This window comes from Stenotrophomonas sp. YJH_SMC_54 (genome assembly GCF_059368435.1).
In genome coordinates this window covers 1-221806 of sequence record NZ_JCAFRS010000001.1, presented here as the reverse complement: position 1 = coordinate 221806, position 221806 = coordinate 1, and the positions used below count along the sequence as shown (strand labels likewise).

General features: G+C 66.6%; 222 protein-coding genes, 14 tRNA genes, 1 other RNA gene and 1 pseudogene (1 of these 238 cut by a window edge). 100 read left to right on the top strand and 138 right to left on the bottom strand.

Annotated elements, in window-relative coordinates:
* From AC5P5S_RS01190 to murU, 3 genes are all read left to right on the top strand, one after another.
* Positions 1–103, top strand: the end of a protein-coding gene (locus tag AC5P5S_RS01190) for a GlsB/YeaQ/YmgE family stress response membrane protein (RefSeq protein WP_005408411.1). 167 nt of this gene lie to the left of the window's left edge; only the last 103 of its 270 coding nucleotides appear in the window; its start codon lies beyond the left edge, outside the window; it ends in the stop codon at positions 101–103.
* Between the two features lie 64 nt (positions 104–167).
* Positions 168–1193: an aminoglycoside phosphotransferase family protein gene (locus AC5P5S_RS01185; protein ID WP_062606639.1), complete on the top strand. Its 1026-nt coding sequence runs from the start codon at positions 168–170 to the stop codon at positions 1191–1193.
* Complete coding sequence (murU, locus tag AC5P5S_RS01180; protein ID WP_005408409.1) at positions 1190–1900, top strand: N-acetylmuramate alpha-1-phosphate uridylyltransferase MurU; 711 nt, start codon at positions 1190–1192, stop codon at positions 1898–1900. The genes AC5P5S_RS01185 and murU overlap by 4 nt, the downstream gene beginning before the upstream one ends.
* A gap of 490 nt (positions 1901–2390) precedes the next feature.
* On the opposite strand, the gene hda is transcribed toward murU, so the two are convergent.
* From hda to AC5P5S_RS01165, 3 genes are read right to left on the bottom strand one after another with little or no spacing between them, the layout of a single operon-like run.
* Positions 2391–3098, bottom strand: a complete 708-nt coding sequence (gene hda / locus AC5P5S_RS01175; protein ID WP_062606637.1) for a DnaA regulatory inactivator Hda — start codon at positions 3096–3098, stop codon at positions 2391–2393.
* On the bottom strand, positions 3098–4267 hold the full coding sequence (locus AC5P5S_RS01170) for an AI-2E family transporter (protein ID WP_005408407.1): 1170 nt from the start codon (positions 4265–4267) through the stop codon (positions 3098–3100). Before AC5P5S_RS01170 ends, hda begins: the two co-directional genes overlap by 1 nt.
* Positions 4264–5403, bottom strand: a complete 1140-nt coding sequence (locus AC5P5S_RS01165; RefSeq protein ID WP_049403272.1) for a DUF2066 domain-containing protein — start codon at positions 5401–5403, stop codon at positions 4264–4266. Before AC5P5S_RS01165 ends, AC5P5S_RS01170 begins: the two co-directional genes overlap by 4 nt.
* A 99-nt stretch (positions 5404–5502) precedes the next feature.
* Here AC5P5S_RS01165 and purM point away from each other — a divergent pair, with 99 nt between their 5' ends.
* The 7 genes from purM (at position 5503) to AC5P5S_RS01130 (ending at position 10427) form a co-directional block, all read left to right on the top strand.
* The gene (purM, locus tag AC5P5S_RS01160; protein ID WP_033835549.1) at positions 5503–6561 is read left to right on the top strand and encodes a phosphoribosylformylglycinamidine cyclo-ligase; all 1059 of its coding nucleotides are present in this window, start codon (positions 5503–5505) and stop codon (positions 6559–6561) included.
* Positions 6562–6584: 23 nt separating this feature from the next.
* Entirely contained in the window at positions 6585–7073 is a 489-nt protein-coding gene (locus tag AC5P5S_RS01155) for a hypothetical protein (protein WP_005408404.1), read from the top strand.
* Positions 7070–7492: a hypothetical protein gene (locus AC5P5S_RS01150; RefSeq protein ID WP_005412507.1), complete on the top strand. Its 423-nt coding sequence runs from the start codon at positions 7070–7072 to the stop codon at positions 7490–7492. Before AC5P5S_RS01155 ends, AC5P5S_RS01150 begins: the two co-directional genes overlap by 4 nt.
* A gap of 41 nt (positions 7493–7533) precedes the next feature.
* Complete coding sequence (locus AC5P5S_RS01145; protein WP_049397533.1) at positions 7534–8196, top strand: DUF2238 domain-containing protein; 663 nt, start codon at positions 7534–7536, stop codon at positions 8194–8196.
* On the top strand, positions 8193–8852 hold the full coding sequence (gene purN / locus AC5P5S_RS01140) for a phosphoribosylglycinamide formyltransferase (RefSeq protein WP_062606635.1): 660 nt from the start codon (positions 8193–8195) through the stop codon (positions 8850–8852). Before AC5P5S_RS01145 ends, purN begins: the two co-directional genes overlap by 4 nt.
* Positions 8853–8919: 67 nt before the next feature.
* Complete coding sequence (locus AC5P5S_RS01135) at positions 8920–9741, top strand: DUF3108 domain-containing protein (RefSeq protein WP_005412504.1); 822 nt, start codon at positions 8920–8922, stop codon at positions 9739–9741.
* Between the two features lie 2 nt (positions 9742–9743).
* Positions 9744–10427: a DUF3108 domain-containing protein gene (locus AC5P5S_RS01130; protein WP_062606633.1), complete on the top strand. Its 684-nt coding sequence runs from the start codon at positions 9744–9746 to the stop codon at positions 10425–10427.
* An 88-nt stretch (positions 10428–10515) separates the two neighbouring features.
* Here the strand turns inward: AC5P5S_RS01130 and AC5P5S_RS01125 are convergent, their stop codons facing one another.
* The 3 genes from AC5P5S_RS01125 to AC5P5S_RS01115 are packed head-to-tail and all read right to left on the bottom strand — an operon-like array spanning position 10516 to position 12353.
* Entirely contained in the window at positions 10516–10833 is a 318-nt protein-coding gene (locus AC5P5S_RS01125; RefSeq protein ID WP_005408398.1) for a hypothetical protein, read from the bottom strand.
* On the bottom strand, positions 10830–12101 hold the full coding sequence (gene murA / locus AC5P5S_RS01120; protein WP_005412503.1) for a UDP-N-acetylglucosamine 1-carboxyvinyltransferase: 1272 nt from the start codon (positions 12099–12101) through the stop codon (positions 10830–10832). Before murA ends, AC5P5S_RS01125 begins: the two co-directional genes overlap by 4 nt.
* Positions 12102–12122: 21 nt before the next feature.
* Positions 12123–12353 carry a BolA family protein gene (locus AC5P5S_RS01115; protein WP_005408396.1) on the bottom strand — a complete coding sequence of 77 codons (231 nt, stop codon included), beginning with the start codon at positions 12351–12353 and terminating at the stop codon, positions 12123–12125.
* 54 nt (positions 12354–12407) lie between these two features.
* Here AC5P5S_RS01115 and AC5P5S_RS01110 point away from each other — a divergent pair, with 54 nt between their 5' ends.
* The 16 genes from AC5P5S_RS01110 (at position 12408) to AC5P5S_RS01035 (ending at position 25820) form a co-directional block, all read left to right on the top strand.
* Positions 12408–13409: a KpsF/GutQ family sugar-phosphate isomerase gene (locus tag AC5P5S_RS01110; protein WP_012479347.1), complete on the top strand. Its 1002-nt coding sequence runs from the start codon at positions 12408–12410 to the stop codon at positions 13407–13409.
* Between the two features lie 66 nt (positions 13410–13475).
* Entirely contained in the window at positions 13476–14024 is a 549-nt protein-coding gene (locus AC5P5S_RS01105; protein WP_005408394.1) for a KdsC family phosphatase, read from the top strand.
* Positions 14021–14596 (top strand): LPS export ABC transporter periplasmic protein LptC, encoded by a 576-nt coding sequence (gene lptC, locus AC5P5S_RS01100; protein WP_062606630.1) that lies wholly within the window; start codon positions 14021–14023, stop codon positions 14594–14596. The genes AC5P5S_RS01105 and lptC overlap by 4 nt, the downstream gene beginning before the upstream one ends.
* Before the next feature lie 103 nt (positions 14597–14699).
* Positions 14700–15251 carry a lipopolysaccharide transport periplasmic protein LptA gene (gene lptA, locus AC5P5S_RS01095; RefSeq protein WP_005408392.1) on the top strand — a complete coding sequence of 184 codons (552 nt, stop codon included), beginning with the start codon at positions 14700–14702 and terminating at the stop codon, positions 15249–15251.
* Positions 15251–15970 (top strand): LPS export ABC transporter ATP-binding protein, encoded by a 720-nt coding sequence (gene lptB / locus AC5P5S_RS01090; RefSeq protein ID WP_005408391.1) that lies wholly within the window; start codon positions 15251–15253, stop codon positions 15968–15970. Before lptA ends, lptB begins: the two co-directional genes overlap by 1 nt.
* A gap of 39 nt (positions 15971–16009) precedes the next feature.
* Positions 16010–17431, top strand: coding sequence for an RNA polymerase factor sigma-54 (locus AC5P5S_RS01085; RefSeq protein ID WP_012479344.1), 1422 nt, complete (start codon positions 16010–16012; stop codon positions 17429–17431).
* Positions 17432–17489: 58 nt separating this feature from the next.
* Complete coding sequence (gene hpf / locus AC5P5S_RS01080; RefSeq protein WP_004147311.1) at positions 17490–17807, top strand: ribosome hibernation-promoting factor, HPF/YfiA family; 318 nt, start codon at positions 17490–17492, stop codon at positions 17805–17807.
* Positions 17808–17828: 21 nt separating this feature from the next.
* Positions 17829–18281, top strand: a complete 453-nt coding sequence (locus AC5P5S_RS01075) for a PTS sugar transporter subunit IIA (RefSeq protein WP_005408389.1) — start codon at positions 17829–17831, stop codon at positions 18279–18281.
* Complete coding sequence (gene hprK / locus AC5P5S_RS01070) at positions 18278–19228, top strand: HPr(Ser) kinase/phosphatase (protein WP_005408388.1); 951 nt, start codon at positions 18278–18280, stop codon at positions 19226–19228. Before AC5P5S_RS01075 ends, hprK begins: the two co-directional genes overlap by 4 nt.
* Positions 19229–19255: 27 nt before the next feature.
* The gene (gene rapZ, locus AC5P5S_RS01065; RefSeq protein ID WP_005412498.1) at positions 19256–20140 is read left to right on the top strand and encodes an RNase adapter RapZ; all 885 of its coding nucleotides are present in this window, start codon (positions 19256–19258) and stop codon (positions 20138–20140) included.
* A gap of 500 nt (positions 20141–20640) precedes the next feature.
* Positions 20641–21033: a PTS sugar transporter subunit IIA gene (locus AC5P5S_RS01060; protein ID WP_005408386.1), complete on the top strand. Its 393-nt coding sequence runs from the start codon at positions 20641–20643 to the stop codon at positions 21031–21033.
* Positions 21026–21295 carry an HPr family phosphocarrier protein gene (locus AC5P5S_RS01055; protein ID WP_005408385.1) on the top strand — a complete coding sequence of 90 codons (270 nt, stop codon included), beginning with the start codon at positions 21026–21028 and terminating at the stop codon, positions 21293–21295. Before AC5P5S_RS01060 ends, AC5P5S_RS01055 begins: the two co-directional genes overlap by 8 nt.
* Before the next feature lie 2 nt (positions 21296–21297).
* Positions 21298–23067 carry a phosphoenolpyruvate--protein phosphotransferase gene (ptsP, locus tag AC5P5S_RS01050; RefSeq protein ID WP_059033400.1) on the top strand — a complete coding sequence of 590 codons (1770 nt, stop codon included), beginning with the start codon at positions 21298–21300 and terminating at the stop codon, positions 23065–23067.
* Between the two features lie 194 nt (positions 23068–23261).
* The gene (gene mgtE / locus AC5P5S_RS01045; RefSeq protein WP_005408383.1) at positions 23262–24623 is read left to right on the top strand and encodes a magnesium transporter; all 1362 of its coding nucleotides are present in this window, start codon (positions 23262–23264) and stop codon (positions 24621–24623) included.
* Positions 24624–24685: 62 nt separating this feature from the next.
* Positions 24686–24952: a hypothetical protein gene (locus AC5P5S_RS01040; protein WP_005412494.1), complete on the top strand. Its 267-nt coding sequence runs from the start codon at positions 24686–24688 to the stop codon at positions 24950–24952.
* A 70-nt stretch (positions 24953–25022) separates the two neighbouring features.
* On the top strand, positions 25023–25820 hold the full coding sequence (locus AC5P5S_RS01035) for a carboxylesterase family protein (protein ID WP_062606628.1): 798 nt from the start codon (positions 25023–25025) through the stop codon (positions 25818–25820).
* Positions 25821–25973: 153 nt separating this feature from the next.
* On the opposite strand, the gene AC5P5S_RS01030 is transcribed toward AC5P5S_RS01035, so the two are convergent.
* The 4 genes from AC5P5S_RS01030 to AC5P5S_RS01015 all read right to left on the bottom strand — a co-directional run bounded on the left by AC5P5S_RS01030 (position 25974) and on the right by AC5P5S_RS01015 (position 28782).
* Entirely contained in the window at positions 25974–26465 is a 492-nt protein-coding gene (locus AC5P5S_RS01030) for an REP-associated tyrosine transposase (protein ID WP_062606626.1), read from the bottom strand.
* Between the two features lie 297 nt (positions 26466–26762).
* Positions 26763–27713 (bottom strand): aspartate carbamoyltransferase catalytic subunit, encoded by a 951-nt coding sequence (locus AC5P5S_RS01025; protein ID WP_043398325.1) that lies wholly within the window; start codon positions 27711–27713, stop codon positions 26763–26765.
* Positions 27714–27728: 15 nt separating this feature from the next.
* Positions 27729–28223 (bottom strand): Holliday junction resolvase RuvX, encoded by a 495-nt coding sequence (ruvX, locus tag AC5P5S_RS01020; RefSeq protein ID WP_005408378.1) that lies wholly within the window; start codon positions 28221–28223, stop codon positions 27729–27731.
* Complete coding sequence (locus AC5P5S_RS01015; RefSeq protein WP_062606624.1) at positions 28216–28782, bottom strand: YqgE/AlgH family protein; 567 nt, start codon at positions 28780–28782, stop codon at positions 28216–28218. The genes ruvX and AC5P5S_RS01015 overlap by 8 nt, the downstream gene beginning before the upstream one ends.
* A 91-nt stretch (positions 28783–28873) precedes the next feature.
* Here AC5P5S_RS01015 and AC5P5S_RS01010 point away from each other — a divergent pair, with 91 nt between their 5' ends.
* Positions 28874–30661, top strand: coding sequence for a DUF4153 domain-containing protein (locus AC5P5S_RS01010; RefSeq protein WP_060380163.1), 1788 nt, complete (start codon positions 28874–28876; stop codon positions 30659–30661).
* Positions 30658–31203, top strand: a complete 546-nt coding sequence (locus AC5P5S_RS01005; RefSeq protein WP_012479338.1) for a DNA-3-methyladenine glycosylase I — start codon at positions 30658–30660, stop codon at positions 31201–31203. The genes AC5P5S_RS01010 and AC5P5S_RS01005 overlap by 4 nt, the downstream gene beginning before the upstream one ends.
* 83 nt (positions 31204–31286) lie before the next feature.
* Here the strand turns inward: AC5P5S_RS01005 and AC5P5S_RS01000 are convergent, their stop codons facing one another.
* The 3 genes from AC5P5S_RS01000 to AC5P5S_RS00990 form a co-directional block, all read right to left on the bottom strand.
* Positions 31287–31994, bottom strand: coding sequence for a YitT family protein (locus AC5P5S_RS01000; RefSeq protein ID WP_024956077.1), 708 nt, complete (start codon positions 31992–31994; stop codon positions 31287–31289).
* A 92-nt stretch (positions 31995–32086) separates the two neighbouring features.
* On the bottom strand, positions 32087–32536 hold the full coding sequence (locus tag AC5P5S_RS00995) for a GNAT family N-acetyltransferase (RefSeq protein WP_005408373.1): 450 nt from the start codon (positions 32534–32536) through the stop codon (positions 32087–32089).
* Positions 32537–32632: 96 nt separating this feature from the next.
* The gene (locus AC5P5S_RS00990; RefSeq protein WP_005408372.1) at positions 32633–32845 is read right to left on the bottom strand and encodes a DUF4287 domain-containing protein; all 213 of its coding nucleotides are present in this window, start codon (positions 32843–32845) and stop codon (positions 32633–32635) included.
* A gap of 328 nt (positions 32846–33173) precedes the next feature.
* Here AC5P5S_RS00990 and AC5P5S_RS00985 point away from each other — a divergent pair, with 328 nt between their 5' ends.
* A complete protein-coding gene (locus AC5P5S_RS00985; protein ID WP_062606848.1) occupies positions 33174–34073 on the top strand; it encodes a LysR family transcriptional regulator in 900 nt (299 codons plus the stop codon).
* A 47-nt stretch (positions 34074–34120) separates the two neighbouring features.
* Here AC5P5S_RS00985 and AC5P5S_RS00980 read toward each other — a convergent pair whose 3' ends face one another.
* The 3 genes from AC5P5S_RS00980 to AC5P5S_RS00970 all read right to left on the bottom strand — a co-directional run bounded on the left by AC5P5S_RS00980 (position 34121) and on the right by AC5P5S_RS00970 (position 37592).
* On the bottom strand, positions 34121–35104 hold the full coding sequence (locus AC5P5S_RS00980) for an aldo/keto reductase (protein WP_062606621.1): 984 nt from the start codon (positions 35102–35104) through the stop codon (positions 34121–34123).
* Positions 35105–35311: 207 nt separating this feature from the next.
* Positions 35312–36454 (bottom strand): PilT/PilU family type 4a pilus ATPase, encoded by a 1143-nt coding sequence (locus AC5P5S_RS00975; RefSeq protein ID WP_005408369.1) that lies wholly within the window; start codon positions 36452–36454, stop codon positions 35312–35314.
* Positions 36455–36554: 100 nt separating this feature from the next.
* Positions 36555–37592: a type IV pilus twitching motility protein PilT gene (locus AC5P5S_RS00970; protein ID WP_004147099.1), complete on the bottom strand. Its 1038-nt coding sequence runs from the start codon at positions 37590–37592 to the stop codon at positions 36555–36557.
* An 87-nt stretch (positions 37593–37679) separates the two neighbouring features.
* On the opposite strand from AC5P5S_RS00970, the gene AC5P5S_RS00965 reads away from it, so the two are divergent.
* Together AC5P5S_RS00965 and proC are read left to right on the top strand one after the other, a co-directional pair.
* Positions 37680–38357, top strand: a complete 678-nt coding sequence (locus AC5P5S_RS00965; protein WP_062606619.1) for a YggS family pyridoxal phosphate-dependent enzyme — start codon at positions 37680–37682, stop codon at positions 38355–38357.
* An 18-nt stretch (positions 38358–38375) separates the two neighbouring features.
* Positions 38376–39197, top strand: coding sequence for a pyrroline-5-carboxylate reductase (gene proC / locus AC5P5S_RS00960; protein ID WP_005408367.1), 822 nt, complete (start codon positions 38376–38378; stop codon positions 39195–39197).
* Positions 39198–39256: 59 nt separating this feature from the next.
* Here proC and AC5P5S_RS00955 read toward each other — a convergent pair whose 3' ends face one another.
* On the bottom strand, positions 39257–40132 hold the full coding sequence (locus tag AC5P5S_RS00955) for a LysR family transcriptional regulator (RefSeq protein ID WP_062606617.1): 876 nt from the start codon (positions 40130–40132) through the stop codon (positions 39257–39259).
* Positions 40133–40203: 71 nt separating this feature from the next.
* Here AC5P5S_RS00955 and AC5P5S_RS00950 point away from each other — a divergent pair.
* Positions 40204–40833, top strand: a pseudogene (locus tag AC5P5S_RS00950) (short chain dehydrogenase); the annotation flags it as partial.
* A gap of 72 nt (positions 40834–40905) precedes the next feature.
* Here AC5P5S_RS00950 and soxR read toward each other — a convergent pair.
* On the bottom strand, positions 40906–41340 hold the full coding sequence (gene soxR / locus AC5P5S_RS00945) for a redox-sensitive transcriptional activator SoxR (protein WP_005412484.1): 435 nt from the start codon (positions 41338–41340) through the stop codon (positions 40906–40908).
* 29 nt (positions 41341–41369) lie between these two features.
* Here soxR and AC5P5S_RS00940 point away from each other — a divergent pair, with 29 nt between their 5' ends.
* Positions 41370–42791, top strand: coding sequence for an MFS transporter (locus AC5P5S_RS00940; protein ID WP_062606613.1), 1422 nt, complete (start codon positions 41370–41372; stop codon positions 42789–42791).
* 88 nt (positions 42792–42879) lie between these two features.
* On the opposite strand, the gene AC5P5S_RS00935 is transcribed toward AC5P5S_RS00940, so the two are convergent.
* On the bottom strand, positions 42880–44901 hold the full coding sequence (locus AC5P5S_RS00935; protein WP_043033643.1) for an esterase/lipase family protein: 2022 nt from the start codon (positions 44899–44901) through the stop codon (positions 42880–42882).
* Positions 44901–45875, bottom strand: a complete 975-nt coding sequence (locus tag AC5P5S_RS00930) for an Lnb N-terminal periplasmic domain-containing protein (protein ID WP_005408361.1) — start codon at positions 45873–45875, stop codon at positions 44901–44903. The genes AC5P5S_RS00935 and AC5P5S_RS00930 overlap by 1 nt, the downstream gene beginning before the upstream one ends.
* 171 nt (positions 45876–46046) lie before the next feature.
* Between AC5P5S_RS00930 and AC5P5S_RS00925 the strand changes: the two genes are divergently transcribed.
* The gene (locus tag AC5P5S_RS00925) at positions 46047–46451 is read left to right on the top strand and encodes a GFA family protein (protein WP_005408360.1); all 405 of its coding nucleotides are present in this window, start codon (positions 46047–46049) and stop codon (positions 46449–46451) included.
* Between the two features lie 279 nt (positions 46452–46730).
* Here the strand turns inward: AC5P5S_RS00925 and AC5P5S_RS00920 are convergent, their stop codons facing one another.
* Positions 46731–48248 (bottom strand): MFS transporter, encoded by a 1518-nt coding sequence (locus tag AC5P5S_RS00920; RefSeq protein WP_049397184.1) that lies wholly within the window; start codon positions 48246–48248, stop codon positions 46731–46733.
* A gap of 107 nt (positions 48249–48355) precedes the next feature.
* On the opposite strand from AC5P5S_RS00920, the gene AC5P5S_RS00915 reads away from it, so the two are divergent.
* Positions 48356–49291, top strand: a complete 936-nt coding sequence (locus AC5P5S_RS00915) for a LysR family transcriptional regulator (protein WP_049397181.1) — start codon at positions 48356–48358, stop codon at positions 49289–49291.
* Between the two features lie 40 nt (positions 49292–49331).
* On the opposite strand, the gene AC5P5S_RS00910 is transcribed toward AC5P5S_RS00915, so the two are convergent.
* Complete coding sequence (locus tag AC5P5S_RS00910) at positions 49332–50195, bottom strand: DMT family transporter (RefSeq protein ID WP_012479324.1); 864 nt, start codon at positions 50193–50195, stop codon at positions 49332–49334.
* A 133-nt stretch (positions 50196–50328) separates the two neighbouring features.
* On the opposite strand from AC5P5S_RS00910, the gene AC5P5S_RS00905 reads away from it, so the two are divergent.
* On the top strand, positions 50329–51708 hold the full coding sequence (locus tag AC5P5S_RS00905; protein ID WP_062606611.1) for an aminotransferase-like domain-containing protein: 1380 nt from the start codon (positions 50329–50331) through the stop codon (positions 51706–51708).
* On the opposite strand, the gene AC5P5S_RS00900 is transcribed toward AC5P5S_RS00905, so the two are convergent.
* The gene (locus tag AC5P5S_RS00900) at positions 51647–52591 is read right to left on the bottom strand and encodes a LysR substrate-binding domain-containing protein (RefSeq protein WP_062606609.1); all 945 of its coding nucleotides are present in this window, start codon (positions 52589–52591) and stop codon (positions 51647–51649) included. The genes AC5P5S_RS00905 and AC5P5S_RS00900 overlap by 62 nt on opposite strands.
* A gap of 115 nt (positions 52592–52706) precedes the next feature.
* On the opposite strand from AC5P5S_RS00900, the gene AC5P5S_RS00895 reads away from it, so the two are divergent.
* Both AC5P5S_RS00895 and AC5P5S_RS00890 read left to right on the top strand, forming a co-directional pair.
* Positions 52707–53405, top strand: a complete 699-nt coding sequence (locus AC5P5S_RS00895) for a glutathione S-transferase family protein (protein ID WP_060380287.1) — start codon at positions 52707–52709, stop codon at positions 53403–53405.
* 87 nt (positions 53406–53492) lie between these two features.
* Positions 53493–54167 carry a class I SAM-dependent methyltransferase gene (locus AC5P5S_RS00890; RefSeq protein WP_012479320.1) on the top strand — a complete coding sequence of 225 codons (675 nt, stop codon included), beginning with the start codon at positions 53493–53495 and terminating at the stop codon, positions 54165–54167.
* A 3-nt stretch (positions 54168–54170) separates the two neighbouring features.
* Here AC5P5S_RS00890 and smqnr read toward each other — a convergent pair whose 3' ends face one another.
* The gene (smqnr, locus tag AC5P5S_RS00885; protein ID WP_044569588.1) at positions 54171–54818 is read right to left on the bottom strand and encodes a SmQnr family pentapeptide repeat protein; all 648 of its coding nucleotides are present in this window, start codon (positions 54816–54818) and stop codon (positions 54171–54173) included.
* Positions 54819–54975: 157 nt separating this feature from the next.
* Here smqnr and AC5P5S_RS00880 point away from each other — a divergent pair, with 157 nt between their 5' ends.
* Together AC5P5S_RS00880 and AC5P5S_RS00875 are read left to right on the top strand one after the other, a co-directional pair.
* On the top strand, positions 54976–55752 hold the full coding sequence (locus AC5P5S_RS00880; RefSeq protein WP_012479318.1) for a DeoR/GlpR family DNA-binding transcription regulator: 777 nt from the start codon (positions 54976–54978) through the stop codon (positions 55750–55752).
* 11 nt (positions 55753–55763) lie between these two features.
* Positions 55764–56897 carry an MFS transporter gene (locus tag AC5P5S_RS00875; protein ID WP_049459421.1) on the top strand — a complete coding sequence of 378 codons (1134 nt, stop codon included), beginning with the start codon at positions 55764–55766 and terminating at the stop codon, positions 56895–56897.
* A gap of 66 nt (positions 56898–56963) precedes the next feature.
* Here the strand turns inward: AC5P5S_RS00875 and AC5P5S_RS00870 are convergent, their stop codons facing one another.
* The 6 genes from AC5P5S_RS00870 to AC5P5S_RS00845 form a co-directional block, all read right to left on the bottom strand.
* Positions 56964–58130, bottom strand: coding sequence for an RICIN domain-containing protein (locus tag AC5P5S_RS00870; RefSeq protein WP_240791808.1), 1167 nt, complete (start codon positions 58128–58130; stop codon positions 56964–56966).
* A gap of 281 nt (positions 58131–58411) precedes the next feature.
* The gene (locus AC5P5S_RS00865) at positions 58412–59917 is read right to left on the bottom strand and encodes a PepSY domain-containing protein (protein ID WP_087803463.1); all 1506 of its coding nucleotides are present in this window, start codon (positions 59915–59917) and stop codon (positions 58412–58414) included.
* Positions 59918–59928: 11 nt separating this feature from the next.
* Positions 59929–62067, bottom strand: coding sequence for a TonB-dependent receptor (locus AC5P5S_RS00860; protein ID WP_062606606.1), 2139 nt, complete (start codon positions 62065–62067; stop codon positions 59929–59931).
* Positions 62068–62196: 129 nt separating this feature from the next.
* On the bottom strand, positions 62197–62583 hold the full coding sequence (locus AC5P5S_RS00855; protein WP_005412471.1) for a DUF2946 family protein: 387 nt from the start codon (positions 62581–62583) through the stop codon (positions 62197–62199).
* Positions 62584–62794: 211 nt separating this feature from the next.
* Entirely contained in the window at positions 62795–63049 is a 255-nt protein-coding gene (locus AC5P5S_RS00850) for a hypothetical protein (protein WP_012479313.1), read from the bottom strand.
* Positions 63050–63060: 11 nt separating this feature from the next.
* A complete protein-coding gene (locus AC5P5S_RS00845; RefSeq protein WP_005408344.1) occupies positions 63061–63285 on the bottom strand; it encodes a hypothetical protein in 225 nt (74 codons plus the stop codon).
* A gap of 486 nt (positions 63286–63771) precedes the next feature.
* Between AC5P5S_RS00845 and AC5P5S_RS00840 the strand changes: the two genes are divergently transcribed.
* From AC5P5S_RS00840 to AC5P5S_RS00730, 23 genes are all read left to right on the top strand, one after another.
* Complete coding sequence (locus AC5P5S_RS00840) at positions 63772–66108, top strand: VapE domain-containing protein (protein WP_062606604.1); 2337 nt, start codon at positions 63772–63774, stop codon at positions 66106–66108.
* Positions 66109–66384 (top strand): DUF7696 family protein, encoded by a 276-nt coding sequence (locus AC5P5S_RS00835; protein ID WP_062606602.1) that lies wholly within the window; start codon positions 66109–66111, stop codon positions 66382–66384.
* A 74-nt stretch (positions 66385–66458) separates the two neighbouring features.
* A complete protein-coding gene (locus tag AC5P5S_RS00830) occupies positions 66459–66686 on the top strand; it encodes a hypothetical protein (RefSeq protein ID WP_005408341.1) in 228 nt (75 codons plus the stop codon).
* A 41-nt stretch (positions 66687–66727) separates the two neighbouring features.
* Entirely contained in the window at positions 66728–67366 is a 639-nt protein-coding gene (locus AC5P5S_RS00825) for a deoxynucleotide monophosphate kinase family protein (protein WP_062606600.1), read from the top strand.
* Between the two features lie 152 nt (positions 67367–67518).
* A complete protein-coding gene (locus AC5P5S_RS00820) occupies positions 67519–67902 on the top strand; it encodes a hypothetical protein (RefSeq protein WP_033835195.1) in 384 nt (127 codons plus the stop codon).
* 355 nt (positions 67903–68257) lie between these two features.
* Entirely contained in the window at positions 68258–68686 is a 429-nt protein-coding gene (locus AC5P5S_RS00815; RefSeq protein ID WP_223846372.1) for a helix-turn-helix domain-containing protein, read from the top strand.
* The gene (locus AC5P5S_RS00810; RefSeq protein ID WP_043033662.1) at positions 68683–69033 is read left to right on the top strand and encodes a hypothetical protein; all 351 of its coding nucleotides are present in this window, start codon (positions 68683–68685) and stop codon (positions 69031–69033) included. The genes AC5P5S_RS00815 and AC5P5S_RS00810 overlap by 4 nt, the downstream gene beginning before the upstream one ends.
* Positions 69030–69515: a glycoside hydrolase family 24 protein gene (locus AC5P5S_RS00805; RefSeq protein ID WP_049459412.1), complete on the top strand. Its 486-nt coding sequence runs from the start codon at positions 69030–69032 to the stop codon at positions 69513–69515. Before AC5P5S_RS00810 ends, AC5P5S_RS00805 begins: the two co-directional genes overlap by 4 nt.
* Positions 69512–69889: a hypothetical protein gene (locus AC5P5S_RS00800; protein ID WP_059033345.1), complete on the top strand. Its 378-nt coding sequence runs from the start codon at positions 69512–69514 to the stop codon at positions 69887–69889. The genes AC5P5S_RS00805 and AC5P5S_RS00800 overlap by 4 nt, the downstream gene beginning before the upstream one ends.
* Before the next feature lie 353 nt (positions 69890–70242).
* Positions 70243–70797 carry a hypothetical protein gene (locus tag AC5P5S_RS00795; protein ID WP_062606599.1) on the top strand — a complete coding sequence of 185 codons (555 nt, stop codon included), beginning with the start codon at positions 70243–70245 and terminating at the stop codon, positions 70795–70797.
* Positions 70794–71384, top strand: a complete 591-nt coding sequence (locus AC5P5S_RS00790; protein ID WP_012479303.1) for a phage baseplate assembly protein V — start codon at positions 70794–70796, stop codon at positions 71382–71384. Before AC5P5S_RS00795 ends, AC5P5S_RS00790 begins: the two co-directional genes overlap by 4 nt.
* Before the next feature lie 52 nt (positions 71385–71436).
* On the top strand, positions 71437–71775 hold the full coding sequence (locus tag AC5P5S_RS00785) for a GPW/gp25 family protein (RefSeq protein WP_005408332.1): 339 nt from the start codon (positions 71437–71439) through the stop codon (positions 71773–71775).
* Between the two features lie 2 nt (positions 71776–71777).
* Positions 71778–72674, top strand: coding sequence for a baseplate assembly protein (locus AC5P5S_RS00780; RefSeq protein WP_005412462.1), 897 nt, complete (start codon positions 71778–71780; stop codon positions 72672–72674).
* A gap of 223 nt (positions 72675–72897) precedes the next feature.
* Positions 72898–73446 (top strand): phage tail protein I, encoded by a 549-nt coding sequence (locus tag AC5P5S_RS00775; protein WP_223846484.1) that lies wholly within the window; start codon positions 72898–72900, stop codon positions 73444–73446.
* 7 nt (positions 73447–73453) lie between these two features.
* The gene (locus AC5P5S_RS00770) at positions 73454–75421 is read left to right on the top strand and encodes a tail fiber domain-containing protein (RefSeq protein WP_062606597.1); all 1968 of its coding nucleotides are present in this window, start codon (positions 73454–73456) and stop codon (positions 75419–75421) included.
* 1 nt (position 75422) lies between these two features.
* Complete coding sequence (locus tag AC5P5S_RS00765) at positions 75423–76082, top strand: hypothetical protein (protein WP_062606595.1); 660 nt, start codon at positions 75423–75425, stop codon at positions 76080–76082.
* Between the two features lie 106 nt (positions 76083–76188).
* Entirely contained in the window at positions 76189–77391 is a 1203-nt protein-coding gene (locus AC5P5S_RS00760) for a phage tail sheath C-terminal domain-containing protein (protein WP_062606593.1), read from the top strand.
* A 2-nt stretch (positions 77392–77393) separates the two neighbouring features.
* Entirely contained in the window at positions 77394–77897 is a 504-nt protein-coding gene (locus tag AC5P5S_RS00755) for a phage major tail tube protein (RefSeq protein WP_010483789.1), read from the top strand.
* Positions 77898–77977: 80 nt separating this feature from the next.
* Positions 77978–78268, top strand: a complete 291-nt coding sequence (locus tag AC5P5S_RS00750) for a phage tail assembly protein (RefSeq protein ID WP_019336908.1) — start codon at positions 77978–77980, stop codon at positions 78266–78268.
* 120 nt (positions 78269–78388) lie between these two features.
* The gene (locus tag AC5P5S_RS00745) at positions 78389–80860 is read left to right on the top strand and encodes a phage tail tape measure protein (protein ID WP_062606592.1); all 2472 of its coding nucleotides are present in this window, start codon (positions 78389–78391) and stop codon (positions 80858–80860) included.
* 2 nt (positions 80861–80862) lie between these two features.
* Positions 80863–81330: a phage tail protein gene (locus tag AC5P5S_RS00740; protein ID WP_049410185.1), complete on the top strand. Its 468-nt coding sequence runs from the start codon at positions 80863–80865 to the stop codon at positions 81328–81330.
* Complete coding sequence (locus AC5P5S_RS00735) at positions 81314–81529, top strand: tail protein X (protein WP_010483798.1); 216 nt, start codon at positions 81314–81316, stop codon at positions 81527–81529. The genes AC5P5S_RS00740 and AC5P5S_RS00735 overlap by 17 nt, the downstream gene beginning before the upstream one ends.
* Complete coding sequence (locus tag AC5P5S_RS00730; protein WP_053442587.1) at positions 81520–82593, top strand: phage late control D family protein; 1074 nt, start codon at positions 81520–81522, stop codon at positions 82591–82593. The genes AC5P5S_RS00735 and AC5P5S_RS00730 overlap by 10 nt, the downstream gene beginning before the upstream one ends.
* Before the next feature lie 31 nt (positions 82594–82624).
* Here AC5P5S_RS00730 and AC5P5S_RS00725 read toward each other — a convergent pair whose 3' ends face one another.
* The gene (locus AC5P5S_RS00725; protein WP_005408320.1) at positions 82625–83005 is read right to left on the bottom strand and encodes a tautomerase family protein; all 381 of its coding nucleotides are present in this window, start codon (positions 83003–83005) and stop codon (positions 82625–82627) included.
* 564 nt (positions 83006–83569) lie between these two features.
* On the opposite strand from AC5P5S_RS00725, the gene AC5P5S_RS00720 reads away from it, so the two are divergent.
* Entirely contained in the window at positions 83570–83977 is a 408-nt protein-coding gene (locus AC5P5S_RS00720; protein ID WP_062606590.1) for a hypothetical protein, read from the top strand.
* Between the two features lie 52 nt (positions 83978–84029).
* Positions 84030–84593 (top strand): hypothetical protein, encoded by a 564-nt coding sequence (locus AC5P5S_RS00715; protein ID WP_043398239.1) that lies wholly within the window; start codon positions 84030–84032, stop codon positions 84591–84593.
* A gap of 85 nt (positions 84594–84678) precedes the next feature.
* Here AC5P5S_RS00715 and AC5P5S_RS00710 read toward each other — a convergent pair.
* The 14 genes from AC5P5S_RS00710 to AC5P5S_RS00645 form a co-directional block, all read right to left on the bottom strand.
* Positions 84679–84753: transfer RNA gene (locus AC5P5S_RS00710), tRNA-Val, on the bottom strand.
* A 133-nt stretch (positions 84754–84886) separates the two neighbouring features.
* On the bottom strand, positions 84887–85240 hold the full coding sequence (locus AC5P5S_RS00705) for a PilZ domain-containing protein (RefSeq protein WP_005412452.1): 354 nt from the start codon (positions 85238–85240) through the stop codon (positions 84887–84889).
* Positions 85237–86193: a DNA polymerase III subunit delta' gene (locus AC5P5S_RS00700; protein ID WP_062606588.1), complete on the bottom strand. Its 957-nt coding sequence runs from the start codon at positions 86191–86193 to the stop codon at positions 85237–85239. Before AC5P5S_RS00700 ends, AC5P5S_RS00705 begins: the two co-directional genes overlap by 4 nt.
* Positions 86190–86855, bottom strand: coding sequence for a dTMP kinase (tmk, locus tag AC5P5S_RS00695; RefSeq protein WP_019336901.1), 666 nt, complete (start codon positions 86853–86855; stop codon positions 86190–86192). Before tmk ends, AC5P5S_RS00700 begins: the two co-directional genes overlap by 4 nt.
* Entirely contained in the window at positions 86852–87913 is a 1062-nt protein-coding gene (mltG, locus tag AC5P5S_RS00690) for an endolytic transglycosylase MltG (protein ID WP_062606586.1), read from the bottom strand. The genes tmk and mltG overlap by 4 nt, the downstream gene beginning before the upstream one ends.
* Positions 87914–88110: 197 nt before the next feature.
* Positions 88111–89475 (bottom strand): aminodeoxychorismate synthase component I, encoded by a 1365-nt coding sequence (locus AC5P5S_RS00685; protein WP_012479291.1) that lies wholly within the window; start codon positions 89473–89475, stop codon positions 88111–88113.
* A 214-nt stretch (positions 89476–89689) separates the two neighbouring features.
* Positions 89690–90952 carry a beta-ketoacyl-ACP synthase II gene (gene fabF, locus AC5P5S_RS00680; protein WP_012479290.1) on the bottom strand — a complete coding sequence of 421 codons (1263 nt, stop codon included), beginning with the start codon at positions 90950–90952 and terminating at the stop codon, positions 89690–89692.
* A 143-nt stretch (positions 90953–91095) separates the two neighbouring features.
* A complete protein-coding gene (gene acpP / locus AC5P5S_RS00675) occupies positions 91096–91335 on the bottom strand; it encodes an acyl carrier protein (RefSeq protein WP_005408313.1) in 240 nt (79 codons plus the stop codon).
* Between the two features lie 152 nt (positions 91336–91487).
* The gene (gene fabG / locus AC5P5S_RS00670) at positions 91488–92231 is read right to left on the bottom strand and encodes a 3-oxoacyl-ACP reductase FabG (RefSeq protein WP_012479289.1); all 744 of its coding nucleotides are present in this window, start codon (positions 92229–92231) and stop codon (positions 91488–91490) included.
* Positions 92232–92313: 82 nt separating this feature from the next.
* The gene (fabD, locus tag AC5P5S_RS00665) at positions 92314–93258 is read right to left on the bottom strand and encodes an ACP S-malonyltransferase (protein ID WP_062606584.1); all 945 of its coding nucleotides are present in this window, start codon (positions 93256–93258) and stop codon (positions 92314–92316) included.
* A gap of 256 nt (positions 93259–93514) precedes the next feature.
* Entirely contained in the window at positions 93515–94297 is a 783-nt protein-coding gene (locus tag AC5P5S_RS00660; RefSeq protein WP_005408310.1) for a BUD32 family EKC/KEOPS complex subunit, read from the bottom strand.
* Positions 94298–94375: 78 nt separating this feature from the next.
* The gene (locus tag AC5P5S_RS00655; protein ID WP_005408309.1) at positions 94376–95353 is read right to left on the bottom strand and encodes a beta-ketoacyl-ACP synthase III; all 978 of its coding nucleotides are present in this window, start codon (positions 95351–95353) and stop codon (positions 94376–94378) included.
* Positions 95354–95444: 91 nt separating this feature from the next.
* Positions 95445–95639 carry a 50S ribosomal protein L32 gene (gene rpmF / locus AC5P5S_RS00650; RefSeq protein WP_005408308.1) on the bottom strand — a complete coding sequence of 65 codons (195 nt, stop codon included), beginning with the start codon at positions 95637–95639 and terminating at the stop codon, positions 95445–95447.
* A gap of 107 nt (positions 95640–95746) precedes the next feature.
* Complete coding sequence (locus AC5P5S_RS00645) at positions 95747–96256, bottom strand: YceD family protein (protein ID WP_049397145.1); 510 nt, start codon at positions 96254–96256, stop codon at positions 95747–95749.
* Between the two features lie 113 nt (positions 96257–96369).
* On the opposite strand from AC5P5S_RS00645, the gene AC5P5S_RS00640 reads away from it, so the two are divergent.
* Entirely contained in the window at positions 96370–96939 is a 570-nt protein-coding gene (locus AC5P5S_RS00640; RefSeq protein WP_062606581.1) for a Maf family protein, read from the top strand.
* A 247-nt stretch (positions 96940–97186) separates the two neighbouring features.
* On the opposite strand, the gene AC5P5S_RS00635 is transcribed toward AC5P5S_RS00640, so the two are convergent.
* Positions 97187–99028 carry a glycosyltransferase family 39 protein gene (locus tag AC5P5S_RS00635; protein WP_495276282.1) on the bottom strand — a complete coding sequence of 614 codons (1842 nt, stop codon included), beginning with the start codon at positions 99026–99028 and terminating at the stop codon, positions 97187–97189.
* A 42-nt stretch (positions 99029–99070) separates the two neighbouring features.
* On the opposite strand from AC5P5S_RS00635, the gene AC5P5S_RS00630 reads away from it, so the two are divergent.
* From AC5P5S_RS00630 to AC5P5S_RS00615, 4 genes are read left to right on the top strand one after another with little or no spacing between them, the layout of a single operon-like run.
* The gene (locus AC5P5S_RS00630; RefSeq protein ID WP_005408304.1) at positions 99071–100024 is read left to right on the top strand and encodes an AAA family ATPase; all 954 of its coding nucleotides are present in this window, start codon (positions 99071–99073) and stop codon (positions 100022–100024) included.
* 2 nt (positions 100025–100026) lie between these two features.
* Positions 100027–100971 (top strand): DUF58 domain-containing protein, encoded by a 945-nt coding sequence (locus AC5P5S_RS00625; RefSeq protein WP_043033683.1) that lies wholly within the window; start codon positions 100027–100029, stop codon positions 100969–100971.
* Complete coding sequence (locus tag AC5P5S_RS00620; RefSeq protein WP_062607624.1) at positions 100964–102913, top strand: transglutaminase TgpA family protein; 1950 nt, start codon at positions 100964–100966, stop codon at positions 102911–102913. Before AC5P5S_RS00625 ends, AC5P5S_RS00620 begins: the two co-directional genes overlap by 8 nt.
* On the top strand, positions 102910–103437 hold the full coding sequence (locus AC5P5S_RS00615; RefSeq protein WP_005408301.1) for a Slp family lipoprotein: 528 nt from the start codon (positions 102910–102912) through the stop codon (positions 103435–103437). The genes AC5P5S_RS00620 and AC5P5S_RS00615 overlap by 4 nt, the downstream gene beginning before the upstream one ends.
* Before the next feature lie 77 nt (positions 103438–103514).
* Here the strand turns inward: AC5P5S_RS00615 and AC5P5S_RS00610 are convergent, their stop codons facing one another.
* The 4 genes from AC5P5S_RS00610 to dnaX all read right to left on the bottom strand — a co-directional run bounded on the left by AC5P5S_RS00610 (position 103515) and on the right by dnaX (position 107014).
* Positions 103515–103874, bottom strand: coding sequence for a histidine triad nucleotide-binding protein (locus AC5P5S_RS00610; protein WP_005408300.1), 360 nt, complete (start codon positions 103872–103874; stop codon positions 103515–103517).
* Between the two features lie 67 nt (positions 103875–103941).
* Positions 103942–104541 (bottom strand): recombination mediator RecR, encoded by a 600-nt coding sequence (recR, locus tag AC5P5S_RS00605; RefSeq protein ID WP_062607626.1) that lies wholly within the window; start codon positions 104539–104541, stop codon positions 103942–103944.
* A gap of 112 nt (positions 104542–104653) precedes the next feature.
* Positions 104654–104974, bottom strand: a complete 321-nt coding sequence (locus AC5P5S_RS00600) for a YbaB/EbfC family nucleoid-associated protein (RefSeq protein ID WP_005408298.1) — start codon at positions 104972–104974, stop codon at positions 104654–104656.
* Positions 104975–104980: 6 nt separating this feature from the next.
* A complete protein-coding gene (gene dnaX / locus AC5P5S_RS00595; RefSeq protein ID WP_062607775.1) occupies positions 104981–107014 on the bottom strand; it encodes a DNA polymerase III subunit gamma/tau in 2034 nt (677 codons plus the stop codon).
* Between the two features lie 163 nt (positions 107015–107177).
* On the opposite strand from dnaX, the gene AC5P5S_RS00590 reads away from it, so the two are divergent.
* Positions 107178–107270: transfer RNA gene (locus AC5P5S_RS00590), tRNA-Ser, on the top strand.
* 334 nt (positions 107271–107604) lie between these two features.
* Here AC5P5S_RS00590 and AC5P5S_RS00585 read toward each other — a convergent pair.
* A complete protein-coding gene (locus AC5P5S_RS00585; RefSeq protein WP_223846475.1) occupies positions 107605–108015 on the bottom strand; it encodes a DUF3592 domain-containing protein in 411 nt (136 codons plus the stop codon).
* Positions 108016–108354: 339 nt separating this feature from the next.
* Between AC5P5S_RS00585 and AC5P5S_RS00580 the strand changes: the two genes are divergently transcribed.
* Positions 108355–108798 carry a GNAT family N-acetyltransferase gene (locus AC5P5S_RS00580; RefSeq protein WP_012479278.1) on the top strand — a complete coding sequence of 148 codons (444 nt, stop codon included), beginning with the start codon at positions 108355–108357 and terminating at the stop codon, positions 108796–108798.
* Between the two features lie 56 nt (positions 108799–108854).
* On the opposite strand, the gene AC5P5S_RS00575 is transcribed toward AC5P5S_RS00580, so the two are convergent.
* Together AC5P5S_RS00575 and AC5P5S_RS00570 are read right to left on the bottom strand one after the other, a co-directional pair.
* Entirely contained in the window at positions 108855–119759 is a 10905-nt protein-coding gene (locus AC5P5S_RS00575; protein WP_115875194.1) for an autotransporter-associated beta strand repeat-containing protein, read from the bottom strand.
* 358 nt (positions 119760–120117) lie between these two features.
* Positions 120118–120435: a DMT family transporter gene (locus AC5P5S_RS00570; RefSeq protein ID WP_005408286.1), complete on the bottom strand. Its 318-nt coding sequence runs from the start codon at positions 120433–120435 to the stop codon at positions 120118–120120.
* Positions 120436–120735: 300 nt separating this feature from the next.
* Between AC5P5S_RS00570 and ffs the strand changes: the two genes are divergently transcribed.
* Positions 120736–120832: signal recognition particle sRNA small type (gene ffs / locus AC5P5S_RS00565), an RNA gene on the top strand.
* 78 nt (positions 120833–120910) lie between these two features.
* Here ffs and AC5P5S_RS00560 read toward each other — a convergent pair.
* Genes AC5P5S_RS00560 through AC5P5S_RS00550 form a run of 3 tightly spaced genes read right to left on the bottom strand, consistent with a single transcriptional unit; the run spans position 120911 to position 122813 of the window.
* Positions 120911–121300, bottom strand: a complete 390-nt coding sequence (locus AC5P5S_RS00560) for a nuclear transport factor 2 family protein (protein WP_062607631.1) — start codon at positions 121298–121300, stop codon at positions 120911–120913.
* On the bottom strand, positions 121297–122064 hold the full coding sequence (locus AC5P5S_RS00555; protein WP_005408284.1) for an MBL fold metallo-hydrolase: 768 nt from the start codon (positions 122062–122064) through the stop codon (positions 121297–121299). The genes AC5P5S_RS00560 and AC5P5S_RS00555 overlap by 4 nt, the downstream gene beginning before the upstream one ends.
* Positions 122064–122813 carry a 3-deoxy-D-manno-octulosonic acid kinase gene (locus tag AC5P5S_RS00550; protein ID WP_012479275.1) on the bottom strand — a complete coding sequence of 250 codons (750 nt, stop codon included), beginning with the start codon at positions 122811–122813 and terminating at the stop codon, positions 122064–122066. The genes AC5P5S_RS00555 and AC5P5S_RS00550 overlap by 1 nt, the downstream gene beginning before the upstream one ends.
* A gap of 20 nt (positions 122814–122833) precedes the next feature.
* Here AC5P5S_RS00550 and AC5P5S_RS00545 point away from each other — a divergent pair, with 20 nt between their 5' ends.
* The gene (locus AC5P5S_RS00545; protein ID WP_012479274.1) at positions 122834–123880 is read left to right on the top strand and encodes a glycosyltransferase family 9 protein; all 1047 of its coding nucleotides are present in this window, start codon (positions 122834–122836) and stop codon (positions 123878–123880) included.
* 78 nt (positions 123881–123958) lie between these two features.
* Here the strand turns inward: AC5P5S_RS00545 and AC5P5S_RS00540 are convergent, their stop codons facing one another.
* A complete protein-coding gene (locus AC5P5S_RS00540; RefSeq protein WP_005408281.1) occupies positions 123959–124363 on the bottom strand; it encodes a DUF6165 family protein in 405 nt (134 codons plus the stop codon).
* 291 nt (positions 124364–124654) lie between these two features.
* Between AC5P5S_RS00540 and AC5P5S_RS00535 the strand changes: the two genes are divergently transcribed.
* A complete protein-coding gene (locus AC5P5S_RS00535; protein WP_062607633.1) occupies positions 124655–127666 on the top strand; it encodes an autotransporter outer membrane beta-barrel domain-containing protein in 3012 nt (1003 codons plus the stop codon).
* A 408-nt stretch (positions 127667–128074) separates the two neighbouring features.
* Here AC5P5S_RS00535 and AC5P5S_RS00530 read toward each other — a convergent pair.
* A tRNA-Ser gene (locus tag AC5P5S_RS00530) sits at positions 128075–128165 on the bottom strand.
* A gap of 164 nt (positions 128166–128329) precedes the next feature.
* Between AC5P5S_RS00530 and AC5P5S_RS00525 the strand changes: the two genes are divergently transcribed.
* The gene (locus tag AC5P5S_RS00525) at positions 128330–129034 is read left to right on the top strand and encodes a PP2C family protein-serine/threonine phosphatase (protein ID WP_005408277.1); all 705 of its coding nucleotides are present in this window, start codon (positions 128330–128332) and stop codon (positions 129032–129034) included.
* Between the two features lie 111 nt (positions 129035–129145).
* On the opposite strand, the gene dnaQ is transcribed toward AC5P5S_RS00525, so the two are convergent.
* From dnaQ to AC5P5S_RS00510, 3 genes are read right to left on the bottom strand one after another with little or no spacing between them, the layout of a single operon-like run.
* Positions 129146–129877, bottom strand: a complete 732-nt coding sequence (gene dnaQ / locus AC5P5S_RS00520; protein WP_005408276.1) for a DNA polymerase III subunit epsilon — start codon at positions 129875–129877, stop codon at positions 129146–129148.
* A gap of 4 nt (positions 129878–129881) precedes the next feature.
* On the bottom strand, positions 129882–130334 hold the full coding sequence (rnhA, locus tag AC5P5S_RS00515) for a ribonuclease HI (protein WP_005408275.1): 453 nt from the start codon (positions 130332–130334) through the stop codon (positions 129882–129884).
* Positions 130335–130347: 13 nt separating this feature from the next.
* The gene (locus AC5P5S_RS00510) at positions 130348–130998 is read right to left on the bottom strand and encodes a class I SAM-dependent methyltransferase (protein WP_062607689.1); all 651 of its coding nucleotides are present in this window, start codon (positions 130996–130998) and stop codon (positions 130348–130350) included.
* Positions 130999–131009: 11 nt separating this feature from the next.
* On the opposite strand from AC5P5S_RS00510, the gene gloB reads away from it, so the two are divergent.
* Both gloB and AC5P5S_RS00500 read left to right on the top strand, forming a co-directional pair.
* Entirely contained in the window at positions 131010–131774 is a 765-nt protein-coding gene (gene gloB, locus AC5P5S_RS00505; RefSeq protein WP_062607691.1) for a hydroxyacylglutathione hydrolase, read from the top strand.
* Positions 131771–132970 (top strand): lytic transglycosylase domain-containing protein, encoded by a 1200-nt coding sequence (locus AC5P5S_RS00500; protein WP_043033713.1) that lies wholly within the window; start codon positions 131771–131773, stop codon positions 132968–132970. Before gloB ends, AC5P5S_RS00500 begins: the two co-directional genes overlap by 4 nt.
* 214 nt (positions 132971–133184) lie before the next feature.
* Here AC5P5S_RS00500 and AC5P5S_RS00495 read toward each other — a convergent pair whose 3' ends face one another.
* From AC5P5S_RS00495 to AC5P5S_RS00405, 19 genes are all read right to left on the bottom strand, one after another.
* A complete protein-coding gene (locus AC5P5S_RS00495) occupies positions 133185–135140 on the bottom strand; it encodes a peptidyl-prolyl cis-trans isomerase (protein WP_005408271.1) in 1956 nt (651 codons plus the stop codon).
* A 146-nt stretch (positions 135141–135286) separates the two neighbouring features.
* A tRNA-Asp gene (locus AC5P5S_RS00490) sits at positions 135287–135363 on the bottom strand.
* Positions 135364–135469: 106 nt separating this feature from the next.
* Positions 135470–135546, bottom strand: a tRNA-Asp gene (locus AC5P5S_RS00485).
* An 85-nt stretch (positions 135547–135631) separates the two neighbouring features.
* Positions 135632–135708, bottom strand: a tRNA-Asp gene (locus AC5P5S_RS00480).
* A gap of 84 nt (positions 135709–135792) precedes the next feature.
* A tRNA-Asp gene (locus AC5P5S_RS00475) sits at positions 135793–135869 on the bottom strand.
* Positions 135870–135895: 26 nt separating this feature from the next.
* Positions 135896–135970: transfer RNA gene (locus AC5P5S_RS00470), tRNA-Val, on the bottom strand.
* A gap of 11 nt (positions 135971–135981) precedes the next feature.
* Complete coding sequence (locus tag AC5P5S_RS00465; protein ID WP_005408270.1) at positions 135982–136254, bottom strand: HU family DNA-binding protein; 273 nt, start codon at positions 136252–136254, stop codon at positions 135982–135984.
* Between the two features lie 217 nt (positions 136255–136471).
* On the bottom strand, positions 136472–138922 hold the full coding sequence (gene lon, locus AC5P5S_RS00460; protein WP_062607692.1) for an endopeptidase La: 2451 nt from the start codon (positions 138920–138922) through the stop codon (positions 136472–136474).
* A 143-nt stretch (positions 138923–139065) separates the two neighbouring features.
* Positions 139066–140355, bottom strand: a complete 1290-nt coding sequence (gene clpX, locus AC5P5S_RS00455; RefSeq protein WP_004154600.1) for an ATP-dependent Clp protease ATP-binding subunit ClpX — start codon at positions 140353–140355, stop codon at positions 139066–139068.
* Positions 140356–140481: 126 nt separating this feature from the next.
* A complete protein-coding gene (gene clpP / locus AC5P5S_RS00450) occupies positions 140482–141108 on the bottom strand; it encodes an ATP-dependent Clp endopeptidase proteolytic subunit ClpP (RefSeq protein ID WP_004146318.1) in 627 nt (208 codons plus the stop codon).
* A gap of 76 nt (positions 141109–141184) precedes the next feature.
* Positions 141185–142480 carry a trigger factor gene (gene tig / locus AC5P5S_RS00445; RefSeq protein WP_005408268.1) on the bottom strand — a complete coding sequence of 432 codons (1296 nt, stop codon included), beginning with the start codon at positions 142478–142480 and terminating at the stop codon, positions 141185–141187.
* A 190-nt stretch (positions 142481–142670) separates the two neighbouring features.
* Positions 142671–142755, bottom strand: a tRNA-Leu gene (locus AC5P5S_RS00440).
* 139 nt (positions 142756–142894) lie between these two features.
* Positions 142895–143194 (bottom strand): hypothetical protein, encoded by a 300-nt coding sequence (locus AC5P5S_RS00435; RefSeq protein WP_062607694.1) that lies wholly within the window; start codon positions 143192–143194, stop codon positions 142895–142897.
* 246 nt (positions 143195–143440) lie between these two features.
* A tRNA-Lys gene (locus AC5P5S_RS00430) sits at positions 143441–143516 on the bottom strand.
* Positions 143517–143713: 197 nt separating this feature from the next.
* Positions 143714–143789, bottom strand: a tRNA-Lys gene (locus tag AC5P5S_RS00425).
* A gap of 79 nt (positions 143790–143868) precedes the next feature.
* Positions 143869–143945 (bottom strand) — tRNA-His (locus AC5P5S_RS00420).
* Positions 143946–144137: 192 nt separating this feature from the next.
* Positions 144138–144875, bottom strand: coding sequence for a BPL-N domain-containing protein (locus tag AC5P5S_RS00415; protein WP_005408266.1), 738 nt, complete (start codon positions 144873–144875; stop codon positions 144138–144140).
* A 143-nt stretch (positions 144876–145018) separates the two neighbouring features.
* Positions 145019–145095, bottom strand: a tRNA-Arg gene (locus AC5P5S_RS00410).
* A gap of 39 nt (positions 145096–145134) precedes the next feature.
* A tRNA-Pro gene (locus tag AC5P5S_RS00405) sits at positions 145135–145211 on the bottom strand.
* Between the two features lie 180 nt (positions 145212–145391).
* Here AC5P5S_RS00405 and AC5P5S_RS00400 point away from each other — a divergent pair.
* On the top strand, positions 145392–146150 hold the full coding sequence (locus AC5P5S_RS00400; protein ID WP_062607696.1) for a Bax inhibitor-1/YccA family protein: 759 nt from the start codon (positions 145392–145394) through the stop codon (positions 146148–146150).
* A 60-nt stretch (positions 146151–146210) separates the two neighbouring features.
* On the opposite strand, the gene AC5P5S_RS00395 is transcribed toward AC5P5S_RS00400, so the two are convergent.
* From AC5P5S_RS00395 to grxC, 6 genes are all read right to left on the bottom strand, one after another.
* The gene (locus AC5P5S_RS00395) at positions 146211–146960 is read right to left on the bottom strand and encodes a sulfite exporter TauE/SafE family protein (RefSeq protein WP_062607697.1); all 750 of its coding nucleotides are present in this window, start codon (positions 146958–146960) and stop codon (positions 146211–146213) included.
* 25 nt (positions 146961–146985) lie between these two features.
* Positions 146986–147894 carry a LysR family transcriptional regulator gene (locus AC5P5S_RS00390; RefSeq protein WP_062607699.1) on the bottom strand — a complete coding sequence of 303 codons (909 nt, stop codon included), beginning with the start codon at positions 147892–147894 and terminating at the stop codon, positions 146986–146988.
* Between the two features lie 53 nt (positions 147895–147947).
* On the bottom strand, positions 147948–148691 hold the full coding sequence (locus tag AC5P5S_RS00385; RefSeq protein ID WP_005412374.1) for a cysteine hydrolase family protein: 744 nt from the start codon (positions 148689–148691) through the stop codon (positions 147948–147950).
* Positions 148692–148936: 245 nt separating this feature from the next.
* Positions 148937–149941, bottom strand: coding sequence for an isocitrate dehydrogenase (locus tag AC5P5S_RS00380; protein ID WP_005408261.1), 1005 nt, complete (start codon positions 149939–149941; stop codon positions 148937–148939).
* A 321-nt stretch (positions 149942–150262) separates the two neighbouring features.
* Positions 150263–150655 (bottom strand): carboxymuconolactone decarboxylase family protein, encoded by a 393-nt coding sequence (locus AC5P5S_RS00375; protein WP_005412372.1) that lies wholly within the window; start codon positions 150653–150655, stop codon positions 150263–150265.
* The gene (gene grxC, locus AC5P5S_RS00370) at positions 150652–150942 is read right to left on the bottom strand and encodes a glutaredoxin 3 (protein WP_005412371.1); all 291 of its coding nucleotides are present in this window, start codon (positions 150940–150942) and stop codon (positions 150652–150654) included. The genes AC5P5S_RS00375 and grxC overlap by 4 nt, the downstream gene beginning before the upstream one ends.
* Positions 150943–151084: 142 nt before the next feature.
* On the opposite strand from grxC, the gene AC5P5S_RS00365 reads away from it, so the two are divergent.
* The 5 genes from AC5P5S_RS00365 (at position 151085) to ppx (ending at position 158877) form a co-directional block, all read left to right on the top strand.
* Positions 151085–152731 (top strand): M48 family metalloprotease, encoded by a 1647-nt coding sequence (locus tag AC5P5S_RS00365; RefSeq protein ID WP_062607701.1) that lies wholly within the window; start codon positions 151085–151087, stop codon positions 152729–152731.
* A 116-nt stretch (positions 152732–152847) separates the two neighbouring features.
* Positions 152848–153537, top strand: a complete 690-nt coding sequence (gene phoB / locus AC5P5S_RS00360; RefSeq protein WP_005408258.1) for a phosphate regulon transcriptional regulator PhoB — start codon at positions 152848–152850, stop codon at positions 153535–153537.
* 106 nt (positions 153538–153643) lie between these two features.
* Positions 153644–154975, top strand: a complete 1332-nt coding sequence (gene phoR / locus AC5P5S_RS00355; RefSeq protein WP_005412369.1) for a phosphate regulon sensor histidine kinase PhoR — start codon at positions 153644–153646, stop codon at positions 154973–154975.
* A 4-nt stretch (positions 154976–154979) separates the two neighbouring features.
* Positions 154980–157067, top strand: coding sequence for a polyphosphate kinase 1 (gene ppk1, locus AC5P5S_RS00350; protein ID WP_005408256.1), 2088 nt, complete (start codon positions 154980–154982; stop codon positions 157065–157067).
* A gap of 283 nt (positions 157068–157350) precedes the next feature.
* A complete protein-coding gene (gene ppx / locus AC5P5S_RS00345; RefSeq protein ID WP_062607703.1) occupies positions 157351–158877 on the top strand; it encodes an exopolyphosphatase in 1527 nt (508 codons plus the stop codon).
* Positions 158878–158954: 77 nt separating this feature from the next.
* Here ppx and AC5P5S_RS00340 read toward each other — a convergent pair whose 3' ends face one another.
* Positions 158955–159128, bottom strand: coding sequence for a hypothetical protein (locus AC5P5S_RS00340; RefSeq protein ID WP_005408254.1), 174 nt, complete (start codon positions 159126–159128; stop codon positions 158955–158957).
* A 143-nt stretch (positions 159129–159271) separates the two neighbouring features.
* Between AC5P5S_RS00340 and AC5P5S_RS00335 the strand changes: the two genes are divergently transcribed.
* The 4 genes from AC5P5S_RS00335 (at position 159272) to lpxH (ending at position 164845) form a co-directional block, all read left to right on the top strand.
* Positions 159272–162196 (top strand): TonB-dependent receptor plug domain-containing protein, encoded by a 2925-nt coding sequence (locus tag AC5P5S_RS00335; RefSeq protein ID WP_087803471.1) that lies wholly within the window; start codon positions 159272–159274, stop codon positions 162194–162196.
* A gap of 142 nt (positions 162197–162338) precedes the next feature.
* Positions 162339–163484: a glycosyltransferase family 4 protein gene (locus tag AC5P5S_RS00330; RefSeq protein ID WP_062607707.1), complete on the top strand. Its 1146-nt coding sequence runs from the start codon at positions 162339–162341 to the stop codon at positions 163482–163484.
* The gene (locus tag AC5P5S_RS00325) at positions 163465–164004 is read left to right on the top strand and encodes a phosphatase PAP2 family protein (RefSeq protein WP_062607709.1); all 540 of its coding nucleotides are present in this window, start codon (positions 163465–163467) and stop codon (positions 164002–164004) included. The genes AC5P5S_RS00330 and AC5P5S_RS00325 overlap by 20 nt, the downstream gene beginning before the upstream one ends.
* A 94-nt stretch (positions 164005–164098) precedes the next feature.
* Positions 164099–164845 carry a UDP-2,3-diacylglucosamine diphosphatase gene (gene lpxH / locus AC5P5S_RS00320; RefSeq protein ID WP_012479257.1) on the top strand — a complete coding sequence of 249 codons (747 nt, stop codon included), beginning with the start codon at positions 164099–164101 and terminating at the stop codon, positions 164843–164845.
* 87 nt (positions 164846–164932) lie between these two features.
* Here lpxH and AC5P5S_RS00315 read toward each other — a convergent pair whose 3' ends face one another.
* Complete coding sequence (locus AC5P5S_RS00315) at positions 164933–166186, bottom strand: zinc-dependent metalloprotease (RefSeq protein WP_043033738.1); 1254 nt, start codon at positions 166184–166186, stop codon at positions 164933–164935.
* Between the two features lie 225 nt (positions 166187–166411).
* Here AC5P5S_RS00315 and AC5P5S_RS00310 point away from each other — a divergent pair, with 225 nt between their 5' ends.
* The gene (locus AC5P5S_RS00310; protein WP_060380638.1) at positions 166412–167869 is read left to right on the top strand and encodes a T6SS phospholipase effector Tle1-like catalytic domain-containing protein; all 1458 of its coding nucleotides are present in this window, start codon (positions 166412–166414) and stop codon (positions 167867–167869) included.
* Between the two features lie 68 nt (positions 167870–167937).
* Here AC5P5S_RS00310 and AC5P5S_RS00305 read toward each other — a convergent pair whose 3' ends face one another.
* The 7 genes from AC5P5S_RS00305 to AC5P5S_RS00275 form a co-directional block, all read right to left on the bottom strand.
* A complete protein-coding gene (locus AC5P5S_RS00305) occupies positions 167938–168762 on the bottom strand; it encodes a ferritin-like domain-containing protein (protein ID WP_062607711.1) in 825 nt (274 codons plus the stop codon).
* A gap of 9 nt (positions 168763–168771) precedes the next feature.
* The gene (gene purF, locus AC5P5S_RS00300; RefSeq protein ID WP_005408246.1) at positions 168772–170238 is read right to left on the bottom strand and encodes an amidophosphoribosyltransferase; all 1467 of its coding nucleotides are present in this window, start codon (positions 170236–170238) and stop codon (positions 168772–168774) included.
* A gap of 30 nt (positions 170239–170268) precedes the next feature.
* On the bottom strand, positions 170269–171048 hold the full coding sequence (locus tag AC5P5S_RS00295) for a CvpA family protein (protein WP_012479253.1): 780 nt from the start codon (positions 171046–171048) through the stop codon (positions 170269–170271).
* 46 nt (positions 171049–171094) lie between these two features.
* Entirely contained in the window at positions 171095–172138 is a 1044-nt protein-coding gene (locus AC5P5S_RS00290; RefSeq protein WP_005408244.1) for an SPOR domain-containing protein, read from the bottom strand.
* Positions 172139–172219: 81 nt separating this feature from the next.
* Positions 172220–173491, bottom strand: a complete 1272-nt coding sequence (gene folC / locus AC5P5S_RS00285; RefSeq protein WP_059033280.1) for a bifunctional tetrahydrofolate synthase/dihydrofolate synthase — start codon at positions 173489–173491, stop codon at positions 172220–172222.
* 40 nt (positions 173492–173531) lie between these two features.
* Positions 173532–174176 (bottom strand): histidine phosphatase family protein, encoded by a 645-nt coding sequence (locus tag AC5P5S_RS00280; RefSeq protein WP_012479251.1) that lies wholly within the window; start codon positions 174174–174176, stop codon positions 173532–173534.
* A 191-nt stretch (positions 174177–174367) separates the two neighbouring features.
* The gene (locus AC5P5S_RS00275) at positions 174368–176530 is read right to left on the bottom strand and encodes a S46 family peptidase (RefSeq protein WP_005412359.1); all 2163 of its coding nucleotides are present in this window, start codon (positions 176528–176530) and stop codon (positions 174368–174370) included.
* A 478-nt stretch (positions 176531–177008) separates the two neighbouring features.
* On the opposite strand from AC5P5S_RS00275, the gene tdh reads away from it, so the two are divergent.
* On the top strand, positions 177009–178031 hold the full coding sequence (gene tdh / locus AC5P5S_RS00270; RefSeq protein ID WP_010483949.1) for an L-threonine 3-dehydrogenase: 1023 nt from the start codon (positions 177009–177011) through the stop codon (positions 178029–178031).
* Between the two features lie 132 nt (positions 178032–178163).
* Here tdh and AC5P5S_RS00265 read toward each other — a convergent pair whose 3' ends face one another.
* Positions 178164–178859 (bottom strand): TorF family putative porin, encoded by a 696-nt coding sequence (locus AC5P5S_RS00265; protein ID WP_495276281.1) that lies wholly within the window; start codon positions 178857–178859, stop codon positions 178164–178166.
* 198 nt (positions 178860–179057) lie between these two features.
* On the opposite strand from AC5P5S_RS00265, the gene kbl reads away from it, so the two are divergent.
* Entirely contained in the window at positions 179058–180266 is a 1209-nt protein-coding gene (kbl, locus tag AC5P5S_RS00260; RefSeq protein ID WP_005408238.1) for a glycine C-acetyltransferase, read from the top strand.
* Between the two features lie 84 nt (positions 180267–180350).
* Here kbl and AC5P5S_RS00255 read toward each other — a convergent pair whose 3' ends face one another.
* The 4 genes from AC5P5S_RS00255 to AC5P5S_RS00240 form a co-directional block, all read right to left on the bottom strand.
* Positions 180351–180686 carry a hypothetical protein gene (locus AC5P5S_RS00255; RefSeq protein ID WP_005412356.1) on the bottom strand — a complete coding sequence of 112 codons (336 nt, stop codon included), beginning with the start codon at positions 180684–180686 and terminating at the stop codon, positions 180351–180353.
* Between the two features lie 85 nt (positions 180687–180771).
* A complete protein-coding gene (locus AC5P5S_RS00250) occupies positions 180772–181581 on the bottom strand; it encodes a pseudouridine synthase (RefSeq protein WP_033835451.1) in 810 nt (269 codons plus the stop codon).
* A gap of 20 nt (positions 181582–181601) precedes the next feature.
* Positions 181602–182108, bottom strand: coding sequence for a hypothetical protein (locus AC5P5S_RS00245; protein ID WP_231336767.1), 507 nt, complete (start codon positions 182106–182108; stop codon positions 181602–181604).
* A 222-nt stretch (positions 182109–182330) separates the two neighbouring features.
* A complete protein-coding gene (locus AC5P5S_RS00240) occupies positions 182331–183431 on the bottom strand; it encodes an OmpA family protein (RefSeq protein ID WP_005408234.1) in 1101 nt (366 codons plus the stop codon).
* A gap of 357 nt (positions 183432–183788) precedes the next feature.
* Here AC5P5S_RS00240 and AC5P5S_RS00235 point away from each other — a divergent pair, with 357 nt between their 5' ends.
* The 5 genes from AC5P5S_RS00235 (at position 183789) to AC5P5S_RS00215 (ending at position 189235) form a co-directional block, all read left to right on the top strand.
* Positions 183789–184808 (top strand): zinc-binding alcohol dehydrogenase family protein, encoded by a 1020-nt coding sequence (locus AC5P5S_RS00235; protein ID WP_049459798.1) that lies wholly within the window; start codon positions 183789–183791, stop codon positions 184806–184808.
* Between the two features lie 209 nt (positions 184809–185017).
* Positions 185018–185647: a membrane protein YczE gene (yczE, locus tag AC5P5S_RS00230; RefSeq protein WP_005408232.1), complete on the top strand. Its 630-nt coding sequence runs from the start codon at positions 185018–185020 to the stop codon at positions 185645–185647.
* A 104-nt stretch (positions 185648–185751) separates the two neighbouring features.
* On the top strand, positions 185752–187782 hold the full coding sequence (locus AC5P5S_RS00225; RefSeq protein ID WP_062607718.1) for an NADPH-dependent 2,4-dienoyl-CoA reductase: 2031 nt from the start codon (positions 185752–185754) through the stop codon (positions 187780–187782).
* A 298-nt stretch (positions 187783–188080) separates the two neighbouring features.
* Complete coding sequence (locus AC5P5S_RS00220) at positions 188081–188539, top strand: cell wall hydrolase (RefSeq protein ID WP_004154513.1); 459 nt, start codon at positions 188081–188083, stop codon at positions 188537–188539.
* Between the two features lie 84 nt (positions 188540–188623).
* Positions 188624–189235, top strand: coding sequence for a glutathione S-transferase N-terminal domain-containing protein (locus AC5P5S_RS00215; RefSeq protein WP_005408230.1), 612 nt, complete (start codon positions 188624–188626; stop codon positions 189233–189235).
* Positions 189236–189302: 67 nt separating this feature from the next.
* Here AC5P5S_RS00215 and AC5P5S_RS00210 read toward each other — a convergent pair whose 3' ends face one another.
* From AC5P5S_RS00210 to AC5P5S_RS00180, 7 genes are all read right to left on the bottom strand, one after another.
* On the bottom strand, positions 189303–190358 hold the full coding sequence (locus tag AC5P5S_RS00210) for a suppressor of fused domain protein (RefSeq protein WP_062607720.1): 1056 nt from the start codon (positions 190356–190358) through the stop codon (positions 189303–189305).
* Positions 190359–190392: 34 nt separating this feature from the next.
* Positions 190393–190908 (bottom strand): hypothetical protein, encoded by a 516-nt coding sequence (locus AC5P5S_RS00205; protein WP_062607722.1) that lies wholly within the window; start codon positions 190906–190908, stop codon positions 190393–190395.
* Between the two features lie 215 nt (positions 190909–191123).
* A complete protein-coding gene (prpE, locus tag AC5P5S_RS00200; RefSeq protein ID WP_012479243.1) occupies positions 191124–193004 on the bottom strand; it encodes a propionate--CoA ligase in 1881 nt (626 codons plus the stop codon).
* A gap of 265 nt (positions 193005–193269) precedes the next feature.
* Positions 193270–193410: a hypothetical protein gene (locus AC5P5S_RS00195; RefSeq protein WP_154329255.1), complete on the bottom strand. Its 141-nt coding sequence runs from the start codon at positions 193408–193410 to the stop codon at positions 193270–193272.
* A gap of 290 nt (positions 193411–193700) precedes the next feature.
* Positions 193701–194315, bottom strand: coding sequence for an RluA family pseudouridine synthase (locus tag AC5P5S_RS00190; RefSeq protein WP_062607724.1), 615 nt, complete (start codon positions 194313–194315; stop codon positions 193701–193703).
* Positions 194316–194437: 122 nt separating this feature from the next.
* Entirely contained in the window at positions 194438–195424 is a 987-nt protein-coding gene (locus AC5P5S_RS00185; protein ID WP_062607726.1) for a malate dehydrogenase, read from the bottom strand.
* 118 nt (positions 195425–195542) lie between these two features.
* The gene (locus AC5P5S_RS00180; RefSeq protein WP_005408225.1) at positions 195543–196034 is read right to left on the bottom strand and encodes a peptidylprolyl isomerase; all 492 of its coding nucleotides are present in this window, start codon (positions 196032–196034) and stop codon (positions 195543–195545) included.
* 273 nt (positions 196035–196307) lie between these two features.
* Here AC5P5S_RS00180 and typA point away from each other — a divergent pair, with 273 nt between their 5' ends.
* The 3 genes from typA to AC5P5S_RS00165 are packed head-to-tail and all read left to right on the top strand — an operon-like array spanning position 196308 to position 200298.
* Positions 196308–198155, top strand: a complete 1848-nt coding sequence (gene typA, locus AC5P5S_RS00175; RefSeq protein WP_005412346.1) for a translational GTPase TypA — start codon at positions 196308–196310, stop codon at positions 198153–198155.
* A gap of 11 nt (positions 198156–198166) precedes the next feature.
* Positions 198167–198634, top strand: coding sequence for a DUF2127 domain-containing protein (locus AC5P5S_RS00170; protein WP_005408223.1), 468 nt, complete (start codon positions 198167–198169; stop codon positions 198632–198634).
* A 41-nt stretch (positions 198635–198675) separates the two neighbouring features.
* Entirely contained in the window at positions 198676–200298 is a 1623-nt protein-coding gene (locus AC5P5S_RS00165) for an amidase (RefSeq protein ID WP_043033752.1), read from the top strand.
* A 91-nt stretch (positions 200299–200389) separates the two neighbouring features.
* Here the strand turns inward: AC5P5S_RS00165 and AC5P5S_RS00160 are convergent, their stop codons facing one another.
* Both AC5P5S_RS00160 and AC5P5S_RS00155 read right to left on the bottom strand, forming a co-directional pair.
* Positions 200390–201574, bottom strand: coding sequence for a mechanosensitive ion channel family protein (locus tag AC5P5S_RS00160; RefSeq protein WP_062607728.1), 1185 nt, complete (start codon positions 201572–201574; stop codon positions 200390–200392).
* Between the two features lie 838 nt (positions 201575–202412).
* A complete protein-coding gene (locus AC5P5S_RS00155) occupies positions 202413–203804 on the bottom strand; it encodes a class II 3-deoxy-7-phosphoheptulonate synthase (protein ID WP_005408220.1) in 1392 nt (463 codons plus the stop codon).
* 221 nt (positions 203805–204025) lie between these two features.
* Between AC5P5S_RS00155 and AC5P5S_RS00150 the strand changes: the two genes are divergently transcribed.
* Positions 204026–206152 (top strand): TonB-dependent receptor, encoded by a 2127-nt coding sequence (locus tag AC5P5S_RS00150; RefSeq protein WP_049461500.1) that lies wholly within the window; start codon positions 204026–204028, stop codon positions 206150–206152.
* Positions 206153–206273: 121 nt separating this feature from the next.
* Here the strand turns inward: AC5P5S_RS00150 and AC5P5S_RS00145 are convergent, their stop codons facing one another.
* The 29 genes from AC5P5S_RS00145 to AC5P5S_RS00005 form a co-directional block, all read right to left on the bottom strand.
* Entirely contained in the window at positions 206274–206780 is a 507-nt protein-coding gene (locus AC5P5S_RS00145; protein WP_005412342.1) for a disulfide bond formation protein B, read from the bottom strand.
* A 241-nt stretch (positions 206781–207021) separates the two neighbouring features.
* Positions 207022–207405, bottom strand: coding sequence for a 50S ribosomal protein L17 (gene rplQ, locus AC5P5S_RS00140; protein ID WP_005408217.1), 384 nt, complete (start codon positions 207403–207405; stop codon positions 207022–207024).
* 191 nt (positions 207406–207596) lie between these two features.
* Entirely contained in the window at positions 207597–208595 is a 999-nt protein-coding gene (locus AC5P5S_RS00135) for a DNA-directed RNA polymerase subunit alpha (RefSeq protein ID WP_005408216.1), read from the bottom strand.
* Positions 208596–208650: 55 nt separating this feature from the next.
* Complete coding sequence (rpsD, locus tag AC5P5S_RS00130; protein ID WP_004145446.1) at positions 208651–209280, bottom strand: 30S ribosomal protein S4; 630 nt, start codon at positions 209278–209280, stop codon at positions 208651–208653.
* 15 nt (positions 209281–209295) lie between these two features.
* Entirely contained in the window at positions 209296–209685 is a 390-nt protein-coding gene (gene rpsK / locus AC5P5S_RS00125) for a 30S ribosomal protein S11 (protein ID WP_004145443.1), read from the bottom strand.
* A gap of 11 nt (positions 209686–209696) precedes the next feature.
* Positions 209697–210053, bottom strand: coding sequence for a 30S ribosomal protein S13 (gene rpsM / locus AC5P5S_RS00120; protein WP_004154500.1), 357 nt, complete (start codon positions 210051–210053; stop codon positions 209697–209699).
* A 347-nt stretch (positions 210054–210400) separates the two neighbouring features.
* Positions 210401–211768 (bottom strand): preprotein translocase subunit SecY, encoded by a 1368-nt coding sequence (gene secY, locus AC5P5S_RS00115; RefSeq protein ID WP_005408215.1) that lies wholly within the window; start codon positions 211766–211768, stop codon positions 210401–210403.
* Between the two features lie 7 nt (positions 211769–211775).
* Positions 211776–212219 carry a 50S ribosomal protein L15 gene (gene rplO, locus AC5P5S_RS00110; RefSeq protein WP_004154498.1) on the bottom strand — a complete coding sequence of 148 codons (444 nt, stop codon included), beginning with the start codon at positions 212217–212219 and terminating at the stop codon, positions 211776–211778.
* Between the two features lie 6 nt (positions 212220–212225).
* Positions 212226–212417: a 50S ribosomal protein L30 gene (rpmD, locus tag AC5P5S_RS00105; protein ID WP_005408214.1), complete on the bottom strand. Its 192-nt coding sequence runs from the start codon at positions 212415–212417 to the stop codon at positions 212226–212228.
* Positions 212410–212952, bottom strand: a complete 543-nt coding sequence (gene rpsE / locus AC5P5S_RS00100) for a 30S ribosomal protein S5 (RefSeq protein ID WP_005408213.1) — start codon at positions 212950–212952, stop codon at positions 212410–212412. The genes rpmD and rpsE overlap by 8 nt, the downstream gene beginning before the upstream one ends.
* Positions 212953–213113: 161 nt before the next feature.
* Entirely contained in the window at positions 213114–213473 is a 360-nt protein-coding gene (rplR, locus tag AC5P5S_RS00095) for a 50S ribosomal protein L18 (RefSeq protein WP_024957318.1), read from the bottom strand.
* A gap of 80 nt (positions 213474–213553) precedes the next feature.
* Positions 213554–214078 carry a 50S ribosomal protein L6 gene (rplF, locus tag AC5P5S_RS00090; protein WP_005408211.1) on the bottom strand — a complete coding sequence of 175 codons (525 nt, stop codon included), beginning with the start codon at positions 214076–214078 and terminating at the stop codon, positions 213554–213556.
* 18 nt (positions 214079–214096) lie between these two features.
* Positions 214097–214495 (bottom strand): 30S ribosomal protein S8, encoded by a 399-nt coding sequence (gene rpsH / locus AC5P5S_RS00085; protein WP_005408210.1) that lies wholly within the window; start codon positions 214493–214495, stop codon positions 214097–214099.
* A 258-nt stretch (positions 214496–214753) separates the two neighbouring features.
* Entirely contained in the window at positions 214754–215059 is a 306-nt protein-coding gene (gene rpsN, locus AC5P5S_RS00080) for a 30S ribosomal protein S14 (protein ID WP_005408209.1), read from the bottom strand.
* Positions 215060–215077: 18 nt separating this feature from the next.
* Positions 215078–215620, bottom strand: a complete 543-nt coding sequence (rplE, locus tag AC5P5S_RS00075) for a 50S ribosomal protein L5 (RefSeq protein ID WP_004154491.1) — start codon at positions 215618–215620, stop codon at positions 215078–215080.
* An 11-nt stretch (positions 215621–215631) separates the two neighbouring features.
* Positions 215632–215949 carry a 50S ribosomal protein L24 gene (rplX, locus tag AC5P5S_RS00070; protein WP_004154490.1) on the bottom strand — a complete coding sequence of 106 codons (318 nt, stop codon included), beginning with the start codon at positions 215947–215949 and terminating at the stop codon, positions 215632–215634.
* A 16-nt stretch (positions 215950–215965) separates the two neighbouring features.
* Positions 215966–216334, bottom strand: a complete 369-nt coding sequence (rplN, locus tag AC5P5S_RS00065) for a 50S ribosomal protein L14 (protein WP_004145357.1) — start codon at positions 216332–216334, stop codon at positions 215966–215968.
* An 11-nt stretch (positions 216335–216345) separates the two neighbouring features.
* Complete coding sequence (gene rpsQ / locus AC5P5S_RS00060) at positions 216346–216615, bottom strand: 30S ribosomal protein S17 (protein WP_004154489.1); 270 nt, start codon at positions 216613–216615, stop codon at positions 216346–216348.
* Positions 216616–216626: 11 nt separating this feature from the next.
* Positions 216627–216812, bottom strand: a complete 186-nt coding sequence (gene rpmC, locus AC5P5S_RS00055; protein WP_004154487.1) for a 50S ribosomal protein L29 — start codon at positions 216810–216812, stop codon at positions 216627–216629.
* Positions 216812–217225 carry a 50S ribosomal protein L16 gene (gene rplP, locus AC5P5S_RS00050; RefSeq protein ID WP_004154486.1) on the bottom strand — a complete coding sequence of 138 codons (414 nt, stop codon included), beginning with the start codon at positions 217223–217225 and terminating at the stop codon, positions 216812–216814. Before rplP ends, rpmC begins: the two co-directional genes overlap by 1 nt.
* A 5-nt stretch (positions 217226–217230) precedes the next feature.
* Complete coding sequence (rpsC, locus tag AC5P5S_RS00045) at positions 217231–217965, bottom strand: 30S ribosomal protein S3 (RefSeq protein ID WP_004145350.1); 735 nt, start codon at positions 217963–217965, stop codon at positions 217231–217233.
* 18 nt (positions 217966–217983) lie between these two features.
* On the bottom strand, positions 217984–218319 hold the full coding sequence (gene rplV / locus AC5P5S_RS00040; protein ID WP_004145348.1) for a 50S ribosomal protein L22: 336 nt from the start codon (positions 218317–218319) through the stop codon (positions 217984–217986).
* A gap of 12 nt (positions 218320–218331) precedes the next feature.
* Entirely contained in the window at positions 218332–218601 is a 270-nt protein-coding gene (rpsS, locus tag AC5P5S_RS00035; RefSeq protein ID WP_004154485.1) for a 30S ribosomal protein S19, read from the bottom strand.
* A 6-nt stretch (positions 218602–218607) separates the two neighbouring features.
* Positions 218608–219435 (bottom strand): 50S ribosomal protein L2, encoded by an 828-nt coding sequence (gene rplB, locus AC5P5S_RS00030; protein ID WP_004145339.1) that lies wholly within the window; start codon positions 219433–219435, stop codon positions 218608–218610.
* 10 nt (positions 219436–219445) lie between these two features.
* A complete protein-coding gene (gene rplW, locus AC5P5S_RS00025) occupies positions 219446–219745 on the bottom strand; it encodes a 50S ribosomal protein L23 (protein ID WP_004145338.1) in 300 nt (99 codons plus the stop codon).
* Positions 219742–220347 carry a 50S ribosomal protein L4 gene (rplD, locus tag AC5P5S_RS00020; protein ID WP_004145337.1) on the bottom strand — a complete coding sequence of 202 codons (606 nt, stop codon included), beginning with the start codon at positions 220345–220347 and terminating at the stop codon, positions 219742–219744. The genes rplW and rplD overlap by 4 nt, the downstream gene beginning before the upstream one ends.
* Before the next feature lie 12 nt (positions 220348–220359).
* Positions 220360–221010 carry a 50S ribosomal protein L3 gene (gene rplC / locus AC5P5S_RS00015; RefSeq protein ID WP_004145336.1) on the bottom strand — a complete coding sequence of 217 codons (651 nt, stop codon included), beginning with the start codon at positions 221008–221010 and terminating at the stop codon, positions 220360–220362.
* Positions 221011–221021: 11 nt separating this feature from the next.
* A complete protein-coding gene (rpsJ, locus tag AC5P5S_RS00010) occupies positions 221022–221333 on the bottom strand; it encodes a 30S ribosomal protein S10 (protein WP_005408208.1) in 312 nt (103 codons plus the stop codon).
* A gap of 332 nt (positions 221334–221665) precedes the next feature.
* Positions 221666–221806: EF-Tu C-terminal domain-related protein (locus tag AC5P5S_RS00005; protein WP_487247787.1), on the bottom strand; the 141-nt coding region annotated here is incomplete at its 5' end.

Below are 221806 nucleotides of genomic sequence, written 5' to 3'. Positions count from 1 at the left end.
CATGGGCTGGTACGCCCCCGGTGAGCCGGCCGGTTTCCTCGGTGCGGTAGTGGGTGCGGTGGCCGTGCTGGCCGTGCTGCGCCTGTTCAGCGGCCGTCGCTGACCCCGTCCCTCCTTCCCTTCCTGTTCCCGACGTTGGCGCGCCCGGCGCGCCCGGATATGCCTGCATGACCGAACCCGCCTCCGATCCCCAGCGCAGCGCGCAGCGCCTGCAGTGGGCCCGTACCCAGCTCGATGATGCCAGCGCGGTGGTCGAACGCGCCTCGGTCGATGCCGGCATGCGCAGCTACTGGCGTACCACCAGCACCGGTGGCAGCCACATCGTGATGGATGCACCGCCGGGACTGGAAGATCCGCGGCCGTGGCTGCGCATGCGCGGCCTGCTGCACGACAACGGCCTGCGCGTGCCCGCGCTGCTGGCGCAGGATCTGGATGCCGGCTTCCTGCTGCTGGAAGATCTCGGCGGCCCGACCCTGGCCAGGATCCTCGACGAGCGCAATGCCGATGAATGGTTCGGTCGTTCGATCGAACAGCTGCTGCGCCTGCAGGCGATCCCGGTGCCGGCCGACTTCGGCCAGTTCGGCGAGGCGCTGCTGCAGCGCGATGCCGGCCTGTTCGATGAATGGTTCCTGCAGCGCCACCTGAACCTGGAGCTGGACTGCGGCGAGATCGAAGGGCTGCAGCTGGTACACCGCCGCTTGATGGACAACGCGCTGGGCCAGGCCCAGCTGATGACCCACCGCGATTACATGCCGCGCAATCTGATGCCGGTCGAAAATGGTCCCGCAGTGCTGGATTTCCAGGACCTGGTGCGCGGCCCGATCGCCTACGACGCGATGAGCCTGTTCAAGGACGCGTTCCTTAGCTGGCCGCTGGAGCGTGTGGACGAGTGGCTGGCGCAGTATCACGAGCGCGCCCGCGACGCCGGTCTGCCGGTGCCCGACCGCGCCACCTTCCTGCGCGATGCCGACTGGATGGGCATCCAGCGCCACGTGAAGATCCTGGGCCTGTTCTGCCGGCTGCGTTACCGCGACAACAAGGGCCATTACCTCGACGACGCACCGCGCTTCATCACCTATCTGGATGAAGTACTGCCGCGCTATCGGGAACTGGCACCGCTGCAGCAGCTGCTGGACGAGCGCATCAAGCCGGCGCTGGCCGAGCTGGGTGCACCGATGCGCGTGGCCCGATGAAGGCGCTGGTCTTTGCCGCCGGCCTCGGCGAGCGCATGCGCCCGCTGACCCTGCACACGCCCAAGCCGCTGCTGGAAGTGGCTGGCAAGCCGTTGATCGTCTGGCACCTGGAACGCCTGGCCGCACTCGGCGTGCGCGAGGTGGTGGTCAACACCGCATGGCTGGCCGAACAGTTCCCGGCGACGCTGGGCGATGGCAGCCAATGGGGCCTGCACCTGCATTTCCTGTACGAAGGAGCGACCCCGCTGGAGACCGGCGGTGGCATCCTCAACGCCCTGCCGGTGCTGGGCGATGCCCCGTTCCTGGTGGTGAACGGCGACATCTGGACCGATTTCGATTTCGCCACGCTGCCGCGCGAGCCGCGGGGCCAGGCGCACCTGGTGCTGGTCGACAATCCGGTTCAGCACGCGGACGGTGACTACCGCCTCGATACGCAGGGGGTGCTGCACCACGATCGCGAAGGACCGTGCCTGACCTATGCCGGCATCGGCGTGTACCGTCCTTCGATCGTGGCCGACTGGCGCACGGTGATCGGCGAGGCGCCGGGCAGCGAGCGGCTGCCGCCGAAGTTCTCGGTGGTGCCGCTGCAGAAGCATTTCATGGCGCAGGGGTTGATGACGGGACAGCACCATCGGGGGCGCTGGACCGATGTCGGCACCGTGGATCGGCTTCGTGCGCTGGATGCTGAGTTGGCGGCGAACGGCTGAGCCCCTCGTGGCTGGTCGCTCAAATCAACAGCTGTGCTTGGCCGGGCGGTGTGGGTTCGCGGGGGACGCCGTGGACCCGTCCCTGGGGGCTTGGCCGCGGCATCCATGCCGCGGACACCCCCGCGAACCCACCCCGCCCGGCCTCTGACAGTTTCCGTGGGCGTCCAGCCACGGAAAAGAAAAAAGAAAAGCAAAAGCGGGTCGCTTCGCTGCGCTTGCTCTGGTGACGACCAAGGTCGACACCCAACAACAGCAGTCAGCAGTCAGCAGTGCAGTACGCAGTCCCGGCAGATCGCGGCCAACTGTCGAAGGCGGGGTGGATCCGGTTGCGGGGGCGTGAGCCGCATGGATGCGGCGACCGAGCTTACATGGACGTACTTGCAGCGTCCCCCGCAACCGGATCCACCCCGCCATCCCCACGGATAGCCAGCTTTTGACGTTGACGTTGCTTCTGCGGGTGCAGGGCGCAGCCCTGCAAACAAACCCACCCTCAGTAGCGGGGCCGGCCTTCTTCCAGCACCTGGCGCAGGAACGGCACGGTGATCCGCCGCTTCGCCGCCAGCGACTCGCGGTCCAGCCAGTCCAGCAGCGTGATCAACCCACCCAGCTCGCGCCCGGTGTGCGACAGCAGCCACTCGATGGATGCCTCGTCGATCGCCAGCCCACGCCGCAGCGCGCGCTCGCGCAGCACCGCTGCCCGCCCCTCCTCATCCAGCGGCTGCAGCAGCACGCGCACGCACTGGCCCAGCCGTGAACGCAGATCCGGCAGCACCAGGCCCAGCACTTCCGGCGCCTTCTGCGCCGTGTACAGCACGGTCACGCCTGCAGCGCGCGCGCGGTTGTGGAAATCGAACAGCGCGATCTCGTCGTCGCGGTTGCCGGCAACCTCGTCCAGGCCGTCCAGCGCCACCAGCTCGCGCGCTTCCAGCCCATCCAGCGCCGCACGCACGCGGCCGGCCGCACTGGCCAGCGGCACATAGGTCGGCAGGCGCCCTGCCTGCTCGGCGCTGGAACACATCGCCAGCGCCTGGTGGGTCTTGCCCGTGCCCGCCGCACCTTCCAGGTAGACCCAATCGTGGCTGGCACCCACCGCGATCGCGCGCAGCTGCGCCAGCGCGCCATCCGGCGCGCCGATGAAGGTCTCCAGGCGCTGGTCCCGCGGGTAATGCAGGGCCAGCGGCAGTTGCGGCACACCCATCACTTCAGGTCGGGGCCTTTTTCGTTCGGAACGATGATATGGGGCGCATCGACCACGCCGTCAAGCACGATTGCCGGCTTCTCGCCCACGTACAGCTCGCTCTGGCGGTAACGCTGGTGCGCGTAGCGCAGCAGCACGTTGGTCACCGCCGCCACCGGCAGCGCCAGCAGCATGCCGAGGAAGCCGAACAGCTGGCCGCCGGCCATCACCGCGAAGATCACCGCCACCGGGTGCAGGCCGATCTTGTCGCCGACGATGCGTGGGGTCAGTACGTAGCTCTCCAGCAGCTGGCCCACGGTGAACACCACGCCGACCAGGATCAGCAGCTTCAGGTCGAAGCCCTGTGCCTGCACCAGCGCGGCGATCACCGCCATCAGCACGCCGGTGGTCGCGCCCAGGTACGGGATGAAACTGATCAGACCGGCAATCAGGCCGATCAGCAGGCCCAGCTTGAGGCCGACCAGCGACAGGCCGCCGGCATAGATCACGCCCAGTGCCAGCATCACCAGGAACTGGCCGCGGATGAACGCACCCAGCACCTCGTTGGACTCACGCGCCAACGCGCTGATGGTGCCAATGTGGTTGCGCGGAATCACCGACGCCACGCGCTCAACCAGCTTGTCCCAATCACGCAGGAAGTAGAACGCCAGGATCGGCAGCAACAGGATGTTGACCACCCAGGTCACCATCGCGAAGCCGGAGCGCGAGACGTAGCCCATGAACGTGGTGGCGAAGCCGCCGGCCTGCTGCCAGTGGCTGCGCACCCATTCGATCAGGCGGTCCGGGTCCAGCCACTGCATCACTTCCAGGCCGGTCTTCTGCTCGAACCAGGGAATCCCCTTCTCCATCAGCCACGCCTGTGCCTGCGGGGCAACCGCGATCAGGGTGGTGATCTGGCGCTCGATCATCGGTACCAGCACCAGCAGCAGCGCCACGATCACCAGCACCATCGCCGCAAACACCAGCACTACGCCGGTCATGCGCGAGCGGCCGGTGGCCTCGATGCGGTCCACCAGCGGGTCACCCAGCCAGGCCAGCGCCAGCGCCAGCACGAACGGGGTCAGGATCGGCGCCAGCAGCCACACCACCCAGCCGATCAGGCCGGCGAACAGGATGTATTTCAGGCGGCGCAGGAACTGCGCGATTTCCGCTTCCGGGGTCAGAGTCATCGCAGGCGGTACTCGTTGCTGACCGGGGCGGCCACCGGGGTACCGGTGGTGTCGTCGATCGGAGCGGGCAGGGCCGGCAGCGGAGCGCTCGGCACCAGCACGCCGTTGTCGCCCAGCATGCGGTTGAAGCCGGCCAGGCCGGTGGTCATCTCCAGGTTCAGCTCCAGCTGGCCAGCCGAGGCATGCAGGGGGGTGACATTGCGCACCACCGGCACCTCGCGCAGGCCGGCGGCCAGACGCAGGTAGTCGTCGGCGCTGTTGATGCCGGTGACCACCACACGGTAGGTCCCGGCCTGACCGACGGCGGCGCCGGCCTTGGCATAGCGTTTGACCAGCGCATCGGCGGCGCCGTCGGCACCGGCCGCCATCGCGCGCATGGCGTTGGCGTCCTTGCTGGTCCACTTGTTCAGTTCACGGCCGTTGTCGACGAACACCCAGTCCGCCTGCCAGCCGCCATTGGCGCGGTACAACTTGCCGATCAGCTGCATCGGCGGCGAGTAGCGCGAGGAGGCACGGGCCACGGCGGCACTGTCCTGGCGCCAGATCGCACCCGCCAGCGCCTGTTCGGCGGCGCCACCACTGGGCAGACCCAGCTTGTAGCCCCGCTCGATGGCGCGGTTCAGCAACGGCCGGGCGGCGTTGGCCTGCTGCACGCTGACCAGGCGCGGGCCACTGCCATCGTCGACAGCCAGCCACAGCACCGGCTTCGGTCGCGGCTGCGGCCACAGCGGCAGGCCCAGCGCCGACACCAGCGAGTCGACATCATCCTCGCGGAAGCGGGCCACCAGCAGGGTACGGAAGCTGGGGGCGCCACTGGCGCCCACGCTCTGGTCCTGCTTGTAGTCGTAGCTGGCCACGTAGTCCTTGGCGTTGCGCAGCGCCTGCACCACGCCGGGGCGGGACATCACGCTGCGGTCGCCGGACAGCTTGCCCAGTACCACGCTCAGGGCGCGGGCCAGGGCGCCGTTGCGATCGGCCTCGGCTTGGCTGTTGACGGGCACTTCGGCCTCGTACGCGCCACTGGCGGTGGCGACATCACCCTCGGTGCGAAGGCCGCTCTGGGCCATCGTGGCCACCGGCAGGCTCAGCGCAAGGAGCAGGGTCAGAATCAGGCTGCGGCGCATCAGGACATCCATTGGCTCGACGTATCCGGGGGAATTGTTGCCCGAATACGGCCTTTGCGCCAATGCGGCCTGTTAAAATCGCCCGTTCAACCCCTGCCAGCGCCGACGCCCGTGACCAACACCCCGTCTTCCGCCCCCTCCCCCCTCACCTATCGTGACGCGGGGGTCGACATCGACGCCGGCAATGCGCTGGTCGAGCGGATCAAGCCCCTGGTCAAGCGCAGCTTCCGCCCGGAAGTGATGGGCGGCCTGGGTGGCTTCGGTGCCCTGTTCGACCTGTCCAACAAGTACCGCGAGCCGGTGCTGGTGTCGGGTACCGACGGCGTGGGCACCAAGCTGAAGCTGGCCCACCAGCTGAACCGCCACGATACGATCGGCATCGACCTGGTCGCCATGTGCGTGAACGACGTGCTGGTGCAGGGCGCCGAACCGCTGTTCTTCCTGGACTACTTCGCCACCGGCAAGCTGGACATCGACACCGCCGCAGCGGTCGTGGGCGGCATCGCCAACGGCTGCACCGAGGCCGGCTGTGCGCTGATCGGCGGCGAAACCGCTGAAATGCCCGACATGTACGCCCCCGGCGAATACGACCTGGCCGGCTTCACGGTCGCCGCGGTGGAGAAGAGCGAGCTGAAGGACGGCGCCAGCGTGGCCGCCGGCGACGTGCTGATCGGCATCGCCTCCTCCGGCCCGCACTCCAACGGCTACTCGCTGGTGCGCCGCATCTACGACCGCGCCGGTCGCCCGGCCGATCTGGAGCTGGAAGGCGGCGTGAAGCTGGTCGATGCGCTGATGGCACCGACCCGCCTCTATGTGAAGCCGATCCTGTCGCTGCTGAAGTCGCACGGCGAGGCCATCCATGGCATGGCCCACATCACCGGCGGCGGCCTGACCGAGAACATCATCCGCGTAGTGCCCGACGGCCTCGGCCTGGACATCCAGGCGTCGTCATGGGCCCTGCCGCCGGTGTTCCGGTGGCTGCAGAAGGAAGGCGCGGTGGCCGACAGCGAGATGTGGCGCACCTTCAACTGCGGCATCGGCTTCGTGCTGATCGTCGCAGCGGACCAGGTGGCTGCCGTTTCCGATGCAGTCAAGGCGCAGGGCCTGGAGCACTGGACCATCGGCCAGGTGGTCACCGCCGAAGGCGCCGAACGCGTCCACATCGGCTGACGCCGGCAACCCAGGAGCCCCGCATGGACGCAACGCCCCCTTTGTCGCCCGCCCCCGTGCCGCCGCCGCTGGCGACGGTACCGCCGTTCAGCGCGCAGGATGCCGACCACCTGCGCATGCTGGCCATCGCACACTACGTGGTCGGTGGCCTGATCGTGCTGTTCTCGCTGATCTTCATCCTGCACATCGTGATCGGCATCGCCGCGTTGACCGGCAGCCTGCCGATGAAGTCCGGCGGCGAGCCCTCCTCGCTGGAGGAACAGCGCCTGATGGGCTGGGTGTTCACCGTTCTCGGCTGCGTCGTCGTGTTCGGTGGCATCACGCTGGGCGCGTTCGTGGCCTATGCCGGCCGCTGCCTGTCCCGCCGCCGTCGCCATCTGCTGTGCCTGATCGCGGCTGGCCTGGCTTGCCTGTTCACGCCGGTCGGCACGGTGCTGGGGGTGTTCAGCCTGATCACCCTGCTGCGCCCGCAGGTCAAGGCCGCCTTCGACCTTCCCGCCGCGACCGCATGACCGCCTCCGGCAATCCACCGCCGCTGCCGCATCAGACCCTGGCGCAGCTGCAGCTGACCAGCCATCTGCAGACACTGAGAGTGCTGTTCTACGCCCTGGCCGGTTTCCACTGGGTCGCCGCGGTGGCGTTCCTCGGCCTCAGCGGCTGGGTGGCCCAGTCGCGCGGGTTGGAGGATGCCTGGATGCTGACCACGGTCTATGCGTCCATCGCCGTGCTGGCCGCCGTGCTGGGGTTCGTGCAGCTGCACACCGCGCGCCAGCTGTCACATCGCACCGGGCTGGCCTGGTGCCAGCGCGCGGCGTGGCTGGGCGTGCTGGCTGGACCACTGGGCATGGCGTTGGCCGCCTATGCCTGGGTGTTCCTGTCCAAGCCGGAAATGGCTGCGCTGTTCGACCGCGGTGATCACCTCAGTGCCTGAACCTGCCGGCAGACGCCCCGTCCTCATCTGATCGATTTCCCATGTCCGCGCCTGCCCTCCCGACGTCTGATTCGCCCACCACCCGCCGCTTCCCGGTCCCGAAGAAGTGGGCTTTCGCCGCCGTACTGGCGGTCTTCGCGATCAGCTGGATCCACCCGCTGTGGCCCATCGAGCAGGCCCTGCACAGCACGCTGACCGTGGTCGGTCTGGCCGCCCTGCTGTGGGTTGACCGCCGCGGCGGCTGGCTGGGCAACGGCGCCTTCATCGCCATCTGCGGCTTCATCGCCCTGCACTGCGTGGCGGCGCGCTGGCTGTATTCCAACGTGCCCTACGACGCCTGGGCGCAGATGCTGACCGGCTGGTCGCCGAATGCGGCCTTCGGCTGGCAGCGCAACCATTTCGACCGCCTCATCCACTTCCTGTTCGGCGTCTGCTTCACCCCCGCACTGCTGCAGCTGGCCCGTCATGCGTGGCCGGCGCTGCGCCTGGGCCAGGCCTTCACCCTGGCGGTGATGACGGTGATGTGTGCCAGCCTGGTCTACGAATGGTTCGAATGGGCCATCGCGCTGGCGCTGTCGCCGGATGCCGCCGAAGCCTACAACGGCCAGCAGGGTGACATGTGGGATGCGCATGCCGACATGCTGATGGCGACCGTCGGCAGCCTGCTGACCTGGCCTCTGATCCGCCGGAGTTCCCTGCAATGACCGCCCCAACCCGCATCGCCGTGCTCGCCTCGGGCCGCGGCAGCAACCTGCAGGCCATCCTCGACGCGATCGGCAGCGGCCGCCTGTCGGCCGAGGTGGTCGGCGTGTTCTCCGACCGCCCCGCCGCAGAGGCCCTGCTGCGTGTCGATGCCGGCCTGCGCTGGGCGCATGCACCGAAGGAATTCAGCGACCGCGCCAGCTACGAGCAGGCGCTCGGCAATGCGCTTGCCGCGGTACAGCCGGACTGGATCGTCTGTGCCGGCTACATGCGCATCCTTGGTCCGGCCTTCGTGCAGCGTTTCGATGGCCGCCTGGTCAACATCCACCCGTCGCTGCTGCCGCTGCACAAGGGCCTGGACACCCACGCGCGGGCGCTGCAGGCCGGTGACGCCGAGCATGGCGCCAGCGTGCACCTGGTGGTCCCCGAACTGGATGCCGGCGCGGTGCTGGCGCAGGCCCGCGTGCCGGTGCGGCCCGGCGATGACGCGCAGGCGCTGGCCGCACGCGTGCTTGCGGTGGAGCATCCGCTGCTGATCGCCACACTGCAGCTGCTGTGCGAGGGCCGCCTGGCTGAACGGGAGGGTCAGCCCTGGCTGGACGGTCACCCCCTGTTTAGCCCCTTGGCCCTAGATTCCGCCGGAAACCTGAACCGGTAACGCTCTTGCACACGCCCCGCTGACTGCGGGGCTGGCATCCTGCCCCCTCCCGCGGTTCCTGTCCTCCATGAAGACCACGACGCTGCTGTCCACTTCACTGCTGTTGTCGCTTGCCGTGCTTCCCGCTGTGGGCTGGGGCCAGGCGCAGCCGCCTGCGGCTTCCCCGCCGCCCACACCCGCTGCGCTGCCACCGAACGAGCCCAGTGTGCCGCTGTTGCCGGCACTGGCCTGGGAGCCGCCGCCGCTGCAGCCGTTCACCGCCACCTACCAGGCCTTCTACAAGGGCAAGGAAGCGGGTGATGCCAGCATGCAGGTCACCCACACCGGCGGCAGCCAGTGGCGCGTGGATATGCAGGTGGTCGGCCGCCGCGGCTTTGCCAGCGTGCTCGGCCTGAACATCGAGCAGAGCACGGTGTTCGAGGAGCGCAGTGGCGTCTACGCACCGCTCAGCCAGAGCACGGTGCGCAAGGGCCTGTTCCTGGGCAAGAAGGCCGTGGGCACTTACAACTGGCAGGCCGGCACCGCGCAATGGACCGGCGACGTCAAGAAGGAGCGCGCGCAGCCGATTCCGCTGCGGGCCGGCGACCAGAGCGCGCTGCTGATCAACCTGGCGATCATGCGCGATGCGCGTCCGGGCGCCACCATGCATTACCGCTACGTGGACATGGGCAAGGTCCGCGAACACGACTACCAGGCCGCGCCGCAGACCGAGAACGTCGAGGTCGGCGACCTGTCCTACAACGCGCTGCGGGTCTACCGGACCAACGGTGGCAGAAACGAAACCATTCTCTGGATCGCCAACGGTGTTCCCACCCCGGTGCGCATCCTGCAACGCGAAGACGGCGAAGACCGCGTCGACCTGCGCCTGATCGAATACCAAGGAGTCTGAGCATGAATACCCTGACCCGCCCCCTCACCTGGATCGCAGCCGCTGCCCTGACCGTGGCCAGCCTGCCGGCCATGGCGCTGGAACCGTTCAAGGCGGATTACCTGGCCAGCTACATGGGCATGCAGGCAAACGGCACCATGACCCTGGCCAGCGAAGGCAGCAACAAATGGCGCTACAGCCTGCAGGTGAAGAACCAGCTGGCCGACCTCAGCCAGAGCACGGTGTTCGAGGAAGTGCGTGGCCAGCTGCGCCCGCTCAGCAGCCAGGACCGTTCGGCACTGCTGGTGAAGAAGCGCAACGTGCAGGCCAACTACAACTGGACCAGCAACCAGGCCACCTGGACCGGCGACATCAAGCCGGACCGTGCGGGCCCCATCGCGCTGAAAGCAGGCGACATGGACGCGCTGCTGATCAACCTGGCGATCGCCCGTGACCTGGCCGCCGGCAAGCCGCTGACCTATCGCATGGTGGACGAAGGCCGGATCAAGAACATGACCTACCGCGTGATCGGCAAGGAATCGATCACCGTGGCCGGCAAGAGTTACGAGGCCACCAAGGTCTCGCGCGACGATGGCAACAAGGAGCTGATCGCCTGGATCGTGCCGGACTTCCCGGTGCCGGCGCGCATGCTGCAGCGTGAGAGCGGCCGCGATGCGCTGGACCTGACCATCAAGGCGATGAACTGAGTGCCGGGGTCGGAGCCCTTTCCGATGGAAAGGGACCCGACCCCGGGCCCCGCGAAAAGAAAACGCCCGCTTTCGCGGGCGTTTTTTCTTACTTCTTTTCCTCGGCCGCCGCCGGCTTGAACTCGGTGCGGCAGTCCACGCGGATCTGCTCGCCGGTGCTGCGCCAGACAAAGGTGCGGCAATGACGGTTGCCGTCCTGGCTGTCGTTCACCGCGACCGCATAGAACGACTCGATGATCTCGTCACGCGTGACCGTGCCGTCGCCGTTCCAGTCCATGTCCTTCTGCTCGATGCCCTGGGTGATCGCGATGTTGGCGTACCAGGCATAGCCCAGCCACGCCAGCACGATCAGCACCAGGGCCAGCAGCGCCTTGCGACGCGGGCTGAACTTGCCGCGCAGGATCATGGCACGCGCCGGATGGTGGCGCCGAGCGAAGACAGCTTCTCTTCGATGTTCTCGTAGCCACGATCAAGGTGGTAGATGCGGTCGATGGTGGTATCGCCGCTGGCCATCAGGCCGGCCAGGATCAGCGAGGCTGACGCACGCAGGTCGGTCGCCATCACCGGTGCGCCGCTCAGGTGCTCGCTGCCACGCACGATGGCGGTGTGGCCTTCAACCTGGATGTCCGCGCCCAGGCGCAGCAGTTCGTTGACGTGCATGAAACGGTTCTCGAAGATCGTTTCGTTGATCACGCCCACGCCATCGGCCACGCAGTTGAGCGCCATGAACTGCGCCTGCATGTCGGTCGGGAATGCCGGGTACGGCGCGGTGGTCAGGTTGACCGCCTTCGGACGCCTGCCCTGCATGTCCAGGGTGATGCTGTCGTCGGTGGTCTCGATCTTCGCACCGGCCTCGACCAGCTTGGACAGCACCGCGTCCATGGTGTTCGGGCGCGCACGGTTGACCGTGACCTTGCCACCGGTCATCGCTGCGGCCACCAGGAAGGTGCCGGTCTCGATGCGGTCGGGCAGCACTTCGTGGCGGCCACCGGACAGGCGCTCGACGCCCTCGATCACCAGGCGGGCGGTGCCCAGGCCTTCGATCTTCGCGCCCAGCGCGATCAGGCAGTGCGCCAGGTCGGTCACTTCCGGTTCCATCGCGCAGTTGTCGAGGACGGTGGTCCCTTCAGCCAGCACCGCGCCCATCAGCACGTTCTCGGTGCCGGTGACGCTGACCATGTCGAAGGTGAAGTGCCCCCCCTTCAGGCGCTTGGCGCTGGCCTTGATGAAGCCGTTCTCGACCACGATCTCGGCGCCCAGCGCCTGCAGGCCCTTGATGTGCTGGTCGACCGGTCGCGAGCCGATCGCGCAGCCGCCCGGCAGCGACACTTCGGCGGCGCCGAAGCGGGCCAGCAGCGGGCCCAGCACCAGGATCGAGGCGCGCATGGTCTTGACCAGCTCATACGGTGCGACGTGCTGGTTGACCGGACGCGGGTCGACCACGATCGCGCTGCCGCGCGACAGCGTGCCCTGGTCGATGGTGACCTTGGCGCCCAGCTCGCCGAGCAGCTTCACCGTGGTGACCACGTCGTGCAGGTGCGGCACGTTGGTGATCTCCACCGGCGCATCGGCCAGCAGGGTCGCGCAGAGAATGGGGAGGACGGCGTTCTTGGCGCCGGAGATGCTCACTTCACCGTGCAGCGCAGCGCCGCCGGTCACAACGATCTTGGCCATGTATTCGGGATCTTCTGCGGTTCAGCCGGCTTCGGCCGGGGTCACGGTTTTCAGCGCCAGCGCGTGGATCGCGCCGCCCATCAGGTCACCCAGGGTGGCATACACCATGCGGTGGCGGGCCAGCGGCATCTTGCCGGCGAAGGCCTCGCAGACCACGGTCGCTTCGAAATGCACGCCATCGTCGCCCTGCACGTCGGCGCGGGCGCCAGGCAGGCCGGTTTCGATCAGATTGCGGATGGTGTCGGCGTCCAACGGGCTTTCCTAATAAAATGTGGGTCCATTCTACTTCCGCTGCGTGGCGTCCGCATGGCCGAATCCCTGTTGCCCCCCCGTTCCGTCGACCCTGCCGGCCTGGTTGCCAGTGGCCGCCGCGTGTTCGAGATCGAGCGGCAGGCCCTGGATGCCGTGGCCGACCGCCTCGGCGAGGCCTTCCAGCAGGCCTGCCAGGCGATCCTGGCCAGCCGCGGTCGGGTGGTTGCCACCGGCATGGGCAAGTCCGGGCATATCGCGCGCAAGATCGCCGCCACCCTGGCCTCTACCGGTACGCCGGCGTTCTACGTGCACCCCGGTGAAGCCGGCCACGGCGACCTGGGCATGATCACCGAGGACGACGTCGTGCTGGCCCTGTCCTACTCGGGCGAATCGGACGAGGTGCTGATGCTGCTGCCGGTGCTCAAGCGCCAGGGCAACCTGCTGATCTCCATGACCGGCCGCCCGCAGTCCAGCCTGGCCGCCGCCGCCGACATCCATCTGGATGTGAGCGTGCCGGCCGAGGCCTGCCCGCTGGCGCTGGCACCCACTTCCAGCACCACCGCCTCGCTGGCGATGGGCGATGCACTGGCCGTGGCCCTGCTCGATGCACGTGGCTTCACCGCCGATGACTTCGCCCGCTCGCACCCGGCCGGCAGCCTCGGCCGTCGCCTGCTGCTGCACATCACCGACGTCATGCACACCGGCGACGACCTGCCCAGCGTGGGCGCCGACGCCAGCCTCAGCGAGGCGCTGGTGGAAATGAGCCGCAAGCGGCTGGGCATGACCGCCGTGGTTGACGCCGACGGCGTGCTGATCGGGCTGTTCACCGACGGCGACCTGCGCCGTGCGCTGGACAGCGCGCTGGATGTGCGCACGGCGAAGATCGCCGACGTGATGACCCGCAACCCGCGCACCATCGGCGCCGACCAGCTGGCGGTCGAGGCCGCCCGCCTGATGGAGACCCACAAGATCACCGGCCTGATCGTGGTTGATGGCCAGGGCCGCGCGGTTGGCGCGCTGAACATTCATGACCTGTTGCGGGCCCGGGTGGTTTAACCGACAGTCCGTAGACCCCATTCAGTCTGTAACGCCGCACCCGCCCATAACGAGCCTGCCGCCCTGATGCCCTGGTCCCCCCTGCCCGCCTTCCCCGCCCACCTGCATGCCGCTGCGGCCCAGATCCGCCTGGCCTGCTTCGACGTGGACGGCACCCTCACCGACGGTCGGCTGTACTACGACAAGGACGGCAACGAGAGCAAAGCGTACTTCGTGCAGGATGGCCTGGGCCTGAAACTGCTGCAGCAGCACGGTATCCACCCCGTGCTGATCACCGCGCGCAACAGCCAGTCCGCGCTCAAGCGCGGCGCCGACCTCGGCATCGACACCCAGATCGCCGTGGGCGACAAGCTGGCCAGCGTGCAGGCGCTGTGTGCGCAGCACGGGATCGGCCTGGAACAGGTGGCGTTCATGGGCGATGACCTGCCCGATCTGGCGCCGCTGGGTGCGGTCGGCCTTGCGGTGGCCCCGGCCAATGCCCATCCGTGGATCGCCGAACGCGTGCATTGGCAGACCCGCGCCGAGGGTGGCCGTGGCGCCGCGCGCGAGCTGTGCGACATCCTGCTGGCCGCCCAGGGCCGCGCGGATGCGGTGCTGGCGAGGTTTGGCGCATGAACCTGCCCACCTTGAATTGGCGCACCGCGCTCGGCATCAGCCTGCTGCTGGCCGCGCTGCTGAGCAGCTGGGCGGCGCTGCGCAACCGCGACAAGGGTCCAGCCACGGGGGGCCAGGAAATCGGCGTGGATTACATCCTGCATGACTTCCAGATCGTTGCCCTGGATGAGCACGGCAAGGAATCGACCACCCTGCGCGCACCGCGGCTGGAGCGCCAGCGCGGCGACCAGACCATCAACATCGCCACCCCGCTGTTTGAGATGCCGGACAAGGATGGCAAGCACTGGACGCTGCGTGCCGAGACCGGCTGGCTCAGCGCCAAGGGCGACGAGATGAAGCTGCGCGGCAAGGTTGCCGGCGACAGCCCGGCGGGCCCGGGTGTGGTGCCGACCACCTTCCGCACCGACCACCTGGACGTGTTCCCGAAGGAGAACCGCGCCCGTACCGACGCCCTGGTGACAATGACCCGCCCGGGCATGGAACAGTCCGGCGTCGGCTTCGAAGTGGATTCGAAGAACAACACGTATCATTTCCTCAGCCAGTCCAAGGGCCGTTACACGCCCAAACGCTGATTCCGCCGCCAGCCCGCGACGTCTCCGGACAGGCGCAGGGCCGGCAGCCCCACCCTCCGCCCCCGGCCCGCCCGGCAGGCCCCCACCGGTAGAACGGACCCCGATGAAGATTCCCTTTGCCGCCGTACTCGCGCTCGGTCTTCTTGTCCCCAGCGCCGCCTTCGCCAAGTCCACCGACCGCAACGAAGACATGCACATCGATTCCGGCGCCCAGTCCGGCATGCTCACCGGCGACGGCAAGACCGTGCTGTCGCAGGGCGTGATCATCACCCAGGGCACGCTGGACCTGCGTTCGTCCGAGGCCGAGATCTACCTCAAGGACGGCGAGGCCGTGCGCGTGGTGTTCACCGGCAAGCAGGCCAAGATGAAGCAGCAGCTTGATGACGGCACCTGGATGGATGCGCTGGCTGATCGCATCGACTACGACATCAAGACCGAGATCATCACCCTGACCGGCAACTACAAGGTCACCAGCGCGCGCGGCACCAATGCCGGCCAGCGCATGGTCTACAACACCCGCACCGGCGAGATGAACTCCGGTGGTGACGGCAGCCGCGTGCGTACCGTCATCCCGCCGAAGAACAAGACCCCGGCCGCGCCTGCGGCACAGCCCAAGGCCACCACGCCGGCACAGCCGGCCGGGAGCAGGAAGTAATGCTCGTCGCCAAGGGCCTGCGCAAAAAGTACAAGCAGCGCGAAGTGGTCAAGGACTTCGGGCTGACCCTCGATGCGGGTGAAGTGGTCGGCCTGCTCGGCCCCAACGGTGCCGGCAAGACCACCTGTTTCTACATGATCGTCGGTCTGGTGGCCGCCGATGCCGGCAGCATCGTGCTCGACGGCAAGGACATCACCGGCGACCCGATGTACACCCGCGCCAAGCAGGGGGTGGGCTACCTGCCGCAGGAACCGTCGGTGTTCCGCAAGCTTACCGTGGCCGACAACATCCGCCTGGTGCTGGAACTGCGCGAGGACCTGGACTCGGCCGGTCGCGAGCGCGAATTGAACGGCCTGCTCGACGAACTGCAGCTGGGCCATGTCGCCGACCAGCTCGGCGCCAGCCTGTCCGGTGGCGAACGCCGCCGCTGCGAGATCGCCCGCGCACTGGCCGCACAGCCGCGCCTGATCCTGCTCGACGAACCGTTCGCCGGTGTCGACCCGATTTCGGTCGGCGAGATCCAGCGCATCGTCACCCACCTCAAGCAGCGTGGCATCGGCGTGCTGATCACCGACCACAACGTGCGCGAGACCTTGGGTATCTGCGACCGCGCGTATATCCTCGCCGAGGGCAGCGTGCTGGCCCAGGGTTCGCCGGAGGCGATCCTGGACAACGCCGATGTACGTCGCGTCTACCTCGGGGATTCCTTCAAGCTGTGAAGCAGTCGCCGGGTCCCTTTCCTTCCTTTCGGCACAGGCATGAAGACTCGGCTGCAGACATCGTTGGGACAGCAACTGGTGCTCACGCCCCAGTTGCAGCAGGCGATCAAGCTGCTGCAGATGTCGGCCACCGAACTGGAGCTGGAGATCGCGCAGGCAGTGGAAAGCAACCCACTGCTGGACTGGGCCGACAGCAACGACAGCAGCGCCGCCAATGAAGGCAGCGATGGCAACGACAACGAAGCGCCTGCAGAGCGCAGCGATGAGGGCGACGACTGGGCGCCGACCGAACTGGACTGGACGACGACCGGCAGCGGTGGCAGCTTCGATGATGACGACGACAACGGCAGCGCTGCCGAGCGCGTAGCCGAAACCGAAACACTGGCCGACCATCTGCTGTGGCAGCTGCATCTGTCGCATCTGTCCTCGCGTGATCGCAGCATCGGTGCCGCGCTGATCGATGCACTGGACGACGATGGTTACCTGCGCGAGCCGCTGGCCACCATCGCTGAAACCCTGTTGCCGGCGATCCACGCCGACGAGGACGAGATCCTCGCCGTGCTGCATCGCATCCAGCGCTTCGATCCGGTGGGTGTGGCTGCACGCACGCTGGGCGAATGCCTGCTGCTGCAGCTGGATGTGCTGGCCGGCGACACGCCCGGCCTGCTCCTGGCGCGACAGATTGCCGCAGGACCCTTGGAACGTTTGCCGCGCAGCGGCGTCGCCGGGCTCGCCCATGAGTTGAAGCTGCCGCTGGACGAGGTCGAGACTGCCGTGGCGCTGCTGCGCTCGCTGGACCCGCGCCCGGGCACGCAGATCGCGCCGCTGTCGCAGGACACCTATGTGGTGCCGGACGTGGTGGTGTGGCGGCAGAACGGCGTGTGGCGGGCTGCACTGGCCGCGCATGCCGGGCCGAAGGTGGTGATCCACCGCGGCTACGAACAGCTGATCCGACGTTGTGGCGACGCCGATGCCGGCTACCTGCGTGCCCAGCTGCAGGAAGCGCGCTGGCTGCTGAAAGGGCTGCAGCAGCGTGGTGACACCCTGCTGCGCGTCGTGCGCAGCCTGATCCTGCAGCAGGCCGGCTTCCTCGAATTCGGCGAGCAGGCGCTGCGTCCACTGACCCTGCGCGAGATCGCCGCCGAGCTCGGCCTGCACGAATCCACGGTCTCGCGCGCGATCGCCCGCAAGCACGTGCGTACCCCGCGAGGCACCCTGCCGCTGCGCGCCTTCTTCGCCTCGGGCATCGATACCGAGAGCGGTGGCGAGGCGTCCAGCACCGCCATCCAGGCGATGATCCGGCGCCTGATCGACGACGAGAACCCGCGCAAGCCGCTTTCTGACGCCAAGCTGGCTGACCTGCTCAAATCGTCGGGAATTCCAGTAGCGCGACGCACCGTGGCGAAGTATCGTGAAGCCATGAACATTTCCGCCTCGCACGAAAGGGTCAGAATCGCTTGACGCGCCGCCGCGCCCGGCGGAGAGGTTCATTGGCACATCCGAACACAGGAGAAACCCGATGCGCATCGAAACGTTTGGCAAAGATGTCGAAGTCACCCCGGCCCTGCAGTCCTATGTTGAGGAGAAGCTGGCCCGGATCGGAAAGCACTTCGACCAGCACTGCGAAGCGCGGGTGACCCTCAAGCTGCAGAAGACCGAACACCACGTCGACGCCAGCCTCAACATTCCCGGCCAGACCCTGCACGCCGAGGCCAATGCCCAGACCATGTATGCCGCGATCGACCTGCTTGCGGACAAGCTTGACCGTCTGGTGATCAAGCACAAGGAGAAAAAACAGCAGCACGCACCGCTGCCGGTGGGCGACAATGGTGGCTGATCGCCACCGTTCCCCGCAGACATGCCCCTGACTGACCTCCTGGCGGCCGTGCAGACCCAGCTCTGCACGGCCACCGACCGTGACAGCGTCCTGCAGGCCGCCGCCGGGTTGCTGGCCTGCCGCCAGGCCAACGCCGAACAGATCTATCTGAACCTGTGCCAGCGCGAAGCGCTGGGCAGCACCGCCATCGGCCACGGCATCGCCATTCCCCACGGCCGCGCGCCAACCCTGGACCGCCCCCGCGGCGCCCTGCTGCGGTTGGCCACCCCGGTCGATTTCGGTGGCGAGGAGCCGGTGGACCTGGTGTTCGCGATGGCCGTCCCCGCCCACTACACCCACCAGCACCTGATGCTGCTGTCCGAGCTGGCCGAGCTGTTCTCGGCGCCGGACATCCGCCAGGCCCTACGCGAGGCGGGCGATGCCCGGGCGCTGCGCGAGGCGCTGGACATGACCCCACCTGCGAGTGCCGCATGAATACCAGCATCACCGCCCGTGAACTGTTCGAACAGCAGCGCGAGCGGCTGGGACTGCGCTGGGCTGCCGGCAAGTCCGGCGAGAAGCGCGAGCTGGAGGCCGGCAACACGGTCTCGCGGCGCCCCTCGCTGGCCGGCTACCTCAATGCCATCTATCCCAACAAGGTGCAGATCCTGGGCACCGAGGAACTGTCCTGGCTGGATGCGCTGGAACCGCGCCAGCGTTGGGAGACCATCGAAAAGATCATGCAGTCGCACCCGCTGGCGCTGGTGCTGACCCGCAACCAGGCCTGCCCGGAAGACCTGCGCGCTGCCGCGGACGAATCCGGCACGCCATTGTGGCTGTCGCCCAAGCGCGGCCACGAACTGCTCAACCACCTGTCCTACCACCTGGCGCGGACGCTGGCGCCGCGGGTGATCCTGCATGGCGTGTTCATGGAGATCTATTCCATCGGCGTGCTGATCACCGGCGAAGCGGGATCCGGCAAGAGCGAACTGGCGCTGGAACTGCTCAGCCGTGGCCATCGCCTGGTGGCCGACGATGCCCCCGAATTCACCCAGATCGCGCCCGATGTACTCGATGGCACCTGCCCGGAGCTGCTGCAGGACCTGCTGGAAGTGCGCGGCCTGGGCGTGTTGAACGTGCGCGAGATGTTCGGCGACACGGCTGTAAAGAAGAACAAGTACCTTCGGCTTATCGTCCACCTGACCAAGCCGATGACCGAACCCACCCCGCATGGCTACGAGCGCCTGACCGGCGATTCGGGCACCCGCCATGTGCTGGACCTGGACGTACCGCTGATCACCCTGCCGGTGATGCCCGGCCGCAACCTGGCCGTGCTGACCGAGGCGGCCACCCGCCTGCACATCCTGCGCACCAAGGGCATCGACCCGGCAGCCATGTTCATCGCCCGTCACAGCAACCTGCTGGAACGGCGAACACCCTGATTTCCCTGCCCTTCGAAGAGCCTGTCCATGAGCACCGTCACCCCCTCCGCCCCGACCCTGATCATCGTCAGCGGCCTGTCCGGCTCGGGTAAATCCGTCGCCCTGAAGACCTTCGAGGACCAGGATTACTACTGCTCGGACAACCTGCCGATCAATCTGCTGCCCGACTTCGTGCGCAGCCTGCTGGCCAACCACGACGGCAGCGCACCACGGCGTCTGGCCGTAGGCATCGACGTTCGCGGCCAGGCCGACCTGAGCCAGCTGGGCGACTGGCGGCAGCTGGCGGCCGACGCCGGCGTGGACGTGAAGGTGCTGTTCTTCGAAGCCAGCGACGAGACGCTGCTCAAGCGCTACGCCGACACCCGCCGCCGCCATCCGCTGAGCCAGCTGGGCCTGTCGCTGCCTGAAGCCATCGCCCGCGAACGCGAGTTGACCGCACCGCTGCGCCGCGAGGCCGATGCGGTGATCGACACCAGCAGCCTCAACGTGCATCAGCTGCGGCGGCGGATCATCACCGAGTTCACGATGGACCATGCCACCGGCCTGTCGCTGCTGTTTGAATCGTTCGCCTACAAGCGCGGCGTGCCGGCCGAGGCGGACTTCGTGTTCGATGCGCGGGTGCTGCCCAATCCGCACTGGGACCCGGACCTGCGCGCGCTCAGCGGTCGCGAACCGGGTGTACGCGACTACCTGGAAGCGCAGCCGGACGTGCAGCGCTACCTGGCCCAGCTGATGGACTTCCTCGATACCTGGCTGCCGAAGCTGAGTGATGGCACCCGCAGCTATGTGACCGTGGCGTTCGGCTGCACCGGCGGCAAGCACCGGTCGGTGTTCCTGGCCGAGCGTTTGGCCCGGCATGCCCGCGAGATGGGCTGGGAAGACGTGGCGACGTACCACCGCGAACAGGATTGAGGGGGGTCGGCCGGGCTGCGCCCGGCACCCGCCGGTAGTGCCGGCCGCTGGCCGGCAACAGCAACAGCAACAGCAGAAGCGGCATTCCGTGGGATGGCGGGGCGGTGTGGGTCTGCAGGACACGCCGTGAACCCCGCTCCGCGGTCCGGCCCAGCCGCTGGCGGCTGGGCGTTCGGGCGCTTGCGAAGCAGTGCTTCGCAAGCAAAGCGCCCTCCCCCCTGGGGGCTCGATGGCGCCATCCATGGCGCCAACGGTCCTGCAGACCCACACCGCCCCACCTCTGACAGATTTCTGCTGCTGTTGGTGGGTGTGTCGACCCTGGTCGACACGTTGGATCCACGTCATGCGTGGATGAATCGCTGTCAGGCATCGAAAAACGGATGGGGTCGGATCTCTTTCTCAACGGAAAAGGCCTCCCCTGGGAGCAACGCTGAATACGGGACACAGTGCCCCTCTCCTGCTGCTATCGCCAATTCACCTTGACCTGTTAACGTGCAGTAATGACCTGTGGCATTCTCCTCGTAACACATCCTGGGGTCGGGACCGCCCTGCTTGACGTGGCGACCCGGCTCCTGCGGCAGTTGCCGCTGAAAACCGAAGCTTTCGAAGTACCGTTCGACGCAGACCTGGACGCCCTGCTCCCGCTCGCCTCGGCCGCCCTGCGGCGGGTTGACGGGGGTGATGGTGTGCTGATCCTGACCGACCTGTACGGCGCCAGCCCTGCCAACCTTGCCGGGCAGCTGGCCCGGCTGGGGACCCCGGTTCGCCGGGTGTCGGCGCTGAGCCTGCCGATGTTGCTGCGGGTGATGAATTATCCGGAACAGGGACTGGATCAACTGCCCGCCACAGCCGCGGCGGGTACCCGTAATGGAGCGATAGTCGACGATGCTTGAACGAGAACTCACCGTGAGCAACCGCCTGGGCCTGCATGCCCGGGCCACCGCCAAGCTGGTGCAGACCCTGGCGCCGTTCCGCTGCAACGTGACCATGGCCGCCAAAGGCCGTGAGATCAACGCCAAGAGCATCATGGGCGTGATGCTGCTGGCCGCCGGCCAGGGCACCCCGGTCACCGTGCGGATCAACGGCGAGGACGAAGCCGCCGCGATGGAGGCGGTGGTCGGCCTGTTCGAACGCCGTTTCGACGAGGACAGCTGAGCGTGCCACGCGCACGCGCCGGCCAACCCCCTTCCGGCCAGCGGCCGGTACTGCTGCTGGCCGGGCATGGTGCCGCCCGCGGCACGGCAATGGGCCGCGCCCGCGTGCGCCTGCCGCATGCACTGGAAGTGGCCGAGCAGCGCGTTGCCGCCCACCAGGTCGAGGCCGAGCTGGCGTGCCTGCATCGCGCGGTGGACGCCGCGCGCTCGGAGATGCACGAGCTGCGCCAGCGCCTGCATGGAGCGCTGAACCAGGAAGTGGGTGAGTTCCTCGACCTGCATGCGCTGCTGCTGGACGATCCCGAGCTGCTGTATGGGCTGGACGAACTGATCCGCAGCGGACCGTACAGCGCCGGCTATGCGTTGCGCCTGCAGCGCGACCGCCTGGCCAAGGTCTTCGACGGCATGGACGATGCTTACCTGAAGAGCCGCATGGACGACCTCGACCATGTGATCGGCCGCATCCATGCCTTCCTGCAGCCCGAACGCCCGCCAGCGGTGAAAGGCCTGGCCGGCGAGATCCTGGTCTGCGACAACATCGCGCCCTCCGAACTGGCACAGCTGCAGGCGCAAGGCGTGGTCGGCATCGTCACCGCCGCCGGCAGCGCGCTCTCGCACAGCGCGATCCTTGCGCGCAGCCTGCACCTGCCCTTGATCGTCAACGTGCCGCAGCTGCTCAGCCGCATCGCCGATGGCGACGTGCTGATCATCGACGGCGCCGACGGCAGCATCACCGCCAATCCACAGGCCGACAATCTGCGCGACTACCGCGCACGACTGAAGGAACACGCGCGCGAACAGCGCGAGCTCGGCCGCCTGCGCAGCAAGCCCAGCCGCACCCGCGACCAGGTCGACATCGCCCTGCTGGCCAATGCCGAGTCGCTGGAGGACGTGACCCAGGCGCATGCGTTGGGCGCCCACGGCCTGGGCCTGTACCGCACCGAATTCCTGTTCCTGCAGCGCAACGAGCTGCCGGATGAAGAAGAACAGTTCCAGACCTACCGCGATGCGGCACTGGGCATGAGCGGGCGACCGGTGACCATCCGCACCCTCGATCTGGGCGCGGACAAGGCCGACCGCACCGGCCTGACCCTGAGCAACGAAGAAAACCCGGCGCTCGGCCTTCGCGGCGTACGCCTGTCGCTGGCACGGCCGAAGGTAGCCGACACCCAGCTGCGCGCGATCCTGCGCGCCTCGGCCTACGGCAAGCTGCGGGTGCTGGTGCCGATGGTCAGCACCCGGGAGGAACTGCTGGCAGTGCGCCGCCGCATGCTCAAGCTGACCGAACAGCTGCGCGGCGAAGGCCACATGGTGTCCGACCACGTGCCACTGGGCGCGATGATCGAAGTCCCTGCTGCGGCGCTGGCGCTGGAAAGCTTCATCGACCTGGTCGATTTCCTGTCGATCGGCACCAACGACCTGGTGCAGTACCTGCTGGCGGCCGACCGCAACAATGAAGCACTGGGCGAGCTGTATTCGCCGTTGCACCCGGCGGTGCTGCGGCTGCTGCAGATGGTGATCGAGACCGGCGCGCGCCACCGCATCCCGGTGGCGGTCTGTGGCGAGATGGCCGGCGATGCGCGGATGACCCCGCTGTTGCTGGCACTGGGCCTGACCGAGTTCAGCCTGCACCCGGGCACGCTGCTGGAAGTACGCCGCGCGGTCCGCGAGGCCGACCTGGCCATGCTGCGCGCGCGCGCACCGAAGCTGCTGGCCGCGCGCGACCGCCGCGCGATCGAACGCTGGCTGGCACTGGTGGCGGATACGCCCTGAGCGCCAAGGGTAGTGCCGGCCGCTGGCCGGCAGCCTCCCCATCGAAGACCAAGAGGTTGCCGGCCAGCGCCCGTCACTCCCGCCATCCGGCGGCTATGCGTTGAAACATCGCCTTGCGATAATGACGCGCTGAACACCCCTGTTGCCGCATCCTTGCCGGGATCGCGGCTTTTCTTATCCCCGCGGGAGCTGCGATGGCTGAAGCTGTACGCCACGACAAGACTGCGCGCCAACTGCGGATGCTGTCCGATGCACTGGACAGCGGCCGGCTGGGCCCGGTGCGTCGCCTGGTCAACACCCTGGCCCCGGCCGAGATCGGCAACCTGCTCGAATCGTTGCCGCCGGGCAAGCGCGAGGTGGTGTGGGGACTGGTTGATCCGGAAGACGACGGCGAGGTGCTGGTCCACGTCGGCGACGACGTGCGCGAAAGCCTGCTCGCGGACATGGACCCGGACGAGATCATCGCCGCGGTCGAAGACCTGGACATCGACGATCTGGCCGACCTGGTCGAAGACCTGCCGGACACGGTCATCGACGAAGTCCTCAAGTCGATGGACCGCGAGAACCGCGAGCGCCTGGAACAGGTTCTGTCCTATCCCGAGGACAGCGCCGGTCGCCTGATGAATCCGGACGTGGTGACCGTGCGCGCCGACGTCAATGTCGACGTCGTGCTGCGCTACCTGCGCCTGCGCGGTGAACTGCCCGACCACACCGACCACCTGTTCGTGGTCAGCCGCCGCCATCAGTACCTAGGCCGCGTGTCGCTGGCGGCACTGGTGACCCACGAGGACACCACCCCGATCAATCGCCTGATCGACGACGAGCAGCCAGCCATCGACGTCGGCGAGAGCGACCAGGAAGTCGCCCGCCAGTTCTCCGACCATGACTGGATCTCCGCGCCAGTGGTGGATGACAACAACATCCTGATTGGTCGCATCACCATCGATGACGTGGTCGACATCATCCGCGGCCAGGCCGAGCACCAGGCGCTGGGCGCCGCCGGTCTGGACGAGGACGAAGATCTGTTCAGCCCGGTCTGGCGCGCGATGCGCCGCCGCCTGATGTGGCTGTCGGTGAACCTGTGCACGGCCTTCCTGGCCTCCAGCGTGGTCGGCCACTTCGAAGGCACCATCGACAAACTGGTGGCGCTGGCGGTGCTGATGCCGATCGTCGCCGGCCTCGGCGGCAACGCCGGCACCCAGGTGCTGGCACTGATGGTGCGCGGCCTGGCGCTGGGCCAGGTCGGCGCCTCCAACGCCCGCACCCTGCTGTGGAAGGAAGTTCGGGTCGCGCTGTTGAACGGCGTGATGCTGGGTTCGGTGCTGGGCCTGATCGTGCTCGCCTGGTTCCACTCGCCCGGGTTGTCGGCAGTGATCGCCATCGCGTTGACCTGCAACCTGTTGTTTGCTGCGTTGGCCGGCGTGCTGGTGCCGTTGACGCTGAAGCGCTTCGGCTTCGACCCGGCGCTGGCCAGCGGCATCTTCCTCACCGCCGTGACCGATTCGATGGGCTTCTTCACCTTCCTCGGCCTGGCCACCCTGGTGCTGCTGCACTGACCATCTCGACGGTCGGATCCCCGCTGCGCGGCGCTCTGACCCGATCCCAACTGGATCCCCCCATGGCAACGACAATCGAAAACTACTTCCAGCCCGGCTGGCGCGACCAGCAGCACACCTGCCCGGCCTGTGAATGGAAGGGCAGCTCGCGCGCCATGGAAATGGAACTGGACGAGGACGCCACCGAGTACGACTGCCCGGTCTGCGAGAACCCACTGCTGGTGGTCCTGCACCCGGACATTGCGCAGGTGCAGGCCGCCGCCGCCGAAGGCAATGCCGAGGCACAGGAGCAGTTGGAGATCATCGCCAGCTTCCCGCGCCCGCAGTGACGCGGCGCACGATGCCGGGCCGACGTCGGCGGACTACGATGCAGGCGATCTCGCCGCTTCGGAAAATCCCATGGTCCGTTTGCTGTCGCGCTGGCTGCCACTGCTGGCCCTTCTGATGATGAGCGGTTGCACTTCGCTGCCGGACAGCGCGCGTGGCCGCTTCGAAGCACGTGCGGTGAAGGTGGACGGGCAAACGGCTTACTACCAGGTGTTCATTCCGGCCGGCGTGCAGGCCGCCGCTCCCACCCACCTTCCGGTCGTCCTGTTCCTGCACGGCTCGGGCGAGCGCGGCGCCGATGGCGTCAAGCAGACCCACGCCGGGCTGGGGCCTTACCTGCGCGCGCATCCCGATTTCCCCGCCCTGGTGGTGTTCCCACAGGTGCCGGGCCACGAGGAATGGAGCGGCCGCAACAACCGTGCGGCAGTGGCCGCGCTGGACGCGACGATCGCCGAATTCGGCGCCGACCCGGCGCGGCAATACCTGACCGGCATGTCGATGGGCGGCTATGGCAGCTGGAACATCGCATTGGATGACCCACGCCGCTTTGCCGCGATCGTCCCCGTATGCGGCGCGGTGCTCGCCCCGCGTGCGGTACGCCCGACCCTGTTCGTCGAGCAGGTCGCGCACGAAGCGGACCCGTACGCGGTGATTGCCCAGCGCCTGCAGCACACGCCGATCTGGATCTTCCACGGCGCACTGGATGACGTGGTGCCGCCGGACGACGACCGCAGACTGCATGCCGCATTCCGGCGCGCCGCCGCACGCGACGTGCGCTACACCGAATACCCGGAAGGCAACCACAATGCCTGGGACGCCACCTACGCCGACCCGGCAATGTGGGAATGGCTGTTCGCGCAGAAGCGCTGAACCACAGCTTCTGCTGGGAAACACCTGTTGGTGGATGCCTACCGTTGGTCGGCTTGGGTATGGGTGGGTGCCGACCGTTGGTCGGCTTGGGTATGGGTGGGTGCCGACCGTTGGTCGGCTTGGGTATGGGTGGGTGCCGACCGTTGGTCGGCACTACCTCTCCGCTTCGGGGTAATCCATTGCCTGGTACCTCTCATCGATCTCCCATCGGCACCAGGCATACGGATACTCTCCCACGCAGCTCGCCAAGTTCGCCCTGACCGGGTTGGCGACGATGTACATCGCATGGCGAAACAGTGATTCTTCAGAACGAATGGCGTGATCGTGATAGCTCGATTGCCAGAATGGTCCTGTCCTACCCGGCATGCGGTTGATCCGCAATGCACTGCTCGATTTGAAGCGTTGCATGATGTAGTCCAGCGAGAACGCACGGATCTCCACAAGCCAATGGATGTGGTCCGGCATGACCACATAGGCAAGTGAGTGCGTCAGGCCCTCAGCATCAATGCGACGGAACACATCCATCACCTCATGTGCCGCAGTGGCATCATCGAAGTAGCGTCGACGCTCCTGGATGACGGTGGTCAGGATGTAGGATTGTCCGATCCGGGAATGGCGGCCAAGGCGTAGGCGTGCGCGGCTCATGGGCCCAAGCGTGCGCCTGCCGCTACTCCGGTTCTATCGGGCAATCACGTCAGTACAGGTAGGCCCGGAACCATTCAATGGCTAGGCCCGCACTTCACCGCACTGACGGTTCAGTGCCGACCAACGGTCGGCACCCACCGGATCGGATAAGGACAGATCAACCGTGCCGACCAACGGTCGGCACCCACCGGATCGGATAAGGACAGATCAACCGTGCCCACCAACGGTCGGCACCCACCGGATCGGATGAGGACAGATCAACCGTGCCGACCAACGGTCGGCACCCACCAGGGCAGGTCAGCCCAGCAGGGTTTCCAGCACGGCCATGCGCACGGCGACGCCGTTGGCGACCTGGCGCAGCACCCACGACTGCGGGCCGTCGGCCACCTCGTCGGTCACTTCCACGCCGCGGTTGATCGGGCCCGGGTGCAGCACCGCGGCATCCTTGCCCGCGCGCGCCAGGCGTTCGTTGGTCAGGCCGTACTGCGCGTGGTACTGCTCCAGCGACGGCACCAGGCCTTCTTCCATGCGCTCGCGCTGCAGGCGCAGCATCATCAGCGCGTCGACGCCTTCCAGCATCGCGTCGAAATCATCGCCGACCACGCAGCCCTTCAGGGTCTCGTCGTCCGGCAGCAGCGACTGCGGGCCACACACGCGGATCTCGCCCACGCCCAGCGTGCGCAGCGCATGCAGGTCCGTGCGGGCCACGCGCGAGTGCTTCACGTCGCCGACGATCACGACTTTCAGCTTCGAGAAATCCGGGCCCTTGGCCTGGCGCAGGGTCAGCATGTCCAGCAGGCCCTGGGTCGGGTGCGAACTGCGGCCGTCACCGGCATTGATCAGCGCGGTGCCCTCGCCTGCCGCATCGGCCAGTGCGGCCACGGCGCCGTCATCGGGGTGGCGCACCACGAAGCCGCGCACGCCCATCGCTTCCAGGTTGCGAAGCGTGTCGCAGGCGGTCTCACCCTTGCGGGTAGAGGAGGTCGAGGCGTCGAAATTCAGCACGTCCGCCCCCAGCCGCTGCGCGGCCAGCTGGAACGAACTGCGGGTGCGCGTGGACGGTTCGAAGAACAGCGTGCACACCGCCGAACCGGCCAGCACGTGGCGCTTGTTGCCGACGCGGCCGACTGCGGCATCGCGGATCTGCCCTGCGCGGTCGAGCAGCTGCAGCAGCGTTTCGCGCGGCAGGCCCTCCAGGGTCAGCAGGTGGCGCAGGCGTCCGGAGGCATCGATTTGCTGGGCGGTCATGGCGGTGTCGGGCAGTCAGGGAATGGGGGTGGCGTCGTCCGGCGACGACAGCCAGCGATCGATGATCACCGCTGCGGCGACGGCATCGAGGGCAGCCGCATCACGGCGGCGCTTGCGCCCTTCGGCGCGCTCGACGGCGAAGCGGCGTGCGGCCTCGACCGAGCTGGAACGCTCGTCGATCATCACCACCGGCAGCTTGAAGCGCTCCCGCAGCTGGCGGGCGAAGCCCTGCGCGCGCTTGCGGTTGGGCTGGTCCTGGCCGTCCAGGGTCAGCGGGTCGCCGACCACCAGGCCGTCGGGCTTCCATTCCTTGAGCAGGCGTTCGATCGCGGTCCAGTCCGGGCCGTTGCCGTGCACATCGACCACGGCCACCGCGCGCGCATGCGCGGCGAAGGCACTGCCGATGGCCACGCCGATCCGTCGCGAGCCGACATCGAAACCCAGAACGGTGCCATCACGGCGGATCGCCGGGGCAGCAGAATCCGGCGCGGGCGTGATGGGCTCAGACATGGCCGCTGTAGTCGGTCAGCCGGAACAGGTCCACGCCGATGCGCGAGGCCGCACCCTGCCAGCGCTGCTCCAGCGGCATCTGGAACACCAGCTCGGCATCGGCCGGCACGGTCAGCCAGCTGTTCTCGGACAGCTCGCTTTCCAGCTGCCCTGCGCCCCAACCGGCACAGCCGAGGGTGACCACGGCATTGGCCGGGCCTTCGCCGCGCGCCATCGCTTCGAGGATGTCGCGCGAGGTGGTCAGGTACAGGCCGTCGCCCACGGTCAGGCTGGAATCCCACGCCCGCGCGTCGTCATGGATGACGAAGCCGCGCTCGGGATGCACCGGGCCGCCGTTGAGCACCATGCGCGCCTGCAGGTCGCCATCACCGGTGGTGATGTCCATCTGTGCAAGCACTTCACCCAGCGTGTACTCGGAAGGCTGGTTGACCAGCACGCCCATCGCCCCGTTCTCGTCGTGCTGGCAGATCAGCGCGACGCTGCGGGCGAAGGTCGCGTCGAGCAGCGACGGCAGCGCGACGAGCAGGTGATCGGCAAGGGAGGTCGGCGTTACAGGCATGGCCCTATTCTACCTGCTGGGGGCGGGATGGTCGCGCGATGGCGTCGAACAGCGATGGGCTAGGATGGTGCTTTGCCATGGAAGGTCATCGATGCAGTCTTCAACGCCCCTGACCCTGCCGGCACGCAGCGCCATCGTCCTGCTTGCCCTGCTGCAGGGCCTGATGCTGTATGCCGCGCAGGAACTGTCCGACGCGTGGCCGTTCCGCGATATCGGCTGGCGCTACTGCTGGTACGCCTGGGTGCTGGCCATTCCCAGCGCGGTGGCGCTGAGCCTGGTGGAGCTGGGCCAGCGCCGCCTGTGGCTGCAGGCCGTGCTCGGCTCGACGGTGGTGCTGGCGCTGGCCGCCTGGATCGGCTGGAACCTCAATGGCGAGACCGCACTGGAATCGGGCGCGTTGCAGCTTCCGTTGACCCTGGGCATGGCCGTTGCGGTGTTCGTGGTCCTGCCCTGGTGGCAGTTCCAGCTGCAGCACGGGCACTGGCGTGCCAGTTACCCCGAGCTGTTCGAGCGCGCCTGGCAGAATGGTTTGACCCTGGCCCTGGCGGCACTGTTCACCGGGCTGACCTGGCTGCTGTTGTGGCTGTGGTCGGCGCTGTTCCAGCTGCTCGACGTGACCGTCTTCCGCGACCTGTTCCGGCAGGACGCGTTCATCGCACTGGCCACCGGCAGCCTGGCCGGGTTCGGCGTACTGATCGGGCGCACCCAGCACCGCGCCATCCAGATCACCCGCCAGGTGCTGTTCGCGATCTGCCGTGGGCTGTTGCCGCTGCTCTCGTTCATCGCCGTATTGTTCGTGCTGAGCCTGCCGCTTACCGGGCTGGAACCGTTGTGGAAGACCCGCTCGGCCGCCGGCCTGCTGCTGGTGCTGTCGCTGCTGCTGGTGACGTTCACCAATGCGGTCTACCAGCAGGGGGAAGACAGCGCCCCCTACCCGCTGCTGCTGCGCCGGCTGGTTGAAGCCAGCCTGCTGGCGCTGCCGGTCTACGCCGCACTGGCGCTGTACGCACTGGGGCTGCGCGTGGTGCAGTACGGCTGGACCGTGGACCGGTTCTGGGCGGTACTTGTCGCAGTGGCCGTGGCCGGCTATGCCGTGGGCTACGCGCTGGCGGTGCTGCGCCGGCAGCGCCGCTGGTTGCAGATGCTGGAGCCGGTCAACCGCTGGATGTGCTGGGCGGTGCTGGCACTGGCATTGCTGGGCAACTCGCCGCTGCTGGACCCGGTGCGGCTGACCCTGTCCAGCCAGCTGGCGCGCCTGCGTGCGGACCCGCCCGCGATCACCAGCAGTGACGTCAACGTGCTGCGCTTCGATCTTGGCCACCGCGGCGTGCGGGCGCTGCGCGAGCTGCAGCGTGATCCAGCCATCACCGCCGATGCCAACGCGCCACAGGTGATCGCTGCCGCGCTGGCACGTACCTCGCGCTGGGATGACGGCCACCGCCTCGACAAGGGGCCGCAGGACGTCGTCGCCCTGCAGCGCGCGTTGAAGCTGGCCAAGGGATCCAGCTCGCCACCGGACGATTGGTGGCAGGCACTGGCCACGCGCGCGATCGATGGCGAATCCTGCGCCCAGAGCGAGCGCGACTGCCTGATCGTCCATCGCGACCTGGACGGCGATGGCACTGGCGAAGTGCTGCTGTGCGAGCTGTACACCCACCGTGGGCCGGACTGCGTGCTGTACGCACGTGGCAGGGATGCCCACTGGCGCCGGGCCGGTTCGCTGTTCGGCACCGTCAGCGGCCAGGCCGAGGCGATCAACCAGGCCCTGCGTGACGGCAAACTCACGCTCGTGCCACCGCGCTGGCCGATGCTGTCCATCGGCGGGCACCCTGCGCTGGCCATCGATCCCGAATCCGAATCCAACGAGCCTTCCCCATGAGCGGCTACTGCCTCATCGCCCCGGGCCATCCGGTGCACGACTACTACCACGCCAACGAATACGGCTTTCCGCAGCGTGACGAGCGCGAGCTGTTCGAACGGCTGGTGCTGGAGATCAACCAGGCCGGCCTGAGCTGGGAAACGATCCTGAAGAAGCGCGAGGGCTTCCGCACGGCCTATGACGGCTTCGATGTGGACCGCGTGGCGGCGTACGCCGAGCAGGACATCGAGCGCCTGCTGTCGGACGCGGGCGTCATCCGCAACCGGCTGAAGGTGCTGGCGGCGATCCACAACGCACAGGTGATCCAGCAGCTGCGGGCCAGCCACGGCAGCTTCGCGTCGTGGCTGGATGCGCACCACCCGCGCAGCAAGGCCGACTGGGTGAAGTTGTTCAAGAAGACCTTCCGCTTCACCGGCGGCGAGATCACCGGCGAGTTCCTGATGAGCCTGGGCTACCTGCCCGGTGCGCATGCCGAGGACTGCCCGGTGCATGCGCGGCTGCTGACGCTGTCGCCGCCGTGGCTGAAGGCCGCCGCCCGCTGATGGATATCCGCCGGGCATGGCCCGGCCTTGCCACGCGTGGGTTCCGGTAGTGCCGGCCGCTGGCCGGCAACCCCGTTGAACGGTCACACGCCCATGTAGCGGCCGGGGCGGTGGTTGAACATCAGCACCAGGCTGAGCACCACCGCGCCGATGGCCGAGTACAGCACCTTCGACGGCGACAACACGAAGAACGCGGCCACCATCAGGCAGGCGTCGTAGGACATCTGCACCTTGCCCGCGCTCCAGCCACGGGTGCGCTGCAGGTACACCGCCAGGATGCCGATGCCGCCGAGACTGGCACGGTGGCGGATGAAGAACAGGATGCCCAGGCCGGACAACGCACCGCCGACGATCGCCGAATACAGCGGGTTGATGTGCGAGAAGTCGATCCAGCGCGGCAGCAGGTCGGTCAACACGCCACAGGCGGTGACCGCAGCGAAGGTCTTCAGGGTGAATTCCCAACCCATGCGCCGCAGCGCCACCCAGTAGAACGGCAGGTTGACCAGCACGAACACCAGGCCGAAGTTCCAGCCCATCGAGTAGTGCAGCAGGAACGCCATGCCCGCCATGCCGCCGATCATCAGCCCGCCCTTGGCGAAGATGGCCAGGCCCAGCGAGGCCACCATCGTGGCCAGCACCATGCCCTGCACGTCCTCGGCGATCGAGTGGCGCAGCGCTTTTTCGTCGGCGGTGGTGCCGGCGCTGTCGGGCGGCGGGGTCAGCGGACCGGCGGTGACCAGGTGGCCGTCAGCGTCGTCGCACGGCGCGGGGCCATGGGAGGGAAGGGACATGCGGGTGGGGAACAGCAGGTGGGGAGCGGTATTAGACACGATCTGCATGACAGTTGCAGATGAAATCGTTCAGCCACCCTCGCCCATTCAGGTTATTCCGGGACTGCGATGGGCAGCACGGCCAGCATGTCCTCGCCATCGTCGTCCATCCCGGTCTCGACGAATCCGAAGCTGCCATAGAAGGCGCCGGCCACCGGATTGCGCGGGTTGTAGCAGATCTCGATCTCGGCCAGCCCGGGCGTGGCCCGGATCTGCGCCAGCGCCAGTTCCAGCGCACGTCGACCGATGCCACGGCCCTGCCAGCGTTGATCGACCATGAAGCGCCAGATCGACATCCGCTGCGGCGTCTCCGGCACCCACATGAAGAACCCGACCCACTCGCCATCGGCACGGATGGCGCGGGTCTGGTAGCCGGGATGGAATGCCGCCTGCACCAGCGACCAGGTATTGCTGGCCACGAAACCCTGCTGCGCCTCGCTGACCTCGAGATCGCACACCGCCTCGTAGTTGTCGGGAGTGATCGCTTCCAGCGTGACCTGCATGCGAGCGTCCTGCCTGGGGATGGACGCCCAGTCTGCCCGCCCCCTGCATCCCTTGGGACGATGCTGCCGACAACCGTTCAGCGCGGGGTTGCCTGCTCAACCCTTGCCGGCCAGGTGATGCGCCACCAGTGCGTTGGCATGGCCATGGCCCAGCCCATGCTCACTTTTCAGGAAGCTGACCAGTTCCATGTGTTTCAGGCCCTTCTTCCCCGCCAGCAGCCCGAACCAGTGCGTCACCGGCTGCCCGTAGGTCTTCTCGATGGAGGGGAAGTACGAGGCCGGGCCTTTCGGCTTGGTGTCAGTGCTCATGTGCAGCTCCCGTTGAAGTCATTCATTCGACGAACCACAGACGCAGAAATCGACATACCCACACGTCCGACCCAGTGCCGACCAACGGTCGGCACCCACCAAAGCAGAATGCCGTTCCAACAGCTCACGGGAAACTGTCGAAGGTGGGGTGGGTCCGGTTGAGGGGGCGTGAGCCGCATGGATGCGGCGACCGAGCCTACATGGAGGTATTTACGGCGTCCCCCTCAACCGGACCCACCCCGCCATCCCACGGAATGCACGCATCTGACGTTGACGTTGCCTTGGCTTGAAGCAGGTGCCGGGCGCAGCCCGGCCGTATCATCCCAGCATGCCCCGCGAAAACCTCAACGACCTGCAGGCCTTCGTCCACGTTGCCCGCGAGGGCAGCTTCACCAAGGCCGCCGCCCAGCTGGGCGTGTCCCAGTCCGCGCTCAGCCATGCCATGCGCGGCCTGGAACAGCGCCTGGGCGTGCGCCTGCTGACCCGCACCACCCGCAGCGTGTCCACCACCGAAGCCGGTGCTCGCCTGCTCGACACCCTGCGCCCGCGCCTGGCCGAGATCGAGGACGGACTGGCCGCGCTGGCCGAATACCGTGAACGCCCGGCCGGCACCATCCGCATCAATGCCACCGGCCATGCCGCCGAGTACATCGCGTGGCCACGGCTGGCGCCGCTGCTGCAGCAGTATCCGGATTTGAAGGTGGAACTGGCCGCCGACTATGGGCTGGCCGACATCGTGGCCGAGCGCTACGACATCGGCATCCGCCTCGGCGAACGCCTGGCCCGCGACATGGTCGCCGTGCCGATCAGCCCGCCGCTGCGCATGCGCGTGGTCGGTGCACCCGGCTACTTCCGCCAGCACGTGGTCCCACGCCATCCGGACGAGCTGGCAGACCACAACTGCGTGACCCTGCGCCTGCCCACGCATGGCGGGCTGATGCCGTGGGATTTCGGCCAGGACGGCAACGAACTGAGCGTGCGCGTGAGCGGCCAGTGGACCTTCAACACCATGGGCATGACCCACGCCGCTGCGCTGGCCGGCAGCGGACTGGCCTGGCTGCCGGAAGACCAGGTGCAGCCGATGCTGAACGATGGCCGCCTGCAGTCGGTACTGGACGACTGGTGCCCGCACTTCGATGGCTACTACGCGTACTACCCGTCGCGCCGCCACGTCACCGTGGCGATGCGCACGGTGCTGGACGCGCTGCGCGGGCCGATGGCTGGATGAGGTGTGCGGACCAACGGTCCGCACCCACCTCGGTCCGCACCCGGTGATCAGCCCTTGGCCTGGGCCGCACGCTGGGCGTTGTAGCGCTCACCGACGATCGACACTTCATCCAGCGCCTGCGCGATGCGCTGCAGTTCCTCCGGCGCCAGCTGCAGGTCAGCCGCGCCCAGGTTCTCTTCCAGGCGGTGGATCTTGGTGGTGCCCGGAATCGGCACGATCCACGGCGCCTGCGCCAGCAGCCAGGCCAGCGCCACCTGCGCCGGGGTCGCGCCACGTGCGGCAGCAATCGTGCTGATGCGATCCACCAGTGCCTGGTTGGCGCGGCGCGCCTCCACTTCGAAACGCGGCACGGTATTGCGGAAATCGTTGGCGTCGAAGGTGGTGTCGGCGTTGATCGCGCCGGTCAGGAAGCCACGGCCGAGCGGACTGAACGGCACGAAGCCGATGCCCAGTTCCTGCAGGGCCGGCAGCAGTTCGCGCTCCGGTTCACGCCACCACAGCGAATACTCGCTCTGCACGGCAGCCACCGGCTGCACCGCGTGCGCACGGCGCACGGTGGTGGCGCTGGCCTCGGACAGGCCGAAGTGGGCGACCTTGCCCTCGGCGATCAGGTCGCGCACGGTGCCGGCCACATCCTCGATGGGCACGTTCGGATCGACACGGTGCTGGTAGAACAGGTCGATATGGTCGGTGCGCAAACGCTTGAGGCTGGCTTCGGCCACCGCGCGGATGTTCTCGGGGCGGCTGTCCAGGCCGGTATCGGTCCGCGCATCCCTGAAGCCGAACTTGGTGGCGATCACCAGCTTGTCGCGGTAAGGCGCCAGGGCCTCGCCGAGCAGGTCTTCATTGGTGTACGGGCCGTACACTTCGGCGGTGTCGAAGAAGGTCACGCCGCGTTCAACGGCCGCGTGCAGCAGGGCGATGCCCTGGCTGCGCTCGACCGGCTGGCCATAGGCATGGGTCAGGCCCATGCAACCCAGGCCCAGGGCGGAAACCTTCAGGCCGCTGCGGCCGAGTTCACGTGTCTGCATCGTGGTGCTCCAGAGGGGGAACGCTGACGATACGCCTGCAGGGGCCGCCGATTGAATGGGCAGCATTGCAGTTGGTCATGACTGGAATTCATCAATCGCCAACGCGCCCGGTAGAGTCGACTGTTAGTCGACTGCTCTTTCACCGGCCGGGAAAATCCCGCGCTGCGCGCGAGCGTCGACTGACAGTCGACTCTACAGAGTCGCAGGTCACCGGATCTCGGAGATCTCCACGCCATCCAGGCCCTGTGACAGCGTGCGTGCGTCGCCGCCCTGGCTGAGCTTGATGCGCAGGCGCACTTCGTTCTGCGAATCGGCGTAACGCAGCGCGTCCTCGTAGCTGATCTCGCCGGCCTGGTACAGCTCGAACAGGCTCTGGTCGAAGGTCTTCATGCCCAGCTGGACCGAGTCCTTCATCACTTCCTTCAGCTTGTGGATCTCGCCGTCGCGGATGTAGTCCTGCACCAGCGGCGTGCCCAGCAGGATCTCCATCGCCACCTTGCGCGAGCGGCCATCGGGCGACGGCACCAGCTGCTGCGCGACCACGCCCTTGAGATTCAGCGACAGGTCCATCAGCAGCTGGTTGCGGCGGTCTTCCGGGAAGAAATTGACGATGCGGTCCATCGCCTGGTTGGCGTTGTTGGCATGCAGGGTGCACAGCACCAGGTGGCCGGTTTCGGCGAACGCGATGGCGTGGTCCATGCCTTCGCGGGTACGCACCTCGCCAATCATGATCACGTCCGGCGCCTGGCGCAGGGTGTTCTTCAGCGCGGCTTCCCAGCTGTCGGTATCGATGCCGACTTCGCGCTGGGTGATGATGCAGCCCTCGTGCTTGTGCACGAATTCAATCGGATCTTCGATGGTGATGATGTGGCCGGTCGAGTTCTGGTTGCGGTAACCGATCATCGCCGCCAGCGAGGTCGATTTACCGGTACCGGTGGCACCGACGAACAGGATGATGCCGCGCTTGGTCATCGCCAGCGTCTTGATGATCGGCGGCAGGCTCAGTTCTTCCACCGTCGGAATGCGCGTCTCGATGCGACGCAGCACCATGCCGACCTGGTTGCGCTGGTAGAAGCAGCTGACGCGGAAGCGGCCGACACCGGACAGGCCGATGGCGAAGTTGCATTCGTGGGTCTTCTCGAATTCCTCGCGCTGCGCCGGGGTCATCACGTTGAGGACCAGGTCGCGGCTCTGCTGCGGCGTGAGCGGGGTCTGCGTGATCGGCGAGATCTTGCCGTTGACCTTCATCGCCGGCGGCATGCCCGCAGTGATGAACAGGTCCGAGGCGCGCTGGTGCGCCATCAGCTTGAGGAACGAAGTGAAATCGATGGTGGTCGCGGTGGTGTTCACGGCAGGCTCCCGGAAAGCGGTTTACCAGGTAACGGTCGGTGGAGGAAACAACACGGGAACAGCAGCGCACTGGCGCACGCTGCCCCGTTACTGCCCCGCCTTACTCGAACAGGCGCTTGTCCTTGGCGTACTCACGGGCCTGGTTTCGGGTGATCAGGCTGCGCTTGACCAGGTCCTGCAGGTGCTGGTCCAGGGTCATCATGCCGTACTGCTGGCCAGTCTGGATGGCCGAGTACATCTGCGCCACCTTGTCCTCGCGGATCAGGTTGCGGATGGCCGGGGTGCCGACCATGATTTCCCACGCTGCGGTACGACCGCCGCCAACCTTCTTCAGCAGCGCCTGCGAAATGACCGCGCGCAACGACTCGGACAGCATCGAGCGCACCATCGGCTTTTCGCCGGCCGGGAACACGTCGATGATGCGGTCGATGGTCTTGGCCGCCGAACTGGTATGCAGGGTGCCGAACACCAGGTGGCCGGTTTCCGCTGCGGTCAGTGCCAGGCGGATGGTTTCCAGGTCACGAAGTTCGCCCACCAGAATGATGTCCGGGTCCTCACGCAGCGCCGAGCGCAGTGCTTCATTGAAGCCATGCGTGTCGCGGTGCACTTCGCGCTGGTTGATCAGGCACTTCTGCGAGGTATGCACGAATTCGATCGGATCCTCGACGGTGAGGATGTGGCCGTACTCGTTCTTGTTGATGTAGTCGATCATCGCCGCCAGCGTGGTCGACTTGCCCGAACCGGTCGGGCCGGTTACCAGGATCAGGCCCTGCGGCTGCTGGATCACTTCGCGGAACAGCGGCGGGCAGGCCAGGTCCTCGAGGGTGAGCACCTCGGACGGAATGGTACGGAACACCGCACCGGCACCGCGGTTCTGGTTGAACGCGTTCACTCGGAAGCGCGCCAGCGATGGAATCTCGAAGGAGAAGTCCACTTCGAGGAATTCCTCGTAATCGCGGCGCTGCTTGTCGGACATGATGTCGTACACCAGCGCATGGACCTGCTTGTGGTCCAGGGCTGGGATGTTGATCCGGCGAACGTCGCCGTCGACGCGGATCATCGGCGGCAGGCCTGCGGACAGGTGCAGGTCGGACGCTTTGTTCTTTACGGAAAACGCCAGCAGTTCGGCGATATCCATGAGCGGCTACTCCCCAATAACGGCTTCGACTGGAAGGATCTTTCCCCGGGCGGCAGTATAGCCTCCTGATTCAACGGAACGCGTTACGTGGCCACTCCCCTGCCCCAGATCCTGAGCAACCTGCATGCCGCCGCCGAGGCCGCTGGCAGGCCCGACCCACGCCTGCTGGCGGTGTCCAAGACCCAGCCGGCCGAGGCCGTGGCCGCGCTGGCCGCGCAGGGCCAGCACGCCTTCGGCGAGAACTACGTGCAGGAGGCACTGGCCAAGATGCAGGCGCTGCAGCACCTGGCGCTGGAATGGCACCTGATCGGCCACCTGCAGTCGAACAAGGCCGAGGCCGTGGCCAGCCATTTCGACTGGGTGCAGAGCGTGGACCGCCCCAAGCTGGTGACCGCGCTGGCACGCCATCGCCCGGCCTCGCGAGGCCCGCTGAACGTGCTGATCCAGGTCAACATCGACGACGAATCCAGCAAGCACGGCTGTGCGCCGGAAGAAGTGGATGCACTGGCCGCAGCGATTGCCGCCGAACCCACCCTGCGCCTGCGCGGACTGATGGCGATTCCCGCGCCATGGCCCGAAGCCGAGCGCCGTCGGGATGCATTCGTGCGCATGCGCACACTTTTCCAGTTGCTGGCTGCCCAGCACGCGCAGATCGACACGCTGTCGATGGGCATGAGCAGCGACTACGCCGAAGCCATCGCCGAGGGCGCCACCCTGGTGCGCATCGGCACCGCCCTGTTCGGCGCGCGCCCGCGCCCGGCCTGATATTTCAAGGAGATTTCCATGGCAGCTGATTCCATCACCTTCATCGGCGGCGGCAACATGGCGCGCAGCCTGATCGCCGGCCTGATCCGCCAGGGCGTGCCGGCCGCGCACATCCACGTCGCCGAACCGGTGGCCGAACTGCGCCAGGCGCTGGCCGCCGACTTCGGCGTGCAGGTGCATGACAACGCGAGCGATGCCGCCGCGCAGGGTGGCACCTGGCTGCTGGCGGTGAAGCCGCAGGTGCTGCGCGAGGTCTGCCAGTCTCTGCAGGCGCTGGCACAGGCGAGCCGACCGCTGGTGGTGTCGATTGCCGCCGGCATCACCAGTGCGCAGCTGCAGCGTTGGCTGGGGGGCGACCTGGCAGTGGTGCGCGCGATGCCGAACACCCCTGCCCTGCTCGGCGCAGGTGTGACCGGCCTGTTCGCCACACCGTCGGTGGACACGCAGCAGCACGCGCGGGCCGAGCAGGTGCTGGCCAGTGCCGGGCGCACGGTGTGGATCGACAGCGAGGGGCTGATGGATTCAGTGACTGCCGTTTCCGGCAGCGGCCCGGCCTATGTGTTCCTGCTGGCCGAAGCGATGGAAGCGGCGGGTATTGCCCAGGGCCTGCCGGCCGACGCCGCGCGCACGCTGGTGGTGCAGACCCTGCTGGGTGCCTCGCGCATGCTGGATGAGGCTGGTGAAAGCCCGGCGGAACTGCGCCGCCGCGTGACCTCGCCCAACGGCACCACCCAGGCCGCGATCGAGAGCTTCCAGGCCGGAGGCTTCGAGGCCCTGGTGGATACGGCACTGCGCGCCGCGCAGGTGCGTGGGCAGGAACTGTCTGCGGCGAATGATTGATCCCGATGTGTGCCGACCAATGGTCGGCACCTACCATCATCCACGCATGGCGTGGATGCTCATTGCGCCAACGTGGTCATGACGAAATCGACGAAGCACTGCAACCGCGGGCGCGGCCTGCGGTCGGGCAGGTAGATCAGGTGCATCGGCCGCGGTTCGGGCAGGTAGTCGCGCAGCAGCGGCTTCAACCGCCCGGCTGCAATCTCCCCGGCCAGCAGTGCGGTCGGCTGCAGCACCAGCCCTGCTCCGGCCACCGCGGCTTCGCGCAGTGCAACACCATCATTGCAGGTCAGGCGCGCTTCCCAGTCCACCTGTTCACCGTTGGCCAGCTGCCAGCCGTGGCCACCGCGCCAGGCCAGATGGCTCAGGCAGTCATGCCCTTCCAGATCGGCGGGCGTACGCGGCGTGCCGCGCCGGCGCAGGTAGGACGGCGCCGCGCACAGGCTCATCGCATACGGTGGCAGCGGCCGCGCCACCACCTCCTGCGACGGCAGCGGCCCGACCCGGATCGCCACGTCGAAGCCGTCCTCGATCAGATCCACACGGCGGTTGCTCAGATCCAGTTCAACGTTCAACTGCGGCTGCGCTCGCAGCAGGCCGGCCAGTTGTGGCGCCAGCACGCAGCTGCCCCAGGTGGTGGGTGCGCTGACCCGCAGCAGCCCGCGCGGTTGCACCTGCAGGCCGGCCACGTCGGCCTCGGCCTGCTGCACCTGCTCCAGCACCTGCCGGCACCCGGCCAGGTAGGCGCTGCCGGCTTCGGTCAGGCGCTGACGGCGGGTGTTCCGTTGCAGCACCGCGGTGCCCAGGTGCGCCTCCAGCTGCTGGATGTACTTGCCGACCATCACCGCCGAGACCTGCAACTGTTCAGCGGCCCCTGCAAAGCTGCCGCACTCGGCTACCGCGACGAAAGCCTGCATGCAGCGAAGGGTATCCATTGCTAATCCGGAGTTAGGAATCTGCAAAGCATACGCCGCTTACCTAACCCCGCTGTGACGGCGCAGACTGCGTTCACTCCCTCACGCAAGGAACGGCCATGAAGATCCTCCTCGTTGGTGCCAGCGGCACCCTCGGCCAGGCAGTCGCCCGCCAGCTCGGCCAACAGCATCAGATTCTCGCCGCCGGCCGCAGCAGCGGCGAACTGCGGGTGGACCTGACCGACGACGCCAGCGTCGCCGAACTGTTCTCGCGTACCGGTCCGGTTGATGCGGTGATTTCCACCGCCGGCAAGCTGCACTTCGGTCCGCTGCAGGACATGACGCCGGCGCAGTTCAACCTCGGCCTGCAGGACAAGCTGCTGGGCCAGGTGCGGCTGGCACTGGCGGCGCAGCACCATCTCAACGCCGGCGGCTCGATCACCCTGACCAGCGGCATCGTCAGTGCACAGCCGATCCGCGATGGCGTCAACGCCACCTCGGTGAATGCCGCGCTGGAAGGCTTCGTGCGTGCCGCCGCGTTGGAACTGCTGCCGCGTGGCCTGCGCATCAACGTGGTCAGCCCGAACGTGCTGATCGAATCGATGGCGGCCTACGGACCCTACTTCCCGGGCTTTGAAGCGGTGAGCGCGCAGCGCGCGGCGCTGGCCTTCCAGCGTGCAGTGGAAGGCATCCAGAGCGGCGAGACGATCACGGTCTGGTAAGAAAGAAGGGACGGAGGGGATCAAGTCGTCAATGCACAAACGACATAATCCCCTCCGTCCCCTTTTCGCGGTTCACTCCCAGCGCATCGGGCCGTCGCCGCGTTCGCCAAGCACATCCCCCGGGTTGGCCAGGCGGCAGCGCTGCAGCGACAGGCAGCCGCAGCCGATACAGCCGGTGAGCTCATCGCGCAGCAGTTGCAGCATGTGGATGCGTTCTTCCAGCTCGGTGCGCCAGCGCGCGGACAGCCTGGCCCAGTCGGCCTTGGTCGGGGCGCGCCCCTCGGGCAGGCTTTCGAAGGCACGGCCGACCGCTTCCAGCGGCATGCCCACGCGCTGCGCAACGCGGATCACGGCCAGCCGGCGCAGCACGTCGCGGCTGTAGCGGCGCTGGTTGCCCGAGGTGCGCAGGCTGCTGATCAGCCCCTTGCGCTCGTAGAAATGCAGCGCGGAAACCGCCACGCCACTGCGCTGGGCGACTTCGCCCACGCTCAGTTCCTGGGACACCATTGCTTGACCTCAACTGCTGTTGAGGTGTCATGCTGCTATCTTCGCCGCCGGTTGACAAGCGCGGCCCGCATCTGACCCGTATGACCCCGACCCTCTCTCCCGCCGCCGCCCATCTGCCGGCTGACACCTCGATCCTGTCCGCACGCTATCGCGCTACCACCCTCGGCATGGTCGCGCTGGTCGCGCTGCACGCCTTCGAGGCATTGGCCGTTGCGGCCGCGATGCCCACCGTGGCCGAGGCGCTGGATGGCCTGCGCCTGTACGCACTGGCCTTCGGCGGTACCCTGGCCACCAGCGTGATCGGCATGACCCTGGCCGGGCGCTGGGCCGATCACCATGGTCCGGCACGGCCGCTCTGGTACGGATTGGCCTGCTTCGTGCTGGGCCTGTTGCTGGCCGGCTTCGCGATGCGCATGGGCATGCTGGTGGCGGGACGCCTGCTGCAGGGCCTGGGTGCGGGTGCGATCTCGGTCTCGCTGTACGTGATGGTCGGCCGCAGCTACCCGGAGCACCTGCGGCCGAAGGTGTTCGCCGCCTTCTCGGCCGGCTGGGTGGTGCCTTCGATGGTCGGCCCGGCGTTGAGCGGCCTGATCGTGCAGCACCTGGGCTGGCGCTGGGTGTTCCTGGCGGTGCCATTGCTGGCGGTTCCGGCAGGCCTGCTGCTGCGCCCCGCGCTGGCACGCATGCAGCCCAGTCCCCCCAGCACCGCCGACGATGGACGCGGCAAGGTGGTGCGCTGGGCCAGCGGCGCCTCGCTGGCCGCGTTGCTGCTGTACTTCGGCGGTCAGCAACCGGGCCTGCCTGCCCTGCTCTGCATCGGTGTGGCGGTGCTGGCGCTGCTGTTCTGCGTACATCGACTGCTTCCGCCCGGAACACTGATCCTGCGCCGTGGCCTGCCCAGCGTAATCGCGCTGCGTGGCATCGCGGCAGCCGCCTTCTTCGCCTGCGAGGCCTACCTGCCACTGCTGCTGCAGCGCGAACGTGGCCTTTCGCCTAGCTGGGCCGGTGCCGTACTCAGTCTCGGTGCGCTGGGCTGGTTCGCCGGCTCGTGGCTGCAGGGCCACCAGCAGCGTGGCTGGTCACGCCAGCAGCTGCTGCGCGCCGGCACGATGATGATGACGGCCGGCATCGCCGCCACGCTGGCCGTGCTGTTCAACGGCATGCCACTGCCGGTGTCGCTGCTCGGCTGGGCCGTGACCGGCTTCGGCATGGGCATGATCTACGCCAGCCTGTCGGTGTTGACGCTGTCGTTGTCGGCGCCGCGGGAGCAAGGTGCCAACACCTCGGCACTGCAGCTGAGCGAGGCCCTGTCGGTGACCACCGCGCTGGCGGTCTCCGGCGCATTGTTCGCGTTGTTCGTGGAAAGCACCCCGCACACCGGCTACCTGCTGTGCCTGGCCATCACCTTCGGCCTTGCGCTGTTGGCCACGGTGATCGCGCGACGGGTGTAGCGCCGCCGCGCATCGCGGTAGTGCCGGCCGCTGGCCGGCAACCTCACGAACGCCGGAATGTCCAGATGATGACGGCCAGGGACCGGCATTACCGCGTACCGGCCCCCACATCATCGATGTCCCGATGCAGGATGCGCCGCACTTCCAGCACCGCCTGCGGGGTCTCCTGCACGCTGTGGCCGGAAATGATCACCTTCTCCGACAACGCACCCGGCAGGTGCGCACTCCAGTACGGCACCAGTCCGTCATCGGATTTGTCCACCGGCAGTTCCGGTTTGCGCTGGGCGATGATCGAGTGGTACTTCAGGCCCGCTTCGATCGGCAGCTGTGCAGCGGCCTTCACGAACGGATCGCTGGCCTTGAGGTTGTCGATGCTGTTCGGGATCTTCGGCTTGGCCGTGCCATCGACCTGCTGTTCGGCCTGCGCCAGTGCCAGGAACACATCCTCGAACTTGCCGAGGATGGTCAGCGGCAGGCGCACCAGGCGACCGATCAGGCGCCCGACCTTGTTGCCGGCAATGTCGGTGCCCTGGTGTGGCGCGGCGATGAAGATCGCGCGCTCCACGTTCGGCTGCGCCTTGAAATGCAGCAGCGGCCCCAGCTTGTTCTGCACCCGCTTCAGGCGCTCGCCCTTCAGGTCGTAGTTGGCCAGCAGGTCATTCCACAGTACGTCGCCCGAGTCACTGACCAGCAGGCGCGCCAGCACGCCGCCCATGCTGTGGCCGATGTAGACCATGTCCTTCGATGCATGCGTGCTGCCGTTGGGATCGAAGTGCTTCAGCGTGTCGTTGAATGCATTGGCGATCTCGTAGCGGTTCAACGCGATCGGCGCATTGGTCGGGTAGTAGACCTGCCACACCTGGAACTGCTGGCGCAGCTCGGGGTCGCCCATGATCTCGTTGGCCAGGTTCACCCAGGCTTCCGGGCTGCTGGCCAGGCCGTGCAGCATGAAGATGATGCGACGATTCGGGTCCCACGGCTGCATCAGGTAGATGTGCGGTTCGCCGATGCCCTCGCTCATGCCGAACAGGGTGCGCAGCGATTGCCGGGCGAAACCGCTCTGCGCCAGCCACAGGCCATAGGCGGCGGTGAAGTTGCCGGCCAGCGGCACCTGCTCGCCATGCAGGGTGATGCGCTCGGTGGCTTCGGGCGAATAAGCGTCCAGCTCGACCCGGCGCGTGCGCATCACATCGTCCAGGTTGCTGCCCTCGAAACGCAGCAGTGCGGTGACGTTGATCGAGGACATCTCGCTGAACTCGGGCACCGAGTCGTCATGGCGATGACGGCGGCCACGGCGTGCGTCGTCCTCATCCTCCTGCGGCGCCTCGGCCTTGGGGCCCTCGGGTGCGATCACCGGTGCAACCAGCTTCGGCGGGTCCATCACCATCACCAGCTCAGCACCGAAGCCATCACGGCGATAGGTACTGCGCAGGCCGACGAAGCTGACCGTGCCGGCCGGCACCAGCTGCGCGGGAATGCTCTTCAGGTTCAGCTGCTGGTAATTGGAGGCCAGCGACCAGCTGCCGACCGTGAGCGGCTTCGTGTAATCCTCGCCGGCCAGCGCAGCGGCGCGTGCGCGCACGAACAGCACCACTGCCGCCTTCTCGGCGGCGTAGTTGTAGTAGTCGCGCACCTGCGTCTGCCGATCCTCGAAGGCACGGTCGGACGGCGAGCGGCCGCTGTAGAACAGGTACGCATAGGCGTAACGCGCGGCTTCCAACCAGGCATCCAATGCCGCATCGCTCATCGGCGGATCGCCGGCAGCCGTCTTCTTCGGCGTCATCGCCAGCGCGGCCTTCACCCACAGTTCGGACAGCGCCGACAACCGCTGCTCGACATTGAGGTCGTCGGTCATCAGCAGCGTGCTGCGGCAGACCAGGAAGTCCTTTTCGCACTGCGACTCGTCCAGGCCTGCCGCGCTGAGCGTCTCGCGCGCGGCCGGGCTGAGCTTGCCCGTGTTGAGCACGTCGGCACGCTTGTTGACCAGCGAATCGCTGGACTTGACCTGCTTGACGGTAACCATCGCGCAACCGCTGCTACCCAGCAGGAGGAAGGCAGCGAACAACACCGGCAGCAGGCGCTGCCAGCGGCGTGGGAGGAATCGGGTCATTACTGCGGGTCCTGCTCGGTGCCGGGCACGCCCTGGCGGATTACGGTGGAGAAATGGTCGCCGCTGCCCAGGTCCAGCGCGCGCTGGGTGATGCGGCCCTTGTCATGCAGCTCGGCGTACGGCACACCTGGAGCGAGCGCGCCGACCTCCTGCGCGTACTCGGCCAGGTAACCGGACAGCAGCAGGCGGTAATCCAGCGGCAGGCGCGGTGCGATGTGCCGGGCCAGGTCGAAGACGATGGTGGTGCAGTTGCTGGTCAGCGTGTTGTAGAAGCCGGGCTTGGCGTCCAGTTCGCGGGCCTGCGCGATGTACGCTGCGAACAGCTCCTTCAGCTGCGCACGGTCCATGCCATGCAGGCGGTAGAGATAGACGTCCTCGCCGCGCGCGTTGGTGCGGGTGCGGATGATGTCGGTCTCCTCCGAAGCTACCAGGGTCATCTCGAACTTGCGGAAGAAGCCACCCAGCGCCGAGAACGATTCACCGCGCTCCTTGCGGATCTCCAGCGAGAACACCACGTGGCGACCGTCCTCGAAACCAAACGAGATCAGGGTGTGGGCGATGGCCGGGCCCATCCAGTACGACAGCACCAGATCGGCCGAGCGCAACTGGTCCAGGTCGTACTCGCGGCGCACCCAGCGGGCGTCGTAGTCGGTTTCGCTGCGCCAGGTGAAATCACGCACGTTGTCCAGCACGACGTGGCGGCCATCGAAAGACACCACGTGCAGGCGCTGGGCCACGTCATCGGCCCACACGCGGTCCTGGCGCGGGGTCAGCAGCAGCCACCACAGGCCGGCCAGCGCCAGCGATGCACCGAACGCCAGGCCCAGGCGGCGCGAGGCACGGCCCCGCGCGACCCGCCACGACACCCACAGCGCTACCAGCAGCCACAGCCCGGCGACGCCGGTAGCCAGCCAGCCCGGCCCCGGCAACTGATAGGCCAGCAGCCCGGTCACCCACAGCGCCAGCAGCGCCATGGCACTTCCTGTCATCCATCGTCCTGCGGCTTTCACTGGCATCCTGTCGCGGTCCTGAAGCCGCATAGTTAGCCACAAGCGGGTTCACCGTGGCATCTACGGCCCGTTCAGGCACATCGGCGCACCGTCTGCGGCGGCCCCCGCGGCCAGACGGATCACACAGGAGCAATGATGGGCATCACTTCCGTGGCCGGCGTTCCGGTCCAACCCCAGCACCGCGCAACCTGCCACTGCGGCACCGTCGAGCTGCTGCTGGACCTGCCGGACGGCATCGTCGATCCCCGCCGCTGCGACTGCTCGATGTGCCGGCGCCGGGGTGCCATCGCCGCCAGCGTCCCCCGCCAGGGCCTGCAGGTGCTGCGCGGGCAGAACCATCTGCGGATGTACCAGTTCAACACCCATGTGGCCGAGCACTACTTCTGTGGCGTGTGCGGCATCTACACCCATCACCGGCGCCGCTCCAACCCCGACCAGTACGGCTACAACGTGGCCTGCCTGGAAGGCATCGACCCGTTCGCGTTGGGGGTGATCCCGGTCAGCGATGGGGTCAACCACCCATCAGACCGCACCGGCTAGTGGCGCGTGCGCCGCGGCGGGGTGGCCACCTTCTGCCAGGGCGCCATGCCGCTGCGCCCCGCCCGCGCCGGGCGTTTCAGCCAGGGCCGGCGCGGCGGTGCCGGTGGCGCATCCGCGGCCGGGGGAGGAAGCGGTCGACGGCCAGGCCAGAGATGATCGAGCAGCCACATGGCAGGTCTCCGTGGGGGACGGGGACGACCAAGCCTAGGCCCGGGTGGGCATAGGCAGCGTGAGAAGGACACGACAACGGGATGACGGCGAAGGCGGGCGATGAGCCAGCTACGCAGTACGCCCGACCAACGCGTCTTTACGTTTCCGCAGCAACAGGTGCAACAACGCAGCACATGCGGCGGTCAGCAGCGCCAGTACACGCAGCAGTGTTGCCAGCGCCTCACTACTGGCGTGCTGCAGCCGCATGCGACTCATCGCCGGTAGCAGTGCCTGCGCCTGTTCCCGCGCCCCCGTGGCCAGATAGGCACCGGCACGCGCCAGCGATGCCGGCGACGCGCCCTGCAGCTGATGGCCGATCAGCAGCGCAAGCAAGGCAGTGACTGCGGCCAATGCGATGCCCTCACCGGCTACACGCACGGTCCCGAAGATGCCGGCGGCCATGCCCGCACGCTGTACCGGCACCACGCTGACCGACAGCCCATCCATCAAGCCCCACGGCAAGGCCGTCCCTGCACCGACCAGCATCAGCCACGGCACCCACTGCGAAGGCGACGGCTGCGATGCATGGCGCGACAACAGGTACAGGCCAGAGGCACAGACCAGCAGTCCCAGCGTGCACAGCCGCGCACTTCCCACGCGCTCCGCCCAGCGCGCAGCCAGCATCGGCAGCACCAGCATCGGCGCGGACAGGGCCAGCATCTGCAGCCCCACCAGGGTCGCGCTCTGTCCGTGCACTCCCAGCAGCTGCAGAGGCAATACCACCAGCAGCACCACGTAGCCGAAGCAGGTTGCGACCGGCAGCAGCTGGACACCGAGGAACGCCGGTTGCGAGAACAACGAGAGGTCCAGCAGGGGTGAGCGGTGCAGTCGTTCGATGCAGATGAACGCTGCGCCCAGCAGCAGCGTCGCCAACAGCGCCAGTTGCACGCGCACGGTATGCAGGCCGAACTCGCCCAGCCACAGCAGGGCCAGGGTAAACGCTGCCAGCATCAGGCTGAAGCCCAGCATGCCGCCGACATCCAGCCGCCCGCGTTCACCGTGGCTTTCGGGCAACACGCGCGCGCCCAGTACGAAGGCGGCCAATGTCAGCACGCCGCCGACGGCGAACACACTGCGCCATCCCAATGCCTGCAGCAGCAGACCCGCAAGCAGCGGCCCCAGCGCCAACCCCGCACCAAATGTGGCGCCCAGCAGAGCGAAGACACGGCCACGCATCGGCCCCTGCCAGGCATGCGCGAGCGCAGCCGTGCCCGATGCCAACGCCGCTGCGGCGGCAACGCCCTGCAACCCACGCGCCAGATCCAGCGAGGGTAGCGTGGGAGCAAGGCAGACGGCGATCGTGGCAATGGTGAAGCCTGCTGTGCCCAGCAGGAACAACCGCCGCCGGCCATAGCGGTCGGCCAGGCCACCGGCAGCGAGCAGCAGGCTGCCGAAGGTGAGCATGAAGGCGTTGGTCACCCAGGCCAGCACGCTCGGCGACGACGCCACGGAACGGGCCAGCGCGGGCACCGCGACCGCACCGGCCGAGAAGGACAACGGCAACGCCAGTGCGGCCAGGCAGACGGCAAGCAGGGTCCAGCGCTGCTGCGTCTGGACAGGTACAGGGAGCATCGAAACCGGGGCCATGCGGGCCTCCATCCATCAGGGGCATTGATGATGGACGGGCCGCTATCCCTGAAAAACAGGCCCGATGGACGTTGATTGCGTCCCACTGTTCCGTAATCATGCCCCGCATGGACTCCATTTCTGCCCTGCTCGCCTTCGTCCGCACCGCGGAGGCCGGCAGCATCGTTGGTGCTGCGCGTGCACTTGGCCTGTCCGCGTCGGCGGTCGGCAAGCGCATCGCCCGCCTTGAACAGGAGCTCGGCACCCGGCTGTTCCAACGCACCACTCGCCGCGTGCATCTCACCGACGAAGGCGAACTGCTGCTGCAGCGCTGCCGGCGTGCACTGGACGAGCTTTCCGAAGCACAGGCGGACCTGGCGCAGCGACAGCACGCCCCCAGCGGGCTGCTGCGCATCGGCCTGCCCACCATCGGGTACCGCTTCCTGCTGCCGGTGCTGCCCGGCTTCCAGCAACGCTATCCGCAGGTGCAGCTGGAACTGGACTTCAACGACCGCATCGTCGATGTGGTCAGCGAAGGCCTGGACGCGGTGATACGCAGTGGTGAACTGGCCGATTCCAGCCTGACCGCACGGCGACTGGGCGGCTTTCGTTTCATCCTCTGTGCGGCGCCGGGCTATCTGCAGGTGCATGGAACGCCCGGCGATGTGGGCGAGCTGCGCCTGCATACCGCGCTGCGCTTTCGTTACCCCACCACGGGAAAGCTGCATCCCTGGCAGCTGCCGGGCATCGAAGGCGATGCCGGAGCGCGCCTTCCCACGGCGATGACCTGCAACAACATGGAGGCCGTGCTGGCCGCTGCGATCGGTTGCATGGGCCTGGCCTGGATGCCTGACTTCCTCGCTGCTGACGCGCTGGCCGATGGCCGCCTGCAACGGGTACTGCCTGCGCTGCCCACGCACCAGGGGCAGTTCTCGCTGCTATGGCCCGGTGGGCGCCATCCCAGTGCACGCCTGCGGGTATTCATCGACTATGCCGTTGCGCATCTGTTCCAGGGCGCCCCGGAAAAGGGGACGGAGGGGATTAAGTCGTTTCAGGCACAGTAGGACCGATTACGACTTAATCCCCTCCGTCCCCTTTTTTCGTTCAGCGACTGAAGCGGCGCGCGCCGGCCACGCAGATCACCGCGACCACGGTCACCAGCACCATGCTGAGGCTGACCGATTCGTGCAGCAGCAGCGCGGCCAGGGCCAGGCCGAAGAACGGTTGCAGCAATTGCAACTGGCCGACGGCGGCGATGCCGCCCTGCGCCAGCCCGCGGTACCAGAACAGGAAGCCGATCAGCATGCTGAACACTGCCACATAGCCCAGCGCCCACCACGCCGAGGCACCAACCGCAGTGAACGAGGCCGGGCGCATCAGCACCGTCAGCGGCAGCATCACCGGCAAGGCCAGCAGCAACGCCCAACTGATCACCTGCCAACCGCCGAGATGACGGGCCAGCCGACCACCTTCGGCATAGCCCAGCCCGCACACCACGATCGCCGCCAGCATCAGCAGGTCGGCCTGCAACGATGCCTCGATGCCGTTGCGCACCGCATAGCCGACCACGCAGGCACTGCCCAGCAACGAAAACAGCCAGAACGCCGGTCGCGGCCGTTCACCACCGAGCAGCACGCCGAACACCGCAGTGCTCAACGGCAACAGGCCAAGAAACACGATGGTGTGCGCCGACGATGCGTGACGCAGCGCGAGTGCGGTCAACAGCGGAAAGCCGACCACCACCCCGAGGCTGACCACTATCAGCCCGGGCAGGTCATTGCGCCGCGGCCGCGGCTGGCGCAGCAGAAGGAGCAGGCCAAGGCCGAGCACGGCGGCAATGGTGGCGCGCGCGGCAGTGACGAATCCGGCATCCAGCTGCAGCACCGCCAGGCGGGTGGCCGGCAGGGAGCCGGCGAAGATCACCACACCGATGAAGCCATTGATCCAACCGCTCGCCGACCGTTCCACGCCTGTACTCCTGAAGGTGCCGGACGATGCCCGGCTGGACCTGCATGGAAGCATCCGGCGCGGGAAGACCCCAGCTACAATCCAGTACAGTCGCAAGTAACTGTACTGCCCACACTTCCACTACGGTTCCACCATGCCGCGCCCGCTTACCCGCATCGAATCGGTCATCCAGACCGTCCGCACCCGCATCAGTGCACGGGTGGATGGCCCCGGCTCCCGCCTGCCTTCGGTTCGTGCGCAGGCTGCGACGATGGGGGTTTCGGTCTCCACCGTGGTCGAAGCCTACGAGCGCCTGGCGGCCGAAGGCCTGATCAGTGCGCGCGCAGGCTCGGGCTTCTACGTCAGTGGCCCGGCCGCACCGCTGGCGCTGGCCGAACTGGAGCCACGGCTGGATCGCGCGGTGGATCCGCTGTGGGTATCACGGCAATCGCTGGAAACGCCCGCGGGCGACCTCAAGCCAGGGTGCGGCTGGATGCCCAGTGACTGGCTGTATCACGATGGCGTGCGCCGCGGCCTGCGCCGGCTGGCGCGTGCCGATGCCATGCAACTGGTGGACTACGCCGCCCCGCTCGGGCTGCCCGCGTTGCGCCAGCTGCTGCAAAGGCGCAGCGCCACGCTTGGCATCGATGCACCGGTGGAGCAGATCCTGCTGACCGAATCCGGTACGCACGCGGTCGATCTGCTCTGCCGTTTCCTGCTCAAGCCCGGCGACTGCGTGCTGGTCGATGACCCGAGCTACTTCAATTACCACGCGCTGCTGAAGGCGCACCAGGTGCAGGCCATCGGCGTGCCGTACACGCACAGCGGCCCGGACCTGGAGGCGTTCGCGCAGGCCCTGCAGGCACATTCGCCGCGGCTGTACATCACCAATTCCGGATTGCACAACCCGACCGGCGCGGTGCTTTCCGCGAGCACCGCACACCGCCTGCTGGGCCTGGCCGAACGCAGCGAACTGATCATCATCGAGGATGACATCTTCGCCGACTTCGAACTGCAGCCGGCACCGCGGCTGGCAGCGCTCGATGGACTGTCACGGGTGATCCACGTCGGCAGTTTCTCCAAGACGCTGTCGGCAGCCTCGCGCTGCGGCTACATCGCTGCGCGCCACGATTGGATAGAGGCATTGACCGACCTGAAGCTGGCGACCAGTTTCGGCGGTGGCCATCTGGCCGCGCAGTTGATGCACATCGCGCTGACCGACAGCGGTTACCGCCGCCACATGCAGTCGATACGTTCGCGCCTGGCCGATGCACGCCGGCACACACTGCGGAAGCTGCAGATGCTGGGCATCACGCCGTGGCTGCAGCCGGAAGCCGGCCTGTTCCTGTGGTGCCAGCTGCCCGATGGCCGCGACGCCGCCACACTGGCGCGGCAATGCCTGCGCGAAGGCATCGTGCTGGCGCCGGGCAACGCGTTCAGTCAGTCGCAGCGCGCGGCCGACTATGTACGTTTCAACGTTTCGCAGTGCCAGGACCCGAGGATCTGGCAGGTGCTGGCGCGCGCGCTGCGTTGAGCTGGTAATGCGCGACCAGCGCATCCACCACCACGCGCACGCCCGGCAACTGGCCGCGACGATGCGGCAGCAACACGCTGGTGGTGACTTCGCCGGCATGCCACGCCGGCAGCACCTGCTGCAGGCGGCCGGCGGCGATGGCCGCAGCACACAGGCTGTGTGGCAGTACGGTGATGCCAAGACCCGCTTCTGCCGCCGCGATCAGCAGCTGCGATTCATTGCCGACCAGCGCCACCTGCGGCTCCACCTGCACGGTGCGGGCGTCGGCGCCGTGCAGCGTCCAGCGCGTTGCATGGCGCGCGGTCAGCAGGCCGGCATGCGCGCGTAGCTGTTCGGGCGTGTCCACTGCCGGCGCGGCTGCCAGATAACCAGGGGACGCCACCAGCACGATGCGTTCGCTACCGAGCATGCGCTGCACCAACCCGGAATCCGGCAGCGGACCGAAGTGGCTGCGCAGGGCGATGTCGATGCCTTCCTGCGCCAGGTCGATGAAACGATCACTCACTTCAACTTCGATGCGCAGCCGTGGATAGCGGCGGGCCAGTACAGGCAGGCACGCGGCGAGCTCGCCCTGCACCACCGGAATCGAAGCACTGATTCGCACGGTGCCGCTGGGTTCGGCCTGGCGGTCGCGGACAATGGCCTCGGCGGCCTCGACCTCGGACAACGCTGCGCGTGCGCGCTCGAAGAACTCCTGACCGACCTCGGTCAATGCGAAGCGGCGCGAACTGCGCTGCAGCAGCCGCACCTGGAGCTGTTCTTCCAGCAGCGCCACGCGCTTGCTCAGGGTCGAGCGCGGCAGGCCCAGATGGCGCCCGCCTGCAGCGAACCCGCCCTGCTCCACCGCGGTCACGAACAGGGCTAGATCGTTGAGGTTGAGCATGCGCAACGTCCACAGATGTGGACTTCAGGATGCCATTCAAGCGGCTTCCTGGGCAATGTCCACGCAGGCACGCTTTCCTCACCCGCCGCATCGCGGCTTGAACCGGAAACCTGCCATGACCCCGATCCTCTTCTACGGCGTGCCCTCGGGCTGCTCGTTCGGCTCCATCGTCGCCCTGGAATGGCTGCGCCAGCCGTATCACCTGTGCCGCATCGACATGCCCGGCCAGGTGCAGGGCGAAGACTACCGCCGCCTCAATCCGCTGGGTGAAACCCCGACCCTGCGCACCGCGCAGGGCGAGCTGCTCAGCGAGAGCCTGGCCATCCTCAACCATCTGGCCGCGAAGGGCATCGCGCAGGGGCTGGGCTTCGCACAGGGCACGCCCGGCTTCGATCGCCTCAACCACCGGCTGGCCTATCTCAACACCAGCTTCTTCGGTGCCTACGCGCCGCTCTGGCATGCGCTGGAACACGCCGGGGGCGATGACGGCGAGGCGCTGCGTGCCTATGGCACCACCAAGGTGCGCCACGCCCACCAGGCGCTGGAGCAGATGATCGGCACAGGCCCGTGGCTGCTGGGCGAACAGCGCAGCTTCGCCGATGCGTACTTCGCCGGCATCGCGCGCTGGAACGACTATCACCAGGTGGTCGATCGTCGCGAGTTCCCCAGGGTGCAGCAGCTGTTCGAGCGCCTGCAGGACGACGCCGGCGTGCAGTTCGCCCACGCCATCGAAGCGCAGCAGCCGGCAACCAGCAGCGGTGGCTTCCTCGGCGAGGTGCGGCTGGAAGACGTGCTTGAGGCAGCAGCGGCCTGAGCCCTGTCCTGCCCGTGTGGCAGCGGCGAGCAATGCCTCTTGCGCGCCGCGCTACAGTGGTATGTCCCCCGCCGCAGGAATCCGCGCATGTCCACGTTCTCCGTTCCGCAGGCGGTGGCCCGCTATGCCGAAGCGCCGCTGCGCCAGGTGCCCGGTTTCCTCGCGTTGCAGCAGATGAGCCGCCTGCTGCTGGCCGAACGCGTTCCCGCGCAGGGCCGTGTGCTGGTGCTGGGCGCCGGTGGCGGGCTGGAGCTGAAGGCTTTTGCCGAGGCGCAGCCGGGCTGGCAGCTGCTGGGCGTGGATCCGGCCGCGCCGATGCTGGCCCTGGCCGAGCAGACACTGGGTCCGCTGATGCCGCGCGTGCAACTGCTGGAAGGCTACATCGACGATGCGCCCGATCTGCGCTTCGATGGGGCCAGCTGCCTGCTGACCCTGCACTTCCTCGATGCCGGGCAGCGCCTGCACACGTTGCGCGAGCTGCACCGGCGCCTGCAGCCCGGCGCGCCGCTGGTTGTGGCCCACCATAGCGTGCCGCAGGAACCGGCCGGCAAGCTGCGCTGGTTGCAGCGCTACGCAGCGTTCGCCGAAGCCTCGGGCGTTGCCCACGCCGATGCACAGCGCGCGATCGAGGCCATCGCCGAGCGGCTGCCGCTGCTGGCCCCCGAACAGGAAGTGGCGCTGCTGCAGGAGGCCGGCTTCGACGGCGTGGAGCTGTTCTACGCAGGCTTCAGCTTCAAGGGCTGGGTGGCGTACGCCGGGTGATGCCTACGGCACCACGGTGATGCCGATGCGCTGCATCAACAGCGCCACCTGCTGCACGTCCAGCGTGGCACCACGCAGGTTGGTGCTGCGCAGGTCCAGCTCACCCAGCTCCGAGTTGGTCAGGTCGCAGTCGGTGAAGTTGGCGCTGTTCCAGTCGATGCCCTCGAACTGGCCGCCGGACAGGTCCGAGCCGGCGAAGCTGGCGCCACTCACATTCGCGCCATCCCATCGGTTTTCCCACAGCTCGCACTTTTCCAGCGTTACCCGCGAGAAATTGGCATAGCGCAGGTTCGACTTCTTGATGAACGCGCTGCAGAACCAGCTGCGCGTGGTGATCTGGTTCATGAAGCTGGCGTTGCTGAAATCCGCGCCCTGCGCACGGCACTCGCTGATCTCCAGGCCCAGCGCCTTGATGAAATTGAAATGGCACATGCTGATATCGCAGCTGCGGAAACTGGCTTCCTTCAGCGTGGCGCCATTGAAGCGGCAGCCGGCGCGGCTGTCGGCATCGTAGAAACTGCAGTTGATGAACTCGGTGCCGGTCAGGTCCGCACCGGAGAAATCGCACTCGTGGAACTGCTGGTCGACCACTTTCTGGCCGGTGTACTGGTCCGCGCCGATGCGCAGCTTGCGGTGAACGGTGGGAGACATCAGGGATTCCATGCCAAGTGCCCCGCCATGATGCCGGGCCGCGAGGCCGATCCATAGACCCCGGGGCGGGCGGGTTCACCGGCAGTCCAGCCGCCCTGTGCCCTCCCGACCAATGCATGTTGTTGCATGATTATGCACGAACGTGCAGACTTGCGGCATGAGCGCCGACCCCAGCCCCCTACCCGCCCAGCGCACCCGGCAGATCCTCGAGGAGCTGCGCCAGCAGGGCCGCGTGGTCGCCGCCGAACTGGCGCGCCGTTATGCCGTCTCCGAAGATTCGATCCGCCGCGACCTGCGCGAGCTCGCCGCCCAGGGCCTGTGCCAGCGCGTCTACGGCGGCGCCGTGCTGCCGCCGCCCAAGGAACGGCCGCTGCGCGAGCGCCTGACCCGCGACCGCGGCGACAAGGCCGAGCTGGCCGCCCGCGTCTGCGCGCTGCTGCAACCCGGCCAGGTGGTACTGCTCGATGCCGGTTCGACCAATCTGGCGATCGCCCAGCAGCTGCCGGCCGCTCTCGGGCTGACGGTGATCACCAATGCCCCGCAGATCGCCACCGCCGCCAGCATGCTCGAAGGCACTTCAGTGCAGCTGATCGGCGGGCGCCTGGCCAGCGGTGGCGGTGCGGTCGGTGCCGAGGCGTTGGCCCAGGTGCAGCGCCTGCGTGCCGACGTGTACCTGCCCGGCCCCTGCGCGGTGGACGGCGACACCGGTGTGTGGGCAATGGATTCGGAAGAGGCCACGCTGAAGCGTGCGATGGTGGCCTGCAGCAGCCGCGTCATCGTCGCCGCCACCACTGAAAAGCTCGGTGCCCGCGGCAACTGGCAGATCGCCAGCCTGGACGAGATCGACGACCTGGTGCTGACCACCACCGCACCGCCCGCCTTGGCGGCTCGCTTCCACGCCGCCGGTATCGCGGTGCACCCCACGCCTCCCTGACCGTACTGCTCATGTCCCTTGCCAACCGCGCGCGTGCCGAACAGCACGCGACCCGCGCTGCGTTCTTCATTCCCGGCTTCGCCACCGCGTTGTGGGCCACCCTGGTGCCATTCGCCAAAGCGCGCACCGGGATCAATGACGCCACGCTGGGGCTGGTGCTGCTCTGCCTCGGTGCCGGCTCGCTGCTGGCGATGCCCTTGTCCGGCGTGCTGGCCGCACGCCTCGGTTGCCGCCGGGTGATGGTGGCCAGCAGCCTGCTGATCTGCCTGACCGTGCCCGGCCTGGCCCTGGCGGGTTCGGCCTGGACGCTGGGCGTGGTGCTGTTCGTGTTCGGTGCGGCCGTGGGCGCGATGGACTGCACGATGAACGTGCAGGCCGTCATCGTCGAGCGCGAAGCACGGCGGGTGATGATGTCTGGCTTCCATGCTTTCTTCAGCATTGGCGGCTTCCTCGGCGCGGCCACCATGACCGTGCTGCTGTCCGCACAGTTGCCGCCCTTGGCATCGGTGCTGATCGGTGTCGGCACCATGCTGCTGGTGACGCTGTTGTCGGCGACCTACTGGCACAGCGAACGCATGCCGCACGACACACCGATGCTGGCCCTGCCGCATGGCATCGTGCTGTTCATCGGCGTGCTGGCGTTCGTCGCCTTCCTCGGCGAAGGTGCGATGCTCGACTGGAGCGCGGTGTTCCTCAGCGATGTACGTCGCGTCGATGCCAGCCTCGCCGGCGTCGGCTATGTGACCTTCACCCTGACCATGACGGTCGCGCGCCTGTTCGGCGATGCACTGGTGGCACGCGTGGGCCGCCAGCGCGCGATCGTGTTCGGCGCGCTGCTCGCCGCTGCCGGCGTGCTGGTGCTGACCCTGGTCACGCCGTGGCAGGCATCATTGGCGGGCTATGTGCTGGTCGGCCTCGGTTGCGCCAACATCGCGCCCGCGCTGTTCTCGCTGGCCGGCCACCAGACCCGCATGCCCGGCGCGCTGGCCATCACCGCCGTTTCCACGCTGGGCTTTGCCGGCATCCTTGCCGGACCGGCGTTGATCGGCTTTGCCGCCAATCATTTCGGTCTGATTGCTGCGTTCATCGGTGTGGCCACGGCCTTGTTGCTGGTGGCCGTGTCCACACGTTGGCTGCGGGTGTGACGCCTGTACGGAACCGCGCGCCCGAAGGCACGCGGTTCCAGAGCATGACATCAGCCCTGGCTCTCCTCAGTAGGAGGAGAACTGCCAGCGCTGGTTGTCGCCACCATGGCACATCCACATGTGCACCTTGGAGCCATTGGTGTTGCCCAGGCCAGGATCATCCAGGCACATGTTGGTCTGCGGATTGCGGATCTCGCCGACCAGGCGCCACGACTGGTGCGCACCGCCGTTGCAGGACCACATGCGGATCGCATTGCCGTCATGGCTTGCGCCGTCGGCTGCCTCCAGGCACTTCCCGCCCAGCCCGCGGATCGATCCATCCGAACCCAGTTCGAAGCGCTGCTGCGGTACACCCGTACAGTCCCACAGCTGTACGCGGGTGCCATCTGCCGTGTTGGCGCCTTCCACATCCAGGCACTTGCCGCCGACACCGACGATCGAGCCGTTGGCCGGATTGAACTCCCACTTCTGGTTGGCAGTCTGTGCGTTGCTGTAAAGCTGGATCTTGGTGCCGTTGGCGCTGGAGGCGCCGATGGCGTCGAGCACCTTATCGCCCACGCCGACGATGGAGGTATTGGTGAACTTCCATGACTGGTTCCAATCACCGTGCGCGTCATACAGCTGGATCCGGCTTCCATTACTGGTGCCGTAACCTACGATATCGAGTACGCGGTTGCTGGGCACACCGGTGATGGTCGACGTGTTGGGCTTCACCGTCCACAACTGCTGCGGCGTGCCCGGCGTGCAGTCCCACACTTGGATGGCGGTACCCGGACCGGTGTTGGCGCCTTCGGCGTCGAGGCACTTGTTGCCTGCGCCGCGGATCTCACCAAAGGTTGGAATGTTGCGCAGGTTGATCGGCGCCGACACCGAACCTTGCGAGAACTGGCCATCGCCGCTGAAGGTGGCGGTGATCGATGCGGTGGTGAAGCCGGCGGGCACGGTGTAGTTCACCGCAACCTTGGCGGGGCTGCCATAGGCATAGCGATGCGTACAGAACTGGACATCGCGTGTTGCCGCATAGCAAGCCTGGTCAAGCTGGGAAACGAGACCTGCCATTGGTGTATTGGTCGTGCTGACCTGCACTTTACCCACCGCTTGGCCATTCACCTTGAATTCGACGAAGCCACCGATCTGCTCATTGCCCGGGATGTGATACAGCCCCAGCGCCTGGCCATCGACCTGCGCAGAAAGCTGGATCACCTGCCCCGGCGCCGGAAGGGCATTGGACACGGAAGCCGTGGTGGTGGTCGGGAGGTTGTAGAGACGCGGGAACGATTTGGCCTGCGCGCCCGCAGATGCCGCTGCAATTCCAATTGCGAGAACACCCATCGAAACGTAGTTCATCCTTGCTCCATTTACGTTGTGTGGAAATCCTATCCAGGGACCACCATTGAAACGCTGCAAGTACGGTGCCCCCTGCACTCCCTGGCCATCGACATCGACTGCGGGCCGCGGCCTTCATGGCCAGGAACTCCGGATAGTCTCACAGACGGCGCGCTCGCGGCAGGATGCTACCGCCGCCTGCGCCGCAGTTTCATCCGCAACCGGCGGTAGCCGATCACCGTGGCCGTTGCACACAACGCAGCGCCAGCCAGGCTCAGCAGCAGCAACACCGCCAGCCGGGCGGTGACCTGACGCAGCATCGCCGGCAGGTCCCAGCTGTGCAGGAAGTGGAACAGCCAGCGACCCACGCGCTCGCGACGCCCCATCGTCAGCAACGGGTCGCCAGTGGCCAGATCGAGGTAGACCCGCGTCGCCTCGGCATCGTCAAAATCAGCGACCGCCACCGGGAAGCGGCGTACCGCTGCGCCGTTCATGGCTTCCGGTGCACGCGGGTAGAAGTACGCATCCGCTGCATGCTGGACCCAGTACCCCTGCACGGGCGCATCGGACAACGCCCGCACCTTCTGCTGCAGCCATGCGGCCGGCAGCAACCGCGCAACCTGCAGATGACCATCACTGCCGGACACAATGCGGGTCTCGCCCTGCCCGTCCAGCAACACCGCGAACAGCTCACCACCGATGCGTCGCCACTGGATCTCCACCGGCTTGAAGCGCGCGTCGTCGACGGCCGCCAGCAGCGCCGCCGGTTCACCCAGCGCGCCATCCACCGCTACCGCGCCGCCACGATAGCGTCCGCTGTCGATCGCCTCGCGCGTGCTGCTGAAGACGCCCAATGGATTCATCGACATCAGGCCGCTGAAGATCCAGGTGAACACGAATGCCGCTGCCACCAACCCGATCAGGTGGTGCCAGCGCATCCAGGGCTCGACATACGGCGTCTTCGCGCCAGTGCGGTAGTGCCCACAGAAGCGCCAGCGCCACACACCCACCACGATGCCGCTGATCGCCGCCACCGTGCACAGCGCGGACAGCACGATCACCACCCACGTCCACACCGGGTCCACCGACTGCATGCGCAGGAAGTACAACCAGTGCAGCCAGGCGCCCGCATAGTTCCAGCGCTGCTGCACATGCGGTGCGTCCAGCACCACTTCGCCGGTGTGCGAAGACACATACAGGTCACCAGGCTGCGCGCCCCCCACCTCCACGCGGTACAGCGGCCGGTGCGCGTCCAGTGCGCGCGAATGCGTCCAGCGGTCTTCATCCACGCGCGTCGCACCCACGAAGGCCTGGCCGCCCGCGAACTGCGCAGCAGATGCTTCGGCACGCTGTGCCGACACCGGCAGCAGCGCCTGGCCGGTCACGGCAGACCAGGCGCCCACGTTGCTGCCATTGCGCACCACATACGCAGGCTCGCCACGCAGCGTCGTCAGCGCCACAACCTCCGGCTCGGCCTGCACCACGGCAGGCAGTACCGACAGCCCCTGCAGATCGCGAGCATCCCCCAGCACCGGCAACGCCGCCAGCCGTTCGCCGGACGTCAACTTCGGGTAGCCGACGAACAGCATCACCATGCCGCTGACAAACCACAGCAACATCAGCAGGCATCCGCCGATGCCCAGCCAGCGGTGCACCAGATAGATCCAGCGCTTGGCGGTGGATCGCAACGTCATCGCCAGCCTCCTCAGAAGCGATGATCGACGGTGAATTCGACGCGCCGGTCCGCACCCAGCAGCCACTGCGTGCTGGTGTAGTACGCGGTGGCGTAGTACGCCTTGTCGAACACGTTGAACAGCCGCGCCGACAGCCGCGTGCGCGGTGCCGCCTGCCAGGTCAGTGCCAGGTCGGTGGTGCTGTAGCCGGGCAGCTCCAAGGTGTTGGCGTTGTCGGCGTAGCGCTTGCCGACGTAACGCACGCCACCCGCCGCACTCCAGTCCGGTGCAAACTGCCAGCTCAGCCACACATTGGCCAGGCGCTCGGCCACGTTCGGTGGCACGTTGCCATCACGCGACACCAGCACCGCCGGCGAACCGGTGGTTTCCAGGAAGTCCTCGAACTCGGCCTTCAGCACCGTGGCATTGGCATCGAGCGACCAGCGCGGCGCGAAGTTCCAGTTCAAGGACGCCTCAATGCCACGCGAGGTCTGTGCGCCCACCTGCACGCGGCGATCCGGCATCAGCGGATCGCGGCTGAGCAGCCCGGTCTTGCGGATGCGGTACGCCGCCAGCGTCCACTCGCCGCCATCGAAGGCCTGCTTCAGACCCACCTCGATCTGCCGGCCCTTGGCCAGGTCGAAGGCCCCGTTGGCCGGGCTGATCATCAACAGGCCACTGACCGGGTCCGCCGCCTGCGAGTACTGCGCATACAGGCTCAGCGTCGGCCGCAACGCGAACACCGTGCCTGCACGCCAGCCGGTGCTGCGGTAGGTCTTCGAGAACGCGTTCTGGCCGCTGATCAGATCGGTACGATCAATGCGCGCGCGGTCGTGGCGCAGCCCACCCAGCACCGACCAGCGCTCGCTCAGCGCCAAGCGGTCTTCCACGAACAGCGCGTACTGCTCGGCACGATTACGGTAGCGCGGCAGGTTCGGCGCGTCGCTGGTGAACTGGCCCGGCACCGGATCGAACGGATCGACCGGGCCCGAGCTGCCGGCATAGGTGTTGTTGGTGTGCTTGAAGTGCGCGCGGTTCGCGTCCAGGCCCACCGCGAAGTTGTTCTGCAGGCCACCCGCCGTTCCCTGCACACGCAGCGTCGAGGTCAGTCCGGTCTGGTCCTGATTGTGGGTGATCTCGGTATTGCCAGATCGATCGATCAAGCCGGTAGCGCGGTTGTAGACGTAGGCTTCGGCATTGCGCCAATCGCGCTGGCTGTCGATCTGGTAGAGGCGCGTGCGCCATTCGACGCTTGCGTTCGGCGTCCACAGCGCATCGAGCTGGGTCCAGCGGTCGCGGTAGCGGATGTCGCTGTCTTCCACGTTGTAGTTGCGGTGGCGCAGCGCCTCCAGCTGGCGGCCATCCACCAGTGGCGTGCCGAAGTAGCGCATCGGTTGCTGATAGCCTTCCGCATGGGTGAGCGACAGCTGCAGATCCGCACGCGGTTGCCACAGCAGTGCGCCGGAGAAGGTGGCATCACTACTGTGCCCGCGATCAACCCAGCCACCGCTGTAGTTGCCCCTTACATCCAGCCGGTAGGCCAGCTCGGGCGTCAGCGCGCCGCCACTGCCGAAGCCCAGACGTGCGGTGTCCTCGCTGCCCACGGTCACGCTGATCTCGTTCTCGATGGCACCGCGCGTCGGCTTCTTCGGCACGATGTTGATGACCCCGCCAATGGCACCATCGCCATGGATGACCGAGGCCGGACCGCGCAGCACTTCGATGCGCTCGATGGACCAGGTATCGAACGGAAAGGTGATGCCCACGCCGCCATACTGGCGCAGCCCGTCATACAGGCGCATCACGGAAGCGCCATCGGTGAAGCCACGGCTGGACAGCGCACTCAGGCCGTTGCCCGGGTGCGGCATCGCACTGATCGCACCGGCGCGGCTGATCGCATCATTGAGGTTGGTGTCGCCGCGCTGTTCCAGCTGCTCGCGCGAAATCACCGTCAGGCTGGCCGGTGTCTGCAGCACGCTCAGGCCCAACGCAGAGCCTGCGCTGGAGGTGGAAGACAGCTCGCCGCTGCGGGTATCGACCACGCGCACGGTATCCAGCGTGGTCGGTGGTGCCGCATCGGCGGCAAGTACAGAGGCGGTGTGCAGGAGCAACGCGCACATGGCAGGCAGCGCCGCCCTGCGCAGGCGCGCGGAGTTGGGGTTGGTTTTCATCTGTTCACGGCATGCAGGGCCACCCCGCAGTGGCAGGGCAGCTCAGGGAGTTCGGGGAACGCGCACGCAGTCGCGCCAGGCCATGCCTGGCAGCTTGGGAAAATCAATCCAAAGGCGTGCGCGCAGGGCTCAGACAGCCATGAAGACCGGCGGCCCACGCGCTCCCAATGTGCCGCTGACCCGCTGCGGCAACGCCTGCACTGCACCACGCAGCGCACGGCATATCGATACCATCGGTGCCAACAGCAGCAATGCCGCCACCAGCAGGGTGATCAGCCGCGCGGCGATCAGGCAGTAGTCGCAGTCCACGCCCATCTCATGCGCGGCGTGTGGATCGGCGGGCGGCTTCTTTGCGACCTCGCCCTGCTGCATCGCCATCGCGTGGTGGTCGTGATGGCCCTCCATCGCATGCTGCGCATGCTGGGAATGGTCCATCGCCGCTACCGGCACAGCCGCTGCAACGTGACCATGCGCCAGCCAGCGGCTCACCAGCGGGGCAAGCAGCACCAGCAGCATGGCTAGCCATGCCAGGGCCTGGAACCGGCGGTGGAGGACAGAACGACGCACCCGGCCATTCTACGGGCCTGCGGTCAACCTTGGACCACGTTCAGGGTTGCCCGGCGGCCAGTGCGACGTTATGACGCAGCCTCCAGCGCAGGGGATCGTCCACTGCCCGAGGGGGACGGAAGGCAGCCTGGCCGGCCCCTTCCGCCCCCGCACCGGATGACTAGAACCGCGCCGGTTGCTGCACCGCGCGCTCCAGGAACATGAAACCCGCCTGCAGGCTGTTGCGGGCGTTCTCCAACCAGCGCTCCGGATCGGCTACCGCAAATCGCTCCTGTGCATCCACATCACCCGAGTCGGCCAGATCAGCCAGCTGCAGATGGATGTGGTTCTCCACCAAGCTCACCAGCACGGCGAGCTCGGCCGATAAACCGGCGATGCGTTCGGTGAAGCCAGCGTCGTTGCTGTTCAGAGACATGTCCCCTGTTCCTATGCGTTGCGGTGTTGATGGATGGCTTCGAAACGCTCGGCACAGGCAGGCCCGCAGAACAGTCTTGCCGGATCGTTGTCGAAGTCCTCGCTGCAGTCCGGGTTGTGGCATTCCCCCATGGGAGTGAGAGGGGCAACGTTGCTGGCCCGCGTTGCGTGCTGGGCCAGGGCGCGTTGCAGGTGGCGCGCTTCCATTTCCTGCGCTTCGTCGATGGTGTCCGTCATGCGGGTTGTATTTTATCGAGGGGCGGTCGCACCGATTGAGAACGTCGCAACGACCGTCAACGACGCGGACTCCGCGGCGGATCGGCGTTCGTGGTTGCAGTGGATTTCAGGCATGCAGGCTCCTTGTGCACGGGCGCCCGAAGGCGCGATGGAGAGAAACGAAGGGCCGTCGCTGACGGCGATAGCATCATCCGAAAACCGGTTCTCGCCAACTGCGACGCATCGGCACGATCACAGTGATCTGCGAACGCCATCGCAGATCCAACGCGTACTGGGTGGCGCCGTCATGGCCAGGGATGCAAGGTGCTGGAAGGTGTTGCAAATGAAGCGCCGTTCCGACACCATGACCGTATCACCACTCCCATCACATCCTGACCACACTGCGTCGGTCGGCCGCTGCGTGACCTGCGCACGCCGGACACTGCACAGCACGTTGGCCGCCATCGGCCGCCGTGGACCGATCCACGTTCCCAGGGGCCTTGTCGAATGCACACACCGCATCCCACGCAGGACATCGTTCCCGCGTTCCTGCAGGCCATGCACGCGCACGGCATCGTGCCGGACGCGCGCGGCCGCGACGCGCTCAACGCCGATGGCACGCTGGTGCGCTTCCATGTGGAAGGCGACCGTCGTGGCACGCGCAATGGTTGGGCGGTGTTGTTTGGAGACCACGTGCCGGCCGGCGAGTTCGGCAGCTGGCGGACCGGCACCCGCCATGCCTGGTGCGCGAAATCGCCGACCGCGTTGAGCGCCGCCGAGCAGCGTGCCATCAGGCAACGCCAGGAGGCGGCCCGCAGCGAGCGCGAACGGCATCAGCGCGAACGCGAGGACGCCGCCGCCAAGGCGGCCAACGTGCTGTGGAACCGTGCCATTCCTGCCGATGCCCACCACCCGTATCTCGTACGCAAGGGCATCCACGCACATGGCCTGCGTGTGGCGCCATGGCCGGTGCGCAACAGCGATGGCCTTGTCTTCCGCCACATCGACAGCGCCCTGCTGGTACCGGTGATGAACAGCGCGGGCCGTATCGTCTCGTTGCAGGCGATCTTTCCCCGCGTGGATCCAGCACTTGGCCGCGACAAGGACTTCCTTTCCGGTGGCCGCAAGCAGGGCTGCTTCCATGTCATCGGCAAGCCGGTTACCGGCCAGCCGATCGCCATTGCAGAGGGCTATGCCACCGCCGGATCCATCCACCAGGCCACGGGCTGGTGCGTGGTGGTGGCCTGGGATGCAGGCAACCTTGGCGCTGTCGCCCGAGCCTGGCGCGGCGCCATGCCGGACGCGTCATTCGTGCTGTGTGCCGACAACGATCAGTGGACGCGGCAGCCGCTGGACAACCCTGGCGTCACCCTGGCCACGCAGGCTGCCGCGGACATCGATGCCCGCGTGGTCTGGCCCGAGTTCGCCGCGCTGCATGGCGACGATGACCGCCCTACCGACTTCAACGACCTGCATCTGCGCGAGGGGCTGGACACCGTGCGTGCCCAGTTGTTGCCCCCCATGCCGCCGGCAGGGGGCGACGACGTGGCGCTGGACGATGCGCCGTCATCGGCCAGCGCGCGCTACCAGGTGCCGGGCAACCTGTCCGCATTCGATGCCTTCACCCCGTTTCCCGATACCAACGCGCGCGGGCGGCCGTTGCCAACCGCCCGCAACCTGGCCGAGCTGTGCCGTCGTACCGGTGTGACCGTGCGCTACAACGTCATCCGCAAGGATCTGGAGATTCTGGTCCCTGGGCTGCAGACGACCGTGGACAACGCCAAGGAGGTCGCGGCGGGCGAAGTGATGGATTGCATGCACCGCGCTGGCATGGCCACCGCCAGCTTCGAGACCAACCTGTGCCAGGTGGCCGAGGCCAATCCCTACAACCCGGTCGCCAGCTGGATCACCTCACGGCCGTGGGATGGCCAGTCCCGCCTGCAGGCGTTCTTCGATACCGTGCAGGAAGCCAAGCCCACGCACATGGCCGACGGCCGCGTGCTGAAGGAAGTCCTGATGCGGCGCTGGCTGATCTCCGGCGTGGCTGCGGCGTTTGAGCCCGATGGCGTGGTCGCGCGCGGCGTGCTGACGTTCGTTTCGAAACAGAACCTGGGCAAGACACGCTGGGCGCGGCAGCTGGCGCCGGTAGAGCTGCATCTGATCGCCGACGGGGTGGTGCTGGATCCGGCCAACAAGGACAGCGTCAAGCAGGTCATCTCCAGATGGATCGTCGAGCTGGGCGAAGTCGATGCCACCTTCCGCCGTACCGATATCGCGGCGCTGAAATCATTCATCTCGCGCAGCCATGACGAGATCCGTCGCCCCTACGCGCGCACCGAATCCCGCTATGCGCGGCGCACCATCCTGTTTGCCAGTGTCAACGACGAACGCTTCCTCCGCGATGCCACCGGCAACACCCGCTGGTGGACCGTGCACGCCGTGGCGCTGGGCGAACCGGCGCGGATCGACATGCAGCAGGTCTGGGCTGAGGCCCATGCGTTGTACTGCAGTGGCGAGACCTGGCACTTGAGTGCCGAGGAACTGGATGCGCTGAATGCCACCAACAGCGAACACGAGCCCATCTCGCCGATCGCCGAACTGATCGATCGTCATTTCGACTGGTCGCTCCCTGCCGAGCACTGGAGCGCGCACTACCGCGCCACCGAGATCGTCATCGCGGTGGGCATCGACAGGCCCAACCGTCGCGAGGTGAACGAGGCCGCCGCCTACGTGGTGAAGCGGCATGGCGTGCGCACCCGCGTGGTGGGCAAGGAACGCGCCAAGGTCTGGCTGATGCCACAGCGCAGACGCAGTCTGGCCGAGCACGCGGCAGGGCCGTTCTAGATGCCGCGCCTCCATGATGGTCGCGACGTTGACAGCAGCAGCGGCGACTGGCGCCTGCACTGCGAAGCACGTCGCCTGCTGCAACTGGACGGCTACCGGCGCATGGGTACCGACGGGCGCTGGACGGCGGTCAGTCCGCGCCGGCACCGCCAACAGTATCTCGAGGGTGTCCTGGCCGCACGCGGCCCGGTTGAGCGTGAGCGTCTGGCAGCAGCGGCATTGCGGCTGTGGATCGCCAGCCCGCCCGCCCAACCGCACCATGATGCAAGTAGATGAAAGGTGTTGACTAGAGGCGTCTACAGGGGCAAGATGCCGGTATCGGCCCGCCACCTTCCAGGAGCGCTTCCGCCATGCCCCGTCCCCGACTGCATGCCTTCGAAGGTGAGCAGCTGACCGTGCAGCAGATCCACCAGCGGGTACCGGTGCTGTCCGAGCGGACCATCCGCGACCACCTTGCTGCCGGCCGGCGTACCCGCACCGCCATGTTGTGCTTTGACCCGATCGCCGCAGCGGCCCGGGGAGGGCGCATCACCCAGCGCATCCTCCGCGCCCGCAGCGTCGTCGGTCGCGATTCCTGATCCTCCGGCACCTGCCGCATTTCTCCAGGAGTAGATTCCGCATGATTCCCGCCTCCCTCGACAGCGGTCATCGCCTGATTGCCGACACACTGGCCGCGTTCCGTGCCGGCCCTGCACTGGGCAGCATCGCCCTGCGGCCGGCGCCACGCTCTCGTGTGCCGCTCTACATCGGCATCGCCGGCAGCAAGCGCTCGGGCAAGGACACACTCGCCAATGGACTGGCGTCGGCGTTGTCACTGCCATGCGACAGCTTCGCGGCCCCACTGCGGCACTTGGTCGCCTCCCTCCTCGGGCTCTCCCTGCACGAACTGGACAGCCGCAAGGAGGACGCCATCGACTGGCTGACCGAACTCACCCCGCGCCACCTGATGCAGACCGCCGGTACCGAGTGGGGGCGTGACCGCGTCCATCCCGAGCTGTGGGTACGCTCGCTGTTCGCACGCCTGCCCGAGGGCGGGCTGGTACCCGACGTCCGCTTCGCCAATGAGGCCCGCGCGATCCGGCGTCGTGGTGGTGTCGTGATCCGCGTCAATCGCCCAGGCCATCGCAGCAGCGACCCTCATGCCAGCGAGCAGCCGCTGCCGCATGAGCTGGTCGACATCGAAGTCGACAACGACAGCACCCCGGCCGATCTGGTCCGCAGATCGCTGGACCAGCTGCGTTCGCGCGGTGTGCTCTGATCCGGAATGCCGGCCCGCCATCCGGTCCATCCCCCGAACCCAGCGCAGGCCCCGACCAATCATCGGCGAAAATGATGTAAGGTCATCCCCCATCACCGACGACACCTGTCGTCACCCTGCATCCCCAACCCATTTCGCAAAGAGGAAACGCCATGGAGGTCGAACAGTTCACGTCGACGCGCCTGAAGGCCATCGAGTTGTTCAAGTCCCAGCCCAAGGGCAGCAAGGACATCGTGAGCCTGGATGCGATCTTCATCTCGCTGTGCACGCTGGCCACTGCCCGGGCAGGCGCAGGCAGCGCCCAGCAGACGCGTACCGTGGCCCGCCCGGGCAGCCAGCAGCCGCCCGCGCCTTGGTTCGTCGAAACCCTTGCGGCCCTGAAGGGCAAGGGCGAGTCGATCACCGTGGCGCGCTTCCTGATGTTCGCCAACCGCTTCCCGGTCAAGCGCATGGACCAGGTCAACGCGGCACGCTGGCTGCGCGACGCCGGGTACATCCCCCGCAAGACCGGCGGCAACCTGGTGTTCGATCTTTGATCCAGCGCCCCCTGCAGTCCTGAAGCCCCGGCATCGTCCGGGGCTTTTTCGTTTCCGGCCAGTACACGGCGCATGAGGCTGTGTGGCAGGTGGCCGTCCTCACCCTGTACCTGCCCCATCCCCTTGATCTGCCTCTGTTCCTGCCAGGTGAGGACAACGAGTACGGATGTACAGGAAAACACCAGCGGCCAGAGCAAGCGGATTCGGCTCACTGCAAGCAGGCGTGTCGTGCTCCTCCCCCCTCCTCACGCACGACTGAACGTCTTCAGCGCACCGATATAAAAGTAGATGAAAGGTGTTGACTGGTCATGCGGGATGGCAACAGTGGAGATCAATGCCACTGAAGACATCCTCCATGAACGCCCTGCCCGACAGCATCCAGACCCTGGCCGAGGTCATCGGCGAATCCGCAGCCCTCACGCTGGTGCGTGCCTGGCCGCCGACCACCTCCAGCACCACCGGCCGTCACCGCGTCATCGTCTACGTCCCCTCCACCCTGCCCGACCAGCACCGGCTGATCGACATCCTTGGCCACGACGTCGCCCAGCGGCTGGTCGCGCACTTCGGCGGCGAACTGTTGTTCCTGGCATCCTGCTTCGCTGCCGGCGCGCACGAACGCCGTGAACAGATTGCCCGCGCGGTCGCCAGCGGCATGCCACGCGACCATGTTGCGCGTGAGTTCGGCGTCTCACAGACCACCATCAAGCGCGCCCTGCGCGGTGCGCGCACCGCGTTGCCACCGGCTGTCCACCCGGCCCTGCTCAAGGGATACGCACGCGCATGAACGAGAGCGACCTGCTGGCCGGCGTGCCGGATTGGGCCAAGTACCTTGGCGGGACCTCGGGCGTGCTGATCGCGGTGTCGCTGTGGCTGCGCCAGTGGTTGTCGTCGGCCAAGGTCGACCGCACCGCCGATGAAGCCACCAGCAACACCCTGCGCACCCTTCAGGAACAGCTCGCGGCCGAACGTACACGCGCCGATGGGCTGATGCACGAGCGCGAGGCAATGGCCCAGGAGATCGGGCAGCTGCGCGGTGAAGTCAGCGCCCTGCGTGCACAGATCGCCCAGCAGAGCGTACAGATAGACGCCCTGCTGGCCCTGGTGCGCAAGCAGCCGGGGGCCGCCGCATGACCGCCGCTGCAGCCAGCGCCCTCGGTGGCACCAACGTTGCTGCGTTCCTGGACATGCTGGCGGTGTCCGAAGGCACCGATATACCCAGCCAGCGTTCGCGTGACCGCGGCTACGACGTCATCGTCGGTGGCCAGCTGTTCACCGACTACCGCGACCATCCCCGCGTGCTGGTGTCGCTGCCGCGCTACGGCATCAAATCCAGCGCCGCCGGCCGCTACCAGTTCCTGCGCAGCACCTGGGATGACCTGCGCGCGCGACTGGGCCTGCCTGACTTCGGCCCAGTTTCGCAGGACCGCGCGGCCGTGGCGCTGCTCAAGCAATGCGGTGCCTACGAGTTGATCCGGCTGGGCCGCTTCGATGCCGCCGTCACTGCGGCCCGGCGCATCTGGGCATCGCTGCCGGGCGCCGGCTACGGCCAGAAGGAGCACGCACTGGAAACACTGCGCGCGGCGTACCGTGCCGCCGGCGGAGCCCTGCAGTGACGCCCGCGGGACTGAGGTTGGGCATCGGGTTGCTGGTCCTTGCCGGTAGCCACGCGAGCTGCGCCTGGCTGGGATGGACCCTGCGCGACCGCACTGCGGACCTTGCCGTTGCCACCACCCGGGCAGCGCAGCAGGAGGCCCGCACCGATGCAGTCCAGCGCGCGCACCAGCAGGCCCTCGCCAACAGCGCCGCAGGCGCGCAGGCCGAATCACAGCGCCTGGCCCACCAGGCCCGGCACACCGAACAGTTCAACACCCTGCAACGGGACATCGAGACCCATGCCAAGACTCCTGGTCGTGATCGCGGCGACGCTGACGCTGAGTTCGTGCGCATCTGGCGCGAGGCCAACGCCGGCCACGCCCTGCCGCGCTGACCTCAGCATCGCACCTGCCCAGCTGCTTCCCCCACCCCGCCTGCCGGACCTGCACGCAGCCAGCGATGACGCGCTGCTGCGCAATCACGTTGCGGTCGCACAGCAGTACCACGCGCTGGCCGACCAGCTGAGTGCGCTGCTGTGCAGCCTCGGCAGCCAGCGCGGCGTCACCATCAATGGCGCCGCGCCGGCAGCACCCGCCGACTGCGGCAGCAGTGCCACTCCCACGCACTGAGCCTTCCGGACAAGGCCACGCCTGCAATGCCGCCTCACTGCGGTGATGGCAACACTGGCTGCAGACCGTGCGCGCCTTGCAGCGCTACGCCCCTCCTTCCTTCCCTGCATGAGCTGACATGGCGAACGATTCCTTCCCTCCCACGCTCGATCCGCTGATTGCCGCGATCGAAGCCGCTATCCGCGCACGCTTTCCGGGGTTTGCAAGCGTCGAGTTCCATCGCGAGGCCAACGCTGAGGGGATGCCCCTGCCGGCCTGCCTGCTGGCGATGACCCGCTGTGACCGCAGCAGGGACAACAATGATGGCAGTGGCCTGCTGCAGGCCACGCTACGCTTCGAAGCGCGCATTGCGCTGCCGGCGACCGATGCAACCACAGCGCTGCAGCTGCGCAACGCGGCCCTCGCCCTGGCGACTTGGCTGCACCAGCTCGGCCGCTTCCCCGGCGTTGCCAGCGGTGCGATCGATGTGATTGCAGCATTGCCAGAAGACCCCGCGGCGGCACAGCCGGGCCTGCGCACCTGGATCGTCGAGTGGTCATTGCCGGTCGCGCTGGGCGACAACGCCTGGGACGATGCTGGCGGCGTGGTGCCGCAGGCGTGCTACAGCTTCGCGCCGGAGATCGGCCGCGTCCATGAGTCCCGCTACCAGCCATTGCCGGAGCGCGCACCATGAGCGCCGAACACGCGCGGTTGATCGGCAACCTGCTGATGATCGGTGTGGTACGCGAGCTGGACGAGGCAAACGGACGCGTTCGCGTCGATGCCGACGGCATGCTTACCGACTGGATTCCCTGGCTGGAGCGCCGCGCCGGACCGGGCATGCGCAGCTGGTGCGCACCCGAACCCGGCGAGCAGGTCGTACTGGCGTGCCCCTATGGCGACCCGGGCCAGGCGCTGGTACTCGGCAGCCTGTACCAGGACCGCTTTCCGCCGCCGGCCGACTCGCGCCTGCGGCAGCGCACCGAGTTCGCCGACGGCAGCAGCGTCGAGTACGACCAGGAAACCACCACGCTCAACGTCCATGTCGGCAGCGGCAAGGTCATCGTCACCTGCGCGAATGCACAGGTGATCGCCAGCGAATCGATCGTGCTCGATACACCCTCGATCAAGGCCACCGGCGATCTGGATGTCAGCGGCGCGATCAGCGCCGGCAAGGACATCAGCACACCGGGCGAGGTCAAGGCCGGTGCCATCGGCCTGAAGGCACACACGCACACCGCACAGGGCCCAACCGCCCCGACCACGCCGGCCCAGGCCTGAGCGGCCACGCCTGCAATGCCCTGAAAAACCGCACTCCACGACGATAGAGGCCATGCGAGGAATCGACGCCAACACCGGCAAATCACTGGATGGGCTCGCCCATCTGCACCAGTCCGTGCGTGACATTCTCACCACGCCCCTTGGCTCCCGCGTACTGCGCCGCGAATACGGTTCACGCGTATTCGAACTGATCGATGCGCCGACCAACCGCTCGCTGCGCATGGACCTGATCGCGGCCACCGTCGACGCGCTGGCGCGATGGGAACCGCGTCTCCACGTCGAGAACGTCGACGTCTCCCTCCCCGCCCCCGGCGTGATGATCCTGGCAGTGACCGGGATCCACCTGCCGGACGGCGAGGCCATCACCATCGAAGGAATCGAGGTTCGCTAACCGTGGCATCCGGCTCGTTCACCAGTGTCAATCTGTCCCAGCTGCCTGCACCGGCGGTCATCGAAGTGCTCGATTTCGAAGCCATGTTCGATGAATCGCTGACCGCACTGCAGGCCCTGGATCCCACTTTCGACGCGCTGCTGCCGTCGGACCCGGCCTTCAAGATCCTGGAGGTCTGCACCTACCTGCGCCTGCTCGATCGCCAGCGTGTCAACGACGCCGCGCGTGGCGTGATGCTGGCCTATGCCGGTGGCAGCGACCTGGACCACCTCGCCGCGATCTTCGGCGTCGCCCGCCAGGTGCTCGACCCGGGCAGGCCGCAGGAAGGCATTCCACCGCGATATGAGAGCGATGAGGACTTCCGCCGCCGCATCCAGCTGGGCCCGGAAGGGTTCAGCGTGGCAGGGCCGGAAGGTGCCTATGTATTCCATGCGCTGAGCGCCGACCCGCGCGTGCTCGACGCCAGTGCGACCAGTCCCGCCCCCGGCGAAGTGGTGGTCTCGGTGCTGTCGCGCGAAGCGGATGGAACCGCCACCCAGGGCCTGCTCGACATCGTCGAGGCGAAGCTGAGCGCCGATGACGTGCGACCGCTGACCGACCACGTGCTGGTGAAGCCGGCCACGATCGTCACCTACTCGGTCGACGCCACGCTGTTCACCTTTGCCGGCCCGGATTCGCAGGTCGTGCTTGCCGAAGCGCGCACCCGCCTGGACCGCTACATCAGCGAGTCACATCGCCTCGGCCGCGATGTCACCCGTTCGGGGTTGTTCGCCGCATTGCATGCCGAGGGCGTGCAGCGCGTGGAGATCGTCCATCCGGCTGCAGATGTGGTGGTGGACCGAACCCAAGCCACCCACTGCGCCGGCGTGACTCTGACCCACGGCGGCACCGATGAATGAGCCGAGCACGCGCCTGATCAACGCGCGGCTGCGCGGCGCGATCGATGGCCGCAACCGCACCTTCCGCCACCCCGGCGGCGCGCTGGCGAGCCTGCAGGCGGTGTACCGCACCGATGCACGGGGGCGGCAGCCGCTGCAGGGCAGCGTCATTGAGGGCAGCCGGGTCACCCTGGCCGCTGCACCGGCGCCCGGCGAGGTCATCGATGGTGACGCCCAGGTGGTGGTGCCCTCGGCGGCGAACCTGCTGCCCGCCAACGCCACCCACGCCGAGCGCGCGCTTGCCCGCGCCATCGTTGCGCGTCCGTTGCCGGTGGACATCACCGCGCTGTGGGATGCCGACCGCTGTCCGACCGCACTGCTGCCCTGGCTGGCCTGGGCGCTGTCGGTGGACGAATGGAAGGCCTACTGGCCCGAAGCCGTGAAGCGCGCCCGGGTGCGTACGGCCATCGCTATCCAGCGTCGCAAGGGCACCGCCGGCAGCGTGCGCGACGTGGTGGCCGCCTTCGGTGGATCGGTGCTGATCCGCGAGTGGTGGCAGCTGCAGCCCAGGGGCGCGCCGCACACCTTCGAAGCGGTGATGACCATCGCCAACCAGGATGGCCAGTCTGCCACGGCGATGTTCGTGGAGGACGTCATCGGCGAAATCACCCGGACCAAGCCGGTGCGCTCGCACTTCACCTTTACCCAGGGCATGCAGGCCGACGCCGCCGTCGGCGCACTTGCAGCCGCCCACGCCACGGCCTTCCGCCGCCTTCAACTGATCGGAGAGTAACCCCCGCATGCGCCTGAAAATCACCGATGCCGGCTTCGCCAAGCTGGTCAATCCGCCGAACACCGGCACCAACGCCGTCCTGATCACCCAGATCGGCCTGACCTCGACTGCCTTCGTGCCGTCGGCGGGGCTCACCGCACTGCCCGGCGAGATCAAGCGCGTCGCCACCTTCGGCGGCCAGGCCGTGGGCGATGACACCGTGCACGTCACCATCCGCGATGACAGCGCCACCTCCTACACGCTGCGCGGTTTCGGCCTGTACCTGGCCGACGGCACCCTGTTTGCCAGCTACGGCCAGGCCGATCCGATCATGGAGAAGTCGGCCGCATCGATGCTGCTGCTGGCCACCGACACACGCTTCAGCGGGATCGACACGACGCAGATCCAGTTCGGTGATGCCGGCTTCCTCTATCCACCGGCCACCACCGAGGTCGTCGGCGTGGTCGAGCTGGCCACCAGCACCGAAGCCGAAGATGCGACCGACACCCAGCGCGTGGTGACCCCGCGTGGCGTGCGTGCGTACACCGACAAGCGATTCGGTGCCAGCGCCCCGACCGCGCTGGCGAAGACGCTGCTGTCTGCGGCGAGCACCGCGGCGGCGCGCACCGCGCTGGAACTGAAGAGCGCCGCACTGAAGGACACCGGGCATGGCAACGGCCTGGACGCCGACACCCTGGACGGCAAGCACGCCTCCGAGTTCGCCCTGGCCGGTGACTTCGCCACCGTTGGCCACAAGCATGTGATTGCCGATGTGACCGGGCTGCAGTCGGCACTGGATGGCAAGGCGTCCAGGGGCAGCAACACGTTCACCGACCAGCAGTTCATCAGCGGCACGTATCCGTTGCTGGGCTTCGGTGCCGCCGGTGCCGAGCAGTCCTTCATTGGCGGCTGGGGAAATTCCAGCCTGTGGCGCGTATGGAGCGCGGACCGCAGTGCCAGCAGCGAAATCACCATCAAGCATGGCGACACGCCGCGCTGGAACGGCTCGCCGATGTGGCATGCCGGGAACTTCGCGCCTGAAGCGAAGATGGACAAGAGTGGCGGGACGTTCACCGGCGCGGTTTCCATCTCCAACAACTCACTGCGCCTGTCCGGCTGGGGCAGCACGCTGACCGATGGTGTCATCTACTTCGGCACCGGTGACAGCTACATTTTCAAGTCAGGTTCCTCCTTCACCTTCCGCAATGTGGAGGGTGCCTATAGCGCAACGCTCAGCGCAGGCGGGAACATCTGGACCAGCGGCAACTTCGATCCCGGCGGGAAGATCAACAAAGCCGGCGACATCATGAACGGCACGCTGAACATGTATGTGGGTCAAGGCAGCACCCAGGTCGTGCACCAACGGTTCGGCTGGGGCAACAACGTGACCCGATGGGCGACAGCCATGGAGAGCGACGCCACACTTTCGCTTTACTCCTACGACTTCAATGGAGGAACTCCGACGCAGCGCGCGAGCTTCAGCAATGTCCAGTACCGGGAGAACACATTCGTCGGCGGCGTCACTTCCGCAGGTGGCAATGCCGCATTCATCATCAAGGACCGTGGGAACGCGAATCAAGAGTTCCACATCTACAACACGGACAACGTGTTCCGGATCTGGTCGTCCACTGCGCAAGTGGATCGACTGCAACTGAATGCCGCGGGGGCTCTCTGGACGGCCGGCGGCTTCGATACTGGCTCTTCACGCAAGCTGAAAAACATCGAAGGCGCACTTCCCTATGGCCTGGCAGCTGTCGAACAGATGGAACTGGCAGCCGGCCACTACAAGCCCGAGTACAACGACGACGGTCGTCGCCGCCTGTTCTTCGTCGCCGAGCAGCTGGCCGAACTGGTGCCGGAAGCGGTCGACCTGGAAGGCGTCGAGTTCCAGGGTGAGCGCGTGGCATCGGTCAAGCTCGACCAGCTGCTGCCGGTCATGGCCAAGGCCATCCAGGAACTGGCCGCCGAAGTGCGCGCACTGAAAGCGGAGCGCTGACATGCCCAGCGGATATCGCTCTTCCGGTGTCGACTTTGACGACCTGTTCGATCCGTACGTTGAAGGTCCACTGGCGCAGGATTCGGGCCGCCGTATCGGCGGCGGCGACCTGAGCCGCCGCTATGCCCACATCCAGTACGGCAGCAAGCGTGCCGACGTAGGCCATCGCATCAACGGAATGGACGTGTCCAACCTGTGGGCGGCCCGCGGCAGCGCCTCCTACAGGCTGCCGTTCCATGGCAAGGGCTACTCGGCAAGCAATGGCGCCAAGACCAACTCCACCGGCTCCGTGTCGGCTACCGTCTCGATTCTGATCTATGCCGACGGCACCTATGCCATCCGCACGGGCGTCGCCGGTGGCGGCAATGGAGGCAGCTCAGTAGCAGCGTCGGGCCAGTGGCTTCCGGCAGGTGCAAGCGTTTCCGAGTACGAAGTGCAGATCACCGGCTCCTCGCCCGCTAAAGCCTCCTTCAGCACCAGTGCTCCCTCGTTTGTGCCGGCATCGGCGGCACCGTCGGCAGGCGTGTCGATCAGTGTCCCCGCCAGGTCCGCCAGTTACGAATCGGACAGCATCAGCATTTCCGTCGCGCTGCGCCGTGCCGGAGGTATCGCCCAGGTTTCCACCTTCAGCGCAAGCGTCAGCGCCTCCGGCTGGGTCTGATCGGTCAGCGGGCCACCGCTGCAATTATCGCGACCGCCACATTCTCCGAACATTACCCCGTCGCCTGCACAAGCCGGCACACACCCACACCGAGGAAGAACCCCGAATGACCGAATTTCTCCATGGCGTACAGGTCGTCAACATCGATACCGGTGCCCGATCGATTGCCATCGCCTCCAGCAGCGTGATCGGCATCGTCGGCACCGCACCGCTGGCCGACACCGAAGCGTTCCCCGTCAACACGCCCGTACTGGTGACCTCGCCGTCGCAGGCCGCCAAGCTGTCGGCGACCACCGGCACCGATGCCGGCACCCTGCCCGGTGCGCTCGACACGATCTTCGACCAGTCCAGTGCCGTCGTCGTCGTCGTCCGCGTCGAGAAGGGCGCCAATGAAAGCGCCACCCTGGCCAACGTGCTGGGCGGCGTGAACGCCCAGACCGGCGCCTACGAAGGCGTGCATGCGCTGCTGGCCGCCAAGTCCATCGTCGGCGTCAAGCCGCGCATCCTGATCGCACCCGGCTTCACCCATGTGCACCCGGCCGATCCGGCCAAGCCGGAGGCCGTGCTGGCCAACCCGGTCGTAGCGGAACTGCTCGGCATTGCCGACAAGCTGCGCGCGGTGATCATCAAGGATGGCCCGAACAGCAACGACGACGCCGCCAAGAGCACCACCGCTCTGACCGGTTCCAAGCGCGTCTACGTGGTCGACCCGGCGCTGCTGGTGCAGTCCGGTGATGCCATCGTCACCCGCTACGCCTCCGGTGCCGTGGCCGGTGCCATTGCCCGCAGCGACAACGAACGCGGCTGGTGGGCATCGCCGTCCAACCTCGAGCTCAACGGCGTGGTCGGTACCGCACGTGCGATCGACTTCGGCCTGTCCGACGCGACCAGCCGCGCCAACCTGCTGAACCAGTCGAACGTGGCGACCATCATCCGCGAAGGTGGCTTCCGCCTGTGGGGCAACCGTACCGCCAGCAGCGACCAGAAGTGGCAGTTCCTGTGTGTGGTGCGCACTGCCGACATTATTGCCGACAGCCTCGAGGCCGCCCACCTGTGGGCCGTCGACCGCGGCATCAGCAAGACCTACGTCGACGACGTGCGTGAGGGTGTCAATGCCTTCCTGCGCGGCCTGAAGACCCAGGGCGCGATCCTCGGCGGCATCTGCTGGATCGACCCCGACCTGAACGCAGCGGACAGCGTGGCCCAGGGCCGCTTCTACTGGGACTTCGACTTCACCCCGACCTACCCGGGTGAGCAGCTGACCTTCCGCATGCACATGAACAACAACTACGTCTCGGAGATCTTCTAAGCATGGCGCGCAAGATCCGCAAAAACTTCAACTTCTACGTCGACGGCAAGGGCTATGCCGGCAGCGTGATGTCCTTCACCGCCCCCAAGCTGTCGCTGAAGACCGAGGACTTCCAGGCCGGCGGCATGCTGGCCCCGACCGAGATCGTGCTCGGCCATGACAAGCTGACCGCCGATGTCGAGTTCGCCTCCGACGACGCGGAGATCATGAGCAAGTTCCACGTCATCGAAAGCAAGGAATACGGCTTCACCGCCCGCGAAGCGCTGGAAGGCGATGACGGCGAAGTGACTCAGGTCGTGCACAACATGCGCGGCAAGGTGAAGCTGCTGGACCGCGGCGAAACCAAGGTCGGCGAAAAGGGCACGATCAAGGTCAACCTGGCGCTGAGCTACTACAAGCTGACCCATGGCGCCCAGGTCGTGCAGGAGATCGACGTGGTCAACATGATCGCCCGCCAGGGTGGCGTGGACGTGCTGGCCGGCATCCGCGGCGCACTGGGCATCTGAACCCTCGCCGCACTGAAGAACCCGGGGGCGCCTCGCGCCCCCGCATCCATCGCACCGCATCGCATTCCAGGAACGCATCCATGTCCAGCAAGACCAAGACCCCCACCGATACCGTCATCGAGCGCGATGGCTTCGCCGAGATCACCCTCACCCGCCCGCGCCAGGTCAACGGCATGGAAACCGCCGTGCTGCGCATGCGTGAACCGACCGTGGAAGACATGGAGCGCTACCAGGATGACAAGGGCAGCGACGCACAGCGCGAGGTGCGGATGATCGCCAACCTGTGCGAGGTCTCGCCGGAAGACGTGCGCAAGATGCCGCTGCGCGACTACGCACGACTGCAGGCAGGCGTCGCGCTTTTTACCACCTGACCCTGCCTCAGATCAGGCAGGGAGTGCTCGCCCTGGCCGGTCATACCGGCTGGGGCCTGCGCGAGATCATGACACTGCGGGTGTCGAAGTTCATCTGGTGGATTCAGGGATTGCCGGTACATGGCCAGTAACGTTCAAACGACAACGATCACGATCGGCGGCGAGGTGTCCAAGTCACTGAAGGACGCCTTCTCCTTTGCCAACGACGGTATCAAGCGCCTCGGCACCGAGGTGACCCTGCTGGACCGCAGGCTCGCGCGCATGAGTACGACCAGCAAGGAGTACGCCCGCATGCGTACCCAGGTCGATGCTCTGCGTGCCTCGCAGGTGGCGCTGGAGAGCATCGAAGCAAAGCGCGACGCGAACCTGGAGAAGCGCGGGAAGCTCGGCTCGGCATTTGGCGAGGCACGCGGCACGCTTGGCACGGCCGTCACCGCGCTGGCCAAGCCGGTCGAGAACGCCTCCGGCTTCGCCCGCCAGAACCAGCAGATCGGCGTGGCAGCCAACCTCAGCCGCGCCCAGGTCAGCGCACTGGGGCAGGCCATCCTGGAACAGTCGCGTGCAACCAACCAGGGCGCCGACGCGCTGCAGCGCTCGATCAGGCTGATGGTCGACGCCGGCATGGATGCGCAGTCGGCCCAGGCCAGCCTCGGTGCTGTCGGGCGGACCACCACCGTCACCGGTGCCAGCATCGATGATGTGGCCCAGGCTGCGGCCGCCCTGCAGCAGTCGTTCGATATCGATCCCTCGCGCATGCAGAGCGCGCTGGATGTGCTGGTGGTCAACAGCCGGCAGGGCGGCCTGGGCCTGAAGGACATGGCCGCAGTGCTGCCTACCCTGGGTTCGTCGTTCGAAGCGATGAAGCTGCAGGGCACCTCGGCGACCGCCACCCTCGGCGCGGCCCTGCAGGCCACGCTGGACTCGGCCGGCGGCGCCGACAAGGCCGCCAGCAACATGAAGAGCTTCATGTCCGAGGTGCTCTCGCCGGACATTCAGGAGAAGGCCAAGAAGAGCCTGAACCTGGATCTGCGCAGGATCATCGGCGATGCACAGACCAGCGGCGGCAATCCCTTCGACGCTGCGATGCAGGGAATCATCCAGGCGACCGCGGGCGACCAGAAGAAGATCGGCACCCTGTTCAGCGATGCACAGGCGAAGAACTTCGTCCAGCCGATGATCGAGAACTGGGATACCTACATCCGTGTCCGCGACAAGGCCTTGAATGGATCGGCGGGTACCACCGATGCGGCCTATGCCGATGCGATGCAGACCGATCCGCAGAAGATCGAAGGTGCCAAGATCGCCGTGGACAACCTGTCCAAGGCCTTCGGTGCGGCACTGCTGCCCGCGGTGGGCGAGGCCGCGGTCAAGCTGACCGAGCTGTTGAACGGGGTTACCTCGTTCGTGCAGGAAAACCCGAAGCTGATCGCCAACACCACGCAGATCGTGGTCGGCATGCTGGGCATGCGCACGGCGGTGCTCGGCGCTCGCTACGCCTGGACCTTCCTGCAGGGCCCGATCCTGGGCGTGCAGAAGGCCTTCCAGCTGTTCCGTGGTGGCAGCCTGCTGGCACAGATGGGGCGCTTCGGGCCGATGGCCATGCGCCTGGCATCGGGCTTCCGCATCGTCGCCACTGCCGTGGCCGCCATCGGTGGTGGTCCGATCACGATCGCCATCGCGGCAATCACCGCAGGCGCCATCCTGGTGCGCAAGTACTGGGAGCCGATCAAGGCATTCCTGGGCGGCGTCTGGGAGGGCCTGAGCGGTGCAGGCACCGCAGCGATGGGTGAACTGATGCGTGCGGTTGAACCGCTGCGCCCCGCCTGGGAAGTCATGAGCGGGTTGATCGGCCAGGCCTGGGACTGGCTGTCGAAGATGCTTGCACCTGCACAGTACACCGGCAACGAACTGTCGCGCGTTGCCCAGATCGGCAGCTTCCTCGGTACCGTTCTGATGGAAGGCCTGAGAATGAACATCCAGCTCATCAGCGGCCTGGTGCAGTACGTCGCCTGGATGGGCAACGTGTACACGACCGTCGCCAGCGGGATCGGAATCGGAATGAGCAAGATGTGGACGGCGATCAAGTCCGGTGCCGAATCCCTGTTCGACTGGCTCATCCCGAAGCTGGATTTCCTCATGCCCTACGTCGAGAAGCTGATGGGGTTCGTCGAAGGGGGCATTGGCAAGGTCAGTGCGCTGGTCGGCAAAGGCCTGGACTTCGGCAAGGAGGTGCTTGCCGGTGGTGCGGAAGCAATCGGCAACGGCATGGTGGGGTACACCAACATGCGGGCCGGCGGCCGAGGTGGGCTGGATGACGCCGTGGGCCTGATCGGCGACGTCGCCACGTTGGACGCGCCGGGCGCGCGCAAGCGTTGGGGCGGCATCAGCGAGGCCGCTCGCGGTCGCACCGCACCCGACATGCCATCGCCCACTACACGCGGCGTCACCACCGTGCAGCAGCAACAGACCAACAACATCACCATCCACCAGCAACCGGGTGAATCCAGCGAATCGGTGGCGCGTCGCACGGCCGACGAACTGCAGCGTCGCAACGCGGTTGCTGCCCGTGGTGGCCTGGCAGACAGGAACTAAGCATGAAGCGTGAGTTCGTAACCGCATCCATCGACAAGCTGTTGTCCAGTTTCCAGAGCAACGACTCCGGCAACGCCCCGGTGCTGCTGATGCTGGGCGGCTTCAAGTTCAGCCTCAACACCGCCGTGTTCCAGGAGATCCAGCAGAGCAACGAGTATGGCTGGGCTGCGCAGGAACGCATCGGGCAGATGGCCGCCCTGCAGTACACCGGCCCCGGCAAGGCCAGCATGACCTTGCCGGGCGTCATCCACTATGCGTTCCGGGGCGCCGGCAATGAGCTCTCGCAGCTGCGCAGGCTGGCGGCACAGGGCAAGCCACAGCGGCTGCTGACCGGCAAGGGCGGAAACCTGGGGCTGTGGGTCATCGACAAGATCGACGCCACCGCCTCCGGCTTCACCGTCGATGCGGGAATCCAGCGGCACGAATTCACCCTCTCCCTGCGGAAGCACAGCGATGGCACGAACGTATAACACCCGCGACGGCGACGTCGTTGACCGCATCGCGCATGCGCACTATGGCGAACAATCACCGGCCATTCTGCGCGCGATACTCGACGCCAACCCGGGCCTGGCCGCCCGCGGCGCGGTACTGCCTGCGGGCATCGCGATCACTCTGCCAGACGTGCAGCGCCCCGCCGGCGAACGCAAGGGGATCGCACTGTGGGACTGAACATCACACCGGCATTCCGCGTGGTGGCCAACAGCCAGGACATCACCGACAAGATCATGTCGCGCTTCAAATCACTGCGCATCACCGACGAGACCGACAACAACTCGGACATGCTGGAGCTGCAGCTGGCCGACCATGATCCGTCCGATCCGATCCAGCTGCCGCCGGCAGGCGCGGAGCTGGAAGCCTTCATCGGCTATGACGGCGAAGTGCGGCGCATGGGCCTGTACATCTGCGATGAGGTGGAGATTTCCGGCTACCCGGGCAGCATGACCCTGCGCGCGCGCGCCGCACCGTTCGAGGCCAGCAAGGGCGGCAAGAACGATCTGCAGACGCAGAAGACGCGCACCTGGAAGAAGGGCACGACGATCGGTGGCATGGTCCAGCGCATGGCCGGCGAGCACGGACTCAGCGCGGCCGTGAGCGGATCGCTGGCGTCGATCGCACTGCCGCTGACAGTGCAGTCGCAGGAGTCGGACATGAATCTGCTGCTGCGCCTGGCCAAGCAGCATGATGCCATCGCCAAGCCGGGCGGCGGCCGCCTGATGTTCGTCAAGCGCGGCGAATCCACCAGTGCCAGCGGTGAGCGCATTCCCGACGTCACCCTGACCCCGGCCGATGGCAATGGCTACAAAGTGAGCATCGTCTCACGCGAGAAGACCGGCACCACCATCGCCTACTATCGCGATGTACGCGGTGCCAAGCGCCAGGAAGTGAAGCTGGGCAGCGGTGAACCGATCGTGCGCCTGCGCATGGCCTACGCCGACCGCGAAGCCGCCGAAGCCGCAGCGCGCGCCAAGCACCAGGAACAGGCCCGGCAGACGCGTACGCTGAGCTACACCCTGCCCGGCCGCGAGACGCTGATGGCCGAAGCCACGGTGGTGATGCAGGGCTTCCGCGATGGCGTGGATGGGCAGTGGCTGGTCAAGCGCGCCGAGCACAACATCAGCCACGACGGCTACGTGACCAGCATCGAGTGCGAACAACCCAACAGCGCCGACGCAGTGAAGGCGGCCCGCAGTGCCGCGGCCACCGAAGGCGAGCAGGTCGGCAGCGAGGTGTAGATCCACGCCATGCGTGGATGGGCTTCCCGCATCAACTCACGTACTGCGCTACCCCGTTGCCGAACGACCAGTTCTCCTTTTTCACTTCCACCAGGTTGATGAACACATCCTCGCGGCGGATGCCCACCGCCGCGTGCAGGCCATCAGCGATGCCGGCATACAGCGCCTTCTTCTGCTCCAGCGTGCGCCCTTCGTTCCAGGTGATCTGGATGCAGATGAAGTCGTCGGTGCGGTCCACGCCCAGGTAGCCGGGATCGTAGATCAACGTGCCGGCGTCGTGCTGCTGGAAGATCTGGAAGCGGTCGTTCTCCGGCACGCCCACCGCGCGCATGGCCTGGTAGATGGCTTCGCCGACACGTTGCAGGTAGTCGGCGGATTTACCTTTGCGAAGATCGATGCGGGCGAGCGGCATGGTGGTACTCCAGCGTGGATGGGTAAGGCGACAGGATGAGACTACGCCTGCCCGGGGCGGTGGGACAGCGCAGGGATGGAACCCTCTGGCTCCATGCATGACACATTCCCGCCTGCGCGCGCCGGGTGACGGAATTGCCATGGCGGCGCCGCTCTGGAGTCGTCACGTGCACGGTCGGCAGAAGGGCGCTCTGCGCCATCAGTGATGGGCGACACAGTCGGCGGATGCTGGAGGGCACAGAACCGGAAACGCTTGGTGTGCCTGCGTGGAGTTGAGAACTTTCCTTACAGACCACCGTGATTGCGCGATCCCATGATCACCGCGCCGAGGCAGATTGCCTGGGCCGGGATTGGCGTCTCGAATAAACGAATGAACACCCATCGCTGCGATTTACGCCGCAGCAGAGAGAATGCACCGATTGCCTTCAATGGCGGCCGGTGCGTGGGGATCGACAGATCCGCCAGGCCTTCTTCTCGATGGGAGTTCGTTTGCCTTGGTACGCCAACCCGCACCGTCCGCCACCTTCACTCCGGAAGGTGGCCCCACGCCAGTGAGGGTTTCGCCATGACCAATCGCACCGCCGACCGTCCCCGCCTGCACGCCCTGATCGGCAACATCGCCGCCGACGTGCCTGAAGAGCTCGCGCACGAGATCGAGTGCGCCTTGCAGGAACAGAACCTGCCCGTGCAGTCGCCCACGTTCTTCGCCTGCCTCAATGCGATCAGCAACGCCGACGCCGATGACGGGCAACCGTGTGGCGGCCTCACCCTCGGCGCCAGCAATCACGCTTCGCTGCGCCGCTCGATGTCCGGGCTCAGCGCAGTGCTCGATCTGCTGCAGGCCGCCGACCGGGCGCGTGCCGAGGCCGGCCCGGAGGAACAGCTGGGCGCCTTCCATACCGACGGACTGATCGTGGCGGCACGACAACTGGTGCGCGAGGCGCATCACTGCCTCGCCGAGGGCCACACCTGACCGGCCCGGATGCGCTCCCGCTACAATCGCGCAGGGAACGCGGGAAGCCGCAATGGACGCCGAACACCTGGAGTATTTCAAGGCCGCCCTGGAGGGCCGCGCAAGCGTAGGCTGGAACGTATGGTTCGCCGCCAACCAGCAGGCGCTGGCACAACAACTGAGCCGTCCTGCACTGCTGCGCTTGAAGTTCAGCAAACTGGATGAAGCCGAACGCTTGCTCGCCCAAACCGGCATCGTGCCTCGCAGCACAGCGGGCAAGCGCTACGAAATGTACTGCGCGGAGTTCGCGGCAGACGTGGTGGACGCGAACGGTCGCCCGCTGCCAGCCCTCTGGCGCGCAGCGCACGGCGGAGCCATCGGCCTGCTTGCCGATGGCGAGCGTGAGGCCGGCCAGGCGAAGCTGCTCGCGGAGTTCCGCCGCGCCCGCAAGCGCGGGCTGCAACAGGTCCACGAATGGTTGGCCGATCTGTGCTTTGAAGGCGAGATGGAACTGACCAGCGGCAATGCCGAGGTGGGCCGTGGTCTGCTTGCAGTGGTGGTGCAGGCCGGCAGCGGCCACGACCTGCTGGATGCAACGGCACTGATCGCGCGCGCGCTGTTGGACGAACACGGCTGAGACAGGGTCCGCTGCCCGTCGGCCCAGCAGAATCGCAGGCAACAAAAAAGCCCCCATTGCTGGAGGCTTCTTTCGTTCTGCAACATGGTGGGCGGTACAGGGATCGAACCTGTGACCCTTGCCGTGTGAAGGCAATGCTCTACCGCTGAGCTAACCGCCCGGTGTGTTGCTGAGCCGCTCATTATAGGGGCTTTTCAGAGGCCGTCAACAGTTTTTCACATTCGTGTTCACGGGTGTTTCCGGGGGCCGCAGCCGAGCATGGCTCAGCTCTACAGAAAGGCCCCGGTGCTACCTCACATCGTGTGGGTCGGCTTGTCCGAGCCGGTAAGTCCGGCCAGCAGGGTCTCGATCTTGTGGCGCACGCCCTCGCCTTCGGCACCGTCGGCCAGCTGCACGCCGATACCGGCAGTGCGGTTGCCCTGCGCGCCGGCCGGGGTCACCCAGATCACCTTGCCGGCCACCGGCAGGCGCTCGCTGGAATCGGGCAGGGTCAGCAACAGGAACACCTCGTCGCCCAGGAAGTAGCGCTTGGGCGTGGGCACGAAGATGCCGCCGTTCTTCACGAACGGCATGTACGCGCTGTACAGCGCGGCTTTGTCCTTCACGGCCAGGGACAGGATGCCCTGGCGGGCGTTGCTGGCACTCATCGATTTCCCCTTGCGGCAGGCCGCTCGTTCACCTTGTTCCAGGCCAGCAGCAACTCGACCACCGCAAGGTCTGCGCGCACCGTGGTGCGCAGCAGATCGCGGGTGCGGTTGGCCGCATCGAACCAGGCTGCAAGCTTGTGCAATCGCTCCGGCGTGGTCAAGGCATCGGTGCTGGCCTGGGCCAGCGCCAGGTCGGCGGCAAAGCGCAGGCGCAGCGCTGCGTTGTCGTCGCCGCACCACTTCTGCGCCAGCTCCACCGCACCGGTCTTGCCGGCGGCCAGCTGTTCCAGCTCGCGGCCAACCTCGCGGCGCAGGCGCAGGCCATCTTCGCGCAGCCAGTTGTCGGCCTGGCCGGGATGGCCGCGTGCAGCCTCCAGCGCTTCGCGCGCCGACGCCTCGCTGTGTCCCTGCTGCTGCAGCCAGGCCAGTGCTTCATGCTGCGGCGGCAGCTTGAATTCCAGGCGCTGGCAACGGCTGCGGATGGTCTGCGGCAGCCGCGCCGGGTCGCTGCTGATCAGCCACAGGTAACGGCCGGGCTGCGGCTCTTCCAGGGTCTTCAGCAGTGCATTGGCGGCCGAGCGGTTGATCGCATCGGCCGGGTCGACGATCACCACCTGTGCCACGCCGTACTGCGGGGTCAGCGCCAGCGTGTCGGTGATCTCACGCACCTGCTCGATGACGATCTCGGTGCGCAGCTTGTCGCCGCTCTTGTTCGGGATGAAGCTGACCAGCTGCAGGTCCGGGTGGGTACCCGCGGCGATCAGCTGGCGCGTGCGCGTGGCATGCGCGGCATCACCGCGCGCCAGCACGTGGTCGGCCAGCGCCAGTGCCACCTCGCGCTTACCCAACCCGGCCGGGCCGCAGATCAGCAGGCCATGACCGAGCCGGTCTGCATCGAGCGCAGCAACCGTCTGATCGAACGCGCGCTGCTGCCACGGCGAAAACGTGCTCATACGCCCTCCCCGTCCCGCAGCCAGCGCTCGACACGCGCGACCACGTCGGCCGCCACGCGTTCCTGCACCTGGCCAGCGTCGACCAGCGCGAAGCGCTGCGGATCCTGCTGTGCGCGGCTGCGGAACACTTCGCGCACGCGCTGGAAGAAATCGTCCTGCTCGCTCTCGATGCGGTCCGGCCACAGGTCGCGGCCATTGGCGCGTGCGCGGCCCACCGCCACGTCCACGTCCAGCAGCAGGGTCAGGCCCGGCAGCAGGCCCACCGCGCGGCGCTCCAGATCGGCAATCCACTGCGGGTCGAGGCCACGGCCACCGCCCTGGTAGGCGTAGCTGGAATCGGTGAAGCGATCACTCAGCACGTAAGCACCGCGCTGCAGTGCCGGCTGGATCACCTGGCGCACATGCTGCGCGCGCGCGGCGAACACCAGCAACAGCTCGGCTTCGGCGCTGAGCGGTTCGGCGGCGATCTCGGCATCGGGCTTCAGCACCAGGCCGCGGATGCGCTCGGCCAGCGGCGTACCGCCCGGCTCGCGGGTCAGTACCACCTCATGACCGTGGCTGCGCAGGCAGTCACGGATGGCATTGATGGCGGTGGTCTTGCCCGCGCCCTCGCCGCCTTCCAGGCTGACGAAACGCGGGTGGCGAAGCAGCGCGGGACTCATTGCGCCGGGGTCTCCTGGGTACGTTGCTGGCGCAGCTGCTGCAGGTAGCGGGCGACTGCGGCGTTGTGCTGGTCCAGGCTGGGCGAGAACACGTGCGCGCCGCTGCCATCGCCCACGGCGACGAAGTACAGCGCGTCGCCCGCCGCGGGTTGCGCGGCGGCCATCAGCGCGTCGCGGCTGGGCATCGCGATCGGGGTCGGGGTCAGGCCGGCACGGGTGTAGGTGTTGTACGGCGTATCCGTGGTCAGGTCGCGACGGCGGATGTTGCCGTCATACGCGGCACCGAGGCCGTAGATCACGGTCGGGTCGGTCTGCAGGCGCATGCCGATCTTCAGGCGGCGCATGAACACGCCGGCAATCTGCGGGCGTTCGCTGGCCAGCGCGGTTTCCTTCTCGATGATCGAGGCCATCGTCAACAGCTCGTAGGGCGTGTTGATCGGCAGGTCCGGCGCACGGCTTTCCCAAGCCTCATCCAGCGCCTTTTCCATTGCGGCATGGGCGCGCTTGAGCACGTCCAGATCGCTGTCGCCACGCTGGTAGACATAGGTCTCCGGCAGGAAGCGGCCTTCCGGATGCTGGCCACCAAAACCGAGACGCTGCATCAGCGCGGCGTCATCGAGATTGTCGGTGGCGTGCAGCAGCGGCTCGGCGCGCTTGAGCGCAGCACGCAGCTGGCGGATGTTCCAGCCCTCGACGATGGTGACGCGGTGCTGCAGCACCTTGCCCGCGCGCATGCGCAGCAGAAGTTCGCGCGGGGTCAGCTCGGCGCTGAGCGCGTACTCGCCCACTTTCAGTTTGCCGGCGGCGTCGAGCTGGCGCGCCAGCAGCTGCCATTGCGCGTCCTGGCCCTCGTCCACGCCGGCATCGCGCAGCTTGCGCAGCACGCTGTTCATGCCATCGCCGCTGGCGATGACCATGCTCTCGGCGGTCGGGGTGATCGGGGCATCGGCGAAACGCGTCTGCTGGTAGAAGAACCACGCGCCCACGCCGGCCACGACGGCGCCCAGCACCACCACCAGCGTTACCACGAACAGACACCCGCGCTTGGCTCCCGCCATGGACTACCTCTGAACTCGATTCCGTCGTGCAGGATACCGTGCCGGTGGATTGGGGTCATGACCGGGGCCACGCAGCCGTGCCGACCAACGGTCGGCACCCACCGGAACAACGGCACCCGCCGGTACCGGTAGTGCCGGCCGCTGGCCGGCAATCGCGTGGACCGCGGATGAATGAGGTTGCCGGCCAGCGGCCGGCACTACCCCTGCTGGCCCAGTGCGCGCAGCAGGCCGCGGGCCTTGGCGCGGGTCTCGTCCAGCTCCTTGTCCGGGTCCGAATCGACCACGATGCCGGCGCCGGTGCGGAAGCTCACCTCGTGGCCATCCACTTCGGCGGTACGGATCAGGATGTTCAGGTCCAGGTCGCCATCGCGGTTCAGCCAGCCGAACGCGCCGGTATAGGCGCCGCGCGGCACCTGCTCCAGCTCGCTGATGATCTGCATGCAGCGCACCTTCGGGCAGCCGGTGATGGTGCCACCCGGGAACGTGGCGGCGATCACCTCGCCGGGCGTGACCTCCGGGCGCAGATGGCCGCTGACGTTGCTGACGATGTGGTGCACGTGCGCGTAGCTCTCCACGGTCATCAGCTCATCGACCACCACGGTGCCCGGCAGGCAGATGCGGCCCAGGTCGTTGCGCTCCAGGTCGATCAGCATCACGTGCTCGGCGCGCTCCTTGGGGTGACCGACCAGTTCCTGGATGCGCGCGGCATCGTCGTCGCCTTCGAAGCGTGGACGGGTACCGGCAATCGGACGGGTCTGCGCATGGCCGGCGTGCACCGACACCAGCCGCTCCGGCGAGGAACTGACCACATGGCGGCCGTGCGCGCTGAACAGGCCGGCAAACGGCGCCGGGTTGGCACGACGCAGCTGTGCGTACAGCGCCTGCGGGCTGACCGGCGCAGCGAACTGCGCGTTCCAGCGCCGCGACAGGTTCACCTGGAACACGTCGCCGGCGCGCAGATACTCGATCACCCGGCGCACGCCATCGGTGAAACGCTGCGGCGCGTCCTCGCCGACCGCCTGCGGTGGCTGCCAGCCCTGCCCGGCTTCGGGCAGCGCGGCCGAGGCCAGTGCCACCAGCGCATCCAGCAATGCCTGCTCGCCGGCTTCGGCAATGACGAAGCTGGCCTCGTTGTGGTGGTCGTGCAGCACCGCGGCCGGGCAGCGCAGCGCCAGCGCGGTCGGGCGGCCATCCCCGCGAGCACGCGCCGGCAGCACCGGTTCGATCTGGCTGGCCACTTCGTAATCGAGCATCAACGCCCAGCCGCCGCGGAACGGCAGGCTGTGGCTGCCGTCATGCGACAGGCGCTCATGCTGCCAGGCGCGATCCAGTGCCTGCAGGAACGTGCCGGGCTGCACCAGGTCGTGCTGGTCGCGCACCTGGCCGTCGGCATCCAGCCGCAGGCCATCGCCCTGCGCGACCAGCAGCAGGCTCCAGCGGCCCTGGGCGGTGCCCGAGGCGGTGGATTCCATCAGCAGCGGGAAACGCGCCGGGTCGTGCTGCTGCAGGGCCAGCAGATCGATCGGGTGCGGCAGCGGGTGGATCAGCGGTGCGTGGGTCATGGCAGCCAGTTCGGGAGTTCAGATGCACGGAAGCCGCCTTGCGGCGGCTCCGTGGTGCACGGCGTTGATCCGTTTGTCGGATTGCCGATGGGTAGAGTCGACTGTCAGTCGACTGCTTTCCCATCAACGATCACCGCGGCGGATCGAAAGGCAGTCGACTGACAGTCGACTCTACCAATGCGACGTCGAGCGTGGCGCGACGTCGCAACACCACTCAGACGCGCTTGAAGATCAGCGTGCCGTTGGTGCCGCCGAAGCCGAAGCCATTGGACATCACCACGTCCACCTTGGCCTGGCGTGCTTCGTTCGGCACGTAGTCCAGGTCGCAGCCTTCGCCCGGCTGTTCCAGGTTGATGGTCGGCGGAATGACGTTGTCCTGCAGTGCCATCACCGAGAAGATCGCTTCCACGCCGCCGGCAGCGCCCAGCAGGTGGCCGGTCATCGACTTGGTGGAACTGACCATCATCTTGTAGGCGTGGTCGCCGAAGGCGGTCTTCATCGCCATGGTCTCGCCCAGGTCGCCCAGCGGCGTGGAGGTGCCGTGCGCGTTGAGGTAACCCACCTGCTCCGGGGTCACGCCGGCGTCCTTCATGGCCATGACCATGCAGCGCGCGGCGCCTTCGCCGTTCTCGCTCGGTGCGGTCATGTGGTACGCGTCGGAGCTGGCGCCGAAGCCAGCCAGTTCGCAATAGATCTTCGCACCACGGGCCTTGGCGTGCTCGTACTCTTCCAGGATCAGGATGCCGGCGCCGTCGCCCAGCACGAAGCCGTCACGGTCCTTGTCCCACGGGCGCGAAGCCTGTTCCGGGGCATCGTTGCGGGTGCTCATGGCCTTCATCGCGCAGAAGCCGCCCAGCGCGGTCGGCGACGAGCCACGCTCGGCACCGCCGACCACCATCACGTCAGCATCGCCGTACTGGATCATGCGCATCGCGGTACCGATCGAGTGGTTCGAGGTCGCGCACGCCGAGACCGCCGAGAACGACGGACCCTTCAGGCCGGTGATGATGCTCAGCTGGCCCGGCAGCATGTTGATGATGGTCTTCGGTACGTAGAAGGGCGAGATCTTCTTGCCCTCGTGGAACTCGATGGTCTGCTCTTCGATGCCGAGCAGGCCGCCGATGCCGGCGCCGACGATGGCGCCGATGCGCTCGGCATTGGCGTCGGTGATCTCCAGGCCCGAATCATGCAGGGCCATGAACGAGGCACCGAGGCCGTAATGGATGAACGGGTCCATCTTCTTGGCATCCTTGCCGCTGACCCGGAACTTGCCGAACAGTTCATTGTCGGCGGTGATGTCGAATCCCTTGACCTCACCTGCAATCTTGGTGGTGAACCGATCCACGTAGGCATCAGCAACGTTGGTCAGCGGACCGATGCCCGAACGACCGTGGGTGATGCCTTCCCAGCTGCTGGCCAGATCATTGCCCAACGGCGAGACGATACCCAGGCCGGTTACGACGACGCGACGCTTCATTGCTGTTTCTCCTGACCCGGATGATTTCTACGGGTAACTCGGTTTGCTTCGATGTGATGCCCAAACACACGGGGCCGCAACAGCGGCCCCATGGGGTGCGGTGCGCGGCAAGGAAATACCTGCACGCGCACTGCCGTCTGACATCAGGCCTTGACGTGGGCCTTGACGTAGTCGATGGCGGCCTGCACGGTGCTGATCTTCTCGGCTTCTTCGTCCGGGATCTCGCACTCGAATTCTTCTTCCAGGGCCATCACCAGCTCGACGGTGTCCAGCGAGTCAGCGCCCAGGTCATCGACGAACGATGCGCTGTTGGTGACTTCTTCTTCCTTGACGCCAAGCTGTTCGACGACGATTTTCTTGACGCGTTCTTCGATGGTGCTCATGGGATCTCGCTCCAGATGGAGTTGTGGTTCAAAAGTGGTCGCCATCAAAGGCGATGGCCGTGGGATAGTGTAGTGGAAACCGGCGCGGCCTTGCATCGCAGCAAAAACCTCAGCAGATCAACCACTTGCGGCGCAATCCCTGCGCCCCTTGCTTACGGCATGTACATGCCACCGTTCACATGGAGGGTTTCGCCGGTGATGTAACCGGCAGCCGGGCTGGCCAGGAAGGCCACCGCATGGGCGATGTCCTCCGGCGAACCCAGGCGTTCGAGGGCGATGTCGTTGATCAGCGCGGCGCGCGCTTCTTCCGGCAACGCCTTGGTCATGTCGGTGTCGATGAAGCCGGGAGCAACCACATTGACGGTGACACCGCGCGAACCGATTTCCTTGGCCAGCGACTTGCTGAAGCCGATGATGCCGGCCTTGGCGGCCGCGTAGTTGGCCTGGCCGGCATTGCCGGTCACGCCCACCACCGATGCGATGTTGATGATGCGGCCCTTGCGTGCCTTCATCATGCCGCGCATCACCGCCTTGCTGGTGCGGAACACGCTGGTCAGGTTGGTGTCGATGATCGACGCCCAATCCTCGTCCTTCATGCGCATCAGCAGGTTGTCGCGGGTGATGCCGGCATTGTTGACCAGGATCGAGATCGGGCCGAACTCCTTGGCGATGCCGTCCAGCACGCTGTCCAGCGCGGCAGCGTCGGTCACGTTCAGTGCACGGCCGTGGCCGCCGTGGGCGGCCAGGCGCTCACCGATCGCGGCAGCGCCGGATTCGGTGGTGGCGGTGCCGATGACGGTGGCGCCCTGGGCGGCCAGCAGATCGGCGATGGCGGCACCAATGCCACGGCTGGCGCCGGTGACCAGTGCGATTTCACCCTGCAGGGGCTTGCTCATGGTGTTTTCCTCAGGCTGGGGCGGCCGCCGTACCCGTACCGCGTGCAGCGGCCACCGGTACGGTCGGCAGGAACAGGGGGAGTCAGGCCGACCATGCCTCGCGGGCGGCTTCGAAGTCGCCCGGGGTGGCCAGTGAACGGCCGTCGATGGCCTTGTCGATGCGCTTGACCAGGCCGGTCAGCACCTTGCCCGGGCCGCACTCGGCAACCTGGGTGATGCCACGACCGGCCAGCGCCTGCACGCACCCGGTCCACTGCACCGGCTGGTACAGCTGCTGGACCAGCGCGGTACGGATCGCGTCGATACCGTCATGCACCTGGGCATCCACGTTCTGCACCACCGGCAGCTGCGGCGCCTGCCAGGACAGGCCGGCCATCACTTCGGCGAGGCGGTTGGCGGCTTCGCGCATCAGCGGGGTGTGCGAGGGCACGCTCACGGCCAGCTTGACGGCCTTGCGCACGCCCTTTTCGGCCAGCAGCGCCAGCGCGCGGTCAACCGCATCTGCGTCGCCGCCGATCACGATCTGGCCCGGCGAATTGAAGTTGGCCGGCACCACCACCTGGCTGCCCGCGGCTTCGGCGCAGACGTCCAGCACCAGCTGGTCTTCAGCACCGAGCACGGCGGCCATGGCGCCGACACCGGCCGGTGCGGCTTCCTGCATCAGCTGGCCGCGCAGGCGCACCAGGTGCGCACCGTCATGCAGGCTCAGCGCGCCAGCGGCGACCAGGGCGGTGTACTCGCCCAGGCTGTGGCCGGCCAGCACCGACGGGCGCGGACCGCCCACGGCGTTCCAGGCACGCCACACGCCGATGCTCGCGGCCAGCAGGGCCGGCTGGGTGTATTCGGTACGGTTGAGCATTTCCTCCGGGCCACCCTGGGACAGCGCCCACAGGTCGACGCCGGCACCATCGGATGCTTCGGTGAAGGCTTCACGCACCTGCGGGTGCAGTTCGGCCAGCTCGGCCACCATGCCCACAGACTGCGAGCCCTGGCCGGGGAAGACAAAAGCGAGGGTGGATACGGTCACGCGGTCATCCGCTTGTTGCAATCGAAGCGGGCCATGATAAGGGCGAATCCGCTGTGTCGTCTGTACGTGCGCGTATGCAGGCGTATGGAGCGCGGCCGCGGGACAACCCGGCATCCGGTGCGGTGCCCCGCTCAGGTAGAGTCGACTGTCAGTCGACTGCCCTTCGATCAGCCGCTGAAAACCCGCGCTGCGCGCGGAAGTCGACTGACAGTCGACTCTACCGCAGCGCCAACCTGCCAGCAGCGCGAACCTGCCATCAGCAGAACAGCTGCAGCACGTCCAGGTCGCCGTCGGCGAGGAAGTCCACGCACAGGCCCACCAGCATCAGTACGCCCGCCGTGCTGGCGCCATGGGCGATGAAGATCGAATGCGCCAGCGCGCGCGCTGAACGGCCCAGCTTCATGCAGACCCGGGCCAGGCTGCGCAGGCGGCCGCTGACCGCGTGCACGTGTTCGCGCACAGGCGCCTGGGCCTCGCCCATCGCCTCGGCCATCATCGCCTGCAGCTGCTCGGGGCGGTCGGCGTAGTACTTGGCCACGCCGTAACCGAACATCAGCCAGTCGCGGGCCTGCGCTTCGGACAGATCCATCACTTCCAGCGGATCTTCCTCGAAGTCGATGAAGCCCACCTTCTGCCCATCCCAGGTGAGGTTGCGCGGCAGCGGCTGGCCGAAATAGGCGCCGCGCGCATGCGCTTCGGCGATGGCCTGCATGGCCGCCATCACCAGCCGGTCGCGGCCGGCCTCGTCGGCCTGGCGCAGGCAGGTATTGAACGAGCTGCCGTTGTCACCGATCACCAGCGCGGCGTGGCCGCTGCCCAGCACGTCGGGCACGTTCACGCCCTGCGCCTGCAGTTCTCCCAGGCGACGGGCTTCGGTTTCTCGCGCGGCATCACCACCACGGTGCGGCGGTGGGCGCAGGGCGTCCAGATGGAAACGACGGGCAACGAAATTGAGCAGGCCCAGGGCCACTGCGCGGCTTCCCTTGCCGTACTGCTTCAGCCAGGCGCGCTGCCCTTCGATGACGATGGGCTCAACCATGACGTGTACTCCTTTAAACGCGTTACGGCCCCAGAGGGGCCGTAACGACAAAACTTCACATTGTCGTAACTTGCACTATCAATAGCGCAGCAGGGCCGAACCCCACGTGAAGCCGCCGCCGAAGGCTTCCAGCAGCAGCAGCTGGCCGCGCTCGACGCGGCCCGAACGCACCGCGGCGTCCAACGCCAGCGGCACCGAGCCGGACGAGGTGTTGCCGTGCTTGTCGACAGTCACCACCACCTGGTCCATCGACATGTCCAGGCGCTTGGCGGTGGCTTCGATGATGCGCAGGTTGGCCTGGTGCGGAATCAGCCAATCCAGGTCGGACTTGTCCAGGCCATTGGCAGCCAGGGTCTCGTCCACGACCGAGTCCAGCGCCTTGACGGCGTACTTGAACACGTCGTTGCCCTTCATGTTGATGGTGCCGCCACCGTTGGCACCGTCCTTGAAGCCGGTCGAGACGCCCACCGGGTTCCACAGCAGCTCCTTCTTGCTGCCGTCGGCATGCAGGTGGGTACTGAGGATGCCGGTTTCCTCGTCGGCCTTGAGCACGACGGCGCCGGCGCCATCGCCGAACAGCACGCAGGTGGTGCGATCGTTCCAGTCGACCATGCGGGTCAGCGTTTCGGTGCCGATCACCAGCACGTGCCTGCAGTCGCCGGAACGGATGAACTTGTCGGCCACGCCCAGCGCGAACACGAAGCCCGAGCAGGCGGCGTTGACGTCAAAGGCAGGGCACCCCGCAACACCGAGCTTGGCCTGGATCAGGCACGCGGTGGAGGGGAAAATGAGGTCGGGCGTGGTCGTACCGACCACGATCATGTCGAGCTGCGAAGCGTCGATACCGGCCGCTTCAAGTGCGCGCAACGCGGCCTGGTAGCCGAGGTCGCTGGTGGTTTCGCCTTCGGCCGCGATGTGCCGTTCACGAATTCCGGTGCGCGACTGGATCCACTCATCCGAGGTTTCGACCATTTTTTCCAGGTCGGCGTTGGTCAGGACTTTTTCCGGCAAATAGCTACCGGTGCCCGCGATCCTCGAATAGATCCGCTTGCTCATCATGTTTCCTGTTGCGCGGGCCGCCGATCACCGGCACGCCCGGGAAAGAAGGCAAAGGCCGCTGCCCGGGGGCAGCGGCCTTCCCGGCACATCAATCTTCTTCGACGGCCGAGGTCTTGGTCTGGATGACCTTCTTGCCGCGGTAGAAACCGTCGGCAGTGATGTGGTGACGCAGGTGCACTTCGCCGGTGGTCGGGTCGGTCGACAGCTGCTTGGCGCTCAGGGCGTCATGCGAACGGCGCTGGCCGCGGCGGGACGGGGTAACACGGGATTTCTGCACAGCCATGGGATTGCTCCAAACTCGGTTCGTTTTGCTTCGTCGTATCGTCGCGCAGGACGCCAGCGCCCAGCACACTTTCGCTTTCGCCGCAGCCGCCGACGACAATCCGGCTGCTATTGTTTCTTCAATGCCGCCAATGCCGCGAACGGATTGGCCTTCTTTGCTTCTTCTTCGCTCGGCGCCCAGTCCTTGTCGACTGCTTCACCGTCGGGCGACAGCGGAACCACCGGCACCGCCAGCACCAACTCGTCTTCGACCAGGTCCAGCGGACGCAGCTGGCCGTCTTCCGGCACCAGCAACGCCTCGTACTCCTCCGGCAGGGACGATTCCTCGTCCTCGTCGCGGATCAGGCCAAGCCTCTGGGTCACCTTCACCGGCAACAGGAATCGCTGCATGCTGCGCTGACAGGTCAGCGGCAACGCGGTGTCGATGGTCAGTTCCACATAGGATACCCGCAGGACTTCGTCGCGACCGAATTCAAGCGAGTAGGAACACTCGCCGTCGGTATCTGCGACCAGCCCCTGCAGGCGGGTCAATTCAGCCAGGGAAACCTGGCCGTCGAAGCGCCTTCGCGCTACGACCATCCGCCAAGCATCCAGCGATTCGGGCACGTTCGCGGACATAAGCCGCTGAATACTAAGGATCGGGGGGGCTGCTGTCAAATGCCCGCCATACAGCACTTGCTGCTGGCGCTGCGCACAGGCCAGACTGCCGCACCCTGCCCCGGTATTCTCGCATGTCACTGGTCCTGGCCTCCACCTCCCGCTACCGCCGCGAGTTGCTGCAGCGGCTGGGCCTGCCCTTCGACTGCGCGCGCCCGGAGGTGGATGAAACCCCGTTGAACGGTGAGACGCCGCTGGCCCTGGCAACGCGCCTGGCCACGGCCAAGGCAACCGAAGTCGGCGCCCGCCACCCCGGCGCCTGGGTGATCGGCTCGGACCAGGTGGCGGACCTGAACGGGCAGCCGCTGGGCAAACCGGGCACGGCCGAGGCGGCCTGCGCGCAGCTGGCGGCGATGTCCGGGCAGACAGTACGCTTCCATACCGCCATCAGTCTCACGCTAGACGGAGAATCATTCAGTGCCGTGGATCTGACCGAGGTCCGTTTCCGCGCGCTGGGCCAGGAGGAGATCGCACGCTACGTGGCCACCGAACAGCCGCTGGACTGTGCCGGCAGCTTCAAGTGCGAGGGTCTGGGCATCAGCCTGTTCGAAGCGATCGACAACCGCGACCCGACCGCGCTGATCGGCCTGCCGCTGATCGCGCTGTGCGGGTTGCTGCGCCAGGCAGGGTTCGCGGTGCCCTGAAGGCGGCACACTGACTGCCGGCACCGATCGCGGAAACAGGCCGGACATGGGCCGGGTAGGACCTGAGCCGGGTAGCGTCGACTGTCAGTCGACCATCACGCGCAGCGCGGGGTTCTGCCGGCGGCTGGAAGAGCAGTCGACTAACAGTCGACTCTACCAACGTGGAGCCCCCGACCAACGTGGAGCCCCCGACCAACCTGGAGCACGCAACCAACCTGGCGCGCGACCACCTGGACCGCGCTCCGCCTCAGCGCCCGCGAACCTCGAACGGCTGCTCCTGCCATTCCTCCACGCTGCCATCGCGACCGTGCAGGCGCAGGCCCAGCCAATGTCGTCCCGGCGCCAGCGTGCTCGTGTCCAATGAAGCATCGAAGCCCACCGCAGGATGCTGCGGATCGGTGCTGTCCGGCCAGGTCTGGCGCACGTCGAATGCGCGGCCATAGCGCGCATCCCCCATCGAGCGGCCATCGACCAGCACCTCAACCCGTGCCAGGCCGACACCATCCTTGAACGCCCATCCCTTGATCGCCAGCTTGCCAGACACCTTTTCGCCGTTGGAAGGCGTATCCAGCCAAGCCATTGCCGGAGTCACGCACGCCCCCGCCGCGCGCTGCGCCGGCAGCCGGAACAGCAGGAAACGCTGGAAACCATGGTCACTGCTGACCACCCGCGGCGCCGGCAGCGGCCCCACCTGTCCGCAGATGGCGTGATAGCGCGCCAGCAGATCGCGATAACGCTGGTCGCTGGGTGAAAGCACCAGCAGCATCGGCGTCGAGCGCTTGCCCTCATGCAGCAGTTCCCACTGCGCCAGCTGCGCGGTGCGCCCATGCTTGTCGTTGAGCGGATGCGGCAGCACTTCGATATCGCCATTGCCGAGCTGGAAGCCCAGCTCGGCCCCCACCTTGAAGTTCCCCGCCAGCACCCGCGTGCCCGCCGGCATCTGCTGCAACTCTTCGCGCACCGCCATCGCCAACGGCTGCCAGCCAGCGAAATTGCGCGGGTAGTACTTGCTGCCTGCCAGCTGCTCGCGCAACGCAGGCGTGGAGGCCATCAGGTAATAGCCGAACGCCAGCACCATGCCTGCGCCCGCCAGCCACCAGCCGGTGCGCCGCAGCCAGCGTGGCCAGCCGTTGAGCACCACCGGCACCGCCACCAGCAGGGCCAGGTAGCCCGGCAGCGGCCAATGGAAACTGATCCGCTCGACGTCGGTGAAGAAGCCCAGCAGGAAGATGCCCAGCGTGGATACGCCCCCGACCAGGCCGAAGTAGCGCCACTGCACGCGCGTGCCGCCGCCCCTGCGGGTACCGGCCAGCGCCACCTTCCACATCGCCATGCACAGGATCGGGGTGACCAGCATGGGCTGGATCACCAGGAACCACAGCCCGTTCCATTCGAACGTCCAGGGATGGCGCTCGACCACCTGGAACTTCAGGCCGGCGTCGTGGTTGTCCGCGTTCCATGCCAGCAACGGCAGCCACGCCAGCACGCCCACCGCCAGCGCGACCCATACGCGCGGATCGGCCAGCATGCGCCGCCCCTGCGGCAGCGCCAGCAACGCGATGAAGCCAACGCCGATGACACCGATGAAACGGTAGTGACTGAGCGCACCGATCGACAGGCCCAGCGCAAGCTTCATCGCCGACGATGCATCAACGTTGTGCAGCAGCCGCGCACCGGCGTGCAGGCAGATCACCGCGGCCAGTGCCATGGGCACATCCGGCACCGCCAGCAGGCCCAGCGTCGCCGACAACGGCATCAACAGCGTGAGGCTGCCCGCTTGCCAACCGGCCACATTGCCGAACCAGCGCGTGGCCGTGCGCACCACCAGCAACGGCAGCAGCGCGCCGATGGCCAGGAACGGCAGGCGCAACGCGAGCACATGGTGGCCACCGATCTCCACACCCAGGCGCGCCAACCATGCGGTCAGTCCGGGAAGGTCCGAATACGCAGCGGCCAGATGCTGGCCTTCCTGCCAATAGAACGCCTCGTCAACAAACAGTGGCAGCCGCGCAGCCACTACCAGCTTGGCCGCTGTGACCAGCGTCCATAACCAGAGAAATATTGTCCGCGCGCGCTGTTCGCCCTGCATTGCTCTATGGATAATCGAATGGATTCCAGACCTGAGACGATCATGCCAGCCTCGTCCCCCAATCCCAGCATGCTAACCGATCAACTGCGCCAGGCCCTGCGGGAGGCACAGGATCAGGTAAACGCACTGGTGCTGGGCAAGGTGCCGGAAGTCAGGCTGGCTTTCGTCGCCCTGCTTTCCGGTGGCCATCTGCTGATAGAGGATCTGCCCGGCCTGGGCAAGACCACGCTGGCGCATGCGTTGGCCAGCAGCCTGGGCCTCAGTTTCCAGCGCGTGCAGTTCACTTCCGACCTGCTGCCCGCCGATGTACTGGGCGTTTCGGTATATGAGGCTGGCAGCCGCCAGTTCCAGTTCCACCCGGGGCCGGTGTTCACCCACGTGCTGCTGGCCGATGAGATCAACCGTGCGCCGCCGCGCACGCAGAGCGCGCTGCTGGAGGCGATGGCCGAACAGCAGGTCACCCTGGATGGGCAGACCCATCCCCTGCCCGATCCGTTCTTCGTGATCGCCACGCAGAACCCGGTGGACCTGTCCGGTACCTTCCCGCTGCCGGATTCGCAGCTGGATCGTTTCCTGCTGCGCCTGGCGATGGGCTACCCCAGTGCGCAGGCCGAACGCGAACTGCTGCGTGGTACAGACCGCCGCGACCTGATCGCACGTGCCGTACCGAAGCTGGATGACACCCAGGTACGCGCGCTGCGTGAAGCCGTCAGCCAGGTCCATGCCAGCGATGCACTGGTCGACTACGTGCAGGCCCTGCTGACCCGCAGCCGCCAGCACGCCGGCGTGCGCGTGGGCCTGTCACCGCGTGCCGGCCTTGCGCTGCTGCGCGCGGCCAGGGCGCATGCACTTCTGCTGGGCCGCGGCCACGTGGTGCCCGAGGACGTGCAGACCCTGTTCGTGGCGGTGGCCGGTCATCGCCTCGTGGCCGAAGCCGAGTCCAGCTCGGGGCCGGCACTGGCACGGGCCATCCTGCAGACCGTTGCGGTGGATTGAGGGTGGCCACGCGCTGGGCACGACTGCAGCTGCTGGCTCGCCCGCGCAGGCCTGAAGCACTGCCGCAGCGCTTGGACCGCCATCGCATCTACGTGCTGCCCACCCGTTTCGGCCTGTTCGTCGCCGCGCTGCTGGCGGCGATGCTGCTGGGCGCACTGAACTACAACAACAACCCGGCGTTGCTGCTGGCCCTGCTGCTGGCGGCAGCGGCGATCGCCAGCGCCATCGCCGCGCACCTGCAGCTGTCCGGCGTACAGATCGACGCGATCTCCGCCGAGCCGGTTCCTGCCGGACAACCACTGCGCCTGCGCGTGGACCTGTCACTGCGTGATCCGCGCGCACGCCACGGCCTGCACCTGCAGCTTGGGGACAGCGAGGCCTGGACCTCGCTGCCTGCACACGGCCGCGGTGAAGTGGAGCTGCACGTTCCCAGCGAACGCCGCGGCTGGCTGGAGCTCCCGCGCATCCGCCTCTCCACCACCCAGCCACTGGGCCTGGTGCGGGCATGGTCGTGGGTGTGGCCGGAACAACCGCTGCTGGTCTATCCGCAACCCGAGGCGCTGGCCCCTGCACTGCCGGAAAGCGGCAACGATCCGCTGCACACGCGCGCCCATGCCAGTGGCGAGGAACTGCATCAGCTACGGCCCTATCGTGCGGGCGATGCGCCACGCAGCATTTCGTGGAAGCACTCGGCACGCCGCGACAGCCTGCTGGTGCGCGAGTACGAAAAACCGGTTGGCATCGAAGTCATCCTCGATTGGCGCACGCTGTCCCCGCTGGGCCATGAAGCACGCATCGCGCGTTTGGCGCGATGGGTCGACATGGCCGAGCGCGAAGGCCGCCGCTACACCCTGCTGCTGCCTGCACACCCGCCGTTCGGGCCAGGCCAGGGCGCCAGCCACCACCACCTGTGCCTGCGTGCACTGGCATTGATGCCGCATGACTGAGACCACGCCCGCGCTCGACCGCAATGCCCGCAACTGGACCCTGGCCAGCGCGGCGTTGGCGCTGTTGCCGTTGCTGCTGCAGTTGCCGCCCCTGCTGGCGGGCGTGATCGCGGCCGCAGCGCTCGTGACTGCGGCTCTGTCGTGGCGGAAGGTGCTGCCCATGCCGGTGCGCCTGCTGCTGGTGCTGGCCATGCTCGGTGCCATCGCCTGGCAGATGGGGATGGTCCGACCTGGGCGCGATACCGGTTGCGCCCTGCTGGCAGCGATGCTGGCGATCAAGTCCAGCGAGCTGCGCAGCCGGCGCGATGCCCGCAGCCTGCTCGGCTTCGCGCTGTTTTCCCCGTTTGCGGCGTTCCTGCTCGACCAAGGACCACTGACCACGGTGTTGGCCGCACTGGCGGGGATCAGCGCGCTGCTCGCCCTGCAACGGCTGGCCGGGGATGAAGGCCACGCCGCGCAGCTGCCCTTGCGAGGGCAGCTGCGCGGCGTTGGCCGCCTGCTGGCGATCGGCCTGCCGCTGGCATTGGCCTGCTTCTGGCTGTTCCCGCGCCTGGCCACGCCACTGTGGGGTGTTCCCGAGCGCGCCGTGGGTACGCCGGGGTTGTCCGACAGCATGGAGCCCGGCCAGTGGCTGGACCTGATGGCCGACGACAGCCCGGCGCTGCGCGTGCAGTTCTTCGGCGCGGTACCCGAGCCGATGCAACGCTACTGGCGAGGACCGGTACTGACCGCCTTCGATGGCCGGCGCTGGACACGTGACCGCGCCAGCGAGCGACGGCAGGCGGCCGTGGTCGAGGCCGGCACGCAGGGTTGGGACTACCAGATCGACTACGAACCCACCGACCGGCGCCAGCTGGTGGCACTGGACCTGCCCAGCCGCGCGCCTGCAGGCAGCACGCTGGATGCGGACATGAGCCTGAGCAGCGAGCGGTCACTGGCGTCGCTGAGCCGCTGGCGGTTGCATTCGGCGCCACCACAACGCTTCGACAGCACGCTGTCACCCTATCTGCGACGGGCCGCGCTGCAGTTGCCCAGTGGCTTCAACCCGCGCACCGCCACGTTGGCGCAGCAATGGCGGCAGCAGGCTGGCAGCGATGACGAGGCCATCGTGCGCCGCGCGCTGCAGTGGATCACCACCGACTTCTCGTACACGCTGGACACCCCTGCGGCAGGGCGCGACCCGATCGACGAGTTCCTGTTCGGCTACAAGGCCGGCTTCTGTGAACACTTCAGCTCGGCCTTCGTGGTGTTGATGCGCAATGCCGGCGTCCCGGCACGGGTGGTGACCGGCTTTGCCGGTGGCACCTACAACCGCCTTGGCGACTACTGGATCGTGCGGCGGATGGACGCCCATGCCTGGGCCGAGGTATGGCTGCCGCAGCGCGGCTGGGTACGGGTTGACCCGACCGCAGCCGTGGCACCGGAACGCATCCTGGACACACTGGACGACCGCCTGCAGGCCGGTACGGACACGCCACTGCAGCAACGCTGGCAGCAGCTGGGGCAGATGGGCGACTGGCTGCGCCGCGGCTGGAACGACCTGGTGCTCTCGTTCGATGCACGCCGCCAGCAGCAACTGCTCACGCCGTTCGGGCTGGATGATCTGGGCCCCACGCAACTTGTCGCTGGCTTCGTGGTGGCAACGATGCTGGCCTTGGCGTGGATGGCCTGGCTGCTGGCCCGTGGCGAGCGCGAACGCGACCCGCTGCTGCGCGCCTGGCACCGGCTCGGACGGCGCTACGCCCGCCTCGGCCTGGCCCGTGAACCGCACGAAACCGCACAGGACTGGGCCCAGCGGGTGCACCGGCAGCGCCCTGACCCGGCCCTGCTCGCACTCAGCCAGCGTTTCGCCGACGCGCGCTACGCTGGAACTTGCACCGACCTCGCTTCATTATTGCGGGACCTGCGCAGGCATCGCCCGACTTCCGGAGCCTCCCCATGAACACCAAGTTCCTTCTCACCGCTGTGGCCACGCTGGCCCTGTCGGCCTGCGCCACGGCCCCCAAGCCGCTGCAGGGACAGTTCAGCCTGGTCTCCCCGCGCGACTCGGTCGCTACCCAGCAGGTCGGCACGCCGGTCCGTTGGGGCGGTCGCATCATCGAAACCAAGCCCGGCCAGGGCGAGACCTGCTTCCAGATCATCTCGCGCCCGCTCAATGGCAGTGGCCGCCCGAACACCACCTCGTCCGACGCCAGCGACGGTCGTTTCATCGCCTGCCGTGCCGGCTTCTACGACCCGGCCGTGTTCGAAGCCGGTCGTGACGTGACCTTCATCGGCAAGATCGACGGCTACCAGAACACCCGCATCGGCGAGTACGACTACCGCCTGCCCAAGCTGTCGGCCGATGTGATCTACCTGTGGCCGGAACAGCGCCAGGTCGACGTGGTGCCCTACCCCTATGGTCCGTGGGGCCCGGGCCCGTATGGCCCGTACTGGGGCGGCTATGGTCGCTGGGGCTGGTGGTGATCGTCACCGCACAGGCATGACGGAAAAGGCCGCCCTCGGGCGGCCTTTTTCATCCGCGCATGGCGTGGACAGGGGCTTCAACGCCCAGGCGCACCGAAATGCCCCAGCGGCGCACCGGCCAGCAGGTGCATGTGGATATGGAACACGGTCTGCCCGGCATGCTCGCGGCAGTTCATCACGATGCGATAGCCGTCCTGTGCGAAGCCCTCGCGGCGCGCGTACTCGGCGGCAGCCAGCGCCAGCTTGCCGATCAGGTGCGCCTGCGACGGCTGCAGGTCATCCAGGGTCGGAATGATCTCGTTCTTCGGAATGAACAGCACGTGCACCGGCGCCTGCGGTGCGATGTCCTTGAAGCCCAGCACCTCGTCATCCTCGTAGACGATGGTGGCCGGGATCTCGCGACGGATGATCTTGCTGAAGAGGGTTTCGTTGCTCATGGTCGGCCTCGGCGGGGATGTCATCCGCATTGTAGGCCGGCCGCGCCGGGGGATGCCCGGCCGGCATTCAATCGCGGAATTCGCTGCGCGTTCCGAACGCGTGCGAGAGCGTGCCGCGATCGACGTATTCAAGTTCACCGCCAAGTGGCAGGCCCTGCGCCAAACGGCTCGGCTGCACCTTGCGTGCGCGCGCCAGCTGCGCCAGGTAATGCGCGGTGGCCTCGCCCTCGACAGTGGCGCTGGTGGCGATGATCAGCTCCTGCACCTCGCCTTCGGCCAACCGTCGCTCCAATTGCTCCAGGCCCAGCTCGCGCGGGCCGATGCCATCGAGCGGCGACAGCCGCCCCTGCAGCACGAAGTAGACACCGCGGAAGCCGGTGGCGTTCTCGATGGCCAGGCGGTCGGCCGGCGATTCGACCACGCACAGCTGGCTGCGCTCGCGGCTGCCGTTGGCACAGGTCGGGCACAGCTCGGTTTCGCTGAAATCGCGGCACTGCACGCAGTGGCCGATTCGCTCCACCGCCAATGCCAGTGTCTCGGCCAGACGCTGGCCACCTTCGCGCTCGCGCTCGAGCAGGTGATAGGCCATGCGCTGTGCAGTCTTCTGGCCGACGCCAGGCAGCACCCGCAATGCGTCGATCAATTGTTCAAGCAGGAGTGCGGACACGGCGGCATGCTTTCATGGCGTCGAGCACGCTCGACAGCTGTCTGTAGAGTCGAGCCATGCTCGACCGAGGGTTGGAGCGGGCACCTGCAGCGGCAGGCGCCCCCCTGGGAAATCAGAACGGCAGCTTCATGCCCGGCGGCAGCTGCATGCCGGCGGTGGCCGACCCCATCTTCGACTTCGACTCGGCATCGATCTTGTTCGACGCATCATTGAAGGCGGCGGCGATCAGGTCTTCCAGCATCTCCGGGTCGCTGGTCAGCGACGGGTCGATGCGCACCTTGCGGCATTCCTTGGCACCGGTCAGGGTCACGCTGACCATGCCGCCGCCGGCGCTGCCGGTCACTTCGATCTTGGCGATTTCTTCCTGGGCCTTCTGCAGGTTTTCCTGCATCTTCTGGGCCTGCTGCATCAGTTGGGCGATGTTTCCGCGCATGGTGTCTTACTCGTCAAAAGAACGGATGGAATCGGAAACAACCCGGGCACCGTGCTGTTGGATCAGCACCTGCACTTCCGGGTCGTCCATGAAAACGGCCTCTGCCACCTGCTGCCGCTCACTACGCTGGCGGTCGGCACGCTGGTGCAGAGTCTCGGCCGGAACGTGTTCGGTTTCCACGGTCTCGACCACGATCTTCGGCGCCTGGCCGAGGGCCTTCTCCAGCATCTCGCCCAGGGCGGCCAGCGCGCGCTCCGAGCGCAGGTATTCAAATCCGGGCGAAAGGCCCAGTTTCAAGGTCCCGTGCTGGCAACTGATGAAGGCAGCGTTGGCGGCCAGCTGCCGCGACGGGCCGCTCAGGCCACTGTTGGCGACCAGATCCAGCCAGTCCTCGGCGCTGGCCAGGTCGCTCACACCTTCCAGCGGCGCATTCTCCTGCACTGGCGCCGGCTCGACCGGCGCGATGGCAATGCCTTCAGTGCGGAACGGGCGCGCGGGCGGTGCAGGCTCGCTGGGAGCCGCGACGGGAGCCGGCGGCTCATGCCAGGGCGCCACCATGGCAGCTTCCGGCCCAGCCATCTCGGCCGCCAGCGCCTCGTCACGTGCCTCGGCTTCGTCGGTGGCCCACGGCGGCAGGTCGTCGCCCACTTCTGTTTCAACGGACGGCGGCGCCGCTGCTTCGGCCTTCACCGGCGGCGGTGACACCGGCTCTTCCACCGGAACCGGCTCGGGCTCCGGCGTCGGGTCCGGTTCGGGTTGCGGGGCCGGCTCAGGTTCGGGTTCAGGTTCGCGCGGCGCGGCCTGCACCGGAGCGGCCACCTGCGCCACCACGGCCGGGCTTGCCGAAGCAGCGGCAGTCGCCGGCGTCGCTTCGTGGGTACCCGCACCGGTGCCACCACCGGCAGCATTGCCACCCGGCGCATTGCCTGCCCCCTCCACCGACTTCGGCACCGGCGGGACCGCCGCGGCCGGGCGGAACGCCAGCATGCGCAGCACGGCCATCTCGAAGCCCGCGCGCGGGCTCGGCGCCATCGGCAGGTCACGACGGCCGTTCAAGGCCATCTGGTACCAGAGCTGCACCACTTCCGGGCGCAGGCGCTCGGCGAATGCGGCGGCATCCAGGCCTTCGGCAACGGCCGCACCCGGTACCAGCTGCTGCACCTGGATGCGGTGCAGGCCTTCGGCCAGCGCTTCCAGCACGCCACTCCAGTCCGGCGAGAATTCGGCCAGCGCGGCCACCACCTGCAGCAGGCGCGGGCCATCGCCGTCAGCCAGCGCATCGAGCATCGCCGCCACCTGGGTGCGGTCGACCGTGCCCAGCATGGTGCGCACCACGTCCTCGCGCAGTGCGCCGCCCGCATAGGCAATCGCCTGGTCCAGCAGCGACAAGCCGTCACGCAGGCTGCCATCGGCAGCCTTGGCCAGCTGCACGATGGCACTGCCGTCGGCCTCGATCTCTTCGGCCGCCAGGATGCGGGTCATCTGGCCCTGGATCTGGTCCTCGTCCAGGCGCTTGAGGTTGAACTGCAGGCAGCGGCTGAGCACGGTGACCGGCAGCTTCTGCGGATCGGTGGTGGCCAGCAGGAACTTCACGTGCTCCGGCGGCTCTTCCAGCGTCTTCAGCAGCGCATTGAACGCCGCCTTGGACAGCATGTGCACTTCGTCGATCAGGTAGACCTTGTACTTGCCACGCGAAGGCATGTACTGCGCGTTCTCGATCACCTCGCGCACGTCGTCCACGCCGGTGTTGGACGCGGCGTCGATTTCCAGCAGGTCGATGTAGCGGCCGGCGTCGATATCCAGACAGGCTGCACACTGGCCGCAGGGATCGGCACTGGTGCCCTGTTCGCAGTTCAGCGACTTGGCGAAGATGCGCGCGATGGTGGTCTTGCCCACGCCGCGGGTGCCGGTGAACAGGAACGCATGGTGGACCCGGCCGCTGTCCAGCGCGTTGCTGAGCGCACGGACCACGTGTTCCTGGCCCACCAGCTCGGCAAAACGCTTCGGACGCCACTTGCGGGCAAGGACGAGATAGGACATCAGGCCACCGTTTTCCATCGGATGTTCCATTGTGCCATGCCTGTCCAGCCCCCCTCGCCTCCGGCACATCTTTCGCGGGTTCCTGGCCGGGGTGCTTGTGAAGTGCCGCGCAGCCCGCTAGAATCTGCGCCCCTGCTGAGGCGTTTGCCGATGGCAGGGATCCGGAGAGGTGTCCGAGTGGTTGAAGGAGCACGCCTGGAAAGTGTGTAAGCGTCTAAACCGCGCTTCGGGGGTTCGAATCCCCCTCTCTCCGCCAGACAAACGCAAAAGGGCCGCCCACAGGGTGGCCCTTTTGCGTTTGTCTGGCGGATGGGATGGGTGGTGAGACGCCCCGCCGGGGTTCGACGGTTCTGCAGGAGCAGAACCGGACAGCCGCAGGCTGGTCCCGGGGCGCAACGCGCATCGGGATCGGGTGCAGGGATGCACCCGACAATCCCCCTCTCTTCGCCAGATAATGAAGAAGCCGCCCACTGGGCGGCTTTTTTATTTGGATGGCGGGAAGCGCGGTAGGTACTACCGAACTGAACAGGCCCTGCCGCCAGGGGCAGGTCCAACGGTCCGCCCGCCGACAGCGCGCGATCCGCTGCGAGTCACCTGCGCCGGAGCAGTCCCCGCACGCAGACGCCGACGAACGCCAGCCCCAGCAGCATCCACACGACCGTCATTCCCCACAGCGCACCGAACGTATCCAGGACCGGCTCCAGGCGCGGTTGCGCCGGATCGTACAGCACGCGTACCGGCTGTCCAGGCTCATAGCCGAAGATCATGCCGCCCTGCGGGTAAGAGACGCGTTGGCCGGTCGCGGTGGTGAACGCAATCTGCGGATGCGATCCGCCCGCGTTCAGGCGCTCGACCTGGCCATCGACGGCCTGCGCGATCTGCAGGAACTCAAGGCGATGCGTCACTTCGAAGGCGGCCACGGCAAGGATCAACAGCCCCACCGCGCCAAACAGCAGACCGCGCATGACCTGGGCAGTCCGGGAAAGAGAAGGGTCGGGCATCGCTGGGCAGCTCCGTTGCAGGCAGGAAGACGAATGGGGCCGGCGGATCCTGCCGCGCGGTCAGTCCCACGTGTCGAAAGCATAGCCCAAGAGCCGCCGCGCCCCGCTGCATGCCATCGCGGCCGCATGCGCCTCGCCACTGACGCACCCGCCTGGTGCAGGCGCCTGTGTTCCGCACAGTCATTCGAGGTGGGCGAAATCATCCGTGAGAAGATCGACTCCGCTCCATGTACCTTGGAGCACTTCGGCGGCTCCTGCGGCCTAGTCGCGCGATACCCCCTTGAGAAGGACAACGTCTGGACGGTTGAAATGCGCCCGGGCAACGCCAAGGCATTTTCCATGAACCTCCGCCTCTACCGCCCCGCCGATGCCAGCGCCTGCCTGTCGATTTTCGACAGCAACGTGCCCACCTACTTCGCGCCCGAAGAGCGCAGCGACTTTGGGCGCTTCCTGCAAGAACAGGCCATGGACTGTGCATTCCAGGTCATCGAGCGAGATGGCAGCATCGTGGCGTGCGGCGGCCTGTCGCGACGCGGCGACGGCAGTGCCGGTTTCTGCTGGGGCATGGTACAGCGCGCGCTGCACCGGCATGGACTGGGCCGGGAACTGGCGCTGGCACGCCTGCGCCAGGCCGAAGCGGATCCCTCGATCAAGCGCATCACGCTCAGTACCAGCCAGCACACCCAGGGCTTCTATGCTGGCCTGGGCTTCCAGGTGACGCGGATCGTTTCCAATGGCCACGGCGCCGGGATCGATGCCGTGGAGATGGAGCGGAGGGTCTAGCCCTCCGCACCGCCCTGGATCCACGCAGGCGTGGATCCAACGTCGCCCCACTCTCCTCAGAAGCCCACACGCAGGTTGATCTGCCCGCCCACGTCGCGGCGGCCATCGCCGTGCTGGCCCTGCACGAACATCGACAGCTGGCTGTTGCGGCCGAGGCCCACCGCCACGCCCACCTGACTGACCAGCGCATTGCGTGCCATCACCGCGCTGTAGACGTCGAAGGCATTGCCGCCCACCGCGAAGCGGTTGCGGCTGGCCACATCGGTATCACCCGATGCATGCTGCCAGCCCAGGCCAACCGTCAGCTGCGCCGGGAAGCGCTCGCCGCTGCCCACATCCCAACGGCCGCGCACGCCCACGGTGCTGACATTGAGCGTGTCCTTGCCGCCTTCCAGCACCAGCGCAGCCGTGCCGCCCTGCTCCACCGCACGATCACTGTCGACCCAGTGCCTGGTGAACTGCACATACGGCTGCAGTTGGGTCCTGCCATGGGTCCAGGTCCAGCTGCCCTCCACCTGCGCGATGGTCACATCCGAGTCCTGGCGGCTGTACAGGGTCTGGCCCAGCAGCGGCACCTCACGCGTGGTACGCGTGCGGTAGTCACCGCGCGATACGCTGCCACCGACCGCAAAGCCGTTGTTCCACTGGCCCTGCGCATACAGGCCGAACGTGTTGCCGCGCAGGCGGGCCCGCGAGCTGCGATCGTACAGGCGCGTATCCAGCCGCTCGTTGCCTGCGGCCGCACCCAGCACCACGTGTTCGCCCAGCTGCCAGTCCACACCCGCCATCAGTGCATTGCGGTTGGAGCGGATGTCATCGCCGTTGCCGTCACCGTCCTGGCGGAACACCTTGCCGCTGCCGGCCAGCCAGGCCGAGGCACGCTCGCCACGCACGGTCGGCAGTTCGCTGCCGAGACGCTGGCGGATGCCCTCTTCCAGGTAGTTGTCGTACAGCAGCACCGCACGGCTGGCCGCATGCACCTCGCCGGACAACTGGTCGAACGCCGCACGCGCGGTACCCGCGTCATACATCAGCAGCGTGTTGTACAGGCCCAGTGCCGGACCACTCTGCGGCAGGCTGTCCAGCGCTGCAGCGGTGTTGTACTGGTTGCGCGTCTTCGCCGCCGTGGTGAATGCCGCGGTCTGCGCCACGTCGATCTGCAGGTTGGCCGTGTTGGCGGTATAGACCGGGGTGATGGTCAGGAAGGCCGACGGCGAGGTCGCCGAAGCGAACTGCCCACTCACGCCACCGCCCGCATTGACCACCGTGTACTGCTGGCCCTGCTGGTAGCTGGTACTCGGCGAAATCGTGTTCACCTGCACGGTACTGCCACCCACGTTGGCGCTGCCGCCCACCTGCACCGTGTCGCTGCCGCTGGCACCCAGATCGACGCCCAGCGTGCTGCCCGGCGACAACGTCAGGTTGCCGCCCACCGTGATCGTGCCGGTGCCATTGCCTGCACCACTGCCGTTGCCCGGGCCATTGCCCGGCGACAGCACGCCGCCGCTGGACACCGTCACGCCGCCACCCGTGCCACCGATGGTCCCGGTACCGGACAGCGTGGTACCGCTGCCGATGGTCCACTGGCCACCGATGTTGCCGGTGACATTCAGGCCACCACCGGTGACCTGGCCGGTGCCGCTGAAGCCGCCGCTGTTGCCGCCCAGGTTCAGGCCGCCCGGGCCTGCCTGCACGATGCTGCCACCACCGCTGATGGTGCCGCCCAGCGTGGTGGTGCCGCCGGTGTTGATGACCAGGCCACCGTTGTTGGTGATATTGCCGGTGATCGAGCCGCTGGCGCCGCCATTGCCGACCTGCACGGTGCCGCCGGCATTGATGGTGGTGCCGCCGGTGTAGGTGTTGTTGCCGGTCAGGGTGACCGTTCCGGTGCCGGCCTGGGTCAGGCCACCACTGCCGCTGATGGTGCCTCCGACGGTGGTGTTGCCGCCCACGTTGAACACCAGGCTGCCGTTGTTGCTGACGTTGCCGGCGATCGCACCGCTGGCGCCGCCATTGCCGACCTGCAACGTGCCGCCGGTGTTGATGGTGGTACCACCGGTATAGGTGTTGTTGCCGCCCAGGATCAACGTGCCGCTGCCGGCCTGGGTCAGGCCACCGCTGCCGCTGATGGCGCCACCGACCGTGGTATTGCCGGCCACGTTGAACACCAGGTTGCCGTTGTTGGTGACGTTGCCACCGATCGCGCCGGTCGCACCGCCGTTGCCGACCTGCAGCGTGCCGCCTGCATTGATCGTGGTCGGCCCGGTGTAGGTGTTGTTGCCGGTCACGGTCAGAGTGCCGCTGCCGGCCTGGGTCAGGCCGCCGCTGCCACTGATGGTGCCACCCAGCGTGGTGTTGCCGGCCACGTTGGACAGCAGCGTGCCGTTGTTGGTGACATCGCCAATGATCGAGCCGGTCGCGCCGCCATTGCCCAGCTGCAGCGTGCCGCCAGCGTTGATGGTGGTACCCCCGGTGTAGGTGTTGGTGCCGGTCAGCACCAGCGACCCACTGCCCGCCTGGGTCAGGCCACCCGTACCGCTGATGGTGCCGCCCAGCTGCGTGTTGCCGGCCACGTTGGAGATCAACGCGCCATTGTTGGTGATGTCTCCAGCGATGGCGCCGGTTGCCCCGCCGTTGCCGACCTGCAGCGTACCGCCGGTATTGATCGTGGTGCCACCGGTATAGGTGTTGTTGCCGACCAGGGTCAGCACGCCGCTGCCGGCCTGGGTCAGGCCACCGCTGCCGCTGATCGCGCCACCGACCGTGGTGTTGCCGCCCACGTTGAATACCAGGCTGCCGTTGTTGGCAACGTTGCCGGTGATCGCACCGGTCGCACCGCCATTGCCCACCTGCAGGGTGCCACCGGCATTGATGGTGGTGCCGCCGGTATAGGTGTTGTTGCCGGTCAGCACCAGCGTGCCGCTGCCGGCCTGGGTCAAGCCGCCACTGCCGCTGATGGTGCCACCGAGCGTGGTGTTGCCGGCCACGTTGGACACCAGCGCGCCGTTGTTGGTGATGTCGCCGACGATCGCACCGGTCGCACCACCGTTGCCGATCTGCAGCGTGCCGCCGGCATTGATGGTGGTCCCTCCTGTGTAGGTGTTGTTGCCGGTCAGCACCAGCGTGCCGCTGCCGGCCTGGGCCAGACCGCCATTGCCACTGACCACCGCACCCACGGTTGCCGTGGTGCCGAGGTTGTAGACCAGGCTGCCATTGTTGGTGATGTCGCCCAGCACCGAACCGGTGCTGCCACCGTTGCCGATCTGCAGGGTGCTGCCACCGTTGATGGTGGTACCGCCGGTATAGGTGTTGTCGCCGCTCAGGGTCAGCGTACCGGTACCTCCCTGCACCAGGCCGCCGGTGCCACTGAGGACGCCAGCGAACACGGTGCTGGCGTTGTTGCCGCCGGTAGTCAGCGTTGCGCCTCCCAGCGCCACCGTGCTGCCGGCCACACCGGCCAGGCCGCCGATGCTCTGGTTGCCACCGGCGCTGATATCCAGTGTGCCAGCACCGGCCAGGTTGACCGTGCTGGCACCGGACAGGCTGCCGCCGGCTGCTACCGCCAGCGTGCCGCTGTTGATGGTGGTGGTGCCGGTATAGCTGCTGGCACCGCCCAGGGTGACCGTCGCCGCGCCATCCTTCAGCAGGCCACCGGCACCGCTGATCGGGCCATTCAAGGTCAGCGCGTTGCTGCCGGCCAGAGTCAGCGTGCCGCTGGCCAGCTGCACGGTGTTGGCCAGAGTCAGCGCACTGGTGCCATCCAGGCTGGCGTTGCCGCCTACGGTCAGCGCGCCGATGCCCAGCGAACCGCCGTTGCCCAGCAGCAGGCCACCGGCATTGAGGGTCACGCCGCCCGTGAAGACGTTGACGCCAGTCAAGCCCTGGATGCCTGCGCCGTTCTTTACCAGGCCACCGGCCCCTCCGATGGTGCCGGCGAAGGTGGTATTGCCCACGCCATTGAGGGTCAGCGTGCTGCCGCCCAGCGCCACTGTCGAACCCGCCACGCCTGCCAGCGAACCGATCGCCTGCGCACCACCCGCGCTGATGTCGAAGGTGGTACCGGCGTTGGCCAGGGTGACCGCACCGGTCGCTGCAAGGCTGCCGCCGGCACCGATCGCCAGCGTGCCGGCGTTGATGGTGGTGCCACCGGTGAAGGTGTTGGTGCCGGTCAACGTCTGGGTGCCCGAACCTTCCTTGATCAGGCCACCGGAGCCGGCCACCGAGCCACTGAAGGTGCCATTGGCAGGGCCTCCGATCGTCAGCGTGTTGGCGCCCAGATTCACTGTACCGCTGCCGATCAGGGTACCGAACTGCTGCGTGCCGCTGCCTGCTGACAGATCGAAGGTCGCCCCCGTGGCCAGGTTGACGGTGCCTGAGGAGGCCAGGCTGGCGCCAGCACCCAGTGCCAGGGTGCCGGCGTTGATGAAAGTACCGCCGGTATAGGTGTTGGCACCATTCAAGGTCAGCGTCGCGGCACCCTCCTTGGTCAGTGAGCCGGTACCACTGAGGATGCCGTTGAGGGTGAGGTTGTTGCTGCCGAGGACGGTCAACGCGTTGTTGAGGGTGAAGTTGTTGGCGAGGGTGACCGCCGTGTTCGAATCGAGCGTCGCAGCGCCTCCGACCGTCACCGCACCGGTACCCAACGCAGCATTGTTGCCGACCACCAGGCCACCGGCGTTGAGCGCTACGCCGCCGCTGAAGGTGCTGGCGCCGTTGAGCGTCTGCACGCCTGCGCCGTTCTTGACCAGGCCGCCGTTGCCACTGATCGCACCGCTGAAGGTGCTGTCCACGGTGCCGCCCAGGGTCAGCGTGCTGCCGCCCAGCGCCACCGTACTGCCGGCGACGCCGGCCAGCGAACCGATGGCCTGGTTGCCCGCCGAAATGTCGAACGTGCCGGCACCGGCCAGGTTCACTGCGCCGGTCGCGGCGAGGCTGCCACCAGCACCGATCGCCAGCGTGCCGCTGTTGATGGTGGTGCCACCGGTGTAGGTGTTGGCGCCGCTCAGGGTCACCGTGGCCGCACCGTCCTTGATCAGCCCGCCCGTGCCGGAGATCACGCCGCCCAGGGTCAGCGCCTGGCTGCCGAGCAGATCGAGGTTGGCACCCGATGCGAGGTTGATGCTGTTGGCCAGGCTGGCGCCGGTCGATGCATCCAGCGTCGCATTGCTTCCCACCGTCAGCGCACCGCTGCCGAGCGCAGCGTTGTTGCCGACCACCAATGCGCCGCCATTGAGCGCGACGCCACCGCTGAACAGGTTGGCACCGCCCAGCGTGAGGCTGCCGGCGCCGTTCTTGACCAGGCCGCCGGTGCCGGAGATCGCGCCATCGAAGATGCTGTTGCCAACGCCGCCCAGGGTCAGCGTCTGCGCCCCCAGGCTCACCGTCGAACCCGCCACGCCGTTCAACGCCCCGATGGTCTGGTTGGCGCCGGCAGTGGAGATATCGAAGCCTGTGCCCGCCGCATTGAGCGTCACCGCACCGGTCGCGGCCAGACTGCCGCCGGGGCCGATCGCCAGGGTACCGGCGTTGATGAAAGTGCCGCCGGTGTAGGTGTTGGCACCGGTCAGCGTCTCGATGCCGGCACCGACCTTGGTCAGGCCACCGGTGCCTGCGATCGAGCCACTGAAGGTGCCATCGGTGGCGCCGCCCACTTCGATCGAGTTGGCACCGAGGTTCACCGTACCGTTGCCGACCAGCGTGCCGAACTGCTGCGTGCCACTGCCGGCCGACAGGTCCAGCGTGGCGCCGGTGGCAAGATTGACGGTACCGCTCGCGGCCAGGCTGGCACCGGCCCCCAGCGCCAGCGTGCCGGCGTTGATGTTGGTGCCACCGGTGTAGGTGTTGGCGCCATTCAACGTCAGCGTCGCGCTGCCATTCTTGGTCAGGCTGCCGGCCCCGGAAAGGACGCCGTTGAGCGTCAGTGCATTGGTCCCGATTACGGTCAGCCCGGCATTGAGCGCAATGTTGTTGGCCAGCGTTGCCAGGCCGGTGGTATCCAGCGTGGCAGCACCACCGACGGTCAATGCGCCCGTGCCCAGCGCCGCATCATTGCCGAGCACCAGTCCGCCTGCATTGAGCGTCACGCCGCCACCGAAGGTATTGGCGCCGGACAAGGTCTGTACGCCCGCGCCCACCTTGACCAGGCCACCACCGCCGCTGATCACGCCATCGAACGCGGCGTTGCCGGCGGTACCGAAGGTCAACGAATTGCCGCCCAGCGTCAGCGTGCTGCCGCCCGCGCCGTTGAGCGCGCCGATGGTCTGGTTGCCGCCGGCACCGGAGATATCGAAGCCTGCGCCTGCGCCCAACGTGACATCACCGACTGCGGCGAGACTGCCACCCGTGCCCAACGCCAGCGTGCCGGCGTTGATGGTGGTACCGCCGGTGTAGGTGTTGGCACCGGACAGCGTCAACGTGGTGCCGCCATTCTTGATCAGGCTGCCATTGCCGCCTACCACGCCCGACAGCGTCAGCGCATTGCTGCCGGGCAGCGTGAGTGCGACGCCCGAGCCCAGCGTGACCGCATTGCCGAGCGTCACTGCAGTGCCTGCATCCAGCGTGGTGCTGGCATTGACCGCCAGCGCACCGGTACCGAGCGCACCATTCGCGCCGACCACCAGGCCACCACCGTTCAAGGTCAGGCCGCCACCGAAGGTGTTGGTGTTGTTGAGGGTCAGCAGGCCCGCACCATTCTTGACCAGGCTGCCGTTGCCGCTCAGCACGCCTCCGAATGCAACGTCACTGGTTCCGCCCAGGGTGAGCTGGGTGCCGGCACCGAAGGTCACCGCGTTGGCCAGATTCAATGCCACCGTGCTGTCCAGCGTGGTGGTGCCGCCAATACCCAGCGCACCGGTGCCGAGCGCGCTGGCATTGCCGAGGATCAGGCCACCCGCGTTGAGTGCAACACCGCCACTGAAGGTGTTGGCACCGGACAGCGTCTGCACGCCGGTACCCGTCTTGACCAGGCCGCCAGTGCCACCGATCACGCCGGCAAAGCTGCCGTTGCCGGCGCCGCCAAAGGTCAGCGACTGCGCGCCCAGCGCCAGCTGGCTGCCTGCGACGCCGTTGAGTGCGCCAATGGTCTGCGCGGCACCGGCTGCGGAGATGTCCAGCGTCGCACCGGCACCGGCAAGATCCACCGCACCGGCCGCGGCAAGGTTGCCACCGGCCCCCAGCGCCAGCGTACCGGCGTTGACGGTGGTGCCACCCCCGAACGTGTTGGCGCCAGACAGCGTGAGGCGCGCCGCGCCATCCTTGATCAGCCCGCCGGCGCCGAACACCGGACCGGTCAGCGTCAGGTCATTGCTGCCCAGCACGGTGAGGTTGGCGCCGGCGGCGAGGCCGAGGGTGTTGCCCACCGAAAGCGCCGCAGTGGCATCCAGCGAAGCGTTGCCGCCCACGTCCAGCTGGCCGGTACCCAGCGCCTGTGCGTTGCCAAGCTGCAGTACGCCCGCGTTGAGCCCGACGCCCCCGCTGAACGTATTGGCGCCGTTCAACGCCAGCGTCGCCGTACCGTTCTTGACCAGGCTGCCAGTACCACTGATGAGACCGCCCAGCGACACGTTCTGGCTGCCCAGCAGATCCAGCGCCGCGCCTGCCCCAAGGTTGAGGTCGTTGGCGAGGTTCAGCGCTACTGAACTGTCCAGCGTGGCATTGGCGCCCACCGACAGTGCACCGGTGCCCAGTGCGCCGGCGTTCCCCAGGAACACGCCGCCGCCGTTGACGGTCAGCCCACCACCGAAGCTGTTGGCGCCGTTGAGGGTCAACGTGGTGGCACCATTCTTGACCAGCCTGCCGGCACCGGACACCACGCCACCCAGCGTGATCGCCTGCGAGCCCGGCAGCGACAGCGCGGCACCCGCGCCCAGGGACACATTGTTGGCCAGGTTCAGCGGGGCGCCGCCATCGAGCGAGACGCTGCCGCCAATGCCCAATACTCCCGTACCGAGTGCGCCACTGTTGCCCAGCAGCAGACTGCCGGCGTTTGCGCTCAGTCCACCGCTGAAGGTGTTGGTACCGTTCAAGGTCAGTGTCGACGCGCCATTCTTGACCAGGCTGCCGGTGCCGGTGACGTTGCCGGCCAGGGCCAGGTTCTGGCTGCCCGGCAGGGTCAACGCCGCGCCGAGGTTGATCGCATTGCCCAGGTTCAGTGCAGCAGTGGCGTCCAGCGAACCGTTGCCACTGACGGTCAGCGCACCGCTTCCCAGCGCACCGGCGTTGCCCAGCACCAGGCCACCGGCGGCAAGATTCACCCCACCGCTGAAGGTGCTGGCGCTGGTCAGCGTCTGCACGCCGGTGCCCTGCTTGATCAGGCCACCGGTGCCGCCGATCACGCCGGCGAAGGTCTGGTTGGTGGCATCACCGAAGGTCAGCGTGCTGCTGCCCAGCGACAGGGTGCTGCCAGCCACGCCGGACAACGCACCGATGGTCTGGTTGCCACCCAGCGAGATATCCAGTGCGCTGCCAGCGCCGGCCAGGCTGACCGCGCCGGTCGCCGCCAGGCTGCCACCACTGGCCAATGACACCGTTCCGGCATTCACCGCCAGCCCACCGGTGAACGTGTTCGCGCCGCCCAGCGTCAGCGTGGAGGCGCCGTTCTTGACCAGGCTGCCGCTCCCGCCGATGACACCGCCCAGCGTCAGCGCATTCGAGCCCAGCACATCGAGCGAACCACCGGCGCCAAGCGTGATGCCATTGCCCACGGTGAGGCCGGCGCTGGCGTCGAGCGATACCGCACCGCCGACGTTCAGCGCCCCGGTTCCCAGTGCACCGCCGTTGCCCAGCACCAGGCTGCCGGCATTGAGCGCCAGACCGCCGCCGAACGTATTGGCGCCGTTGAGCGTCAGGGTTGCCGCGCCATTCTTGATCAGGCCACCAGCGCCACCGATCACGCCGTTGAATGTGAGCGCCTGGTTGCCCAGCAGATTCAGGCTGGCCCCGGCACCGAGGTTGACGGCATTGGTCAACGCCAACCCGGTCGTGCCATCCAGCGTGGCATTGCCGCCGACGGACAGCGTGCCGCTGCCCAACGCGGCCGCATTGCCCAGCAACAAGCCGCCGGCGTTGAGCGCAACACCGCCGCTGAGGTTGTTGACGCCGGACAGGGTCTGCACGCCGGTACCGAGCTTGATCAGGCCACCGGTGCCTGCGGCGAACGTGCCGCTGTAGCTGGTATTGCCCAGCCCACCCAGGGTCAGCGTGTGGCTGCCGAGATTGACCGAACCGCCGAGACCGGCCAGCGAGCCGATGGTCTGGTTGGTCGCCGCTGAAAGATCGAGGCTGGTACCAACGCCCAGCGTGATCGCACCGGTGGGCGACAGGCTGCCACCCGCGCCCAGCGCCAATGCGCCGCCGGCCAGATTGAAGGCGCCGGTCAGCGAATTGGCGCCATTCAAGGTCAGCGTGCCCGCGCCGTTCTTGGTCACGTTGCCGGCACCGGAAATCGAGCCACTCAATGACAACGCATTGCTGCCCAGCAGGTTCAGCGAGCCCCCGCCATTGATCACCAGATTGTTGCCCAGGGTGAAGCCCGACGTCGTATCCAGTGAAGCGCTGCCACCCACGGTCAGGTTGCCGCTGCCCAGCGCGCCCGCATTGCCCAGCAGCAGGCCGCCGGCATTGAGGTTGACGCCGCCGGAGAACAGGTTTGCGCCGCCGAGCGTGACGATGCCGGTGTTGTTGACCGTCAGCCCGCCAGTACCGGACAGCACGCCACCCAGGCTGAACGCATTGGTCCCGCCGAGGGAAAGGTTGCCGCCAAGGTTGAAGGCGTTGGTCAGGTTCAGACCGGCCGTGGAGGCGGCAATGGCACCGCCGTTGGCGGTGAACAGCCCTGTGCCGAAGGAACCGGCATTATTGAAATTGACCAGGCCATCGTTGAGCGTGGTCGTGCCCGCACCCGCCCACGCACCCTGCAGGTTCCAGGTACCGCTGTTGACGGTGAGCCTCTGGAAGTTGATGTACTGGTTCCAGCCCAGCGTGGTTACCGCTCCGCCGGTACCGCTGCCCGGGCCGGTGGCGCTGTTCTGCAGCACCAGGCTGTTGTTGGACGCCGAGCCACCGTCGACGATGCCGGCCGCGGCCAGATTCACCGCAAGCGCGCCGACCTGCCCGGCCACGCCGATACCGGCGGTATTGACGCTGGAACCAGACACGGCGGTGAAGGTGTTGCCGGCGACCGAACTGCCCAGGTTCACACTGCCGTTGATGGTTCCCGCGTTGAGGAAGGTATTGCCGGCCCCCGCCGTGGCCGAACCCTGGAACCCTATGCGGCCGGTAATGGTGCCGGTGTTGTTGAGAGTGGTCTGCGCACCACCGTAGCTTACGATCGATGCCGCATCGGCCGTGGTCAACAGGCCTGCACCAAAGATCGACATGTCCACATTACCGGCATTGACGATGTTGCTGACACCGCCGGAAGCGTTCTGCACCACCAGCGCCTGTCCGCCGAAACCGAGGATGGAGCCGATGTTGACCAGGCCTTTGATCGCCCCGCCTGCCTGATTGTTGACGCTGATGGTGTTTCCACCGACGGTATTGTTGCCCAGCACCATGCCCGACGCTGCCAGGCTCAGGCCACCGTTGATGGTGGGATCGACCGTGCCCTGGTTGTTCACGGTGATGCCGTTACCACTCAAATTCACTGCACTTCCGCCAACGATCGGCGGCACGCTGAGCTCGGCGCCGGTCTGGATATTCAGCGTCACGCCGTTGATGCTGTTGGTCAGCGAATTGGTATTGGAGCCGGTGGCGCAGGTCACCGTCGTACCTGCGGTAGTGCAGGCCGCAAACGCCGATCCACTGGCCAGCGTGGCCGCCAGTGCCACCGCCAGCTGATGCGCCCGCAATCGCGGCACCCGCCCTGCGCTGACCGCGCTTCCGCCGGGATTCCGGGCGACCTCCGAAGCAACCTGCATTACCCCAAGGGCACGATTGAAAACCAGACGGTAAATGCGGTTCATCGGTAAATCTCCATGAAAAGACCGGATGGCACAGCTGGCAGGTTTTTTGGAGACAATGCGGCCCACCCCGGCTCCCGATACGGAAACAAGGTTTGAAGGCATTAACTCCTGAAAATCTTCACATCTTCACGCAGTCGCACCCGGTGACAGGTACGACAGCGTGTCCCTCAAGGCGAAAACTCCCCGGTTTCGCCCGACGAATGGCGGCACTGTGCGACCGTCGGTGCCAGCGGCATGTGAATCACGCTCGTTATTTTCATGACGTACGTCAAATAAAACGGGCGGACAAAATGGTCTTGCCGAAAATGCATATACCTGCCGGAAGCGGAGATTCCTTTCCCCGCCATAAGTAAATCATTCAGCTGCTCGAGAGTTTCATCAGCACCAGGCCGGAAACGATCAGCACCGCTGCACCGATCCGCATCGGGCTGACCTGCTCGCCGAGGAACACGATGCCAACCACGAACGCACCGACCGCGCCGATGCCGGTCCAGATCGTATAGGCGGTGCCCAGCGGCAGGCTGCGCATGGCCACCGCCAGCAACCAGAAGCTGGCGATCATGCCGACGATCGTGACCACGGTGGGGGTGAGCTTGGTGAAGCCTTCGGACTGCTTCATGGACACGGCCCAGACGATTTCCAGCAGGCCGGCGAACAACAGATAGATCCAGGCCATGACGGCCCTCCTCTTGGTAGGGCCAGGCCGTCCTGGTCTTTGATTCCCGATATGGGGGAGGCCGTTCCTCCTGGCCGGCATTCTAGCAACGGCGGGTGGCCCGGGCCGCCATGGGCGGGAACGGGTTACAGCGGATTCAGCGCGTGAAGCTGGCGTCGATGCACCTGCCTGCGCTAGACTACGCGCCTGCCATCGGCCAGCCGATGCGCAGTCCGGCTGTGGTCTCTGGCGCATCGCGCGCTGCTTCCCCTGGTCCGTGAACTGGCTGCCCTCCGGGCGGCCGACGTCTCTATGGTGGCCCCGTCGGCCCCTCGCGACGCTAGGTCGAAAACCCCGCCAGGGCCGGAAGGCAGCAACGGTATCGATCGACGCGGGCGCCGAGGTCAGCCGGCGGGGCCATCGCCTTTTCCGGCGACGCCCCGCCCCTGGCAGGTGCCACACCTGGTTGGCGCCCTTCGCCGGACATGGCCCGGTCCTACCGTGCCTCGGGCGTGCCCTGGTGGAACACCATGCGCCATCCATCCCCGTGCCGGCGCCACAGCGAGCTGCGCAGCACCCAGCCTTGCGGCTGGCCGTCGAGGTAATGGCGGCTGCGATAACGCACCTGGGCCAGACCGTCGGCCAGCAACCACACCGCGTACTGTTCCGATTCGATCAGCACCTGCGCGCGCTCCAACGGGATCTCCTGCAAGGCTGCATCACGGCCGTAGCATTGCCCGGAACTGCCGATCTCGCTGAAATCCTCGTCCAGCAATGCGTCAAGGCGCTCAGGATCGGCCCGCACCGCAGGCGCATGCAGCGCGCGCTCCAGCACCTCCAGTCCGGCGGCCAGCGCCGCGTCGGCGGGCTGGCCGGCACCGCTCACGGCGGATCCTGCGCCAGCACGTGCGGTGCAGTCGGGGTTGCCAGCGGCACGCACTGCCCCGGCTGCGCCACGCGGTGGCCGCGCGCGGCCAGCGCCACACCATCAGCCACGCTGGCGTAGTGGTAGAGCATCATCCGCGCCTGCAGTTCCGCGCTGTACTCGCGCTCCAGGTCGTCCACACCGGTATGCGACGGATTGCCGTGCAGGCCGCAGTCGTGGGCGATCAGTTCGTTGTCATTGGCGAAGCGGGCCAGCATCTCCGGAATCGGCCGGGTATCACCACTCCAGGTCAGCGCGCCCTGCAGGCGCAGGCCGTAGGCCGTCTCCGGCCAGTGGTGGCGTACCGGGAATACTTCCAGGCGCACGCCCTCGTGCCAGAACGCCTCGCCCACCACGATCAACTGGAACGCATCCCAGAAGTTGGCACCGCCCTCGGCCAGCACGTTCGGGTAGTCACCGATGCGCTTGTGCAGCAGCGGCACCACGGTGGCAGGCACATACAGGCGCACCTTGCCGCGGCGCTGCGTGCTGAAGAAGGTATCGACGAACAGCCGCTCGAAACCGGCCACGTGATCCAGGTGCACATGGGTGACGAACAGTGCCTGCGGCATGTGCCCATAGTGCGCCTTGAACGCGGTCAGGCCTTCGCCGCCGCAGTCGATCGTCAGCCATGGCCGCCCGTCCCGCTCGATCACCGACATCGGCGACCCCAGCTCGACCGCCGACGCGTTGCCGACGCCGAGGAAACGCAACGACCAGCCCATCAGGTGCCCCGGTTCCAGGCCATGTCATAGGCGCGCCTCAGCCGCGCGTAGTCCTTCTGCACGTCCTCCACGCTGCGCTCGCCGCGCAGCTTGATCAGCGAGCGCAGCAGGCGCTTGAGGTTGCGTTCGCGCCAGGCGGTGGCCGGAATGCGGATCACCCCACGGTCGAAGTCGATCAGCCAGCCATGGCCGTTGCCATCGAACAGGATGTTGTGCGCGTTGAGGTCGGCATGGTCCAGGCCGGCACGGTGGAAGCGGGCGATCAGCCGCCCGGTCTCTTCCCAGGGCGCGCCCCGTCCGGCGACCAGCGCACGGTCGGCCAGCGAGCGCACGCCCTCGATCCGCTCCATCAGGATTGCCGCCCGGTAGCGCAGGCCTTCGCGCATGTAGTACGCGGCGATCGGCCTGGGCACCGGCAGCTTCTTCTCGCGCAGGGCGCGCATCAGGCGGAATTCGGCAAAGCTCCGGGTCCGGTCCGAGCCACGCCAGAGGTACTGGTCATGGCTGATCTTCGCTGCCAGGCCGCCGCGCAGGTAGTGGCGCAGCACGCTGGCGCCGAACGGCGCATCGATGAACCAGGCGCTGCCGCGGCCGCCCTCGCCGACCGGCCGGGCCTTGCTGCCCCAGTGCTGGGGCGAGAACAGGCCAACCTCGGCTTGCCGCAGCCGCTCGCGGTCGAACAGAATGGCCCCGATGCCGCGACCCTCGCGGCATGGCGTCAGCGCTTCATTGGCGTCGAATGCGACCATTTCATTGAGTCTAACAACACATGGCATCAGCGTCCTCCTCCTTGTGCCTCCTGCGCCTGTCCGCACTCGGCGATGTCACCCACGTGGTGCCCCTGGTGCGCACCCTGCAGGCTGCGCGTCCGGACACGCCGATCCACTGGATCATCGACAAGGTCGGCCACAAACTGCTCGATGGCCTGCCCGGCGTCACCTTCCACGCCTACGACAAGAAGAGCGGCATGGCAGGGGTCAAGGAGCTGCGCAAACAGCTGCCACCGGGGCGTTTTGAAGCGCTGCTGCAGATGCAGGTGGCGTTCCGCGCCAACCTGCTGTCGGCGTTCATTCCCGCCGAGCGACGCATCGGCTACGACCGCAGCCGTTCCAAGGACCTGCACGGGCTCTTCATCAACGAGCGCATTCCCGACCGCCCCGGCGTCCATGTGCTGGATGCCATCGGCAGCTTCTGCGAGCCGCTGGGCCTGCGCCAGACCGAGGTCAGCTGGGACCTGGCCGTGCCCCAGTCCGCATATGACTGGGCCGCTGCGCAATGGCAGGACGATGGGCGCCCGGTGCTGATGATCTCGCCCTGTTCCAGCCACGTGCGCCGCAACTGGTATGCAGACCGCTATGCAGCCGTGGCCAACCACGCCGCGCAGCGTGGTTGGCAGGTGGTGCTGTGCGGTGGCCGCAGCGAACTGGAGCGCAGCATGGCCGATGCCATCCAGGCACAACTGCTCACGCCGGCGCTGGACCTGGTCGGGAAGGACACCTTGAAGCAGCTGCCTGCCCTGCTTGCCCGCGCCAACCTGGTGATGACTCCGGACTCGGGCCCGATGCACATCGCCAACGCGATGGGCGCCAAGGTGCTGGGCCTGCATGCGGCCAGCAACCCGAACCGCAGCGGACCGTACTCGGACCGCCGCTACTGCGTGGACCGCTACGACGACGCCGCACGCAAGTACCTGGCCAAGCAGGCTGCCGATCTGAAATGGGGCACCAAGATCGAGTTCGACGATGTGATGGAACTGATCACTGTCGAAGACGGCATTGCGGCTTTCGAGCGTTACGTGGCCGATCATCTGGGGTGATTGGCCGGCCGAACGTTGGCCTGCGCCCAGCGGTTTCATCCACGCGTGGCGTGGACCTCCCTCTTTGGGCCGCCGGGATTACGCGCGCTGCGCGTAATCCTGGTAGGACTTCTCTTCCACGTACGCCGAGCCCAGCGCCAGGTTGATCGCCTTCTTGATGCGCGCACGCTCGTCGTTGCGCAGGTAGACGCTGCGCGCCAGGTCGACGAAGCCCTGGTCGAACGCCTGCGCCTTTTCCTTCAGGCGGATGTCGTCCTCGATGTCCCACAGCTGCTCGTTGACCGCCTTCAGCTCGGCACGCAGCTTGGCGATGTCCTTCACCGCCGCCGGGTGCGCCATCCAGGTCTGCTCCAGCGCCGACAGCTCCCTGCGCACGTTGGCCAGCTTGCCCTCGTCGCTGATGCGCTCGGACTTGATCTGCAGGATCGAGATCTTGTCCAGCAGCTCGCCGAAGGACACGGGGACAAGGATTTCAGCGCTCATGGGGGAAGGCTCCAGCAGGTGATGCATACATGGTAACCCGCGCGGCGCAAACGCTGCGCCCCGTCGCCTGCATGGTCAGCCGAGCGCGATGACTGGGGGAGATCCCCCCGCAGCTGCGTTAGCGGTCTGGAGAGGCGGCCTGTCGCCCTCCTCGCCCGGCCAGTCCAACGGCCGAGCGCGCGCGACCCGCCCTGCCCAGGCTGCAACGTGTTGAAACCACGCCGCATCAGCGTGTTCATGCAGCGAAAAAGGGGCGGCAACCGCACTTCACTCCTTTCCGTGGAACTCCGCATGCATCGATATCCCGCCCTCCCCACCCGTCGCGCCACCGTCCTCGGCAGTGCCCTTGTTGCACTTCTCGGCATCGCTGCCGCGCCGCAGGCCCATGCCAGTGCCTTCCATGTGAATGGAGACACGCTCTACTACACCGGCAACGTGCTGGCGACCGATCCGCAGACGCTGGAGGCCTACATCCTGGCCGCGCAGGCCCGTGGTACGCCGCTGCGCCAGGTGGTGTTCCGCAACTCGCCGGGCGGGGCCGCCTCCGGTGGCGTGGGCATGGGCGCCATCATCCGCCAGCATGGGCTGGATACCGTGCTGGACGGCGGCTGCTACTCGGCCTGCGCCGACGCCTTCGTTGCCGGCGTGAAGCGCAAGGTCACGCAGTTCGGCCTGCTGCCAGCGCACGGCAACTACACGGAGACGGTGCTGGGCATCCATGGCGAATCCGGCCCGAACGGCCCTACCCCGTACCCGGGGCAGGACAAGTACATCAAGTACTACCGGGACATGTTCGGCCCGACCGACTTCGCGGTCATCGAAGCGCGCATCGTCCAGGCGCACTATGAACTGACCCAGCAGTCGGGCTTCCTGCGCTACTTCGACCCGAACGTGGCGGCCGTGGCCACGCGCTTCTGCCCGACCCGCGACCAGAGCGCGGCAGGCAACTGCACCGCGTATCCCGGTGTCACCTTCTACAGTGATCGCGTCGTTACCGAAGCCGGTTACGTCCAGCCTAGCGACGTGCTTTCCATCGACAAGGACGTGAGCGGAGACCTCAATCCGAACCTGGCCGTGCGCGGGCGCTACACCAATGCGCTGGCCAACCTGCGCTACTTCCAGCAATCGACCCCGGACATCCGGCTGGACGACGCCTTCGGTGTGATCCGCATCGGCAAGGGCGGTGTCTGGTCACTGGATACCGCCTCCGCCGCCCAGTATGTGGTGGCCGATGGCGGCACCCTGCGCCTGCAGCAGAATGGCTGGATCCACCACGCCGAAGCCATCGGCGCCCGCAATGGCGGGCGCATCGAGCTGCAGCAGGGCGCACTGCGCAGCCTGACCGTGGTCGAACGCGGCGGCGTGCTGACCGGACACGGTTCATTGAATGCCACGATCGACATCAACGAGGGCGGAACGCTCGCGCCCTCCGGCATCGTCATGCGCCCCTACTCGCTGGAAGCACTCGCGCCGGGTGGCGACGACGTGTTCACCAGCGAGCGCTTCCGGATCGGCAAGGGGCGCTACATCAACCTCAACGATGGCGCGAACCTGGCCTTCCAGGTCGACAGCCAGCGCACCGCACCGGCACTGACGCTGGAAGAAGCCCGCTACTTCCTGGTCGAAGAGGACCGGCGGTCCGGTGACTACAACCTGTACGGCAACATCAACCGCGCCGTGCTGAGCATTGCCCCCAGCGCCAGGCTGACGCTGGACATCAAGCAGGCGTTCTTCCCGTCAGGCCAGCAGAACCATCTGGTCGGAACCCAGGTGGATGCCAGCGCCCTGCAGCTGCCCGTCGCCCCCTGCGGCCCGTCGAACGGTGAGTACGCCGGCTTGTGGTGCCGCACCGCTACGCCCGATACCCTGACCCGCGCAGCACCGGTGTCGGACTTCATCGAAGGGCGCTTCCAGTACGTCGAGCGCAGTGGCGAGGCCGGCAGCGCGGTGGACCTCACCGCTCCCGGCGCCGTATTCCGCCCTCGCCACAATTCACTGCTCAGCTTCACCGTCAACCAGACCGGCAGTGGCCTGTGGCTGACCGCCAATCCCTCCTTCGACGACACACGCTTGTTCGGCAATGCCCCGTCCGGCGACGGCCTGGGCATCGCACTGCAACAGGCGGCTGCACAGCGCACTTCCTCGATGAGCGGACTGCTGGGTGCCCTGCAGTTCGCTGACCGCGATGACATCGCGCGCCAGGCGGGAGCATTGCGCGGCGACGCGCATGCCAGCCTGCGCTTGGCCGATACCGCACTGGTCGGCAGCATCGGCAACGTCGTGCAGCAGCACCAGGCAGCATCGCGCAGCGGTGGCGATGCGGACGGTCTGGCAGCACAGGCCGCGCAGACCGCCTCGGCGCAATCGGCAACGACCGGCAGTCGCCTGTTCAACCAGCTGGCGATGCACCTGGTTGCACCGGCAGATGCGGGCAGTGATGCGGGCGTCGCCGGACACAACCGCAGCTTCTGGGCACGCGGGTTCGGCAGCCATGGCCGTATCGAGGGTGGTGCGGGCGTCGCCGGCCTGAACCACACCATCGGCGGCATCGCGCTTGGTGCCGATACCCGCCTGGCAGACGACCGCGTGACACTGGGCGTGAGCCTTGCCGCGGCCGACATGTCGACCCGGTCCAGCGAAGGTGCAGGATTCAGCGGCGATGTCCGCGCGCTGGATATCGGCGGCTACGTGGACGCGCTCTATTCGCGTGGCTACCTGTCCGCCGCCGTCCGCTACACCGATCTTCGCCACGACACCCGTCGCAGCATCGAGGGGATCGAGGGCCTGCAGGCACCGCTGCGCGCGAAGTACAGCAACGACGCGATTTCCGCGCGCGTGGAGCATGCGTTCTCGTTCACCACCGGCAACGGCGTGGTGATACAGCCGCTGCTGCCGGTGATCGACTACATGCGCACCTCGGCCACGCACTTCAACGAAGGCCAGGACGCAGCCGCACTCATCGGCCGCAGTGGCAGCCTGGAGAGCATCCGCGTAGGCGCCGGCCTGCAGTTGTTCAAGACCTTCGACGGCAACAACGGCGAGCGCATCACCCCGCGGGCCCGCGTGGTCTGGCAGAAGGAGCTGGGCGATACCCAGGCCCGCTACAGCAACGGCTTCGCCGCCGCCCCGGACCTGCTGTTCAGTGCCAGCAGCCAGCCCGTCGGTGAGCAGGTCCTGGCCTGGAACCTGGGCGTGACCAGCCGTGCCAGCAAGCGCCTGTCGGTGATGGTTGATTACGTGGGCGAGCGGCGCGACGGCCAGACCCAGAACGGCATACAGCTGGGGCTGGGCTACACGTTCTGAGCACACGCCATTCGCACGGGGCATCGGTCCCCACCCTGTGCGAATGGCCCTGCCTTCCACGCCGTGCGTGGATGCACCCAGCGGGCAACGAGCGGCGCAACGTGTGGGGCGACGCGCGAAACGCGCGTCGCGTCCCGCGCCAGATAAAAGAAAAGGGCGGCCTTTCGACAGCCCTCTTCTATTCCCGCAGAGACAAGGAAGTCATCAATGCCGCATCCACGCCCGGAACCATCTGGAGAAGCAAGCCCCTCTGTTGAGGGGCTGCCCCGACAGGGGCGGGGGAGAGGCAGGCAAAGGGAGGGGCCCACGCGTTGCGACGCAATGTGTGGGGCGGCGCGCGAAACGCGCGTCGCGTCCCGCGCCAGATAAAAGAAAAGGGCTGCCTTTCGGCAGCCCTTTTCTTTTATCTGGCGGAGAGGGGGGGATTCGAACCCCCGAGGCGCTATAAACGCCTGCCTGATTTCGAGTCAGGTACATTCAACCACTCTGCCACCTCTCCGGGTGGTCCCCGGCGGACCGGGGACGCGCATCATACGAGGAAGTGAGGCCGACGACAAGTCATTCCGGCCAACGAACTGAAAATTTCCTGGGCGCATGCCTTGCCGGATGCCTGCGGCCACCCGATGATGCCTGTCTCCCCCGGCAATACCCGCCCTGCCTACCATGATCGAATTCGGACACCTCACCCACCCCGGCATGCGCCGCGAGCTCAACGAGGACACCTACTACGGTGACAGCGAGCTGGCCCTGTGGCTGGTGGCCGACGGCATGGGCGGGCATGCCTGCGGCGAAGTGGCCAGTGCACTGGCACGCGAAACCATCGTGCGCGAGATCCGCCGCGGCGCACCGCTGGCACAGGCCATCCGCACTGCCGACGAAGAGATCATCCGCGCCTCGCGCCGGCGCAACGACACGTTGCCGATGGGCACCACCGTGGTCGCCGCGCGTGTGCAGGGCAACCGCTATGAAGTGGCCTGGGTCGGCGACAGCCGCGCCTACCTGTGGCGCGACGGCCAGCTGGCGCAGCTCAGCCAGGACCACAGCGTGGTGCAGGAACTGGTCGCGCAGGGCAACCTGACCGCCGAACAGGCGCGCGCGCATCCGCATCGCAACGTGGTCACCCAGGCACTGGGCGTGACCGATCCAGCCCACCTGAACGTGGCCACCACCAGTGGTGAGCTGCGTCCGGGCATGCAGCTGCTGCTGTGCAGTGACGGTCTCACCGAGGAAGTGGATGACCGCGGCATCGCCCGCACCCTGGCATTCGAAGATGCCAGCGCGCAGGAATGCGTGGATACGCTGGTCGCCGCCGCACTCGACGGCGGTGGCCGTGACAACATCAGCGTGATCCTGGTGCGCTGCCATTAACCGGTAGAGCCTCGCCATGCGTGGAGGCGGTAGTGCCGGCCGCTGGCCGGCTCACGCGGGGAACCTCGTATCAGGACGATGCCGGCCAGCGGCCGGCACTACCTCGATGTATTACGCGCTGGCGGGCTCTTCCACCTTCGGGCCATCCCACAGTGCGTGGCCGGCCTTCTTGCGCAGCCGTTCCAGCCGCGCAGCGTGCGCTTCCAGTTCCGACGGCGTAGCCACCACGCGCGGACGCGGCAGCAGCTTGCTGGTATCGAAAGCCTGCAACGCCGCGCCGGCACCGCCGCCGTCGTCATCGCCCAGGCCGAAGCCGATCTCTTCCTGGCCCGAGGTCAGTGCGATATAGACATCGCCAAGGATCTGCGCATCGAGCAGGCCGCCATGCAGCGCACGGTGCGAGTTGTCCACGCCCAGCCGCTTGCACAGCGCATCCAGCGAGTTGCGCTGGCCCGGGAAGCGCTCACGCGCCATCGCCAGGGTATCAATGACCGTGCAGCGGTCGGCGATCTTTCCGTACTGCGGCCCCAGCAGCGACAACTCGTTGTCGAGGAAGCCAAGGTCGAACGCCGCGTTGTGGATGATCAGCTCGGCGCCATCGATGAACGCCAGGAACTCATCGGCGATCTGCGCGAATTCAGGCTTGTCATCGAGGAACTCCAGGGTCAGGCCGGTGACTTCCTGCGCGCCCTGTTCGAACTCGCAGTCCGGCTTGATGTACTGGTGGTAGTTGTTGCCGGTCGGGCGGCGCTTGAACAGCTCCACGCAGCCGATTTCGACGATGCGGTTGCCCTTCTTCCACTCCAGGCCGGTGGTTTCGGTATCGAGGATGATCTGACGCATGGGCTCAGTTTACCGGGCTGGCGTCGCGGATCTGGATCGCCGCGTTGCGGGCCAGGGTATCCACCCGCTCATTGTCCGGGTCGCCGGAGTGGCCCTTCACCCAACGCCAGTCGATCTGGTGCCGCAGCGTGGCCGCGTGCAGGCGCTCCCACAGCTCGCGGTTCTTCACCGGATCACCGCCAGCGGTCTTCCAGTTCTTGCGGATCCAGCCGGGCATCCACTGGGTCAGGCCCTGCCGCACGTACTGCGAATCGGTGTAGAGCACGATGTTGCACGGCTCGGTCAGCGTCTCCAGCCCGGAAATGGCCGCCATCAGCTCCATCCGGTTGTTGGTGGTGTGCGCTTCACCGCCACTGAGCTCGCGCTCGTGGCCCTTGTAGCGCAGCAACGCAGCCCAGCCGCCGGGGCCGGGATTGCCGAGGCAGGATCCGTCGGTGTGGATTTCGATGGTTTTCAATACAGCTCCAGAATCAGGTAGCAACGGTGCCGTGCCAGCGCACCGGCAGCGGTTTCGGCCCGGGCAGGGCCAGCGTGCGTTTCTCCGCATGGAACAGGCAGGCCGCGCGCAATGGCGCCCAGCCCCCCGGGCGACGGTTGCCGGCACTGCGCCAGAGCGGGCCGAGGTAGCGCATATCGTCGCACTCCAGGCCATGGCGGCCGAGCAGCAGGCGGATCCGCTGCGGCGTACGCACCACCAGCCCATGCTGCCGCCAGTGCGTGCGGTAGGGGCTGAACGGATTGAGGCTGCTCAGCCACAAATGGCCGCCCGGCATCAATACGCGCTCGCACTCGTCGAGCAGCAGGTCGGCATCGCCGGTGGTGACATGCTGCAGCACGATCGCATTGACGCTCTCGTTGGCCAGGGGCAAGGGCAGCCCGCAGCGGGTATCGCCGTCATAGCCCGGCCCCGGCCCCTGCCGGTACAGGCGCAGGCCGCGCCCACCCAGCTGCGCATCCTCCAGCCAGGCCGCACTCGGCGCGATCCACAGCCAGGGCTGCGCGGGCAGCGCCGACAGCTGCGGAAGCAGCAACTGCCGTTCCAGAACGCGCAGCGCCGCCGCCGGCTCACTGTCGAACCACGGGGTCTGGCTCGCTTGACGGGTGCTCTGCAGCGCGGGCATGGTCCAATTCTATGCGACTGACTGCCCTGCCCGCATTCGCGGATAACTACATCTGGACGCTGATCGCCGACGATGGCACTGCCGTGGTCGTCGACCCCGGCGATGCCGCGCCAGTGCTCGCACTGGCCGATCAGGGCCTGCGCGTGGACACGATCCTGCTCACCCACCACCACGACGACCACATCGGTGGCGTGCCCGCACTGCAGGCTCGTTTTCCCGGTGTACGGGTCATCGCGCCGGTCGAAGAGCGCATCCCCACGGCCACCGAACGGGTCGGCAAAGGTGAACGCGTTCAGGCACTGGGCCGGACGTTCCACGTACTATCCGTGCCCGGGCATACCCGCAGCCACATCGCGTTTCACACTGCTGAACATCTTTTCAGCGGAGATTCGTTGTTCAGCCTGGGCTGTGGACGTCTGTTCGAAGGTACGCCGTCCCAGCTGCTGGCATCGATGCGCAAGCTGGGTACCTTGCCCGCGCAACTGCTGCTTTGTTGCGCTCATGAGTACACCGTGTCAAATGCCGTCTTCGCGCGGCATGTCGACCCCGCCAACGCTGCCCTGTGGCAGCGCCAAGAGGAGGCTTTGGCCATGCGCCGCGATGACCGTTCCACCCTGCCGGTAACCCTGGCCAACGAATTCGACTGCAATCCCTTCCTGCGTGTGCACGCGGCGCCGATCCGTGCGTCGGTCTCGGCACACCTGGGCCGTGACGTCGTTGACGACGTCGACGTGATGGCCGGTCTCCGGCACTGGAAAGACGGCTTCCGCGCATGATGCGCCGAAGTCTGCCGCTGGCCCTGGGCCTTGCCCTGGGGCTGGCCGGAACCGCGGGCGCACAGTCGCTGGGCGCCGGCATCAGCCAGAACCTGACCGCTGCCGCGGCCCTGCCGCTGGATCCGTCCGCGCTGCCAGCAGCCTCGGTGCGTAACGGCCAGGAGATCTTCACCAGCTTCCGCGACGGCCTGGCCGAACCCAGCTGCGACGCCGAGGCCACCAGCCCGCGCTGGCAGAAGCAGTTCGCCCACGCCCCCTCGCGCCTGGCCAACCAGGATGACGATGCGCTGGTGCTGTTCGGCTACGTGGTCGAAGAGCTGCGCAAGGCCGACCTGCCCACCGAGTTCGCGCTGATTCCCTTCGTGGAAAGCGGCTACCGGCCCAATGCCCGCAATGGCAGCGGCCCGACCGGCCTGTGGCAGTTCATCGCCACCACCGCGCGCAACCACCGCGTGCCGATGACCAACGGCTATGACGGCCGCCTGTCGGCGGTCGATTCGACCCAGGCCGCAGTGCGCTACCTGAAGACCCTGCACGGCATGTTCGGCGGCGACTGGCGCCTGGCCACCATGGCCTACAACGCCGGCGAGTACCGCGTGCTGCAGTCCATGCGCAAGGCTGGCATGAACGCGCAGAACGCCAAGCCTTCAGCGCTGCCCGGCCTGTCGCCGGTCACCCATGCCTACGTCGAGAAGCTGCATGCCCTGGCCTGCGTGCTGGAAGACGTGGAAGACCAGCCTGGCGTGATGGCCTCGCTGGACCGCACCGTGCCGGTGCTGAAGGACCACACCCTGCCTGCGGGCACCAGCGTGCAGCAGTGGGCCGCACAGCGCGCCCTGGACCCTGCCAGGATCGCCCGCCTCAACCCAGCCCTGGCCTCCGGTGGCCGTCCCTCGGGTACCACCCGCGTGCTGGCGCCGGTCTCGGCCGCAAATGCGACGGTAGCGGAGGCAGCGACCGCGCTGGTCGCCACCACCGCACCGGTGGCGGCCGCTGTACCGACGCCGCAGGTCACCAGAACCGTCGCCGCGATCGCCGACCGTCCGCGCAGCCGCCGCCACACCGTGCGTGATGGCGAGTCGGCCTGGACCATCGCCCGCCGCTACGGCATGCCGGTGAAGGCCCTGCTGTCGCTGAACGGCCTGAGCGGCAGCAGCGTGCTGAAGCCTGGCGCGGTGCTGCGCGTCGAGGATTGACGCACAGGCCAAGCGCGCCTCCCGTATAGAGCCGAGCCCATGCTCGGCTTTTTCATGCCTGCGCCCAGCGGATGCAGTCGAGCACGGCTCGACCTTACAAAAGGCGGTCGAGCAAGCTCGACCACTACCAGAGGCCAAGCGCGCCACAAACGACGCGAAGACAAAAAAAGGCCCGGCATTGCCGGGCCTTCTTCGATCCTGCCCGCCGCGAGGCTTACAGGTTCGCTTCGGTGGTCTGGATCACGAACTTCTTGCGCATCGCCTCGACATAGGCCTTGGCCGCAGCCATGCCATCGATCTGGCTCAGCTGGTCCTTCAGCTGCTTCTGCTGCTCGGCGGTCACTTCCTTCACGTCGCCCGGGTTCACCTTGTTCACCGCGAACAGCAACGCATGGCCGTTGACATCGACCTTGCCGTAGCTCGGCTTGCCATCGGCCGGCACCGGCGCGCTGAAGATCGCGCGGTTGATTTCCGGGGTCGGTACCGGCTGGCTGCGCGGCAGGCCCGGCATCGGGCTCAGCTGCAGCTTCTCGCTGGCCGCCAGCGACTGCAGGGTGGCGCCCGCCTTCAGCTTGGCCAGCACGGCATCGGCCGCCTTGTCGCTGGCCTGGCGCTGACGGTCGGCACGGATCGCAGCGATCACCTGCTCGCGCGCCTTGTCCAGCGGCATGGCCTGTTCCGGGGTGTGTGCGGCCACGCGGATGACCACACTGTGGTTGGTCGCGCCGCCCAGCGCGATCGGGTCGCTGGCGGTCCCGTCCTGCACCAGCACGTCGGAGAAGGCGGCACGCAGCACGCCCGGGTCAGCGGCGATGCCACTGGCGGTGGCACGGGTGATCGGGCCCAGCGTCTGCAGCGGCAGGTTCACTTCCTTGGCCGCGGCAGCCAGATCGCTCGGGCTCTTGTTGATGGCGTCGACCAGACGGCCGGCCAGTTCGTTGAAGCCGCGCTCGCCGTCGGCCTTCAGCTGCTCGGCAGCCAGCGTGTCACGCACTTCCTCGAAGGACTTGCCCTGGCCGCCACGGACCGCAGCAACCTTGATGATGTGATAGCCGAACTCGGTCTTGACCGGACCAATCACGTCACCGGCCTTGGCAGCGAACAGCGCATCTTCGAACGGCTTGACCATCGCGCCGCGTTCGACCCAACCCAGGTCACCACCCTGGCCCTTCGAACCCGGGTCTTCCGAGTTGGCCTTGGCCAGTGCAGCGAAGTCGGCGCCGGCAGCCTTGGCTTCGGCGGCAATCTTGTTCGCCTTGGCTTCGGCACCGTCGCCGGTGATCAGGATATGCGAGGCCTGGCGCTGCTCCGGCGTGGTGAACTTCGCCTTCTCGTCTTCATAGCGCTTGCGCAGGGTGGCTTCGTCGGCGGCGGTCGGTGCCGGCAGGTTCGCACCATTGATCTCGACGTACTCGAGCGAAACGCTCTCGGCCTGGCGGAAGTCCTTGCCATGGCTGTCGTACCACTGCTTGATCTGCGCGTCGGTCACCGGCGCGGTATCGGCCGGCACTTCCGGCAGCGCGGCCAGTTCGACATCGCGGGTCTCGCCCAGCAGCTTCAGCAGGCGCTCGGTCTCGGACTGGGTAACGAAGCCCGAGTTCTGCAGGCCCGACGGGATCACCGACTGCTGCAGGCTCTCACGCACCAGTTCCTGGAACTGGGTCGGCGTGCGCGGCGGATTGCCACCGGCAAGCGCCAGGCGGTAGTTGTTCTCGTTGAACTTGCCGTTCGAATCGAGGAAGGCCGGGATGGTGGCGATGTACTCGCGCACCGCGCCATCGCCGATCACGACACCGGCCTGCTCGCCGACCAGGCGCACGACCTGTTCGTCGATCAGCTGATCGAGCACGGCCAGCTTGTTTTCGGTGCTTTCAAACGCGCGCGGGTCGAAATTCTCGCCCTGCTGCTGGCGCTCACGCATGCGCTCCTGCTCGAAGCGGGTGCGGAAATCCTGCGCGCTGATCTCATGGTGCTGCCACAGCATGCGCACCGGCCACCACGACGGTGCCGAACGCCACCAGGTCGGCGGCGCGGAAACCTTGGCCACGTTCTGTGCGCCAACGCCACCGAGGTAGCTGTTGTCGATCACGAACAGGAACGGAATCATCAGCAGCCCCAGGATCACGGTGACGATCCAGCCTGAGGTCTTGTCGCGGAGTTTCTGCAGCATGGTGAGGAATCACAAGGCCTGATTGGCGAGCCCGGCAGTGTAACCCGCTTCGTCGCAGGGACCAAAAGCAGCACCGGCGTGGCCTGCGCACCGCTTCCGACGGCACAAAGAAAAAGCCCCCGGCTTGCGCCGAGGGCTTTTAGAGTTGGCGGAGCGGACGGGACTCGAACCCGCGACCTCCGGCGTGACAGGCCAGCATTCTAACCAGCTGAACTACCGCTCCGCGCTGAAACTTTGCAGGCGCCCAGTATATCCGAAGACTCCCTGGAAACCCAGCCCGGTGAACACTTTTTTCAAAGTTTTTTCACAGGGACTTAAGAATTCTGCAATGGCGGAGCGGACGGGACTCGAACCCGCGACCTCCGGCGTGACAGGCCAGCATTCTAACCAGCTGAACTACCGCTCCGTTCTTGCAAAACCTTTCGCCTTCTTCCCGAACCTTCCGGGGAGAAGACAAGGCCCCCGGCTTCAGGCCGGGGGCCTCGATGTAGTGGCGGAGCGGACGGGACTCGAACCCGCGACCTCCGGCGTGACAGGCCAGCATTCTAACCAGCTGAACTACCGCTCCGCATTGTTGCTTTTTCTGCTTTCCAGCCGGCCTGGACCGGGAAGAAAACAAAGCCTCCAGCTTTTGGCCGGAGGCCTCGTTGAATGGCGGAGCGGACGGGACTCGAACCCGCGACCTCCGGCGTGACAGGCCAGCATTCTAACCAGCTGAACTACCGCTCCACACTCAAACTTTTACCGCGGTGCTGTGGTGGGTGCTGAGGGTTTCGAACCCCCGACCCTCTCCGTGTAAAGGAGACGCTCTACCGCTGAGCTAAGCACCCCAGCGAGCCGCTTAGTTTACAGCATCCTTCAGGGCCTTGCCAGCCTTGAACGACGGATTCTTCGAAGCAGCGATCTTGATGGTGTCGCCGGTCTTCGGGTTGCGGCCGGTGCGTGCAGCACGGTCGCGGACCTGGAAGGTACCGAAGCCAACCAGGGTGACCGCATCGCCGTCCTTCAGCGCCTTGGTGATGGCAGCAACGACGGCATCGACAGCGCGGCTGGACTCGGCCTTGGTCAGGTCGGCAGCTTCAGCAACGGCATCGATCAATTCGGTCTTGTTCATTCTCTACAACTCCTTTGGCGGTGGGTTCCGCTTATTCGACAGGGAAGCAACCGCATGCCTTCTGCATGCGGCCACCATGTGGAAACGGTTCGCCGATTCAGTCATCGCTGACAGCGATCACTCATTCGCGAGTGCTGCTTTTATACCAGTGGCCCTACCCCCACGCAAGCTGGAAAGCCAGCAATGACGCGGGTTTCGGGCCATTGGACAGCGCGCGTCAATGCTTGACGCGCGCGCTTCCACTCGGTTTGGCCTTGCTGCGCACCGTGACACGCTGCGCACTCTTGCGCGCCTTCTTCGGTGCCAACGGACGCTCCAGCGCCAGGTCCAGGACCTCTTCGATGTACTTCACCGGGACGATCTTCAGATCGCGGGTGACGTTGGCCGGAATGTCGGCCAGGTCCTTGCGGTTCTCTTCCGGGATGATGACCGTGCGGATGCCGCCACGCAGTGCCGCCAGCAGCTTTTCCTTCAGGCCACCGATGGCGGTGACGCGACCACGCAGGGTGATCTCGCCGGTCATCGCCACGTCGGCACGCACCGGCACCTTGGTCAACATCGACACCAGCGAGGTGACCATTGCCGCACCGGCGCTCGGGCCGTCCTTCGGGGTGGCGCCATCGGGCACGTGCAGGTGCACGTCGTGCTTCTGCAGGAAGTCGCTGTCGATGCCGAAGCCGACCGCGCGCGAACGCACCACCGACAGCGCCGCTGAAGCCGATTCCTTCATCACGTTGCCGAGCTGGCCGGTCAGGATCAGCTGGCCCTTGCCCGGCACCAGCGTCGATTCGATCTGCAGAAGATCGCCGCCGACCTCGGTCCAGGCCAGGCCGGTGACCAGGCCGATCTCGTTCTCTTCCTCGGCACGGCCGAAGTCGAAGCGACGCACGCCCAGGTACTTGTCCAGGTTCTTGCTGGACACGCTCACCAGCGCCTTCTTCTTCGCACCCTTCTTCGCCTTCGCCGCCGGCTGCGGGCCGGCCAGCGCGATCTCCTTGACCACCTTGCGGCAGATCTTGGCGATCTCGCGTTCCAGGTTGCGCACGCCCGATTCGCGCGTGTAGTAACGCACGATGTCCTGGATGGCATCGCTGCCGATCTCCAGTTCTTCCGGCTGCAGTCCGTTGGCCTTGATCTGCTTGGGCACCAGGTAACGGGTGGCGATGTTGAGCTTCTCGTCCTCGGTGTAGCCGGGGATGCGGATCACTTCCATGCGGTCCAGCAGCGGGCCCGGAATGTTGAGCGAGTTCGAGGTGGCCACGAACATCACTTCGGACAGGTCCAGATCAACTTCCAGGTAGTGGTCGTTGAACGCGTTGTTCTGCTCCGGATCGAGCACTTCCAGCAGCGCCGAAGACGGATCGCCACGGAAGTCCATCGACATCTTGTCGATCTCGTCGAGCACGAACAGCGGGTTCTTGCTGCCGACCTTGTTGAGGTTCTGCACGATGCGGCCCGGCATCGAACCGACGTAGGTACGGCGGTGGCCACGGATCTCGGCCTCGTCGCGCACGCCGCCCAGCGACATGCGCACGAACTTGCGGTTGGTGGCCTTGGCGATGGACTGGCCCAGCGAAGTCTTGCCCACGCCCGGCGGCCCGACCAGGCACAGGATCGGGCCCTTCATCTGCTTCACGCGCGACTGCACCGCCAGGTATTCAAGGATGCGCTCCTTGACCTTCTCCAGGCCGTAGTGGTCGGCGTCGAGGGTGTCCTGCGCGGCCTTCAGGTCCTTGCGCACCTTGCTGCGCTTCTTCCACGGCACGCCCAGCAGCCACTCCAGGTAGTTGCGCACCACCGCGGCTTCGGCCGACATCGGCGACATCTGCTTGAGCTTGTTCAGTTCGTTGCGCGCCTTGGCTTCAACGGCCTTCGGCATGCCGGCTTCGGCGATCTTGCGGGCCAGTTCTTCCAGCTCGCCTGGTGCGTCGTCCAGGTCACCCAGTTCCTTCTGGATGGCCTTCATCTGTTCGTTGAGGTAGTACTCGCGCTGGCTCTTCTCCATCTGCGACTTCACGCGGCCGCGGATGCGCTTCTCCATCTGCTGCACGTCGATCTCGCCGTCGACCAGGCCGACCAGCATTTCCAGGCGGTCGCCCACGGCCAGCGTTTCCAGCAGGCGCTGCTTGTCGGCCAGGCGCACGCTGATGTGCGCGGCGATGGTGTCGGCCAGGCGCGCCGGCTCATCAATGCCCGACAACGTCTGCAACAGCTCCGGCGGCAGCTTGCGGTTGGTCTTGACGTACTGCTCGAACAGCGACATCAGCGAGCGGGCGATGGCCTCGACCTCGCGCGCTTCGCGCTCGTCAGTGGCCTCGATCTCCACCGCCTGGCCGTGCAGCGAGCCGTTGCGCTCGTCGACGTGGGTGACCTGTACGCGCGACAGTCCTTCGACCAGCACCTTGATGGTGCCGTCGGGCAGCTTCAGCAGCTGCAGCACCTGCGCCAGCGTACCGACCTGGTAGAGGTCGGCCGCATGCGGGTCATCGGTTTCGGCCGACTTCTGCGCCAGCAGCAGGATGCGCTTGTCCGCCTCCATTGCCTGTTCGAGCGCGTGCATGGACTTGTCACGGCCGACGAACAGCGGGATGACCATGTGCGGGAACACCACTACGTCGCGCAGCGGCAGGACCGGCAGGTCGAGGGTTTCACTTGGGGAACGGGCCATGGGGGCTCCAGGGAAGGGGGAAAACCGCCTCCGGGAGGGCATCTTCCGGAGACAAAAAAAGCCGATGGCCCCGTTATGGGGCCATCGGCTTTCAGATGCAAGGCATTCCTTGAAAATCCTTTCCAATCAACAACCTGGAAGGATCACTCGGCGCCTGCGGCCTTCTGTTCAGGGGCCGCTGGGGTCTGGTAGATCAGGTACGGCTCGGACTTGTGCTCGATCACCGACTCGTCCACCACCACCTTGCTGACGTTTTCCTGCGACGGCAGGTCGTACATGGTGTCCAGCAGGACCGATTCGACGATGGTGCGCAGGCCGCGGGCACCGGTCTTGCGCTTGAGCGCCTTGCGGGCAATGGCCGACAACGCGTCCGGGCGGAACTCCAGCTCGACGTTCTCCATCTCGAACAGCTTCTTGAACTGCTTGGTGATGGCGTTCTTCGGCTCGGTCAGGATCTTAATCAGGGCCGGCTCGTCCAGCTCCTCCAGGGTCGCCACCACCGGCAGGCGGCCGACGAACTCCGGAATCAGGCCGAACTTGATCAGGTCTTCCGGCTCGACTTCGGCCAGCACCTTGCCCACTTCCTGCTTGCGCTCGCTGCTCTTCACCTTGGCACCGAAGCCGATGCTGCCGACGTCGGTGGAACGGGCCTGGATCACCTTGTCCAGCCCGGCGAACGCGCCGCCGCAGATGAACAGGATGTTCTTGGTGTCCACCTGCAGGAATTCCTGCTGCGGGTGCTTGCGGCCGCCCTGCGGCGGAACGCTGGCCACGGTGCCTTCGATCAGCTTCAGCAGCGCCTGCTGCACGCCTTCGCCGGACACATCGCGGGTGATCGACGGGTTCTCGCTCTTGCGCGAGATCTTGTCGATTTCATCGATGTAGACGATGCCCTGCTGCGCCTTCTCGACGTCGTAGTCGCACTTCTGCAGCAGCTTCTGGATGATGTTCTCCACGTCCTCACCCACGTAACCGGCTTCGGTCAGCGTGGTGGCGTCGGCCATGGTGAACGGCACGTTGAGCAGGCGGGCCAGGGTCTCGGCCAGCAGGGTCTTGCCCGAACCGGTCGGGCCGACCAGCAGGATGTTCGACTTCGCCAGTTCGACGTCGTCGTTCTTCTGCCGGCTCTCGATGCGCTTGTAGTGGTTGTACACGGCCACGGCCAGGGTGCGCTTGGCGCGGTTCTGGCCGATCACGTACTGGTCGAGCACCTCGAGGATCTCGCGCGGCTTCGGCAGCGAACTGCGCGCCGACTGCGCCTTTTCCTCAAGCTCCTCGCGGATGATGTCGTTGCACAGCTCCACGCATTCATCACAGATGAACACGCTCGGACCCGCAATCAGCTTGCGCACTTCATGCTGGCTCTTGCCGCAGAAAGAGCAGTAGAGGATCTTGCCGGTGTCCGTGGAACGACCTTGGCGGTCTTCGCTCATGCTTCGCTTACCCAGTTACCCCACCCGCTGAACGGGGGTTCGATTCGAGAATAGCACAGGGCCGAGGGGACACCAGTCCCGCCCGACCCTGCAGGAACGAGGCCTCCATGGCCCCGTGAAGGCCGGTCAACCGGCCTGGATCGACTCATCCGGACGACGCTCCAGGACCTGGTCGACCAGACCGTAGGCCTGCGCCTCGAAGGCGCTCTTGAAGTTGTCGCGCTCGGTGTCGCGGGCGATCGTCTCCAGCGACTGGCCGGTGTGCTTGGCCAGCACCTCGTTCAGGCGCGAACGCAGGGTCAGGATCTCACGCGCGTGGATGTCGATGTCGGTGGCCTGGCCCTGGTAGCCACCCAGCGGCTGGTGGATCATCACGCGCGAGTTCGGCAGCGCATAGCGCTTGCCGGCTTCGCCCGCGGCCAGCAGCAGGGCACCCATCGAGGCAGCCTGGCCGATGCAGGTAGTGCTCACATTCGGCTTGATGTACTGCATGGTGTCGTAGATCGCCATGCCGGCGGTGACCACGCCACCCGGCGAGTTGATGTAGATGTTGATGTCCTTTTCCGGGTTTTCCGATTCCAGGAACAGCAACTGCGCCACCACCACGTTGGCCATGTGATCGTCGATGGGGCCCACGAGGAAGATCAGGCGCTCCTTCAACAGGCGCGAATAGATGTCGTAGGCACGCTCGCCGCGGCTGGTCTGCTCGACCACCATCGGAACCAGGTTCAGGGCTTTGGTTCGGTTGTCCATTACGTGAGGTACCTATCTTGGGGGGCAACAACCCCGCGCCGGCAAAGGCGCGGGGCATCCGGTGATCCGCCCGGGCTTACTGGCGGATCGCGTCCTGGAACGACAGCTTCTCTTCGGTGTGCTGGGCACGCTCGGCGATCCAGTCGATCACCTGCTCTTCCATCACACGGTTCTGCAGGCCAGACATCAGCTGGGGGTCGTTGCGGTACATCTCAATGACCTGCTCCGGCTCTTCGTAGGTCGAAGCGATCAGACGCATCGTTTCGTTCAGGCGCTTGGCTTCCAGGCGCAGGTCGTTGATGCGGGCCACTTCACCGACCAGCAGGCCGACCAGCACGCGCTTGGCGGCCGCTTCCTTGAAGCCTTCGTGGGCATCGGCCGGGATCTCGCCGACGTTCTGGCCGTTGCGGCGGATCTGCTCGACCTGCTGGGCCAGCATGGCACGTGCTTCGTTCTCGACCAGGCGCGGCGGCATTTCCACCGAGGAATAGGCGGCGATCAGCTGCTCGCCCACTTCGCGGCGCAGGCGGTTCATCAGCGCGCCCTTCAGCTCGCGCTCCAGGTTGGCGCGGATGTCGCTGCGGAACTGCTCCACATCGCCACCCTTCACGCCGAAGCTCTTGATGAAGGCTTCGTCGACCGCCGGCACGACCGGCTCGGACACTTCGGCGACCTTGACGGTGACCTGCACGGTCTTGCCGGCCAGCACCGGCACACGCCAGTCAGCCGGGAACTCGACGTCCAGGGTCTTCTCTTCGCCCTTGGCCAGGCCGACCAGGCCCTTTTCAATGGTCTCGAACATCATGCCCTGGCCGAGCACGATCGAACCCTTCTCGGTGCCTTCGGCCGGCAGGCGCTCTTCACCGGCCTGCGACCAGGTTTCCACCGCGACCAGGTCACCGTCCTGCGCGCCACGGCTGACCGGGGCCCAGGTACGACGCTGGTTCTGCAGGTTCTCGATCATCTGGTCGATGTCGGCGTCGGTGATCTCGGCGGTGTGGCGCACGACAGTCAGCTTGCTGACGTCGATGTCGCCGAAGTCCGGCACCACTTCCACGGTGGCCACGAAGGAGAATTCACCCTCGTCGCCCTTGTCGATGCGCGGGCTGCCGACGATGCGCAGATCGTGCTCGCGCACGGCCGCGTCGAAGGTTTCGCGCAGCAGGCCGTCCAGCGCCTCGCCACGGACCTGCGCGCCGAAGCGCTGCTCGATCACCTTGGCCGGCACCTTGCCCGGACGGAAACCCTTGATGCGGGTGGTACGGGCGATTTCGCCCAGGCGGCCGACGATGTGGCTCTGCAGACGGTCTTCCGGCAGCGAGAAGCTCAGGCGGCGTTCCAGGTTGCCGGTGGATTCGATCGAAGCTTGCATGTTGACTCCTGCCACCGGTGGCCCAGGCCCCCGGCTCGATGATTGGGATGAAACGGTTGTAAGGACACGACGTCTGGGACGCGCCTGCTTGCCGCAGCCCTTTAGTTTCGCCCAATTCGGCCTGCACTGCCAGCGCGTGCCGGTCAAGGGGGGCAGCGGGGCCCGATCAGGGCGGGGGACAGGCCGGCACTGGTGCGAAAGGGGGGACTCGAACCCCCACGCCTTGCGGCACTGGAACCTAAATCCAGGGCGTCTACCAATTCCGCCACTTTCGCGTGGCCGGCACAGGCGTTCATTGTCGCAGGCGCCGACTGGAATCGGAAGGCCTGCACAAAACTGAACATGACAGGCGAGCACATCGTCCGCGCCAAAGGCCGTCCCGAAAGTCAGGCGACCGTTCGGGACGGCAGCGACTCAGTGTTTCGCCGCGGCAGGGGGCGCAGATGCGTCAGCGCCCTGCCCAGCCGCATCCACCTTGCGGCTGTCCACGCCACCATCATCGGTACGACGCAGGTCCACAGCCTCGCTGGCGGCCCCACCCTCCGCCAGCGATGCCGGCTGCGCGACTCCGGCGATCGGGCGCGCCGGAACGGCCCCGGTGCCCGCATCGCGCTCGACCGTCTTCGACGGGTCACTGCCAGGTGCGCAGGCCACCAGCGCCAGCAACGCGAAAGGAACCCACGCCATCCGGCACAGTCGGTTGATATCGGTCATCAGCTTCTTCCTTCGTACATGCGCCCTCGGCGCGGAAGATCCATTGGGTGCGATGAAAGAGGCAATGCGGTGAGAAGCAGCGCACAGCATTGAGAACACTGATGACGCACATGCCCCTGGTTTCAGCACCGCTTCAGTAGATCCGCGCCATGCGCCGCTTCAGTAGATCCACGCCATGCGTGGATGAAGCGCAACCCGGCAAACAAGCAAGAAAAAAGCCACTTGGCGAACCAAGTGGCTTTCGTCTGGTGGGCTGTCAAGGATTCGAACCTTGGACCTATTGATTAAGAGTCAACTGCTCTACCAACTGAGCTAACAGCCCGAAATCGGGGCGCGAATTATGACCCGATCCGCTCGGTGGGTGCAAGCACTTTTTTCAACATCGTTGAAACCAGCGCTGCAGTCCCGTTGCCGCTGCAGAACCCCGCCAGGCGGAGCGCTTCAGCGCGTGATCCATCGAAATGACGGGGTCACACTTATAAGAAAAAAGCCACCTGGCGTACCAGGTGGCTTCTGTCTTGGTGGGCCGTCAAGGATTCGAACCTTGGACCTATTGATTAAGAGTCAACTGCTCTACCAACTGAGCTAACGGCCCGTGAAACTCAGACGCACATTGTAACGTGCATTCTGTTTATTGCAATACCGCTCCGGCTGCGCCGATACGGTTGAAACAGTGGGGTGGCTGAGGGGATTCGAACCCCCGACCACCGGAATCACAATCCGGTACTCTAACCAACTGAGCTACAGCCACCACTGAAACTTCTGCTCCCTGCCGATGCTGCCAGCAGTGGAACCTGATGCGTTGCGACCGGGTGGGACCAGAAGGTCGTCCCCTGAAGCGAGTCCGGCATTTTCCGGGAGTCGCGAAGGAATTGCAAGCATTTCTTCACATTGATGTGCCGGTCGCCATTCCGGCCCGTGTCGCGCTGCGCACGCGCCCGTCTCAGCGCCGATCCTCATCCAGCAGTGACTTGAACAGATCGGCCGACGGCATCTGCGAAAGCGGGATTTCCGCCATCTTGAACCACTGCGTCGGCGCTTCCGGATGGGGTCCCGACAGCACCACCCTGCCCTTCCCGTGGCGATACGACGCAGCCGCAATGTCGCCATTGGTGTAGCGGGAAATCACCTTGAACCCTTGGTCGCGTGGCGCCTTCGGCAGGTAGGGACCGTCCTGGAAGTACACCGTCTGGCGACGCCCGTCCCAGACGACGGGAATCACTGCATCGTCTTCATCCTGTACCGGGAATCCCGGCCTGCCGGCCTCGGCGTCCAGGTCCTGCGCCAGCAGGCCCAGATGCGATGCACCGGCCAGGTAGGCCCCCATGCACAGGCCGATGTAGGTTCCGCCTGCATCGACGAAACGACGGATGACTGCCGCCCCCTCTTCGCCCACCGCCGCCATCGCGGCGTCGATGTCCTGCCCGCCCCCCGGCTGCACATAGGCCCGGTAGCGCGACGTGGCCAGCGAATCGACATCGACGGCCTCGCCCGGGCCGACGAACACCACGTGGTAGTCCGGACGCGAACGATGGATGGCCTGTTCGACGGCCTCCGAACACCCTGGGCAACCGGCCTCGCCGCGGTAGACCGCAATCACGGGGGCATTGGCGGACGCCTGCACGGCAAGCCCCAGGCCCATCGCCAGCAGCAGACAGCGCGATCGCGCAACGGTGTTCATCAAGGGATGGCTCAGCGCAGTCACCCCGGCATGGGGCAGGCCGACTATGCCTCGGCCACGACGGACCAGATTGAATGCGCGCCAACACAGCGCAGGACCAGGCAGAGGCCGGTAACAACAGGACGTGCAGGAGATGGGTGAAATGGCGCGCCCGACAGGAATCGAACCTGTAACCGCCGGCTTAGAAGGCCGGTGCTCTATCCAGTTGAGCTACGGGCGCCCGGACCGGAACGGCGTCCAATCCGACGTGATGTGGGATTGGTCGGGGTAGAGGGATTCGAACCCCCGACATCCTGCTCCCAAAGCAGGCGCGCTACCAGACTGCGCTATACCCCGGTCTTGCAATCCCCTCGAGCCAGGCCCGGGGAGCTGGTCATTGTGGCCAAGCGCATCATGAACTGTCAACGCGGGCGACTCGAACCCGACGCCTGGCAGGGCACCACGTGCAGCCATCGGCTATGCTCCCGGTCATCGGCCGGATGGCCGTCCAGCCCCTCATCCGCACGGAGAACACGCATGCGCAGCGGCAACCCGGCTCTTTCCGAGTCGACCTTCCTCGACCTCGCCAGCGGCTCGGTGGTGACCAGCCCCGACCAGGTGATGACCCTCAACGGCACCGCCAACAAGACCGGCATCCTGTTGTTGTTGACCGTGCTGACCGCGGCGTTCGCCTGGAGCCAGGCGGTCGACGAGTACGGCCAGATTTCCGGCAGCGCAAGCCTGTACGCCATCGGTGGCGCGATCGGCGGCCTGGTGCTGGCATTGATCACCATCTTCAAGAAGGAATGGTCGCCGGTCACCGCGCCGATGTACGCGCTGGTTGAAGGCCTGTTCCTGGGCGCCGTGTCTGCACTGTTCAACATGAAGTACCCGGGCATCGTGTTCCAGGCGGTGTTGCTGACCTTCGGCACCCTGGCCGCCCTGCTGTTCGCATACCGCAGCGGCGTGATCAAGGCCACCGAGAACTTCAAGATGGGCGTGGTCGCCGCCACCGGCGGCATCGCCCTGCTCTACCTGGCATCGTTCGTGCTGGGCTTTTTCAACATCAACGTGCCGGTGATCCATGACGCCAGCTGGCTGGGCATCGCTTTCAGCCTGTTCGTGGTGGTCGTGGCCGCATTGAACCTGGTACTGGACTTCGACTTCATCGAGACCGGCGTGGCCCAGCGCGCGCCGAAGTACATGGAGTGGTATGGCGCATTCGGCCTGATGGTGACCCTGGTCTGGCTGTATGTGGAGTTCCTGCGCCTGCTGTCGAAGATCCAGCAGCGCTGAGTCGGAACATGCCATAGACGACAAAGGGCGCCTCTCGTGGCGCCCTTTTTCGTTCCTCTCTCAGCGCGCCAGCAGCGTCGGCAGCGACGAGGCCAGCAACGCAATGCCTGATGCGGTCAGCAGGCCCAGTACGACCTGCCTGAAGCGCAGCTCGCTGATGCCGATGTAGACGCGCGTGCCCAGCAGGGTCGGCACCAGCATGGCTGGCGCCACGATGGCGAAGTACGGGAGCATCTGCCGGCTCACCAGGCCACTGCCGACATAGGTGGCCATGGTCACCGCCAGCATGGCCAGATTGAAGTTCTGGATGACCGCGCGCTGCTCGTCCTTGCCGAAGCCGCGCAGCGTGCTCCACAACGTCGGCACCGGGCCGGCGAAGCCGCCGATGCCGCTGAGCACGCCACCGGCCATGCCAGCAATCGCATCACCGAGACGGCCGCCGACGCGGATCGGAGGCAGCGAGCGCGCCATCAGCATCACCGGGCACCACAACGCCAGGAAGCCGCCCAAAAGCGCCTTGAACCAGTCCATGTCCAGCTGCGGCAGCACCATCACGCCCAGCGGAATGCCGGCCAACCCACCCAGCACGAACGGCAGCAGCAGGCGCAGGTTGAAACCGCGGCGCACGGTGAACACCGCGACCAGCTGGCCGACCAGCGCGCCGAACACCGACAGCGTGGCCGCCAGTCGCGGCTCCAGCCCCCATGCCCAGAACGACATCGCCACCATGCCAAAGGCGAAGCCCGACAGGCCCTGCACGAATCCGGCGACGATCGCGCCCAGTGCGACCAGCAGATACACCGACTCCATCACCACCTCGGTTGCAACCGCGCGGCTACCCTGCCGCGCCCACCTGTGCAGCGTAGTGCGCCGCAAGGTGCTCGACCAGCGCACGCACTTTCGGCGCCAGCGCACGTGCATGCGGATACAGCGCGAAGTAGCGCCGCTGTCCGGCGTGCCAGGCAGGCAGCACACGGATCAGGCGGCCGGCACGCAGGTCCTCCTGCACCGTCAGCGCAGTAAACAGGCTGATGCCCATGCCAGCCAGCGCGGCGGCGTACAACGCTGGCGTCGCATCTACCCGCAGGCGTTGCCCGGCCTCGACGCTCGCACTGGCACCGCGCGGCCCCTGCAACTGCCAGGGCGGCATTGACGGCGTGGGACTGAAACCCAGCAGCGTGTGCTGTTCGAGATCTGCTGCCTGTCGCGGCAGGCCATGGCGAGCCAGGTAGGCCGGTGCCGCGACCAGGATGCGCGGGCAGCTGGCCAGCTCGCGCGCGACCAGCTGGCTGTCCGGCAATGAAGCCGCAATGCGCAGGGCCAGGTCGAAACCACCGCCCACCACATCGACCAGCTGATCATCCGCCGACAGGTCCAGCGTGACCTGCGGGTAGCGCTGCAGGAACGAGGGCAGCCAGTGCGGCAGCTCCTGGCTGGCCACCACCTGCGGCACGCTGATCCGTACGCGGCCACTGGGTTGCGCCTGCCCGACGCGGGCACGGTCGTCGGCCTCCTGCAGGCGGTCCAGCAGCGTTGCCGCCTCGCGGTAGTAGTCGCGCCCGGCCTCGGTCAATGACAACCGACGGCTGTTGCGATCGAGCAAGCGAACCTGCAGATGCTCTTCCAGCTGGCGCAGTTGCCGTGACATCGCCGAGTGGGTGGTCCCCAGGCGTTCAGCAGCCGCGGTGAAACTGCCCGCGTCAACGATGGCGCGCAGCGCACGCAGGGCGGCGAAGTGATCCATCGGCGGGCAGCTCCATGTGGCGGGGCCCACGGCATGCGGGCCCCGCCAGCTTATCAAGCGCCGTCGCCGGCCTTGCGCACCGGCAACGCCAGGATCGCGTCGGTACTCATGACATCACCGAAGGCGTCTTCGATCTGCGCCAGCGAGGCATCGTGCAGCGCGCGATGATCGATGCGCTGGCCACCGGCCAGGTCCAGGTCACGACTGGCGCTGGCATCGGACGACACGATCACCCGGTAACCACGGGGTGCGGCCGCCGCGTCGCGCGCGGCACCGGCCACACAGGCATGGGTCTGCAGGCCGGTGACGATCAGGGTGTCGATGCCGGCATCCTTCAGCACCGTGTCGAGCACCGCGGCCGAGTTGCCAGCGAACACACTGACGTTGTCCTTCTGCACGACCGTCTCGCCCTTGCGCGGCTGCAGGTCGCGATGGAAGTCGGCATTGACGCTGCCCTGCGCGAACAGCGGTGCACCGGCCGGCAACACGTGCTGCACGTGGATCACGCGGATGCCGTGGGCATCGGCGAACGCGACCACCCGCTTGGCCTGGCGCAGTGCGGCCACGCCATCGGGAATGACCATGCGGCCACCGGCAAAGCCCGGCGCGGCCTTGGCATCGAAGTACTCGTTCTGGAAGTCGATCACCAGCACGGCGGTCTTCGCCGCATCCAGCGAGGTCACGACCGGCGCGCCCGCCATATGGCGGATGGTGGGATGGGCCGGCTCGGCGGCAGCGACCGGAGTGGTGGCGGCCATGCCGATCAGGCTGGCCAGGCCGAAGGCGGTGAGATTCATGGAGCGACTCCTGTGCAGTGGAAAGTGGGCACAGGATGCGGAGCGGATGGCGCACGAACCAGCCGTGCAACAGCACATGATCTGTGCGAGATACGCACAGACAACCCCCTGTAGGGCCACCCCATGGGTGGCTGCGGACCAAAGCCACCCCATCCACGCATGGCGTGGATCTACGAGTCAGCCCACAACGCAACGGGGCGCCCGAAGGCGCCCCGCTGTGGATCCAACCGAGGTCGACCGGCCGCTTACAGGCGGCTGGCGATGGCCTGGGCAAAGCTCATGGTGGTGCCGGTACCGCCCAGGTCGCCGGTCAGCGAATCCTTGGCTTCCATGGTGGCCACGATGGCCTTGCGCAGGCGCTCGGCGTTTTCCGGCTGGCCGATATGGTCCAGCATCTGCGCGGCAGCCAGCAGCAGCGCGCACGGATTGGCCTTGCCCTGGCCGGCGATGTCCGGCGCGGTGCCGTGCACGGCTTCGAAGATCGCCGCGTCCTTGCCGATGTTGGCACCCGGGGCCAGGCCCAGGCCACCCACCAGACCGGCGCACAGGTCGGAGATGATGTCGCCGAACAGGTTGGTGGTAACGATCACGTCGAACTGTTCCGGACGCATCACCAGCTGCATGCAGCAGTTGTCGACGATCATTTCCTGGAACTCGATCTCCGGGTACTGCGCGGCTACTTCACGGGCGACGTTCAGGAACAGGCCCGAGGTCGACTTGATGATGTTGGCCTTGTGCACAGCGGTGACCTTCTTGCGGCCGGTGCTCTTGGCCAGCTCGAAGGCGTAGCGCACGATGCGCTCGGAGCCCTTGCGGGTGATGCGGGTGCCGGAGAAGGCGGTCTCGCCGTCGGCCGACACTTCCTGGCCTTCGGCCAGGTAGGCACCCTCGGTGTTCTCACGAACGGTGATCAGGTCGACGTTGTCGAAACGCGACTTGGTGTTCGGGAAGGTGTGGGCCGGACGCACGTTGGCGTACAGGTCGAAATGGCGGCGCAGGCTGACGTTGATCGAGGTGAAGCCACCACCGACCGGGGTGGTCAGCGGGCTCTTCAGCGCGACCTTGTTGCGCGCGATCGATTCCAGGGTCACCGCCGGCATCAGGTCGCCGTGCTTTTCCAGGGCCACCAGGCCGGCGTCGGCGTCTTCGTATTCCAGCCCAGTCTTGAGCTGGTCGAGCACGAACAGGGTGGCGTCCATGATTTCCGGGCCAATGCCGTCGCCGCGGATGACCGTAATTTTCTGCGTCATTGATCGATGTTCCGAACAGGGGGAAAAACGCCGTCCGGACGTGCCCGGAAACGCCGGCGCAAAGGAAGTTTCACCGGCAATTATGCCTGAGACGGGGCCGAGGTCCCAAATAGACCATGGTCCCAGTGCCCGGCTCAGGCAGAATTGCCCGCGCATTCTTCCTCTACCCCCGCCTGTCGGCGCGCCCCTTCAACAAGAAGGGGCTCCTGGGCTGCTGGATCGCGGGACAGGCCCCCTCGCGGGCCCGGTAGTGCCGGCCGCTGGCCGGCAACCTCGGCCAGGTCGAGTTCAGGCGATGCCGGCCAGCGGCCGGCACTACCCTCAGTGCTCGTGCGCTGCCGGAGCGCTGGCGCCGCCTTCAAGCTGGTCGAGGAAGTCGACCGCGCGGCGCAGGTGCGGGATCACGATGGAACCGCCCACCACCAGGCCGACCGAGAAGGTCTCGAAGAACTCTTCACGGGTTACCCCGGCGTCCTTGCACTGGGCCACGTGGTAGCTGATGCAGTCGTCGCAGCGCAGCACCATCGAGGCCACCAGGCCCAGCAGTTCCTTGGTCTTCACGTCCAGCGCGCCGGCCTGGTAGGTCTGCGTGTCCAGTGCGAAGAAGCGCCGCACCACCTGGTTCGGTTCGCCCAGGATGCGTTCGTTCATGCGCTTGCGGAAGTCGGTGAATTCGGCGATGCGGTCCTTGCTGCCGTCGTCGGCCGCGCTCATGCCTGGCCCTGCCCGGCCAGCAGCGGCTCGAGCTTGCCTTCACGGTGCAGGGCCATCATGTCGTCGTAGCCGCCCACGTGGACGTCGCCGACGAAGATCTGCGGCACGCTGGTGCGGCGGGTCAGTGCCATCATCTTCTCGCGCTCGGCCGGGTCCAGGTCGATGCGGACCTCGGTCCACTGCTGGCCCTTGCTCTTCAGGAAGTTCTTGGCGGCCACGCAGTACGGGCAGACGGCGGTGGAATAGATGGTGATGGCGGGGGCGCCGCCGGCGGTCTGGACTGTCACGGGAAACTCCACGATGGATCGACGGTCTACATATGGTACCGGTGCGCTGGAAATTCCACGCCACCGCCGCAACACTGTGGGTTAACGAATGGTTGCCCCCTGCCCTGCCACGCTTGGCGCGCCCTGCCCGAGGACCTTCCGCTTGCGAGCCCTGCTGCTGACTACCGCCGTTACCCTGGCCCTGGCCATGCCGCTGGCCCAGGCCCAGGAGAAGCTGCCCGACATCGGCTCCTCGGCCGGCGAGCTGCTGACCCCGGCGCGCCAGGCCGAGTACGGCGCGATGATGCTGCGCGAGCTGCGCAACTATGGCTACCTGCTGGATGACCCGCTGGTCAACGACTGGCTGCAGACCATGGGCACCCGGCTTGGCTCCAACAGCGACCAGCCGCGCCAGCCCTACACGTTCTTCGTGATGAAGGACCGCCAGATCAACGCCTTCGCCACGCTGGGCGGCTATATCGGGGTCAATGCCGGCCTGGTGCTGACCGCCGAGCGCGAGGACGAGGTGGCTGCAGTGCTGTCGCACGAAATCGCCCATGTCACCCAGCAGCACGTGCTGCGCGGGGTCGAACGCGCCCAGCGCGACCAGATCCCGATCCTGCTCGGCATGCTGGCGGCGGTGGTCGCCGCGCAGGCCAGCAACAGCACCTCCTCCGGCAACGCGACGATGGCCGCGATCAGCTCCGGCATGGGCCTGATGCAGCAGCGGCAGATCAACTACACCCGCTCCAACGAATCGGAAGCCGACCGCCTCGGCATCCGTACCCTGTCTCGCAGCGGCTATGACGTGGATGCCATGGCCGGCTTCTTCGAGCGCATGTCGGCGGCGATGCGCGGCAACGAGGGCGGCTACAGCGTGCCCGAGTTCCTGCGCACCCACCCGGTCAACATCACCCGCATCAGCGAGGCCAAGGCCCGCGCCGAGCAGATGAAGAAGGACACGGTGCTGCTGACCACCAGCACCCCCAGCGGCGAACGCAAGGAGCGGGTGAATCCGACCGACCCGGGCCTGGCCGAGCCGCTGCTGCGCGGAAACAACCCCTTGCTGCCCAGCAGCGTGCTGCGCGTTCCGGTCGGCCAGCTGGCCCGTGGCGCCAGCGGCGACTTCGAGTGGGCACGCGAGCGCCTGCGCGTGCTGAGCGCCGATTCCACCGCCGAGCTGGAGCGCGAATACGCTGACATGGCCAAGCGGCAGAAAGACGGTCTCAACGACGCCCAGCGCTATGGCCAGGCCCTAGCGGTCATGCGCGGCGGCCGCAGCGGTGCCACGCAGGCCCGGCAGACCCTGGCCAGCCTGCTGCAGACCCGCCCGGACAACCTGTGGCTGGCACTGGGGCTGGGCGAGGCCGAATCGCGTGCCGGGCTGGGCGCGCAGGCCAACACCCGTTTCGAGCAGCTGCTGCGCGAGCACCCCAACAGCCGGCCCGTGGCCCTGACCTACGCCGAGATCCTGAACGAACAGGGCACCCGCGAGGCGGGCCAGCGCGCGCAGGCCATGCTGCGGCCCCTGCTGTCGCAAAGTGGTAACGATCCGGTCTTCCAGCAGCGATACGCCCGCGCCAGCGAGCTGGCCGGTGACAGCGTGCGCGCCAGCGAGGCCTATGCCGAGGCCGCCTTCCTCAGCGGCCGCCCGGAGCAATCGCTGATGCAGCTGCAGGCTCTCAAGCGCAACCCGGCGCTGGACTACGTGGGCCGGGCGCGGGTGGATGCGCGCATCGAGGCGATCACCCCTACCGTGCTGGAGCTGCGCCGCCAGGGCGTGCAGGACCCGGACCTGGACCGCCGCTGAGTGCTGCGTGACCGGTCGATGGCAATCCCGAGCGGTTCCGGCCAGGTAGTCACAAACATGTCATCAAACCGTAGTCTACTGGCACCACTCCAGTAACCGAGCCCTACGGTGTCCTCGTGCAGAAACGCATCCTGATCGTCGATGACGAGCCCGCGATCCGTGAAATGGTCGCCTTCGCCCTGCGCAAGGGCGATTACGAGCCGGTCCACGCCGGCGATGCCCGTGAGGCCCAGACCGCCATCGCCGATCGCGTCCCCGACCTGATCCTGCTGGACTGGATGCTGCCCGGCACCAGCGGCCTGGACCTGGCCCGCCGCTGGCGCAAGGAAACGCTGACCCGCGAAGTGCCGATCATCATGCTGACCGCCCGCGGTGAAGAGAACGACCGCGTAGGTGGCCTTGAAGCCGGCGTCGACGACTATGTGGTCAAGCCGTTCTCGGCGCGCGAACTGCTGGCCCGCATCCGTGCGGTCATGCGCCGCGCCCGCGAGGACGACGAGGACGGCAGCGTGGCCGTCGGCCCGATCCGCATCGACGGCGCCGCCCATCGCGTGTTCGCCAACGACCAGCCGGTGCCGATCGGCCCGACCGAGTACCGCCTGCTGCACTTCTTCATGACCCACCCCGAGCGCGTCTACACCCGCGCCCAGCTGCTGGACCATGTGTGGGGCGGCAGCGTGTACGTGGAGGAGCGCACCATCGACGTGCACATCCGCCGCCTGCGCAAGACGCTGGAACCGTTCAACGCCGAGAACATGGTGCAGACCGTGCGCGGCGCCGGCTACCGCTTCTCCACCGCGACCTGAGTCTCGTCGTGCCGACGCCGCGCACCCGCGGGTGCCGGCGCCGGCAACTCTGCTATAACCCTCGGTTCACCCCAGTGAACCGCCGCACTTCAACGACGAGATCGCAATGCCCCGCCACATCCGCTCTGCCTGGTTGAAGACCCTGGCCACCGTTGCCGCGGTACTGCTGTTCTCCGGACTGGTGGGGTGGTTCACGGGTCACCTGTGGCTGTGCATCGCACTGGGCGCGCTGGCCACCCTGGCCTGGCATTACTGGCGGCTGCGCAGCGTGCTGCGCCGGCTGACCGCGCGCCAGCGCTGGGACACCGCCGAGGAAGGCACCGGCGTCTGGAACGAGCTGGACCGCCTGCTGTACCGCAACCAGGTGGAAATGCGCGTTCGCAAGCGCCGCCTGCTCGACATGCTGCGCAGCTACCGCGCCGCTGCCGCCGCGCTGCCCGATGCCGTGGTGGTGCTGGACCGCAACAGCCAGCGCGTGCAGTGGTTCAACGAGGCGGCCACCGCCCTGCTTGGCCTGCATCATCCGGGCGACCTCGGCGAGGCGCTGGTCGAACGCCTGCAGCCGATGCCGCTGGCGCACTGGCTGGCCGGCGGCCGCAACGCCGAGCCGATCCTGGACGTGCCCTCACCGGTCGATCCTGCGATCCGCCTGAACCTGCGACTGATTCCGTATTCTTCGGACTACTGGCTGCTGATCGCCCGCGACGTCAGCAAGCTGCTGCGCCTGGAACAGGTGCGCCGCGACTTCGTCGCCAACGTTTCACACGAACTGCGCACGCCGCTCACCGTGGTCCACGGTTACCTGGACATGATGGACCCGGAGGATTTCCCGGGCACCGGTCCGATGCTGGAAGAAATGCGCAAGCAGAGCCAGCGCATGGCCCAGCTGGTGGAAGACCTGCTGACCCTGTCGCGGCTGGAATCGCAGGAGCACAGCGAGGAAGAGACCGTCGCCATGCAGCCGATGCTGGCCACACTACGCCGCGAGGCCGAAGCGCACAGCCAGGGCCGCCACCAGATCAGCATCGACGATCTGGCCGGCGTCGACCTGCAGGGTTCCACCAAGGAGCTGCACAGCGCCTTTTCCAACCTGGTCACCAATGCGGTGCGCTATACGCCGGCCGGTGGCCGCATCGCCGTGGAGTTCCGCCGTGAAGGCGATGGCGCGGTGCTGGCGGTGCGCGATTCCGGTTACGGCATCCCGGCTTCCCACCTGCCACGCCTGACCGAACGTTTCTACCGTGTCTCCAGCAGCCGCTCCCGCGAAAGCGGTGGTACCGGCCTGGGCCTGTCCATCGTCAAGCACATCCTCGGCCTGCACCACGCGCGGCTGGAGATTGAAAGCGAGGTCGGCAAGGGCTCGGTGTTTTCCTGCCATTTCGATGCCGACCACGTGCGCCCGCGCGAGTCCGCCCCCCTGACTTCCATCGAAGAATGACGCCATGAGCAGCCTCGGATCCCTCCCCCTCCCCGTGAGCCCGGACAACGATCCGTTGCGCGACCCGGCGCTCTACATCAACCGCGAGCTGTCGCAGCTGGATTTCAACTTCCGCGTGCTGGCGCAGGCGATGGATCCGCAGGTGCCGCTGCTGGAGCGCCTGCGCTTCATGTGCATCTCCTGCACCAACCTGGACGAGTTCTTCGAGATCCGCGCCGCCGCCGTCCGCCACGCGCAGGAATTCGGCCTGCCACCGGCACCGGACGGGATGAGCCCGCAGGCGATCCTCAACGCCATCCACGACCGCGCGGCACAACTGGTCGACCAGCAGTACCGCTGCTGGAACGAGACGCTGCGCCCGGCGCTGATGGAGGCCGGCATCGGCGTGCTCGGCCGCCACTCCTGGACCGATCGGCAGAGGCGCTGGCTGCGTGCCTATTTCCGCAACGAGATCATGCCGGTGCTGTCGCCGCTGGGCCTGGACCCGGTGCACCCGTTCCCGAAGATCCTCAACAAGTCGCTGAACATCGTGGTGGTGCTGAAGGGTACCGATGCGTTCGGCCGCGCCGGCCATCTGGCCATCGTGCGTGCGCCGCGCTCGCTGCCGCGCATCATCCAGCTGCCGGAGAAGCTCGGCGGGTCGCAGAATTTCGTGTTCCTGTCATCGGTGCTGTCCACCTTCGTCGATGAGCTGTTCCCGGGCATGGAAGTCCAGGGGGCCTACCAGTTCCGCGTCACCCGCAATTCCGAGCTGGTGGTGGACGAGGAGGAGGTGGAAAACCTGGCGCTGGCACTGCGCGACGAACTGGTCGATCGCGGCTACCGGCCGGCGGTGCGGCTGGAAATCGCGCAGGACATGCCGCGCGAGATCGTGCGCACCCTGCTGCAGAACTTCGGCCTGACCGAGAACGCGGTGTACCGCATCGACGGCCCGGTCAACCTCAACCGCATCATCCAGTTGTACGACCTGATCGCACAGCCGGACCTGAAGTACCCGCCAATGACCCCGCGCACGCTGCGCGACAGCGACGGCATCTTCGAGACCGCGGCGCGCCAGGACCTGCTGCTGCACCACCCGTTCGATGCTTTCACCGCGGTGCTGGACCTGATCCGGCAGGCGGCGATCGACCCCAACGTGCTGGCGATCAAGCAGACCCTGTACCGCACCGGCAAGGATTCGCTGATTGTCGATGCGCTGATCCAGGCTGCGCGCAACGGCAAGGACGTGACCGTGGTCGTTGAACTGCGCGCACGCTTCGACGAAGAGGCAAACCTGGGCCTGGCCGATCGCCTGCAGGAAGCCGGCGTGCAGGTGGTGTACGGCGTGGTCGGCTACAAGACCCACGCCAAGATGCTGCTGATCGTGCGCCGCGAGGGCCGCAAGCTGCGCCGCTATGTACACCTGGGCACCGGCAACTACCACAGCGGCACCGCCCGCGCGTACACCGACATCAGCCTGATCACCGCCGATGCGGACATCGGCAACGACGTGCACCTGCTGTTCCAGCAGCTGTCCGGGCTGGCCTCGAAGATGAAGCTCAAGCGCCTGCTGCAGTCGCCCTTCACCCTGCACACCGGCATCCTCGGTCGCATCGAGCGCGAAACGCGCATCGCCGCCGCCGGCCGCCCCGCGCGGATCATCGCCAAGATGAACGCGTTGAACGAACCGCAGGTGGTGCGCGCGCTGTACGCCGCCTCGCAGGCCGGCGTGCAGATCGACCTGATCATCCGCGGCGCCTGCACCCTGCGCCCGGGTGTGCCGGGCATCTCGGACAACATCCGCGTGCGCTCGATCGTTGGCCGCTTCCTGGAGCACAGCCGCGTCTACTGGTTCGGCAACGACGGCGCACCGGAGATGTACTGCGCCAGCGCCGACTGGCTGGAGCGCAACCTGCTGCGCCGGGTCGAGACCTGCTTCCCGATCCTCGACCCGGAGCTGGCCAAGCGGGTCTACCGCGAGGTGCTGCAGAACTACCTGGACGACAACCTCAACGCCTGGGAACTGGATGCCGACGGCATCTACCACAAGCGTGCCCCGGCCCACGACGAAGCCCCGCATTCCGCGCAGATGGCATTGATGCAGGGCCTCTGACCCGGTGTGTCGACCAAGGTCGACACCTACCAAGAGCAGTAGGCACCGATTTTGGGCGGGATAGGATCAGTGCCGACCAACGGTCGGCACCCACCATCAGATCGCAGAAATCTGTCAAAGGCGGGGTGGGTCCGCCAACCCACGGATACCCCGCTTTTGATGTTGACGTTGACGTTGACGTTGCCTCTGCGGGTGCAGGGCGCAGCCCTGCCGCACTCCCCTCTTCCAAAATGTGAAGGCCGCGCGGTGACGAGCACACCGCCCCTTCGGCTAACATTCGCCCATGCCGCATACCACTACGACTCCGCCCGCATTGCAGGATGGCGACCTGCTGGCCGCCATCGACCTTGGCTCCAATAGTTTCCACATGGTCATCGCGCGCTACACGCTCGGCCAGCTGCGGGTGATCGACCGGCTGCGCGAGACCGTGCGCATGGCCGATGGCCTGGATGGCAAAGGTGGGCTCTCTTCCGCCGCACGGCAGCGCGCGCTGGAATGCCTGGCCCGCTTCGGCCAGCGCATCCGCAATGTGCCGCCGCACCGGGTACGCGCGCTGGCCACCAACACCGTACGCCAGCTGCGCTCGCCGCAGTCGTTCCTGGTCCCGGCCGAAACCGCGCTGGGGCATGCCATCGAAGTGGTCAGTGGCCGCGAAGAAGCGCGCCTGATCTACCTCGGCGTGGCCCACGCGCAACCGCCCAAGCCTGGCCAGCGCCGGCTGGTCATCGACATCGGCGGCGGCTCCACCGAATTCATCATCGGCATGGGCATGCAGACCCTGGAGCGTGAAAGCCTGCAGGCCGGCTGCATCGCCAGCACCCGCCGCTTCTTCCCCGGCGGCAAGCTGAGCAAGAAGCGCTGGAAGGACGCGCTGGCCGAGATCGGCCGCGAGTTCCAGCCCTTTGCCAGCAAGTACCGCGCACTGGGCTGGCAGGAAGCGCTCGGATCTTCGGGCACGCACAAGGCAATCAGCGAGATCTGCGCGACGATGAAGCTGAGCAAGGGCGCGATCACCGCCGAGGCCCTGCCCCAGCTGCGCGACGAGCTGCTGAAGGCCAAGAAGATCGACGACATCCAGTTGCCGGGCCTGTCCAGCGACCGCCGCCCGATCATCGCCGGCGGCATCCTGGTGCTGGAGGCCGCCTTCCAGGCCCTGGGCCTGCAGAAGCTGCTGGTCAGCAAGGCGGCGATGCGCGAAGGCATCCTGTACGACATCGTCGGCCGTGCCGGTGAGAACGACCTGCGCGACGAATCGGTGGTCGCGCTCAGCCAGCGCTACGGCATCGACACGGTACAGGCCGACCGCGTGCAGGACACCGCGCTGTCGCTGCTGGAGCAGGTGCAGGAGCGCTGGAAACTCGATGCCGACGACGCACGCATGCTCGGCTGGGCCGCGCGCCTGCACGAGCTGGGCCTGATGATTGCCCACAGCGGCTACCACGTGCATGGCAGCTACGTGCTGGAACACTCGGACATCGCCGGCTTCTCGCGGCAGGAGCAGCAGATGCTGGCCGCACTGGTACGCAGCCATCGCCGCAGCGTGACCAAGACCGCGTTCGACGCCCTGCCCGAGCGCCTGCTGCTGACCGCACGCCGGTTGGCCGCCCTGCTGCGCCTGGCGGTACTGCTCAACCGCGCCCACGAGGACGATCCGCTGCCGGCATTGGAATTGACCGCGGACGACAACCGCCTGTCGCTGATCGTGCCGCAGGCCTTCATCGATGCGCGCCCGCTGCTCCGCGCCGACCTGATCGGCGAGACCGACGGCATCGCCGGGCTGGGCATCCAGTTCCGGCCGTTCGTGGCCTGATCCCTACGGCCAGGGCGGCACGTCATGACGCGTCGCCATAGGCCTCTTCCGCGCGTGTTCGACAAGCTGTTGAAGCTTTACGACCCCGGCCCTTCGGAGCCGTGGTCTTTTCTGTTTCCGCGCAGGTTGTCGCTGCCTGCAATTGCCATGACGCTTTCGGTCCAGAGTCGGGGCGAGGGTGCATCGTCCATCGCTCCGCCGTCGATCAGATCAATCGATTGATTCACTTCCGGTTTGTGCGGAAGCGTCATGCCGCTCCATGGCGATTTCGTCCTTTCCCCATACCTCTCCCTCTCCTCCTTCACTAGGTTCGAACAACCACCGCCTGCGGTGGCGTTGGCGCGGCCCGCTTGGCTGCGCACCGAAGACTTCGAAGACTGAGAGAGAGACACCCATGACCATCCGTATTCCCGCACTGGGGCTGGCGATCCGTCGTGCGCTTGCAATCACGGCGACCACAACCCTGGCCGTTCCAGCGCTCGCGCAGCAGGCACCGGAAGCCACCACGCTGGACCGCATCGAAATCACCGGCTCACGCATCCGCCAGGTCGACCTGGAAACCGCACAGCCGGTGCTGACCGTCAGCCGCGCCGACATCGAGCGACAGGGCTTCAACTCCGTTGCCGACATCCTGCAGAACCTGACCGCGACCGGCAGCCCGGCATTGAGCCGCGCCAGCCCGTTGAGCGCCGGCGAAGCCGCCGGCGGCAGCTACGTGAACATGCGTGGCCTCGGTGCCCAGCGCACCCTGGTGCTGGTCAACGGCAAGCGGCTGGGCATGACCACTTCGGGTTTTCAGGACATCTCCAGCATTCCTGCCGCTGCGGTGGAACGCATGGAAGTGCTCAAGGACGGTGCCTCGGCCATCTACGGGTCCGACGCGATGGCCGGCGTGGTGAACATCATCACCCGGCGCAACGTTCAGGGTGTAACCGCCAACGTCTATCACGGCCAATACAGTGAAGGCGACGGTGCCCGTACCCAGTACGACGTGGTTGCCGGCTGGTCCAATGACCGTGCTTCCATCAGCGTTGCTGCCGAGCATGTCGAAGAAAAGGGCGTCTGGGCCAGGGACCGCGGCTTCAGTGCCTATACCTATACCGACGGCCACGCGGATGACGGCTGGACCACGGTCGGCCAGTGGGGTCGCATCACCGGCTTCAAGGGCCCCGGCTGCAGCAACAGCCGGGGCTGCAGCTATTCGCTCGACCGTGGCAGCCAGCCGGGCGGGCCGGACAGCTTCCACCTCAGCGACAACACACCGTTCACCGGCGATGTCAGCAACAGCAACGAGCAGATGCATCTGCAGACGCCGATCAAGCGCGATTCAATCTTCGTCGATGCGCGCGTGGAGCTGAACGACCAGGTCCGTTTCAACACCCAGCTGGCCTACAACCGGCGCACCACCACGCGCCAGATTGCCGGCTATCCCTTCCAGTCCGGCCCAGCCGGCATCACCCCGATGTCGGCCGACAGCTGGTTCAATCCGTTCGGCAGCCATCACGGCTACGACACGCCCAGCGATGTGCACTGGAACCGTCGTACCTGGGAGATTCCTCGCGTCAGCACCAGCGATCTGACCACCTGGCAGGCCGTCGCGGCACTCGAGGGCAACTTCGAATTCGGCGGTCGCGACTTCGACTGGGAAGCGGGTTACCAGTACAACCGCAGTGAGCTGACCCAACGTGCCACCGGCAACCTGCACAAGCAGCGCGTGGCCGATGCCACCGGTCCTTCGTTCTACAACCCGGCAACCGGCAAGGTCGAATGCGGAACGCCAGATGCGCCGATCGCAGGCTGCAAACCCTGGAACCCGCTGGTTCCGTATGGCCAGGACGATCCCTATGGCCTGACCGGCAACACGGAGCTCCAGGATTGGCTGTTCCCGGAAGAACTCACCCGCGGCCGCACCACCACCCGCAACTTGTTCGCCAACCTCAGCGGCAGCCTTGCCAGCCTGCCCGCCGGTGAGCTGGGCTTCGCCGTGGGGGCCGAGAGCCGCCGCGAGGACGGCCGCTTCATCCCTGATGCACTTGCGCAGACCGGTGCCACCACCAACCTGGCGGCAGGCCCCACCGGTGGCGGCTACCGCGTCGACGAGGCCTACCTGGAACTGAGCGTGCCGGTGCTGCGCGAGCTCGCCGGCGCCCGCGAACTGACCCTCAGCGCGGCGACGCGGTACTCGGACTACTCCACCTTCGGCGGAACCCTCAACAGCAAGTTCGGCTTCACCTGGAAGCCGATCGATCAGCTGCTGGTCCGCGGCACCTGGGCACAGGGCTTCCGTGCGCCGACCATCGCCAACCTGTACGGCGGCGGCTCGGAGACGTTCACCACCGGCTTCCGCGATCCCTGCGATACGGTCCATGGCGCAGCCGCGAGCAGTGCCGAGGTCCGCGCGCGCTGTGCTGCCGACATCGCCAACGCCGACACCTACCGCCAGCTCGGCCAGGGCAATGAACCCATCACCGGCAGCAGTGGGCAGACGCCCCTGCCCTTCACCAACGGCTCCAATCCCGACCTGCAGCCGGAAACTTCGACCAGCCGCACTCTGGGCCTGGTCTGGAGCCCGACGTTCGCCGAAGGGCTTCACATCGCACTGGACTGGTGGAAGATCCGCATCGACAACACCATCGTCTCCGACCATCCCAACGACATCCTCCGCGACTGCTACGAGCTGGGTATTGCCGAGCGCTGCAGCAGCTTCACCCGCGACCCGGAGCTGGGCATCGTCAACAAACTCAACTTCGGCAACCGCAACAGCGGCTTCCGCCAGGCAGAAGGCTACGACCTGGAGATCGGCCACAAGGTCGAAACCCGCTGGGGCAGGTTGAGCGCTGACTGGAAGTCCACCTATGTGGTCAACGCCGAAGAGAAGACCACCAACGAAGCCGGCGTACCGGCCATCCCCAGCAATGGCATTGCCACCAACGGCGGCATCGGCTTCCGCGTGCGCTCCAACGCGTCGCTGGGCTGGGAGCATGGCAACCTCGGCCTGACCTGGGGCCTGCGTTACTTCTCCGCCGTCAAGGAACGCTGCCTGGGTGCGGAGGATTATCCGAACGAGTGTTCCCACCCCGACCAGCGCGCGCCGTGGTTCAGCGGTACGCGCGACTACAACCGTCGTGGATCGGTCACCTTCCATGACGTGCAGGCGCGCTACAGCCTGCCGTGGGACGCCACCGTTTCAATCGGCGCCAACAACGTCTTTGGCCGCCAGGGCCCGGCCATGTACAGCCAGCCGAGTGCCAACTTCTCCTACTACGGTGGCTTCGACATCGGCCGTTTCATCTACATGAAATACCAGCAGCGCTTCTGATCCACGCACCACGCACGGTGCCCACCACGGCCCTTCGGGGCCGTGGTGGCGTACGCTTCCGGCCGCGTCATCTGCCGGTCGCAAAGCGGTCACATCGGCTACATCGCCAGGCCCGAGCATGCCGGAAACCCGGAGGCCCGCCATGCGCTATGCCATCGTCACCGAGACCTATCCGCCGGAAGTGAACGGCGTTGCCCTCACCGTGCAGGGGCTGGAGCAGGGACTGCGCAATTCCGGCCATGAGATCGACCTGATCCGGCCCCGCCAGGCCAACGAAGCGCTGGACTCCGCACCGGGCACCCTGTTGGTTCCCGGCGCCGCCCTGCCGCGCTACCCCGGCCTGCGCTTCGGCATGCCGGCACCGATCCGGCTCGGTCGCCATTGGCAGCAGCAACGCCCGGATGCCGTCTATGTCGCCACCGAAGGCCCGCTGGGCTGGTCGGCGGTGCGCACCGCACGGCGCCTCGGCATCCCGGTGGCCAGTGGCTTCCACACCCGCTTCGACGAGTACCTGCCCGACTACGGCGTGGCCTGGTTGCAGGCCGCCGCGATGCGCTGGATGCGCCGCTTCCACAACCAGGCCGATGCAACCCTGGTACCCACCCGCGAACTGCAGCAGTTCCTCGCCGAACAGGGCTTCGAACGCGTGCGCCTGCTGGCGCGCGCGGTCGACAGCCAGCAGTTCGATCCGAACCGTCGTGACCCTGCCCTGCGCGAAGAGTGGGGCGTGGACGGCAACGGCCTGGTGGCGATCTACGTCGGCCGCATCGCCGCGGAGAAGAACCTCGGGCTGGCGGTGAAGGCCTTCCGTCGGTTGCAGCAGATCCGTCCCAGGGCGCGCTTTGTGTGGGTGGGCGATGGCCCTGCCCGCGAAAAGCTGGCGCATGAAAATCCCGATTTCATCTTCTGCGGCATCCAGCGCGGCGATGCGCTTGCACGTCATTTCGCCAGCGGCGATCTGTTCCTGTTCCCCAGCCGCAGCGAGACGTTCGGCAACGTGACCCTTGAAAGCATGGCCAGCGGCGTGGCAACGGTGGCCTTCGACTACGGCGCTGCGCGCGAGTACCTGCGCAATGGCGAGAATGGCGCCGCAGTGGACAACGACGAGCAGTTCATCGACGCGGCCGTGCAACTGGCCGCGGATGACGCGCAGCGCCACGTGCTGGGCAGCAACGCCGCACGCGCCATGAAGCGCCTGCATCCGCAGCAGGTGGTGGCGGAATTCGACGCCCTGCTGGCCGAACTGGCCCAGTCGCGGAGGACCGGCCATGCGCACAACGCGGCTTGAACTGCTGGCCGACCGCGAAGCACGCCTGTGCCGGCGGGCCAACCACTACTGCCGCCGCCGCCGTGTGCGCAGCCTGTTCGCGGTCATCAGCCGGCTCGGTGATGGCGTGTTCTGGTATGTGCTGATGGGCGCCCTGGTGCTGCTTGATGGCTTCGACGGCCTGCGCGCATCGGTGCACATGGCCGCCACCGGCCTGGCCGCGCTGTTGCTGTACAAGGGCCTCAAGCGCTGGACCCGGCGCCCGCGCCCGTATGCCGCCGACCTGCGCATCCGTGCCTGGGTGGCACCGCTGGACGAGTTCAGCTTCCCCTCCGGGCATACCCTGCACGCGGTGTCGTTCACCATCGTGGCGCTGGCCTATTACCCGTGGCTGGCACCACTGCTGGTGCCGTTCACCGCCGGCGTGGCGCTGTCGCGGGTGGTACTCGGCCTGCACTACCCGTCCGATGTGCTGGCCGCCACCGGGATCGCCATCGGGCTGGCCTCGGCCAGCCTGGCCTGGTTACCGTTGCCGGTGTAGCCCCCGGGGCCAGATCCGTTTTCCTTCGGGGAGGGATCTGATCCCCACGATGCCGGCGGCGCTACCGTCATCGTTGATGCCCTAGAATGCCCGCATGACCACGTTGTTCATTTCCGACCTGCACCTGGACCCCAGCCGTCCGGAGATCACCGACCTGTTCCTGCGCTTCCTGCGCGAGCAGGCGCCCGGCGCCGATGCGCTGTACATCCTCGGCGACCTGTTCGAAGCCTGGATCGGTGACGACACTCCCTCGCCCGCCGCCGACGCGGTGGCCGATGCACTGAAGGTGCTGTCCGACAGCGGCGTGCCGGTGTACTTCATCCGCGGCAACCGTGACTTCCTGCTTGGCGAGGACTACGCGCGCCGTGCCGGCCTGCGCATCCTGCCCGACCCGTGCATGATCGACCTCTACGGTCGCCCGGTGCTGCTGCAGCACGGTGACCTGCTGTGCACCGATGACATTCCCTACCAGCAGTTCCGTGCACAGACGCGTGACCCGGCGTTCCAGGCACAGTTCCTGTCACAGCCGCTGGCAGCGCGTATCGCGTTCGCGCAGAAGGCGCGCGAAGCCAGCCAGGCCCGCCAGTCGGAAATGAAGCAGGGTGATCGCGCGCAGTTCGAGACCGTCACCGACGTGGCGCCGTCCGAAGTCGATGCCACGTTCGCGCGCCATGGCGTGGACACCATGATCCATGGCCACACCCACCGCCCGGCGATCCATTCGCTGCAGGCCGGTGGCCGTGCCTGCACCCGCATCGTGCTGGGCGACTGGTACGAGCAGGGTTCGGTGCTGCGCGTGGATGCCGGCGGCTGGTCGCTGGATACGCTCGCGCGCGAATGATGGGTCCGAGGGTGCCAACCAAGGTTGGCATCTACCCGGGCAGATGCACGTGCCCGGGTAGACGCCACCCCTGGTCGGCGCTTGGCCTCAGCGGAAGGCCGCGATGGTGGCCTTGGTATTGACCAGCACGCGCTGGTTGTCGGCGGTACTGGCATTGCCCATCGGGATGCCGTTGTAGCTGATGTTCGGGTTCGACCAGTAGTTCAGGCGCGGGCAGCTGCGGGTGCAGTTGTAGGCCATGATCGTGCGCCAGCCGGTGCCGGTGGACGGTTCATAGCGATAGCCATGGCCATAGGCGTACGGCGAGGTGCTCGAGTCGGTGGCGATGTCATGCCGCGCGCTCTGCAGATGGCCGATCTCGTGCGCGAACGAGTAGTAGCCGGTTGCGCAATCCCAGTACACCGCAGCGAAAGCGGTCGATGCCGTCGAGCCGATGCCCGAGGCCAGGCCGCAGTAGGCACTGTTGTTGATGAGCAGCACGCCGACGTCGGCCGCGGTGGTGTTGCGGCTGGTGTGGATGCTGTCCATGTAGCCGTCGCTGGTGCCACGGAAACGCGACAGGTCGGTGGTGAAGTTGCCGGACTCGCTGTAGTTGGTGGTCTCGTAACCGGCCAGTTGCAGCGTCAGGCCAACGTTGCTGTTGACGTAACCCTGGTTGGACTCGGCCACCGCCAGCTGCACCAGCGACTGCATGTTGCCGCCATAGGCAGTGACCGCCGCATTGGTCGCCACCACCAGCACGCGGATGGTCGCCGGCGTTCCCGACGAGGCCTGCGCGATGCCGATGTGGTCGTTGTCGGCCATCGGGATCTTCGGCAGCTGGTTGTAGTCAGCCGGATGATCGGCTGGCATCCTCGATTCGTCGACCTCGACCAGCACGTGGCGGTTACCCAGTGGACGCAGGCGATAAAGCTTGCCGTCCTTGCGGATCGAACCGGTGATGGTGTCGCCCGAACGTACCAGGATCAACGAATTGCCCGGATCGTCCTGGCCGCTGGAGGTGGCGGCGGTCAACCGGTCGGACGGCGAACGGAACTGGCCGTACCAGATGCTGCCACCATCGGGCAGCGCCTCGACCTTGCTGCGCACCGCCTGCACCCGTTTGCCGAGCAGCTCGAATTCCAGCTGCGGCTGCGCCGTAGCCGCCGCGTCGACACGCACTTCCTGCACCGTCGCCGTGGACGGGGTGGCCAGCAGCTTGCCGAGTGCAGGCTCGCTGTTGGCCGATGCCCGGCTGATGACCGTCACCGGTTCGAACAACGGTGCCGCGTGCGCGGCTGCCGCCACCGACAAACCCAACACCAGGCCACCTGCCGCTTTGCCAATCGATCTGGACAACATTGCGTCGCTCCTTGAATGATGTGAACAGCGTTGATGCAGCACGCCCGGGTTTGCCGGGTTTGGCCATATGGCCTGCGCGGGTCGTGTGAATTCAATAGAAGATGGAAATGAAAATCAGGAACTGTGATCGACCGCATCTGCGTTAAGTAAGGTCAAAAGCGTCACTACACTTCGCCAATACACCGCTTTCGCGCTACCGTGACGCGGCCACGACGGGGAATGCACATGGCACCAGCGAAGGACACGGACGAAGATGTCGGCTTGCTGCGGATCGGCCTGTTCTTCGACGGCACCCGCAACAACGCACACAACCTGGCGCGCGGCCGTCCGCAGGTTCCGCAGCCTCGACCGGCGCAGCTGCGCGCGGACGATGATTCGACCTACCAGAGCCGGCTGACCAGCAGCTACGACAACGGCCTGACCAACATCGCGCGCCTGCAGCAGCTGTATCCGGACAGCCGCCGTGATGCGATGGCCGCTCCCTCGCTGTCGATCTATGTCGAAGGCGTGGGTACCCGCGATGATGCCGACGACGATCTGATCGGGCTGGCCTTCGGCATCGGTGCCAGTGGCGTTCGCGCGAAAGTGCAGCGCGCGCTGCAGGTGCTGCTGCCGGCCGCACTGTCGGGACTATCCGCACGCTGGCAGCGACCGCTGCATGGCGTGCAGCTGGACCTGTTCGGTTATTCACGCGGTGCTGCTGCCGCACGTGACATCGCCAACCAACTGCAGGGCTGGGACAGCGTGCGCTGGCGCCAGCTGCTGCAGGCCGCCGGCCTGTCCTGCACTGCGAACTTCGCCCCGGCCACGCCGGTGCTGCGCTTCATCGGGCTGTTCGACACCGTTGTCGCAGTCAATGGCGGCCGCGCCGATGAGCGGCCGCAGCTGGCCCTGCACAGCGGCATCGCCGGTCGCGTCGTGCAGCTCACTGCACGCGATGAACATCGCCAGCACTATCCGTTGACCAGCGTGGCACCGCCGTTTGCCGAGATCGCCCTACCCGGCGTACACGCCAATATCGGCGGTGGCTACAACCAGCTGGAAGAAGGTCCCAAGCTGCTCAGCCGCCCGCGCCGGCAACAGTTGCGCCGCCCCGCGGTTGCCGACTACCAGGTCCCTCCACTGGCGTTGCTGCGGGCCACCACGGTCTACGCTGAAACGCAGGCCGATGCCGAACGCTGGCGCCAGCAGCTGGGCGTGGGTGAGAAGGAGGTCTGGGTGGATGTCTGGCACCAGTGGCAGCAGCAGCGTCGCGCCGGCAGCCGCAGCGTGCTGTTGTCACCGGTGCTGTATGTGACCGCCGCGGTGGTGCTGCGTCGGCGCATCGACTGGCGTTACCAGCTGATCGCACTGCAGGTGATGCAGCAGCAGGCCATCGACGCCGGCGTGCAATGGACCGCCAATGCCGCCGAGGTTCCTGGCTGGGAGCTGCCGTCCGCCCTGCAGCCGATCGCACGGCGCCTGGTGGCCGGACAGCCGCTGACGCAGACACAGGAGGCGCTGCTGCGCCGGCGTTACCTGATGCAGTCGGCGCACTGGAACTTCGATGCACTGGGCGACACCGCACTGACCTACGCCGCCGATGCCGGCGTCAGCGAACTACCCTACCGGCCGGGTCCCGGCCTGTTCTACATCAACCGGCCGACGGTGGATGGCAAGCGCGTGGTATTGCCGAACGCCTGAAAAAAGGGGACGGAGGGGATTAAGTCGTTTGTGCCACAAACGACTTAATCCCCTCCGTCCCCTTTTCTTCAACCGGCCTGTTCGACCAGGTTGGCGAGCTCATCCGCATCGAAACCGGCCAGCAGGCGCGCTTCCATGTTGAACGGTCCGTGCAGGTAGCCGCCGGCGTACTCCACCAGCAGTTCCTTGAAACGTGCACGCGGTTCGACGCCGGCGCGGTCGCAGTACCAGCGGTACCAGCGCGAACCGGCAGCCACATGTGCCACTTCCTCGCGCAGGATCACTTCCAGCACATCTGCGGTCTCGCCATCGCCGACATTGCGCAGTTTCCCGATCATGCCGGGCGTCACGTCCAGGCCGCGCGCTTCCAGCACGCGCGGCACCAGCGCCATGCGTGCCAGGCCATCGTGCGCGGTCTTTTCGCACATTTCCCACAGGCCGTTGTGCGCGGGGAAGTCGGCGTAGTCGTGGCCATGCACCTGCAGGCGCTCCCGCAGCAGCATGAAGTGCCGCGATTCGTCGTCGGCACAGCTGACCCAGTCGGCATGGAACGCCGGCGGCAGGTCGCGGAAGCGGTACACCGCGTCCCAGGCCAGGTCGATCGCGTTGAGTTCGATATGCGCGATGGCGTGGATGAAGGCAGCCCGTCCTTCCACACCGCCCAGTCCGCGCCGCGGCACTTCGCGCGGGTGCACCAGCGCCAGCTGCGCCGGCCGGCCCGGCATGCGGATCGGCTTTGGCGGTGGCGCGTCGGCAGCCACCTTCAGGCGGCCGGCGCGGAACGCAGCGGCGTAGGCCTGGGTCAGCGCCACCTTGCGCAGCGGGTCGGCTTCGGCCAGGCACTGCTGCGCTGCGCGCAGCAGGTCGCCAGCAACGTCGGGCACGTCAACCACGCCTGGTCCTCAGGCGCGGCGCTTGTGCTTGGCGTCGTCCGACCGCAGCTGCTGGATGCGCTCGAAGTAGCCCGGTTCAATGCCGGTCGGGTAGTGGCCGTTGAAGCAGGACGAATCGAAGTTGCGCAGCGCCGGATTGCCCTCGCTCACTGCCGCTTCCATGTCTTCCAGGTCCTGGTAGATCAGCCAGTCGCAGCCCAGGTGGGCTTCGATCTCTTCCACGGTGCGGTTGTGCGCGACCAGTTCCTCGGCCGCCGGCATGTCGATGCCGTAGATGTTCGGGTAGCGCACCGGCGGCGCGGCGCTGGCCAGGTAGACCTTGCGCGCGCCCGCGTCACGGGCCATCTGCACGATCTGCTGGCTGGTGGTGCCACGCACGATCGAATCGTCCACCAGCAGCACCACGCGGTTGCGGAACTCCAGGTGGATCGGGTTGAGCTTGCGACGCACCGACTTCACGCGTTCGCCCTGCCCCGGCATGATGAAGGTACGGCCGATGTAGCGGTTCTTGATGAAGCCTTCGCGGTACTTCACGCCGAGCACGTTGGAGATCTCAAGCGCAGCGTCGCGCGAGGTATCCGGGATCGGGATGATGGTGTCGATGTCGTGGTCCGGGCGCAGGCGCAGGATCTTCTCGCCCAGCTTGATGCCCATGCGCATGCGCGCCTTGTGCACCGACACGTTGTCGATCATCGAATCCGGGCGTGCGAAATACACGTATTCGAAGATGCACGGGGTGTGCTCGGCCGGCTCGGCGCAGATCTCCGAGAACAGCTCGCCGCGCGCGGTGATCACCAGCGCTTCGCCCGGCTGCACATCGCGCACGCGCTGGAAGCCCAGCACGTCCAGCGCGGCCGACTCGGACGCCACGATGTACTCGTCGCCCTCGGCATGGCTGCGCTTGCCCAGCACCAGCGGACGGATGCCATGCGGGTCGCGGAAGGCGACCAGGCCCAGGCCCAGCACCACGCTGACCACTGCATAGCCACCCTTGCAGCGGCGGTGCACGCCAGCCACCGCGCGGATGGCCGCTTCCGGGCTGAGCTGGCGCTGCTGTTCCAGTTCGTAGGCGAACACGTTCAGCAGCACTTCGCTGTCCGAATCGGTGTTGACGTTGCGGCGGTCCTGTTCGAACACCTGCTGGCGCAGCGCCTCGGTATTGATCAGGTTGCCGTTGTGGGCCAGCGCGATGCCGTACGGCGAATTGACGTAGAACGGCTGCGCCTCGTCCATGCCTTCCGAACCGGCGGTCGGGTAACGCACGTGGGCGATGCCGACGCTGCCTTCCAGGGTGGACATGGTGCGGGCATCGAACACATCGCGGACCAGCCCGGTGGCCTTCTGCACGCGCAGGCGGCTGCCGTTGGCGGTGGCGATGCCCGCCGCGTCCTGGCCACGGTGCTGGAGGACGGTCAAGCCGTCATACAACTGCCCGGCGACGTTCTGGTTGCCGACGATTCCGACGATGCCACACATGGTGCGAGGTCTCCGCTGGGCTGTGCCCAGTTACAAGGAAGGTGGCCGTACCTGGCCGCGGTGGTCGCCGCGCCTGCGGTCGACATTGGCCGGATCGCCCGGCTCGATACTGTCCGGCAGTGCTGGGGCGTCCGGACGCACTTCGGCCGGATCGTAGGAATCGCCCTGTTCCGCTTTCGCAGGCCGCAGCCATCCGCTGCCTGCCACTACCTGGTTGAGGATGCCATTATCGCCTGCCGCGCCCGGCTTTCCCAACCCGGCGCCTGCGTTCTTGCCCAACTCCATCAATGCAGATGGGGACAGCGCGTCGGTCGGCAAGGCCTTGGGCAGCAGATCGGCCCCGGGAACCTCCCAGTGCGGCAGCTTGCTGTTCATCCAGGCAACGGTGGGGTTCAGCAGTGGCCGCACCGCCGAGCGCTGCCAGGAAGGCTCGGCAGTCAGCGGGGTGAAACTGCCCAGCAGCAGCAGGATCGCGGCGATCAGGCCGCCCCGCACGGCGCCCAGCACCCCGCCCAGCAGGCGGTCCAGGCTGGTCAGCATGCTGCGGTGGACCAGGGCCTTGATGACCATGCCGATCACCGCAACCACGATCATCACGCCGATGCCGACCCCCAGGTACCCACCGACGAAGTGTTCGCCACCGGGGGCCGCCGGGGCGGCCCACCAATGTGCGGCGTCATTGCCGAAGGCGAAGGCCGCCCACGCGGCCAGCAGCCACGACAGGGTGCCGATGACGATTCCCACGAAGCCGCGCAGCATCCCCAGCAGGGTGGAGGCGGCGATCACGATCAGCAGCACCACGTCGATCATGGCGCCCCGCTCCTTCGGCGGCGCTGGCAACGAGGCTGCGCGTGGGTCATGGGTGCGGTCGGACCATGCCGGCCACGCCGACCTTGGCGGCAACCTGCGCCTTCAGCTGCTCGGCATCGCCACGGTTGGCCACCGGCCCGACGCGGACGCGATGCAGGGTGCCCTTTTCGGTGCGCACCTGCTCGACAAAAGCGCTGAAGCCGGCGGCGCGGACCTTGTCGCGCAGGGCGTTGGCATCGTTGGCCTGGCCGAACGCGCCCAGCTGCACGGCAAAGCCGACGCCGCTGGCGGCCGGCGCTGCCGGCGTGGCCGGGGCCGTTGCCGGCTTGCTGGCGGTGGCCTCCGGCTTCGGCTCGGGCTTCGGGGTTTCGGGCTTCGGCGCCGGCTTCGGCGGCTCGGGCTTGGCCGCCGGAGTGGTCGTTGCAGTCGGCGTACTCGGCGGCAGGCTTTCACTGCGCACCGGGTTGCTGCTGGCCGACGGCGCGGTGGCGGCGGATGGGGTACTGGCGCTCGGCGTAGCCGGTGCCGGGGTGGCTGCCACCGGGGCGCTGCTGTCCGCTGCGGCATCCAGGGTGATCACTTCGGCCTTCACATCGGCACGGATCTTCACCGCCTGCAGGCGGGCGGCCTCGGCCTGTGCTCGGTCGGCGTACGGCCCCACGCGCACGCGCCATGCCTGGCGGCCGTTGATGGTCGCCGTTTCGGCGAAGCCCGGCAGCTGCGAGCGCTTCAGGTAGGCGATCACCGCATCGGCGTCGGCCTTGCTGCCGTAGGCACCGAAGGTAACCGCATAGTTGCCGGCGGCGACCGTCGGCGAGGTGTCCACGGTCGGCGGAGTGGCCGGCGTGGCGGCGTCCTGCAGCGGCTTGGCCTGCCCGGTCTGCAGGCCGGTGGCACCACCGGCCGGGGCGACCAGGGGCAGCTCACGGGTTTCGAACTGGCCATCGGCCGGTGCATCCGGCGCGGCGATCGGCACATTGGCCACGCCGCTGTCCGGTGCCGGCCCCTTGACCAGCATCGGCAGGAAAATCACAGCCAGTGCCACCAGCACGATGGCACCAATCAGACGCTGTTTCAGAGGCGTATCCACGTGAGGCAGGCAACTGTCCGGAGATTGGCATCGATTATACGGGTGCCGGACCGGACGGCGTCGGCGTTGGCTGAACGCGTATCAGGCATCGCCCTGCAGCCATTGCAGGGCGGCGGCAGCGGTATGGAAGGAGCCGAACACCAGCACGCGGTCACCGCGCTCGGCCTGGGCCAGCACCTGCGCCAGTGCCTGTTCGACGCTGTCAGCCAGCAGCGCCGTGGCGGCGGCGGTGCCGGCCAGGCGTGCCTGCAGCTGGGCGGCGCTCTGCCCGCGCGGGCCTTCCAGCCCGGCCAGGGTCCACTCGCCCACTACGTCCTCCAGCGCCTGCACCACCCCCGCTGCGTCCTTGTCCTGCAGCGCGGCGTACACCGCCAGGGTGCGCCCGGCAGAGACCTCGGCCTTCAGCGCACGCGCCAGCTGGCCCGCCGCCTGCGGGTTGTGGCCGACGTCGACGCGGATCTGCACGCCATCGCGCTCGAACGCCTGCAGCCGGCCGGAAATGCGTGCCGCTGCGACACCGGCGGCCCACGCCGCACGCGGCACCGGCTTGTCCAGCGCGCGCAGCGCGGCGATGGCGGCACCCGCATTGGCCAGCTGGATCGGGCCGGCCAGCGCCGGGGTCGGCAGTTCCATGCGCAGGCCGACATCGCGCCAGCGCCAACGCTGGGCATCGATCGGCTCGTAGAAATAGTCGCTGCCACCACGGATCGCATTGGCGCCAACCAGGTAGGCACGGCGCAGCACGCTCGACGGCGGATCGGTCTCGCCCAGGATCACCGGCTTCCAGCCGCGGATGATGCCGGCCTTCTCGGTCCCGATCGCCTCGCGATCCTCGCCCAGCCACTCGGCATGGTCGATGTCCACGGTAGTGATCACCGCCACGTCGGCGTCCACGATGTTGACCGCATCGAGGCGGCCGCCCAGGCCCACTTCCAGTACCGCCAGGTCCAGCCCGGCGTCGGCGAACAGCTGCAGCGCGGCCAGCGTGCCGTACTCGAAATAGGTCAGCGTGATCTCGCCACGCACGGCTTCGATCGTATTGAACGCGGCGACCAGCGCGGCATCGTCCACGTCCTGGCCGTCGATGCGCACGCGCTCGTTGTAGCGCAGCAGGTGCGGCGAGGTGTAGGCACCGACCTTCCAGCCGGCGGCGCGTGCAATGGCTTCGATGAAAGCCACGGTTGAGCCCTTGCCGTTGGTGCCACCGACCACGATGGTGCGCTTGGCCGGCGCGCCCAGGCCCATCGCCGCGGCCACGGCGCGCACGCGCTCCAGGCCCATGTCGATGCTCGCCGGGTGCTGGCGTTCAATGTAGTCCAGCCAGTCGGCCAGGGTGGTCGGGGTGTTCGTCACGGCAGCGGTTCCAGCAGAAGCAGTTGATGCGGGGGATGGATCAGAGGGCGCGGTGCTTGGCTTCGCCGAAGAACGGCGTGTGGTGGGCGCAGTCGTTCAGGCGCACCACTTCCAGGCTGTCCAGGTCGGGGCCTTCGAGCAGGTTGAGCGTGGTCGGTGCCTGGCGGAAGGTCCACAGGCGGGAAAGCGGCAGGCCCAGCACCTTGCACAGGATCACGCGGTTGACCGCATCGTGCGCTACCACCAGCAGAGTGTCGTGCTCGCCGAGGCCTTCGGTGGCACGCGCCAGGCCGCGCCAACTGCGCTCCAGCACCAGGCGCAGCGATTCGCCGCCGGGCATCAGCACCGTATCCGGCTCCTCGCGCCAGGCCTGCAGGCGCGACGGATCCTTCTCGTGGATCTCGCTGGCGAGCAACCCTTCCCATTCACCGTGGGCGATTTCCTGCAGCTCCGGCTCGGTCAGCAGCATGTCGGCGCGGGCGGCGCCAAGCGCCAGCTGCGCGGTGCGCTGCGCGCGCGACAGCGGCGAGGCGACGGCACGGGTGATGTCCACCGAGGCCAGGCGGGCACCCAGTGCCTGGGCCTGGGCTTCACCGATCGGCGAAAGCGGAATATCGATCTGGCCCTGGTAGCGGCCTTCGGCGTTCCACGGCGTTTCGCCGTGGCGGGCAAGCAGGATGCGCATGCGTGCAAGGGGTCCTGGGGGGAGGAGGTTTCCGCGTTTCGTTCACATCCTGTGAAGTACGCGGAACAGGGATGATACCTGTTCGGCGCACCGGGCCGGGCCGGGCATGAAAAAACCCCGCGACGTGAGTCGCGGGGTTTCGGAAACTCCGGCTGTCTGGTCGAGGTTGCCGGCCAGCGGCCGGCACTACCTCACTTCGCCAGGTTCAGTTCCTTCAGCAGCTGCGGCGCCGGCGCCACTTCCTGCATGATCCACTGCATGTAGCGGCTGTCGACGGCGATCATGCGGGTCATCACCGGGTCGAACACCCAGTTGGAGCTGACCGATTCCCAGTTGCCATCGAAGGCCAGGCCGACCAGCTTGCCGTTGGCGTCCAGCACCGGCGAACCCGAGTTGCCACCGGTGATGTCCAGGTTGGACAGGAAGTTCACCGGCACCGAACCAATGCGCTTGTCTTCCAGGCCGCCGTAACGCTTGGCCTTGACTGCATCAAGCAGCGCCTTCGGCGAATCGAACGGATCCTCACCGGTTTCCTTCGCCGCCACGCCTTCCAGGGTGGTGAACGGGGTGTACTTCACGCCGTCCTTGCCATAGCCCATGACGTTGCCGAAGGTGATGCGCAGCGACAGGTTGGCGTCCGGGTAGACGAACTCACCCTGGCTCTTCTTGTAGTCGGCCACGGCCTGCAGGTACAGCGGGCGCGCGGTCAGCGATTCGCCTTCGCGGATCTTCTTCTGCTCTTCCTGCTTCAGCAGCGCCGGCATGACGGCCACGGCGTACTGGATGGCCGGATCATTGCTGGCCTCAAACGCGGCGCGGTCGGCCTTGAACCATTTCAGGCGTGCATCCAGGCTGCCCAGCTCGGTGCCCGACAGCTTGCCCACCAGCGATTTCACCGCAGCGGCATCGCTGCCGGCCAGCCACTTGTTCAGCACTTCGTTGTCGCGCTGTGCGGCCGGCAGGGCCACGTACTGGTCCAGCCAGTAGGCCTGCAGCTGCTGGTCCATCTTCGCCACGTAGCGGCGGTCCATCTGCTTCAGGCCACCTTCGATGGTGGTCAGGTCGCGTTCCTGGTAACCGGCTTCGCGCTCGGCATCCGGCTTGCTGCGCTCGATCGACAGGCGGTACAGGGTGATCGCCGCGCCAACGGCCGAGGTGTTGTTGAACTGACCGACGAACAGGTCGCGTTCGCGGGTCGACTTGCTGGTATCCAGATGCTTGAGCAGCTGCGCGTGTGCCGCCAGGGCCGGCTTGCCGGCAGCGCCCTGCTTCTTCAGCCACGCCAGCACGGCAGCTTCTTCAGCCTGCTTCTGGCCAGCGGCGTCGATGCGCTTGAAGCCTTCCAGCTGGCCCAGGTAGTTCTTGGCCACGTTGTTCATGCTGGCGGCGGTGGCGGCGTACTTCACCTTGACGTCGGCGTCGGCCTTGCCGGCGTCGGCGATCATCTTCAGCACGGCGTTGTAGTGCTTGGCGATGGTCGGGTAGGTGAAGCTGGCGGTTTCGTTGAATTCACCGGCCAGGGCATAGCGGTTGGTGCGGCCCGGGTAGCCCGCCACCATCACGAAGTCGTCGGCACCCAGCGGCTGGTCGGCGAACTTCAGGAAGTGCTTGGGCTGGTACGGCACGTTGTCGGCGGCGAAGGCGGCCGGCTTGCCGTCCTTGCCGACGTAGGCGCGGTAGAACGAGAAATCGCCGGTGTGGCGCGGCCACATCCAGTTGTCGACGTCGCCGCCGAACTTGCCGACGCTGCCCGGGGGCGCGTAGACCAGGCGCACGTCCTTGATTTCCATGTTGCGGAACAGGCGGTAGGTGTTGCCGCCGGAGAAGCTGTACAGGCGGCAGCGGAAGCCGGCATCGGCTTCACAGGCGGCGACCTGGGCCTTGTCGAAGGCGTCCAGCGCGCGGCTGCGGGCCAGCGGGTCGTTGCCGGCGGCAGCGATGGCGGCCTTGGCCTGGGTGGTGACGTCGGTGATCTGGTCGAGCACGAACACGCGGGCGTTCGGGCCGGCGCTCAGTTCGTCCTTCAGGGTCGGCGCGTTGAAGCCGTCCTTGATCAGGTTCTTCTGCGCGGTCGAATTCAGCTGGATGGCGCCATAAGCGCAGTGGTGGTTGGTGACCACCAGGCCCTGCGGCGAGACGAAGCTGGCGGTGCAGCCGCCGAGGGCGACGACCGCGCCCATCGGGTCGCCGGTCAGGTTGGACAGCTGTTCCGGGGACAGCTTCAGGCCGGCCTTCTGCAGCGGGCCGGCGATTTCCGGCAGCTGCTGCGGCACCCACATGCCTTCAGCGGCATGGGCGACTTGGGCCAGCCCGAGGCTGGCGACGATGGAGAATGCAAGCAGGTTCGAGCGCATGGAGCGGCCCCTGGTAGTGGAACCCTCGATTGTAGCCCGCCGCCCTGCCCCGGCCCGAACCCCGGAAGTCATGGGCCTACTTCTTGCGCTGCCATGCGCACGTCGGCCGCGCACATGGAATGGTCCAGAGGGGGCGTGGTCACCCTGGTCGGGACCGTTGGCGCCATGGGCCGGGCGCATGCGACTGGCGGGTTGGGCAGGACGCCCAACCCCGGTCTTGCCGTGTGCGCAGGACAGCGCGCACGAGCAAGGCGCCATCGAGCACCATGGATGGGCTTTTGCGTGTCCCGGCCAGGGTGACGACGCCCCCTCCCCCGGAATCAAGGAGGCGCTGCTGTTTGCGGCACGTTCGAAACGCCCGCCGGCGCACGCCTTTCGTTCCGCCAATGCACCCGCAGCGCAACATGGGAAATCCGCGCGGCACCCTATAATCCGCGCTTTCCCCCTGATGAGTTCCACCCCGATGGCGCAGCAAACGATGAAGGCCCTGGTCAAGCGCGAAGCGGCCAAGGGCATCTGGCTGGAAGAAGTTCCGGTGCCGACCCCGGGCCCGAATGAGGTCCTGATCAAGCTGGAGAAGACCGCGATCTGCGGTACCGACCTGCACATCTACCTGTGGGACGAGTGGAGTCAGCGCACCATCAAGCCGGGCCTGACCATCGGCCACGAATTCGTCGGTCGCGTCGCCGCACTCGGCTCGGCCGTGACCGGCTATGAAATCGGCCAGCGCGTCTCGGCCGAAGGCCACATCGTCTGCGGCCACTGCCGCAACTGCCGTGGCGGCCGCCCGCACCTGTGCCCGAACACCGTCGGCATCGGCGTCAACGTCAACGGCGCCTTCGCCGAATACATGGTGATGCCGGCCAGCAACCTGTGGCCGATCCCGGACCAGATCCCGTCGGAGCTGGCTGCGTTCTTCGACCCCTACGGCAACGCCGCGCACTGTGCGCTGGAATTCAATGTGATCGGCGAGGACGTGCTGATCACCGGTGCCGGCCCGATCGGCATCATCGCCGCCGGCATCTGCAAGCACATCGGTGCGCGCAACGTGGTGGTGACCGACGTCAATGATTTCCGCCTGAAGCTGGCCGCCGACATGGGTGCCACCCGCGTGGTCAACGTGGCCAACCAGTCGCTGAAGGACGTGATGAAGGAACTGCACATGGAGGGCTTCGACGTGGGCCTGGAAATGAGCGGCAACCCGCGCGCGTTCAACGACATGCTCGACTGCATGTACCACGGCGGCAAGATCGCCATGCTCGGCATCATGCCCAAGGGCGCCGGCTGCGACTGGGACAAGATCATCTTCAAGGGCCTGACCGTGCAGGGCATCTACGGCCGCAAGATGTACGAGACCTGGTACAAGATGACCCAGCTGGTGCTGTCCGGCTTCCCGCTCGGCAAGGTGATGACCCACCAGCTGCCGATCGACGACTTCCAGAAGGGCTTCGACCTGATGGAAGAAGGCAAGGCCGGCAAGGTTGTTTTGAGCTGGAATTGACCCTTCGCCGTGCGCGATGGGTGGGTGCCGAGCTTGCTCGGCACACCTTGAAATTGAAAAAGGCGCCCGATGGGCGCCTTTTTCTTTGGTGTTGCCGGCCAGCGGCCGGCACTACCCGTAACGCCTGCGGCGTTACTTGCCGACGGCGACGCTCAGCATCACCCGGCTGTGGGCCAGCTTGCCGGAATTGTCACGGCCGTTGCCGTCGGTGGCGTAGTAGCCCAGGCCGACGTTGAACAGGCCGAACTGGCGCGCGACGCCGACGTTCCAGTCGGTGTAGTCCTTGGCGATGCCGTCCTCGAAGGTGCTGCGACCGACGTTGGCATTCAGGGTGAAGTCCTTCGGCAGGCCCCAGCTGCCGCCCAGGCCGAAGTACCAGCCATCGGTGCTGCTGTTCCAGACATCGTTGGTGTAGGCCACCGTCAGCTTGTAGGTGTCATCCAGCGTGGTGGTGGTGATCAGCTCGTTGTAGTTCTGGTGGCTGGACTTCAGGTAGGTGTAGCGGTTCAGCAGCACGTCGAAGTTGACGCGCTCGGTGACGTCCACGCCGTAGCCGATCAGGTAGTCGAACTCGGTCTTCGGGTCACCCGCACCAAAATCCACGCCCGAGCCCCACACGCCTGCGTACAGGCCAACCGGGCTGGTGTAGGTGAAACCGGCCTGCAGGGTCGGATCCTCGTCGGTCTGCGACACACCACGGAACAGGTAATCGGAAACAGCGGTGACGTTCCAGCTGTACGGCGATTCGTTTTCCTGGGCGCTGGCGGCGAACGGGGTGGCCAGGGTCAGGGCAGCGGCAATGGCGAGGCAGGCACGGGCGTGCTTCATGGGCGTCTCCGAGGGTGGCGGGGGCAGGAAGGGGGAGCGGGCAACCGGCGCCAGACAGGCGCGGTTCACGAATTTTTAACCCGTTTGCTATTGCGATGCAACATGTGCCACCCGTGGCGGTGCCCTGCCCGGCCCGGTCGAAGGCCGTCGTAGCCCGGTAGAATCAACGGTTTCCCCGTTCAGAGCCGTGCCCACGCCATGACCGACGCCTCCTCCGCCCTGACCCGCCACTACGCCGAGGAACTGGACGCCATCCGCGCCCAGGGCCTGTTCAAGTCCGAGCGGATCATCACCAGCCCGCAGTCGGCCGAGATCACCCTCGAGGATGGCCGCAAGGTGCTGAACTTCTGTGCCAACAACTATCTGGGCCTGGCCGACCATCCGGACCTGATCCAGGCCGCCAAGGATGCGCTGGATACCCACGGCTTCGGCATGGCCTCGGTGCGCTTCATCTGCGGTACCCAGGACCTGCACAAGCAGCTGGAGAAGCAGATCGCCGACTTCTTCGGCAAGCAGGACACCATTCTGTACGCGGCCTGTTTCGACGCCAACGGCGGCCTGTTCGAACCGCTGCTCGGTGAGAACGACGCGATCATTTCCGATGCACTGAACCACGCCTCGATCATCGACGGCGTGCGCCTGTGCAAGGCCAAGCGCTTCCGCTACGCCAACTGCGACATGGCCGACCTGGAAGCCCAGCTGCAGGCCGCCGATGCCGCCGGCTGCAAGACCAAGCTGATCACCACCGACGGCGTGTTCTCGATGGACGGCTTCATCGCCCCGCTGGACGAGATCACCGCGCTGGCGAAGAAGTACAACGCGCTGGTGCACATCGACGAATGCCACGCTACCGGCTTCCTCGGCGCCACCGGCCGTGGCTCGGCCGAAGTGAAGGGCGTGCTGGAAAAGATCGACATCATCACCGGCACCCTGGGCAAAGCCATGGGCGGCGCACTGGGCGGCTTCACCTGCGCCAGCGCCGAGGTGATCGAGCTGCTGCGCCAGCGTTCGCGGCCGTACCTGTTCTCCAACTCGCTGCCGCCGCATGTGGTGGCCGCCGGCATCAAGGCATTCGAGATGCTGGCCGCCGCTGACGACCTGCGCGACACCCTGGTGGAGAACACCCGCTACTTCCGCGAAAAGATGGTCGCCGCCGGTTTCGACGTGAAGCCGGGCGTGCACCCGATCAGCCCGGTGATGCTGTACGACGCACCGCTGGCGCAGAAGTTCGCCGAGCGCCTGCTCGAAGAAGGCATCTACGCGATCGGTTTCTTCTTCCCGGTGGTGCCCAAGGGCCAGGCCCGCATCCGCACCCAGATCAGCGCTGCGCACAGCCGCGAGCACCTGGACCGCGCGATCGATGCGTTCACCCGCATCGGTGTCGAGCTGGGCGTGATCAAGGGTTGATCCCAGCGGTCAAAGCGTGCCGACCAAGGTCGGCACCTACCAGAGCTTGAGGGCGTGCCGACCGAGGTCGACACCTTCCCGGCATCACTTCTTTTTCTTCTTGCCCTTCGGCTCGTCCTTGCTGGCCACCACCACCGGCTTGGCGGCAGCGTCCTGGCCGTTGCCCTTGGCAACGCGGATGCCGTTGGCCTTCATCCAGGCATCAAACTCGTCGGCGGTCATCTTCTTGTCGCCGTTGCTCATCAGGAAGCGGTAGCTGCCGCGGCCATCCAGCTCCGGGGTCTTCACTTCCACCACCGGGGTTTCGGCCGGCGTTTCTGCCTTGGCCACCTTCTTGTGGCCACCACAGGCGGTCAGCAGCACCATCGGCAGCAGCAGGCCTGCGCAGCGCAGGGTTTGGTTGAGGGTCGGGTGGTACATGGGCAGGCTCCGTTCGGGAAGTTCAGCAACCAGGCGCCCCCTACGCCTGGAACGGTGGCCGGCAACCGCCGGCCGCGGGCGATGATCAGCCCGGTGCAGCGGCCCCCAGCCGCTGCTGGTCATTGACCTCCAGCATCCGCCACTGACCCTTGCCGAGATCGCCGAGCTGCAGCCCGCCGATCGCAACCCGGACCAGGCGCAGCACCTGCAGGTCGAAGGCCGCCAGCAGGCGGCGGATGTGGCGGTTGCGGCCCTCGTCGAGGACCACCTCCAGCCACGCGGTCTTGTCGCCGCTGCGCAGCACGCGCACGGCCTGGGCCACGAGGAACTCGCCCTCGTCCTCCACGCCGGCCTGCAGGGCCGCCAGCGTGGCGTCATCGGGCAGGCGGTCGACCTGCACGTGGTACGTCTTCTGCGGACCCGTTTCCGGATCGGTCAGGCGCGCGGCCCACTGCGGATCGTTGCTGAACAGCAACAGCCCTTCACTGGCCTTGTCCAGGCGCCCGACCGGCGCGATCCACGGCAGCCCTGCACCATCGAAACAGCGGTAGACGGTGTCGCGGCCACGCTCGTCCTGCACGGTGGTCACCACCCCGCGTGGCTTGTTGAGCATCAGGTACAGGCGCTGCGGCGCGCCCATCGGCTGGCCATCGACCTCGATCGGTGGCGCCGGCTGGCCAATCGGGAACTCGGGATCCCGCACGATGCGGCCGGAGACGCGTACGCGGCCCTCGGCAATCCAGCGCGCGGCCTCGCTGCGCGAGCAGACGCCGGCCTTGGACAGCACGCGCGCCAGGCCATGACGGACACCGGCGGCTGTGGCAGCGGGAGTCGCACGCCCACGCGATGCGTGGGAGCGGGCGGCGGGGGCGGCAGGTGGGCGGCGCGTGCGCAAGCCTCTGCTCCCCGCGGCGCTTACTTCTTGTCGACCGGCTTGGTCTCAGCCGGTGCTTCGGCCGGGGCCGGAGTGGCGGCCGGAGCCGGACGCGCCTTGACCACACGCACGCCACGCGCCTTCATCCAGGCGTCGAACTCTTCGGCGGTCATGCGCTTGCCGTTCTGGCTCATGTCGAAGCGCCAGGGCGTGTTGTCGAATTCGGTCTGCGGCTTGTAGGCCGCCGGATCGTTCGGCTTCACCGCCGGTGCGCTCGGAATGGCCTTGGCGATGTTCTGGCAGCCATCGATGCGCAGGCGCTGCAGCACCTGGTCCACCGACTGCGACGGATCGTAGTTGCTGCTCAGCACGCCGGCCGGCATGCCCAGCTGGTTGCCACGGATGTAGAGCTCGTCGGCCACCGGCGCGATGGTCGTGGCCGGCAACGGCAGCGGCGAGGCGCTGGTGTTTACCGAGCAATCGACCGCAGCATGGGCGGCGGGAACCAGGGCCAGCGCCAGGACGGCGGCCGATGCAGAGCGCAGCATGAAGGGCATCCAGGAAAGGAAGTGACGCGGCGAGTTTAGCAATGCCACGACAGCTTTCAAGCGCCACTTTCAATGAATACGACAACCCATTGGTTTTACGGACAAAAACCCGACGAACGGTTAGCCCCCCCGGAGCGGCAGGCACCGGTTGCCGGGCCGCAGAAACAACAAGACCCGGCCGAAGCCGGGTCCTGCTGTGTCCTACTGGCAGAGCGTCAGAACTTAGTTCTGGACGTTCAGCTCGGTACGACGGTTCTTGGCGCGACCTTCCGGGTTGTCCGAACCATCCGGGTTGGTGTTCGGAGCAATCGGACGGCTCTCGCCGTAGCCGATCGGGCCGACCAGGCGACCGGCGTCAACGCCGTTCTTGGTCAGGTAGTTGTACACGGCGGTAGCACGACGCTCCGACAGCTTCTGGTTGTAAGCGTCGGTACCCTTCGAGTCGGTGTGACCGGCGACTTCAACGCGCAGATCCGGGTAACGCTTCAGGATCTCGGTGGCTTCGCTCAGGATCGCCACGGCGTCCGGACGCAGGTTCGACTTGTCGAAGTCGAAGTTGACGCCCTTCAGGTCGATGGAGACCGGCACCGGGCAACCGTCCGGACCGATGGTCTGACCCGGCTGCGAGTTCGGGCACTTGTCGTCGCAGTTGTTGACGCCGTCACCGTCGTCATCCAGGTCGGCGCAGCTCGGGGCAACCGGAGCCGGAGCCGGAGCAGCCGCGACCGGAGCCGGGCCCAGCGGGATCACGACGCCGACCGAAGCCAGCACGTCGCCGAACCAGCTTTCATCGTTGCCGGCACGCTTCGGGTTCACGCTCTGGTCGTCGAAATCAGCGCGGTAGGCGACTTCGGCACGGACAGCGACGCGCTTCTCGAAGGTGGTCTGCAGACCGACGCCGACCTTGGCGGCAAAGTTGCCGTCCTTGCGGTCAGCCAGGCCACCGCTGATCGGGTTGTACTCTTCTTCCGACTTCTGGTAGCCCAGGCCGGCCAGCAGGTACGGGTTCCAGCCGCGGCCTTCCTTGATGAAGTGGCGACGCAGGTCCAGCGAGACGCCGTACTGCGACCAGTTCATGTCCTTGTTGGCGTCGAAGTTCGGGTTCTGGTAGTTCAGCTCACCGTCCAGCGACCAGTTCGGGCTGATGAACTTGCCCAGGCCCAGGGTGACGAACGGAGCGTCATTGGTCAGGCGGTCGCTGTCCTGGAAGTTGAAGCCGGCCGAACCGGTCAGGTACCAGCGGTCATCGAACTCCTGCGCGGACGCAGCCTGGGCGAAAGCCAGACCACCCAGCAGCGCGGCAGTAAGGATCTTCTTGTTCATTGAGTACAGCTCCTATTTCGGGGGTATGAAACCGGTAGAGGCATGGGCCAGCACTAGTGCGTCGATGTTCGACAGCCGATTCAGCACGCCACCGCCGCGAACATTATGCTCAGGCGGGTGAAGGTCATGTTAACAGTCCCGTAACATGTGAAGTATCGCGCCCGACCCTCCACCGGTCCGACGTTGAAACCCTATACAGGATGATGAAAATCCGCAAGACCCTCACGCTGCAAGGGTTTGACGGGATTTAGGTGCGGAGTACGACATATTGCGCAACAGCTTGCGCCGCCCGATTCAGCGTATCTGCTGAAACGTGAGGAACTCTATGATGGAGCCACGTACCCAGCCGGAGCCGAGATGAAAGCCGTCGCCCTGAGTCGTGAATCCGCCCCCGCCCTCTGCGATATCCACCTGCCCCCGCCGCTGCCTCCGCGTGGCCGCGACCTGCTGATCCGGGTCGAGGCCGTCTCGGTGAACCCGGTCGACGGCAAGCAGCGGGCGGCCACCGATCCGGCCACGCTCGAAGCACCCCGCGTACTCGGTTGGGACGCCGCCGGGGTGGTCGAAGCGATCGGCGAGGACGCCAGCCTGTTCGCGTCCGGCGACGAGGTCTACTACGCCGGTGATGTCACCCGGCCAGGCTGCAATGCGCAGTTCCATCTTGTGGACGAACGGCTGGTAGCGCGCAAGCCGACCACGCTCGACTTCGCCGAAGCGGCCGCACTGCCACTGACCACGCTCACCGCATGGGAACTGCTGTTCCAGCGCATGCCATTGCAGCTGGATGATCGCCGCCATGCCGGCCAGCACCTGCTGGTGATCGGCGGAGCAGGCGGTGTTGGATCGATGGCGATCCAGCTGGGCCGGCATGCTGGATTCGAGGTGATCGCCACCGCCTCGCGTGAATCGTCGATCGACTGGTGCCGGCAGATGGGTGCCCAGCATGTAATCGACCACCGGCAGCCGCTGCTGCCCCAGCTGCAGGCATTGGGCATCGACGCAGTACAGGTCGCGCTCAACCTGGCCGACACCGACCATTACTGGGATGCGTTGGGTCAGCTGCTGGCGCCACAGGGCCATGTCGGCCTCATCGTCGAACCGCGCGGCGCGCTGCGCATCGGTGATCCCTACAAGGCCAAGTGCATCGGCATCCACTGGGAGTTCATGTTCGCGCGTTCGCGCTTCGCCACGGCGGACCGCATCGAACAGCACCGCATCCTCAGCCGCGCGGCCAGCATGATCGACGCTGGCCAGCTGCGCGGCACCCTCAGCGAGACGCTGGGCGCGATCAATGCGGCGAATCTGGACATCGCGCATCAGCGCTTGGCCAGCGGGCGCACGGTGGGCAAGCTGGCGCTGGCCGGCTGGGGCGACTGAGCCAGGCTGGAACGCCGGTGCAGTACCGAGCCATGTTCGGCTGGCGGTGCCAGGCAAAGCAGCCGGAGCATGGCCCAGCTCCACAGAACGGCCCATACGCAGGATCGACGACTCCTGTAGCGGCGAATCGGCCGGCATCTGTATCTATGGGAGTGACTGAATCGGGATTACGGTGGAAACAGATCCCTCCCCTCTCCCCGAGCGCCGTCATGCCCACCGCCCTGCCCCTGCGTCTGCTGCAACTGATCATCGGCCTGTTCCTGTACGGCTTCGGCGCCTCACTGATGATCCGTGCAGCGATCGGCGTGGCCCCCTGGGACGTGTTGTCGCAGGGCATCGCCGCACAGACGCCGCTATCGTTCGGCCTGGCCACCAATGTGATCGGTGCGCTGGTGCTGCTGCTGTGGTGGCCATTGCGACAGAAGCCGGGCGTCGGCACCGTGCTCAACGTGATGTTGATCGGCCCATCCGCGCAGTTCGGGCTGTGGTTGCTTCCCCCGGCGGTCGGCCTTGGCTGGCAGCTGGCGATGTTCTGCGCCGGCATGCTGCTGGTCGCCCTGGCCACCGGCCTGTACATCGGTGCCAAGCTCGGGCCCGGCCCGCGCGACGGCCTGATGACCGGCCTGCATGCCCGCACCGGCTGGCCGATCTGGAAGGTGCGCAGCCTGATCGAGGGCAGCGTGCTGCTGCTGGGTTGGTGGCTCGGCGGCAATGTCGGTGTCGGCACCCTCGCCTTCGCCCTGCTGATCGGCCCCCTGTGCGGAGTGACGCTGGGCTGGTTCGGGATTGGGCGTCCCCCGGTAGTGCCGGCCGCTGGCCGGCAACCGCAATCACCCTGAGCTGATCGGGATGCCGGCCAGCGGCCGGCACTACCGCCCGCGCCCCTTGCCCCAGCCGCCGTTTCCCGGCACGCTTCGCGCTTCCGTACGCAAGCGTATCGATCATGTCGCCAGCCAACGAAAGCGCCTATCCCCACCTGTTCGCCCCGCTGGACCTGGGCTTCACCCAGCTGCGCAACCGCGTGCTGATGGGTTCGATGCACACCGGCCTGGAAGATCGCGCCCGCGACTTCCCGCGCCTGGCCGCCTACTTCGCCGAACGCGCCGAAGGTGGCGTCGGCCTGATCGTCACCGGTGGCTTCGCGCCGAACGTGGTCGGCTGGCTGAAGCCCTTTGGCGGAAAGCTGTCCTGGCCCTGGGAAGTGCGCCCGCACCGGCAGCTCACCGCGGCCGCGCACCAGCACGGCGCGAAGATCTGCCTGCAGCTGCTGCATGCCGGCCGCTATGCCTACCATCCCCTGTCGGTGGCACCGTCGAAGCTGAAGGCGCCGATCAACCCGTTCACCCCCCGTGCGCTGTCGGCCAGCGGCGTCGAGCGGCATATCGCCGACTACGCACGCAGCGCAAAGCTGGCCCGCGAAGCCGGCTACGATGGCGTCGAAGTGATGGGCTCGGAGGGCTACCTCATCAACGAGTTCATCGCCCCGCGCACCAACAAGCGCTCCGACCGCTGGGGTGGCGACGCCAACCAACGCATGCGTTTTGCAGTGGAGATCGTGCGCCGCATCCGCGAGGCCTGCGGCCCGGACTTCATCATCATCTACCGCCTGTCGCTGGTGGATCTGGTTGACGACGGCAGCAACTGGGAAGAGATCGTGCAGCAGGCCCAGGCCATCGAGGCGGCTGGCGCGACGATCATCAATTCCGGCATCGGCTGGCACGAAGCGCGCATCCCGACCATTGCCACCTCGGTGCCGCGCGCCGCCTTCGCCGGTGTCACCGCCAAGCTCAAGCCGCATGTAACGGTGCCGCTGGTGGCGACCAACCGCATCAACATGCCCGACGTCGCCGAGCACATCCTCGCCAGCGGCGGCGCCGACATGGTGTCGCTGGCGCGCCCGCTGCTGGCCGACCCGCAATGGCCCAACAAGGCCCGCGCCGGCCGCGCCGAGGCGATCAACACCTGCATCGCCTGCAACCAGGCCTGCCTGGACCACGTGTTCGAGAACAAGCTGGCCAGCTGCCTGGTCAATCCGCGTGCCGCACACGAGACCGAGCTGGTCTACCGCCCGGCTGCCACGCCGAAAAAGGTCGCGGTGGTCGGCGCAGGTCCGGCCGGCCTGGCTTGCGCCACGGTGGCCGCCGAGCGCGGCCACCAGGTCACCCTGTTCGATGCCAACGACGAGATCGGTGGCCAGTTCAACGTGGCCAAGCGCATCCCCGGCAAGGAAGAGTTCCACGAGACCCTGCGCTATTTCCGCCACAAGCTGGCTGAAACCGGCGTGCAGCTACGCCTGGGCACGCGAGCAGATGCGGCCAGCCTGGCCGGCTTCGACGAGGTGGTGCTGGCCACCGGCATCACGCCGCGCAAGGTCGACTTCCCCGGCGCCAACCACGCCAAGGTGGTCAGTTACCTGGACGTGCTGCTGGGCCGGGTCACGGTGGGCGCCAGTGCAGCGATCATCGGCGCCGGCGGCATCGGCTTCGATGTCGGCGAGTTCCTCAGCCACGCCGGTGAGTCCCCCTCGCTGGACCCACAGCGCTGGATGGCCGAATGGGGCGTGGACAGCACGTTCGAGGCCCGCGGCTCGCTGGCCAGGCCGCAGCCCGAGGCATCGCCGCGGCGGCTGTGGCTGCTGCAGCGCAGCCCGGGCAAGCCCGGTGCGCGGCTGGGCAAGACCACCGGCTGGATCCATCGCGCCACGCTGAAGGCCAAGGGCGTGCGCATGCTCGGCGGCGTCGAGTACCTGGGTGTTGACGATGAAGGCCTGCGCATCCGCGTTGAGGGCAGCGAACAGCTGCTGCCGGTCGACCATGTGGTGGTCTGCGCCGGGCAGGAACCCAACCGTTCGCTGCAGGCCGAACTGCAGGCCGCCGGCATCAGCGCGACGTTGATCGGCGGTGCCGATGTAGCGGCCGAACTGGACGCCAAGCGGGCCATCGACCAAGGCAGCCGGGTGGCCGCCGCGCTCTGATGAGCGCCTGAATGGGGGACGGAATGTGATTTCCGTCACCCCTCCCGAACCTGAATGTCAAGCCGGACGGTTCACGATGCGTTCGGCTACGCCCCCCTACCTTGCGCCATCTTTCCGCTCACCAGCCAGTTTCCGGTGAGCCGGCGCAGCCCCCACGATCGGTACTGGTCGTTTCTTTTGGGGCTGCCCACGGGGCGGCCCCGATGGCCGCCTCCCCATGACGCCAAGTCGTACCCCGCATCCTGTCGCCCCCGCGACTGGAAGCGGAGAGTGCGGCCCATACGGAGCAAGGAGTTATATGAAACTGGCCTGGATTCTCTGGCTGTCGCAGTTGTTGCCGCAGCCGGCCGCTGATTCACTGTGTCTGAGCACCACCGTTTACCTGGAAGCCCGCGACCAGACCCTGCGCGGCCAGCAAGCCGTTGCCGAGGTCGCCCTGCGCCGCCTCGACAGTGGCCTGTGGGGCGACTCGATGTGCCAGGTGGTCACCGCGCGCAAGCAGTTCGCGCCGACCATCGTCTCCCCCGGCACCCAGCTGGGCAATGACGCGGCCTGGAGCGAGGCAATGAACGTGGCCTTCGACGCCGAGCGCAACTGGGCGCTGCCGGCCGGCGAGCGCCGCGAGATCGTGCCCGGAGCCAGCCACTTCGCCGCGTTGTCCATCGCCAGCCCGAACTGGCGCAACGCCTACCAGGTGGCCACCATCGGCGATCACACCTTCTATAAGGTGCAGAACCTCAAGCCGCGGCAGTCGTAACGATCCGTGCTGGCGGCAGCGTTGCCGCCCGCTGGCAGGCTCTGGGATAGTGGGCGTTTCCCGCCCGCATCACCTGGAGTTCCCATGAAGCTGTACAGCAAGCCCGGTGCCTGTTCCACCGCCGACCACATCGCCCTGCAGTGGACCGGCCAGCCGTTCGAGGTCGAACTGCTGAACAAGGACACCCTGAAGGGTCCGGAATTCCTCAAGATCAATCCGGCCGGCGCCGTTCCCGCGCTGGTCGATGGCGACTTCGTGCTGCTGCAGAACGCCGCGATCATGGGCTATATCGCCGACACCTACCCGCAGGCCGGCCTCGGCGGCGATGGCAGCGCGCGCCAGCGTGCCGAAGCCACCCGCTGGCTGGCCTTCGTCAATTCCGACGTGCATCCGGCCTTCTCGCCGCTGTTCGCACCGGGCAAGTTCATCGCCGACGAAAGCCAGTTCGACGCGATCCGCGCCGCCGCACACAAGCGCCTGCGTGGCCTGTTCGAGACCGCTGACAGGCAGCTGGCCGACAAGCCCTGGCTGGCCGGCTTCCGCAGTTTCGCCGATCCGTACTTCTACATCACCCTGCGTTGGGCCGCCGGCACCAAGGTCGACCTGTCGGGCCTGGACAACCTGGCCGCCTACAAGGCACGCATGGACGCCGATGCCGGCGTGCAGGCCGCACTGAAGGCCGAAGGCCTGGCCTGAGCCTGACCCGGGGTCGGATCCGTCTGCACAGCAGGCGGCTCTGACCCCACCGGCGCCATCACCACACTCAGCCGATCTGGCGGATCACTTCACCGTTGGCATCGCGCAGGTAGGTCGGCACCACTTCGATGCGCAGCGCTCCCGCCACCGGGTAGATGCCACGTTCGGCACGCACGCCCGCCAGGGCCTGCAGCCCCGTCTCGTCCAGCGCCCAGCGCGTGCTGTCGGCCGATACCTCGCCGGTTTCACCGCGCGCTGCCGGAATGAATTCCCACTGCCGCTCGCGGCTGGCCAGTTCCAGCGATTTGCCGTGGCGCAGGCGCAATGGCAGCAGCTCGCACACACTGGCCACCTGCCCGGCGCCGAGCACCAGGGTGGTGACGCCCGCCTCCTGCCGCCAATCCAGTGTCTCGATGAACAACATGCCGGTGCTGGAGCCCTCGCGCTCGCTGCCGGCCCGCACCTGTGCGGCGAGTGTCGGATCCTCCAACAGGTTGCCGCGATGCAGGTCGCTGATCCACAGCGGCATCGCCGGTTGCAGCGCCTGCAGCACGCCGCGCGTCGACCAGCGCTTGACCGCTTCCATCTCCTCATCGGTCAGCCCGACCAGCTGCAGGAACTGCAGGTGGCCATTGGCGGTGTCGCGCGCAGGCAACTGCGGATCGGCGATGAAGGCCAGGTGGCACAGGCGCGTGCCGGTCTCCAGCGCGATCGGGCCGTTGGCGTTCAGATGGTGACCATCCTCGAACACGTTGCCGCTGCCAAACACGTAGCGCGCCAGGTTCTGCAGCAGGTTCATCGGCCACACCGGCGGGTTGCTGCCGGCGTGCTCACCGGCTTCAGCAGCCAGGCGGAAGGTCAGCTCGAATCCATAGCCGCTGGCATCTGCATCACTGCTCTCCTTGGCGTACAGCTCGGAGAAGCCGTAGGTGATGTAATGCCAGTGCGGTACCGGCGCATCCGCCCAGTACACGCTGATGCCATCCAGTGGATCCTGGCCACCCAGCGTGTACGGCAACGCCGTACCGTAGTGACGGGGTTCCTGGCCAGCATACAGCGGCGCCAGCGCCGCATTGATCGCGTCCCAGCCTGGGGTGTCGGTGTCGTCGTGGTCGTCCTGCACGCGGGACTCCTTGTGGGGAAGTGAACCGATCACTTTACGCGGTGGCTGATGCCTGCACGACCTCGCCGCCACCATTGACCACGGCGGCCTGGGTTTCCTGCCACCAGCGCTGCGCCAGCGCCGGGCTGCGCGCCTTGCCCACCGCCGCCAGCAGTTCCGGGCACAGGCGTTCCAACGCAAGTGCATCGGTGCAGCGTTCAATCTTCAACTGCATGAAGTAGCCCTTCAGGCCCAGGTGGCGCCGCACCGCCTCGCTCATCGCGTCGTACAGCTGCTGGTACAACGCCGGATCCTGTTCGCGGCCGGTGCTGATGCCACGTACCGGTGCCACCTCGGCATTGCCACCGATCACTTCGATCAGGCCCTGCGCTTCCAGCTGCTCCAGTGCATCGGCCGGCGCGCGCAGGCCTTCGAACAGGCCACGCAGTTCGGTGTCATCGCGATGGCCGTCGACCATCAGCAGGATCGAACGCAGTGCCGCCGGCAGGCGCCGGCCACGGTCTTCGATTTCCTGACGGCCAGCAGCCGTCTTGGCGTGCAGCAATGCCATTGCCTCTCCCTCCCTCGATGCACAATGCCGGCGCGCCCTGACGGGCACGCCCCCCTGTGTGCCATCCCCGGACGGCACGCGCCTTCCCCGGCGCGCGCCGCGTATTGCAGGTCGATGACAGGCCGAGCTTAGCGCAAGTGCCGCGGGTAGTGCCGGCCGCTGGCCGGCAACCTCGGGATTGATGGGGGTGCCGGCCAGCGGCCGGCACTACCGGATCAACGGCCCAGCGCGCGGCGGATCTCCTCCAGCGCGCTGGGGTCGTCCAGCGTCGACAGGTCGCCCGGATCACGCTGTTCGGCCAGCGCCTGCAGCGAGCGCCGCAGCAGCTTGCCGGAGCGGGTCTTGGGCAGTGCATTGACCACGTGTACGTGCGCCGGGCGTGCGACCGCGCCGAGCGAGGTGGTCACCGTCGCCATCATCTCGGCCACCACCGGCGCCGGATCCTCGCCATCCAGGCCCTGCTTGAGGGTGACGAACACCAGCGGCACCTGCCCCTTCAGTTCATCCTTGACCCCGATCACGGCGGCCTCGGCCACCCGCGGATGGCTGGAAATGGCCTCCTCGATCTCGCGCGTGCCCAGACGGTGCCCGGCTACATTGATGACATCATCGGTGCGACCGAGGATGAAGGTGTAGCCATCGTCGTCGCGGATCGCCCAGTCCAGCGAGCTGTACAGCAGTTCCTTGAAGTGGCTGAAGTAGCTCTGCAGGAAGCGGCTGTCATCATTCCACACGGTGCTCATGCAACCCGGCGGCAGCGGTGGCGACACCACCAGCACGCCCTTCTGCCCCGGTGCGACTTCCTCGCCGGTGTTCTCGTCGATCACCTTCATCCGGTAGCCGAGATTGGGGAAGCCCGGCGAACCGAAGCGCACCGGCTTCATCTCCAGGCCCGGCAACAGGGTCAGTGCCGGCCAGCCGGTCTCGGTCTGCCAGTAGTTGTCGATGATCGGCTTGCCGAGCGCTTCGCTGATCCAGTGCGCGGTCGGCTCGTCGAGCGGCTCGCCGGCCAGGAACAGGTACTTCAGCGCGCGCAGGTCGTGGCGATGGATGAAGTCCGCGTCGTGCTTCTTCAGCACGCGGATGGCGGTGGGCGAGGAGAACATCGTGCGCACGTTGTACTGCTCGCACAGCGCCCACCAGATGCCGGGATCCGGGTTGGTCGGCAGCCCTTCGTACAGCAGCGAGGTGCAGCCACCGATCAGCGGGCCGTACACATTGTAGGAGTGGCCCACCGCCCAGCCGACATCGGAGGTGGAGAACATCACCTGGCCCGGCTTGCAGTCGAAAACGGTCTCCATCGACTGCGCCATCGCCACTGCATAGCCGCCCACATCGCGCTGCACGCCCTTCGGCTTGCCGGTAGTGCCGGAGGTGTACAGCAGGTAGCTCGGCTCGCTCGCTTCCAGCCACTGCACCGGCACGTCGACTTCACCGATCTGCGCACGCAGCGTGGCGTAGTCCACGTCACGGCCCGGCACGCGTGGTTCGGCTGCGTCCAGCCCACGCGACACGATCAGCACATGCGGTGGCGGCGACGCCGCTTCGGCACAGGCGGCGTCGACCATCGGCTTGTACGGAATCAGCTTGCCACCGCGCATACCGGCGTCGGCCGCGATCAGCAGCTTGGGCTTGGCATCGTCGATGCGCAGCGCCAGGTTGTGCGCCGCAAAGCCCCCGAATACCACCGAGTGCACCGCACCGATGCGCGCACAGGCCAGCATCGCGAACACCGCCTCGGCCATGTTCGGCATGTAGATCACCACACGGTCACCGTGGCCGACGCCGAGGTGCTTGAGTACCGCGGCGAAGTCGTTCACTTCGCGGTACAGCTGGTGATAGGTGATCTCGCGTGTGCTGTTGGTTTCGGTGGAGATGGCGACCAGTGCGAGCTGGTCGGCGCGCTCGGCCAGGTGGCGGTCGACGGCGTTGTAGCAGAGATTGGTTTCGCCGCCGACGAACCAGCGCCGGAACGGCGGGTTGCTGTAGTCGAGCACCTGCTGCGGCGGTTTATGCCAATGGATGCGCTTGGCTTCCTCGCCCCAGAAGGCCTCCGGCTCGTCGATCGAGCGACGGTAGGTTTCCTCGTAGTTCATGACGCAGCCCTCCCAGACAAAGTCATGGGTTCGAGGATAGTCCGGCGCTGCCGCGCGGGCCGCCCTACCTTGGTAGGGGGTGGGGTTTGTTATGCAGGGCTTGCAGCCCTGCACCTGCGGTAGTGCCGGCCGCTGGCCGGCAACCTCAGAAGCAACAGCCGAAGCAACAGCAGAAGCTGGCTTACTGGGGGATGGCGGGGCGGGTCCGATTGCGGGGGACGCCGTGAATCCGTCCTTGGAGGCTCGGTCGCCGCATCCATGCGGCTCACGCCCCCGCAACCGGACCCACCCCGCCTTCGACAGATTCCGCGATCTGCCGGAACGGCATATTGTTCTGGTCGGTGTCGACCTTGGTCGACTGCTCTGGTAGGTGTTGACCTTGGTCGACGCGGTAGATCCACGCCATGCGTGGATGGTTCATTCGATATCTGACAGAAAAATCGTGTCGACCAAGGTCGACACCTACCAACAGCTGCGCGGAACAACGGCCACCGCTACCGACAGCCGAGTGAACCTGTCGAAGGTGGGGCGGTGTCGAAGTGCGGGGTGTCAGCCGCATGGATGCGGCTGCCAAGCCTACACGGACGTACTTGCGGCGGCCCCGCACTTCGACACCGTCCCGCCAACCCACGTATAGCCCGCTTTTGACGTTGACGTTGATTCTGCGGGTGCAGGGCTGCAAGCCCTGCCGACCCCCTAGAACGGAGCCGCGGACTCGAACGCGAGCGCCTCGCCCGTCAGCGGATGCGTGAACCGCAGGCTGCGTGCATGCAGATGCACGCGGTGCGCCGGTGCCGCGTCATACAGCACGTCGCCAACAATCGGATGGCCAATACTGGCCATGTGCAACCGCAGCTGATGGCTGCGGCCAGTGATCGGTTCCAACGCCACGCGCGTGCGCCGCGCTTCTACATCACGCGCCAGTACGCGCCAACGCGTCAACGCCGGCTTGCCGCGTTCGTGATCGACCATCTGCTTCGGCCGGTTCGGCCAGTCAACGATCAACGGCAGGTCCACTTCGCCGGAATCACCCTCGAGCAGCCCCTGCACCACCGCTTCATACCGCTTGCCAACCTGGCGCTGCTCGAACTGCTTCGACAATGCGGCCTGCGTCTCCTTGCCGCGCGCGTGCAGCAGCAGGCCGGAGGTCACCTGGTCCAGCCGATGTACGGTCAACGCATCCGGATACAGCGCCTGCAGGCGCGCGACCACGCAGTCCTGGTTCTCGGCGCTGCGGCCGGGTACGGACAACAGGCCAGCCGGCTTCTCGGCCACCAGCAGTGCGTCATCGATGTAGTGCAGGTGGATCATGCGGTTCCAGGAATTCCAAATGAAAACGGGGAAGCCGAAGCCTCCCCGTTTTCTGCGTACCAACCAACGGTCGGTACCTACCTTGATGGAAGACGTACCGGCCGGAGCCGGTACCGCCTGCATCAGCCCAGCAGGTGGGCGACGCCGGCGCGCTCTTCTTCCAGCTCGGCCAGGGTCTTGTCGATGTACTTCTGGCTGAAGTCGTCGATCGGCAGGTCCTTGACCAGGGTGTACTTGCCGTTCTCGGTGGTCACCGCGAAGCCGAAGATCACGCCTTCCGGAATGCCGTAGGAACCGTCGGACGGCACGCCCATGGTGACCCACTTGCCGTTGCTGCCCAGCACCCAGTCACGCACGTGGTCGATCGCTGCGTTGGCGGCCGAAGCAGCCGAGGACGAGCCACGGGCTTCGATGATCGCCGCGCCGCGCTTGCCGACGGTCGGGATGAAGGTGTTGGCGTTCCACTCCTGGTCGTTGATCGCATCGGCGATCGACGCACCATCGGCGGTGGCGAAACGGTAGTCCGGGTACATGGTCGGGCTGTGGTTGCCCCACACCACCAGCTTCTCCATGCCACCGACCGGCTTGCCGAGCTTGGTCGACAGCTGGCTCAGCGCGCGGTTGTGGTCCAGGCGCAGCATGGCGGTGAAGTTTTCCGGCTTCAGTTCCGGGGCCGACTTCATCGCGATGTAGGCGTTGGTGTTGGCCGGGTTGCCGACCACCAGCACCTTCACGTCACGGCTGGCGACCTTGTTCAGCGCTGCACCCTGGGCGGTGAAGATCTTGGCGTTCTCCAGCAGCAGGTCCTTGCGCTCCATGCCCGGGCCGCGCGGACGTGCGCCGACCAGCAGGGCGATGTCGGCGTCCTTGAACGCGACTTCGGCATCATCGGTGCCGACCATGCCGGCCAGCAGCGGGAAGGCGCAGTCTTCCAGCTCCATCATCACGCCCTTCAGGGCGGCCTGGGCCTTGTCGACCGGCAGTTCCAGCAGCTGCAGGATGACCGGCTGGTCCTTGCCCAGCATTTCGCCGGAGGCGATGCGGAACAGCAGGGCATAACCGATCTGGCCGGCGGCGCCGGTCACGGCAACACGAACGGGTGCTTTCATGGGGGTTTCCTCTTGCTTGCAAGCGTTTGATGGGACGCCGCGGGCAGAGCCACGCAGGCCAGGCGGGCGGCGGGGAACAGGGAAACGGCCACCCATGGGTGGCCGTTTCGAAGGGGGATCAGGCGGCGAGGTGCTTGTTCCACTCCGCGACGCGGTCGGCCTGGGCGGCCAGCACGGCGTCGACGTCGCCTTCCAGGGTGATCGAATGGATCACGTCGCCCTGCTTGACCGAATCAACGATGGCCTGGCCTTCCAGGACCTTGCCGAAGACGGTGTGGCGGCCGTCCAGCCAGTCGGTCTTGATGTGGGTGATGAAGAACTGGCTGCCGTTGGTGTTCGGGCCGGCGTTGGCCATCGACAGCGAGCCGACCTCATGCTTCACGCCGTTCTTCTCGTCTTCGAACTTGTAGCCCGGGCCGCCGGTGCCACGACCCTGCGGGCAGCCGCCCTGGATCATGAAGTCGGCGATCACGCGGTGGAAGATCAGGCCGTCATAGAAGCCGTGCTTGACCAGGTTCACGAAGTTGGCCACGGTCAGCGGCGCCTTGTCGGCGAACAGCTCGACCTTGATCGGGCCCTGGGTGGTGTCGAAAGTGGCGATGAGGGACATGAAGATCCTTGATGCAGAGGGGAACGCGTCTAGCCACCTAGTTTACACCTGCCTCGTGGCGGCGGCGGCTTCGACCATCGGTGAAGAACCCGGCTTCAGCCCGTGGACGGGAAGCCGCGTCTCCGGGCGCTGGCGGCCCCGGCCGACGCGGCGGACAGCCAGCTGAATGGGCCCCGCGACGGATGTGAAATCCACCTTTTCGCGAATCGTCAAGTTCGACGTATAATGTTGGACTTCTTTTTCCAAATCCGGCGCCGACTGGCCCCCTTTCGTATGTCCATCGAAAATCTTCGCAACATCGCCATCGTCGCCCACGTCGACCATGGCAAGACCACCCTGGTCGACCAGCTGCTGAAGCAGTCCGGCACCCTGTCCGAGCGCACCGTCCTCGCCGAGCGCGTGATGGACAGCAACGACCAGGAAAAGGAACGCGGCATCACCATCCTGGCCAAGAACACCGCCATCACCTGGGAAGACAAGAAGACCGGCATCAAGAACCGGATCAACATCGTCGACACCCCCGGCCACGCCGACTTCGGTGGTGAGGTCGAGCGCGTGCTGTCGATGGTCGATACCGTGCTGATCCTGGTCGACGCGATGGACGGCCCGATGCCGCAGACCCGCTTCGTGACCCAGAAGGCCTTCGCGATGGGCTTCAAGCCGATCGTCGTGGTCAACAAGGTCGACCGTCCGGGCGCCCGTCCGGAATGGGTGATCGACCAGGTCTTCGACCTGTTCGACAAGCTCGGCGCCACCAACGAGCAGCTGGACTTCCCGATCGTCTACGCCTCGGGCCTGAACGGCTATGCCGGCCTGGAAGACACCGTGCGCGACGGCGACATGACCCCGCTGTACGAAGCGATCATGCAGCACGCGCCGAAGCCGGAAGTGGATCCGGAAGGCCCGTTCCAGATGCGCATCAGCCAGCTGGACTACAACAACTTCGTGGGCGTGATCGGCATCGGCCGCATCCAGCGCGGCACCCTGAAGAAGAACATGCAGGTCGCGGTCATCGACCGTGAAGGCAAGAAGCGCAACGGCAAGGTGCTGCAGGTGCTGGGCTTCATGGGCCTGGAGCGCATCGAGCAGGATTCGGCCGAGGCCGGCGACATCGTGGCCATCTCCGGCATCCAGGAGCTGACCATCTCCGACACCATCTGCGCACCGGACTTCCCGGAAGCGCTGCCGGCGCTGACCGTCGACGAGCCGACCATCTCGATGACCTTCCAGGTCAACAACTCGCCGTTCGCCGGCAACAAGGACCTGTCCGGTGGCAAGTTCCTGACCAGCCGCCAGATCAAGGACCGCCTGGACCGTGAAAAGGTCCACAACGTGGCCCTGAAGGTCGAGCAGCTGGAAGACGCCGACAAGTTCCTGGTCTCCGGCCGTGGCGAACTGCACCTGTCGGTGCTGATCGAGAACATGCGCCGCGAAGGCTACGAGCTGGCCGTGTCGCGCCCGGAAGTGATCATCAAGGAAATCGATGGCCAGCTGATGGAGCCGATCGAGCAGCTGGTGGTGGACATCGAAGAAATCCACCAGGGCGGCGTGATGGAAAAGCTGGGCACCCGCAAGGGCCAGCTGAAGAACATGGAATCGGACGGCAAGGGCCGCGTGCGCCTGGAGTACCAGATCCCGGCCCGTGGCCTGATCGGTTTCCAGAACGAGTTCAAGACCCTGACCCAGGGTTCGGGCCTGCTGTTCCACGTGTTCGACCACTACGGTCCGAAGGAACAGGGCGCGATTGCCAAGCGCATCAACGGCGTGATGATCGCCAATGCACCGGGCACCACGCCGGCCTACTCGCTGGGCCCGCTGCAGGAGCGCGGCAAGCTGTTCGCTGCTGAAGGCGACAACGTGTATGAAGGTCAGCTGGTCGGCATCCACTCCAAGGACAACGACCTGACCGTCAACGCGATCAAGACCAAGCCGCTGACCAACATGCGCGCTTCGGGCAAGGACGATGCGATCCAGCTGACCCCGGCGATCAAGTACTCGCTGGAACAGGCCCTGGACTTCATCGAAGACGACGAGCTGGTCGAGATCACCCCGAAGGAGATCCGCCTGCGCAAGAAGTTCCTGACCGAGAGCGATCGCAAGAAGGCTTCGCGCGGCGGCTGAGCCAGCACCCCGTGAACCAGAGCGGCTACAACCCGGATCCACACCGGCATCCGGGTCTGCACGTCATCGCCCTGCTCGAAGCGAGCAAGGCGATGCTGGCGCTGTTGGCCGCCACCGGGCTGGAAGTGCTCGGACCGCAGCCGCTGCGGCACGGCATCATGGCCCTGATCCGGCGTTTCAGCCTGGATCCGGACCATGGCACCCTGCCCTCGCTGCTGCACATGATCAGTCCCGACGCGGTCCACCTGGCCGCGGCGGGGATGATCGGCTACGGCCTGCTGCACCTGGTCGAAGCCTGGGGCCTGTGGCGGGCCAAGGCCTGGGCGTCCTGGCTGGGCTGCTTGACCGCCGCCCTGTACCTGCCTTTCGACATCTTCGCGATCATCCGCCATCCCGGCTGGCCGTCATGGACGATCCTGGCGATCAACCTGATCGTGGTCTACGTCCTCGCCCGCGACCTGCGCAAGCGCCACCGCTGAGCACCGGCTACACTGGGGATTGGAGCCGACCAAGCCGCCCCATGCGCCCGTCCTTGCCGCCTCTGCTGACCTGCCTGCTCGCCGCGCTGCCGGCGCTGCTTTCGGCTGGCTGCAGCCCGGCCACGCCCAGCGCGCATGCGGCCGAACCTGCGAGCCGCAACGTGCCGTTCCCGTACGCCGAAACCGATGTCGCCGACCTGCAGGCGCGGATGACTGCCGGAGATCTGGACAGCACCACCCTGACCCAGGCCTACCTGCAGCGTATCGCCGCCCTGGACCGCACCGGGCCCCGCCTGCGCGCGGTGATCGAGCTCAACCCCGACGCGCTGAAGGAAGCCGCCGCACGCGACCGCGAGCGCCGCGAAGGGCGCCTGCGTGGGCCGCTGCATGGCATCCCCCTGCTGCTGAAGGACAACATCAACGCCGCACCGATGGTCACCAGTGCCGGCTCGCTGGCCCTGCAGGGCTTCCGTCCGGACGATGCCTACCTGGTACGCCGGCTGCGCGAGGCTGGCGCCGTAGTGCTGGGCAAGACCAACCTCAGCGAGTGGGCCAACTTCCGCGGCAATGACTCCATCTCCGGCTGGAGCGCGCGCGGCGGCCAGACCCGCAACCCCTACCGCATCAGCCATTCACCGTGCGGCTCCAGCAGCGGCAGCGCGGTGGCCGTGGCCGCCAACCTGGCCAGCGTGGCGATCGGCACCGAAACCGACGGCAGCATCGTCTGCCCGGCCGCGATCAACGGCGTGGTCGGTCTGAAGCCGACGGTCGGGCTGGTCAGTCGCGATGGCATCGTGCCGATCTCCTTCAGCCAGGACACCGCCGGCCCGATGACCCGCAGCGTCGCCGATGCTGCCGCCGTGCTGACTGCGATCGCCGGCCGCGATGACGCCGATCCCGCCACCGCGACCATGCCCGGCCGTGCGGTCTACGACTACACCGCGCGCCTGGACCCGCAGGGTCTGCGCGGCAAACGCATCGGTCTGCTGCAGACGCCGCTGCTGAAGTACCGCGGCATGCCGCCGCTGATCGATCAGGCAGCGACCGAGCTGCGTCGCGCCGGCGCCGTGGTGGTGCCGGTGGAGCTGCCCAACCAGGGCGCGTGGGCCGAGGCTGAGCGCACGCTGCTGCTGTACGAATTCAAGGCCGGGCTGGAGCGCTACTTCAGCACCCACCGCGCGCCACTGCGCAGCCTGGCCGAACTGATCGCCTTCAACCAGGCCCACAGCAAGCAGGAACTGGGCCTGTTCGGCCAGGAGCTGCTGGTGGAGGCCGATGCCACCACCGGCCTGGCAGACCCTGCCTACATCCGCGCGCGCAGTGATGCGCGCCGGTTGGCCGGCCCGGAAGGCATCGATGCAGCCCTCGCCGCCCATCAGCTCGATGCGCTGGTGGCGCCGACCACCGGTGTGGCGTGGCCGATCCGCAGCGAAGGCGACGACTTCCCCGGCGAGAGCTACAGCGCCGCTGCCGTGGCCGGTTACCCCAGCCTGACCGTGCCGATGGGCCAGATCAACGGCCTTCCCGTCGGCCTGCTGTTCATGGGCACCGCCTGGAGCGAGCCGAAGCTGATCGAAATGGCCTACGCCTACGAGCAGCGCACCCGTGCGCGGCGGCCGCCACACTTTGATACCGATGCGCTGATCGACGCCGGCGAGCCCTGAGCTCCGGTGACGCCGCGACATCTTGCTTCCGGTAGTGCCGGCCGCTGGCCGGCAGCTCGATCGCTCCGGCGTTGCCGGCCAGCGGCCGGCACTACCGATCCTGTGGCTCCACCGGCACGATCGCCGCCTCACCATCTTCAGCACCTGGCGAACGCACATCCGAGGTGCGTGCACGTGGACCACGCGGCATATCCAGCTCGTCTTCGTGTTGCAGCCGCGCACGCACCTGCGGCAACGACTGCGGATGCTCACGTGCGAGGAAATCGAGCATGCGTTCGCGCACCAGGCAGCGAAGATCAAAGGCATCACCGGAACTGCGCGCGCTGACCAGCAGGCGCACCTGGATCGCGCGCTCGTTGGTTTCGGTCACCTGGGTCACGCAGACGCGCCCATCCCATAGCGCCTGGCCATGGCAGATGCGCTCCAGCTCGGCACGGATCGCCGCGATCGGTGCCCGATAGTCCAGCCACAGAAACGCAGTGCCGAGCAGATCGGCACTGCGCCGCGTCCAGTTCTGGAACGGGTTCTCGATGAACCAGGTCAAGGGCACCACCATCCGCCGCTCATCCCAGATCCGCACGACCACGTAGCTGCTGCCGATCTCCTCGATGCGTCCCCACTCGCCTTCGACGATCACCACGTCGTCCAGGCGGATCGGCTGCGTCAGTGCGATCTGCAGGCCGGCGATGAGGTTGCCGAACACCGGCTTGGCGGCGATGCCCGCCACCAGCCCGATCAGGCCTGCCGACGCCAGCAGCGCCGTGCCGATCTTCTGCACCATCGGGAAGGTCAACAGCACCAGCGACGCACCGAGCACGATGATGCCGCCCATCAACACCCTACTGAGCACGCGCGTCTGGGTCTGGATGCGGCGTGCCTCCAGGTTGTCGGAGACATCGATGGGATGGCTGCGCAGGATCGCGCGCTCGCCCGCCGCCACCGCGCGTACCAGCAGCCAGACGAAGCAGGCCATCAATGCAATGTGCAGTCCGTGCTGCAGATGGCCCAGCAACGGATCCTGCAGCGGCGTCGCCTGCAAGGCGGGAATCAGCAGCAGCAGCGGCCACGCGGTGGCCAGCGGCAACCCGAGTACTCGACCGATACGCGCACGTCGGCGATCACGCCCTTTCAGCCGGTGATAGATCCACAGGATCAGCCATGCGCCTATGCCGCCCACCACTAAGGCCAATCCCAACGGCCATGCGTAGGCCTGTGCGCTCTGCCAGTGCACCGTTGCCACCTCCAGTCGGACAACCAGGTGGACAGCCTCGCGCATGGCGCATGAGTGTCACGTCAGTCGTTTGTAAGGAGGGTGTTGGTCGGCAGGGCTTGCAGCCCTGCACCTGCGGACGCAACGGCAACGGCCGAAGCAACAGCAACAGCAGAAGCGGGTATTCCGTGGGATGGCGGGGTGGGTCCGGTTGCGGGGGGCGCTGCAAGTCCCCCTCCGGGGCCCGGCCCAGCCGCTGGCGGCTGTGCGTTCGGGCGCTTGCGAAGCAGTGCTTCGCAAGCAAAGCGCCCTCACCCATGTAAGCTCGGTCGCCGCTTGCCCGTGTGCGCTGTCCTGCGCACACGGCAAGACCGGGGTTGGGCGTCCTGCCCAACCCGCCCGAGGCATGCCTCGGGCCCATGCGGCTTACGCTCCCGCAACCGGACCCACCCCGCCTTCGACAGTTTTCTGCGATCTGTCGGAAGCTGCTGCTGATGGTGGGTGCCGACCGTTGGTCGGCACGGGGTCGGAGCCCATTTTGAATACTGCTATCTGACAGAAAAATCGTGTCGACCAACGGTCGACACCTACCAACAGCCGCGCATGCCAATCGCCGCAGTTACCAGTAGATCCACGCCATGCGTGGATGATTCATTCGACATCTGACAGATGTGCCGACCAACGGTCGGCACCCACCAATAGCGACCTGAACCTGTCGAAGGTGGGGCGGTGTCGGAGTGCGGGGTGTCAGCCGCATGGATGCGGCTGCCAAGCTTACAGGGACGTACTTGCAGCGTCCCCGCACTCCGACACCGCCCCGCCATCCCACGGAATACCCGCTTCTGCAGTTGCTGTTGCTTCGGCTTCTGGCAGGTGCAGGGCTGCAAGCCCTGCCTAAAACCCATTACCGCACTTGCTCCTGCTTGCGCACGATCGCCATCGCGATCTCCAGCGACTGCTCGTAATTCAACCGCGGGTCCACCGTTGAGCGATACGCACGCTCCAGGTCACGCTCGGTCAGTTCGCGCGCACCACCGGTGCATTCGGTCACGTCCTCGCCGGTCAGTTCCAGGTGCACGCCACCCAGGCGCGTGCCCGCGGCCGCATGCAGATCAAACGACATCTCCACTTCGCCACGCACGTTGTCGAAGCGACGCGTCTTGAAGCCATTGGCAGTGCTTTCGGTGTTGCCATGCATCGCATCGCACACCCACAGCACGCGGCGGCCATCACGCTTGACGGCATCCAGCAGCGGCGGCAGCTTCTCGGCGATCTGCGCCGCACCCATGCGGTGGATGAAGCTCAGTCGACCCGGTTCGTCGTGCGGGTTGAGCACGTCGATCAGGCGCAGCAGCTGGTCCGGCGTCACCGACGGGCCGACCTTGATCGCAATCGGATTGCGCACGCCACGCAGGTATTCCACGTGCGCGCCATCGAGCGCAGCCGTGCGCATGCCGATCCACGGGTAATGCGTGCTCAGGTTCAACCAGCCCTGCTGGCGCGGCACCTGGCGGGTCAGCGCCTGCTCGTAGGGCAGCAGCAGCGCTTCATGCGAGGTGTAGAAGTCGATGCGGTTGAGGTTGTGCACGCGGGCCCCGGCCAGGGTCTCCATGAAGTGCACCGCATCGCCGATCGAGGCCACCATCTTCTGGTAATCGGCCGCCAGCGGCGAGTGGCTTACCCACTCCAGGTTCCAGTATTCGGGGTGGTGCAGGTCGGCGAAACCACCGTCGATCAGCGCACGCACGAAGTTCATCGTCATCGCCGAATGCGCGTGGGCCTGCAGCATCCGCTTCGGGTCCGGCAGACGCGCTGCTTCAGTGAAAGCGGGGGCGTTGATCACATCGCCGCGGTAGCTCGGCAGGGTTACGCCGTCGCGGGTCTCGGTATCGGCCGAACGCGGCTTGGCGTACTGGCCGGCAAAGCGGCCAACGCGGATCACCGGCTGGCGCAGGCCGTGCACCAGCACCAGGCTCATCTGCAGCAGTACCTTCAGCCGGTTGGAGATGGTGCCCGATTCGCAGTCGCTGAAGTTCTCGGCGCAGTCGCCGCCCTGCAGCAGGAAGCGCTTGCCTTCCTGGGCCTCGGCCAACTGCTGCTTCAGCGCCAGGATCTCCCATGAGGTGACCAGCGGTGGCAGCCGCTTAAGCTCGTGCAGGGCCGCCTCCAGGGCTACCGGGTCGGGATAGGTCGGCATCTGCAGCGCGGTCTTGCCCCGCCAGCTCTCCGGCGACCAGGCAGCGCCGGCGGCGGTCGCGGCGGGATCGGGCACGGGCGGAACGGCGGACAGGCTCATTGCAGACTTCCGGGATGGGGGGCGGTCATGGTCGCAGAGCCGGCCGCTGACGCAAAGGGCCGGTCCGGCCTACCGGCTCGCCTGAACGGCAGAGAAAGGCCGACGCCAGCGGCCAGATCCTGCATGGTCAGCCACCCGGGACAGGCGCATGATTTGTTACGGAGTAACACTTCAATGTCATGGACCGGCCCCTTCCACATCCAGCCGCCACCTCTCCCACCATGAAGCCCTCGCCCCTCGCTACCGGCATCACCTTCGCCCTGGCCCTGGCCAGCCTGCCCGCCTTCGCCTCGGCATCCGACGCCCCCGCTTCGTCCGTCAAGGATCTGGATGCGGTCACCGTCCACGCCCGGCTCGACCAGGCCCGCAACACGCTGTCGCCGGACATCGGCAGCAGCCAGTACCAGATCACCGCCGAGGACATCCAGAAGCAGCCGCTGGGTGCCTCCGCGCCACTCAGCCAGGTACTGCTGCAGGCCCCTGGCGTGGTCCAGGACTCCTATGGCGGCGTGCATGTGCGTGGCGACCACGCCAACCTGCAGTACCGCATCAACGGCGTGCTGCTGCCCGAATCGATCTCCGGCTTCGGCCAGACCCTGGACGCGCGCACCATCAAGAGCATCCGCCTGATGGACGGCGCACTGCCGGCGCAGTTCGGCGAGCGCACCGCAGCGGTGGTCGACATCACCACCCGCAACGGTGCCGAGCTGGGCAATGGCGGCAGCGCGGGGCTGACCACCGGCTCGTTCGGCAAGATCAATCCGAACGCCTCCTGGTGGGGCAACCAGGGGCGCTGGAGCTGGTTCCTGACCGGCAACTACGACCAGCATGAGGTCGGCCTGGAGAACCCCACCAACTCGCGCAAGCCGCTGCACGACGATACTCACCAGGGAAAGGCCTTCGCCGACCTCACCTACCTGGTCAACGACAACACCCGCCTGAGTGTGTTCGCCGGTTTCGCCAACAACCGCTTCCAGATCCCGGTCAACCCGGGCCAGACGCCACAGTTCGGATATCTGGACACCACCACCTTCGACTCCAGCCAGCTGGATGAGACCCAGCGCGAGACCACCCGCTTCGGCATGCTGGTGCTGCAGGGCACGCTGGGCAGCACCGCGTACCAGCTATCGGCCGGACAGCGCTACAGCGACGTGGCGTTCAACCCGGACGTGGTGGGCGACCTGGTGTTCAGCGGCGTCGCCTCGCAGGTCCAGCGCAGCAACCGCGCCAACACCCTGCAGGCCGACTTCTCAACGCCGTTGGGCAACGACCACACGCTGCGCTATGGCCTGTACGGCAATTACGAGAACGCGCGGGCGAACAGCAACAGCTGGGTGTTCCCGGTTGATGACGGCGGCCAGCAGTCCGGCACGACACCGCTGTTGATCCCCGACCGCAGCGCGTTCCACGCCAGTACGCTGGCACTGTACGTGCAGGACGAGTGGAAGATCGGCGACGACTGGACCGTGAACTACGGCCTGCGTGGCGACCGCTACAAGGCCTTCGGCCGCACCGAAGGCCAGCTCAGCCCGCGCGTGGGCGTGGTCTGGAATGCCAGCGACAGCACCACCGTGCACGCCGGCTATTCGCGCTACTTCACGCCACCGGCCAGCGAGTTGATTGCCAGCAGCGACATCGCGCTGTACGACGGCACCACCAACCAGCAGCCCAGCGGCGGCAACAACACGCCGCTGGCCGAGCGCAGCGACTACTACGACATCGGCGTCTCGCAGCAACTGGGCGAGCACCTGACCCTGGGCCTGGACGCGTATGACCGACGCGTCGCACGCCTGCAGGACGAAGGCCAGTTCGGCGCTGCCTACATCTATTCGACCTTCAACTACCGCCGTGGCCACATCCGTGGCCTGGAGTTCAGTGCCGACTACAGCAACGGTCCGTTCAGTGCCTACTTCAACGCCGCGCTGAACAAGGCCATCGGTACCGACGTCATCACCGGCCAGTACAACCTCGATCCGGAAGCGCTGGCCTATGTGGCCGACCACTGGATCCACCTCGACCACGACCAGAAGCTGACATCATCGGGTGGTCTCAGCTACGCCTTCGCCGGACACAACCGGATCGGTGCCAACTACGTGTTCGGCAGCGGCCTGCGTTCGGACATCGAAGGCGTACCCAACGGCGGCGAGCTGCCGTCGTACCTGCAGGTGAACCTCAGCGCCGGGCACGACTTCAATGCCGACAGCGGCCATCCGTTGCACGTCCAACTGGCCGTGATCAACGCACTGGATCGCGGCTACCAGCTGCGCGACGGTGGCGGTGTCGGCGTCTTCGCCCCGCAGTGGGGACCGCGCCGAGGTGCTTACCTGAGCCTGCAGCAGGACTTCTGAGGTAGCGCCGGCCGCTGGCCGGCATCCTCACGGTGTGCCGGCCAGCGGCCGGCACTACCCTTCGTCAACGATTGGGGTCAGAGCCCTTTGCGATGCCACGGGACCCGACCCCGTTTCGCTTTCAGCGCTTGACCTTGCCCAGCGACACCACCAGCGCCCACAACGCCAGCAGCACGAACCACACGCCCGACCACATCGGCATGGTCAGGCCCAGGAAGGTCCAGTCGATGTTGCCGCAGTTGCCGGTACCGGTCAGTACCGTGCGGAATACTTCCAGCGGCCCCATGGTCTCGCTCAGGAACGCCAGCGGCGGGCCACAGGTGGAGCCCATTTCCGGCGGCAGCATCTGCACGTAGACGTGGCGCGCGGCGATGCCGGCACCCACTGCGGCGGCAATGAACGCCAGCACGCCATAGGTCGCGCGTCCCGGGCGGTTGGAGGGCCCGTGCAGCGCACCGATCAGGAACAGCAGGCCGAGCGCGGCAAAGGCCAGGCGCTGGAAGATGCACAGCGGACACGGCTCCAGGCCCATCTTCAACTGCAGGAAGATCGCGTAGCCAAGCAGGCCCGCGCAGATCAGGAAGCCCAGCAAGAACTGGGCGCGGAAGGGCCAGCGCAGTGGATTCATCGTCAACGCTCAAATGGATCAGGCGCCAAGCGTAACCGAGAGTGCGTGCCATTCGAACCGCCACAGGTGACGCCTGTCGGAACGGTGCGGGTCAGATCCCAGTGCGAATGCAAAGGGCTCTGGCCTGCGGTGCTGCCTGCCCGGGGTCAGGGCCCTTTCCTGCGGAAAGGGATCCGAGCCCTGGAAACGCAAAAGCCCGGCAGAGGCCGGGCTTTCGCTGTGTCGCGTTGGAGCGGTCCGATTACTCGGCCACTTCCTCGGCCACGACCGGACGGTCAACCAGCTCGACGTAGGCCATCGGCGCGTTGTCGCCGGCGCGGAAGCCGCACTTCAGCAGGCGCAGGTAGCCGCCCGGACGGTTCGCGTAGCGCGGGCCCAGGATTGTGAACAGGTTGCCCACGGCTTCGTTGTCGCGCAGGCGGGCGAAGGCCAGACGGCGGTTGGCGACGGAGTCGACCTTGGCCAGGGTGATCAGCGGCTCGGCAACGCGGCGCAGTTCCTTGGCCTTCGGCAGGGTGGTCTTGATCAGCTCGTGCTTGAACAGCGAGGCGGCCATGTTCTTGAACATCGCTTCGCGGTGGGCGCTGGTGCGGCTGAACTTACGGCCAGACTTCTGGTGACGCATGGTGATATTCCTTGGTTAATGATGTGGCTGTGTGGATCGTTGTCGCCATCCTGGCGTTGCTGCGCGGACTGCGGATGGTCCTGGCCGCCCGTCCTGGACGACCTGCCGCGCGAACCTGCGGTTCGTCATGGCATGGTGTGTTGCGTTGAAGGCCCCACCGCGAACGGTGGAGCCTTCAGGCATTACCGATCTCAGCCCAGCATGCCGTGGCTGGCGACACCGGCCGGCGGCCAGTTCTCCAGCTTCATGCCGAGCGACAGGCCGCGCTGAGCCAGCACTTCCTTGATCTCGGTGAGCGACTTCTTGCCCAGGTTCGGGGTCTTCAGCAGCTCCACTTCGGTCTTCTGGATCAGATCGCCGATGTAGTAGATGCTTTCAGCCTTCAGGCAGTTGGCCGAACGCACGGTCAGCTCCAGATCGTCGATCGGGCGCAGCAGCACCGGATCCACGCCGTTGTTGGCCGGCTTGGCCGCACCGCGGTCGCGGTGGGTGAAGTCACCGAACACCGACAGCTGGTCGCTGAGGATGTCGGCGGCGGTGCGCACGGCTTCCTCGGCGTCGATGGTGCCGTTGGTCTCGATATCGATGACCAGCTTGTCCAGGTCGGTACGCTGTTCGACGCGGGCCGCTTCCACGGCATAGGCGACGCGGCGGACCGGCGAGAACGAGGCATCCAGGACCAGGCGGCCGATGGCACGGGTTTCTTCGTCCGGACGACGACGCGCGGCAGCCGGCTGGTAGCCGAAACCACGTTCGATCTTCAGACGCATGTTGATTGCCGTGTCCTTGGTCAGGTGGCAGATCACATGGTCGCCGTTCAGGATCTCCACATTGTGGTCGACCTTGATGTCGGCAGCGGTGACAACGCCCGGGCCCTGCTTGGACAGGGACAGGGTGGCGCTGTCGCCGGAGTGCATACGGATGGCCACGTCCTTGAGGTTCAGCAGGACTTCGAGCACGTCCTCCTGCAGACCTTCGACCGTGGTGTACTCATGCAACACGCCGTCGATTTCGACTTCCGTGATGGCGAAGCCCGGGATGGACGACAGCAGCACGCGACGCAGGGCATTACCCAGCGTATGCCCGTAACCCCGCTCCAAAGGTTCGATAACGACCTTTGCACGAGTGTCGGTAAGGCGTTCGATCTGCGGACCGCGAGGACGCAGAACCTGGTTGGCGGTAACCGTCATGTTGCGGGTTCTCCTAGTGAACCCCCGGCCGTCGCCGGGGGCTCTCCAATGTGAATTACTTCGAATACAGCTCGACGATCAGCGCTTCGTTGATGTCCGCAGGCAGATCCGAACGATCCGGAACAGCCTTGAAGATGCCGGTGAACTTGCCGGAATCCACTTCAACCCACGACGGGCTCAGGTCATGCTGGGCGGCGACGGTCAGGGCTTCCTGGACGCGCAGCTGCTTGGCAGCCTTTTCAGACAGAGCGATGGCGTCGCCAGCCTTGACCTGGTACGAAGCCAGGTTGACCGACTTGCCATTCACGGTGACGCCGCGGTGCGACACCAGCTGACGGGCAGCCGGACGGGTCACAGCGAAGCCCATGCGGTAGACGACGTTGTCCAGGCGGGTTTCCAGCAGCTGCAGCAGGTTCTCGCCGGTGTTGCCCTTCTTGGTCGAGGCCTTCTTGTAGTAGTTGCGGAACTGACGCTCCAGCAGGCCGTAGATACGCTTGACCTTCTGCTTTTCACGCAGCTGGGTGGCGTAGTCGGACAGCTTGCCCTTGCGGGCAGTGGCGCCGTGCTGGCCGGGCTTCTGCTCCAGCTTGCACTTCGAGTCCAGCGCACGCGCCGGGCTCTTCAGGGACAGGTCGGCGCCTTCGCGACGGGCGAGCTTACAGGTAGGACCGATATAACGAGCCATTTCTTATCGCTCCCTTTAGACGCGACGCTTCTTCGGCGGACGGCACCCGTTGTGCGGGATAGGCGTCACGTCGATGATGTTGGTGATCTTGTAGCCGACGTTGTTCAACGAACGCACGGCCGACTCACGGCCCGGACCCGGGCCCTTGATGCGGACTTCCAGCGACTTCACGCCGTAGTCCAGCGCAGCACGACCGGCCTTTTCAGCGGCCACCTGGGCAGCGAACGGGGTCGACTTGCGCGAACCGCGGAAGCCAGCGCCACCGGAGGTCGCCCACGACAGAGCGTTGCCCTGGCGGTCGGTGATGGTGACGATGGTGTTGTTGAACGAAGCGTGGACGTGGGCAACGCCGTCGGTGACGACGCGCTTGATCTTCTTCTTGGTCTTAGCAGCGGGCTTAGCCATTTCTCAGTCCCTTACTTCTTGATCGCCTTGCGCGGACCCTTGCGGGTGCGGGCGTTGGTACGGGTGCGCTGGCCACGCAGCGGGAGGCCACGACGGTGACGCAGGCCGCGGTAGCAGCCCAGGTCCATCAGGCGCTTGATCGCGATGCCGATCTCACGGCGCAGATCGCCTTCCACGATGTACTTGCCGACTTCGGCGCGCAGGCGCTCGATTTCCGGCTCCGACAGATCGCGGATCTTGGTGGTCGAAGCAACGCCTGCGACTTCGCAGACCTTCTTCGAACGGGTACGGCCGATGCCGTAAATGCTTTGCAACCCGACCCAGACATGCTTCTGGGCTGGCAGGTTGACGCCTGCAATACGCGCCATGACGCGGTTCTCCAGCTGAGTGATGGCCGACAGCGCGCCTCGGGCACGCCAATCCGGCAGGATGGATCAAAAAAGTGAACTAGCGATACTAACAAGGTTCCGGTTTACATGGAAGCCCGTGAAACCATTGGTTTCATGAACCCGGCCTGGGGAGTGTGCCCAGGCTCCGGCGCCGGATGGGGTTGGACCTGGGGTTTCCCCCGGGGCCGCCCGCGCTACTCCAGCGCGGGACCACCTCATCACACCCCCACCCGGAACCGCTGCGGGGGCCGCCCTTCGTTTGTGTGGCCGGAGTCCGCGAAGCGGAGGGACCATCACGTCAGGAAGACGAAAGTATAACAGGCCAATCAGCCGCGGGCAAAACCGCCGCGGTTGCCGCCCTTCAGGTTGGCCTTCTTCAGCAGGCTCTCGTACTGGTGGGACATCAGGTGCGCCTGCACCTGGGCGATGAAGTCCATCACCACCACCACCACGATCAGCAGCGAAGTACCACCGAAGTAGAACGAGGCGTTCAGCTGCGTGCGCATCAGTTCCGGCAGCAGGCAGACGATCACCAGGTAGGCCGAGCCGGCTGCGGTCAGGCGGGTCAGCACGCCGTCGATGTAATCGGCGGTGGCCTTGCCCGGACGGATGCCCGGAATCAGCGCGCCCGACTTCTTCAGGTTGTCGGCGGTTTCCTGCGAGTTGAACACCAGCGCGGTATAGAAGAACGCGAAACCGGTGATCAGCGCAGCGAACACGATCATGTGCAGCGGCTCGCCCGGGCCCAGGGCATTGGCGACCTTCTGCAGGACCTGGCCGAAGCTGCTCTGGTTGGCAGCCTGGCCGGACCACATGGCCAGGGTGGCCGGGAACGCCAGCAGGCTCGAGGCGAAGATCGCCGGGATGACGCCGGCCATGTTGAGCTTCAGCGGCAGGAACGAGGTCTGGTTCATGTACGCGTTGCGACCGCCCTGGCGGCGCGCGTAGTTGACCGTGATCCGGCGCTGGCCACGCTCGACGAACACCACGAAGAAGGTGAAGGCGAGCACGACGATGGCGATCAGCAGCAGCTGGATGAACTGGATGTTGCCGTCGCGGTAGGCGTCGAAGGTGTGGATGATCGCACCCGGCAGGCCTGCGACGATACCGGCGAAGATGATCAGCGACACGCCGTTGCCGATGCCGCGCTCGGTGACCTGCTCACCGACCCACATCAGGAACATGGTGCCGGCGGTCAGCGCGACCACGGCGGTGAGCACGAAGCCCATGCCCGGCGCGTACACGACCGGAGCGCCCGACGGCGAGACCTGGCCCTGCAGGGCCAGCGCGATCGAGCCGCCCTGCACCACTGCCAGCAGCACGGCGCCGATGCGCGAATACTGGGTGATCTTGCGGCGGCCGGACTCACCTTCCTTCTGCATCGCCTTCAGGGCGGGGAAGATGTGCACGGCCAGCTGCATCACGATCGATGCCGAGATGTACGGCATCACGTTCAGCGCGAAGATGCTGAAACGGTGCAGGGCGCCGCCCGAGAACATGTTGAACATGTCCACGATGCCGCCGCCCTGCTGTTGCATCATGGCAAGCATGGCATCGGGATTGACGCCCGGCACCGGCACGTAGCAGCCGATGCGATAGACGATCAAAGCCCCGACGACGAACAGCAAACGTTGGCGAAGTTCAGTGAACTTGCCCATTCCGCCCGCGAGGTTACCGATGCCAGCTTGCGCCATGATTTTCTTACTCCGTTACGCTGCCGCCGGCAGCTTCGATCGCGGCCTTGGCACCTGCCGTGGCAGCAATACCCTTCAGGGTGAACGCCTTGGTCACTTCGCCCTTGACGACGACCTTGGCCTTCTTGGCAGTGCTCGGGACCAGCTTGGCAGCACGCAGGGCGGCGAAGTCGATCTCACCGGCCGGCAGCTTGTCCAGCGCGTACAGCAGCACTTCAGCGGTGTCCTTGGCGATCGGCGAACGGAAGCCGATCTTCGGCAGACGACGCTGCATGGGGGTCTGGCCGCCTTCGAAGCCAGCCTTGATCTTGCCGCCACCCTTGCGGGCGAACGAACCCTTGTGGCCGCGGCCGGCAGTCTTGCCCAGGCCCGAGCCGATACCGCGACCGACGCGGGTACGCTCGGTGCGGGCGCCCGGTGCCGGGCTCAGTTCATTGAGACGCAGAGTCATGGTCGATTACTCCTCAACCTGGACGAGGTACTGAACCTTGTTGATCAGGCCGCGCACCTGCGGGCTGTCCTTCAGTTCACGCACATCGTTGAGCTTGTTCAGGCCCAGGGCACGCACCGACAGGCGGTGACGCGACTGGGTGCCACGCAGGCCACGCACCAGGCGGACCTTGACAGTCTTGTTGGACTCATTAGCCATGGTTGAGTTCCTCCACCTTCTTGCCGCGCTTGGCCGCGATGCGGGCCGGCGACTGCGCAGCAGACAGGCCCTTCACGGTGGCACGCACCAGATTGATCGGGTTGCGCGAACCGGTGGCCTTGGCCAGCACGTTCTTCACGCCAACCGCTTCCAGCACGGCGCGCATGGCACCGCCGGCGATGACGCCGGTACCTTCCGAAGCCGGCTGCATGAACACGCGGGCTGCGCCGTGACCATCCTTGATGGTGTGCCACAGGGTGCCGTTGTTCAGGTCAACGCTGACCAGGTTCTTGCGGGCCTGTTCCATCGACTTCTGGATGGCGACCGGCACTTCGCGTGCCTTGCCATAACCGAAACCGACCTTGCCTTCGCCGTCGCCGACAACGGTCAGGGCGGTGAAGGTGAACTGGCGGCCACCCTTGACGGTCTTGCTGACGCGGTTGACCGCGACCAGCTTTTCGATCATGCCGTCGTCGATCTTCTCTTCGCGGTTACGGTCGCGATCGCGACCCCGCTGCTGACGCTCTTCTGCCATGTTGATTCCTTGGTTGTTTGGGTATGTACGGCTCGAAGCCGCTTATGGTTGTGGCGTGACGCGGCGTTCCGGTGGGCCGCTGCAGAAGAGCGGCGCCGTCCAGCCTCACTCAGGCTGGCGAGCAGGCAGGCAGGAGGCCAATGGCCCCCTGCCCTTGTCCCTTAGAACTGCAGGCCGGCTTCGCGGGCCGCTTCTGCCAGGGCCTTGATGCGGCCGTGGTAGCGGTAGCCCGAACGATCGAAGGCAACCTTCTCGACGCCGGCGGCCTTGGCGCGCTCGGCGACGATGCGGCCAACCTTGGCGGCGGCATCGGCGTTCTTGCCGTTCTTCAGGCCTTCCATGACGTCGGTCTGGGTGGTGTTGGCGGCAGCCAGCACCTTGGAACCGTCGGCGGTGAAGACCTGGGCGTACAGGTGCTGGCCGGTGCGCAGCACCGACAGGCGGGCGACGCCGAGCTCACGGATGTGGGCGCGGGTCGACTTGGCGCGACGCAGGCGGGCGATGTTCTTGTTCATTTTGATTATTCCTTGAAAGCTGAAGGAAGAGCTTTTCCCTGAGAAGTCCGCACAGGGATGTGCGGGCTCTTGCGAGGGACTCGCGCTTATGCCTTCTTGGCTTCCTTACGGATGATGACTTCGTCGGAGTACTTCACGCCCTTGCCCTTGTACGGCTCCGGCTTGCGGAACGCACGGATCTTGGCGGCAACTTCACCGACGACCTGCTTGTCAGCGCCCTGGACCAGGATCTCGGTCTGGGTCGGGGTCGACAGGGTGATGCCTTCCGGCGCCACGAACACGACCGGATGCGAGAAGCCCAGCGACAGGCTCAGGTCCTTGCCCTGCATGGCAGCGCGGTAACCCACGCCGACCAGCTCCAGCTTGCGCTCGAAGCCTTCGGACACGCCCTTGACCATGTTGGACAGGATCGCACGCACGGTACCGGTCAGTGCGACCAGGTCGGCGTTCTCGGTGCTCAGGGTGGCAACGCCGTTGTCGACGTTGATGGCAATACCGGCCGGCTTGGCCAGCGACAGGGTGCCCTTCGGGCCCTTGGCGGTGACGCTGTCCGACTGGACGTTCAGTTCAACCTTACCCAGGTCGATCGGCTTCTTGGCTACGCGGGACATAGTTCTACTCCTTTCGCCTTAGGCCACGAAGCACAGGACTTCGCCGCCGACGCCCAGCTGGCGCGCCTGCGCATCAGTCATGATGCCCTTGGAGGTGGAAATGATGGAGATACCCAGGCCGTTCATGACCTTCGGCAGCTCGCTCTTGCCGCGGTACTGGCGCAGGCCCGAACGCGAGAAGCGCTTCAGGGTCGCGATGACCGGCTTGCCTTCGAAATACTTCAGCACGATTTCCAGCTCGGACTTGTTGTTTTCCAGCTGGGTCACGCGCAGGTCGGTGATGTAACCCTCGTCCTTCAGGACCTGGGCAATCGCAACCTTGATCTTGGACGACGGGGCTTTCACCGTCTGCTTGCCAACCGCGGCCGCATTCTTGATGCGGACCAGCAGGTCGGCGATGGGATCAGTCATGCTCATATGAGTACCTTTGAGTGCACCGATATCCGCTTTCGCGAAAATCTGTTGTCTCCTGGAAACGGGCCAGGTCCCTTGTTGCAGTGGGCCGGAAGCCCACTCCTACAACCCCGTCTGCACAGGGCAAGACGCGGGAGTATACGCCAAAAGAGCCCGGCTTGCGCCGGGCTCTTCGGTTTTTTTGCGCCGGGAAAGCTGAATGCCTCCCCTGCCCGGTTCAGGAACCCCCGAAGGGGCTCCTGATCGCAGGGCCGGCTGGGATTACCAGCTGGCCTTGCGCAGACCCGGGACGTCGCCACGCATGGTGGCTTCACGCAGCTTGTTACGGCCCAGGCCGAACTTGCTGTAGACGCCACGCGGACGACCCGACAGCTCGCAACGGTTGCGCTGGCGGCTCGGCGACGAATCGCGCGGCAGCTTGGCCAGCTTGGTTGCGGCGTCGATCTTCTCTTCGTAGGTCGCGTCCACGGAGGACACGATCTTCTTCAGAGCTGCACGCTTTTCAGCGTACTTCTTTGCCAGCTTTTCCCGCTTGATGTCGCGGTTGACCATGGAGGTCTTTGCCATTTCGGTTTCCTCGACAGATCAGTTACGGAACGGGAACTTGAACGCTGCCAGCAGCGCCTTCGCTTCCGCGTCGGTCTTCGCAGTGGTGGTGATGGCGATATCCATACCGCGGATCGCGTCGACGGCGTCGAAGTCGATTTCCGGGAAGATGATCTGCTCCTTCACACCCATGTTGAAGTTGCCGCGGCCGTCGAAGGAACGACCGGAAACACCACGGAAGTCGCGCACGCGCGGCAGCGAGATGTTGATCAGGCGATCCAGGAACTCGTACATCTTGTGGCGACGCAGCGTGGTCTTGCAGCCGATCGGCCAACCATCGCGGATCTTGAACGACGCAACCGACACACGCGACTTGGTGACAACCGGCTTCTGGCCGGAAATCTTGGTCATGTCGCCGACGGCGTTTTCCAGGATCTTCTTGTTGGTGGCCGCTTCGCCGACACCCATGTTCAGGGTGACCTTGACCAGCTTCGGCACTTCCATCGGATTGGTGTAGCCGAACTGCTTCATCAGCGCCGGCACCACTTCGTCCTTGTAGAACTTTTCGAGACGGGAACTCATCTTCTCATTCCTCAGGCGTCGAGCGCCTCACCGCTGGAGCGGAACACACGCAGTTTGCGTCCATCCTCCAGCACCTTGAAGCCAACGCGTTCGCCCTTGCCCGAAGCCGGGTTCAGAACATTCACGTTGGAGATATGGATCGAAGCTTCGCGCTCGACCACGCCGCCGGCAACACCTGCCTGCGGGTTCGGCTTGGTGTGGCGCTTGACGATGTTCACGTTGGCGACGACCACACGGTCGCCGTCGACGCGGACGACTTCGCCCTGCTTGCCCTTGTCCTTGCCAGCGTTGACGACAACCTGGTCGCCCTTCTTGATACGGTTAGCCATGATTATCTCCTGTCGCTCACAGCACTTCGGGAGCGAGCGAGACGATCTTCATGAACTTCTCCGAACGAAGTTCACGGGTCACCGGCCCGAAGATACGGGTACCGATCGGCTCCTGCTTGCTGTTCAGCAGAACGGCAGCGTTGCCGTCGAAGCGGATCAGCGAGCCGTCGGCGCGACGCACACCCTTGCGGGTACGCACCACGACGGCGTCATACACTTCACCCTTCTTGACCTTGCCGCGCGGAATCGCATCCTTCACGGTGACCTTGATGATGTCGCCGATGCCGGCGTAACGGCGCTTGGAACCACCCAGCACCTTGAAGCACATCACCTGCTTGGCACCCGAATTGTCCGCGACGTCAAGGTAGCTCTGCATCTGGATCATGATTCAGCTCCTTATTCAGCCGCGCGCGTGATGACTTCCACCACGCGCCAGTTCTTGGTCTTGGACATCGGAGCAATCTCGGTCACGCGGACGACATCGCCTTCCTTGCAGGCGTTGTCGGCATCGTGGGCGTGCAGCTTCGTCGAGCGCTTGATGTACTTGCCGTACAGCGCGTGCTTGACCTGACGCTCAACCAGGACGGTAACCGTCTTGTCCATCTTGTTGCTGACGACACGGCCTTCGACCGTGCGCAGCGTCTTCTTTTCAGTATTGTCGCTCATAGCGGCCATCCTTACTTCGTGCTGCCGAGCAGGGTCTTGACGCGAGCAATCTCGCGACGGACCCGGCGAATGTCGTGGGTCTTCGGCAGCTGGCCGGTGACCTGCTGCATACGGACAGAGAACTGTTCCTTACGCAGGTCGATCAGGTGGGCCTTGAGTTCGTCAGCCGACTTTTCACGGAGAGTTTTGATATCCATCAGCGCACCGTACGGGTCACGAAAGTGGTGGTGACCGAGAGCTTGGCGGCGGCCAGGCGGAACGCCTCGCGAGCCACTTCCTCGGAAACACCCTCGATTTCATAGATCATGCGGCCGGGCTGGATCTGGGCCACCCAGTATTCCACGTTACCCTTACCAGAACCCATTCGGACTTCGATGGGCTTCTTGGTGATGGGCTTGTCGGGGAACACGCGGATCCACATCTTGCCGCCGCGCTTGACGTAGCGGCTGATCGAGCGGCGGGCCGCTTCGATCTGACGCGCGGTCAGCTGACCGTGTGCGGTTGCCTTCAGGCCGTATTCGCCGAAGCTGACAGCGTTGGCGCTCCAGCTCAGGCCATCGTTACGGCCCTTGTGTACCTTGCGGTACTTGGTTCGCTTGGGTTGCAACATTGTCGTTACCTCGCTTCACGGGCCGGGCGCTGACGGTCACCACGGTCGCCGCGATCGTGACGATCGTTGCGCGACGGGGTGTCGTCCTGCTTTTCCTGGCCAACCTGGGAGAAATCGAAGACCTCGCCCTTGTAGATCCAGACCTTGATGCCGATGATGCCGTAGGTCGTCTTGGCTTCAGCGAAGCCATAGTCGATGTCGGCACGCAGGGTGTGCAGCGGCACGCGGCCTTCGCGGTACCACTCCGAACGGGCGATTTCTGCACCGTTGAGGCGGCCACCCACGTTGACCTTGATGCCCAGGGCACCCAGGCGCATCGCGTTGCCGACCGAGCGCTTCATTGCGCGGCGGAACATGATGCGACGCTCCAGCTGCTGGGCGATCGACTCGGCAACGAGCTGCGCGTCCAGTTCCGGCTTGCGCACTTCGGTGACGTTGATGTGCGCCGGGACGCCCATCATCTCGCTCACTTCCTTGCGCAGCTTCTCGATGTCCTCACCGCGCTTGCCGATCACCACGCCCGGACGGGCGGTGTGGATCGTCACGCGAGCGGTCTTGGCCGGACGCTCGATCAGGATCTTGCTGATGCCGGCCTGAGCCAGCTTCTTGCGCAGCATTTCGCGCACTTTCAGGTCGGCTGCCAGGTAACCAGCGAACTCGGCCTTGTTGGCGTACCACTTGGAGTTCCAGTCCTTGGAAATGCCGAGGCGGATACCAATCGGATGAACTTTATGACCCATGGTCTTTTCCTTATCCGCTTACTTGGCGGCGCCCACAACCACAGTGATGTGGCTGGTGCGCTTGAGGATGCGGGTACCGCGGCCTTTCGCCCGCGCCATGAAACGCTTCAGGGTCGGACCTTCATCAACCATGATGGTCTGAACCTTCAGCTCGTCGACGTCGGCGCCCTGGTTGTTCTCGGCGTTGGCAATAGCCGACTCCACCACCTTCTTGATCAGGTGGGCAGCCTTCTTGTCCGAGAACTTCAGCAGGTTGACCGCACGCTCGGCCGGCAGACCGCGCACCTGGTCAGCGACCAGACGAGCCTTCTGCGGGGAGATGCGCGCAGTGCGCAGGATGGCTTTCGCTTCCATTGTCATCTCTCCTTACTTGCCCGACTTCTTGTCACCACCGTGACCCTTGAAGGTCCGGGTGATGGCAAATTCGCCGAGCTTGTGGCCGACCATGTTCTCGTTGACGAGAACCGGGATGTGGTTCTTGCCGTTATGCACGGCAATGGTGACGCCTACCATGTCAGGCAGGATCATCGAACGGCGCGACCAGGTCTTGATCGGCTTCTTGCTGCCCGCAGCGGCCTCCACCTTCTTGACGAGGTGGTGATCGACGAACGGGCCCTTCTTGAGTGAACGTGCCATGGTCGATTAGCCCCTACGATCGCGGACGATGAACTGCTGAGTGCGCTTGTTATGGCGCGTCTTGTAACCCTTGGTCGGGACACCCCACGGGGTGACCGGATGCGGGTTACCCTGGCCGGCCTTCGCCTCACCACCACCGTGCGGGTGGTCAACCGGGTTCATGGCAGCACCACGAACGGTCGGGCGGACGCCGCGCCAACGCTTGGCACCGGCCTTGCCCAGCTTTTCCAGGCTGTGCTCGTCGTTGCCGACTTCGCCGATGGTGGCGCAGCACTCGACCGGAACCTTGCGCATTTCACCCGAGCGCAGGCGCAGGGTGGCGTAGATGCCTTCGCGAGCCACCAGCTGCACGGCCGCACCAGCGGCGCGAGCGATCTGAGCGCCCTTGCCCGGCTTCAGTTCGATGCAGTGGATGGTGGTGCCGACCGGGATGTTGCGCAGCGGCAGGGTGTTGCCAGCCTTGATCGGGGCATCCGAACCAGCGATCACCTGATCACCGGCCTTCAGGCCCTTCGGGGCGATGATGTAGCGACGCTCACCGTCGACGTAGCACAGCAGAGCGATGTGCGCGGTGCGGTTCGGATCGTATTCGATGCGTTCCACGCGCGCCGGGATGCCCAGCTTGTTGCGCTTGAAGTCGATGATGCGGTAGTGCTGCTTGGCACCACCACCGACGTGACGCACGGTGATGCGGCCATGGTGGTTACGACCACCCGAGCGGCTCTGCGACTCGACCAGCGCAGCGTGCGGAGCACCCTTGTGCAGGTCGGGAGTGACCACGCGCACGGCCGAACGGCGGCCGGGGGAAGTGGGCTTGAATTTCATCAATGGCATGGGATGTACCTCAGGCCTTGGCCGTTACATCGATCGACTGGCCATCGGCCAGGCGAACGTACGCCTTGCGCCAATCGCCGCGGCGGCCAGCACGGTTACGGAAGGACTTGTTCTTGCCCTTGACGTTGACCACGTTGACGGCCTCGACCTTGACGTCGAACAGCTGCTCAACCGCGGCCTTTACATCGGCCTTGGTGGCTTCGTTCGAAACTTCGAAGACATACTGGTTGGAGAGTTCCTGCAGGCGCGCGGTCTTTTCGGAGACACGCGGGGCACGCAGCACGCTGAAGATTTTTTCGTTGCTGTTCATGCCAGCCACTCCTCGACCTTCTTGACCGCGTCAGCGGTGATGACGACCGTGTCGGCACCCACCAGCGAGACCGGATCCAGACCCTGGACGTCACGCACCTGCACGTACGGCAGATTGCGGGCGGACAGGTACAGGTGCTCGGACGCTTCTTCGGTGACGATCAGCGGGCGCTTGCCCACTTCCAGGCCGGCCAGCTTGGCGATCAGACCCTTCGTGTTGGTCACTTCGACATCGAAGGACTCCACGATGGTCAGACGGCCCTGACGGTTCAGCTCGGACAGGATCGCGCACATGGCGGCACGGTACTGCTTACGATTGACCTTCTGCTCGAAGCTGCGCGGCTTGGCCGCGAAGGTGACACCGCCGCCGACGAAGATCGGAGCCGTCAGTGCGCCATGACGCGCGCCGCCGCCCTTCTGCTTCTTCGACTTCTTGGTGGTACCAGCCACTTCGGAGCGAGTCTTCTGTGCCTTGGTGCCGGCGCGACCGGCGTTGCGGTAGGCAACGACGACCTGGTGGACCAGATCTTCGCTGAAATCGCGACCGAACACGGCGTCGGAGACCGAGACCTTGTTGTTGCTACCCGTGATAACGAGTTCCATCGTCATCTCTCCTTATGCCTTGCTCGCCGGACGGACGATCACGTCGCCACCCGCCGCGCCCGGAACGGCGCCGCGAACGGCGATCAGACCGCGCTCGACGTCGACCTTGACCACTTCCAGGTTCTGGGTGCTCTGCTGCACCGCGCCCATGTGGCCCGACATCTTCTTGCCCGGGAAAACGCGACCCGGGGTCTGGCGCTGACCCAGCGAACCCGGCGCGCGATGCGACAGCGAGTTACCGTGGGTTGCATCGCCCATACGGAAGTTGTGGCGCTTGATGGTGCCCTGGAAGCCCTTACCCTTGGTGACACCCTGGACGTCGACGATCTGGCCGACTTCGAAGATGTCCGCCTTGACTTCGCCGCCAACGGCGAAATCGCCGAGCTGCGCGTCTTCAACGCGGAATTCCCACAGGCCACGACCCGCTTCCACCTTCGCCTTGGCGAAGTGGCCGGCTTCCGGCTTGTTGACCAGGGCAGCGCGACGCGCGCCGACGGTCACCTGCACGGCGCTGTAGCCGTCGGTTTCGACGGTCTTGATCTGCGCGATGCGGTTCGGGGTTGCTTCGATCAGGGTCACCGGGATGGAGCGGCCATCTTCAGTGAACACGCGGCTCATGCCAGCCTTGCGGCCCACGAAGCCCAACGAATACTTCTTCGTCATGGTCGTAGTCCTCAGGTCAGCTTGATCTGAACGTCGACGCCGGCAGCCAGTTCGAGCTTCATCAGCGCGTCCACGGTCTTGTCATTCGGGTCAACGATATCGAGCACGCGCTTGTGCGTGCGGGTCTCGTACTGGTCACGCGCGTCCTTGTCGACGTGCGGGGAAACGAGAACGGTGTAACGCTCGATCTTGGTCGGCAGCGGGATCGGGCCACGCACTTGCGCGCCGGTCCGCTTTGCCGTTTCAACGATCTCGCTGGCCGAACGGTCGATCAGACGATGATCGAACGCTTTCAGCCGGATCCGGATCTTTTGGTCCGCCATGGCGGTAGGTTCCTTCGTTAAAAGAGCGACAGACAAAGCCTCTGGGTTGCTTTGCCCCATGAAATTCCTGAATACGGACGGCCCGCACTCCTGCAGGCCGCCAAGGTCAATCCATAGACCTCAAAAACGTAGGCAGACCAGTTTCCCGGCCTGCCCAGACGTAGAAGCATAATGGCACGCAAGGCAGCTGTCAACAGTCGCCTGTTGACGCCGCCTGAATGGCATTGACCCTTCCTGGTCCGGGGAACACAAGGCACATCCTGTGCCTGCTTTCCCATTTGATACGCCCCGATGCCCTACCCAGGCAACATCGGGGCGCAGATACTACCAGATTACTCGATGATCTTCGAGACCACGCCGGCGCCGACGGTACGGCCGCCTTCGCGGATGGCGAAGCGCAGGCCTTCGTCCATTGCCACCGGGTTGATCAGGGTGACGACCATCTTGACGTTGTCACCCGGCATCACCATTTC

What these genes read in the sequence shown, in the direction of transcription:
- AC5P5S_RS01015 (WP_062606624.1), bottom strand. Translation starts at nt 28,782, where the DNA reads ATGCCTGTAACGCCGACCTCCCTTGCCGATCACCTGCTCGTCGCGCTG.
- AC5P5S_RS00550 (WP_012479275.1), bottom strand. Translation starts at nt 122,813, where the DNA reads ATGGTCGCATTCGACGCCAATGAAGCGCTGACGCCATGCCGCGAGGGT.
- AC5P5S_RS00275 (WP_005412359.1), bottom strand. Translation starts at nt 176,530, where the DNA reads ATGCGCTCGAACCTGCTTGCATTCTCCATCGTCGCCAGCCTCGGGCTG.
- AC5P5S_RS00655 (WP_005408309.1), bottom strand. Translation starts at nt 95,353, where the DNA reads ATGAGCAAGCGGATCTATTCGAGGATCGCGGGCACCGGTAGCTATTTG.
- AC5P5S_RS00705 (WP_005412452.1), bottom strand. Translation starts at nt 85,240, where the DNA reads ATGAGTGCCAGCAACGCCCGCCAGGGCATCCTGTCCCTGGCCGTGAAG.
- tdh (WP_010483949.1), top strand. Translation starts at nt 177,009, where the DNA reads ATGAAGGCCCTGGTCAAGCGCGAAGCGGCCAAGGGCATCTGGCTGGAA.
- AC5P5S_RS00295 (WP_012479253.1), bottom strand. Translation starts at nt 171,048, where the DNA reads ATGATCGACGTGGTGCTGCTGATCGTGATCGCCGCCTCCACCCTGCTG.
- AC5P5S_RS00725 (WP_005408320.1), bottom strand. Translation starts at nt 83,005, where the DNA reads ATGCCGCTCGCCCGCATCGATCTTCGCAAAGGTAAATCCGCCGACTAC.
- ppk1 (WP_005408256.1), top strand. Translation starts at nt 154,980, where the DNA reads ATGAGCAGCCTCGGATCCCTCCCCCTCCCCGTGAGCCCGGACAACGAT.
- AC5P5S_RS00820 (WP_033835195.1), top strand. Translation starts at nt 67,519, where the DNA reads ATGGAGGTCGAACAGTTCACGTCGACGCGCCTGAAGGCCATCGAGTTG.
- rplQ (WP_005408217.1), bottom strand. Translation starts at nt 207,405, where the DNA reads ATGCGTCACCAGAAGTCTGGCCGTAAGTTCAGCCGCACCAGCGCCCAC.
- AC5P5S_RS00435 (WP_062607694.1), bottom strand. Translation starts at nt 143,194, where the DNA reads ATGACCGATATCAACCGACTGTGCCGGATGGCGTGGGTTCCTTTCGCG.
- AC5P5S_RS00535 (WP_062607633.1), top strand. Translation starts at nt 124,655, where the DNA reads ATGCATCGATATCCCGCCCTCCCCACCCGTCGCGCCACCGTCCTCGGC.
- AC5P5S_RS00860 (WP_062606606.1), bottom strand. Translation starts at nt 62,067, where the DNA reads ATGAAAACCAACCCCAACTCCGCGCGCCTGCGCAGGGCGGCGCTGCCT.
- AC5P5S_RS00135 (WP_005408216.1), bottom strand. Translation starts at nt 208,595, where the DNA reads ATGACGGTTACCGCCAACCAGGTTCTGCGTCCTCGCGGTCCGCAGATC.
- AC5P5S_RS00540 (WP_005408281.1), bottom strand. Translation starts at nt 124,363, where the DNA reads ATGAGCGCTGAAATCCTTGTCCCCGTGTCCTTCGGCGAGCTGCTGGAC.
- rplB (WP_004145339.1), bottom strand. Translation starts at nt 219,435, where the DNA reads ATGCCATTGATGAAATTCAAGCCCACTTCCCCCGGCCGCCGTTCGGCC.
- AC5P5S_RS00400 (WP_062607696.1), top strand. Translation starts at nt 145,392, where the DNA reads ATGCGCAGCGGCAACCCGGCTCTTTCCGAGTCGACCTTCCTCGACCTC.
- fabG (WP_012479289.1), bottom strand. Translation starts at nt 92,231, where the DNA reads ATGAGCAAGCCCCTGCAGGGTGAAATCGCACTGGTCACCGGCGCCAGC.
- AC5P5S_RS00620 (WP_062607624.1), top strand. Translation starts at nt 100,964, where the DNA reads ATGACTGAGACCACGCCCGCGCTCGACCGCAATGCCCGCAACTGGACC.
- AC5P5S_RS00785 (WP_005408332.1), top strand. Translation starts at nt 71,437, where the DNA reads ATGCGAGGAATCGACGCCAACACCGGCAAATCACTGGATGGGCTCGCC.
- AC5P5S_RS00165 (WP_043033752.1), top strand. Translation starts at nt 198,676, where the DNA reads ATGCGCCCGTCCTTGCCGCCTCTGCTGACCTGCCTGCTCGCCGCGCTG.
- yczE (WP_005408232.1), top strand. Translation starts at nt 185,018, where the DNA reads ATGCCCACCGCCCTGCCCCTGCGTCTGCTGCAACTGATCATCGGCCTG.
- kbl (WP_005408238.1), top strand. Translation starts at nt 179,058, where the DNA reads ATGACCGACGCCTCCTCCGCCCTGACCCGCCACTACGCCGAGGAACTG.
- lon (WP_062607692.1), bottom strand. Translation starts at nt 138,922, where the DNA reads ATGGCCCGTTCCCCAAGTGAAACCCTCGACCTGCCGGTCCTGCCGCTG.
- AC5P5S_RS00700 (WP_062606588.1), bottom strand. Translation starts at nt 86,193, where the DNA reads ATGAGCACGTTTTCGCCGTGGCAGCAGCGCGCGTTCGATCAGACGGTT.
- AC5P5S_RS00215 (WP_005408230.1), top strand. Translation starts at nt 188,624, where the DNA reads ATGAAGCTGTACAGCAAGCCCGGTGCCTGTTCCACCGCCGACCACATC.
- AC5P5S_RS00390 (WP_062607699.1), bottom strand. Translation starts at nt 147,894, where the DNA reads ATGGATCACTTCGCCGCCCTGCGTGCGCTGCGCGCCATCGTTGACGCG.
- AC5P5S_RS00935 (WP_043033643.1), bottom strand. Translation starts at nt 44,901, where the DNA reads ATGACCCGATTCCTCCCACGCCGCTGGCAGCGCCTGCTGCCGGTGTTG.
- rpsS (WP_004154485.1), bottom strand. Translation starts at nt 218,601, where the DNA reads ATGGCACGTTCACTCAAGAAGGGCCCGTTCGTCGATCACCACCTCGTC.
- AC5P5S_RS00685 (WP_012479291.1), bottom strand. Translation starts at nt 89,475, where the DNA reads ATGACCCACGCACCGCTGATCCACCCGCTGCCGCACCCGATCGATCTG.
- AC5P5S_RS00720 (WP_062606590.1), top strand. Translation starts at nt 83,570, where the DNA reads ATGACCAATCGCACCGCCGACCGTCCCCGCCTGCACGCCCTGATCGGC.
- AC5P5S_RS00575 (WP_115875194.1), bottom strand. Translation starts at nt 119,759, where the DNA reads ATGAACCGCATTTACCGTCTGGTTTTCAATCGTGCCCTTGGGGTAATG.
- AC5P5S_RS00150 (WP_049461500.1), top strand. Translation starts at nt 204,026, where the DNA reads ATGAAGCCCTCGCCCCTCGCTACCGGCATCACCTTCGCCCTGGCCCTG.
- AC5P5S_RS00180 (WP_005408225.1), bottom strand. Translation starts at nt 196,034, where the DNA reads ATGTCCCTCATCGCCACTTTCGACACCACCCAGGGCCCGATCAAGGTC.
- AC5P5S_RS01110 (WP_012479347.1), top strand. Translation starts at nt 12,408, where the DNA reads ATGGCCGAATCCCTGTTGCCCCCCCGTTCCGTCGACCCTGCCGGCCTG.
- AC5P5S_RS00610 (WP_005408300.1), bottom strand. Translation starts at nt 103,874, where the DNA reads ATGAGCAACGAAACCCTCTTCAGCAAGATCATCCGTCGCGAGATCCCG.
- rpmC (WP_004154487.1), bottom strand. Translation starts at nt 216,812, where the DNA reads ATGGATATCAAAACTCTCCGTGAAAAGTCGGCTGACGAACTCAAGGCC.
- AC5P5S_RS00750 (WP_019336908.1), top strand. Translation starts at nt 77,978, where the DNA reads ATGTCCAGCAAGACCAAGACCCCCACCGATACCGTCATCGAGCGCGAT.
- mltG (WP_062606586.1), bottom strand. Translation starts at nt 87,913, where the DNA reads ATGGCGGGAGCCAAGCGCGGGTGTCTGTTCGTGGTAACGCTGGTGGTG.
- AC5P5S_RS01055 (WP_005408385.1), top strand. Translation starts at nt 21,026, where the DNA reads ATGCTTGAACGAGAACTCACCGTGAGCAACCGCCTGGGCCTGCATGCC.
- AC5P5S_RS00915 (WP_049397181.1), top strand. Translation starts at nt 48,356, where the DNA reads ATGGACTCCATTTCTGCCCTGCTCGCCTTCGTCCGCACCGCGGAGGCC.
- rpsC (WP_004145350.1), bottom strand. Translation starts at nt 217,965, where the DNA reads ATGGGTCATAAAGTTCATCCGATTGGTATCCGCCTCGGCATTTCCAAG.
- AC5P5S_RS01125 (WP_005408398.1), bottom strand. Translation starts at nt 10,833, where the DNA reads ATGATCCTGCGCGGCAAGTTCAGCCCGCGTCGCAAGGCGCTGCTGGCC.
- murA (WP_005412503.1), bottom strand. Translation starts at nt 12,101, where the DNA reads ATGGCCAAGATCGTTGTGACCGGCGGCGCTGCGCTGCACGGTGAAGTG.
- lpxH (WP_012479257.1), top strand. Translation starts at nt 164,099, where the DNA reads ATGACCACGTTGTTCATTTCCGACCTGCACCTGGACCCCAGCCGTCCG.
- AC5P5S_RS01010 (WP_060380163.1), top strand. Translation starts at nt 28,874, where the DNA reads ATGCAGTCTTCAACGCCCCTGACCCTGCCGGCACGCAGCGCCATCGTC.
- AC5P5S_RS00895 (WP_060380287.1), top strand. Translation starts at nt 52,707, where the DNA reads ATGACCCCGATCCTCTTCTACGGCGTGCCCTCGGGCTGCTCGTTCGGC.
- AC5P5S_RS00795 (WP_062606599.1), top strand. Translation starts at nt 70,243, where the DNA reads ATGGCGAACGATTCCTTCCCTCCCACGCTCGATCCGCTGATTGCCGCG.
- AC5P5S_RS01145 (WP_049397533.1), top strand. Translation starts at nt 7,534, where the DNA reads ATGTCCGCGCCTGCCCTCCCGACGTCTGATTCGCCCACCACCCGCCGC.
- AC5P5S_RS00645 (WP_049397145.1), bottom strand. Translation starts at nt 96,256, where the DNA reads ATGTCCGCGAACGTGCCCGAATCGCTGGATGCTTGGCGGATGGTCGTA.
- AC5P5S_RS00280 (WP_012479251.1), bottom strand. Translation starts at nt 174,176, where the DNA reads ATGCGCATCCTGCTTGCCCGCCACGGCGAAACGCCGTGGAACGCCGAA.
- AC5P5S_RS00160 (WP_062607728.1), bottom strand. Translation starts at nt 201,574, where the DNA reads ATGCGCGAGGCTGTCCACCTGGTTGTCCGACTGGAGGTGGCAACGGTG.
- AC5P5S_RS00810 (WP_043033662.1), top strand. Translation starts at nt 68,683, where the DNA reads ATGAACGAGAGCGACCTGCTGGCCGGCGTGCCGGATTGGGCCAAGTAC.
- AC5P5S_RS00145 (WP_005412342.1), bottom strand. Translation starts at nt 206,780, where the DNA reads ATGAATCCACTGCGCTGGCCCTTCCGCGCCCAGTTCTTGCTGGGCTTC.
- AC5P5S_RS00970 (WP_004147099.1), bottom strand. Translation starts at nt 37,592, where the DNA reads ATGGATATCGCCGAACTGCTGGCGTTTTCCGTAAAGAACAAAGCGTCC.
- rpmF (WP_005408308.1), bottom strand. Translation starts at nt 95,639, where the DNA reads ATGGCTGTGCAGAAATCCCGTGTTACCCCGTCCCGCCGCGGCCAGCGC.
- AC5P5S_RS00880 (WP_012479318.1), top strand. Translation starts at nt 54,976, where the DNA reads ATGAGCGCCGACCCCAGCCCCCTACCCGCCCAGCGCACCCGGCAGATC.
- AC5P5S_RS00380 (WP_005408261.1), bottom strand. Translation starts at nt 149,941, where the DNA reads ATGACGCAGAAAATTACGGTCATCCGCGGCGACGGCATTGGCCCGGAA.
- AC5P5S_RS00525 (WP_005408277.1), top strand. Translation starts at nt 128,330, where the DNA reads ATGATCGAATTCGGACACCTCACCCACCCCGGCATGCGCCGCGAGCTC.
- AC5P5S_RS00570 (WP_005408286.1), bottom strand. Translation starts at nt 120,435, where the DNA reads ATGGCCTGGATCTATCTGTTGTTCGCCGGCCTGCTGGAAATCGTCTGG.
- lptC (WP_062606630.1), top strand. Translation starts at nt 14,021, where the DNA reads ATGAACCTGCCCACCTTGAATTGGCGCACCGCGCTCGGCATCAGCCTG.
- AC5P5S_RS00205 (WP_062607722.1), bottom strand. Translation starts at nt 190,908, where the DNA reads ATGGCATTGCTGCACGCCAAGACGGCTGCTGGCCGTCAGGAAATCGAA.
- AC5P5S_RS00235 (WP_049459798.1), top strand. Translation starts at nt 183,789, where the DNA reads ATGAAAGCCGTCGCCCTGAGTCGTGAATCCGCCCCCGCCCTCTGCGAT.
- AC5P5S_RS01060 (WP_005408386.1), top strand. Translation starts at nt 20,641, where the DNA reads ATGACCTGTGGCATTCTCCTCGTAACACATCCTGGGGTCGGGACCGCC.
- AC5P5S_RS00545 (WP_012479274.1), top strand. Translation starts at nt 122,834, where the DNA reads ATGGCATCAGCGTCCTCCTCCTTGTGCCTCCTGCGCCTGTCCGCACTC.
- AC5P5S_RS00760 (WP_062606593.1), top strand. Translation starts at nt 76,189, where the DNA reads ATGACCGAATTTCTCCATGGCGTACAGGTCGTCAACATCGATACCGGT.
- AC5P5S_RS00640 (WP_062606581.1), top strand. Translation starts at nt 96,370, where the DNA reads ATGTCACTGGTCCTGGCCTCCACCTCCCGCTACCGCCGCGAGTTGCTG.
- tmk (WP_019336901.1), bottom strand. Translation starts at nt 86,855, where the DNA reads ATGAGTCCCGCGCTGCTTCGCCACCCGCGTTTCGTCAGCCTGGAAGGC.
- AC5P5S_RS00920 (WP_049397184.1), bottom strand. Translation starts at nt 48,248, where the DNA reads ATGGCCCCGGTTTCGATGCTCCCTGTACCTGTCCAGACGCAGCAGCGC.
- AC5P5S_RS00635 (WP_495276282.1), bottom strand. Translation starts at nt 99,028, where the DNA reads ATGCAGGGCGAACAGCGCGCGCGGACAATATTTCTCTGGTTATGGACG.
- AC5P5S_RS00225 (WP_062607718.1), top strand. Translation starts at nt 185,752, where the DNA reads ATGTCGCCAGCCAACGAAAGCGCCTATCCCCACCTGTTCGCCCCGCTG.
- AC5P5S_RS00930 (WP_005408361.1), bottom strand. Translation starts at nt 45,875, where the DNA reads ATGGCGCTGCTGGCGCTGTGGGTGACCGGGCTGCTGGCCTATCAGTTG.
- AC5P5S_RS00770 (WP_062606597.1), top strand. Translation starts at nt 73,454, where the DNA reads ATGCGCCTGAAAATCACCGATGCCGGCTTCGCCAAGCTGGTCAATCCG.
- rplV (WP_004145348.1), bottom strand. Translation starts at nt 218,319, where the DNA reads ATGGAAGCGAAAGCCATCCTGCGCACTGCGCGCATCTCCCCGCAGAAG.
- hpf (WP_004147311.1), top strand. Translation starts at nt 17,490, where the DNA reads ATGCGCATCGAAACGTTTGGCAAAGATGTCGAAGTCACCCCGGCCCTG.
- lptB (WP_005408391.1), top strand. Translation starts at nt 15,251, where the DNA reads ATGCTCGTCGCCAAGGGCCTGCGCAAAAAGTACAAGCAGCGCGAAGTG.
- AC5P5S_RS00815 (WP_223846372.1), top strand. Translation starts at nt 68,258, where the DNA reads ATGAACGCCCTGCCCGACAGCATCCAGACCCTGGCCGAGGTCATCGGC.
- AC5P5S_RS00825 (WP_062606600.1), top strand. Translation starts at nt 66,728, where the DNA reads ATGATTCCCGCCTCCCTCGACAGCGGTCATCGCCTGATTGCCGACACA.
- proC (WP_005408367.1), top strand. Translation starts at nt 38,376, where the DNA reads ATGGCAGCTGATTCCATCACCTTCATCGGCGGCGGCAACATGGCGCGC.
- ppx (WP_062607703.1), top strand. Translation starts at nt 157,351, where the DNA reads ATGCCGCATACCACTACGACTCCGCCCGCATTGCAGGATGGCGACCTG.
- rplX (WP_004154490.1), bottom strand. Translation starts at nt 215,949, where the DNA reads ATGGCTAACCGTATCAAGAAGGGCGACCAGGTTGTCGTCAACGCTGGC.
- secY (WP_005408215.1), bottom strand. Translation starts at nt 211,768, where the DNA reads ATGGCGCAAGCTGGCATCGGTAACCTCGCGGGCGGAATGGGCAAGTTC.
- AC5P5S_RS00510 (WP_062607689.1), bottom strand. Translation starts at nt 130,998, where the DNA reads ATGCCCGCGCTGCAGAGCACCCGTCAAGCGAGCCAGACCCCGTGGTTC.
- AC5P5S_RS00630 (WP_005408304.1), top strand. Translation starts at nt 99,071, where the DNA reads ATGCCAGCCTCGTCCCCCAATCCCAGCATGCTAACCGATCAACTGCGC.
- AC5P5S_RS01025 (WP_043398325.1), bottom strand. Translation starts at nt 27,713, where the DNA reads ATGACCGCCCAGCAAATCGATGCCTCCGGACGCCTGCGCCACCTGCTG.
- lptA (WP_005408392.1), top strand. Translation starts at nt 14,700, where the DNA reads ATGAAGATTCCCTTTGCCGCCGTACTCGCGCTCGGTCTTCTTGTCCCC.
- AC5P5S_RS01155 (WP_005408404.1), top strand. Translation starts at nt 6,585, where the DNA reads ATGGACGCAACGCCCCCTTTGTCGCCCGCCCCCGTGCCGCCGCCGCTG.
- AC5P5S_RS00240 (WP_005408234.1), bottom strand. Translation starts at nt 183,431, where the DNA reads ATGAACAAGAAGATCCTTACTGCCGCGCTGCTGGGTGGTCTGGCTTTC.
- rplN (WP_004145357.1), bottom strand. Translation starts at nt 216,334, where the DNA reads ATGATCCAGATGCAGAGCTACCTTGACGTCGCGGACAATTCGGGTGCC.
- murU (WP_005408409.1), top strand. Translation starts at nt 1,190, where the DNA reads ATGAAGGCGCTGGTCTTTGCCGCCGGCCTCGGCGAGCGCATGCGCCCG.
- AC5P5S_RS00190 (WP_062607724.1), bottom strand. Translation starts at nt 194,315, where the DNA reads ATGATCCACCTGCACTACATCGATGACGCACTGCTGGTGGCCGAGAAG.
- AC5P5S_RS00310 (WP_060380638.1), top strand. Translation starts at nt 166,412, where the DNA reads ATGGCACCAGCGAAGGACACGGACGAAGATGTCGGCTTGCTGCGGATC.
- AC5P5S_RS00740 (WP_049410185.1), top strand. Translation starts at nt 80,863, where the DNA reads ATGAAGCGTGAGTTCGTAACCGCATCCATCGACAAGCTGTTGTCCAGT.
- AC5P5S_RS00245 (WP_231336767.1), bottom strand. Translation starts at nt 182,108, where the DNA reads ATGCTGCGCTCTGCATCGGCCGCCGTCCTGGCGCTGGCCCTGGTTCCC.
- smqnr (WP_044569588.1), bottom strand. Translation starts at nt 54,818, where the DNA reads ATGTCTCCCACCGTTCACCGCAAGCTGCGCATCGGCGCGGACCAGTAC.
- AC5P5S_RS00840 (WP_062606604.1), top strand. Translation starts at nt 63,772, where the DNA reads ATGCACACACCGCATCCCACGCAGGACATCGTTCCCGCGTTCCTGCAG.
- rpsN (WP_005408209.1), bottom strand. Translation starts at nt 215,059, where the DNA reads ATGGCAAAGACCTCCATGGTCAACCGCGACATCAAGCGGGAAAAGCTG.
- phoR (WP_005412369.1), top strand. Translation starts at nt 153,644, where the DNA reads ATGCCCCGCCACATCCGCTCTGCCTGGTTGAAGACCCTGGCCACCGTT.
- rplE (WP_004154491.1), bottom strand. Translation starts at nt 215,620, where the DNA reads ATGAGTTCCCGTCTCGAAAAGTTCTACAAGGACGAAGTGGTGCCGGCG.
- AC5P5S_RS01075 (WP_005408389.1), top strand. Translation starts at nt 17,829, where the DNA reads ATGCCCCTGACTGACCTCCTGGCGGCCGTGCAGACCCAGCTCTGCACG.
- clpX (WP_004154600.1), bottom strand. Translation starts at nt 140,355, where the DNA reads ATGAGCGAAGACCGCCAAGGTCGTTCCACGGACACCGGCAAGATCCTC.
- rpmD (WP_005408214.1), bottom strand. Translation starts at nt 212,417, where the DNA reads ATGGCTAATGAGTCCAACAAGACTGTCAAGGTCCGCCTGGTGCGTGGC.
- AC5P5S_RS00900 (WP_062606609.1), bottom strand. Translation starts at nt 52,591, where the DNA reads ATGCTCAACCTCAACGATCTAGCCCTGTTCGTGACCGCGGTGGAGCAG.
- gloB (WP_062607691.1), top strand. Translation starts at nt 131,010, where the DNA reads ATGCGACTGACTGCCCTGCCCGCATTCGCGGATAACTACATCTGGACG.
- AC5P5S_RS00905 (WP_062606611.1), top strand. Translation starts at nt 50,329, where the DNA reads ATGCCGCGCCCGCTTACCCGCATCGAATCGGTCATCCAGACCGTCCGC.
- rplF (WP_005408211.1), bottom strand. Translation starts at nt 214,078, where the DNA reads ATGTCCCGCGTAGCCAAGAAGCCGATCGACCTGGGTAAGGTTGAACTG.
- AC5P5S_RS00340 (WP_005408254.1), bottom strand. Translation starts at nt 159,128, where the DNA reads ATGACGCTTCCGCACAAACCGGAAGTGAATCAATCGATTGATCTGATC.
- AC5P5S_RS00615 (WP_005408301.1), top strand. Translation starts at nt 102,910, where the DNA reads ATGAACACCAAGTTCCTTCTCACCGCTGTGGCCACGCTGGCCCTGTCG.
- AC5P5S_RS00835 (WP_062606602.1), top strand. Translation starts at nt 66,109, where the DNA reads ATGCCGCGCCTCCATGATGGTCGCGACGTTGACAGCAGCAGCGGCGAC.
- AC5P5S_RS00850 (WP_012479313.1), bottom strand. Translation starts at nt 63,049, where the DNA reads ATGTCTCTGAACAGCAACGACGCTGGCTTCACCGAACGCATCGCCGGT.
- rpsM (WP_004154500.1), bottom strand. Translation starts at nt 210,053, where the DNA reads ATGGCGCGTATTGCAGGCGTCAACCTGCCAGCCCAGAAGCATGTCTGG.
- AC5P5S_RS00845 (WP_005408344.1), bottom strand. Translation starts at nt 63,285, where the DNA reads ATGACGGACACCATCGACGAAGCGCAGGAAATGGAAGCGCGCCACCTG.
- soxR (WP_005412484.1), bottom strand. Translation starts at nt 41,340, where the DNA reads ATGGTGTCCCAGGAACTGAGCGTGGGCGAAGTCGCCCAGCGCAGTGGC.
- rplW (WP_004145338.1), bottom strand. Translation starts at nt 219,745, where the DNA reads ATGAACAGCAACGAAAAAATCTTCAGCGTGCTGCGTGCCCCGCGTGTC.
- rpsH (WP_005408210.1), bottom strand. Translation starts at nt 214,495, where the DNA reads ATGAGCATGACTGATCCCATCGCCGACCTGCTGGTCCGCATCAAGAAT.
- rpsK (WP_004145443.1), bottom strand. Translation starts at nt 209,685, where the DNA reads ATGGCTAAGCCCGCTGCTAAGACCAAGAAGAAGATCAAGCGCGTCGTC.
- rplP (WP_004154486.1), bottom strand. Translation starts at nt 217,225, where the DNA reads ATGTTGCAACCCAAGCGAACCAAGTACCGCAAGGTACACAAGGGCCGT.
- AC5P5S_RS00980 (WP_062606621.1), bottom strand. Translation starts at nt 35,104, where the DNA reads ATGCAGACACGTGAACTCGGCCGCAGCGGCCTGAAGGTTTCCGCCCTG.
- purN (WP_062606635.1), top strand. Translation starts at nt 8,193, where the DNA reads ATGACCGCCCCAACCCGCATCGCCGTGCTCGCCTCGGGCCGCGGCAGC.
- AC5P5S_RS00805 (WP_049459412.1), top strand. Translation starts at nt 69,030, where the DNA reads ATGACCGCCGCTGCAGCCAGCGCCCTCGGTGGCACCAACGTTGCTGCG.
- dnaQ (WP_005408276.1), bottom strand. Translation starts at nt 129,877, where the DNA reads ATGCGTCAGATCATCCTCGATACCGAAACCACCGGCCTGGAGTGGAAG.
- AC5P5S_RS01005 (WP_012479338.1), top strand. Translation starts at nt 30,658, where the DNA reads ATGAGCGGCTACTGCCTCATCGCCCCGGGCCATCCGGTGCACGACTAC.
- AC5P5S_RS00330 (WP_062607707.1), top strand. Translation starts at nt 162,339, where the DNA reads ATGCGCTATGCCATCGTCACCGAGACCTATCCGCCGGAAGTGAACGGC.
- AC5P5S_RS00755 (WP_010483789.1), top strand. Translation starts at nt 77,394, where the DNA reads ATGGCGCGCAAGATCCGCAAAAACTTCAACTTCTACGTCGACGGCAAG.
- ruvX (WP_005408378.1), bottom strand. Translation starts at nt 28,223, where the DNA reads ATGTCTGAGCCCATCACGCCCGCGCCGGATTCTGCTGCCCCGGCGATC.
- AC5P5S_RS00415 (WP_005408266.1), bottom strand. Translation starts at nt 144,875, where the DNA reads ATGAACACCGTTGCGCGATCGCGCTGTCTGCTGCTGGCGATGGGCCTG.
- AC5P5S_RS00855 (WP_005412471.1), bottom strand. Translation starts at nt 62,583, where the DNA reads ATGCTGCTGGTGCTGCTTGCCCCGCTGGTGAGCCGCTGGCTGGCGCAT.
- AC5P5S_RS01040 (WP_005412494.1), top strand. Translation starts at nt 24,686, where the DNA reads ATGGCAACGACAATCGAAAACTACTTCCAGCCCGGCTGGCGCGACCAG.
- AC5P5S_RS01035 (WP_062606628.1), top strand. Translation starts at nt 25,023, where the DNA reads ATGGTCCGTTTGCTGTCGCGCTGGCTGCCACTGCTGGCCCTTCTGATG.
- AC5P5S_RS00660 (WP_005408310.1), bottom strand. Translation starts at nt 94,297, where the DNA reads ATGGTTGAGCCCATCGTCATCGAAGGGCAGCGCGCCTGGCTGAAGCAG.
- AC5P5S_RS00185 (WP_062607726.1), bottom strand. Translation starts at nt 195,424, where the DNA reads ATGAAAGCACCCGTTCGTGTTGCCGTGACCGGCGCCGCCGGCCAGATC.
- AC5P5S_RS00735 (WP_010483798.1), top strand. Translation starts at nt 81,314, where the DNA reads ATGGCACGAACGTATAACACCCGCGACGGCGACGTCGTTGACCGCATC.
- rplC (WP_004145336.1), bottom strand. Translation starts at nt 221,010, where the DNA reads ATGACGAAGAAGTATTCGTTGGGCTTCGTGGGCCGCAAGGCTGGCATG.
- AC5P5S_RS00495 (WP_005408271.1), bottom strand. Translation starts at nt 135,140, where the DNA reads ATGCTGCAGAAACTCCGCGACAAGACCTCAGGCTGGATCGTCACCGTG.
- hda (WP_062606637.1), bottom strand. Translation starts at nt 3,098, where the DNA reads ATGGGTGTGCCGCAACTGCCGCTGGCCCTGCATTACCCGCGGGACCAG.
- AC5P5S_RS00940 (WP_062606613.1), top strand. Translation starts at nt 41,370, where the DNA reads ATGCTGCTATCTTCGCCGCCGGTTGACAAGCGCGGCCCGCATCTGACC.
- AC5P5S_RS00585 (WP_223846475.1), bottom strand. Translation starts at nt 108,015, where the DNA reads ATGCCCGACCCTTCTCTTTCCCGGACTGCCCAGGTCATGCGCGGTCTG.
- AC5P5S_RS00995 (WP_005408373.1), bottom strand. Translation starts at nt 32,536, where the DNA reads ATGCAGGTCACGCTGGAAGCGATCACTCCCGACAACTACGAGGCGGTG.
- AC5P5S_RS00715 (WP_043398239.1), top strand. Translation starts at nt 84,030, where the DNA reads ATGGACGCCGAACACCTGGAGTATTTCAAGGCCGCCCTGGAGGGCCGC.
- AC5P5S_RS00790 (WP_012479303.1), top strand. Translation starts at nt 70,794, where the DNA reads ATGAGCGCCGAACACGCGCGGTTGATCGGCAACCTGCTGATGATCGGT.
- AC5P5S_RS00600 (WP_005408298.1), bottom strand. Translation starts at nt 104,974, where the DNA reads ATGCGCGGAAACATCGCCCAACTGATGCAGCAGGCCCAGAAGATGCAG.
- AC5P5S_RS00395 (WP_062607697.1), bottom strand. Translation starts at nt 146,960, where the DNA reads ATGGAGTCGGTGTATCTGCTGGTCGCACTGGGCGCGATCGTCGCCGGA.
- AC5P5S_RS00830 (WP_005408341.1), top strand. Translation starts at nt 66,459, where the DNA reads ATGCCCCGTCCCCGACTGCATGCCTTCGAAGGTGAGCAGCTGACCGTG.
- AC5P5S_RS00220 (WP_004154513.1), top strand. Translation starts at nt 188,081, where the DNA reads ATGAAACTGGCCTGGATTCTCTGGCTGTCGCAGTTGTTGCCGCAGCCG.
- prpE (WP_012479243.1), bottom strand. Translation starts at nt 193,004, where the DNA reads ATGAACTACGAGGAAACCTACCGTCGCTCGATCGACGAGCCGGAGGCC.
- AC5P5S_RS01085 (WP_012479344.1), top strand. Translation starts at nt 16,010, where the DNA reads ATGAAGACTCGGCTGCAGACATCGTTGGGACAGCAACTGGTGCTCACG.
- rpsE (WP_005408213.1), bottom strand. Translation starts at nt 212,952, where the DNA reads ATGGCAGAAGAGCGTCAGCAGCGGGGTCGCGATCGCGACCGTAACCGC.
- AC5P5S_RS00990 (WP_005408372.1), bottom strand. Translation starts at nt 32,845, where the DNA reads ATGAGCACTGACACCAAGCCGAAAGGCCCGGCCTCGTACTTCCCCTCC.
- AC5P5S_RS00500 (WP_043033713.1), top strand. Translation starts at nt 131,771, where the DNA reads ATGATGCGCCGAAGTCTGCCGCTGGCCCTGGGCCTTGCCCTGGGGCTG.
- typA (WP_005412346.1), top strand. Translation starts at nt 196,308, where the DNA reads ATGTCCATCGAAAATCTTCGCAACATCGCCATCGTCGCCCACGTCGAC.
- AC5P5S_RS00580 (WP_012479278.1), top strand. Translation starts at nt 108,355, where the DNA reads ATGAACCTCCGCCTCTACCGCCCCGCCGATGCCAGCGCCTGCCTGTCG.
- hprK (WP_005408388.1), top strand. Translation starts at nt 18,278, where the DNA reads ATGAATACCAGCATCACCGCCCGTGAACTGTTCGAACAGCAGCGCGAG.
- AC5P5S_RS01185 (WP_062606639.1), top strand. Translation starts at nt 168, where the DNA reads ATGACCGAACCCGCCTCCGATCCCCAGCGCAGCGCGCAGCGCCTGCAG.
- AC5P5S_RS00375 (WP_005412372.1), bottom strand. Translation starts at nt 150,655, where the DNA reads ATGAGCGCGGCCGACGACGGCAGCAAGGACCGCATCGCCGAATTCACC.
- AC5P5S_RS00325 (WP_062607709.1), top strand. Translation starts at nt 163,465, where the DNA reads ATGCGCACAACGCGGCTTGAACTGCTGGCCGACCGCGAAGCACGCCTG.
- AC5P5S_RS01030 (WP_062606626.1), bottom strand. Translation starts at nt 26,465, where the DNA reads ATGAGCCGCGCACGCCTACGCCTTGGCCGCCATTCCCGGATCGGACAA.
- fabF (WP_012479290.1), bottom strand. Translation starts at nt 90,952, where the DNA reads ATGAAGCGTCGCGTCGTCGTAACCGGCCTGGGTATCGTCTCGCCGTTG.
- AC5P5S_RS00265 (WP_495276281.1), bottom strand. Translation starts at nt 178,859, where the DNA reads ATGAAGCACGCCCGTGCCTGCCTCGCCATTGCCGCTGCCCTGACCCTG.
- AC5P5S_RS00875 (WP_049459421.1), top strand. Translation starts at nt 55,764, where the DNA reads ATGTCCCTTGCCAACCGCGCGCGTGCCGAACAGCACGCGACCCGCGCT.
- AC5P5S_RS00555 (WP_005408284.1), bottom strand. Translation starts at nt 122,064, where the DNA reads ATGGGCTGGTCGTTGCGTTTCCTCGGCGTCGGCAACGCGTCGGCGGTC.
- AC5P5S_RS00155 (WP_005408220.1), bottom strand. Translation starts at nt 203,804, where the DNA reads ATGAGCCTGTCCGCCGTTCCGCCCGTGCCCGATCCCGCCGCGACCGCC.
- AC5P5S_RS01130 (WP_062606633.1), top strand. Translation starts at nt 9,744, where the DNA reads ATGAATACCCTGACCCGCCCCCTCACCTGGATCGCAGCCGCTGCCCTG.
- clpP (WP_004146318.1), bottom strand. Translation starts at nt 141,108, where the DNA reads ATGGACAACCGAACCAAAGCCCTGAACCTGGTTCCGATGGTGGTCGAG.
- rpsQ (WP_004154489.1), bottom strand. Translation starts at nt 216,615, where the DNA reads ATGAGCGACAATACTGAAAAGAAGACGCTGCGCACGGTCGAAGGCCGT.
- dnaX (WP_062607775.1), bottom strand. Translation starts at nt 107,014, where the DNA reads ATGTCCTATCTCGTCCTTGCCCGCAAGTGGCGTCCGAAGCGTTTTGCC.
- AC5P5S_RS01135 (WP_005412504.1), top strand. Translation starts at nt 8,920, where the DNA reads ATGAAGACCACGACGCTGCTGTCCACTTCACTGCTGTTGTCGCTTGCC.
- rplD (WP_004145337.1), bottom strand. Translation starts at nt 220,347, where the DNA reads ATGGAACTCGTTATCACGGGTAGCAACAACAAGGTCTCGGTCTCCGAC.
- AC5P5S_RS00195 (WP_154329255.1), bottom strand. Translation starts at nt 193,410, where the DNA reads ATGGCGTGGATCTACCGCGTCGACCAAGGTCAACACCTACCAGAGCAG.
- AC5P5S_RS01105 (WP_005408394.1), top strand. Translation starts at nt 13,476, where the DNA reads ATGCCCTGGTCCCCCCTGCCCGCCTTCCCCGCCCACCTGCATGCCGCT.
- rplO (WP_004154498.1), bottom strand. Translation starts at nt 212,219, where the DNA reads ATGACTCTGCGTCTCAATGAACTGAGCCCGGCACCGGGCGCCCGCACC.
- AC5P5S_RS00465 (WP_005408270.1), bottom strand. Translation starts at nt 136,254, where the DNA reads ATGAACAAGACCGAATTGATCGATGCCGTTGCTGAAGCTGCCGACCTG.
- AC5P5S_RS00890 (WP_012479320.1), top strand. Translation starts at nt 53,493, where the DNA reads ATGTCCACGTTCTCCGTTCCGCAGGCGGTGGCCCGCTATGCCGAAGCG.
- AC5P5S_RS00315 (WP_043033738.1), bottom strand. Translation starts at nt 166,186, where the DNA reads ATGTTGTCCAGATCGATTGGCAAAGCGGCAGGTGGCCTGGTGTTGGGT.
- tig (WP_005408268.1), bottom strand. Translation starts at nt 142,480, where the DNA reads ATGCAAGCTTCGATCGAATCCACCGGCAACCTGGAACGCCGCCTGAGC.
- AC5P5S_RS00955 (WP_062606617.1), bottom strand. Translation starts at nt 40,132, where the DNA reads ATGGATACCCTTCGCTGCATGCAGGCTTTCGTCGCGGTAGCCGAGTGC.
- acpP (WP_005408313.1), bottom strand. Translation starts at nt 91,335, where the DNA reads ATGAGCACCATCGAAGAACGCGTCAAGAAAATCGTCGTCGAACAGCTT.
- purF (WP_005408246.1), bottom strand. Translation starts at nt 170,238, where the DNA reads ATGTGTGGCATCGTCGGAATCGTCGGCAACCAGAACGTCGCCGGGCAG.
- AC5P5S_RS00745 (WP_062606592.1), top strand. Translation starts at nt 78,389, where the DNA reads ATGGCCAGTAACGTTCAAACGACAACGATCACGATCGGCGGCGAGGTG.
- AC5P5S_RS01150 (WP_005412507.1), top strand. Translation starts at nt 7,070, where the DNA reads ATGACCGCCTCCGGCAATCCACCGCCGCTGCCGCATCAGACCCTGGCG.
- rpsJ (WP_005408208.1), bottom strand. Translation starts at nt 221,333, where the DNA reads ATGGCGGACCAAAAGATCCGGATCCGGCTGAAAGCGTTCGATCATCGT.
- AC5P5S_RS01170 (WP_005408407.1), bottom strand. Translation starts at nt 4,267, where the DNA reads ATGACTCTGACCCCGGAAGCGGAAATCGCGCAGTTCCTGCGCCGCCTG.
- AC5P5S_RS01165 (WP_049403272.1), bottom strand. Translation starts at nt 5,403, where the DNA reads ATGGATGTCCTGATGCGCCGCAGCCTGATTCTGACCCTGCTCCTTGCG.
- AC5P5S_RS00925 (WP_005408360.1), top strand. Translation starts at nt 46,047, where the DNA reads ATGGGCATCACTTCCGTGGCCGGCGTTCCGGTCCAACCCCAGCACCGC.
- AC5P5S_RS00865 (WP_087803463.1), bottom strand. Translation starts at nt 59,917, where the DNA reads ATGACGTTGCGATCCACCGCCAAGCGCTGGATCTATCTGGTGCACCGC.
- AC5P5S_RS00385 (WP_005412374.1), bottom strand. Translation starts at nt 148,691, where the DNA reads ATGAATCTCACCGCCTTCGGCCTGGCCAGCCTGATCGGCATGGCCGCC.
- AC5P5S_RS00255 (WP_005412356.1), bottom strand. Translation starts at nt 180,686, where the DNA reads ATGTACCACCCGACCCTCAACCAAACCCTGCGCTGCGCAGGCCTGCTG.
- rapZ (WP_005412498.1), top strand. Translation starts at nt 19,256, where the DNA reads ATGAGCACCGTCACCCCCTCCGCCCCGACCCTGATCATCGTCAGCGGC.
- AC5P5S_RS00335 (WP_087803471.1), top strand. Translation starts at nt 159,272, where the DNA reads ATGACCATCCGTATTCCCGCACTGGGGCTGGCGATCCGTCGTGCGCTT.
- AC5P5S_RS01000 (WP_024956077.1), bottom strand. Translation starts at nt 31,994, where the DNA reads ATGTCCCTTCCCTCCCATGGCCCCGCGCCGTGCGACGACGCTGACGGC.
- rpsD (WP_004145446.1), bottom strand. Translation starts at nt 209,280, where the DNA reads ATGGCTCGTTATATCGGTCCTACCTGTAAGCTCGCCCGTCGCGAAGGC.
- AC5P5S_RS00765 (WP_062606595.1), top strand. Translation starts at nt 75,423, where the DNA reads ATGCCCAGCGGATATCGCTCTTCCGGTGTCGACTTTGACGACCTGTTC.
- mgtE (WP_005408383.1), top strand. Translation starts at nt 23,262, where the DNA reads ATGGCTGAAGCTGTACGCCACGACAAGACTGCGCGCCAACTGCGGATG.
- AC5P5S_RS00985 (WP_062606848.1), top strand. Translation starts at nt 33,174, where the DNA reads ATGCCCCGCGAAAACCTCAACGACCTGCAGGCCTTCGTCCACGTTGCC.